This is a genomic window from Prosthecobacter sp. GW821-HT29F12 (genome assembly GCF_058803405.1).
Genome location: NZ_CM179517.1, coordinates 6,128,430 through 6,359,115, shown reverse-complemented (window position 1 = coordinate 6,359,115; position 230,686 = coordinate 6,128,430). Strand labels below are relative to the sequence as shown.

General features: G+C 59.5%; 178 protein-coding genes, 1 tRNA gene and 1 other RNA gene (2 of these 180 only partly in view). 69 read left to right on the top strand and 111 right to left on the bottom strand.

Features of this window, described 5'->3' with window-relative positions:
• The 6 genes from AC3RLQ_RS26280 to AC3RLQ_RS26255 all read left to right on the top strand — a co-directional run.
• Window positions 1-187, top strand: partial view of a sulfite exporter TauE/SafE family protein gene (locus AC3RLQ_RS26280; protein ID WP_493031644.1) — the 3' portion only. The gene continues 677 nt to the left of window position 1, outside the view; 187 of the gene's 864 nt are visible here — the last part of the coding sequence; the start codon falls outside the window, past its left edge; it ends in the stop codon at window positions 185-187.
• 768 nt (window positions 188-955) lie between these two features.
• The gene (locus AC3RLQ_RS26275) at window positions 956-3,784 is read left to right on the top strand and encodes a PVC-type heme-binding CxxCH protein (protein ID WP_493031643.1); all 2,829 of its coding nucleotides are present in this window, start codon (window positions 956-958) and stop codon (window positions 3,782-3,784) included.
• Entirely contained in the window at window positions 3,781-3,990 is a 210-nt protein-coding gene (locus tag AC3RLQ_RS26270; RefSeq protein WP_493031642.1) for a hypothetical protein, read from the top strand. The genes AC3RLQ_RS26275 and AC3RLQ_RS26270 overlap by 4 nt, the downstream gene beginning before the upstream one ends.
• A gap of 76 nt (window positions 3,991-4,066) precedes the next feature.
• The gene (galE, locus tag AC3RLQ_RS26265) at window positions 4,067-5,071 is read left to right on the top strand and encodes a UDP-glucose 4-epimerase GalE (RefSeq protein ID WP_493031641.1); all 1,005 of its coding nucleotides are present in this window, start codon (window positions 4,067-4,069) and stop codon (window positions 5,069-5,071) included.
• A gap of 315 nt (window positions 5,072-5,386) precedes the next feature.
• Window positions 5,387-6,061 carry a fibronectin type III domain-containing protein gene (locus AC3RLQ_RS26260; protein ID WP_493031640.1) on the top strand — a complete coding sequence of 225 codons (675 nt, stop codon included), beginning with the start codon at window positions 5,387-5,389 and terminating at the stop codon, window positions 6,059-6,061.
• Between the two features lie 30 nt (window positions 6,062-6,091).
• On the top strand, window positions 6,092-6,409 hold the full coding sequence (locus tag AC3RLQ_RS26255) for a hypothetical protein (protein WP_493031639.1): 318 nt from the start codon (window positions 6,092-6,094) through the stop codon (window positions 6,407-6,409).
• Window positions 6,410-6,411: 2 nt separating this feature from the next.
• Here the strand turns inward: AC3RLQ_RS26255 and recN are convergent, their stop codons facing one another.
• Together recN and AC3RLQ_RS26245 are read right to left on the bottom strand one after the other, a co-directional pair.
• On the bottom strand, window positions 6,412-8,073 hold the full coding sequence (gene recN / locus AC3RLQ_RS26250) for a DNA repair protein RecN (protein ID WP_493031638.1): 1,662 nt from the start codon (window positions 8,071-8,073) through the stop codon (window positions 6,412-6,414).
• Between the two features lie 140 nt (window positions 8,074-8,213).
• The gene (locus tag AC3RLQ_RS26245) at window positions 8,214-9,074 is read right to left on the bottom strand and encodes an AraC family transcriptional regulator (RefSeq protein WP_493031637.1); all 861 of its coding nucleotides are present in this window, start codon (window positions 9,072-9,074) and stop codon (window positions 8,214-8,216) included.
• A 133-nt stretch (window positions 9,075-9,207) separates the two neighbouring features.
• Between AC3RLQ_RS26245 and AC3RLQ_RS26240 the strand changes: the two genes are divergently transcribed.
• The 11 genes from AC3RLQ_RS26240 (at window position 9,208) to AC3RLQ_RS26190 (ending at window position 23,273) form a co-directional block, all read left to right on the top strand.
• A complete protein-coding gene (locus tag AC3RLQ_RS26240) occupies window positions 9,208-10,116 on the top strand; it encodes a dihydrodipicolinate synthase family protein (protein WP_493031636.1) in 909 nt (302 codons plus the stop codon).
• An 11-nt stretch (window positions 10,117-10,127) separates the two neighbouring features.
• Window positions 10,128-11,456 (top strand): exo-alpha-sialidase, encoded by a 1,329-nt coding sequence (locus tag AC3RLQ_RS26235; protein ID WP_493031635.1) that lies wholly within the window; start codon window positions 10,128-10,130, stop codon window positions 11,454-11,456.
• Window positions 11,457-11,471: 15 nt separating this feature from the next.
• Complete coding sequence (locus tag AC3RLQ_RS26230) at window positions 11,472-12,752, top strand: hypothetical protein (RefSeq protein ID WP_493031634.1); 1,281 nt, start codon at window positions 11,472-11,474, stop codon at window positions 12,750-12,752.
• 25 nt (window positions 12,753-12,777) lie between these two features.
• The gene (locus AC3RLQ_RS26225) at window positions 12,778-13,452 is read left to right on the top strand and encodes a 3-keto-alpha-glucoside-1,2-lyase-like domain-containing protein (protein ID WP_493031633.1); all 675 of its coding nucleotides are present in this window, start codon (window positions 12,778-12,780) and stop codon (window positions 13,450-13,452) included.
• Complete coding sequence (locus tag AC3RLQ_RS26220; protein ID WP_493031632.1) at window positions 13,449-14,612, top strand: sialidase family protein; 1,164 nt, start codon at window positions 13,449-13,451, stop codon at window positions 14,610-14,612. The genes AC3RLQ_RS26225 and AC3RLQ_RS26220 overlap by 4 nt, the downstream gene beginning before the upstream one ends.
• 148 nt (window positions 14,613-14,760) lie before the next feature.
• Entirely contained in the window at window positions 14,761-15,768 is a 1,008-nt protein-coding gene (locus tag AC3RLQ_RS26215; RefSeq protein WP_493031631.1) for an alpha/beta hydrolase fold domain-containing protein, read from the top strand.
• Between the two features lie 115 nt (window positions 15,769-15,883).
• Window positions 15,884-18,091, top strand: coding sequence for an RICIN domain-containing protein (locus AC3RLQ_RS26210; RefSeq protein WP_493031630.1), 2,208 nt, complete (start codon window positions 15,884-15,886; stop codon window positions 18,089-18,091).
• Between the two features lie 58 nt (window positions 18,092-18,149).
• Window positions 18,150-19,391: a sialidase family protein gene (locus tag AC3RLQ_RS26205; RefSeq protein ID WP_493031629.1), complete on the top strand. Its 1,242-nt coding sequence runs from the start codon at window positions 18,150-18,152 to the stop codon at window positions 19,389-19,391.
• A gap of 28 nt (window positions 19,392-19,419) precedes the next feature.
• The gene (locus tag AC3RLQ_RS26200; RefSeq protein WP_493031628.1) at window positions 19,420-21,465 is read left to right on the top strand and encodes an SUMF1/EgtB/PvdO family nonheme iron enzyme; all 2,046 of its coding nucleotides are present in this window, start codon (window positions 19,420-19,422) and stop codon (window positions 21,463-21,465) included.
• Window positions 21,466-21,585: 120 nt separating this feature from the next.
• Window positions 21,586-22,512 carry a DUF1186 domain-containing protein gene (locus tag AC3RLQ_RS26195; RefSeq protein ID WP_493031627.1) on the top strand — a complete coding sequence of 309 codons (927 nt, stop codon included), beginning with the start codon at window positions 21,586-21,588 and terminating at the stop codon, window positions 22,510-22,512.
• A 50-nt stretch (window positions 22,513-22,562) separates the two neighbouring features.
• On the top strand, window positions 22,563-23,273 hold the full coding sequence (locus AC3RLQ_RS26190; RefSeq protein WP_493031626.1) for a RecQ family ATP-dependent DNA helicase: 711 nt from the start codon (window positions 22,563-22,565) through the stop codon (window positions 23,271-23,273).
• A 130-nt stretch (window positions 23,274-23,403) separates the two neighbouring features.
• Here AC3RLQ_RS26190 and AC3RLQ_RS26185 read toward each other — a convergent pair whose 3' ends face one another.
• Window positions 23,404-24,624, bottom strand: coding sequence for an IS4 family transposase (locus AC3RLQ_RS26185; RefSeq protein ID WP_493031625.1), 1,221 nt, complete (start codon window positions 24,622-24,624; stop codon window positions 23,404-23,406).
• A 10-nt stretch (window positions 24,625-24,634) separates the two neighbouring features.
• Between AC3RLQ_RS26185 and AC3RLQ_RS26180 the strand changes: the two genes are divergently transcribed.
• From AC3RLQ_RS26180 to AC3RLQ_RS26150, 7 genes are all read left to right on the top strand, one after another.
• A complete protein-coding gene (locus tag AC3RLQ_RS26180) occupies window positions 24,635-26,227 on the top strand; it encodes a RecQ family ATP-dependent DNA helicase (protein WP_493031624.1) in 1,593 nt (530 codons plus the stop codon).
• A 34-nt stretch (window positions 26,228-26,261) separates the two neighbouring features.
• Window positions 26,262-27,035 (top strand): alpha/beta hydrolase family protein, encoded by a 774-nt coding sequence (locus AC3RLQ_RS26175; RefSeq protein WP_493031623.1) that lies wholly within the window; start codon window positions 26,262-26,264, stop codon window positions 27,033-27,035.
• An 85-nt stretch (window positions 27,036-27,120) separates the two neighbouring features.
• The gene (locus AC3RLQ_RS26170) at window positions 27,121-27,684 is read left to right on the top strand and encodes a protein tyrosine phosphatase family protein (protein WP_493031622.1); all 564 of its coding nucleotides are present in this window, start codon (window positions 27,121-27,123) and stop codon (window positions 27,682-27,684) included.
• 264 nt (window positions 27,685-27,948) lie between these two features.
• Window positions 27,949-28,713, top strand: a complete 765-nt coding sequence (locus AC3RLQ_RS26165) for a DUF2334 domain-containing protein (RefSeq protein ID WP_493031621.1) — start codon at window positions 27,949-27,951, stop codon at window positions 28,711-28,713.
• Window positions 28,710-29,570 carry a hypothetical protein gene (locus AC3RLQ_RS26160; RefSeq protein WP_493031620.1) on the top strand — a complete coding sequence of 287 codons (861 nt, stop codon included), beginning with the start codon at window positions 28,710-28,712 and terminating at the stop codon, window positions 29,568-29,570. Before AC3RLQ_RS26165 ends, AC3RLQ_RS26160 begins: the two co-directional genes overlap by 4 nt.
• Window positions 29,567-30,010, top strand: coding sequence for a nuclear transport factor 2 family protein (locus AC3RLQ_RS26155; protein ID WP_493031619.1), 444 nt, complete (start codon window positions 29,567-29,569; stop codon window positions 30,008-30,010). Before AC3RLQ_RS26160 ends, AC3RLQ_RS26155 begins: the two co-directional genes overlap by 4 nt.
• 10 nt (window positions 30,011-30,020) lie before the next feature.
• Window positions 30,021-32,021 (top strand): VCBS repeat-containing protein, encoded by a 2,001-nt coding sequence (locus tag AC3RLQ_RS26150; RefSeq protein WP_493031618.1) that lies wholly within the window; start codon window positions 30,021-30,023, stop codon window positions 32,019-32,021.
• Window positions 32,022-32,124: 103 nt separating this feature from the next.
• On the opposite strand, the gene AC3RLQ_RS26145 is transcribed toward AC3RLQ_RS26150, so the two are convergent.
• From AC3RLQ_RS26145 to AC3RLQ_RS26065, 17 genes are all read right to left on the bottom strand, one after another.
• A complete protein-coding gene (locus AC3RLQ_RS26145) occupies window positions 32,125-33,633 on the bottom strand; it encodes a sulfatase-like hydrolase/transferase (protein WP_493031617.1) in 1,509 nt (502 codons plus the stop codon).
• A 57-nt stretch (window positions 33,634-33,690) separates the two neighbouring features.
• The gene (locus AC3RLQ_RS26140; RefSeq protein ID WP_493031616.1) at window positions 33,691-36,027 is read right to left on the bottom strand and encodes a hypothetical protein; all 2,337 of its coding nucleotides are present in this window, start codon (window positions 36,025-36,027) and stop codon (window positions 33,691-33,693) included.
• Between the two features lie 45 nt (window positions 36,028-36,072).
• Window positions 36,073-36,927, bottom strand: coding sequence for a hypothetical protein (locus AC3RLQ_RS26135; protein ID WP_493031615.1), 855 nt, complete (start codon window positions 36,925-36,927; stop codon window positions 36,073-36,075).
• 6 nt (window positions 36,928-36,933) lie between these two features.
• Window positions 36,934-37,914 (bottom strand): alpha/beta fold hydrolase, encoded by a 981-nt coding sequence (locus tag AC3RLQ_RS26130; RefSeq protein ID WP_493031614.1) that lies wholly within the window; start codon window positions 37,912-37,914, stop codon window positions 36,934-36,936.
• 3 nt (window positions 37,915-37,917) lie between these two features.
• Window positions 37,918-38,670, bottom strand: coding sequence for a M14 family metallopeptidase (locus tag AC3RLQ_RS26125; protein ID WP_493031613.1), 753 nt, complete (start codon window positions 38,668-38,670; stop codon window positions 37,918-37,920).
• A gap of 48 nt (window positions 38,671-38,718) precedes the next feature.
• Window positions 38,719-40,140, bottom strand: coding sequence for a sulfatase family protein (locus AC3RLQ_RS26120; protein WP_493031612.1), 1,422 nt, complete (start codon window positions 40,138-40,140; stop codon window positions 38,719-38,721).
• An 84-nt stretch (window positions 40,141-40,224) separates the two neighbouring features.
• Window positions 40,225-41,610: a neutral/alkaline non-lysosomal ceramidase N-terminal domain-containing protein gene (locus tag AC3RLQ_RS26115; protein ID WP_493031611.1), complete on the bottom strand. Its 1,386-nt coding sequence runs from the start codon at window positions 41,608-41,610 to the stop codon at window positions 40,225-40,227.
• 90 nt (window positions 41,611-41,700) lie between these two features.
• Window positions 41,701-45,855 (bottom strand): PVC-type heme-binding CxxCH protein, encoded by a 4,155-nt coding sequence (locus AC3RLQ_RS26110; protein WP_493031610.1) that lies wholly within the window; start codon window positions 45,853-45,855, stop codon window positions 41,701-41,703.
• A gap of 96 nt (window positions 45,856-45,951) precedes the next feature.
• Window positions 45,952-46,815 carry an alpha/beta hydrolase gene (locus AC3RLQ_RS26105; RefSeq protein ID WP_493031609.1) on the bottom strand — a complete coding sequence of 288 codons (864 nt, stop codon included), beginning with the start codon at window positions 46,813-46,815 and terminating at the stop codon, window positions 45,952-45,954.
• 33 nt (window positions 46,816-46,848) lie between these two features.
• The gene (locus tag AC3RLQ_RS26100; RefSeq protein WP_493031608.1) at window positions 46,849-49,362 is read right to left on the bottom strand and encodes a DUF4838 domain-containing protein; all 2,514 of its coding nucleotides are present in this window, start codon (window positions 49,360-49,362) and stop codon (window positions 46,849-46,851) included.
• A 78-nt stretch (window positions 49,363-49,440) separates the two neighbouring features.
• Window positions 49,441-50,196 carry a polysaccharide deacetylase family protein gene (locus tag AC3RLQ_RS26095; RefSeq protein ID WP_493031607.1) on the bottom strand — a complete coding sequence of 252 codons (756 nt, stop codon included), beginning with the start codon at window positions 50,194-50,196 and terminating at the stop codon, window positions 49,441-49,443.
• A 5-nt stretch (window positions 50,197-50,201) separates the two neighbouring features.
• Entirely contained in the window at window positions 50,202-50,972 is a 771-nt protein-coding gene (locus AC3RLQ_RS26090) for a family 16 glycoside hydrolase (RefSeq protein ID WP_493031606.1), read from the bottom strand.
• 2 nt (window positions 50,973-50,974) lie between these two features.
• Window positions 50,975-51,853, bottom strand: coding sequence for an SGNH/GDSL hydrolase family protein (locus AC3RLQ_RS26085; RefSeq protein ID WP_493031605.1), 879 nt, complete (start codon window positions 51,851-51,853; stop codon window positions 50,975-50,977).
• 92 nt (window positions 51,854-51,945) lie between these two features.
• Entirely contained in the window at window positions 51,946-54,405 is a 2,460-nt protein-coding gene (locus tag AC3RLQ_RS26080; RefSeq protein ID WP_493031604.1) for a WD40 domain-containing protein, read from the bottom strand.
• Window positions 54,402-56,300 (bottom strand): hypothetical protein, encoded by a 1,899-nt coding sequence (locus tag AC3RLQ_RS26075; protein ID WP_493031603.1) that lies wholly within the window; start codon window positions 56,298-56,300, stop codon window positions 54,402-54,404. Before AC3RLQ_RS26075 ends, AC3RLQ_RS26080 begins: the two co-directional genes overlap by 4 nt.
• A gap of 158 nt (window positions 56,301-56,458) precedes the next feature.
• Window positions 56,459-58,657 carry a DUF1549 and DUF1553 domain-containing protein gene (locus AC3RLQ_RS26070; protein ID WP_493031602.1) on the bottom strand — a complete coding sequence of 733 codons (2,199 nt, stop codon included), beginning with the start codon at window positions 58,655-58,657 and terminating at the stop codon, window positions 56,459-56,461.
• Between the two features lie 78 nt (window positions 58,658-58,735).
• The gene (locus AC3RLQ_RS26065; RefSeq protein WP_493031601.1) at window positions 58,736-60,076 is read right to left on the bottom strand and encodes a DUF1501 domain-containing protein; all 1,341 of its coding nucleotides are present in this window, start codon (window positions 60,074-60,076) and stop codon (window positions 58,736-58,738) included.
• Between the two features lie 83 nt (window positions 60,077-60,159).
• Here AC3RLQ_RS26065 and AC3RLQ_RS26060 point away from each other — a divergent pair, with 83 nt between their 5' ends.
• A complete protein-coding gene (locus tag AC3RLQ_RS26060) occupies window positions 60,160-61,164 on the top strand; it encodes a hypothetical protein (protein WP_493031600.1) in 1,005 nt (334 codons plus the stop codon).
• Window positions 61,165-61,168: 4 nt separating this feature from the next.
• Here AC3RLQ_RS26060 and AC3RLQ_RS26055 read toward each other — a convergent pair whose 3' ends face one another.
• From AC3RLQ_RS26055 to AC3RLQ_RS26045, 3 genes are read right to left on the bottom strand one after another with little or no spacing between them, the layout of a single operon-like run.
• The gene (locus AC3RLQ_RS26055; RefSeq protein ID WP_493031599.1) at window positions 61,169-62,608 is read right to left on the bottom strand and encodes a DUF1501 domain-containing protein; all 1,440 of its coding nucleotides are present in this window, start codon (window positions 62,606-62,608) and stop codon (window positions 61,169-61,171) included.
• Between the two features lie 44 nt (window positions 62,609-62,652).
• The gene (locus AC3RLQ_RS26050) at window positions 62,653-62,835 is read right to left on the bottom strand and encodes a hypothetical protein (RefSeq protein WP_422318141.1); all 183 of its coding nucleotides are present in this window, start codon (window positions 62,833-62,835) and stop codon (window positions 62,653-62,655) included.
• Between the two features lie 47 nt (window positions 62,836-62,882).
• Window positions 62,883-64,244 carry a DUF1501 domain-containing protein gene (locus AC3RLQ_RS26045; protein ID WP_422318143.1) on the bottom strand — a complete coding sequence of 454 codons (1,362 nt, stop codon included), beginning with the start codon at window positions 64,242-64,244 and terminating at the stop codon, window positions 62,883-62,885.
• A gap of 66 nt (window positions 64,245-64,310) precedes the next feature.
• Between AC3RLQ_RS26045 and AC3RLQ_RS26040 the strand changes: the two genes are divergently transcribed.
• The 5 genes from AC3RLQ_RS26040 to AC3RLQ_RS26020 are packed head-to-tail and all read left to right on the top strand — an operon-like array spanning window position 64,311 to window position 68,249.
• Entirely contained in the window at window positions 64,311-65,321 is a 1,011-nt protein-coding gene (locus tag AC3RLQ_RS26040; RefSeq protein WP_493031598.1) for a galactose oxidase, read from the top strand.
• 36 nt (window positions 65,322-65,357) lie between these two features.
• A complete protein-coding gene (gene fabG / locus AC3RLQ_RS26035; protein ID WP_493031597.1) occupies window positions 65,358-66,086 on the top strand; it encodes a 3-oxoacyl-ACP reductase FabG in 729 nt (242 codons plus the stop codon).
• A 35-nt stretch (window positions 66,087-66,121) separates the two neighbouring features.
• On the top strand, window positions 66,122-66,376 hold the full coding sequence (locus AC3RLQ_RS26030) for a phosphopantetheine-binding protein (RefSeq protein ID WP_422317303.1): 255 nt from the start codon (window positions 66,122-66,124) through the stop codon (window positions 66,374-66,376).
• A 23-nt stretch (window positions 66,377-66,399) separates the two neighbouring features.
• Window positions 66,400-67,410, top strand: a complete 1,011-nt coding sequence (locus AC3RLQ_RS26025) for a lysylphosphatidylglycerol synthase transmembrane domain-containing protein (RefSeq protein ID WP_493031596.1) — start codon at window positions 66,400-66,402, stop codon at window positions 67,408-67,410.
• Window positions 67,407-68,249 carry a patatin-like phospholipase family protein gene (locus AC3RLQ_RS26020; protein ID WP_493031595.1) on the top strand — a complete coding sequence of 281 codons (843 nt, stop codon included), beginning with the start codon at window positions 67,407-67,409 and terminating at the stop codon, window positions 68,247-68,249. Before AC3RLQ_RS26025 ends, AC3RLQ_RS26020 begins: the two co-directional genes overlap by 4 nt.
• On the opposite strand, the gene mfd is transcribed toward AC3RLQ_RS26020, so the two are convergent.
• Window positions 68,250-71,453: a transcription-repair coupling factor gene (gene mfd / locus AC3RLQ_RS26015; protein WP_493031594.1), complete on the bottom strand. Its 3,204-nt coding sequence runs from the start codon at window positions 71,451-71,453 to the stop codon at window positions 68,250-68,252.
• 112 nt (window positions 71,454-71,565) lie between these two features.
• Window positions 71,566-72,288 (bottom strand): hypothetical protein, encoded by a 723-nt coding sequence (locus AC3RLQ_RS26010; RefSeq protein ID WP_493031593.1) that lies wholly within the window; start codon window positions 72,286-72,288, stop codon window positions 71,566-71,568.
• 199 nt (window positions 72,289-72,487) lie between these two features.
• Between AC3RLQ_RS26010 and AC3RLQ_RS26005 the strand changes: the two genes are divergently transcribed.
• The 3 genes from AC3RLQ_RS26005 to AC3RLQ_RS25995 are packed head-to-tail and all read left to right on the top strand — an operon-like array spanning window position 72,488 to window position 77,320.
• The gene (locus AC3RLQ_RS26005; RefSeq protein ID WP_493031592.1) at window positions 72,488-73,852 is read left to right on the top strand and encodes a Gfo/Idh/MocA family protein; all 1,365 of its coding nucleotides are present in this window, start codon (window positions 72,488-72,490) and stop codon (window positions 73,850-73,852) included.
• Window positions 73,853-73,898: 46 nt separating this feature from the next.
• Window positions 73,899-74,618: an RNA polymerase sigma factor gene (locus AC3RLQ_RS26000; RefSeq protein WP_493031591.1), complete on the top strand. Its 720-nt coding sequence runs from the start codon at window positions 73,899-73,901 to the stop codon at window positions 74,616-74,618.
• Between the two features lie 53 nt (window positions 74,619-74,671).
• Window positions 74,672-77,320 carry a serine/threonine-protein kinase gene (locus AC3RLQ_RS25995; protein ID WP_493031590.1) on the top strand — a complete coding sequence of 883 codons (2,649 nt, stop codon included), beginning with the start codon at window positions 74,672-74,674 and terminating at the stop codon, window positions 77,318-77,320.
• A gap of 35 nt (window positions 77,321-77,355) precedes the next feature.
• On the opposite strand, the gene AC3RLQ_RS25990 is transcribed toward AC3RLQ_RS25995, so the two are convergent.
• The 9 genes from AC3RLQ_RS25990 to AC3RLQ_RS25950 form a co-directional block, all read right to left on the bottom strand.
• Complete coding sequence (locus AC3RLQ_RS25990) at window positions 77,356-77,574, bottom strand: hypothetical protein (RefSeq protein WP_493031589.1); 219 nt, start codon at window positions 77,572-77,574, stop codon at window positions 77,356-77,358.
• A gap of 39 nt (window positions 77,575-77,613) precedes the next feature.
• The gene (locus AC3RLQ_RS25985) at window positions 77,614-78,366 is read right to left on the bottom strand and encodes a sulfite exporter TauE/SafE family protein (protein WP_493031588.1); all 753 of its coding nucleotides are present in this window, start codon (window positions 78,364-78,366) and stop codon (window positions 77,614-77,616) included.
• Between the two features lie 56 nt (window positions 78,367-78,422).
• Window positions 78,423-80,417, bottom strand: a complete 1,995-nt coding sequence (locus tag AC3RLQ_RS25980) for an FG-GAP repeat domain-containing protein (protein ID WP_493031587.1) — start codon at window positions 80,415-80,417, stop codon at window positions 78,423-78,425.
• 15 nt (window positions 80,418-80,432) lie between these two features.
• The gene (locus AC3RLQ_RS25975) at window positions 80,433-82,037 is read right to left on the bottom strand and encodes a fucose isomerase (protein ID WP_493031586.1); all 1,605 of its coding nucleotides are present in this window, start codon (window positions 82,035-82,037) and stop codon (window positions 80,433-80,435) included.
• 104 nt (window positions 82,038-82,141) lie between these two features.
• Window positions 82,142-84,259 (bottom strand): agarase, encoded by a 2,118-nt coding sequence (locus AC3RLQ_RS25970; protein ID WP_493031585.1) that lies wholly within the window; start codon window positions 84,257-84,259, stop codon window positions 82,142-82,144.
• Between the two features lie 22 nt (window positions 84,260-84,281).
• Window positions 84,282-85,691, bottom strand: coding sequence for an MATE family efflux transporter (locus AC3RLQ_RS25965; protein ID WP_493031584.1), 1,410 nt, complete (start codon window positions 85,689-85,691; stop codon window positions 84,282-84,284).
• The gene (locus AC3RLQ_RS25960; RefSeq protein ID WP_493031583.1) at window positions 85,692-86,129 is read right to left on the bottom strand and encodes a DUF5069 domain-containing protein; all 438 of its coding nucleotides are present in this window, start codon (window positions 86,127-86,129) and stop codon (window positions 85,692-85,694) included.
• A gap of 68 nt (window positions 86,130-86,197) precedes the next feature.
• Window positions 86,198-87,529, bottom strand: a complete 1,332-nt coding sequence (locus AC3RLQ_RS25955; protein ID WP_493031582.1) for an MATE family efflux transporter — start codon at window positions 87,527-87,529, stop codon at window positions 86,198-86,200.
• A complete protein-coding gene (locus AC3RLQ_RS25950) occupies window positions 87,526-88,110 on the bottom strand; it encodes a DinB family protein (protein ID WP_493031581.1) in 585 nt (194 codons plus the stop codon). The genes AC3RLQ_RS25955 and AC3RLQ_RS25950 overlap by 4 nt, the downstream gene beginning before the upstream one ends.
• Window positions 88,111-88,188: 78 nt before the next feature.
• Between AC3RLQ_RS25950 and AC3RLQ_RS25945 the strand changes: the two genes are divergently transcribed.
• On the top strand, window positions 88,189-88,572 hold the full coding sequence (locus AC3RLQ_RS25945) for a winged helix-turn-helix transcriptional regulator (RefSeq protein ID WP_493031580.1): 384 nt from the start codon (window positions 88,189-88,191) through the stop codon (window positions 88,570-88,572).
• Between the two features lie 59 nt (window positions 88,573-88,631).
• Here the strand turns inward: AC3RLQ_RS25945 and AC3RLQ_RS25940 are convergent, their stop codons facing one another.
• From AC3RLQ_RS25940 to AC3RLQ_RS25880, 13 genes are all read right to left on the bottom strand, one after another.
• The gene (locus AC3RLQ_RS25940; RefSeq protein WP_493031579.1) at window positions 88,632-89,054 is read right to left on the bottom strand and encodes an OsmC family protein; all 423 of its coding nucleotides are present in this window, start codon (window positions 89,052-89,054) and stop codon (window positions 88,632-88,634) included.
• Between the two features lie 54 nt (window positions 89,055-89,108).
• Window positions 89,109-90,557 (bottom strand): 3-keto-disaccharide hydrolase, encoded by a 1,449-nt coding sequence (locus AC3RLQ_RS25935; RefSeq protein ID WP_493031578.1) that lies wholly within the window; start codon window positions 90,555-90,557, stop codon window positions 89,109-89,111.
• Window positions 90,554-91,435: a metallophosphoesterase gene (locus AC3RLQ_RS25930; protein ID WP_493031577.1), complete on the bottom strand. Its 882-nt coding sequence runs from the start codon at window positions 91,433-91,435 to the stop codon at window positions 90,554-90,556. The genes AC3RLQ_RS25935 and AC3RLQ_RS25930 overlap by 4 nt, the downstream gene beginning before the upstream one ends.
• Window positions 91,436-91,438: 3 nt before the next feature.
• Window positions 91,439-93,157: a DUF4838 domain-containing protein gene (locus AC3RLQ_RS25925; protein WP_493031575.1), complete on the bottom strand. Its 1,719-nt coding sequence runs from the start codon at window positions 93,155-93,157 to the stop codon at window positions 91,439-91,441.
• A gap of 251 nt (window positions 93,158-93,408) precedes the next feature.
• Window positions 93,409-94,677: a polysaccharide pyruvyl transferase family protein gene (locus AC3RLQ_RS25920; protein WP_493031574.1), complete on the bottom strand. Its 1,269-nt coding sequence runs from the start codon at window positions 94,675-94,677 to the stop codon at window positions 93,409-93,411.
• Window positions 94,678-94,707: 30 nt separating this feature from the next.
• The gene (locus AC3RLQ_RS25915) at window positions 94,708-96,291 is read right to left on the bottom strand and encodes an FAD-dependent oxidoreductase (RefSeq protein ID WP_493031573.1); all 1,584 of its coding nucleotides are present in this window, start codon (window positions 96,289-96,291) and stop codon (window positions 94,708-94,710) included.
• 10 nt (window positions 96,292-96,301) lie between these two features.
• A complete protein-coding gene (locus AC3RLQ_RS25910; protein WP_493031572.1) occupies window positions 96,302-98,347 on the bottom strand; it encodes an FAD-dependent oxidoreductase in 2,046 nt (681 codons plus the stop codon).
• Between the two features lie 36 nt (window positions 98,348-98,383).
• Window positions 98,384-99,301: a DUF4886 domain-containing protein gene (locus tag AC3RLQ_RS25905; RefSeq protein ID WP_493031571.1), complete on the bottom strand. Its 918-nt coding sequence runs from the start codon at window positions 99,299-99,301 to the stop codon at window positions 98,384-98,386.
• Between the two features lie 13 nt (window positions 99,302-99,314).
• Window positions 99,315-99,716, bottom strand: a complete 402-nt coding sequence (locus tag AC3RLQ_RS25900) for a YlbF family regulator (protein ID WP_493031570.1) — start codon at window positions 99,714-99,716, stop codon at window positions 99,315-99,317.
• A gap of 55 nt (window positions 99,717-99,771) precedes the next feature.
• Entirely contained in the window at window positions 99,772-100,485 is a 714-nt protein-coding gene (locus AC3RLQ_RS25895) for an HpcH/HpaI aldolase family protein (protein WP_493031569.1), read from the bottom strand.
• Window positions 100,482-101,552, bottom strand: a complete 1,071-nt coding sequence (locus tag AC3RLQ_RS25890) for a phosphotransferase family protein (RefSeq protein ID WP_493031567.1) — start codon at window positions 101,550-101,552, stop codon at window positions 100,482-100,484. The genes AC3RLQ_RS25895 and AC3RLQ_RS25890 overlap by 4 nt, the downstream gene beginning before the upstream one ends.
• 6 nt (window positions 101,553-101,558) lie before the next feature.
• Window positions 101,559-102,491 (bottom strand): bile acid:sodium symporter family protein, encoded by a 933-nt coding sequence (locus tag AC3RLQ_RS25885; protein ID WP_493031566.1) that lies wholly within the window; start codon window positions 102,489-102,491, stop codon window positions 101,559-101,561.
• Window positions 102,492-102,522: 31 nt separating this feature from the next.
• A complete protein-coding gene (locus tag AC3RLQ_RS25880) occupies window positions 102,523-105,171 on the bottom strand; it encodes a sialidase family protein (RefSeq protein ID WP_493031565.1) in 2,649 nt (882 codons plus the stop codon).
• A gap of 154 nt (window positions 105,172-105,325) precedes the next feature.
• On the opposite strand from AC3RLQ_RS25880, the gene pepD reads away from it, so the two are divergent.
• Together pepD and AC3RLQ_RS25870 are read left to right on the top strand one after the other, a co-directional pair.
• A complete protein-coding gene (pepD, locus tag AC3RLQ_RS25875) occupies window positions 105,326-106,780 on the top strand; it encodes a beta-Ala-His dipeptidase (protein WP_493031564.1) in 1,455 nt (484 codons plus the stop codon).
• 60 nt (window positions 106,781-106,840) lie between these two features.
• A complete protein-coding gene (locus AC3RLQ_RS25870) occupies window positions 106,841-107,884 on the top strand; it encodes a LacI family DNA-binding transcriptional regulator (RefSeq protein WP_493031562.1) in 1,044 nt (347 codons plus the stop codon).
• 1 nt (window position 107,885) lies between these two features.
• Here the strand turns inward: AC3RLQ_RS25870 and AC3RLQ_RS25865 are convergent, their stop codons facing one another.
• The 7 genes from AC3RLQ_RS25865 to AC3RLQ_RS25835 all read right to left on the bottom strand — a co-directional run bounded on the left by AC3RLQ_RS25865 (window position 107,886) and on the right by AC3RLQ_RS25835 (window position 118,819).
• Window positions 107,886-109,304, bottom strand: coding sequence for an FAD-dependent oxidoreductase (locus AC3RLQ_RS25865; protein WP_493031561.1), 1,419 nt, complete (start codon window positions 109,302-109,304; stop codon window positions 107,886-107,888).
• A gap of 52 nt (window positions 109,305-109,356) precedes the next feature.
• Window positions 109,357-111,549, bottom strand: a complete 2,193-nt coding sequence (locus AC3RLQ_RS25860) for a DUF1549 domain-containing protein (RefSeq protein WP_493031559.1) — start codon at window positions 111,547-111,549, stop codon at window positions 109,357-109,359.
• Window positions 111,550-111,822: 273 nt separating this feature from the next.
• Window positions 111,823-113,127 carry a PcfJ domain-containing protein gene (locus AC3RLQ_RS25855; RefSeq protein ID WP_493031557.1) on the bottom strand — a complete coding sequence of 435 codons (1,305 nt, stop codon included), beginning with the start codon at window positions 113,125-113,127 and terminating at the stop codon, window positions 111,823-111,825.
• Window positions 113,128-113,870: 743 nt separating this feature from the next.
• Window positions 113,871-115,265: a sulfatase gene (locus AC3RLQ_RS25850; RefSeq protein WP_493031556.1), complete on the bottom strand. Its 1,395-nt coding sequence runs from the start codon at window positions 115,263-115,265 to the stop codon at window positions 113,871-113,873.
• Between the two features lie 39 nt (window positions 115,266-115,304).
• A complete protein-coding gene (locus tag AC3RLQ_RS25845) occupies window positions 115,305-117,113 on the bottom strand; it encodes a M3 family oligoendopeptidase (protein ID WP_493031555.1) in 1,809 nt (602 codons plus the stop codon).
• Between the two features lie 18 nt (window positions 117,114-117,131).
• The gene (locus AC3RLQ_RS25840) at window positions 117,132-118,163 is read right to left on the bottom strand and encodes a PfkB family carbohydrate kinase (RefSeq protein WP_493031554.1); all 1,032 of its coding nucleotides are present in this window, start codon (window positions 118,161-118,163) and stop codon (window positions 117,132-117,134) included.
• A complete protein-coding gene (locus tag AC3RLQ_RS25835) occupies window positions 118,160-118,819 on the bottom strand; it encodes a bifunctional 4-hydroxy-2-oxoglutarate aldolase/2-dehydro-3-deoxy-phosphogluconate aldolase (protein ID WP_493031553.1) in 660 nt (219 codons plus the stop codon). Before AC3RLQ_RS25835 ends, AC3RLQ_RS25840 begins: the two co-directional genes overlap by 4 nt.
• A 132-nt stretch (window positions 118,820-118,951) precedes the next feature.
• Between AC3RLQ_RS25835 and AC3RLQ_RS25830 the strand changes: the two genes are divergently transcribed.
• A complete protein-coding gene (locus AC3RLQ_RS25830) occupies window positions 118,952-120,256 on the top strand; it encodes an ATP-dependent 6-phosphofructokinase (protein WP_422321538.1) in 1,305 nt (434 codons plus the stop codon).
• Here AC3RLQ_RS25830 and AC3RLQ_RS25825 read toward each other — a convergent pair whose 3' ends face one another.
• Both AC3RLQ_RS25825 and AC3RLQ_RS25820 read right to left on the bottom strand, forming a co-directional pair.
• A complete protein-coding gene (locus AC3RLQ_RS25825) occupies window positions 120,257-122,587 on the bottom strand; it encodes a sialidase family protein (protein WP_493031552.1) in 2,331 nt (776 codons plus the stop codon).
• Between the two features lie 87 nt (window positions 122,588-122,674).
• A complete protein-coding gene (locus AC3RLQ_RS25820) occupies window positions 122,675-123,790 on the bottom strand; it encodes a purple acid phosphatase family protein (RefSeq protein WP_493031551.1) in 1,116 nt (371 codons plus the stop codon).
• Between the two features lie 140 nt (window positions 123,791-123,930).
• On the opposite strand from AC3RLQ_RS25820, the gene ssrS reads away from it, so the two are divergent.
• A non-coding RNA gene (ssrS, locus tag AC3RLQ_RS25815) (6S RNA) lies at window positions 123,931-124,112 on the top strand.
• Window positions 124,113-124,153: 41 nt separating this feature from the next.
• Here the strand turns inward: ssrS and AC3RLQ_RS25810 are convergent.
• The 5 genes from AC3RLQ_RS25810 to AC3RLQ_RS25790 form a co-directional block, all read right to left on the bottom strand.
• Window positions 124,154-125,047 (bottom strand): polysaccharide deacetylase family protein, encoded by an 894-nt coding sequence (locus AC3RLQ_RS25810; protein ID WP_493031550.1) that lies wholly within the window; start codon window positions 125,045-125,047, stop codon window positions 124,154-124,156.
• Between the two features lie 105 nt (window positions 125,048-125,152).
• On the bottom strand, window positions 125,153-125,857 hold the full coding sequence (locus AC3RLQ_RS25805) for a pseudouridine synthase (RefSeq protein ID WP_493031549.1): 705 nt from the start codon (window positions 125,855-125,857) through the stop codon (window positions 125,153-125,155).
• A 33-nt stretch (window positions 125,858-125,890) separates the two neighbouring features.
• Complete coding sequence (locus AC3RLQ_RS25800) at window positions 125,891-126,220, bottom strand: hypothetical protein (protein WP_422321533.1); 330 nt, start codon at window positions 126,218-126,220, stop codon at window positions 125,891-125,893.
• A gap of 21 nt (window positions 126,221-126,241) precedes the next feature.
• Complete coding sequence (locus tag AC3RLQ_RS25795; protein WP_493031548.1) at window positions 126,242-127,732, bottom strand: Hsp70 family protein; 1,491 nt, start codon at window positions 127,730-127,732, stop codon at window positions 126,242-126,244.
• Window positions 127,733-127,765: 33 nt separating this feature from the next.
• Window positions 127,766-133,657, bottom strand: a complete 5,892-nt coding sequence (locus AC3RLQ_RS25790) for an FHA domain-containing protein (RefSeq protein WP_493031547.1) — start codon at window positions 133,655-133,657, stop codon at window positions 127,766-127,768.
• Between the two features lie 88 nt (window positions 133,658-133,745).
• On the opposite strand from AC3RLQ_RS25790, the gene AC3RLQ_RS25785 reads away from it, so the two are divergent.
• Window positions 133,746-133,886 carry a hypothetical protein gene (locus AC3RLQ_RS25785; RefSeq protein ID WP_493031546.1) on the top strand — a complete coding sequence of 47 codons (141 nt, stop codon included), beginning with the start codon at window positions 133,746-133,748 and terminating at the stop codon, window positions 133,884-133,886.
• 49 nt (window positions 133,887-133,935) lie between these two features.
• Window positions 133,936-134,628 carry a hypothetical protein gene (locus tag AC3RLQ_RS25780; RefSeq protein ID WP_493031545.1) on the top strand — a complete coding sequence of 231 codons (693 nt, stop codon included), beginning with the start codon at window positions 133,936-133,938 and terminating at the stop codon, window positions 134,626-134,628.
• Between the two features lie 7 nt (window positions 134,629-134,635).
• Here the strand turns inward: AC3RLQ_RS25780 and AC3RLQ_RS25775 are convergent, their stop codons facing one another.
• Complete coding sequence (locus AC3RLQ_RS25775) at window positions 134,636-135,286, bottom strand: FHA domain-containing protein (RefSeq protein ID WP_493031544.1); 651 nt, start codon at window positions 135,284-135,286, stop codon at window positions 134,636-134,638.
• 136 nt (window positions 135,287-135,422) lie between these two features.
• Between AC3RLQ_RS25775 and AC3RLQ_RS25770 the strand changes: the two genes are divergently transcribed.
• On the top strand, window positions 135,423-135,887 hold the full coding sequence (locus AC3RLQ_RS25770) for a hypothetical protein (protein ID WP_422321528.1): 465 nt from the start codon (window positions 135,423-135,425) through the stop codon (window positions 135,885-135,887).
• Here the strand turns inward: AC3RLQ_RS25770 and AC3RLQ_RS25765 are convergent, their stop codons facing one another.
• Window positions 135,888-136,895 (bottom strand): metallophosphoesterase, encoded by a 1,008-nt coding sequence (locus AC3RLQ_RS25765; protein ID WP_493031542.1) that lies wholly within the window; start codon window positions 136,893-136,895, stop codon window positions 135,888-135,890.
• Window positions 136,896-136,936: 41 nt separating this feature from the next.
• Between AC3RLQ_RS25765 and AC3RLQ_RS25760 the strand changes: the two genes are divergently transcribed.
• On the top strand, window positions 136,937-137,854 hold the full coding sequence (locus tag AC3RLQ_RS25760; RefSeq protein ID WP_493031541.1) for an FAD:protein FMN transferase: 918 nt from the start codon (window positions 136,937-136,939) through the stop codon (window positions 137,852-137,854).
• Window positions 137,855-137,914: 60 nt separating this feature from the next.
• On the top strand, window positions 137,915-139,930 hold the full coding sequence (locus tag AC3RLQ_RS25755) for an ATP-dependent DNA helicase (RefSeq protein WP_493031540.1): 2,016 nt from the start codon (window positions 137,915-137,917) through the stop codon (window positions 139,928-139,930).
• 155 nt (window positions 139,931-140,085) lie between these two features.
• Here the strand turns inward: AC3RLQ_RS25755 and AC3RLQ_RS25750 are convergent, their stop codons facing one another.
• On the bottom strand, window positions 140,086-141,357 hold the full coding sequence (locus tag AC3RLQ_RS25750; RefSeq protein ID WP_493031539.1) for a Glu/Leu/Phe/Val family dehydrogenase: 1,272 nt from the start codon (window positions 141,355-141,357) through the stop codon (window positions 140,086-140,088).
• An 86-nt stretch (window positions 141,358-141,443) separates the two neighbouring features.
• Between AC3RLQ_RS25750 and deoC (AC3RLQ_RS25745) the strand changes: the two genes are divergently transcribed.
• From deoC (AC3RLQ_RS25745) to AC3RLQ_RS25720, 6 genes are all read left to right on the top strand, one after another.
• The gene (gene deoC / locus AC3RLQ_RS25745; protein ID WP_493031538.1) at window positions 141,444-142,382 is read left to right on the top strand and encodes a deoxyribose-phosphate aldolase; all 939 of its coding nucleotides are present in this window, start codon (window positions 141,444-141,446) and stop codon (window positions 142,380-142,382) included.
• A gap of 356 nt (window positions 142,383-142,738) precedes the next feature.
• The gene (locus tag AC3RLQ_RS25740; RefSeq protein ID WP_493038761.1) at window positions 142,739-144,169 is read left to right on the top strand and encodes an aldehyde dehydrogenase family protein; all 1,431 of its coding nucleotides are present in this window, start codon (window positions 142,739-142,741) and stop codon (window positions 144,167-144,169) included.
• Window positions 144,170-144,313: 144 nt separating this feature from the next.
• A complete protein-coding gene (locus AC3RLQ_RS25735) occupies window positions 144,314-145,183 on the top strand; it encodes an aldehyde dehydrogenase family protein (protein ID WP_493031537.1) in 870 nt (289 codons plus the stop codon).
• 38 nt (window positions 145,184-145,221) lie between these two features.
• Window positions 145,222-145,440, top strand: a complete 219-nt coding sequence (locus AC3RLQ_RS25730; protein WP_422321521.1) for an addiction module protein — start codon at window positions 145,222-145,224, stop codon at window positions 145,438-145,440.
• Entirely contained in the window at window positions 145,437-145,742 is a 306-nt protein-coding gene (locus AC3RLQ_RS25725; protein WP_493031535.1) for a type II toxin-antitoxin system RelE/ParE family toxin, read from the top strand. The genes AC3RLQ_RS25730 and AC3RLQ_RS25725 overlap by 4 nt, the downstream gene beginning before the upstream one ends.
• 44 nt (window positions 145,743-145,786) lie before the next feature.
• Window positions 145,787-147,262, top strand: a complete 1,476-nt coding sequence (locus AC3RLQ_RS25720) for a carboxypeptidase M32 (RefSeq protein WP_493031532.1) — start codon at window positions 145,787-145,789, stop codon at window positions 147,260-147,262.
• A 5-nt stretch (window positions 147,263-147,267) separates the two neighbouring features.
• On the opposite strand, the gene lexA is transcribed toward AC3RLQ_RS25720, so the two are convergent.
• Window positions 147,268-147,903 carry a transcriptional repressor LexA gene (gene lexA / locus AC3RLQ_RS25715; RefSeq protein ID WP_422321518.1) on the bottom strand — a complete coding sequence of 212 codons (636 nt, stop codon included), beginning with the start codon at window positions 147,901-147,903 and terminating at the stop codon, window positions 147,268-147,270.
• A gap of 91 nt (window positions 147,904-147,994) precedes the next feature.
• Between lexA and AC3RLQ_RS25710 the strand changes: the two genes are divergently transcribed.
• Window positions 147,995-148,666, top strand: coding sequence for a tetratricopeptide repeat protein (locus tag AC3RLQ_RS25710; RefSeq protein WP_493031531.1), 672 nt, complete (start codon window positions 147,995-147,997; stop codon window positions 148,664-148,666).
• A gap of 3 nt (window positions 148,667-148,669) precedes the next feature.
• Window positions 148,670-149,848, top strand: coding sequence for an 8-amino-7-oxononanoate synthase (bioF, locus tag AC3RLQ_RS25705; RefSeq protein WP_493031529.1), 1,179 nt, complete (start codon window positions 148,670-148,672; stop codon window positions 149,846-149,848).
• On the opposite strand, the gene AC3RLQ_RS25700 is transcribed toward bioF, so the two are convergent.
• A complete protein-coding gene (locus AC3RLQ_RS25700) occupies window positions 149,839-150,450 on the bottom strand; it encodes a hypothetical protein (protein WP_493031528.1) in 612 nt (203 codons plus the stop codon). The genes bioF and AC3RLQ_RS25700 overlap by 10 nt on opposite strands.
• Before the next feature lie 277 nt (window positions 150,451-150,727).
• Between AC3RLQ_RS25700 and AC3RLQ_RS25695 the strand changes: the two genes are divergently transcribed.
• From AC3RLQ_RS25695 to ilvD (AC3RLQ_RS25685), 3 genes are all read left to right on the top strand, one after another.
• Entirely contained in the window at window positions 150,728-151,732 is a 1,005-nt protein-coding gene (locus tag AC3RLQ_RS25695) for a hypothetical protein (RefSeq protein ID WP_493031527.1), read from the top strand.
• An 809-nt stretch (window positions 151,733-152,541) separates the two neighbouring features.
• Complete coding sequence (locus AC3RLQ_RS25690; RefSeq protein WP_493031526.1) at window positions 152,542-153,477, top strand: hypothetical protein; 936 nt, start codon at window positions 152,542-152,544, stop codon at window positions 153,475-153,477.
• A gap of 127 nt (window positions 153,478-153,604) precedes the next feature.
• Window positions 153,605-155,281 (top strand): dihydroxy-acid dehydratase, encoded by a 1,677-nt coding sequence (gene ilvD, locus AC3RLQ_RS25685; protein ID WP_493031524.1) that lies wholly within the window; start codon window positions 153,605-153,607, stop codon window positions 155,279-155,281.
• Between the two features lie 45 nt (window positions 155,282-155,326).
• On the opposite strand, the gene pdxA is transcribed toward ilvD (AC3RLQ_RS25685), so the two are convergent.
• Genes pdxA through AC3RLQ_RS25670 form a run of 3 tightly spaced genes read right to left on the bottom strand, consistent with a single transcriptional unit; the run spans window position 155,327 to window position 157,621 of the window.
• A complete protein-coding gene (gene pdxA, locus AC3RLQ_RS25680) occupies window positions 155,327-156,322 on the bottom strand; it encodes a 4-hydroxythreonine-4-phosphate dehydrogenase PdxA (protein WP_493031523.1) in 996 nt (331 codons plus the stop codon).
• 16 nt (window positions 156,323-156,338) lie between these two features.
• The gene (locus AC3RLQ_RS25675; RefSeq protein WP_493031522.1) at window positions 156,339-157,181 is read right to left on the bottom strand and encodes an alpha/beta fold hydrolase; all 843 of its coding nucleotides are present in this window, start codon (window positions 157,179-157,181) and stop codon (window positions 156,339-156,341) included.
• Entirely contained in the window at window positions 157,178-157,621 is a 444-nt protein-coding gene (locus tag AC3RLQ_RS25670; RefSeq protein WP_493031520.1) for a hypothetical protein, read from the bottom strand. The genes AC3RLQ_RS25675 and AC3RLQ_RS25670 overlap by 4 nt, the downstream gene beginning before the upstream one ends.
• Before the next feature lie 70 nt (window positions 157,622-157,691).
• Between AC3RLQ_RS25670 and AC3RLQ_RS25665 the strand changes: the two genes are divergently transcribed.
• A complete protein-coding gene (locus AC3RLQ_RS25665) occupies window positions 157,692-158,318 on the top strand; it encodes a hypothetical protein (RefSeq protein WP_493031519.1) in 627 nt (208 codons plus the stop codon).
• A gap of 5 nt (window positions 158,319-158,323) precedes the next feature.
• Here the strand turns inward: AC3RLQ_RS25665 and AC3RLQ_RS25660 are convergent, their stop codons facing one another.
• The 3 genes from AC3RLQ_RS25660 to deoC (AC3RLQ_RS25650) all read right to left on the bottom strand — a co-directional run bounded on the left by AC3RLQ_RS25660 (window position 158,324) and on the right by deoC (AC3RLQ_RS25650) (window position 163,561).
• Window positions 158,324-159,736 (bottom strand): DUF1501 domain-containing protein, encoded by a 1,413-nt coding sequence (locus AC3RLQ_RS25660; protein WP_493031518.1) that lies wholly within the window; start codon window positions 159,734-159,736, stop codon window positions 158,324-158,326.
• Entirely contained in the window at window positions 159,733-162,690 is a 2,958-nt protein-coding gene (locus AC3RLQ_RS25655; RefSeq protein WP_493031516.1) for a PSD1 and planctomycete cytochrome C domain-containing protein, read from the bottom strand. The genes AC3RLQ_RS25660 and AC3RLQ_RS25655 overlap by 4 nt, the downstream gene beginning before the upstream one ends.
• Before the next feature lie 88 nt (window positions 162,691-162,778).
• Window positions 162,779-163,561, bottom strand: a complete 783-nt coding sequence (gene deoC, locus AC3RLQ_RS25650; RefSeq protein WP_493031514.1) for a deoxyribose-phosphate aldolase — start codon at window positions 163,559-163,561, stop codon at window positions 162,779-162,781.
• 77 nt (window positions 163,562-163,638) lie between these two features.
• Here deoC (AC3RLQ_RS25650) and AC3RLQ_RS25645 point away from each other — a divergent pair, with 77 nt between their 5' ends.
• A complete protein-coding gene (locus AC3RLQ_RS25645) occupies window positions 163,639-164,397 on the top strand; it encodes a GntR family transcriptional regulator (RefSeq protein ID WP_493031512.1) in 759 nt (252 codons plus the stop codon).
• A 6-nt stretch (window positions 164,398-164,403) separates the two neighbouring features.
• Here AC3RLQ_RS25645 and AC3RLQ_RS25640 read toward each other — a convergent pair whose 3' ends face one another.
• Window positions 164,404-165,837, bottom strand: a complete 1,434-nt coding sequence (locus AC3RLQ_RS25640) for a PhoPQ-activated protein PqaA family protein (RefSeq protein WP_493031510.1) — start codon at window positions 165,835-165,837, stop codon at window positions 164,404-164,406.
• Between the two features lie 124 nt (window positions 165,838-165,961).
• Entirely contained in the window at window positions 165,962-166,564 is a 603-nt protein-coding gene (locus tag AC3RLQ_RS25635) for a peroxiredoxin (RefSeq protein WP_493031509.1), read from the bottom strand.
• 181 nt (window positions 166,565-166,745) lie between these two features.
• On the opposite strand from AC3RLQ_RS25635, the gene AC3RLQ_RS25630 reads away from it, so the two are divergent.
• Both AC3RLQ_RS25630 and AC3RLQ_RS25625 read left to right on the top strand, forming a co-directional pair.
• Window positions 166,746-168,110, top strand: a complete 1,365-nt coding sequence (locus AC3RLQ_RS25630) for a Gfo/Idh/MocA family oxidoreductase (RefSeq protein WP_493031507.1) — start codon at window positions 166,746-166,748, stop codon at window positions 168,108-168,110.
• Between the two features lie 13 nt (window positions 168,111-168,123).
• A complete protein-coding gene (locus tag AC3RLQ_RS25625) occupies window positions 168,124-168,939 on the top strand; it encodes a right-handed parallel beta-helix repeat-containing protein (protein WP_493031506.1) in 816 nt (271 codons plus the stop codon).
• A 61-nt stretch (window positions 168,940-169,000) separates the two neighbouring features.
• Here AC3RLQ_RS25625 and AC3RLQ_RS25620 read toward each other — a convergent pair whose 3' ends face one another.
• From AC3RLQ_RS25620 to AC3RLQ_RS25610, 3 genes are all read right to left on the bottom strand, one after another.
• Entirely contained in the window at window positions 169,001-169,876 is an 876-nt protein-coding gene (locus AC3RLQ_RS25620) for a leucine-rich repeat domain-containing protein (protein WP_493031505.1), read from the bottom strand.
• Between the two features lie 55 nt (window positions 169,877-169,931).
• Window positions 169,932-171,368: a UTP--glucose-1-phosphate uridylyltransferase gene (locus AC3RLQ_RS25615; RefSeq protein ID WP_493031504.1), complete on the bottom strand. Its 1,437-nt coding sequence runs from the start codon at window positions 171,366-171,368 to the stop codon at window positions 169,932-169,934.
• Window positions 171,369-171,451: 83 nt separating this feature from the next.
• Window positions 171,452-172,213, bottom strand: coding sequence for a c-type cytochrome (locus AC3RLQ_RS25610; RefSeq protein ID WP_493031503.1), 762 nt, complete (start codon window positions 172,211-172,213; stop codon window positions 171,452-171,454).
• Between the two features lie 136 nt (window positions 172,214-172,349).
• On the opposite strand from AC3RLQ_RS25610, the gene ilvD (AC3RLQ_RS25605) reads away from it, so the two are divergent.
• Entirely contained in the window at window positions 172,350-174,068 is a 1,719-nt protein-coding gene (ilvD, locus tag AC3RLQ_RS25605) for a dihydroxy-acid dehydratase (RefSeq protein ID WP_493031502.1), read from the top strand.
• Window positions 174,069-174,175: 107 nt separating this feature from the next.
• Here the strand turns inward: ilvD (AC3RLQ_RS25605) and AC3RLQ_RS25600 are convergent, their stop codons facing one another.
• The 10 genes from AC3RLQ_RS25600 to AC3RLQ_RS25555 all read right to left on the bottom strand — a co-directional run bounded on the left by AC3RLQ_RS25600 (window position 174,176) and on the right by AC3RLQ_RS25555 (window position 186,140).
• Window positions 174,176-174,736 carry a polysaccharide biosynthesis/export family protein gene (locus AC3RLQ_RS25600; protein ID WP_493031501.1) on the bottom strand — a complete coding sequence of 187 codons (561 nt, stop codon included), beginning with the start codon at window positions 174,734-174,736 and terminating at the stop codon, window positions 174,176-174,178.
• A 21-nt stretch (window positions 174,737-174,757) separates the two neighbouring features.
• A complete protein-coding gene (locus AC3RLQ_RS25595; RefSeq protein ID WP_493031500.1) occupies window positions 174,758-176,956 on the bottom strand; it encodes a GumC family protein in 2,199 nt (732 codons plus the stop codon).
• 117 nt (window positions 176,957-177,073) lie between these two features.
• Entirely contained in the window at window positions 177,074-178,276 is a 1,203-nt protein-coding gene (locus AC3RLQ_RS25590) for an outer membrane beta-barrel protein (RefSeq protein WP_493031499.1), read from the bottom strand.
• 67 nt (window positions 178,277-178,343) lie between these two features.
• On the bottom strand, window positions 178,344-178,907 hold the full coding sequence (locus AC3RLQ_RS25585; protein WP_493031497.1) for a hypothetical protein: 564 nt from the start codon (window positions 178,905-178,907) through the stop codon (window positions 178,344-178,346).
• A gap of 45 nt (window positions 178,908-178,952) precedes the next feature.
• Window positions 178,953-179,023 (bottom strand) — tRNA-Gly (locus AC3RLQ_RS25580).
• Between the two features lie 247 nt (window positions 179,024-179,270).
• Window positions 179,271-180,665 carry a sulfatase-like hydrolase/transferase gene (locus AC3RLQ_RS25575; protein WP_493031495.1) on the bottom strand — a complete coding sequence of 465 codons (1,395 nt, stop codon included), beginning with the start codon at window positions 180,663-180,665 and terminating at the stop codon, window positions 179,271-179,273.
• 95 nt (window positions 180,666-180,760) lie between these two features.
• Window positions 180,761-181,249: an 8-oxo-dGTP diphosphatase gene (locus AC3RLQ_RS25570; protein WP_493031493.1), complete on the bottom strand. Its 489-nt coding sequence runs from the start codon at window positions 181,247-181,249 to the stop codon at window positions 180,761-180,763.
• A 4-nt stretch (window positions 181,250-181,253) separates the two neighbouring features.
• Window positions 181,254-182,150: a DUF502 domain-containing protein gene (locus AC3RLQ_RS25565; RefSeq protein WP_493031491.1), complete on the bottom strand. Its 897-nt coding sequence runs from the start codon at window positions 182,148-182,150 to the stop codon at window positions 181,254-181,256.
• 78 nt (window positions 182,151-182,228) lie between these two features.
• Window positions 182,229-183,338 (bottom strand): dihydrolipoyllysine-residue succinyltransferase, encoded by a 1,110-nt coding sequence (sucB, locus tag AC3RLQ_RS25560; protein WP_493031490.1) that lies wholly within the window; start codon window positions 183,336-183,338, stop codon window positions 182,229-182,231.
• A 36-nt stretch (window positions 183,339-183,374) separates the two neighbouring features.
• Window positions 183,375-186,140, bottom strand: a complete 2,766-nt coding sequence (locus AC3RLQ_RS25555; protein ID WP_493031489.1) for a 2-oxoglutarate dehydrogenase E1 component — start codon at window positions 186,138-186,140, stop codon at window positions 183,375-183,377.
• Between the two features lie 206 nt (window positions 186,141-186,346).
• Between AC3RLQ_RS25555 and AC3RLQ_RS25550 the strand changes: the two genes are divergently transcribed.
• The gene (locus AC3RLQ_RS25550; protein WP_493031487.1) at window positions 186,347-187,762 is read left to right on the top strand and encodes an aminotransferase-like domain-containing protein; all 1,416 of its coding nucleotides are present in this window, start codon (window positions 186,347-186,349) and stop codon (window positions 187,760-187,762) included.
• 268 nt (window positions 187,763-188,030) lie between these two features.
• Window positions 188,031-188,294 carry a hypothetical protein gene (locus tag AC3RLQ_RS25545; protein WP_493031486.1) on the top strand — a complete coding sequence of 88 codons (264 nt, stop codon included), beginning with the start codon at window positions 188,031-188,033 and terminating at the stop codon, window positions 188,292-188,294.
• Window positions 188,295-188,536: 242 nt separating this feature from the next.
• Here the strand turns inward: AC3RLQ_RS25545 and accD are convergent, their stop codons facing one another.
• Together accD and AC3RLQ_RS25535 are read right to left on the bottom strand one after the other, a co-directional pair.
• Window positions 188,537-189,373, bottom strand: a complete 837-nt coding sequence (gene accD / locus AC3RLQ_RS25540; RefSeq protein ID WP_422320951.1) for an acetyl-CoA carboxylase, carboxyltransferase subunit beta — start codon at window positions 189,371-189,373, stop codon at window positions 188,537-188,539.
• A gap of 144 nt (window positions 189,374-189,517) precedes the next feature.
• A complete protein-coding gene (locus AC3RLQ_RS25535) occupies window positions 189,518-190,300 on the bottom strand; it encodes a double zinc ribbon domain-containing protein (RefSeq protein WP_493031484.1) in 783 nt (260 codons plus the stop codon).
• Window positions 190,301-190,353: 53 nt separating this feature from the next.
• Here AC3RLQ_RS25535 and purT point away from each other — a divergent pair, with 53 nt between their 5' ends.
• Together purT and AC3RLQ_RS25525 are read left to right on the top strand one after the other, a co-directional pair.
• Entirely contained in the window at window positions 190,354-191,535 is a 1,182-nt protein-coding gene (purT, locus tag AC3RLQ_RS25530; RefSeq protein ID WP_493031483.1) for a formate-dependent phosphoribosylglycinamide formyltransferase, read from the top strand.
• A gap of 49 nt (window positions 191,536-191,584) precedes the next feature.
• A complete protein-coding gene (locus tag AC3RLQ_RS25525; RefSeq protein ID WP_493031482.1) occupies window positions 191,585-192,427 on the top strand; it encodes a transglutaminase-like domain-containing protein in 843 nt (280 codons plus the stop codon).
• A gap of 6 nt (window positions 192,428-192,433) precedes the next feature.
• On the opposite strand, the gene mtnP is transcribed toward AC3RLQ_RS25525, so the two are convergent.
• Window positions 192,434-193,306 carry an S-methyl-5'-thioadenosine phosphorylase gene (mtnP, locus tag AC3RLQ_RS25520; RefSeq protein WP_493031480.1) on the bottom strand — a complete coding sequence of 291 codons (873 nt, stop codon included), beginning with the start codon at window positions 193,304-193,306 and terminating at the stop codon, window positions 192,434-192,436.
• Between the two features lie 144 nt (window positions 193,307-193,450).
• On the opposite strand from mtnP, the gene AC3RLQ_RS25515 reads away from it, so the two are divergent.
• Both AC3RLQ_RS25515 and AC3RLQ_RS25510 read left to right on the top strand, forming a co-directional pair.
• Window positions 193,451-193,687 carry a YgdI/YgdR family lipoprotein gene (locus AC3RLQ_RS25515; RefSeq protein ID WP_493031479.1) on the top strand — a complete coding sequence of 79 codons (237 nt, stop codon included), beginning with the start codon at window positions 193,451-193,453 and terminating at the stop codon, window positions 193,685-193,687.
• Complete coding sequence (locus AC3RLQ_RS25510; protein ID WP_493031478.1) at window positions 193,684-194,253, top strand: Maf family protein; 570 nt, start codon at window positions 193,684-193,686, stop codon at window positions 194,251-194,253. Before AC3RLQ_RS25515 ends, AC3RLQ_RS25510 begins: the two co-directional genes overlap by 4 nt.
• Before the next feature lie 2 nt (window positions 194,254-194,255).
• Here the strand turns inward: AC3RLQ_RS25510 and AC3RLQ_RS25505 are convergent, their stop codons facing one another.
• Window positions 194,256-195,893 carry a vWA domain-containing protein gene (locus AC3RLQ_RS25505; protein WP_493031477.1) on the bottom strand — a complete coding sequence of 546 codons (1,638 nt, stop codon included), beginning with the start codon at window positions 195,891-195,893 and terminating at the stop codon, window positions 194,256-194,258.
• Window positions 195,894-196,048: 155 nt separating this feature from the next.
• On the opposite strand from AC3RLQ_RS25505, the gene AC3RLQ_RS25500 reads away from it, so the two are divergent.
• Entirely contained in the window at window positions 196,049-196,339 is a 291-nt protein-coding gene (locus AC3RLQ_RS25500) for a hypothetical protein (protein WP_493031476.1), read from the top strand.
• Between the two features lie 34 nt (window positions 196,340-196,373).
• On the opposite strand, the gene AC3RLQ_RS25495 is transcribed toward AC3RLQ_RS25500, so the two are convergent.
• The 3 genes from AC3RLQ_RS25495 to AC3RLQ_RS25485 all read right to left on the bottom strand — a co-directional run bounded on the left by AC3RLQ_RS25495 (window position 196,374) and on the right by AC3RLQ_RS25485 (window position 204,953).
• The gene (locus AC3RLQ_RS25495; protein ID WP_493031475.1) at window positions 196,374-198,818 is read right to left on the bottom strand and encodes a U32 family peptidase; all 2,445 of its coding nucleotides are present in this window, start codon (window positions 198,816-198,818) and stop codon (window positions 196,374-196,376) included.
• Window positions 198,819-198,870: 52 nt separating this feature from the next.
• Window positions 198,871-202,986, bottom strand: coding sequence for a beta strand repeat-containing protein (locus tag AC3RLQ_RS25490; RefSeq protein ID WP_493031474.1), 4,116 nt, complete (start codon window positions 202,984-202,986; stop codon window positions 198,871-198,873).
• 230 nt (window positions 202,987-203,216) lie between these two features.
• The gene (locus AC3RLQ_RS25485; RefSeq protein ID WP_493031473.1) at window positions 203,217-204,953 is read right to left on the bottom strand and encodes an NADH-quinone oxidoreductase subunit G; all 1,737 of its coding nucleotides are present in this window, start codon (window positions 204,951-204,953) and stop codon (window positions 203,217-203,219) included.
• Between the two features lie 123 nt (window positions 204,954-205,076).
• On the opposite strand from AC3RLQ_RS25485, the gene AC3RLQ_RS25480 reads away from it, so the two are divergent.
• A complete protein-coding gene (locus AC3RLQ_RS25480; RefSeq protein ID WP_493031472.1) occupies window positions 205,077-205,982 on the top strand; it encodes a diacylglycerol/lipid kinase family protein in 906 nt (301 codons plus the stop codon).
• Here the strand turns inward: AC3RLQ_RS25480 and AC3RLQ_RS25475 are convergent.
• The 8 genes from AC3RLQ_RS25475 to trpD all read right to left on the bottom strand — a co-directional run bounded on the left by AC3RLQ_RS25475 (window position 205,864) and on the right by trpD (window position 213,646).
• On the bottom strand, window positions 205,864-206,997 hold the full coding sequence (locus AC3RLQ_RS25475; protein WP_493031471.1) for a pseudouridine synthase: 1,134 nt from the start codon (window positions 206,995-206,997) through the stop codon (window positions 205,864-205,866). The two genes, AC3RLQ_RS25480 and AC3RLQ_RS25475, sit on opposite strands and share 119 nt — an antisense overlap.
• Window positions 206,998-207,009: 12 nt before the next feature.
• Entirely contained in the window at window positions 207,010-207,162 is a 153-nt protein-coding gene (locus AC3RLQ_RS25470; RefSeq protein WP_395732737.1) for a small basic protein, read from the bottom strand.
• A 102-nt stretch (window positions 207,163-207,264) separates the two neighbouring features.
• Window positions 207,265-208,728 (bottom strand): Asp-tRNA(Asn)/Glu-tRNA(Gln) amidotransferase subunit GatB, encoded by a 1,464-nt coding sequence (gene gatB / locus AC3RLQ_RS25465; protein ID WP_493031470.1) that lies wholly within the window; start codon window positions 208,726-208,728, stop codon window positions 207,265-207,267.
• A gap of 94 nt (window positions 208,729-208,822) precedes the next feature.
• Window positions 208,823-210,028, bottom strand: coding sequence for a formylglycine-generating enzyme family protein (locus AC3RLQ_RS25460; protein ID WP_493031469.1), 1,206 nt, complete (start codon window positions 210,026-210,028; stop codon window positions 208,823-208,825).
• A gap of 272 nt (window positions 210,029-210,300) precedes the next feature.
• On the bottom strand, window positions 210,301-211,011 hold the full coding sequence (locus AC3RLQ_RS25455) for a formylglycine-generating enzyme family protein (RefSeq protein ID WP_493031468.1): 711 nt from the start codon (window positions 211,009-211,011) through the stop codon (window positions 210,301-210,303).
• Window positions 210,962-211,597, bottom strand: coding sequence for a hypothetical protein (locus AC3RLQ_RS25450; protein ID WP_493031467.1), 636 nt, complete (start codon window positions 211,595-211,597; stop codon window positions 210,962-210,964). Before AC3RLQ_RS25450 ends, AC3RLQ_RS25455 begins: the two co-directional genes overlap by 50 nt.
• Window positions 211,598-211,650: 53 nt before the next feature.
• Window positions 211,651-212,541: a hypothetical protein gene (locus tag AC3RLQ_RS25445; protein WP_422321118.1), complete on the bottom strand. Its 891-nt coding sequence runs from the start codon at window positions 212,539-212,541 to the stop codon at window positions 211,651-211,653.
• Window positions 212,542-212,608: 67 nt separating this feature from the next.
• A complete protein-coding gene (gene trpD / locus AC3RLQ_RS25440) occupies window positions 212,609-213,646 on the bottom strand; it encodes an anthranilate phosphoribosyltransferase (protein ID WP_493031466.1) in 1,038 nt (345 codons plus the stop codon).
• Window positions 213,647-213,707: 61 nt separating this feature from the next.
• Between trpD and AC3RLQ_RS25435 the strand changes: the two genes are divergently transcribed.
• Both AC3RLQ_RS25435 and AC3RLQ_RS25430 read left to right on the top strand, forming a co-directional pair.
• Window positions 213,708-215,444 carry an Hsp70 family protein gene (locus AC3RLQ_RS25435; RefSeq protein WP_493031465.1) on the top strand — a complete coding sequence of 579 codons (1,737 nt, stop codon included), beginning with the start codon at window positions 213,708-213,710 and terminating at the stop codon, window positions 215,442-215,444.
• Between the two features lie 65 nt (window positions 215,445-215,509).
• Entirely contained in the window at window positions 215,510-218,854 is a 3,345-nt protein-coding gene (locus AC3RLQ_RS25430) for a protein kinase domain-containing protein (protein ID WP_493031464.1), read from the top strand.
• Window positions 218,855-219,466: 612 nt separating this feature from the next.
• On the opposite strand, the gene AC3RLQ_RS25425 is transcribed toward AC3RLQ_RS25430, so the two are convergent.
• The 9 genes from AC3RLQ_RS25425 to AC3RLQ_RS25385 all read right to left on the bottom strand — a co-directional run.
• Window positions 219,467-220,411, bottom strand: coding sequence for a hypothetical protein (locus AC3RLQ_RS25425; RefSeq protein WP_493031463.1), 945 nt, complete (start codon window positions 220,409-220,411; stop codon window positions 219,467-219,469).
• Window positions 220,412-220,621: 210 nt separating this feature from the next.
• The gene (nadB, locus tag AC3RLQ_RS25420; protein ID WP_493031462.1) at window positions 220,622-222,226 is read right to left on the bottom strand and encodes an L-aspartate oxidase; all 1,605 of its coding nucleotides are present in this window, start codon (window positions 222,224-222,226) and stop codon (window positions 220,622-220,624) included.
• A gap of 47 nt (window positions 222,227-222,273) precedes the next feature.
• Entirely contained in the window at window positions 222,274-223,392 is a 1,119-nt protein-coding gene (locus AC3RLQ_RS25415) for an aldo/keto reductase (RefSeq protein WP_493031461.1), read from the bottom strand.
• Between the two features lie 114 nt (window positions 223,393-223,506).
• A complete protein-coding gene (murG, locus tag AC3RLQ_RS25410; protein WP_493031460.1) occupies window positions 223,507-224,622 on the bottom strand; it encodes an undecaprenyldiphospho-muramoylpentapeptide beta-N-acetylglucosaminyltransferase in 1,116 nt (371 codons plus the stop codon).
• Window positions 224,623-224,636: 14 nt separating this feature from the next.
• Window positions 224,637-225,797, bottom strand: a complete 1,161-nt coding sequence (locus AC3RLQ_RS25405; protein ID WP_461525854.1) for an FtsW/RodA/SpoVE family cell cycle protein — start codon at window positions 225,795-225,797, stop codon at window positions 224,637-224,639.
• 18 nt (window positions 225,798-225,815) lie between these two features.
• On the bottom strand, window positions 225,816-226,994 hold the full coding sequence (locus tag AC3RLQ_RS25400; protein WP_493031459.1) for a LysM peptidoglycan-binding domain-containing protein: 1,179 nt from the start codon (window positions 226,992-226,994) through the stop codon (window positions 225,816-225,818).
• A 50-nt stretch (window positions 226,995-227,044) separates the two neighbouring features.
• Complete coding sequence (murD, locus tag AC3RLQ_RS25395) at window positions 227,045-228,349, bottom strand: UDP-N-acetylmuramoyl-L-alanine--D-glutamate ligase (RefSeq protein ID WP_493031458.1); 1,305 nt, start codon at window positions 228,347-228,349, stop codon at window positions 227,045-227,047.
• 5 nt (window positions 228,350-228,354) lie between these two features.
• A complete protein-coding gene (mraY, locus tag AC3RLQ_RS25390; protein ID WP_493031457.1) occupies window positions 228,355-229,500 on the bottom strand; it encodes a phospho-N-acetylmuramoyl-pentapeptide-transferase in 1,146 nt (381 codons plus the stop codon).
• Window positions 229,497-230,686 carry the 3' portion of a UDP-N-acetylmuramoyl-tripeptide--D-alanyl-D-alanine ligase gene (locus tag AC3RLQ_RS25385; protein ID WP_493031456.1) on the bottom strand. The gene runs 175 nt beyond the window's last position, so only the last 1,190 of its 1,365 coding nucleotides appear in the window; its start codon lies off the right edge, out of view — the gene reads right to left on this strand; its stop codon occupies window positions 229,497-229,499. Before AC3RLQ_RS25385 ends, mraY begins: the two co-directional genes overlap by 4 nt.

Genomic DNA, 230,686 nt, shown 5'->3' with positions numbered 1-230,686 from the left:
GCCGTTCAGCACGGATCTGGGGATCATCAATCCGAGGTCGCTGATGACGAACCTGACGCTGATGCCGTGGGTGGTGCTGGGGGTGCTGCTGGGGTGGTGGATTTTGAAAAGGCTGCCGCAGAAGGTGTTTGAGAATGTTTTGTTCTGGCTCACGGCGTTTGCGGCGGTGTGGTTGATCCGGGGGTGAGGAATGGGGGAGCGGATGGGCATTGAGCGGGAGGTTTGGAAGATAGCGGCACTCGATGGCTGCTGCGGAGTTCATTGCAGACGCTGCTGGTAGGTGCTGGGTGCGACGGAGTTCTGGATTTGCTTCCTGGTCGTTTGATTCTAACCCAGGGTCGCCTCGCCAAGGCTCGGCTGACCCTGGGCTGACTCCTCAGCCCCTTCAGGGCTGGTGAGCGGCGGAGCGGAGTGGTGGAAGATGGTGGCAGTCAGACAAGGCGGTTCAGCAAGGTGCCACGCTGGAGGTCGAGATGCTGGAGAGTCGTCCGGAGACACGGGTGCAAGCGGAGTGCTGCCTTCTACGCCAAGGCTACGAAGCGCCTGAACTCAAGGCGGCTAGAATGTGGAACGGTGGGTAACAATAGAGGTTATTCGGGAGGCGTGACGCTGTGGCCGTTCGTCCAGAACCGCCTTCCCCCTTCGCTCTTCGAGCTACGGAGGACAGGGAAGGCGGAACTACAAAACTTAAGCTGGGTTTGCGATGTTGTGGTGCGAAGAAGAGGGCAATTTTCGCAGAGCACCTGAACTCAAGTCGGCTTGATGGTGGAAGGGAGAGTCACAGCGGAAGTTATTCGGGAGGCCAGAGGCGGACTGGAAGTCCGCGCTCCGGAACCCTTTGGCCTGCGGCGGTCAATTCCGCGATAACCGTTCTTAACCGAGCGGCCCTTCACGCCCTTATTTTATTATTGGAGTATGTTGTCAGATTATCAGTCCGCAATACGCTTCGGCTCCCATGAAGCCCGTCCTGCTCGCTCTTGTCTTTTCGTCGTTTGCCGCTGCTGCGGAGTTTCCTGCGCTGTACAACAGTGATCCGGGAAATCCGCAGCCGACACCGGCGAAGGAGGCGCTGAAGATGCTGAAGCTGCCGAAGGGATTTAAGGCGACGTTGTTTGCGGCGGAGCCGGATGTGCAGAATCCGATCGGCTTGTCGTGGGATGCCCAAGGGCGCATGTGGGTGGCGGAGAACTACACGTATGCGGAGCGGGCGAAGCGATTTGACCTGAGCCTGAAGGACCGGGTGATCATTCTCGAAGACAAGGACTGGGATGGTGTGGCGGAGACGCGCAAGGTTTTCACGGAGGACGTGCAGATGCTGACGAGCGTAGAGGTGGGGCGTGATGGGGTGTGGCTGATGTGCCCGCCGCAGGTCTTGTTCATACCAGACCGCAACCATGATGACATCCCGGATGGTGAGCCGGAAGTGGTGATCGACGGATTCACGGTGGCGAAGGACAACTACCACAACTTTGCCAACGGACTGCGCTTGGGGCCTGATGGCTGGCTGTATGGGCGCTGCGGGCACTCGTGCCCCGGCAGGCTCGGCATTCCCGGCACGCCAGATGAGCAGCGGGTGCCGATGAAGGGCGGGATCTGGCGCTACCACCCTGAGAAGAAGATTGTGGAAGTGCTGACGCACGGGACGACGAATCCGTGGGGGCATGACTGGGATGCGAACGGGGAAATGTTCTTCATCAACACGGTGACGGGGCATCTGTGGCATCTGATGCATGGGGCGCACCTGATGGATTCGAGCAAAGAGAATCCCTTTGTGTATGAGAAGCTGGATACGATCGCGGATCATTATCACTACGACCGGAGCGGCAGCTGGACGGCGTCCCGTGATGGCAAGGCGAACAGCCTGGGTGGCGGGCATGCGCACATCGGGATGATGATTTACCAGGCGGAGCAGTGGCCGGCGGAATATCGCAACAAGCTCTTCACGCTGAACATGCATGGGCGCCGTGCCAATGTGGAAAGGCTGGAGCGCAACGGCAGCGGCTATGTGGGCAAGCATGAGCCGGATGTGTTTCTGAGTGATGATCCGTGGTTTCGTGGGATCGAGATCAGCACGGGGCCGGATGGGAGCGGGTTTATCCTGGACTGGAGCGATACTGGTGAATGCCATGACTCCACCGGCGTGCACCGTACCAGCGGACGTATTTTCCGGGTGAGCTATGGGGAGGTGAAGAAGCCGGAGACGCCCTTTGCGTGGCGCAAGGCGTGGCCGAAGGCGGATCTGAATTCGGCTGATGAACATGCGCGTGCTTTGGCGATTCGTGAGCTGACGCAGTTCTCGCCGCTGGATGCGATCACCGGCCCGATGCCTCATGCGGTTTATCCGGAGCTGGGATTTGATGCGGTGAAACTCGCGAAGGAGGACAAGTCTTCTTTTGTGAGACTGACGCTGGCTTCCACGCTCCAGCGGCTGCCGGTGGCCAAGCGTGCGGCGATGGGTGCGGCGCTGCTGGCGCATGCGGAAGACGCGAATGATCCGTTTCTGCCTTACCTGGTGTGGTATGGCATCAGTCCGCTGGCGAAGGAAGATCCGCAGGCACTTGTGGCACTGGCGAAAGACTGCACGTGGCCAAAGACGCTGCGCTGGATGGCAAGGAGTCTGGCGACACAGCCGGAGGCGCTGAATGCGCTGCTGGGGCAGGCGAAAGCCGGGCAGGTGGAAGATATTCTGGGTGGAATGGCGGATGCGTTTAAGGGGATCCGGAAGGCGGCGAAGCCGGAGGCGTGGGATGGGTTTGTAAAGCTGGCGGCAGGCTCACCAGAACCGGCTAAAGCCGGGACTACAATACAAGCGACAGCCGAGACAACGAAACAGATGGTTCAGGAATTGAGCATTCTGTTTGGGGATGGGCGTGCGCTGGATGATGTGAAGAAGATGGCGCTGGATGAGAAGGCGGACCTTTCGGCGCGTGAGTCGGCGCTGAAGACGCTGATTGAAAACAAGCCGGATGATCTGCGAGCGATCTGCACGCAGCTGCTGGAGGTGCGCGGGCTGAACGTGATCGCGGTGCGCGGGCTGGCGCTTTTTGATGATCCTGAGATCGGGCAGAAGCTGGCGGGGAGCTATCGCAAATTTGGACCGGCCGAACGTCCGACCGTGATCGACACGCTGGTGTCGCGGCCGAGCTTTGCCAAGGCGCTGCTGAAAGACATGGCGGGGGGGAAGATCCCGCGCGCTGATTTGACGGCCTTCCATGCACGCCAGATCAATGCCTTCAAAGATGAAGCGCTGTCCAAGCAACTGGTGGAGGTGTGGGGCGAGCTGCGTGAGTCTGCGGCTGATAAAAAGGAGCTGATCGAAAAGGTGAAGAAGCAGCTGACGCCGGCAACGCTGGCGAAGGCGAATCTCAGCCAGGGGCGCATGCTCTTCACCGCCATCTGCGGCGCCTGCCACGCCATGTACGGGCAGGGCGGGAAGATCGGGCCGGATCTGACGGGCTCAGGCCGTGCGAACCTGGACTACCTGCTGGAAAACATCGCGGATCCGAGCGGGGTGGTGAGTGCGGACTTCCGCATGAGCCTGCTGACGCACAAGGATGGCCGAGTGCTGAGCGGTGTGGTGACGGAATCGAACGCACGTACGCTGACGCTGCGCACGATGACTGAAACTTTGACCCTGGACCGTGCGGACATCGTGAAACAGGAGACCTCTCCGCTCTCGATGATGCCCGAGGGTTTGCTGCTGGCCTTCCAGCCGGATCAAGTGCGGGATCTGATTGCCTACCTGATGCATCCGGTGCAGGTTCCACTGCCTAAAGCCCCATGAGCACCTCTGGACCCAGTCGCAAATTTCAATTCGGCCCCGGCTGGCTGCTGTTTCTGGGCATGATAGCGCTGCTGCTATTCAACAAGAACAGCCGTGACGTTTTGAAGACGCTGAAGGAGCGTGTGAATGGACAGACACAACGGATGCGCACGGAAATGGATGGATTGAAGGCGGCCATGGAAAAGAAGCAGCAGGAGGAAAAGTAGCCTCGGGCCATTGGCTCAGGCTATTTTAAGACAATCTTTGTTTGGCAGCGGGCTCTACGGCTGCTGTATTTCCCGAATGTCACAAGGAACTCTTCTCATCACTGGCGGCGCAGGATACATTGGCTCGCATACTGTTCGTCATTTGCTCGAACAAAACGAACGTGTCGTGGTGCTGGACAACCTTGTCTTCGGGCATCGGGAGGCGCTGCCGATGGACCGGGTGGCTTTTGTGGAAGGGGACATGTCCGACGCGGCGCTGATGGAAAAGCTCTTCACCGAACACAAGCCGGAAGCGGTGCTGCATTTCGCGGCTTTTGCGTATGTCGGGGAGTCGGTGACGGATCCGCTCAAGTATTACCGGAACAATCTCGCCGCGCCGCTGACGCTGCTGGAAACGATGCAGCGCCATGGCTGCAAGCGCTTCATCTTTTCCTCCACCTGCGCGACCTATGGCGACCCGGTGCGCATCCCCATTGATGAATCCCATCCGCAGGCGCCGGTGAACCCTTACGGTGCGAGCAAATGGATGCTGGAGCGTGTGCTGCGTGACTGCGGCCATGCCTGGGGACTGAAGTCTGTGTTTCTGCGCTACTTCAATGCGAGCGGCTGCCACCCGAGCGGCGAAATCGGTGAGGACCACAATCCGGAGACCCACCTGATCCCGCGCATCCTGATGGCTGCCACCGGGGAGATCGAGAACATCACGGTGTTTGGCACGGACTACGCCACGCCGGATGGCACGTGCATCCGCGACTACATCCACGTGTGTGATCTGGCTTCGGCGCATGCGCTGGCATTGAGCTATCTGCGCAAGGGCGGTGAAACCATCGCGGTGAATCTGGGCACGGGCCGAGGGTTCAGCGTCAAAGAAATCATCTCCACGGCGGAAGCAGTGACGGGGAAAAAAATTCCGGTGAGCTATGGGCCGCGCCGCGCGGGTGATCCTTCAGAGCTCATTGCAGAGCCTAAACTGGCTAAAGAAATTCTTCAGTGGGAGGCAATTCACAAAGACCCACGGGAGCATATTGAGTCTGCCTGGAGGTGGATGAGTGGCGAGCGGAAGGGGCGGTATTCGGCTTGATTTTCAAGGACTAAAGATTTCAGCCATCGTGGTTGATGAACTATTCTGACTGCCGACAAAAATGGGCGTTGAGCCTACCGCGCCTAAATAAACCCTTTAACTAGAGCGGATCTAATAGATCTGAGGGAGTGTATTGACTCATCAATTAGATGAGCGCATGAAGAATGTCACATGCGATATGTAGTTTGAACGGTCTTCACTTAGGACTGTCGCACTATAGATTCACTTGGTTTCACACTTTAAATGAGAGCAGTTGTTAATGGGTTGGTCACCATCATCGCGTGCCTAAGCGGCACGCTGCTTCATGCTGTGGAATTGATCGGAGAACCACAGACAAAAACCACGGTCAACACCGCCACGATTCAATGGCGCACGGATGTGGAATGCGGCACGCGGCTGCAGTTTGGGCTGAATCCCGCAGCGTTGGACCGCAAGGCCGAAGGTGCGGTGACGCGTGATCACACCCTGCAGCTGGAAGCGCTGACACCGGCCACGACGTATTATTTCAGCGTGGGCAGCGCGCGCGCCAAGCTTGCCACAGGGAGCTTCACGACGGCTGGGGAAGCTCCTGCGGCGGCATCGCAGCCTTCGCTGATCCGGCGTGTGCTGAATGTCATCACTCCGGAGAAGAAGGAGGCTCCTGCGGCGGTTCCTCAGCAGGCCCCGCCGACTCGACAGACCTGGGGGCATCTTGATTCACTGCAGGATCATTTTGAGCGACATGGCAGCGACTTCTCCAGCAAGTCGCCTGATGACTACGCGGCAAAGGCCTGGCTATTCCTTCAACGGGCCCGCGCTGAAAACCTGCCGATGAAGCTGGACGACACGGACAGAACGCTTCGCGTCTTTGATCCCGCCACACGCGTATTTGGTGCATACAACGGCGCTGGCAAGACCAAGACCTTCTTTAAGCCGGACAATCCCAGCTATTGGCAGCGCCAGCCCGGGAGAACCGTGCAAGCGGCTGACCTCCGCTTTTCTCCGCGCTGAGAACGCCCCACTGACCTTCAAAAAACAACCATGAAAAACAACCTCAATTTCTGCCCCGTATGTGGCTATGACAAGCTCGCTGAGCCGCCGAGAAACCGAACCGGAGGCGCATCGATGGAAATCTGTGCCTGCTGCGGATTCCAGTTTGGCGTGACTGACGATGACAAAGGTGTGAGCTACGATGATTTTCGCCAGCAATGGATCACGGACGGAATGCCGTGGACCAGCACGGGGAAAAAGGCCCCCAAAGGGTGGAACCCGCAGACGCAGCTGGGCTCACTGGCGCTACGCGCCACGCTGAGCCGGGTGAAGGGCCGCCCGCCGCGGATGGCAACCATCTTTGCGTGAGATCACGCCGCGCCTTTAAGCAAACTGAGCGCATGCACGCGCGCGCTGTCGGCGCTGCCGCCAAGCATGCGTGCGAGTTCGTCGACGCGTTGTTCATCGCTCACAGCCTGAATCTGTGAGCGCGTGGTGTTGCCGGTGATCTCCTTGGTGACCACGAAGTGGCTCTTCGCGAGTGAGGCCACTTGTGGGAAGTGGGTGATGGCGATGACCTGATGAGTCGTGCCCAGCGCGGCCATTTTGCGGCCGACGGCTTCGGCGATGTTGCCGCCGACGTTGGCATCGATTTCATCAAAGACGAGGAGGGGCACGGCGTCCTGCTTTGCGAGGGCGCTTTTCACGGCGAGCAGGACGCGGGACATTTCGCCGCTGGAGGCGGTGAGGCGGAGAGGCTTGGAGGGCTCGCCGGGATTGGGCGCGAAGTGGAAATCGACTTCTTCGAGGCCGTTGCGTTCGGGTGATGGGAGGACGGCAAGCTGGGCCTCGAACACGCTGCGTTTGAAGCCGAGATCGAGGAGATGTGAGGCGACTTCTTTGGCGAGCTTGGGGGCGGCATCATTGCGCTTCTTGGAGATTTGTTTGCCGAGTTTCAGCACGTCCGCCTCGCGCTCTTTGACGAGCTTTTGGAGCTTGGCGATTTCTTCGCCGCGGTTTTCCATCTTTGCGAGCTTGCGCTCGGTTTCGGCGAGGAACTCCAGGATCTCGGCGATGGTGCGACCGTACTTGCGCTTGAGGGTCTGGATGGTGTGGATGCGGCTTTCGAGCTTGTCGAGTTCAGCGGCGTCGATCTCCAGATCATCGGCGTAATCCTGGACACTGCTTTCGAGCTCGGTGAGTTCGATTTGGGCGGACTTGAAGCCTTCGAACATCGTGGCGGTGGCGGGATCAATTTTTTCCAGCTCGTGGATGCTGCGGCTGATCTCGCGCAGGCCATCGATCACGCTGCCTTCACCTTCGCTGAGGCGGCCGGTGATGCTGCCGCAGAGTTCGGCGAGGCGTGCGCCGTTGGCGGCAATGCGATGGCGGGATTCGATTTCCTCTTCCTCGCCCGGCTTCAAGTTTGCGGACGCGATTTCGTTCGCCTGGAACTTGAGCATGTCGATCTGCTGGCTGCTGGCGCGCTCGGAGTTTTCGAGTTCATCGAGTTCTGTCACGGCGGCGCGCCAGAGCTTCCAGGTGTCCTGGTATTTGCCCAGCAATTCCTCAACGCTGGCATACTTGTCGAGCATCTCGAGCTGGCGGTCCTTGGAATTGAGGGACTGATGATCGTGGGGGCCGTGGAGATCGACGAGGAATTCGCCGAGGCTTTTGAGGACCTGAATGGTGACCGGGGAGCAGTTGACGAACTGTTTGTTGGCTCCGCTGGTGCTGATGGAGCGTTTGATGAGGAGTTCGCCGTCCTGGCAGGGCTCCAAGCCGGCTTCTTCGAGCACGGCATCGATGGCGCGGGTGTCCTTGAGGTGGAAACCGGCCTCCACGGTGCAGGCGTCCTGGCCGTTGCGGATGAGGCTGCGGTCGGCTCTTTCGCCCAAGATCAGCTTCAAAGCGCCGACGATGATGGATTTGCCTGCGCCCGTCTCCCCCGTCACGCCGATGAGACCAGCGGCCAGCTCCCAGGTCACGTCTTCAACGAGGGCCAGATTGCGGATTTTGAGGAAGGAAAGCATGGGGAAATAGAATGGTGGGCAAACGAACATGTAACGTCCTTTCTGCATTTCAACCACCAGGAGACAGACCCGCTGTCGAAAATTTGGTCACCTTGCCAGATCGAAGGCGGGACGCCTCGATCCGGTGACAGGCCGGAGGCCTATCCTCCGCGGGGCGATCTTCCACTCCATGCTTTAAAAGCGCGCGAAAAATGTGCGGCGGATTTGTAACCGAGCTCGGCGGCGACGCCTTTCACCAGGGCATCGGGCTGGCGGAGTTTGATGGCGGCCTGGGAGAGCTTGAGGCGGGTGAGGCAGGCGAGCGGGGTTTCGGTGTCGTAGCGCTGGAAGAGGCGGGTGAAGTAAGCTGCGGAGACGAAGCAGGCTTTGGCGGCCTGCTCGATGCTGCTGAGGACGGGATAATTGCGCAGGAGATGACCACGGCAGCGCAGGTAGGTGGCGTAGGCCGGGTCCATTTTGGTGGTGGCAGGCTGGCGGGAGTCCGCGCAGAGGACCAAGGCGTGCTCCAGCGTGGCGCAGGCTGCGCGCAGGCCGAAACGGCCGCCACGAAGGGCGTGGTCGATGACTTCTTCGAGAAGGGAGACCACGCGGGAGGCGTCCGTGACGCGGAGCACGCTGCCGGGAGAGAGATCAAGATCGCTCATCAGCGTGGCGGCACGTGTGCCGGTGAAATTGATGAAGTACTTCACCATTGGCTCCTCCGCCGAGCTGCGGATGACCTGAGGGGTGCTGGAATCGAAGACGAAGGCGTGGCCGGACTCGATGTCATGGGTCTGATCTGCCAGTGTGACGCTGCCCGTTCCTTTGGAAACGAACTCGAAGGCGAGAAAGGGGAATTTCTGACGGTCCACGACGAAATCCGGGGCACACCATTCACAGCCTCCGCCCACGAGGCAGAGGGTGGAGGCATCGTGCTGGCGTTCCTCCCATTCGGGGAGGAAGAAGCGTCGGGTTCGCACGACTTGCTTTGAAAAATAGTCGGCCTGGTCGGTGGCGGGCATGGGGATGGGACAGGATCAAAGTTTCCAGGCGCATGAATCTTGCGGCCAAGGGTCAAGAATCGTCATTTCACCGGCAAACATTCGACGCACTGGCGGGTTGCTATTTGGTGGTCTCGGAAGTCACTTGCTGACCATGGCCCAACCCCTTTCCGGCATCATACCGCCCCTCGTCACTCCGCTGCGTGATCGCGACCTGCTCGATTGTGAAGGTTTGGAGCGACTGATCGAGCACCTGATCGGTGGCGGGGTGTCCGGATTGTTCATTCTCGGCACCACGGGTGAAGGGCCCAGCCTGAGCTATCGGCTGCGGCGTGAGTTGATTGAGCGCACCTGCAAGCAGACGGCAGGCCGTGTGCCGGTGCTGGTGGGCATTACGGACACGTCGTTCACTGAGAGCGTGAACCTGGCGAGGCATAGTGCCGAGGCGGGAGCCACGCATGTGGTCACGGCGCCGCCGTATTACTTCCCTGCCGCGCCGCCGGAACTGCAGGAATACATTCAGGATCTCGTGGCGGAGATGCCGCTGCCGATGTTTCTCTACAACATGCCGGGTTTGACGAAGGTGAGCTTTGAGATCGACCTGGTGCGTCGTGCGCTGGACATGCCCGGCATCTGCGGGGTCAAGGACAGCTCATGCGACATGATCTACTTCCATCGCCTGCTCGAAGTGGCGAAGCAACGGGCTGACTGGAGTGTACTGGTGGGGCCGGAAGAGCTGACGGCGGAAGCCGTGCTGCTGGGTGGGCATGGAGGCATCAATGGCGGGGCGAATCTGCATCCGAAGCTTTATGTGGAGATGTATCGGGCCGCAGCGGCGCAGGATTTGAAGCTCACGCGCGAACTGCATGCGAAGGTGATGCAACTGGCGGGAAGTATTTATACGGTGGGGCGGCACAAGTCGGCGATCATCAAGGGCATCAAGTGCGGCCTCTCGCTGCTGGGCATCTGTGAAGATCACATGGCGGAGCCGTTTCACCGATTCCGTGACCCGGAACGTGCGATCATTCGTGAAAGACTCGTCAGCCTTGGCCTGATTGCTTAACCCTTCCCACCATGAAATCTACTTCACTGCTCTGCCTCGCATCTGCCCTGATGTTTACATGCCATCTTTCCGCGCAGATCGCGGGAGGATTCAGCGCTGTTTCACCCACGGACAAGGAGGCGGTGGCGGCGGCTGAGTTCGCGGTGAAAGCTCATGATCCGAAGCTCAAGCTGCAGGGCATTGAGAGCGGGGAGAGGCAGGTAGTGGCGGGGATGAACTACAAGCTGGTGCTCAATGTGACAGATGCAGACGCCGCACGTCAGGCCGCTGTGGTGGTGTGGCATAAGCTTGATAAGAGCCGTGAGCTGACTGCATGGGAGTGGCTGAAGGCCAAGGAGGCGCAGCCAGGGATTTTGAAGTCCGAATTCATTTATGATACCGGGCCTTATCCCTCGGTTCATGCCACGACGATTGTCGAAACGCCGACGGGGCTGGTTTCGGCGTGGTTTGGGGGCACGGCGGAGAAGAATCCGGATGTGTGCATCTGGGTGTCCAGACTGGTGGACGGGAAGTGGACGGAGAGTGTGGAGACGGCGAATGGCGTCCAGGCGAATGGCACGCGGCATCCGACGTGGAACCCAGTGCTGTTTCAGCCACGCAACGCGCCGCTGATGTTGTTTTACAAGGTGGGTCCTTCGCCCAGCACGTGGTGGGGAGAGCTCAAAACTTCCAAGGATGGCGGCAAGACGTGGTCGGCGGCGCAGAAACTGCCCGAGGGCATCTATGGGCCGATCAAAAACAAGCCGGTACAACTGCCTAGCGGGGACATCCTCTGCCCAACGAGCAATGAAACGGACAAGAAGCCGAGCGCGTGGGCCATCTACTTTGAGCGCACTTCGGATCTGGGCAAAACCTGGGAGCGCACGAAGCTGCTGCATGATGGGCTGGCTATAAGCGCGATTCAGCCGAGCATCCTTGCTCTGGGTGGCGACAAACTCCAGGCGGTGGGCCGCACGCGGCAGGGCAAGGTGTTTCAAATTTTCTCTGAGGATGCAGGGCGCACGTGGGGTGAGATATCGCTGACGGAACTGCCGAATCCTAACTCCGGCACGGATGCGGTCACGCTGAAGGATGGAAGGCACCTGCTGATCTACAATCATACGGCCAAAGGGCGCAGTCCGCTGAATCTTGCTGTCAGCAAGGATGGCAAGGTGTGGGAGGCGGCGCTGGTGCTGGAAGATGAGCCAAAGAGAGAATTCAGCTATCCGGCGATCATTCAGACGAGCGATGGACTCGTCCACATCACCTACACGTGGAAGCGCCAGAAGGCGAAGCACGTGGTCATTGATCCCGCCAAGCTTGTGCTGAAACCCATCGTGAACGGCCAGTGGCCGAAATGATTCACCGCTGACGACATGCAACAGCACCTGTTTCTTTTCTTCATCCTTGCGGCGGTCGTTGCGATCCACGCACCCGCACAGGAACTGGCGTCATCGGCTGATGCGAAGGTCGCCAGCCAGATTGGCCAGGCCTGGGATGTGGCGTGGAGCCGGTTTTATCTCTCCAAAGTACAGACCTTTGGGGATTACTTGAGCAGCTACGAAAAGGGCAAAGAGCAGGCGCATCTGCCGACTGCGGAAGAGGTCAAGCGCCAGTATCCCAATCCCTGTGGCTACAGCACGGGCATGGAGGACGGTGCGATTCTTGGTGGTGCCATGCTGAGCGTGCTGTGTGATCGTTTTGCGGTGACTCGCGATGAAACGCTGCGCGAGAAGGCGGCCGGTGTTTTCGCCGGGCTGAAGCGCTGCGCCACGGTGCATGGCGTGCGCGGATTTGTGGCACGCAATGTGTGCCCGGAAGATGGCAAGAGTGTTTACATCAACTCCTCCCGCGATCAGGTGACCCACTTTGTGCATGGACTGTGGCAGTATTACCACAGTCCTCTGCCGGATGAAGATACGAAGCTGCAAGTGCGCGCCGTTCTCGCGGATGTGGCGGAGCGCATGATCAAGTTCGTCACACCCGAGAACGACTTTGATTTCTGCCGCGCCGATGGTGAGCGCTGCCCGCTGGGCATCTGCCGGATGTGGAATGTGCAGGCACATGAAGCGGCGCGGCTGCCGATGATCTATGCAGCGGCATGGGATGTGACGCGTGAGGAGCGGTATCGCAAAGAATGGCGGCGCTATGCGGCGGATGCGATCGCGCAATCGGCAAACCCTGGAGAGAACAAGCCAGCCTATGCACTGCTGCAGATGCAGTGCTCGCTGGAGGTGCTGCATGAGCTGGAACCGGATGCCGAGCTGAAGGCGACGATCCATGAGCGAATGACTCATGTGCGCGATCTTGCGGCAAAACGCTTCACCAGCGTGATCTCGCAGATTGCCAAAAAGAGTCCTGAAGAGATGAAGATGCTGGGGCCTGACTGGCGCCATGTCTCTGTGTGGAAGAATCAGAAGGGCTATCCCAATCCGCAGTGGGGTCCGTATCGGGAAATCTGGCACATCACACGAGAGGCCGGCGAGTCGGCGCTGATTTTGCTGATGGTTGATCCGACTTCAGTCTCTGCGGCGCAACAGTCTTCCTTGGCAGGACTGATCCGGGGCTTTGACTACGAGCATAATTCCAGCTGCGGCATCATCTACCATCTGGCGGCCTACTGGAAGGCGCGCCGCAATCATCTGCTGGGGCCTTGATATGATTTTGCTTCGATCACTCAACATGAAATATATCTCTTTGTTCATCGCCCTTCTGGGCATGCAGCAGGCTGCTGCTGAAACACCCACGCCGCCTGCCACTCAGATCTGCAAGACGAAGCAGTTGATCGCCGCCGAGAAGTTTGACCGACCCGAGTCTTTTGCCAAGGAACGGCAGCCGGGCATGGATGGCTGGCGGGCGGGCATTGGCACCTGGAGCATCGTGGATGGTGCGGCGTATGCGACGCAGGAAGGGCCGAGCAAAAACCGACCCAACGGCCATGAGGCCGTGTGCGAGCATCTGGTGGATCTTGGCGATTATGTGCTGAGCGGCGAGTTCAAGCTGGGTGCCTCGCCGCAAGTGGGATTCGTCTGCCGTGACACGAACAAGCCTAATCATCATCAGGGACGTGTGGTCATCACGCCCACGGCCATCTGGATTCAGAAGATGAGCGGCATCGCCAAGGAAACGCGTCGCGAGGAATTGACGAAGATTGAAGTGAAGCTCGATCCGACGACCTGGCATCGTTTCACCGTGGAAGTCTGCGGTGACCGCTGGTTTGCACGCATTGATGATCATACTCTGGAGGCCAGGCATGAGCGCTTCAAGGACCGCAAAGGCCGCATCGGCATGGTGGCTCGTGGCGAGGGCGCGCAGTTCCGCAATCTCAGCCTCTGGAGTGCAGAACCCAAACCATGAAAATCACCCGTCCACTGATCTTCACGCTGGCTCTGGCTTCATGCGCTGCTCTGGCCAAAGACGATGCCAAGCTCGAAATTGCTGGTGATAAAACGTCGAAAGCGGATGCGCCGAAGCTGAAGCCTGCCACGCAGGAAAACGTCATCGTTTACAAGGAGCCTGGACGTTACGGCGGCTGGCCGGCGAATCATGGGCTGTGGCAGTGGGGTGATGAGCTGGTGGCGGGCTTTACCTCGACTTGGTACAAGCAGACGACGACGGATCACCGCATCGACCGCATGAAGCCGAGCTACGAGATCCAGGCGCGCAGTGTGGATGGTGGCAAGACGTGGAAGACGGAGGAGAATGTGCCCTTCAAAGATCCGAAGAATGAAGCGAAGCCTGCGCCGCTGACGGTGCCGCTGGATTTCACCGCGCCGGACTTTGCGCTGATGTTTCGCTTTGGGGGGCTGCATGCGGGGCCTTCGTGGTTTTACACGAGCCTGGACCGCTGCAAGACTTGGCAGGGGCCGTATTCGTTTGTGGTGGAAGGTGTGGACCGCATCTGCACACGCACGGATCTGATTGTTTTGGGCAAGCAGGACTGCCTGATGTTTGGGAGTTGTGCGAAGCAGAATGATGGGAAGGAAGGGCGTGTCTTCTGTGCGCGCACCACGGATGGTGGAGTGAGCTGGAAGCTAGTGTCGCTGATCGGGCCGGAGCCGATGGAGGGCGGGTATGCGATCATGCCGTCGTCGTTGAAGCTGAAGGATGGGACGCTTTTGACGACGATCCGGCGTTCTGATCCGAAGGTGTCAGGCTTCATCGAAGCGTGGCGCAGCAGCGATCTGGGCAAGACGTGGACTTTCACTGGCAAGGCGGCGACAGGCATTGGAGGAAATCCGCCGGCGCTGGTGCAGCTGCATGATGGGCGCGTGGCGGTGACGTATGGGTTTCGGCACAAGCCTTCGGGGATGCGGGCGAGCATCAGCGCGGATGGCGGCGTGACCTGGGGGCCGCAGATTGTGCTGCGTGAGGATGGTTATGACGGCGACCTGGGGTATCCGCGCAGTCTGGTGCGGCCGGATGGCCGGGTGCTGACGGTGTATTATTTCAACGGACCGAAGGAAGATGACCGGGTGATTGAGGGGACGTTTTGGAAGGCACCCGTGGGGGAGTGAGAGAGAGGTTTGCTGTTGTTGGTCAAAACCGGATGGAAGCCGCACTCGGTGAGTGCGGGCCACTCCGCGCCGGGCAGGGCGGCAGGTTTTGGAGATTCGGCCGCTTTTCCGCTAGGAGGAGCGGTGTGGAGCGTTTGAGGTAGCACTCATGAACTCTTGTTTTCACTCTCTGTTTTCCTGCCGTGTGATGGCCGCAGCCTGTGCTGCTTTGCTGGTGTGTGACTCTGCCTTTGCGCAGGGCAAGGCACCGGGCCTGCCGCCGGGGATCAAGATGGAGAAAGACATCTCCTACATTCCGGACGGGGATGAGGCGCAGAAGCTGGACCTGTACCTACCTGAGACCGCCACGGAAAAACCTCTGCCGCTGGTGGTGCACATCCATGGCGGCGGCTGGATGGGCGGGAGCAAATTCCCATGTGCCGTGGCAGCCATGGCGCTGCGGGGCTATGCGGTGGCGAGCGTGGAATATCGATTCAGCCAGAAGGCCAAATTTCCGGCGCAGATCCAGGACTGCCAGGCGGCGATCCGCTGGCTGCGGGCGCATGCGAAGGAGTACAACTTAGACACGGAACATGTCGGTGTGGTGGGGGGATCTGCGGGCGGGCATTTGTCCGCACTGGTGGGCACGGCGGGCGGGAAGAACGCCTTCCCCAAGATCGGTGGGAATGAGGAGCAGTCTGATCGCGTGCAGGCGGTGTGCGACATCTTTGGCCCGTCTGACTTCAGCACGGTGGTGCAGCAGGCGGCGGATGACAAGAACGTGAAGAACATCTTTGAGTTTAACACGCCGAAAGACCCGTATTCGGAACTGATCGGCACGAAGCTGGACGACAAGCCGAAGGCGGAGGCGGTGAGTCCGGTGCATTATGTGAGCAAGGACAACCCGCCGTTTGTCATTCTGCACGGAACGCATGACACGCTGGTGCCCTATGCACAGAGCGAGGAGCTGGCGGCGGCGCTGAAGGAGAAGGGCGTGGCTGTGTGGCTGCAAAAACTGCCGGGAGCCGGGCATGGCGGACCGGGGTTTGGCAAGCCGGCGGTGGTGCAGCTCATGCAGAATTTTTTCGACAAGTTCCTGAAGGGTGCTGAGGTGCAGATCACGCTGGTGCCGGAGGCGGAGGTGACGGTGAAGCCGACGAAGCCTGTGGTGAAGTAAGCGGGCAAAAGCAAGGCCGACGAAAAAGACTGAAACCACTGAAGATAGACCATTTTCGAGGGAATGAATGCGGCAGGCTCCGCGTTTCATCCCCTCTTTTTCACTCCCCTCTCCCATGATGTCTCTTGCAACACTTCGCCGCTCGTTTCTGGCAGCAGCCCTTGGTTTAACCACCCCTCTTTGCGCAGAAGACTGGGGAGCGTATGTCATGGTGCCGGTGAGCGCGCCAGCGATGGTGCTGGAGGCGGTGGACGCGGGAACGACGGAGGGGACGCGGGTGTCGATCGGGAATCCGGCGGGCAAGCCGAACCAGAAGTGGGTGATCGTGCCGAAGGGTGATGGATTTTATGCCATCAAGCCGGCCTACAGCAGCACGCTGACACTGGCGGCGGACAAGGGCGGAGTGAAGAATGGGACGGGCATTGTGCTGGAGGCGGACAGCGGCAAGGACTGGCAGCTGTGGCAGATCAAGAAGAACGAGGCGGGATCATACTCGATCATTCCGAAGCATGCACCGACGCAGGGGATGGATGATCTGGGTGGAAAGAAGGAGCCGGGAGCGAAGATCGATCTGTGGCAGCACCATCCAAATGACCAGCATTTGCAGTGGCAGATCAAACCGCTGGCGGGGAGTGCCATTGCGGGAAATGAGGCTGTGGCCGCAGCGCCGACTTATGTGCCGCCGGTGATCAAGCCGGAGGAGATTCTGCCGGGGACGATCAAGCAGACGCAGTTTAACCAGAGCAAGGTTTTCCCGGGGACGGTGAGGGATGTGACGGTTTTTATCCCGGCGCAGTATGATGGCAGCAAGCCTGCGTGTGTGTATGTGAAGACAGATGGCTACAATGCGCGGGAGAAGATTTTCATGGAGACGCTGATCGCCACGAAGGAGATGCCGGTGACAATCGGGGTGTTTGTGAAGCCGGGCTCGCTGCCTGCGCCGATGAAGGGCACGCTGGACAGGCGCAACCGTGATCTGGAGTATGATGGGGTGGGTGATGAGAATGTGCGATTCCTCAATGATGAGCTGCTGCCGTTTGTGGCGAAGGAGTTCAACCTGAAGCTGTCCACCGATGGCAATGACCGGTGCATCTCGGGTGGGAGCAGCGGTGGCATTGCAGCTTTCACGGCGGCGTGGCACCGGCCTGAGGCCTTCAGCCGGGTGTATGCGGCGAGTGGAAGCTGGGTGGCATTTCGGGGCGGGCATGAGTTTCCGACGATGGTACGCAAATTTGAAGCGAAGCCGATCCGCGCGTATTTGACCACGGCGACGCATGACATGGAGAACTGCGCGGGAGACTGGTATCTGCTGGATCTGGAGATGGACAAGGCGCTGAAGTTTTCGGGGTATGACTACCAGTTTCGCAGCATCGAAGGACGCCACGTGGCGGGCTATGCGGAGAACTATCTGGAGGCGATGGCCTTTCTGTGGAAGGGCTGGCCTGAGCGCGTGAAGGCGGGGCCGAGCGCGCCGCGTGCGCAGGAGGTGATCATCCCAGGCGAAGGGTGGGAGCTGCTAGCGGAGGGCTTTAAGAGCACACGCGGGCCGACGTGCAGCGAGAGCGGCGAGGTGTTTTTTGCGGACACGTCGAACAACAAGATTCACCGGATCGGGCTGGATGGGAAGGTGAGCGAATTTGTGGGTGATACGAATGCGCACTGCGTGACGATGGGCGCGGACGGGAAGCTTTACACGATCTCCGAGAAGTCAGGGAAGCTGATGAGCTTTGATGCGAATGGTGCGGGCGACGTGGTGATGGAGGACATTCTGGGGCACTCGATTCTGGCGATGCCTAACGGCGGGCTGTATGTGACGACCAATGGTGACAAGCCGAGGGAGGAAGGGACCGTGTGGTATATCAAAGACGGCAAGAAGACGCTGGTGGACAAGGGGATCAAATTTGCGACGGGGATGGCGTACCGGCCGGATCAGTGGCTGCTGACTGTGGCTGAAGGGCACTCGAAGTGGGCCTATAGCTATCAGATTGCTGAGGATGGGACGCTCAAAAACAAGGAGCGCTTTTTCCACCTGCATGTGGCGGATTGGGAAGATGACGCGGGGCCTGAGTGTGTGTGCTATTCGATCGAGGGACGGCAGTTCATTGCGACGAAGAGCGGGGTGCAGATCAGCGCGGACGATGGGCCGACGCAGATCATTCTGCCGGTGCCGGATCGGAGCCGTGTGACGGCGGTGGCGATCGGCGGGAAGGACAAGGACACGCTGTATGCCTTCTGCGGGAACAAGATCTGGAAGCGCAAAATTTTGCAGCATGCGATGGGGGCATGGAGTCCGTGGACGAAGATGACGGGATCGAAACTGTGACCTGCCCCAGACTCAGCCTTCAGTGTTACCCGCAGAATATCCATTTCCCCTTACGCCGATGAAACACGCCACGCTGCTGTTTGCACTGCTGCCAATGCTGGTCTCCGCCGAACCGACGAAGTCCACCTCATTTTCACCGGATGCATTTGGCATCACCGCACGGACGCTGCCGGTAATCAAAGTGGATCCTGGTCCAAGATATTTCCCGCGCCTGAGGATGTGGCAGGGGATTCCCAGCATTGAGCGCACCGCGAAAGGCCGTCTGTGGGCCACGTGGTATGCGGGCCCGCTGAGTGAGGGGAGCAGTGGAAATTACGCCCTCCTCGTCACCAGTGGCGATGACGGCCGCACGTGGTCAGATCCAGTCGCAGTCTATGACCCCACGAGTTTCTTTGATGGCAGCACGGGCGATCCGCATGTGTGGATTGATCCCCAGGGGCGACTCTGGTGGTTTGTGTTTCGCATTTTGAAGGTCAAACACGCCGATGGCATCCGCTCGGAGTGGGGTTTCTGCTGTGAGAACCCTGACGAACCGATGCCCAAATGGAATGCGCCGGTGCTGGCGGGCTTCGGGCTGGGGCTCAACAAACCCACCGTTCTTTCCAATGGTGACTGGCTGCGGCCCATCGACAACAGCCAGGAAACCAAGCAAGGGACGCGCACGCAGTTTTATGTGTCGCATGATCAGGGAAAGAGCTTCGACTTCCTTTCGAAGCTCAGCATCAAGGATGTGTCGTTTGCCGAGCACATGGCGGTGGAACGCAAGGACGGCAGCCTCATGATGATGGCGCGGACGACCTATGGCATCGCACAGGCGGAGTCGTTTGATCATGGAGCGACGTGGGTGAATGAGGGGCCGTTTACCAAGGAGCGCGGCGTGAACACGCGCTTCTTTTTGCGCAAGCTGAAGTCCGGCGCGCTGCTGCTGGTGGTGAATGATGTTCCGCACGGGCGTGACCGCATGACGGCGATGCTTTCCGAGGACGACGGTAAAACGTGGCCGCACAAGCTGATGCTGGATGAGCGGCAGCGGGTGAGCTACCCGGATGGCACTGAAGGCGCGAACGGTTTTATTTACGTGACCTATGACCGGGGACGGTATGAAAAGGACGAACAGGAGATTCTTTTCGCCAAGTTCACCGAGGCGGACATCAAGGCGGGAAAGATCGTGATCGAGGGCAGCAAGCTCAAGCAGATGATCAACCGACTGGCCGACTCTGAAGGCGGGGTGCACAAATCCCGCGAGCCGCAGCTGATGGAGGAGGCGTTTGAGAAGAGCCGTGGCGCGCCGAAGCCGTGAAATGAATCCCCACACACCCTAAAGAGACATGACTTTTCAAACATCCGCCTGCCTCGCCGCCACCCTGCTGAGCGCCATCAGCGGCTTCGCCGCCGAGACCATCACCAACTCAATAGGCATGAAGTTCGTTCGCATCGAGCCGGGTTCATTTACCATGGGTCAGGATGGACCGGCAGCGGATTATAAGATCACGAAGCATCCGGCGAAATTTGATGATGCGGACTGGGATGAGAAACCTGCGCATCGGGTCACGATCACGCAGGCGTTTCATTTGGGTGTGACTGAAGTGACGCTGGCGCAGTATCGACAGTTCAAGCCGGCGTTTCGTCAGGGCAGTGGTAAGGATGATGATGCGCTGAGCGGAGTGAGCTGGGATCAGGCGCAGGAGTTTTGTGAATGGCTGTCCAAGAAGGAGGGGAAGACGTACCGACTGCCGACTGAAGCGGAGTGGGAGTACGCCTGCCGCGCGGGCACGACGACGCTGTTTTACACGGGTGATGCGCTGCCTGAGGGCTTTCAACCATGGCCCGACAAGGCAGGAGTCCGTGCGCGGTTCTTTGCTGATGCACCACTGCCGAAGGAGTACCGCGATGAGAAGAGACTCAATCTGCAGGTGGCGCAATCAGCGCCGAACCCGTGGGGGCTGTACGACATGCACAGCAATGTGGCCGAGTGGTGCCAGGACTGGTATGGGCCATATGAAGCCGGTGAGCAGGCCGATCCTCTGGGCCGAAGTGCGGGTGATTTCCACGTGATTCGCGGCGGGCATCATTCGATGTTTGCAAGACTGCTGCGTTCCGCGAACCGCACCGCCTGGCTGCCGCAGACGAAGACAGACAAGGTGGGGTTTCGGGTGGTGCTGGGCGATCTGCCAGCTGGGAAAATGCTACCTGCAGCCACTCCTCCTTTGAATGCGCAAAACGTGCAGCAGGGGGTGCTCAAGCATGACATGCCGGGCCCCAATGAGCCGCCGTTTTTTGCCGCACCGAAGCCGTATGTAAAGATCGCGCCGAATTCGTTTGGGCCTTTGTTTTCCGCGCACAACCACAGCCCGGGCATCGCCGAATGCCCGAACGGCGATCTGCTCGCGGTGTGGTATTCCTGCGTGGATGAAGGTGGCAGCGAGCTTTGCAACGTGGCGAGCCGTCTGCGCCGAGGCACGAACGAATGGGAGCCGGCATCACCTTTTTGGGATGGTGCAGACGTGAATGACCATGGCCCGAAGATTTGGTGGGATGGGAAGGCAACGCTGTATCACTTTGCGCGTGGCCGGGATGAGAATCTTGTGCGCACCTCCACTGATAATGGTGCGACTTGGAGCAAGGCGTTGATCATGCAGCCGGTGGGCGAGTTTGGGAATCAACCGATCCGTCTCGCGGATGGCACGCTGGTCATCACTAATGACTCACGGCAGTGCAGTCTTGTCTTCAGCCATGATGATGGCAAGACGTGGGCGTTTAATGATGTGAAACAACGGCCGAGTGACTTTCGGCCCGGTGGCACGGGGTTTCGTCATCCGGGGATTCATGCGCCGATTGTCCAACTTGGTGATGGCAGGATCATGGCTTTCAGCAGGAATGATCCGCCTGAGGATCAGGCGAAGTTTGATCTCAAAACGCCGATCAGCTACAGCAGTGATCTGGGCAAGACGTGGACCTACGCCGCGAGTGAGTTTCCTGCCATCAGCAGTGTGCAGCGTGCTGCGATGATCCGGCTGAGAGAAGGCGGCATCCTGCTGTGCAGTTTCACCGATCAATGGAGAGACTGGAAAAACAGGAAGGGCATGAAATTTCAATCGAAGGCAGGCGAGTTCACCGGCTATGGCCTGTTTGCCGCGGTGTCTTTTGATGAGGGCAAGACATGGCCGGTGAGGAAGCTGATCACACCGGGAGGGAAGGAACAGAGCATCAACGGCATTGACCGTGTCATGTTCGTCATGAGTGACACGATGGCGGAGCCCTGCGGGTATCTTTCCGCCACGCAGACGCGGGATGGCAATGTCCAGCTCATCACGAGCAAGAATCATTATGTTTTTAATCTGGCGTGGCTGAAGGCATTGCCTGACAGGCCTTGAAGACGAAATTGGCGTCTTCTTTAACGGCCTGCATGGAACGGGTGGAATCTTGCTTGAGGCAACTGTCTGCTTGCGTGAGAGAGTCTGCTTTAGACTTTTGCCGCCCACGTGCCAAAAACCATGCCCTTCTCCGACACACCTGCAGAACTGCTCATCCGCCTGGTGGATGCGCCTGATCATCCATATCCGCGAGACATCATCCAGGAGATGATCGACAGACAGGAGGAGATGACGCCTGCCCTGCTGGAGGTGCTGACAGATGCCACGCAGCGGCCCGAACATTACCTGAAAGGCGGCAACTGGAAGCTGGTGACGTTTGCCTCCTACCTGCTGGCGCAGTTTCGAGTGACGGCGGCCTTCAAGCCGCTGTGCACGCTGCTCGCGGGACCGGAAGACACGATCGACGAGCTCTTTGGAGACATGATCACAGGGGACATGGGCAACATTCTCGCCAGTGTGTATGACGGCGACGATGCCCCACTCCGAGCGCTGGTGGAAAATACCAAGGTGTATGAGTATGTGCGCGGGAGCAGCGCCACCTTATGCTACCAGTGCCTGCTGGTGGAGGGTAAAATCTCCCGCGAGGCTTTGGAAGCCTACGCGACAGAACTGCTTGGCGGCAAGCTGGGGCGCAAGCCTGGTGTCTTCTGGGACTGCTGGACCGTGCTATGCGCCGATCTCGGCTTTGCGAGCACGGTGCCGTTGATTCAAAAGGCGATCGACAAGAACCTGTGCGATCCGTGGTTCTATGGTTTGAAAGAACTCATCGAGTCTGCTGGCAACGGAGGCAATGAAGACTGGAAAGATTTCACAGGACTGATCGATGACACGATCCAGGAGACGTCCTGGTGGGCCACATGGGAGAAGCCTGATGAGCAAGAGGATGGGGATGAAGATGATGAGTTCGAAGATTGGGAGTCTCCCCTTCTGGACACCTACACTCCGGAATCGACAACTGTCGTCCGTGCGACACCGAAGGTGGGCCGCAATGATCCCTGCCCGTGCGGCTCGGGGAAAAAACATAAAAAGTGCTGTGGTGCTGTGTAGCTTCGACTGGCGCCGGGAGTGCAGCGGCTCAAACTGACGGTGCATCCGCCATGAGCCACGAACCCCTTGCCGCACTGCTGAAGAGAACCTTTGGCTACGACACCTTCCGCCCGCTGCAGCGGGAGATCATGGATGCCACGCTGGCGGGGCGGGATGTGGTGGCGATCCTGCCGACGGGCGCGGGGAAGTCCCTGTGCTTTCAACTGCCTGCGCTGGCGCGCGAGGGGATCACGCTGGTGATTTCGCCGCTGATCGCGCTGATGAAGGACCAGGTGGATGCGCTGGTGGCGAGCGGGGTGGCGGCGACGTTTATCAATTCATCGATTCAGGGCAGCGAGGCGCAGAGGCGGCGCTCGGGACTGGAGGAAGGGCACTACAAGCTGCTGTATGTGGCACCGGAGCGTGTGATGATGGCGGACTTTATCGGCGATCTGAAGCGCTGGAATGTCACCGCCGTCGCGGTGGATGAAGCGCACTGCATCAGCCAGTGGGGGCATGACTTCCGACCGGAGTATCGTGCGCTGGGGCAGCTGCGCGATGCGCTTCCGGGCGTGCCGTTTTTGGCGCTCACGGCCACAGCGACTGAGCAGGTGCGCGAGGACATCATCCGTCAGCTTCATCTGCATGAGCCGGAGGTTTTTCTGGCGAGCTTCAACCGCCCGAATCTGAGCTACACGGTGCTGCCGAAGGCGAAGGCGACGATACAGATTTATGATTTTGTGCGTCAGCGTCAGTACTGTTCGGCACGCGGTCTGCTATAGAGGGGTGAATGGAGCCAAGCATTTTTGAATTGAGGCGGCGGTGAAAGGGCCAGGGAGTGGGAGGTGGGCGACATCGTGGCATCCGGGCACGCGCAGCCCTGGCGCGCGCGCGCGCCTGCACTGCCCTTTGCTATGCGGGTTTCCAGTTGCTCAGCGTGCCATGCCGCGGCTTGCGCACCCGGGTGGCGCGCTGCACCTCAAGCCGCAGCGCCTCGGCAAGCTCCTCCTCGCTGGCCGTCTGCATCTGATGAAAGGCCAGCATCTCCAGCATGCGTTTGCTCGGCCGCCGTCCCAGCCTGCGCGTCAGCAGCACCGCGCAGATCAGCGCGGCATAGATCTGGATGGCCACGCCGTTTTCGCTCTCCGCAAACCAGTGCCGGCAGGGCAGCAGGCATTTGAGCCAGCGGAAAAATCCCTCCACCTCCCAGCGCTGCCGGTAGAGTCCGGCGAGCTCCCCGGCGCTGAGCTGTTCTGCCGTTTGATTGCTCACCAGCCATACGGGCTCCTCCATGTCCGGCCGGTCGACGACCACCAGGCGGAACGGGCCGCGCCTGCACAGGGCCCTCTCCCCGAGCATGACGCGCTCATCCCGGCAGACGCCGGCCTCAATGTCGCGCTGGCTTAGCGGCAGCTCCTGGAGCGTCTCCACCTTGACATGGTTCTGGCGCAGGCGCATGAGAAAGCCGCACCCGGCGCTCTCGAGCTCCTCGAGGTAGCGGTAGTTCATGCCGTAGTTGCGGTCGCCGATGTAGAACTCCCCGGCCTTGAGCTGCTGGCGCAGGGCTTTGCGCTCGCACAAAACCCCGTTGGAGGGCAGGCCGCCGGCAGGCAGGCCGTCGGCCAGGCGGTATTTGATGTGCAGGCGCACGGCGCGCTGGTCCTTGTACTGGCTGCGCCAGGTGGCCCAGTCCATGCGCGGGAGCACATACCACAAGGTGCTGTCGACCACGCGCAGCGCGGCGAGGTCCACGCCGCCGGGACCGGGCTGCGGGGGAAGGTCCGCCACCAGGCGCTCCAGCACGGCCTGGAGCAGCCGCGCATCAAAGAGGCTCTGCGCCTCCGAGAAGCTGCCCAGGCTTGCGGGCAGGGTGCCCAGGGAGCGTTGCGTGCGCTGCAGCCTGCTGGCCTGGCAGAGCCCGCGCATGGAGGTGATGACCGGGTTGAACAGGCCGAGCAAAAACAGCGAGAAGTAATCGCGCTGGTGGAGGGTGCGCCGCGGGTCGTGCTCGCTGCGGTGGGGCTGATGCAGCGGGCTGACCTCGTCGAGCACACGCTGGAACTGCTCGATGAGCTTCCAGTGCCGCAGCTGGGCGGCTTCAATCTTGGGGGCTGGGACTCGGGCTGCAGCCATCAGCAACTTCATGCCACCCTTCGCCCAAACGTACAGCAACGTTTTTGTCACATCACTCCACCTCAAACCCTGTGCCGAACACTATTGGCGTCAGCGTCCGAATGAGGCGGGCATTGTGTATGTGCAGTCGCGCAAGAGCGCGGAGAGCCTGGCGGCGGCGCTTTCTGCGGAGGGAGTGAAGGCGGTGGCCTACCATGCGGGATTGCAGCCGGAGGAGCGGGCTGCGAATCAAGAGGCCTTCATCCGTGATGAGGCGCATGTGGTGTGTGCCACGATCGCGTTTGGCATGGGCATCAACAAGCCTGACGTGCGCTATGTCATCCATGGGGATCTGCCGAAGAACATCGAAGGCTACTATCAGGAGACAGGCCGAGCCGGGCGCGACAGCCTGCCGAGCGAGTGCGTACTGCTGTACTCGCGCGGGGATCTGGTGCGAAACCTGAAGTTCCTCGATGAAATGACGGACGCGCAGGCGGCGGAGGTTGCGGCGCAGCAGATGCGAATGATGGCGGACTTTGCCGAAGGCACCGAATGCCGACGTGTTGCGCTGCTTGACTACTTCGGTGAGGAGTGGCCGGGCGACAACTGCGGCGGATGCGACAACTGCCTGCAGCCGCGCGAGACTTGGGATGCGACCACGCAGACGCAAAAGCTGCTGAGCTGCATCTTCCGCATCCGGCAGAAGAGCGGCTTTGGCACGGGGCTGAATCATGTCGTGGAAGTGCTCACCGGAGCGAACACGGAGAAGATCCGTAAATGGTATCATGATCAGCTCAGCACGTACGGCATCGGCAAGGACATGCCGCGTGATGAGTGGGCGGCGCTGGGACGGCAGCTTATCCGACTGGGCCACATTGAAGCGTCGGCGGATTCATTTCAGACGCTGAGCCTGTCAAAGAAGGGACTGGCCACGCTCATGAACCGCACGCCGGTCATGCTCACACGCGTGCCCGGGGCGGTGAAGACTGGCACGAGCGCGGGGAAGGTCGCGAAGGCGGGCAGCATCGCCTGTGACGAAGCGCTGTTTGAGGAACTGCGCGCGTTGCGCAAACGGCTTGCCGATGAGCGCGGGGTGCCGCCGTATGTGGTCTTTGGGGATGCCAGCCTGCGGCACATGTGCCGTCAGTATCCGCAAACAGAACAGAGTTTTTTAGCCATCCCTGGCGTGGGAAGTCAGAAGCTGGCCGACTATGGAGCGGCGTTTATGGGTGCAATCACCCAATGGCTGGGGACGCATGAGGCGCAGATTTTTGCCGAAGAGGCTCCGCCTCCGCCGCCACCCAAGATGAAGAGCGAGGATGGACTCACCGGCACGGTGCTGGAAACCCTGCGTCTGCACCGCCAGGGCCACAGCGCGGAAAAGATCGCCTCGCTGCGCAGCCTCGTGATCAGCACCATCCACAGTCATCTGGCCCAGGCCATTCAGCAGGGAGAGCTGAAGGCGGATCCGCGAGACTACTACACCGCCGAGGAAGAAGCTGAACTTCGCGCTGCAGCCGCCGAGCATGGGATGGAAAGCCTGGGCAAGCTGAAGGAAGCTCTCGGCAACCGCTTCGAATATCCCGTGCTGCATTACTTCCGGGCGTTTGAAACAAGGAAATAACAGGGAGCGCGAGCCCGATTCAATCATCCATCTCATGAACACCTGCTGCCTCCTCATTCTCACTGCCGGTCTGGCGGTCTCCGCCATCGCTCAAGAAGTTCTGCCCAAAACGGCGGAGGTTTTCGAAGTCGACGGACACAAGGCTTTTCTGTATGCGGCGCCCAAGCCCGCCGCAGGCAAGCCGTGGCTGTGGTATGCACCCACTTTGGGAGGTGTCTCGCTGTTTGGCCGGAAGATGTACTATGAGGCCTTCATGAAAGCGGGGATCAGCATTGCGGGCTACGATTTGGGGGAGGTTCGCGGCGCACCGGCAAGCACGGCGAAGTTTACGCTGTTTTATGAGGAGATGGTGAAACGTGGTTATTCCACGAAGCCGATTTTGCTGGGACAGAGCCGTGGCGGCATGATGACGCTGGCGTGGGCGTTTCGGCATCCTGAGAAAGTGCGCGCATGGGTGGGGATCTATCCCGTGTGCAATCTCGCAAGCTGGCCGCTGAAGAATTCCAAGGCGCAGACGCTGACTGACTTTGGCATGCCGGAGAATGAGCTGGTGGCCAAGCTGAGTGAGTTTAATCCGGTGGATAATCTAAAAGGTCTGTTGGAGAAGAAGGTGCCGATGTTTGTGGTGCATGGGGACTCCGATGTGGTGGTGCCCTATGAGCTGAACACGGGACTTCTGAAGGAGCGGTATGAAGCGGGCGGTGGACAGATCAGCGTGAAGGTCATTCCTGGCGAAGGACACAAGGTGGGGCCCTCGTTTTTTGAGTGTCAGGAGCTGGTGGATTTTGTGCTGGCCCATTCGAAGTAGTGTTGCGGGCTGCCCGGAGAACCTCTTGCAAGAGGCAGGGACAATGTGACATTTGGCAAAACTGCTAATTCACACTTCGACCACAATGTCCAACCTGAAGCTGTTTGGTCTGACCATGGTGTGCACCATGGCCGTGGGACTTGGGTACTTTTACCTAAAACACAGCCAAGAAGAGAGCCTGAAGCCAAAGCTCACCGAGATCACGAACGGGGTGTTTCTCACTTCGCAATTAAAGCCCAGCAGCATGCGCTATCTCAGACAACGGCAAATCAAAGCCGTCATCGACATGCGTCCTGATGGCGAGGCTGCGGATCAGCCGTCTTCAGAGCAGATGCGGCGGACGGCCGAGGCGATGAGCATGGAGTTTCACTACATTCCCGTTCCACACGAGGGGATTCCAAATGAGGCCGTGGATTCCCTGGAGTCAGCCTTGAAGACTGTGGAAGAGCCAGTGGTATTGTACTGCCGGACAGGCCGGCGAGCAGCGCGGCTGTTTGCACTGGCGAAGGCATCCCAGGGCGGAGGACCCAATGCGGATGAGATTCTTGGCCTGGTGCGTGCCACAGGCTTTGAAGCGGAGGACCTCGCCGGAGAAATCGCCCGACGGATCGCAAACCGGGGCAAGCCCCTGACAGGAGGAAAGCCATGATCCACCCCCCTCACATTTCCAGCGTGGTGCCAGATCCTGAGTGCCAACCTGCTGAGCCCCGCTCTCTCTCTGCAAGCACTGCGTGGCGATGGATCGCAAGGATCATTGTGGTCTCTTTAGGAATCTTGGCTGGCTTGGTGCTCTCGGTGATCATCGCAATCTCCATGGGTTTGATTCAAATCACCTGCTAGCCATCCGAACGCCAGTGAAACGTGTGACAGCGGAAAGAGATGACGAGGCTTATGATTCCGCTATTCTCAGCCCATGTTCCGCTTTTGCCTTCTCCTGCAAGCCAGCCTGTTCGCCACAACACTCAGCGCCGCCGAGCCGCAAATTATCCTGCTGAAACTGGACGATGTGATCGCGCGGCGTGTGGGGGCGAAGCCGGTGTCGGATCGGTGGCTGAAGGTGCATGACTACCTGAAGGAGAAGAACATCAAAGGCTCGTTTGGCATCATCACGGAGTCGCTGGAGAAGGACAATGCGATGTATTTTCAGTGGCTGAAGGATGTGCAGGCGGCCGGCTTGATCGAGTTCTGGATGCATGGGTATCACATGAAGACGGCCAGCGAACCGGGAGAGTTTGAGCATGGCACGGCGGAGGAGCAGCGGGCGATTTTGGCAAAGGGTGAGAAGCTGGCGAAGGAAAAGCTGGGCTTCACGCTGACGGCCTTTGGGCCGCACTGGAGCGGCACCACGGAGGCCACGGATGAAGCGATGCAGAAGGTGCCGGAGGTGACGATCTGGCTGTATGGACCTGAGAAGCCGAAGTATTACAGCCGGCTGAGCATCCCGCGGGTGATGGCGCTGGAGAATCCGACGTTTGTGCCCGATCTGGAGAAGTTCAAAACGTTCTACGAAGCCAAGGCTGCGAAGCGTGAGGTGCTGGTGCTACAGGGGCATCCTGATCAATGGGATGACAAGCGCTGGGCGGGATTCACGGGCATCATCGATTTCCTCAAAACGAAGAACGTTGAGTTCATGACACCCTCAGAGTATTTGAAAAAGACCCAGACCAAACAGCCATGAGATTTTTTTCACTGCTGGCCGCGTTTGCGCTGACTTCTGTTCATGCGGCTGAACCACCGAAACCGACGCATGCTGATGTGCCGTATGGTGCGCATGCGCATCAACTGATCGACATTCACCTGCCGCCGAAAGGGGACGGGCCGTTTCCGGTGCTGATGTGGTATGGCGGCATCTGGAAGGCATCCAAGCATGCGGTGGATGTGAACCGCTTCTTTCCGCATGGCATCGCGGTGATCGCCGTGGAGGTGAGGACGATGGAGGATGCGACGGCGGACAAGGTGAAGGAGCCGATCTCCTATGTGCTGGAGGATGCGCTGAGCGCGGTGAAATTTGTGCGGGAAAACGCTGCCAAGTATAAGCTGGATCCAGCGAGTATCGCGCTGGGCGGGGGCTCGCAGGGGGCGCTGCCGGCGCTGTATGTCGGCTGCACGGCCCCAGAGTTGGTGACCTGCATCGCTGCGTACCGGTGCCAGCCTTCGATTGATCCGAAGCGCATGCAGGAGTGGGTGCCTGGTGTGAAGTGGGGAGCCCCTGCGCTGGGCTGCTCCTTTGAGGAATCTTTGAAGCGGCGCGATGAGCTGCTGCCAGTGATCAAGAAGTGGTCGCCTGACTGGCTGCTGCACAAGAATGCGGCACCGATGTACTTTGAGAACGAGTGGGGGATGACGAAGCCGGAGGACATCACGCAGAACAACTACGATGTGCATTCCCCGGCATGGGCGGTGGGTTTTCAGAAGCTTGCGCTTGCAACGGGTGCCACCTGCCATGTGAAGTATCCGGGTCATCCCACCGATGGCTATGACGACATCTGGAATTTTATTGTGAAACAACTGACCGCTAAAACAACTGCCCCATGAAAACACTGCTCACTACCCTGATCTGCCTTGTCACTATCATCTCGTTTGCCGAAGAGGCGCCGCTGGCCGCTGTAAAGGCGGCGGATGATGCACGTGTGGCCGCGATGAAATCGCCCGACCGTGACAAGCTGAGCGCGATCTTCTCCGATGAACTGCGCTATGCGCACTCCTCCGGTGTGGTGGACACCAAGGCCTCGTTCATTGAGGCGCTGCTCAAAGGGACGACGAAGTATGAAGCGATCGATTATGTGGAGCGTGAGTTCACCTTCCCTGCACCGGGCATCGCGCTGATGACGGGGAGTGCCAAACTGAAGATTGGCACTCCAACGGGCATCATTGAACCCACACTGGCCTTCCTGGGTGTCTGGCGTCTCGAGGGAGGGCAGTGGCGCTTCCTGGCGTGGCAGTCGTGCAAGCTGACACCACCACCCGCGAAGTAATCTTTTTTGCATGAAGGCGAAGATCACTCTCGGCCTTTTGCTCTTCGCTTCGGGTGGCTTTGCCATTGAGCCGCATCTGCCGCCGGGCACGAAGGCGCTGCCATCGGCGGCGGTGAATGGACGCGGACCGCTGGCGCTGGTGAATTTGAATCACCATGTACTCGGGCATGCTCGGGTGTTTGGCGGCAAGGAGGACGATTTGTTTGTAGCGGGTTTCGGCGGGCCGCAGGCGGTGCATTTGTTTCGCTGGGTGGATACTGCGGAAACTGGCGCGCCCGTATTTGCGCAGCCGGTGGAGGTCAAATGTGCCTTCAAGGACAAGGGCAGTGTTTTTCAGCTGAAGGATGGGAAAGTCGTGGGCCTGTGGATTGACAAGGATGAGCTGGTGACCACGGAGTTCACTGTTGAGAAGCTGGAGTTTCGTGAAACGAAGCGTGAGAAACTGCCGAAGGCGGTGAAGTCACCGGGCAGCCTTGGTGTGCTGCTCAATGGGGACGGCAGCCATGACCTGGCGTTTGAAATGTCGAACGGTGGCAAGGGGGCGGAGGGGAGCCCGAACACGGAGGAGTGGCGGCCGTTCAACTCCTCCGGCATCGCAGTAGGGGAGATGCGATATCGCTACCTCATGGGAGTCACGGCCAGAGGCGAGGCGAGGCAGATCACCCAGACGCGGAACGAGGTTTATTTTTCCATGCATGGCATCACGGGGGTGAACCTGGGTGCTGGTCATGAACGCGATCTGGTGACGGGATCGCGGCAGGGAAATCTCGTGCATTATCACAACAAGGCGGCGAGCGGCTTTGATCTTGAGGGGAAGCGACTCATTGCAGGAGAGGATGGCAATGCGCTGCGGCATCCGAGCATCAACCCGAGCGTTTGTGCTTATGGGGATGGCTTGATCGCGTGCGGTGAGGGATCGCTCTACTTTTACCGTTTCACGGGGAAGTTCACGAAGGCAGGCGCGCCTGTTTGCAAGGAGCCGGTGTCGGTGCTGCAGGAGAACGCGGACCTGTACGCGGGCACGCTGCCAACGCCCACGACGGTGGATTGGGATGGTGATGGGGTGCTGGACATTCTGGCGGGAAATTCAGAGGGCTTCGTGCTGTTTTTCAAAAACAGCGGCAGCAATGACGAGCCGAAGCTTCTGCCAGCGACACGCGTGAAAGCAGGTAACCGCGAGATTCAGGTGCAAGCGGGCTATGCCGGCAGCCTGCAGGGATTGCAGGAGGCGCGGTGGGGGTATCTCTCGCCGAATGTGATCGACTGGAACGGGGATGCGCTGCCGGATCTCATTACTGGTGACATCACGGGCAATTACCTCATTTATCTCAATCGTGGGACCAAGACCGAGGCGAGGCTGGATGCCGCGCATCCGATCTATTGCGATGGCGTAGATCTGCACGGCATGTGGCGCTGCCGCCCGGCGCTGGCGCAGATCGGCGGACGTATGGCGCTGGCGATTGTGGATGGTGATGATCATTTTCATCTCTACTGGCGCATTGATGACTACAATGTGGAGGACGGTGGCAAGCTGCGGCTGGATGATGGCCAACTGATTGGCGCGAGCGGTGGTGTGGGTGGCATGAGCGGGCGCTGCAAGCTGGACTTCTTTGACTGGAACCAGGATGGGAAGCTGGATTTCGTCATTGGCACCGGGCGGGTGTGTTCGATTCCGGATCGTACCACGGGCTACCCGATGGCGGCGCTGGGGCAGAATCCGGTGGTGGGCGGACTGATTGGCAAGCTGGTGGATTCCGCACTGCCGACCAAGCTGAAGAAGACGCTCGGCACCCCGCTGGTGATGCTGAACACGGGCACGAATGCGAAGATGAAATTCGCGAGGCCGCTGACGTTTCAGGATGAGGACGGCAACGTTGTACAACCTGGAGGTGCGCATGAAACGGGTGCGGTGGGGACGATGCTGGGCGGCAACGGGCCGAATTTGCTGATCTGCAATGAGGCCGGGCGCATGTTTCTGGTGCCGGGGAAAAAGCTGCAGATTAAGCCGTGAGATTCCCCTGCTTTTTTCATCGTTGAGTTTTGGTGCTAGCGATACGCTGAAAGACGGGCGGGCTGTCGCCACACCCATCCTACGTTCCGGAGGTGGTCGTGCGTTATTTTATGAAGTTGGTGAAACCAGCTTCGGTACGTTTGAGTTCGGCTTTCATGGCGGAGCGGAGCTGGGTGATGCGGTCTGCGTGGGAGGATTCGCCGATGAGGTTTTTCAATTCTTCGGGGTCGTTTTTCAGATCGTAGAGTTCTTCGCCGGACCTGCCATCGAGGTAGTGGATGAGTTTGAACTGATCCTGCACGACGGCGCTGTACAAGGGTACACCCTGATCATTCTTCTGTTCCGCGCCGGTGAGAATGGTCTGGCTGACTTTGGCGCCGTATTCGTTGCCCATGTGTTCGTAGTAGCAGGCGTGCGGCCATGGGGTGTCGGGCTTTTCGAGGAGAGGAGTGAGATCGCGGCCATGCGTCGGCCATGGCACTTTCACGCCGGTGATGGATAGGAAGGTGGCGGCGAGGTCGGGAGCATTGACGGAGGCGTTGCACACTTTGCCGGTGGGGAAGCGTGAGGGCATGCTGATGATGAGGGGCGAGCGGTAGTTCGCGTCATAGGGAGCGAGCTTGGTGCGGAAGCCGTGCTCACCCATGGAGAAGCCTTGATCGGCGGTGTAAATGATGAGTGTGTTTTCGTACTGACCGGATTCCTTGAGTGCGGCGATGAGCTGGCCGACTCCTTCATCAATGGCGGGCACGCATTCGTTGACCTGGCGGACCCAGTCATCGAAGCGCTTGCCTTTCTTGCTCTCGCCAAAGGCTTCGCCTCCCTTCCCTGCCATGGGATGGCCGTCGGGGCCTTTCGTCCATGCCTGTTTCTTGTTGAGGTAATCGGGCTTGCCTTCGCGGGGTGGGAAGATGTCGGCGGGAACGGGCACGGCGGCGTCCGCGTAGCTGCCTTTGTGACGTTTGGCCGGGATGGAGGGGCCGTGGACGCTGCCGTAGCAGACCCAGAGGTACCAGGGCTTTGCTGCATCGCGGTTTTTGCCACGTATGTAGTCGAGCGACCACTGGGTGTAGTTGTCGGCGGGATAGCCTTCGATGGTCTGCTCCTTGCCATCGACACTCATGATTTGAGTTTCGTAGTAGGCGCCGGCGTTTTCGGGATGCAACGGGCGGTTCCAGACGATTTGATGATCCCAGTCGCGGCCCCAGCCGGTATCGGTGCCGGTGTGCCATTTGCCGATCTGCGCGGTGTGGTAGCCCTGCTTGCGCATTTCTGCGGGGATGAAGGGGCACTGCCTGGGATCGTAAGTGCTGCCGGGGTATTTGCCTTCCATGGACATGGACTCGATGCCGTGAGGAAAGCGGCCGGTGAGCATGGTGGCGCGCGATGGCATGCACCAGGAGCCGAGATAGGCGGCATGGAAGCGCACGCCGTTTTTCGCCAGCGCATCAATATGGGGTGTCTTCACCCAAGGCCAGGAGCCGGGGTAGCAGCCCACGGTTTTCGTGGACTGGTCATCGGAGTAGATGAAGAGGATGTTGGGGCGTTTTGCCTCCGCTGCAAAAAGCTGAAACGCGAAGGTGCAGAGCAGGAGGGTGGCAAAGGCTTTCATGGTGCGCGATAAACGTCACGCACCATGACTTTGTAGCCGCAAAGCTTTCGAATTTGATCAGGCGGCAGTGCCTTGAGAAGGGGGCGGCAGCTTGGCTGCGGGTGGCCGGGCCACTGCGGTGGGCGGCTTCATCATGGGCGGGGCCGGTGGTTTCGCGATGGGCTTCGAAATCGGTGGCGCAGGCGGCTTGGCGAGAGGCTTGGTCGCACCCGTATAGGAGGGTGGGGGTGGCGGCTTGGCACCGGGCATGACTGGTGGCTTGGCAACAGGGGCTGAGGGTGACACTGCACCCGGTACCGCTGGGGGTGCCGCCACTGGCTGTGCTGGTGGCACTGCGGTGGGAACCGCTGGTGGTTTGGCCACGGGCACAGCGGACGGCCGAATGATGGACGAGAGCACGGAAGACTGCGGAGGACCTGGCTGCACCTGCTTCGGCGCATGCCTCTTTTGAATCATGTCCCAGAACCTGAGCTCACGCAGCAGCGGGTGCGAGCGCAAGGCTGCAAGCACGTTTTCCTTCGTTGCAGGCGGTTCGGTGGCGAACTGATCGTAGGAGCCTTCGCGCTGGGCGGCGAGCATGCTTCCGAGCGCGGCCAAGATGGCAGCTTCAGCCGCGGGAATGTGATGGAAGGTGTTTTTTGCCTTGAAGGCGTTGAGCAGTTCCATGGTGAGCTGGCCGGAAACTGGAGCGATGTCGTTGCGCAGAAGCAATGTGTCGCCGGCGGCCTCCTTGATCCGCTCAAGCACGGCGATGAAGCTGCCGCGCATGGCATCGCTGGTGACAATGCGCACCCGGCTGCCGCCCCATTCGTACCAGCGGTCGGAGCCGTCGAAGTTGTCGTAGGTCTTGCGAATGTCGCCTTCGCTGATCGTGACCGGGGGAGCCACCATGAGTTCGATCAGATCGCGTGTCCGTTCACCAAGATCAATGGCGCTAGGCGAAGTGGTTTCCGCCTTGGCGGCGGCCAAGGCCTGCTGGAGCAGTGCATCCACTTTTTCCGCGAGGCTTGCCTTGGAGAGTGGCTGGACGGCGGCAGGGGGAGGCAGAACTGCTGGCTGCGCCGCTGTCGGCACTGGTATGGCCGCGACTGCGGGGATCACTTTGGGCTCCTCCACCACAGCAACAGCCATTGGGATCACTGGGGCAGCGACTGGCAGCGAAGGCGCCGGAGGGGGCACTGGCTGGGCTGCGACTGCCGCGACGATTTCAGGCGGAAGCGCCGACTGCGTGGTGCGCATGGCATAGACCTCGGCAGCTGCGGCCAGAAGATGACGCGGGAAGATAGCGCCACCGGCGGTGAGCCGGGCCACGTCTTCCTCCAGCAGCGGATGAATGGCTGAGGTGATGCCGTCTTTTTGACGCTGCTCAATGAGCGCGGGAGTTTCGAGCCGGCAGTTGAGCAGGAGGCGCTTTTGCTCATTGGCGATCGGCAGCATGTCGACGACTGGCAGGCGGAAGCCCAATGGCGCATTCGAGTCGGGCACACCAACGCGCCCGCGAAGGGCCTGAGAGAGTGCAGCGTCCCAGGCGGCGAAACGTTCCACCACGAGACCGATGAGCACGACCCAGTTTTCACTTTGATCGATCAGCGCAAAGAGCAGCCGCTGCATCTCATCGAGCTGGGGCTGTGTAACGACGAGGTCGAGCTGATCGAGGACCAAGACCACGGGCGAGCCTGCCTGTGAGGCCAGCTTGCCAAACAGCTGAATAACGCCGCCCATCTCCGCACGTGACAGGGGCTCTGGAACACCGAGGTATTTGAGCTCGTTTTCTGTGAGGTAGGCAGCACCGGAAAGCCACTGCGCGGCGAGATGCTCCTTGTCATCGCGCAGCACATTGAGGAGGCAGCGCAGGACGCTGCGGGGAACCATCGGATGATCGGCTTCCAGAAGCTGCACCGCCTGATGGATCATTTCCTTGCGGGTCTCGAGGCTGATCCCCGCCCAAGCCTCGTGCAATTCAGGAAAGGTGAAATCCTGCTCCACCACCGGTTTGAGCAGCGCGTAGGCGAGCAAACGCAGCTGGCTGTAAGGAGCCTCTTTGCCCTCCTTGTTGCGTGCCGGATGACGCAGACTGCCGACGAACCGAGTGAGGATGAAATTTTCCAATGCCTCCGGCTGCAGCGGCGGATTGGGCGCATAGGCATAAAAAATACTGTCTGCACACTCACGCCGCAGCCGAGAAAAGAGATGTGACTTGCCCGAGCCGCCGGCCCCCCGCACAAAACGGACCTGGCTGCGGTGCTGAGCCCGCACCTGATCCACCGCGATGCGCAATGCGCCAAACGGCACGGAGTGAATGTAAGGCACATCCAGAAAGGAGGCTGCATTCCACAGATCATTCTCGCCCACACTGGTGGACATGAAGGGATTCAGGTCAGCATAGGACGGCATGGTCGGGGGAGTGAGTTCAGGATTCGGGAGAAGAGTGGAACTGGATCAGGAAATCCAGTACCAAGAGTAACCGGGCGGGCCGAGGGACATTGGAACGAGCAGGGCACGTTCATGATCCGGGAGGTCTTGAGGCCTTTCGCAAGGTTCTAGCAGGAGGTGCCCATTGATGTAAAGCGTCTCAATCAAATTTCGTAAAACTTGACTATCAGCCACCCCTCCCCGCTCGGCCGCCCAGGCCTGATAGCGGGCAAAAGTCTGGGGTATTGGGATCATGACCGAGGAAGAGCGGATGCGGTCAAGATCATACCAATCGCGCAGATCGGCCTCTTCTGGAGCGCTGATGGTTGCGACGGGTGGGACGGACGGCGCCGCATCCAGCCACGCGATCAGATCATCCAGGCCGACAGGTGGCGTGCGGACGGTGTTCACCGCTTGGAGAACTTTTTGCAAGGACCGGCGCAGCGGGGCATCCAACAGTTCCGAAGGCTGCGGTTTGTGCGCATATACCAGCGGTTTGGCCCCCGGGAGCACAAAGGCAGCGCCCGCGGAGACAAGGCTGTCCAAGGCCACCTCAAAAAAGGGCAGCAGCCCGGCCGGGAGTTTGGCTTTCAACTTCACGGCCTGCTGCTCTTTTTTGGAGGCATGCAGCCAGTGTTTCAAGAGCGCTGCGGCGGCAGTTTCAAGGCTGTGGGGCGTAAAGAGAGGCTGTGGCTTGCTGCGAGTGCCTGCGGCAATGCTGTTTAACGCGCCTGATGACGACAATGCTTCCAGGACTGCGGCCACGGCTTTGAGCGTGGCTGCCCGCCCGACCGCTGGCTTCACGAGCTTGACGATCTCCGCTGCTTTCAACGGGAGTTCGCTGTGGCTCAAGGCCTCCTGGATGGCGTGTTCGAGTGTCATGGCAGTTCAGCGATGGATGGCGTTCACCTGGCGGTTCAACCAGTGTGTCACATCTTTCACCACCTCCTCATGCTGCACATCATGGAGCAGCAGATGGTAGGAACGCGTGTACCAGAGCAGTTTTTTGTCCCGGCTGCGGATCTGGGCAAACAGGGCCTGGATTTGGTCTGCCGATGACAGCACATCATTCGGGGATGCGACGAAGAGCACCGGCATTTTCAAACGATGGGCTGATTCAGTGTTTGCATCCAGCATGCCGCCAATGGTTGAGAGGAGGCGCAGCGAGAAGGCGCTGACATGGTGGGGCGTGACCGCCATCTGACCGCCATGCGTGGAGTGTGAAGTGACTTTGATTTTCGATTCATCCACGCCTGCCAGCTCGCCAAGCGAGTATCGTGAGCGTGGAGTGAGCCTGGCTGCCGTGTCGAGCAGGAAGCGTTTGAAACCGCTCAAAGCCGTGCGCAGCCCGGCCACCGGTGATGCGAGGATAATCCCATCGGGATCAGACCAATTTCCGAGCAGATCCGCCGCTGTGTGCAAGGCGATGAGGCTGCCCAGGCTCTCTCCATACCAAAAGACCGGGGTCTTGGGATGCCTGCGCTTCACCAGCGCGTGAAACGTGGCCAGATCACGCTGCCAGGCGCTGGCGTTTGAAATGTCGCCACGCTCGGCCACCACGGGATCATTTCCCTGACCGCGCAAATCGTATGCATAGACCGCATAACCATGCAGTGGCAGTTGTTCGCCCAGATACCAGAAATCTGACTTTGCGCCGCTCAAGCCGTGAATCGTGATCACCACTCCGCGCGGTGTGACACCGGCAGGCACAGGCCATGATTTCCACGGCATGGTTTTGCCATCGTAACTCACCCAGTCTTCAGCGCAGAGCACACCGCGACCTGCGGCTATTTTTTTCACCGAGGCACATCCTGACAAGACGGTAATAACCGTCAGTACAAGCAGGCACTGGAGGAGTGTGGTGTTCATTGTTTAATCAAGAACGGCCAGTGCTGACTCCACGAACTTTACCTGCACACGCACGCGCGTATCGAAATCAAACTCCGAAGGCGATTCAAACGTCAGCGTGACCGGACAGCCGCGCACATGCAACTCAATGGCTTCTGGCATTCCGGGGAGGTGAGTCGGCAGCGTGCGGCGCCTGATCACACCCCGGTTGGCCCGCTGACCATCGATGTTCTTTCGCGGATCGGGTGCAATCACACGAGCGCAGCGCTCGATGATTTCATGACCCACCGTTTGTCGTGCGTGGTTGAGTTCATAGAGGTAGATTCCCTGTGCGTCGTAGTCCTCATGCAGGCAGAGCCCAAAACGCATCGCGCGCCCAGTGATCCATTGCTGCCATGGGCCGCAGATTTCATCTGAGGCATCGTGAAAGCGACGATTGATGTCGAGGCCGCGATGATCCGCGCGAGTATTGAGCGTGAGTCCCACGGGATTGAGACAAGGGGCGATCAAGAAGGATCCGCGTTTCAATTCGTTCACGTGCTTCTCAGCCCAGGTCAGGAGGCCCCAGGCTGAACCCGCTTCATCGCCATGGACGCCGGTGGAAAGATAGACCGCAGGCTCTCCTGCCTGTGCTGAGGCAGATTCGAGCACGATCACGGGCATGTCACCCACCTTGCACAAAATTTTGACCCGGCAGCCAGCGGTGCGCGCGAGCACGCGCCAGCGCTGGATGAGATGCTGTGCGTCATGCGCACGATGGTTAGGGAGCAACTTCACTGCCTGAGAATGGCTGATCCTGCTCATTCGTCATTCTGAATTCGTCATTCATCCCTTTTTCTTCCTCCCTTTTCCTTGCTTCCCAGGTGGCATCTCTTTCGTACGGCCTTCGTTCCTAGCCACTTCTTCAGGCTCTGGAATCCGACCTTGATCGTGCGTCTGCTCAATCCATGCATTGAGCACCGAACTCAAGCGCTCGCGGGCGGCCAGGTGCTCTGGCTGATTGGACTTCGCGAGGTTATTTATTTCAAAGGGGTCCTCCTGCAAATCATAGAGTTCTTCTTCGGGCATGGTCGGGGCTGCCAGCACGGCCTGCGCGGGTGTCAGCTTGTCCTGGGCTGCTAGTTCTTTGATCAGATTCCACACCGGATATTGCTTCTCTTTGTAGGCGTTGTGCTGGAGGAAGGGACGGTCTGGAGTGAAGTTCCGGATGTAGCGGTAGCGTGCATCGCGCACGGTGCGGAAGCGGAAGACCGTCATGTCGCAGCGATCCCGGGCGCCGAAGACGTACTCGCGGGGTGGCTCTGCGTTTGTGCCCATGAAAACCTGGCCCTGCATGCCCTGCGGTTTGACAATGCCGGCCCAGGCGAGGGTGGTGGCGGTGAGGTCGATGGACATGAGGAGGCGGTCGCTGACTTTTCCTGCCTCGTAGCCATTAGGCGCAGTGATGCCGGAAGGCCAGCTGAGGATGAGCGGTGTGTGCAGCCCCTCCTCGTAGCAGAACTGCTTGGCACGGACGTGGGCAGCGCCGTGATCGCCCATGAAGCAGATGACGGTGTTTTCCATGAGGCCATCGCGCTGGAGGAGTTCCATGACTTTGCCGATCTTGCGATCCAGCTCGGTGGCGGCGTCGAGGTACTGCGCCATGTCTTTGCGGGTGACTTCGTGATCGGGGTAGTAGGGCGGGATCTCCACCTTGGCGGGGTCGGCGTGGGGTGGCGCGTGGAAGGTGCGGTGGGTTTCCTGGAAATTGAGCTGCGCGTAGAAGGGCTGATGCTGCTTGAGGTCATCCCAGCTGGAAGAGTCGAAGGGCTTGGTGGGTTCTTGGAAGTTCCAATCGGTCTTGCCGCTGCCTTTGAATCCGGCTTCGGGTGGAAGCTCTTTCACATTGGCGGTGAAGTAGCCGGCGTCGCGCATGCGTTCGCTGATCACTTTCACGCCTTCGGGAAGGGTGAAGCCGTCATCGCGATGGGAGCGGTGATTGTGCGCGCCGATGGTGGTCTGATACATGCCGGTGTTGAAGGCGGAGCGGCTGGCGGAGCAGACGGGGGCGGTGGTGTAGTAGCGGGTGAAGCGCATGCCCTTTGCCGCCAGAGCATCGAGCACTGGTGAGGAGACTTCCTTGGTACCGTAGCAGCCGAGATGCGGGCCGAAGTCCTCGGCGATGAGCCAGAGGATGTTGGGGCGCTTTTCCTCGGCATGGAGGGTGGCGACCAAGCAGAGGCTGAAAAGGCAAAGAAAACGGATCATGCGCAGAGCATGACGAAAAATGCCGCGCAGAAGCAAGAAAGTATTTGTAGCGAACGCCTGATCGTCGCCTGTCGAGGCGACCCTTTATTGCATCATTTTCTGCGCCTTGGAGATGATGCGTTCCTCAAGTGTGTCCGCGAACTTGTCTGGATGCAGCGGGTTGGACCAGTACATGAGCGAACGAAAGGCCTCATAGCCACCCTCCAGCAGCACGCGTCTGCTCGGAATGTAGGCGAGGATGTCGTTGCTGTAGCCTGCGACCCACAATGCTCCCGGCCCTTTGAACTCGTGCTTCAGGCGCAATGAATAATCCACACAGGTCTCACCGCTGAGCGCCACGAAGGTCAGATCATGGCCGAAGTGAACCACCTGAAGCGGGTAGTCGTAATGGTCGCGCAGTCCGGTGTGCTTGATCGCATACAAGCGCTTTTCATCCCACTTGCGCTGATAGATCTCGTAGCCTTTTTCATAGCCTTCACCCGTGCTCAGCCGTTTTTCGATCTGGTCTGCCGTGGGAATCGACTGGTAGTCAAGCCGCGTGGTCTGCCAGTCGATGCGCAGCGGGCCATGGATCGGTTTTGGCTTTGCATCCAAGGCGGCCTCCACTGCGGTGGCGAGGCTTTGACCGTGGCGGAGGCTGAAGATGGGACTGAAACGTGGATAGGCGTTCTGATCACCACCGCAGCCCATCATGAACAGTGCGATGGTGCCCGGATGCGCCTCCTCGATCAACTGCTGCGCATGACCGGCATAGTCACCGTGCCATTGCTTGATGCTCATTGATGTGTTGTGGCAGGCGTAGCCAAAGACGATGGCGTTCAGCTTGCCAGCGGCCGTTTGAACCGTGAGCACGGGCACATCATGATCCACCACGCCCTCGGGATTCGGGCTGTTTAAGAAGGGATCTCCCGCTGGCTTGTCGCTCTTGAGCCTGCGGTTCATCGCAAAACCGCAACGCGCATGCCCATAACTGACCGTCGCCGGTTCCACCTGCTGCAAGGCCTCGCCGATGATGCCAATGATCTTGTCCTTCAGCCATGCGTTGTAGCGCAGGCAGCGCTCCTTGCGAAGAGGATCGGTGAAGTTCATGAATTCCAGCTCCGTGTAACGCAGTTCCGGACCGCAATGGGTATGAGAGCAGTTCAATAACAGAGACTTTTTAGGCAGACCAAACCTGGCCTTCACCGCCTCCGCCACTGCATCTCGGAGCTGAACCGTCACCTCCACCAGATCAAGCGTGACCATCACGAAGCGTTCTCCCTGCGCGTCCTGAAGCGCCAGGGCCTTGGCGTGGAGTTCCATCGCTGTGCCCTCTGCAGGAACCTCCCGGTTTGCGAAACCGGCGAGGTACATCGGCTCTGTCGGTGTGATCACCGTCTTGGCGGCTGCCGCCTTCCATTCGGGTATCTGTGCCGAGGTCTGGAGGACAGAGGCGAATGCGAAGGCCAGGATCGGGAGAACAGGATTCATGATCGGACTCATACGCGCCGACGAGTGCGGATATGCCAATCCGGTTTTGAATGACCTTGATTCACTTCTGATTAGGCCTGGACTGACCCCTTACTCCCGCTTGCTCAGCAGATATTTGAGCAACTCCAGGGCCTTGCGTTCGGGCATGGATTCGAGGAGGCCGGGGGGCATGAGGGAGACGGGCATCTTCTGGCGGCTCTTGAGATCGGCTTTGGAGATGATGATGGATTCCGTGACGGTGCGAGCGGTGATGGCGGTGGCTGTTTCCTGCTCGATGACACCGGAGATGACCGTGCCGTCTTTTTTGGTGAGGACGTGGAGCTGGAAGTTGTCACCGACGACGGCATTGGGGTCGATGATGTTTTCGAGGAAGTAGTCGAGGCCATTGCGCCAGGAGCCGCCGAGATCGGGGCCGAGCTTGCCCCCGACGCCGCCCATGGCATGGCAGACAGCGCAGACCTGCTTGAAGGTTTCTTCGCCTGCTTTGCCGTTGAAGGCCCAGAGCGGCGCGGATTGATAGGCTTTCTTCAGTTTGGCGATGCTGGCTTTGGCGGCTTCGCTGGAGTCGTTTACTTTGCCCCAGGTAGCATCGAGTAGAGTGTTGACCTCCGCGTTGTTCAGATTGCGCATCTGGCGGATTTGCAGGGAGCTGAGGTGTTTCTTGTCAAAGGTGCCCGCTTTCACAGCGGCGAGCAGTGGCAGGACTAGTTCGGCGCGGCTGGTGAGGGTACCGAGGGCGGCGCTGCGGTCGGTGTCGTTGAGCTTGGCGAAGAGAGTCATGAGTGCTGTCGCGGTGGCGGGGTCGCTGGAGCGTGAGAGCAAGGGGATGACGAAGCTGGTGAAGTCAGGGTGATCGAGGAGCTTGGCGAAGATGGGTGTGGCATCGGAATCGCTGACACGCTTGAGAAGATCGAAGGCTCTGCGGCGCTGGGGGAGAGGCTGTGTGGCGTCGGAGAGGATGCCGCGCATTTTGGCGAGCACGGCTTTGTCGCCAAAGAGGGCGGAGAGCTGGTCTGACGTGGTACCGGGAAACTTGGATTGAAGTTGAGGCCAGGCTTTGGGCATGGCGGCATTGGCTTCGTCCTTCATGCCGAAGGCGAGGATTTTGAGATCGCGCTCGGTTTGGATGGTGGGAATGAGGGCCTCACGACCTGCGGGAGTGGTGGCGGCATACCAACGGATGGAATCGGCGAGGGATGGCAGAGGTGTTTTGGCTGCGAGTGCGAGGCCGCGGGGCCAGTCTTCTGCGACGACGCGGGCGAGGCCGAACCAGATCATCTTGGGGAGGAAGCGGTCGTCTTTGTCCTCAGCATGCATGGCGAGGGCGGAGGAGACTTCCCAGACGGTCTTGGCGTCCAATTTTGGAAGTGCGGAGGCGAGGGCGAGGCGGACGGTGGGTGAAGGGTCGGTTTGGGCGAGTTTGAGGAGGGTGGCGAAGTCTAGCTTGGGTTTGCCGGCTTCTTCGGTGGCGAGTTGGATGGCCCAGGAGCGGACGATGTCGCTTTCATGGCTGGCCGATGAAGCCAACAACAGCGGACTGAGGGCTTTCGCCGCATGGAGGAGCCACATGAGTCTCAATGTCAGCTCAGGCTTGTTGTCAGGCTGTGATATCATTGTCACTCCATTGGCAACCGCATCAAACGGTGCGGGACGTTCTTGAATGAGCTTCCGGGCTGTTCTTGCATGCCAGTCGCTGGTGCTCGTTTGCAATTTGAGAAGCTGATCATCACTCATCTTGCCCAAATCCACCTTCACCGGCTTGTAGGTCTCCTTCCAGGAGATGCGGTAGATGCGGCCGTTGGTGCGGTCCCATTTTTCGTCTTCGGGATTGTGGCAGTGCTGGGTGTCGGTCCAGTCGATGACATAGACGGCGCCGTCGGGGCCGGTTTGGAGATCGACGGGGATGTAATCGGGGGCGGGGCTGTAGAGGAGGTCATAGCCGGCGTGGAAGGTCTCGTAGCCGCTGCCGGTGCGGACCATGTGCTGCTGATTGATCTGATGGCCGTGGAGATTGTGCGTGAAGAGGTGATCGCGGTAGATGGCGGGCCAGTTGTTACCGTTGTAGATGAGGGTGCCGACGTGGGAGTGGCCACCATAGACGGCGGTGGTGCCGGGTTTGCCTGCGCCACCTTCGCCGCTGTCGTAGCGAGCGGAGGCTGGGAGGAAGTTTTGCAGATCGGGCGCGAAGTCGGGCGCGGTGGCGGAGATGAAGGGGGCGTATTTGCTGTTGGCCTGATTCCAGAAGTGGCCGTTGCGGATGGCGTTGGTGGTGCCGCCTTTGCCCCAGAAGCTGCGGCAGTGCGTCATGAAGAAGTGGCCGCTGCTGTTGTAGTCGAGGCCCCATTGATTGCTGCCGCCATGGCAGAAGATTTCGAACTCATGGCGCACGGGATGGTAGCGCCAGACACCTGCGTTCAAAGGGGTGCGCTGGTCATCGGGAGTACCGGGTTTGCCGATGTGGGACTGGGTGAAGACGCCTTGATTGCCGTAGAGCCAGCCGTCCGGGCCCCAGATGAAGCTGTTGAGGGTTTCGTGGGTGTCTTGGTAGCCCCAGCCATCGAGAAGCACCTGCGGCTTGCCGGCTGCGTCGTTCGCATCTTTTGGAATGAACAGCAGATATGGCGCTGCGCCGATCCAGACGCCGCCGAAGCCGACTTCGATGCCGCTGACGAGGTTCAGGCCTTCGCAGAAGACTTTTTTGGTTTCGAAGGAGCCGTCGCCATCGATGTCTTCGAAGATGCTGATGCGGTCTTTCCCCTGCCCTTCGGGCTGGCGGTTGGGGTAGCTGAAGGCTTCCGCCACCCACATGCGTCCGCGTTCATCGAAGCAGAAGGCGATGGGCTGGCGCACATCGGGCTCGGCGGCGATCAGTTCTACCTGAAAGCCGTCCTGTAGTTTCATGCCGGCGACGAGTTTTTGTGCGGCATCGTTTTTGATGCTGGTGGGTTTGGCGGGATTGGGCAGGAGGTGCCAGAGGACGGGGCTTTCATCGCCACGCTTGGTGCGGTCTGCGCTGACGCTGAAGGAAGCCACGGCGAAGGTTGGCTTTTGATCGTGGAAGACGAAGTCGTCGAAGTTCACATGACCCCAGCCGGATTTGGATTGATCGATGATGCGGATGAAGATGCGTTTGCCGACGACGGCTTCCAGATTCACGGCGACGCGCTTCATGTTTTCCTGCTGAGCGGCGCTGCTGCTCTGGATGATTTTGCCGGTGGCTTCCTCGACGATTTCGACGCGCTCTGTTTTCGCATCTGGTGCGGCACCGAGGAGAAAGCTGGCCCAGGGGTGGGTGGCGATGAAGCTCGATGAGGTGAGGGTGCCGGTGCCTTTGTCGCCGCTGCGCTCGTAGCCGCCGAGCCAGAACTTGCCGGCGTGCTGGGAGTTGCCGCGTTTGCGGATGGCGACGGTGTCACCTTCGATGGGTTGGTTTTCCCAGGCATCGCCTTCGGCTTTCCAGCCTGCGAGGGTGCCGGTTTCGAAGCCGAGATTGAGCTCGGCGGGTGGTGGGATGGAGGGGACGTCGGTGGTGCTGACGGTGCGGGCCGGATAGCCGGCGTCACTGCGCTGTGGCATCGCGGTTTTGCCGAGATGGGTGAGATGGATGTTACGGAACTGCACTTTGGCCGGGCCGGGACCACTGTGGAGCTGGAAGGCGATTTTGCCGCTCCACTCGGCGGCTTTGGCTTCGTGATCATCGAGGACGCTCATGAGCACGTCGTTCACGCGCACCTCCACGTGGGATGCAGTGGCGGTGATCTGGTATTTGTTCCAGTCGTTGGGCTTGATGACGGTGGCCAGGTTCTTCGGCTCGGCAAACACATCGGCCCAACGGCGACCGTCTGGCGCGATGCTGACGCGTGATCCGCGCTCCACGAGCAGGGCACGACCATGCTCGTCATAGATGCGGCCCAGCCACACGGCGCCTTGGTCGAGATCGGCCTGATAACCGCTGGCGTGTCCATCGGGGCTCTGCTGGCAGCGATACTGGATGCCGGAGTTTGCGCTGGGGCCGCCGGTGATGCGGAACTCGACGGTGAGATCAAAGTCATGCACCTCGCCGTCCCAGAAGATCCATTCGTTGCCTTTGAGCTGCTGATTGGCAGGGATTTCGCCGGTGATCGCTCCGTCTTCCACACGCCAGTGCTCAGCCTTGCCGGACCAATGGGCGAGCGTCCTGCCATCGAAAATCGATTCAGCGTGAAGCAGCGGCGTGGCGAGCAGGAGGACGCAGAGGAGTTTCATGGTGGTTGGAGCAGGTTGGCACCCCTGCTTATACAACCACCGGCCTTAGCATGATACAGACATGATTTTGGCTGAATCGGACATGAGCCGATGCGGTCATTTTTTCAGCACTCCAGACACGAAGGTGTCCAGGGCCTTCGTTGCGGGATCGTCTGGCAGACCAAGGTCGTCGTTGAGCTTCACGTGACTGGTGTCTTTGGCGCCGAAGACAGTGGTCGGCACTCCGGCTTCCTTGAGTGCATTGCCAAGGCGTGCGGCCTGAGCGCTGGTGTCTGGATGGGCGGCAACGTGGAGGATGAGGAATGGCGGGATGCCCTTGCCTTTGGCCACATGGGTGACGGCGGAGAAGTCGATGTGCTTTTCGGGTGTGCCGCCAAATTTTTCGCGGTGGCCGTTTACGCGGGGTGGCAGATGGTGGACGCGGAGGCGTGTCTCCGCTGTCTCGATGATGGCGGGAACGTCGTAGGTGTCGCCATCCACGGGCACGCAGCCGATGAGGCAGTCGAACGTGGCGCCTTCTGCTTTCAGATAGCGGTCATCCGTGCAGATGATGGCCGCGAGCTGGGCTCCGGCAGAGTGACCGCCCACGAGCACGCGTTTGGGATCGCCGCCATATTCAGCGATGTGTTTTTCCATCCAGCCGAAGGCTTTGGCGACGTCACGGATGAGGGTGCCCATGTCCACTTCGGGCAGGAGGCGGTAATTGGTGGAGACAAAGACAAAGCCTTTGTCCATGAACCACTGAGGCTTGAGCTTCACGTCTGTCTTATTGCCCTGCGTCCAACCGCCGCCGTGAATCCAGAACACGACGGGCAGGTTTTTGGCGTTCGGAGGGGAGTAGATGTCGAGCACGTGGCGTGCGTGACCATTTTCGACATAGGGGATGTCGCGTTTGATGTTCTGGGCCTGCAAGGACGATGCGAGCGTGCAGGCGATGAGGAGTGAAAGAAGATGCTTCATGGTGGGATGAATGGATAAGGATCGTTCGTGATCTCACTCTTGTTTCAAACCGGCCCCGTTTGTCTCCAGGCGTTTCTTCTTCTCTTCCTCCCATGCGGTACCGCGTGGCAGGTAGCCGCCCATGCGTCCAAACTTGGCAGGATCCATGAAGTCTGCTTTTTCCGTGGGTGAAAAGGCGAAGCGCTCGGTGACGGTGCCGCGCACGCGCTGACGAGTGATGTTGAAGAACCAGGGATACGTAGCAGCCGGTTTTCGTCCGGAGACGCCATTGAGTGCATCCACGGCGGCCTGCATGTCTCCGGCCACTGGCAGGCGAATCTCGACACTCCAAAATCCCTCGCCATGAAGGGCGGCGATCTCCGCACCAGCGGACCATGCGGGCTTCGGAGAGCCGGCGTGATCCACATCCAGCACCAGCCCCTTGGGATTCACGGCGATCTGATAAAAGGCATGCGACTGGGTTTCGATGAGAAGCTGCACATGATCACCATCAAGGATGTGCGGATCATCTCGCTGACTGCCGGTGATGTTCAGATTTTTGAGATCGCGGTCGTCACAGCGGATGCTGAAATAGAGGGAGTTGTCGTGCCAGAAGAAGCCCATGCGGCTCTTGTCGCGCGCCGGCTTGCCGGTGGTGCAGTCCAGGAGGTCGCCCTGCTGATACCCGGAGAGTTTTTTCCACACCTCTTCATCGAGACGTCCGTCGATTTTGATCTTGGAGCCGTCACGGTCGCTGACGCGCACGGTACGCGCATTTTCGCGACCGGCACTGCGGAGCATCTGATCACGTTTTGCGATCATCGGCTGGATGTAGCCTGCAATGAGGGCGATGCGTTTTGCATAGAGCGAACCAGCCGGTGCTTTTGCCTGAGCTTTGGCCAGCAGCGCAAAGGTTTGCGTGATGCTCTCCGGAGAACTGAGCATGTCCATCCATGAGGCTTCACCATGGGCGATGAAGGCCTTCATCTCCTCCTGTGCCGGACCGTACATGTCTGCGCAGTATTCATTGATCATGGAATCTACATCCAGGCTGGAATCCCACCACAGGCGTGTGGTCACGTAGAGGTTGAGGGCGTTCACGCCGAAAGCATCCAGGTCCTTCGCGCGATACACCTCGATGTAGTCGCCGAGTGATTTGCCTTTGAGTGCGCGCAGGTCCTCGGCGATGGCGTGGGGAAAGTAAACAGGGATGAAGGCGAAGGCGCGCTCCTCGCGGGGATGGAGGTAGTAGTCGTATTGGCAGAACTGCGCACCGCCTGCGGGGATTTTTGCCAGCCAGTCGCGGCGCAGATCGGTCATCCACTCGCGCTTTTCCCTTTCCTGAAATGAGGAGCGGCTCTGCGCCACGCATACCACGATGTTTGGGCTGAGCTTTTCGATTTTCAGAGGAGGCAGGACGGTGGCACCGTAGGCCATGCAGATGATTTTGCGGTCCGGGTGCGTCTTCATGAGCTCCTGAGCGACGCCGTTCATGTAGGCCCAGCCGTAGTCGGAGAAGCGGCCGAAGCCACCGCGCTCCGGTGTTTCCTTGCCCTTGCACAAATCACATTCGCACATGGCGGTGTAGCCGTCCGCAGGCATGACGGAGACGACGGGCATGTCCATCTTGTCGAACATGGCGCGTACGTATTTCACATTCTGCTCCATGAGGCCGGAGGAGGAGAGGCAGGGCTTGCCGCGGTCCGCCATGTCGCGTTTGCCATTGACCAAGGTGTAATATTCCGGGTGGGCCTGCATGACCTCCGGGCGCATGTGCACGTAGTTGGTGCCGTGAGCGATGTAGCCCTGGCCGATGAGGTCAGGAGCTTGATTCAGACCCAGACGGAGCTGCCACAGTGTCTCTTCGTTCTTGCCGCTGAAACGTTTGCCATACTGATAGGGGTAGCGCAGCGCGAAGTCGGGGCGCACTGTTTTGTCCACCACGGGCAGCAAAATGCTGGCGTGCTTTGGGACGATCTCGCCGATTTCGCCCGGCAGATACCAGCGCACACCGAGGCTGCGAAGGAATTCATGCACGGCATTGAGGGAGCCACGCTCATCCTGCTCCCATATATCGAGCTCCTTGTTCTGCTGTTTGTAGAGCTGGATCAAATTGGTGTCCATGCCCCACTTTTCACCTGTCAGTGCATCCCACTCTTTCAGCACGCGCTCGTTGTCCTTGGCGAAGCGCGGCCATGGCTCATGGGGAACGAAGTCGCGGTCGCGGCCCAGAAGAACGAGGTGCTTGTCACCTGAAATCATGCGAAAGGCCCCATGCTTCAGATCTTCATCTGCCATACCGAGCTTGTCTGTATGCGCACTTTTGCCAAGATAGATTTCAACCACAGGACCACCGGCGGGTGTGGTGACGATGGGCAATCTGGCACCGCTGATTTTCTCCACGTAGGTTTGCAGATCATTCGCGGCGATCTTTACTGCGCGCGCAGGTTTGTCGGCGATGACAATTTCCGCGAGGGGCTGACCGTCTTTGACGAGAAAGGTCTCGGCAGCTGTGTCTGCGATGGGCAGGAGTGCTGAGGCGAACAGAAAATGGCGCAGGTGTTTCATGAAGCGATGGCTTCTGAGGTGGAAAAGAAGCGACTCCATCAACGCGCTGCTAGGACGCTTCTACGGTCAATCTCGCACTCAATTGCGGCGCCGCTGAGCGACTTTGGCGACATCTCGCAGGGCGATCACCTTGCAGCCTTCGTCTTTGAGGTGCTGCATGTAGCTCTCAAACTTTGCCGGGTCTGTGTTGACCCATGGATGTTTGATGTCGGGCACGCCGTGGAAGGTCATCACGGCGATCTTGCCATCTTTCGCCTGTGCCACGGCGGCCTTGAACTGCTCCAGCGTACTGTCGGGCTTGCCATCGAATGCCTGTGGCAGGGTGAGCGGATCATCTTTGGTGGGATCAAAGGCCTGAGCGCCTCCAGCACGTGCAAACTGGTAGCCGCGCTCGCGCAGGAGCTTCACCGCAGCCTCGCTGGTCTGATAACCGGGATAGCAAAAGCTCACCGGTTTTGGGATGCCATATTTCGCGCACTGCTGCTCGATGAACTCGACATCGGCTGCCAGCTGCTCCGGCTTCTGCTTGGCCACACCGGCGTGTTTGCGAGTGTGATTGCCGATCTCGAAGCCCTCTGCGTTCAGTGCCTGGATCTGCTCCCAGGTCATGTAGTGCTCCTTGTCCACGAGGAATTCGAAGCCCTCGGTGATGAAGAAGGTTGCGCCGAAACCTTGCTTCTTGAGCAGAGGGGCCACGAAGGTCGCGTGGCTGGCCACGGAGTCATCAAAGGTGAGAACTACCAGACGCTCTGCGGAGGGTTCGACGGCAATGGAGCGCCAGGCGAAGGTGGCAGTGAGAAGGAGTGCCGTGATGGCGATGTGGACGGGCTTCATGGCGATCACTTCACTTTCCAAATTTTCACGTCGTCGATCCACACGGTGTTCGGCACCAGGAAGCTGAACCAGCGTTTCATCGGATGGGCGTAGCCTTCCGAGTGATGGCTGGCGATGACTTTGCCGTCGAGGCTGAGGCGCATTTCGTTGCCTTCGGTGACGAGGACGAGCTCGTGCCATTCAGTGTCGGCTTTCCATGGGACGACCACCTTCTTGGAGTTGAGCAGGGCTTCGAAGTCAGCGGGCAGTTTTTCTTTGCGGGCGAGGAAATCATCGCGCTTCTTTTTGACTTCCAGGTTCATGACACCGGTTTTTTGATCGATCAGCGTGATGCTGCTCTGACTCAAAATGCCGTAGCAGAGGTGCCCGGCGTGTACGCCTTTCAATTCGCGGTCCACGTAGCCAAGCTGAAGTGACTCACTTTTGGAGAGACCGGGAAAGCGGAAGCGAACCACTGCGCCGCCGTCGGTGAATCCGGCCTCGTGATGAATGTGCGCGGCATGCCCGGCCTCCTTGGAGGCGCTGGCGATTTTCAGGATGCCGTCGTCGAGATCGGCCATCTTGATCTGTGGCACACGGTCTGCCGTGGCGCTGTTCCAGCCATTGCCGATGGCTTTGGCGAGATTTCCATTCTCCTCACGCTCGAAGGCGTCATGAAAGATCATCTGGCCTTTTTCGCGCAACCACGCGGCGTCATCACGGGGTGCGGCAGTATCGGCGGCTTGAAAGGCTGACAGAGGAGCCAGCAGCAGGGTGGTGAAAAGAAATGCCTTCATGCTTACTTCGGTGCCTTCACGCCTTTGGCCTTGTCCGCAGCTTCCTTGGCTTTCTTTTCGGCAGCAGCTTTGGCTTTCGCCTCAGCGGCTTTTTGCGCCGCCATGATGCTGGCGGCTTCGAGCGGCGGCCAGGAGGCCTTGGCTTTGTCGAGTTCGGCCGCATTGAGACCGAGAGCTTGCAGCACGCCGATTGCCATGAGCTTGTTGCCTTCGACATTCATGTGAACGCCATCGCTGGTGAGCACTTTCACGTTGGGCTTGTTCTCGGCCTTGATGCGCTCCTGAAACATTGCGTTCAGATCTGCGAGCGGGATTTTCTTTTCCTTCGCGAGTTCACGCAGGAAGGCATTGTAAGGCGCGATCAGACCGTTCTCTTTGCTGTCGAGATTTTCCTGAATGACGGTCGCGGTGAGCATGACCGGCTTCACGCCTGCGGCCTGCGCCTGATCGATGATCGCGGTGATGTTTTTCTTGTAGGTGCCGCGGGTGGCAACCTTGTCATCGTAAGTGCCGCTCTTCGCCATGGCCTCATCGAGAGGCACGCCGCGTGGACCGTGCCAGACATCGTTCACGCCGCAGCTCAGGGTCATCCACTGCGGCTTTTTGCTCAGCACATCTTTGTCCAGGCGGGCGAGCATCTGATCGGATTTATGACCGCTGATGCCTGCTGGAACTGCCTCGGCTTTGATGCCATTGGCTTCCAAGCCAGCGATCACCAGACGCACATAGCCTGCGGGGCTGCCCCAGCCGCCTGCGGTGATGGAGTCACCGAGGAAGGCGATTTTCTCACCGCTTTTCACGGCGATTTCTGCTTTGCCCAAGCTGGGAACGAAAAGTGCGGCGGCGAGGACGGGAAGAAAATGGAGATAAGAATGGCGCATGGCGGTTGGGAGTTGGCTTGCTGAATACAACAAGCTAACGCAACGCTACCAGCGTCCTTTCTTCCGGCTTCACTCCATGCTCAGATTGAGACTCAGGGCTTGAAGACAGCGATTTCCTTCGCTGTGGCGACATCCCAAGCGCGAACAAATCCGTCTTGATCACCGCCAAGCACGACATCTCCGGATTTGGTGGTGGCAAGTGATTGGAGGAAGCCCGTGCTACCCGCCAGTTTTTTCACCTCGCCTCCATCACTGGTGATGAGGCGGAGTTTGGTATCGCCAGCGCTGGTGGCGATCTGATCTGCGGCACCGAGATAGTGGATGCCGGTGACTTCCTTGTCCCAGCCATCGACGCTCTTGCGGCGGTCGCCGGTAGTCCAGTCCCAGACTTTGACGACGTTGTCAGCGCCGCTGCTGGCCAGCACGCGGCCATCGGCACGCCATGAAAGGCCGAGCACGTGATGTGTGTGACCTTCAAACACTTTCACGACTTTGCCCGTGCTCAAGTCAGTGATGCGCACAGCTTTGTCTGCGCCGCCGGAGGCGAGGAGCTTGCCATCGGGGGAGAAGTCGAGCGCGAAGATGCTGTCGAGATGGCGCTCGGCATAGTTCGTGGTGAGCTTTCCAGTCGCCACGTCCCAGAGTGTGATGTCGCCGCTGCGGGAGGGCTCGCCGCTGCCGATGGCGAGTGTTTTTCCGTCGGGGCTGAAAGCGAGACTGTTGGCGCGATCGGTGATCTGGGAATTGCCATCACCGGTGCCAAAGGTGCGCTCGAGGGTCCAAGTCGCACTCGTGCTGCCCGGCGCGATGGGTTTGCCATTCGTGGTGCTCCAGGCGAGCGGCGGGCCGCTGTCTTGTTCGGCGATGAGTTCGAGACCGTTTGCGGAGAACTGCAGTGACTTGGCTTTCTTGAGGCTCGTGGCGAGTGTTTTGGCAATCAGGTCACGCTCAGCGTTCGCGTTCACGGCCTCCTTTTTCACGACTTCCAGGCGAGCCTTCTCATCAATGACGGCCTGCTTGGCCTTCTTTTCATTTTCGGTCACGAGTTTGATTTCGTTAGCCGTGTCGGTGATCGCGGCTTCGGCACGGGTGAAGGCTTCCTGCGCGAGTTTGAGATCCGCGGCGGCCTTCGTGGCCTTTTCCTGAGCATCGGTGTTCTTTTTGGCCAGTGCTTCGTCGGGTTTGCCTTTGGGAGTCTTGGCGATTTGATCAGCGATTTCCTTCGCTGATTTCTCTGCCGCGGCTTTGGCATCCTCCTTGGGCTTGAGGGTCTTCCGTTTTTCTTCGAGGCCCGTCTTCGCGAGTTCCACGAGATCGGTCAGAGCAGCCGCCTTTTTTGCATCGCTGGTGGCCACAAGTTTGATTTCGGCAGCAGCAGTTGCCAAGGCTGCTTCGGCGCGTTGGAGAGCGGCCTGAGCCTGAGAGAGGTCGGTTGTGGCTTTGGCAAGACTGGCCTGCGCTGCAGCCTGCTTTTGGGCCAAAGCCTCATCGGGTTTGCCAGCGCTGGCTTTAGCCACTTCATCCGCGATTTCCTTGGCGGCTTTATCGGCTGCGACCTTGGCGTCCTCCTTGGGCTTGATGTCCTTCTTCTTTTCTTCGAGGGCCTTCTTGGCGAGCTCGGCGAGTTCGTTGGCTTTCTTCAGGCGATCGGTCTGCTCAGTGACAGCTCTTTCGGCTGTCCTGATGGCTGCACCTTGATACGTCTCTTCCAGCGCCGCACGCACGGCGGTGAGCGTGCGCTGAGCAAGGGCCTGCTCGGTGGCAAGATCGGATTTGATGTGGGCGATGAGCTTGCCGCCGGCGGTTTCGGTCAGCTTGATGGAGTTGTCCGCCTCCTGCGTTGCGGTGAATTTGGCGGAAGGGGCGAAGGCGGGAACTGCGGGGGCGTTGCGTTTCCACAGCTTCACCTCACGAAAGCTACCGGTGGCAAGGCGAGTGCCGTCCGGGCTGAAAGCCACAGACTGCACGAGATCGCGATGGGCGACACCGGGCTGTTTGTAGAGGCCGGTTTTGAGCAAAGTTTCGTCCGTGAGCTTGGTGACGAGACTCTGGGTGGGCAGATGGTAGATGCTGATCTGGTTTGCCCGAGCTGCCGCAGCAAAGTCCCCCAAGGGAGCAACGGCGATGGCATAAATGGGCTGCAAGCCGGCTGGCAGAGGCTCCCATGCGATGATCTGCACTTTTTTGGGGGAGGCCTTCGCGCCTTGATCAATCCACGCTTTGAAGAGTGCGAGCTGCTCGGGAGTGAGATTCACTGCGCCGACCTTGTTGCCCTTCGGCGGCATCTCGGAATCCCAGGTATGAGCCGCAGCCTGATACATGACGCTCTCCGCGCCTTTGCCGGGGATGATGCCTTTGTCACTTTCGCCGCCCTTCGCCATGAGCTCCGGGGTCTCCATGTTGAGGCCGCCCTTGGTGGTGGTCTTGTTATGGCAGGCGATGCAGTTGTCCTTCAAGAATGGACGGATCTGCTGGTCGTAGTCGATGGGCGCGGGAGCCGCGGCCATGACAAAAGACGAATTGAGGATGATGAATGGGAGGATGATTCTCATTTTTTGGCGACCTCCTTCACACGGATGCGGATGGGATTGGAATAGACAATGAAGGTGGCGTCTTTGGCTGCAGACTTCGCGGTGAGGTCTTTGACGAGCTTGTCAGCGGCGGCCTTGGTGGTGTCCGCCGTCTTGAGAGCGGCGGTGGCTGCTTTGACGAGTTCGGCCTTTTTCGGCGTTGCGTCCGCGTTCGCGGCATCGAGCTGCTTTTTGGCTGCAACCTGCGCTTCAACGGCTTTTTTGGCGTCGGCTTCGGCAGCGTTGAGTTCTTCGACGCCACGTCGGAATTTCATTTTAGCCGGGCCTTGGAGGATGAAGCCGTAGTCGCCTGGGGCGAGCTTGAGCGCTTTCACATCGAGCGTGAATTTGCCAGCCGCAGCTTTGGCGGAGATGTCGGCTTCAGGAGCTTTGGCGACATCCATGAGACCGAGAACCTTCAGTTTGAGCGCATCGGTAAAGTCGGCATGACGGGTGACTTTGAGGGCGATTTCGAGTTTGGCGTCGGCAGCGACTTCGAGGATGTCCGTCTTCTCCGTCTGCACAAAAGCAGGAGCGGCTTGTGCGCTGACACCGAGCGCAGGTGCGCCGGCGGTGCGATAGAGGACGTTGTCACGGGCGGCGTCAGCCACCGGATAACACACGAAGCGACTGTGCGGGATTCCGCTGAGGAGGCTGGCTCCAGCCGGGGCATCGGCGCTTGCTTGAAACGCGACGTATCCCAGAGACTGGCCTTTGCCGATGAAGCCGCCGAGGCAGGTGACACCCGCAGGGAGCTTGTCGGCCTTGAGTTCAAGGGGCTCGCTCAGGGCATTGCGATTGGGAGCGATGATTTCCAACGCGGCGATGCCACCACGCGGGACATTGGCGCTGCCGATCTCTCCTCCTTTGGTCTTGGCTCCGGGGAGGATGGCATTGAGGGCGATGAGATCTTCGAACTTCGGCGCCTCTTTGAGAATGCGCAGCTCATAAGGCTGGGTGGTGGCGAAATTGTCGCTGAGGGTGATGCGGAAGGCGCCGTCCGCCTTTGCTTCATAGGCATACGAGGGATCGCGGCTGGGAAGGTTGATGCTGGGGGCGGGCACGATAGCTGGTGCATCAGCGACTTCCGCCTGCGGTTTGAGCGTTTCTTTGCCTGCCGAATCTTTGGCCAGACTTTCAATGACCAGATGCGGATCGGTGGCATGGCCGAGCTGATGGGAATGCACCTCAATGATGAATTTTTCACCCGCTTTGAAGGGCAGATCAAAGGTCTGTGGCAGACCTACAGGCAGGAAGTAGTCCCGAACAGTCTGGCCGATCTGGATGGGGCGAACGTCCTCAAGCTTGACGGTCCTTGGAGCCGGAGGGGCCGCAGACGAAAGCGTGATGCGGTAACCGTAATCATCCCCCGCGCGATACATGAGCTCGTTGATGCGCAGGAGATAGGTGGCATCGGCCGTGGCGGTGAAGGCGAGGGCTCCGGCACGCATGTGGGCCAGTTCGCGCCCGGTGGGTGCAAGCAAAGCTCCGAGCAACTCGGTGCGTGTGTCAAAACGTCGTCCGTCAAAGGTGGCGGTGAGATGCTGCCCCTTTTTCAAATCCAAACTGAACCAGTGGGGCGAATTGGATTTGAAGCAGCCTTCAACAACAGAATTGAGGCTGACTTTGAGCGCCTTGTCAGGTTTGGCGTTTGCCCCGGAGGAGTCGATGGAATCAAGCGTGGTGACCTCGAAGACACGCGGGTTGGAGACACCGTAGCGGCCGACGAAGCGGCAATCGTAAAGGGCAGGCTTCAGGTCTGCGGGCAGCGTGATGCTGAAGACGTTCGGCTTGACGCTCTTGAGCGGAATGGTGCGCTCATTGAGCAGGACCGACTGCGGCCCTTCGAGATCCGTACCACGCAAGGTGAGTTCCAAGGTGGCGCCGGCTTTGGCCCCGAGAGGAGCAACCGATGTCAGCGTCGGAGATGGAAATGTGGCCTGAGAGAACGCTGGGGCAGAGAAAGCCAGCAGGACTGAAAATTGTAAACTGAGAACTGAGAACTGAAAATTGGAGCGGGGCATGGCATGAACGCTTAGTGATTGAAGAGGAACTCTTTCGTGTTCAGCAGCGCCCAGAGGATGTCCTCATAGGCTTCCTTTTTTCCTTTGAAGGCTTCATCGCCGGTTTTGCCCGCGGTCTTCTTGTCGAGGTGGGCGTGGGCAAATTTGATTTCGGCGGCGTTGGGATCGCGGCTGAGGGCGATGTGGTAGAGGTCGGAGATCTTGTCGTCATCAGGGCGCGTGTCCTTCGTGAGGGTATCGGCGCGACCATTGCCACGGGAAAGCTGGGTCTGGATTTCGGCGGCATTCAGAAGATGGAGGCTCTGCGCGAGGCTGGCCTCCTGGGTGCGTTCGCATTCGCAGGCGCTGGAGGAGTCGGGACGGCCAAAGACGCTGAGGAAGTAGGTGCTCTGGTTGTAGCTGTTGTCAGGCAGAGAGACGGCGCGCGTGCCGGGGGCCTGGCCGGCGAAATTCGTTTGTACATCGAGCAGCGTGTTGACGGAATCGTAGAGGACTTCGGCATTGAGACGCTTTGGATAGTAGCGGCTGAAGTTCTGACGGTCCTTGGCGTTGTAAGTGTTTGGAACAGCGCTGAGCTGGTAGGTGGTGGAGTTGGTGATGGTGCGGATGAGCTGCTTCAAATTGTAGCCGCTCTTCACGAAGTCCGCCGCGAGGGCGCTGAGCAGCTCGGGATTCACCGGCGGATTGGTCTCGCGCATGTCGTCCTCGGGCTCGACGAGGCCGCGGTTGAAGAAATGCTTCCAGTAACGATTCACCAGCGTGTGGGCAAAGAACGCATTGTCCTTCTGGCTCATCCATTCGGCGAGCGCACGGCGTGGATCTTGTTCAGGCTTCAGTTTCAAAGTTGGGCCGCCAAGACTGGTGGGGGTGACGGCCTCCTTTGTGCGAATGTTCGTGGTCTGGGCTACACCGCGCTTGTTGAAGATCATTTCTTCACCGGCAAAAGTCGAGGGCTTGCGGCTGACGTTGCTGAAGAAGGCGGCGAAGCCGTAGTAGTCCTGCTGGCTCCACTTCTCAAAGGGGTGATGGTGGCACTGCGCACACTGCATGCGTGTGCCGAGGAAGAGCTGGGCGACGTCCTCCATCTGCTGCTTCATCTCTTTGACCTGCCGATACCAGGCGACAGGGGGATTTTGATCGAGATCACCGGAAGCGGAGACGACCTCGCGCACGAACTGATCGTAAGGTTTGTTGTCGGCGATGCTGTCGCGAATCCACGAGTAGAAGAGATAACTGCCGCGTGCAAAATTGGGCTGGGTGCGCTGATTGCGCAGGAGGGCGCTCCACTTGTTGGCGAAGTACTCGGCGTATTCAGGGCTGTCGAGCAGGCGATCAATGAGGATGCTGCGTTTTGCCGTATCTTTGGAGGCCATGAAGTCTTTCATTTCTGCGGCGGTGGGCAGACGGCCGGTGATGTCGAGAGTGACGCGACGGATGAAGGTGCCGTCATCAGAGATGTCGGATGGCGGCATGCCGATGGTCTTCAATTTCGCGAAGACGAGATCATCCACAAAACCACGGGATGCCGGCAGTTTTTCCACCGGAGCGCCGAGGGGTACGGTGGCGCGGAAGGTGGACACTTTGCCCTGATAGCGGACCATCACGGCGACATCTCCGGGGAGATCAAAGAGCTGCACGCGGCCGGTTTCGCTGGTCTCGGCCATTGCTTTTTCGTTGGCTTCATACAGCGCGCGCTTGGTGACGTCACGAGTGCTGCCGTCGGTGTAGTGTGCGGTGACCTTGAGCTGCTGCGCGCCTTTGAGAGGCATGGTGAGCTTGGCGGGCTCGACGCTGATGCTCGCCATTTTAGGATCGCTGTCCTTGCCATAGGGCATGCCTTCGCGAATCCAGCGAGCCAGATCGGCGTAGTCCTCAGATTTTGGATCGAGCTTCTTGCCGCCGCCATGCGGGAGCTGTGCGGTGCCTTTGGTCAGCAGCAGACTCTGCTCCGCCGAGGCCGGAAACACGCGACGTCCGCGCGCTTCCTTGACGATGTGCTCATAGTCTTCCTGGGGTTCGAAGCCGAGGAGAGAGAGCTTGAAGCCGTTCTGTCCGCCCGATTTGCCATGGCAACCGCCGGAGTTGCAACTGCCCTTGGTGAGGATGGGAACGATGTCGTTCGCAAAATTCAGCGGGCGCAGAGCTTCGGCCGCAAAACAAGGTGCGGCGGCAGAGAGTGCGGCGATGAGGGTGGCGCGTTTCAGATTCATGATGGGTCAAACTACGGGGTGAGAACTGAAATCTTGTCTTGCAGATTAAAAGGAGCGTGAGTTTCCGGCTTGAACCTTTCACACCAGCTCCGCCATCGGCAGATGGCTATCGACCAGATACTGCGGTCTGCCGGTGAGATCGGTGAGGGTGGCCTTGGTGACATCAATGCCCATCTGCTTGTAGAGCGTGGCGAAGACCTCGCCAAAAGCGACGGGACGCTCCGTGGGTTCGCCGGCTTGTTTGTCGGTGGCACCGATGACCTGACCGTGGCGCATGCCGCCGCAGGCGAGAAGTGCCGATGCGACGCGCGGCCAGTGGTCGCGGCCGCCCTTGGCGTTGATCAGCGGCGTGCGGCCAAATTCTCCCCAGACGACGACGGAGACATCCTTGTCCATGCCGCGCTCGTGCAGATCGGCAATGAGGGCGGAAAGTCCGCTGTCGAGCAGCGGCAAATCTTCGCGCAACTGGCCGAAGTTATTGGAATGGTAGTCCCAGCGGCTGAAGGCGAGCGTGACGACACGAGCGCCAGCTTCGACGAGACGGCGTGCGGCTAGGAAGTGCTCGGGCAGACGCGGACCGCCGTCGTCGCGATTGCGGTTTTCGCCTTTGCCATAGCGCTCGACGACACGCGGGTCTTCACGGCTCAAATCGAGCGCGTGAAGCAGCTTCGGGCTCGTGAGCACATTGAGCGCCTGCTCATTGAAGACATCCACGCCGCCCATGAGGCCGGTGGCATCGAGATCACGCCGCAGATTGTCAAAACTGGAGAGCAGTGACTTGCGATCACGAAGACGATCCAAAGTGATGCCACGGAGTGACATGTCTTCTGTGCCGCCGCCGCGATTTGGCTGGAAGGGTGCATGCGCAACGCCGAGATAGCCTGGCTCACCCGTGCGGGCCCATTCCATGTGACCCATCTTGGGTGCGAGCCCAACGAAGGGCGGCATGGCGGGATTGGTGCTGCCCTGCAAGCGCGAGACGATGGAGCCGAGGGAAGGCCAGCCACCGGGAGGCTGCTGCTTGGTGCTGCGGCCGGTGAGGCACTGAAAGGCATCGTGACGCGAGTCGCAGTCGGCCAGCGAGCGGATGAGGGTGCACTTGTCCATCATCTTCGCAAGACGCGGCAGGTGCTCGCAAATCTGGATGCCGGGGACGTTGGTGGAGATCGGTTTGAACTCGCCGCGAATCTCACTCGGCGCGTCCGGCTTCATATCGAACATGTCCTGATGAGACGGTCCGCCGGGCAGGAAGATCATGATCACCGCCTTGTGTGACTTGCCGGTCTTCTGCACGGACTCGGCACGCAGCACATCATTCAACGACAGTCCGCCCATGGCGAGTCCGCCGATATTGAGAAAGTTTCGACGTGACACGCCATCGCAATAACCGCCGCTGGGATGGGAGTATAGATTGAGCATGATCTGTTGGAGGACCTTAAACCTACGGAGCGAGGGATGGGACTCTTGCCAGACCGGTGACACAGCCGGCGTTTGGTTAAAACATGAGCGGGCTGATCGGACACACGATGTATGGCATCCTCGCGGCTAAAGCCGCGAAAGGACGAGGGCTGCCCATCACACCGATCATCGAGAGACATCTGCCGAGCTTCCTCTGCGGCGCGTATCTCGGATGCGACATCCAGGTGATGCCGGAAGCGGTCTGCGTCGATACCGGTCGTGAGGTTGGCTTTGGCACGGTGCCGTTGGAAAAAAGCCCGATCACAGGCGGCGCGGTGAAGCCCTGGACGCTGGAACATGATGGGCGCAGCTACCGGCCCAAAGAGATTCACGAGCTGTTTTATGGCCGTGCGCATCTCGTATTCGGCTGGGCAAAACCGGAGGTGAATCTGCGTGTGCCCTGGGACCATCTGGCGGATTATTGCTCCCGGGCGATTCGTGATGACATGAGCTCTGAGCGCGGTCTGGCTTATGCGCTGGGCTGGATGGTGCACATTGTGGGAGACTCGTTGATCAAGTCGATCCAGCCGGGCATTCGGATGCATTTGCTCGATGGCGTTTACACCCCGCGAAACCGCATCGTGCAGGATCAGTTCACGTTTCACACGATTGGCGGCGAGCTGGGAGTCGACTGGATTCAAACTTTCCGTGACATGGCGGCGACGCCCGTGGAGACAATCCAGCCGCACTCCATGCGTGTTGGCGAGAAACGCGGTGAGCTTGCTCAACTGTTCGATGACGGTTGGAAGCCCGAGCTGCAATCACTACTGGCCGCGGTGCTTACCGAAAACCGCCGCTGGCTGCCGTATCACACCACCGATGTGCTGCGTGTGGTGCAACGCGACAGCGAGGAGGCGAAACGTGTCAGCGGTGGGCTGGAATTTGATGCGATGATCGAAATCGCCGAGAGCGCGGGCATGCGGGACACTTTGGTGACGATCGCGGAGCAATGCGCCGATTTGATGGAGCAGACCATCGCGCAGGTGCCGGAGTGGCGGAAACTGCCTCGACAGCGAGCCGAGGGCTGGAACAAGCTCAAACGCTCTTGATGCGTTACGTCAGCCCGCCAATGGGCGAGCCCATGTACAGCGTGTGCGGGCGGCCGGTGAAGTCTTTCCAGATCGTTTCGCGTGGCAGGCCCAGAGCCTCATAGATCGTCGCGGCGAGATTTTCGGGCGTCTGCGCATCGCTGGCGGGATAGCCGCCGTGTTTGTCGGTGGAGCCAATGACGCGACCACCCTTGATGCCACCGCCGGCGAGAAGGATGCTTTGGGCGTGGCCCCAGTGATCACGGCCCGGCAGGGCGGTGGCGGAGATGCTCTTGATTTTGGGCGTGCGGCCAAATTCGCCGCCCATGATGATGAGGGTCTCATCGAGCTGACCGCTGGCGTCGAGATCTTCGAGCAGGGCGCTCACGGCCAGATCCATCGGCGGGAGCAGGTAGTTTTTCAGATTTCCCCAGGCGGCCTGATGAGTGTCCCAGGTCTCGCTGTTGCCGAGATTCACCTGCACCATGCGCACGCCGCTTTCCACCAGCCTGCGGGCCATGAGAAGGGACCAGCCAAAGCTGTTACGACCGTAGCGATCGAGCATTTTGGGATCCACTTTTTCCAGGCTGAAAGCATCATGCACCTTGCGGTTGCTGAGCAGGCCGATGGCCGCCTGCCGGGTGGAATCAAAGGCTTCATCACCGGCGAGCGCGGTGAGATCATTGGTTTGCTGCTCCAAGGCATTGCGCAGTGAAACGCGGTCCATCACGCGATCCATGGTGAGTCCCTGCGGCAGCGAAAGATGCGGGGCCTGGAAGCGCAAAGTCGGGTCTGTTTCAAAACCGCGCTCATGATGGAACAGGTAGTTTGGATACGCGCCATAGTGCTTCGGGTGGTAGGGCGACATCTCCAGGAACCACGGGTCATGCTGCGCGCCAAGCGTGCCTGCGAACTGCCCGGCGAGCGTGCGGCCTTCGCGATGCACGAGCTTTTCCGGCAGCACAATGGCGGGTGGCAGGTTGTCTTTGCGCTTCGGCAGCAGCGCGGTGGCCAGCGCCGCCATGCTGGGATGATCGGACTTCTTCGGCTTTGAAGGATCGAAGCCCAGCGGCGCATCACTGCGCCCCGTCAGCATGATGTGATGGCCCAGCGAGTGATCACTGCTGCCATGGGTGAGCGAACGCACCAGCGACCACTTTTCCGAGATGCGTGCGAGATTGGGCAGGTGCTCGCAGATGTGCAGCCCTGGGGTACGGGTGCGGATGGGCTTGAACTCGCCCCGGATCTCCATGGGGGCGTCCGGCTTCATGTCGAAGCTTTCATGCTGCGCGAGTCCGCCGGAAAGGAAGATGTAGATCACGGACTTGGCCCGTGGCGGTTGCGTGGCCGCCGTCATGGCCTGGAGGGCGCTGAGATGATTCATGCCGAGACCCAGAAGTCCCACCGCCCCGGCCTGAATCACTTCACGGCGGGAAACGGGATGCGCTGGATGGGGCAAGGACATGCACCTTCACATACGCGCGCCATGGCAAAGCCTTTCCAAACGGACTACTTCCGATTCCAGGCACCCAGCTTGATCGTGTGATCAGCGGTTGATACATCCGCTGCCGATTTGATTCGCAAAATTTTGGTCACCACAATCGCGCCATCCTGAACCACCACACGCAGATCGGCTTCATCTCCTTCTTTGAGGACCAGCCCTTCTGGAATAGTCGTTTTGATTGGATACATGGCCACCTGTAATGCCTGAAGGGGGCATGGGCAAGCCGCCTTCCGCTTCAAATCAGCTCCGGCATGGGCTGCCAGCCATCGACCAAATACTGCGGCCGGCCGGTCAGATCGTTGAGCGTGGTCTTCACGGTGTCGATGCCCATGTGCTTGTAGAGCGTGGCGAAGACTTCGCCGAAATGGACGGGACGTTCGGTGGGTTCGCCGCCGAGTCTGTCGGTGGCACCGATGACCTGACCTGTGCGCATACCGCCACCCGCAAGCAAAGCGCCGCCGACACGGGGCCAGTGGTCGCGACCACCGTCCTTGTTCACCATCGGCGTGCGTCCAAACTCGCCCCAGGCAACAACGGCGACGTCTTTGTCGAGGCCGCGTTCATGCAGATCTTCCACGAGGGCGCTCATGCCTTGATCAAAGAGCGGCAGATGGCGCAGGAGCTGCGGGTAGTTGTTGTCGTGGAAGTCCCAGCGGCCGAAATTCAGCGTGACCACGCGCGCCCCGGCTTCGACGAGACGTCGAGCGAGGAGGAAGTGCTCAAGATTGAGCGGAGCGCCATCGCCGTAGTTCTTGGGATCACCTTTGCCGTAGCGTTCACGGGTTTTGAGGCTCTCCTGATTCAAATCGAGCGCGGTGAGCAGCTTGCTGGAGGTCAGCACATTCAGGGCCTGCTGATTGAAGGAGTCCATGCTGCCGACGAGGCCGCTGGCGTCGAGTTCGCGACGGAATTTGTCAAAGCCGGTGAGCAGGGAGCGCCTGTCTTCGAGACGGTCGAGCGTGATGCCATTGAGCTGGAGATCATCCATGCCCGCGCCGTTTGGGCGGAAGGCGGCATGCGTGTTGCCGCAGTAGCCTGGATGTCCTGGCGAGCCGTAGGGTGGATGACCGGCCTTGGGAGCGAGGCCGATGAAGGCGGGCATGGCGGGATCCGCCTGACCTTTGAGCTTGGAAACGACAGAGCCCAAAGAGGGAGGATCAGAAAGACGACCCACGGGGGCGCCGCCACCGTTCGGTGGTGGTGGCTTGCCGGTGTAGCAGATGAAGCTGTCGTGCGCACCGTTCGGCGAGCCGTACATGCTGCGGATCGGCACCAGCTTGTCCATGATCTTGGCGAGGCGGGGAGCGTGCTCGGAGATATGGATGCCGGGGACGGCGGTCTTGATGGGTTTGTAGGGGCCGCGGATCTCCAGCGGCGCGTCCATCTTCAAATCATACATGTCCTGATGCGGCGGCGCGCCACACATGTAGATCATGATCACGGATTTGAAGCTGCGGCCCGTGCGCGCCTCCGCCTCGGCCTTCAGCAGTTCTGGCAACGACAGACCGCCCATGGCGAGGCCGCCGATGCGCAGGAAGTCGCGACGCGAGACGCCATCGCAGAACTTGCCGTGGGATTTGCCTGAAAGAGTGAGCATGAGAGTATGCCAAAATAAGCACTCAATGTGCCGGAACTATCATCAAAACGACGTTATGTGCCGGTCATGCTTCGCCCGCTGCTCTGTTTCATGTCCCTCACATTGACCGCCTCCGCCGCCGATTTGCAATGGACGCCACTGCCTGCTCTGCCTGATGAGCGCGGTTTCGCCGGTTCGTTTGCCGGGGTGGTGGATGGCACGCTCATGGTCGCCGGGGGCACGCATTTCATCGACAAGATGCCATGGGAGGGAGGCACGAAGGTGTGGTATGACACGCTCTTCGCGCTGGAGAAGCCCGACGGAACCTGGCGGGTGGTGGGAAAACTGCCCCAACCCAACGGCTACGGGGTGGGCATCACGACTCCCGCCGGCTGGATCGTCCTTGGCGGTGGCAATGCCACGGAGCACTTCCGTGAGGTGTTCTGGGTGCCAAAAGCCGGCCCACTGCCACCGCTGCCAAAGCCCTGCGCCTTCATGTGCGGGTGCGAGAGCGAGGGTGTGGTCTACATTTGCGGTGGAATCGAAACACCGACGGCGACGACAGCTATGAGCACGTTTTGGTCGCTCGATCTGAAACAGCCCGGCGCAGCGTGGCGGGAACTGCCCCCCTGCCCTGGCAAGCCACGCATCCTGGCCTGCATGGCTGCGGTGGATGGAATGGTTCACCTGTTCAGCGGGGCGGCATTGCATGCGGGAAAGGATGGCAAGCCCGAGCGCGAATGGCTGAACGATGCGTGGGCTTACGAACCGGCCACCGGCTGGAAAAAGCTGCCGGACATGCCCCGCGTGGCCGTGGCGGCTCCGAATCCGGCTCCCGTGATCGATGGCAAGATCTACATTCTGGGCGGTGATGACGGAGCCAACGTCAATTTCGAGCCCAAGGAAAAGCATCCCGGATTCCCAAGGTCGATTCTGGTCTTCGACGTCAAAACGCAGACGTGGAGCCAGGCGGGCGAGGTGCCCTTTTCGCTCGTCACGACCAATGCCGTGCGCTGGAAGGACCAAATCGTGGTCCCCGGCGGTGAGGCACGGCCGGGCGTCCGATCGCCGCAGGTCTGGAGTGGGGCGAGGAAGTGACTTGCAACTCCTCCCGGCGAACTCCAATGCTTGACGATGAGTCGTAGTATTTTGATCACCGGCGCGAACGGAGCGCTGGGCCTTGCCATTGCCGAATTTTTCCTGACACGGGAGGAAGACTGCCGTGTGTTTCTCGGAGTGCGTGAGCGACGGGAGCGGGCGCAGGAGCTGGCCGGACGATTTTCGGACCGTGCAAATTTAGTGACACTCGAAATTACCTCTGCTGACGATTGGAAGGCAGCAGTGACCGAAATCGAAACCAAAGCCGCACCTCTCGGCGTCCTGATCAACAACGCCGGCTTCCATGAAGATGCGCTGCTGGCCAACATGGCGCAGGATCAGTGGTCGCGCGTTTTGGATGCCAACCTGAACGCCGTTTTCCACGGGTGCCAGGCGGTTTTGCCGGGGATGATGCGGGAGCGGCAGGGGCGGATCGTGAACATCGCCTCGCTCAGCGCCATTTCTTCGCCGGCGGGACAAACCAACTACGCCGCCGCCAAGGCTGGAGTGATCGGCCTGACACAAAGTCTGGCCAAAGAATCAGCCCGGATGGGCATCACCGTGAATGTGGTCTGCCCCGGCTATATTGAGGGAGGACTGCCGGCCGACTGGACCCCGGAGCACCTCAAAGCGCTCAAAATGCAGCTCCCCATGCGCCGTTTTGCCAAACCGGCGGAGATTGCAGCGGCAGTTTTCTTCCTTGCGAGCCCGGATGCGAGCTATATCACTGGTTCGACCCTAAAAATTGACGGAGGCCTCCTTTAGCCTACCCTCTAGACCCTACGAAACGTATCCCCTGCATGCCGACCCGCCAGCGCCTCAAGGAACTAATGATCAGCGAACTCATGCTCGACATGGCCGCAGATGAAATCGGCGATGACACCCCTCTCTTTGGACCCGCAGGCATCGGCCTCGATTCCGTGGACGCCCTTCAGCTCGTGGTGATGATCGAAAAACACTTTGGCTTTAAAATGGCCGATCAGGATCAGGCCAAGCGCATCCTGCAGAGTGTGAACTCGATCGCTGAGGCCGTGGACCAAAAGGCGGCAGCGTGACTTCCCTGCCCTAGCCCTGCGTTTTGAAACGCCTCATCTCCATCTCCCTGCGTCTGCTCATCAGCGGAGTGCTGCTTGCGCTGCTGTTTCGGGAGCATGATCTCATCGCTGACATTTTTCCGCGCCTGCGCGCCCTGGTGACGAACTGGCCTTGGGCGCTGACCGGGATCTCCTTTGCGTTTCTCTCGCTGTTTCTGGCAGCCCTGCGCTGGCACATCATTTTGCGCGGCCAGGTGCCGGATCTGCCGTTCCATATCGTACTGTCCACGGAAATCGTCAGCGCTTTCTTCAACATCAGTTCCGTCGGCGTGGTGGGGGGAGACACCTACAAGATCATGTCACTTTCCCGGCGTCTGCCCGGACAGACGATGCCGGTCAGTGTGTCGCTCGTGCTGGATCATCTCACGGGTCTTATCTCCGTGGCCGTCTTGTTCGCGGTCTGCATGCTGACGCGGGCCTCTCACTGGAATGAAATCGGCCATGACCTGCGCATGCTGATCACGGGTTATGCCATGTATGTCGGCGGAGCGCTGGTGTGCCTGGTGATCAGCTGGTTTTCCTTCAAACCCAGCCTGCTGGCCTGGGGACGGCGCGCGTTTCCGCGCACCATGGGCAATCCCAGGCTGGCCGGCCTCATTGCACGCCTCTCGCGGATTCATGAAGTGGCCGCCCGGCTCTGGCAGCGCACCCTTTCGGCGGCGATCGTTTCCACCGGCATGCATGCGGCTTTTTTCATGAGCTTTTACTGCGGCCTGCGCGCGGTGGGCGGCGCGGCACCTGTGCTGGACGTGCTAACGGCCATGCCGATCGTGGATGCAGCGGCCTCACTGCCGGTTTCCATCTCCGGGCTCGGTGTGCGTGAGCGCACTTTCGAGGCCCTGCTGGCAGGTCTGGCGAATGTGCCGGAGGCTGTGGGCGTCTCTGCCTCTCTGGCAGGCTGGATCTTCAATCTGTTCTGGGGCATCGTCGGAGGTGTGATCTTCCTGCGCGCCAAGCATTCCGCCATCATCGCGCCGGAGGCGCAGTGCGCATGAGTTCACCACCGCGCATCGCCATCGCCCTCGGAGCCTCGTTCATGGGCTACGCCACGCATGCAGGCTTCCTGGCGCGGCTGCATGCGCTGGGGGTGCGTCCGGTAGCCGTTTCCGGCTCTTCAGCCGGTGCCATCACCGCCGGTCTCTACGCCGCAGGGCTGGAGCAGGGAGTCATCCGACAGGCGGTGCTCAGTCCGCGCCTCCATCTGTCTTTTGCCATGCGCACCAAGTGGCTCTGGCACCAGCTCATTGGCAGCTTTTTCTGTCGTCATCCCGGCCTTTTCGACCCACGGGGGGCCATCACTCATTTCGAATCGATCGTCGGCACGCGGACCATCGAAACTTTGTCGAACCCCCGATTGCTGATCGCCTTGAGCGATCTGTCAAAACAAGAAACCCTTTTCGTCCGCAGCGGGCCGCTGGCCACGGCGATGGCGGCCAGCTCCTGCGTGCCGATGCTCTTCACGCCGCTTGAGTTTGAAAACCGCATGTGCACCGACGGTGGTGTCGCTCATGAGTCGCCGATCGATCCCTGGTTCACAGATGACGACATTGATCACATCATCATTCACCGCATCGACCAGCCACAAGGAAAGCCACCGGTGATGCCCCTGGCCCGGCTAATGGCCACCATCGCCGCGACTCATGCCTCCATGAACCGCCAGATCCTGAACGATCGGATAGAACTGGCACGCCTGCACGGCAAAAAACTCACCATCATTACCACGAATCATTCACGCCCCTCGCCGTTTTTTCCGGGACGGCTCAAGCAGTTTTATGAGCTTGGGGATACCACTGGACAAAAGCTTTTCGACACGGAGCTGTCGAACCACGTCTGATCACAGCGTCCGCAGCATCTCCAACGTTTCGGCGAGCTGTTTGTGCCCTTCGCGCGAGCTGAGGCGGGGGAACTTGCCGTGGATCATGACGAACTTGCCATTGCGCGTGAGCATGAGCTTGCGGTCTTTGATTTCAACATCGCTGATGCCGGCGTGTGCCGCAGCGAGGCGGATGGCGGCGCAGGTGAGCAGGTTCTGCACGGCGTGAGGAAGTTTTTCGCCAAACTGGTCACGCCACTGGGCTTCCAGTTCCTCAAGCTCCTTGCGGGTCATGATCTCGCCAACCTGGCGGTAGGCGGTGATGCGCAGCTTGAGGTCTTCGATGAAGGTGGAAGGCAGGAAGGCCGGTGTGGCGTGTTTTTCCGCCTGCACCATCATGGCCTCGTTCATGACAAGGAAGTCTGAACGCAACCCGACCTCCACCGGGCGCGCCACGCGGCGGCCCTGCATGCGAGCGACGCTTTGTTTGAGCATCTGGCAGTAAAGATCAAAACCGACGGCGGCGATGTGCCCGCTCTGCTCGGTGCCGAGCAGATTGCCCGCGCCGCGGATCTCCAGATCGCGCAGGGCGATTTTGAAGCCGCTGCCGAGACCGGCGTACTGCTTGATGGCGTTCACGCGCTTGCGCGCATCGCCTGCGGTCACCGCATCCTGCGGCAGCAGCAGATAAGCATAGGCCTGCACACCACTGCGGCCGACACGCCCGCGCAGCTGATACAGATCCGCCAGCCCGAAGCGGTCCGCGCGATCGATGATGATGGTGTTCGCATTGGGAATATCGACGCCGCTTTCGATGATGGTGGTGCAGACAAGCACATCCGCCCCGCCATCGACAAAGGTGTGCATCACGTCCTCCAGCAGCTCGCTGTCCATCTGGCCATGGCCGATGATCACGCGGGCCTTCGGGCAGAGATCGCGAATGCGCTGCGCGACTTTTTCGATGGTCATCACGCGGTTGTGTAGAAAGAAGACCTGCCCGCCACGCTCGATCTCCGCCTCGACGGCCTGCTTGATCGTGCGCTCGTCGTAGGGGCAGATCATCGTCTGCACGGCCTGCTTGTTCGGCGGCGGTGTCTCGATGGTGCTCATGTCACGCATGCCCATGAGCGCGAGGTAAAGCGTGCGTGGAATCGGCGTGGCGCTAAGCGTGAGCACATCGACGAGGCGGAAGAGGTCCTTGAATTTCTCTTTGTGCTTCACACCGAAGCGCTGCTCCTCATCGATCACGGCGAGGCCGAGGTTTTTGAAGCGGACGTCTTTGGAAATGACGCGGTGCGTACCGACGACGATGTCCACCGTGCCCTCAGTGATGCCCCGCAGGATTTCCCGTTCGCGGTTCGGCGGCGTGAGGCGGCAGAGCATTTCGACGGACACGGGAAACTCGCTCATGCGCTGGCGAATATTCTCCCAATGCTGGCGTGCCAGCACCGTGGTGGGCACAAGGATCGCCACCTGGCGGCCACCCATGACCGCTTTGAAAGCAGCACGAATAGCGACCTCTGTTTTGCCGAAGCCGACGTCGGCACACAGCAGGCGGTCCATGGGTTTTTCAGCTTCCATGTCGCGTTTGATCTCCTCCACACTGCGGAGCTGGTCTGGAGTTTCGCGGTATAAAAATGATTCCTCGAACTCGACCTGCCACTTCGTGTCGGGCTGGTGCGAATAGGCCTTCAGCGTCTGCCGTTCTGCGGCCACGCTGAGCATGCGCACGGCGAAGTCCTCGACGCTTTTTTCGGCGCTTTTGCGCGTCTTCTGCCAGCGTGCTTCGCTGAGCTTGCTCAAGGCGGGTGCTTTGCCACCTACCCCGACGTAACGCGTGACCAGATGCGTGTGAGCCACAGGCACAAAGAGCTTGGCACCCTCGGCGTAATGCAGCACGAGCACCTCCTCGCGTTTGCCAGAATCACGCACCTCAACGCCGCCAAAACGTGCCACTCCATGCTCGGCATGCACGACGATGTCGCCTTCACGCAGATCGCGCATCACATCGCGCGCCTTGCGCAGCACTTCGGCTTCATCGAGTTTCGAGCCGCGCACACGGCGGATGTTTTGATGACGGCCAAAAATTTCCGCACCGGTCAGCACCGCCAGTTTGGCCGCCGGCACAGTGAAGCCGCGATACAACAAACCCAGCTTTGTTTCAAGCGAGGCAGGAAGGCCGTTTTGAAGTTCCGCGAAGCGCTCACGCTCGGCCTCGTTATGGAAGAAAATGACCGTGCGCCAGCCATCGCCATGCCATTCGCGAATCTGACGGGCGAAGTGCTCACGGCGTGCTTCATGCAGAACAAAGTCAGACGCATCGAACACTCCCAGCGGGTTCTCATGAATCGCCGCTGAATAATCCTCCATGCCCTCAACAGGAGCGGCACCACTGAGGATGCGTGCGTGTGCCTCGCCCTCGCAATCAATGGTGACGATGAAATCTTCCTTATGCAGATGCTCCCGCACCCGAGAGGCTTCCTCCGCATTGTCATTCATCTGCAGAATGACGCCCACGCTCTCAAGCCGCTTGATGGATGACTGATTGTGCAGGTCGAAAGCGCGAATCGATTCGATCTCGTCATCGAAAAACTCCAGTCGCAACGGCTCTTCCGCCTGCCAGGAGAAGAAGTCCACGATGCCGCCGCGACGGGCGAACTGACCGCGCTCGGTGACGACGGGCACACGCTCGTAGCCTGCCTCGCTCAGATCACGCAGCAGGTCCTCCACATCCAGCTTCGCGCCGACGCTGAGCGTGCGGCGCTGGCTGGAGATTTCGGCCAGCGCAGGAGCGGGCTCGTCCAAACTTTCCGCGCACAGGACCATGACCGGCGCGTCTCCCTCCATCATGCGGCCCAGCACACCCGCGCGCTCCGCCAGAAGTTCGGGGTCAATCAAGGCATCGTTCACCACCTGGCCAAGGCGCGGGAAATACAGTGCGGGGCACTGCCAGACGCCGAGTTCGGCATGCACGTGATCCTGTGTCTTCACGTCCGCGCACAAGATCCACACGCGACGCCCGGGCATGGTCTTCTCCGCGTGCCGAACCATGAGCGCCGCCGCAAACCCAAAGGCCTGCGGTGTGACGTGATCCAATACCAGGTCTGGCTGCGTGAGTTTTCGCTGAAACTCGGCAGCGGCAAGAGTCAGATCCACCAGACCGAGCGCATCCCCCCGCGCACGCCCGGAAGGGGGTGGTGGTTGGCGGTTCGCAGCCTTCTTCACGGCGCGAGGTTTGGTGGCGCGCTTGACGGGGTCCAAAACAAAGCGCCGGGTGAAAACACCCGGCGCTGCATATCAGCGTGCGAAACGCGTAAATTCAAGGATGGGCCGTGAACTATTTCGGACTTGCGTTGGACTGGGACCTTGAACCGTTTGACTGTGGCTTGCCCACAGCGGCAGCAAACAGGTCATCCTTGGTCGCCCACTTGTGAACCTCACGGCCATTTTTATCAAAGATGCGGATGGCAAGACCACCCATGCCGTCTGACTGGATGGCGCTGTCGCCATTGGCCCAGTAATAGCCGCCCGCGAGTTCTTCTTTGTGCAGGATAATTTCCGTGGTGTCCACCGTTGCCGTACCGGAGCCAGCGACAGTCTCCACTTTGCTGCTGCCGGAAGTTTCGAGGCGGGCCGCACCTTTGCCTTTGCCTGAGTCTTCCCGGCGGAAGCACCAATAATCGACACGCAGGTCACCAATTGCAGTGGGCAGGCGGTTTCTGATGTTGATTTTATAAATCCATGTCTCCTCTTCATGAGTCACAGCCCCCCGCTTGGTGCGGGTCTGATTGAGCTTTTTCTTGGTGTAGGTCACGTCAAAGCTGTACTTCGTATTGGCATCCGCCCAGTCCGAGATGAATTTCTGGTCCGCTGGAGTAAAACTGTTGGCGGCCACATTGAAGGTGCGGCCATCGGCCGTTCGTTTGAGCATGACCTGCCCCCCGGAGGCTGCCAGAATCTCCGCGTCGAGCTTGCGACCTTGGAGGTCGGTAAATTCGTGGGCAGAAAGCACCGGAACTACGGCAAGGAGGCACAGACTGGCTAGGATGTGTGTTTTCATGGCAGAGGCGCGTCAGGATTAACGGATGGATGCTAGTATTTTTATCCGCTCATAGTCAACCAAATTCACCAACGTGTCATGCAACTGTTTTATTATTCAACAGTCTAATTACTAAGACTGTTCAACCGATTACGCATGAGCTAAATCCTTGGCTCTTGCTTGAAGAATCGCTTTAGCCAATGCGTTGATATTCAAAGCCATGAAAGCCTCAACCCATTCCTCCCGCCGCCAATTCCTTCAGGAATGCTCCGCCGCAACCTTGGCTCTGGGCTTTCCCACGCTGATCCCGGCATCCGCCTTGGGGAAAAATGGCACGGTGGCACCGTCCAACCGAACGACGCTCGCGCTGATCGGCTGCGGTGGCCGCGGGTCGGATGTGGTGAAAAATTTCCTGCAGGATGAGCGTGTCCAGGTCATCGCGGTGTGTGATGTGGAGCGCGAATCCGACCGCTACAACAAGGGCATCATCAAAAAGGCGGGAACACTGGGCCGCGAACCGGCGCGGCGTCTGGTGGACAAAACTTACGGCACGCAGGGCTGCGGCACGCACGAGGATTTCCGGGAAGTGCTCGCGCGCAAGGATGTGGATGCCGTGCAAATCGCCACGCCGGACCACTGGCATGCGCTGATGGCCGTGGCAGCGGCGCGGGCGGGAAAAAACATCTACTGCGAAAAGCCGCTGGGCCTGACCGTGGCGCAGGGCCGCTTCATGAGCGATGTGGTGCGCGACAGCAAAGTCGTCTGGCAGACCGGCAGCCAGCAGCGCAGTGACATCCACTTCCGCATGGCCTGTGAATACGTGCGCAACGGCAGGATCGGCAAACTGACACAAATCCGTGTCGGGCTGGCGAGTGACAACCGTGATAACAACGGCAGCGCGGCACTCACTGCGCCTGCGCTTGTGCCGGAAGGATTGAATTACGATTTCTGGCTCGGCCCAGCACCTGACGCCCCCTTTTGTCCGGCACGACTGCACTCGAACTGGCGCTGGATGTATGACTACTCCGGCGGCAACATCACCGACTTCGGCGCGCATCACCTCGACATCGTGCAATGGGCGCTGGGGCAGGACGAGAGCGGCCCGGTGGAGTTTTTCGACCTGAAGGCCACCTGGCCCGCTGCAGGCAGTCTCTATACCACACCACCGACGTTCTCCTTCGCCTATCGCTACGAAGACGGCACCACGGTGCGCGTGGCTGACAAGCAGGACTTCGGCTCAGGCATTTCCTTTGAAGGCGAAAACGGCAGTGTTCTCTGCACCCGGGGCAAACTGGAGATCAAGCCCGACTCGCTGCGCAAGCCGCTGGCCGAAAGCGATGTCCGCCTCTACGAGAGCAAGGATCACTTCCGCAACTTCATCGATGCCATTCGTGATGGAGTGAAACCCGCCGCACCGATTGAGTATGCGCACCGCAGCATTACCATCGCGCATCTGGCCAACATCTCCCTGCGGCTGAACCGCTCCAAACTCCGCTGGGATCCGGCGAAAGAGCAGATCCTCGGAGATGAAGAAGCTTCCGCCATGCTGACACGCCCGATGCGCAGCCCATGGCAGCTCGTGTGATTTGCATGTAACATGCGGTCGCGTTTCCTGAAGAAACACCGCCAACATGCCAGCCAGCCCTTCTCCTTCCCCACTGTTTGCGACCACTCGTTGGTCCGTCGTGCTGGCGGCGAAGCACCAGCATTCCAAGCAAGCCATGGAGACGCTGTGCCGGTCTTATTGGTATCCGCTGTATGCCTATGTGCGACGCGATGGCCACACCCCGCATGACGCGCAGGATCTGACGCAGGAGTTTTTTGCGCGATTGGTGGAAAAGGACTGGCTGCGTGCCGCCGGGCCGGAGCACGGACGCTTTCGCACTTTTCTCCTCGTGGCGATGAAGCGCTTTCTCATCAACGAATGGCACAAAAGCTCCTCGCAGAAACGCGGAGGACACATCACGCATGTACCGCTGGATGCGGAAGATGCAGAGCGTCGATTCGCGAGCGAGCCTGATCTGGCACCGGATGCGATGTTTGAACGGCGCTGGGCGATGACGCTCCTGGAGCAGACCTTGACCAGTCTGGAGGCTGAATTTGCCGCATCATCGAAGGCAGGAGATTTTCAGGCGCTGAAACATTGCCTCACACTTGATCGCGGCAGCATCTCCTACCCGGAACTGGCTGCCAAAATGGGCAGCAGCGAGGGTGCGGCACGCGTGGCGGTGCATCGGCTGCGCAAGCGTTTCCGTGAGCTGTTCCGTGCCAGCGTCGCCTCCACTCTGGCGGAAGGAGAGGATGTGGACATGGAGTTGCAGCACGTGGTCGCGGTGCTGAGCTGCGTTTGATGGGAATTCGCTTGTAACACGGCTGCAAACTCCCTGAACTACTCATGGAAGCGATGAGTAACGAATCCACCCCATGCCCCAAATGCGGCGGCGCCCTGCCGGCCGACGCCCCGCAGGGCCTGTGTCCGCGTTGCCTTGCCGCATTGAATTTCGCGACGGAAACGCTGCCGCCGGATGCCCTTCCCCTTTCACCGCAGGCACCGCTGACTCCGGAGGAACTGGCTCCGCATTTTCCACAGCTGGAAATCATCAAGTGCCTTGGTCGTGGTGGCATGGGTGTGGTTTACAAGGCCCGGCAGAAAACACTGAACCGTCTTGTCGCTCTCAAGCTCCTGGCACCTGAGCGCTCGAATGACGCGAAGTTCGCCGCACGCTTCGAAAAGGAGGCGCAGGCACTGGCCGCGCTGAATCATCCGCACATTGTCACGATTCACGACTTCGGTCAGGCCGGCGGCTATTTCTTCCTGCTGATGGAGTACATCGATGGCGTCAACCTGCGTCAGGCCATGCAGGCGGGCCGGTTCTCGCCGGAGCAGGCGCTGGCCATCGTTCCACCAGTATGCGAGGCGCTGCAGTATGCACATGAGCACGGCATCGTGCATCGCGACATCAAACCGGAAAACCTGCTGCTCGACAAAACAGGACGCGTGAAAATCGCGGACTTTGGGATAGCCAAGATGATCGGAACAACACCGGAGAATGGCGGCGAGTCATTGTCGCAGCCGTTCGGCACACCGGCATATGCAGCACCGGAGCAGCGCAGTGACACGAGCCATGTGGATCATCGTGCAGACATCTATTCACTCGGCGTGATTCTCTACGAACTGCTGACGGGCGAGCTGCCGAAAGACAATTTCGAACCACCTTCGAAGCGTGTGCAGATTGACGTGCGACTGGATGAGATCGTGCTGCGGGCTTTGGAAACAAAACCGGAACTGCGCTTTGCCACGGCGGCAGAGTTCCGCACGCAGCTCGCGGGAGCAGTGACACCCATGCCCGGAAAAATGGAGGTGGAAAAAGCGCATACAGCTTCGCCGCGGCCTCAAAAAAGGCGGGGCGCGCTCGGCATGGTGCTAGGCTTGTTGATTGCAGGAATTCTGGTGATGCTGTTTATCCTGCGTCACAAGGAATCGCGCAACTTGCCTGCCAGCGCTTCAAGCCGGGTGTTCATCATGGGTGAGCACAGCGGGACTGCATCCTCCTTTTACGTTCAATGGATAGTGAGCGCCCAGGAAGCGAGCGAAGTGCGCATCGAATATGCCAATGTCACTCAGCCCAGCCGCATGCGGTGGAACCAGGCCTCTCAAGATTATGAGGTGAAGGCACGGATCGAAATCACCCACCTCAAAGACGACCTTGTTCGAATTCACACACAGATTGGTGACTCTGAAAATACCAAGGAACTCAACTGCAATTACACACAACTCCAGAACGAACTTCTCACGACCAGCCTCATCTCTGCAAAAACAAACACCAATAGTGCTGTTGTCATTTGTCGTCTGCTGGGCCAGCCGGTGACGCTTGAACTGCCGGCCAAGGCGAGCACCGTTTCCTCCAGCGTCACTCCTCAGGAACCATTCGGAGTCAGCGCCCGTATGTTTGGTCTGCAAATCCTGGTGCTGGCATTGGTGGTGGGCGGCCTCATCTGGCTGGTCCGGGTTTTGTTTAAACACCAGCGCATCGGCTGTGCAGTGATGCTCATCATTCTGCTGATGCTGCTCCTGCTGCTCATCATTCCCGGTGTTGTGTGGTATTTCGGCGCCCATTCTCCCGGGAAAAGTATGGCTTCTGTTCAGCCGCCTGCGAAATCCAAGGACCTTATGTCGGCCTGGGCAAACAGACTGCAGGAGGAGCTGCTCCTTTGTCAAAAGCAGATGTCCGAACTCCGACAAACACTCGGACGAAACCATCCGCAGATGAAGGCCTTGAGCGAGCAAATCACCATGCTGGAGAAACAAATCGAGATGGAGAGGCTGAAACCTGTGACCCGCATTCCACAGTTTGTGGAGGAGGATCCTCGATTCCTCACCACCGCCGGACGCTCACTTCAGCTGAACTCGCGTTACACTGTCAGTGTCGATTCCAAGCCCATGCGGGGAAAGGACGGCCTTTCAAGCATGCGCAGCTACACCCTCAAAGACAGGCTGAATGATGGGGCCGCGGGTGTCACCACCTTTGCCCCCTTGTCGATTCAAAACGAGCGTTTCATCATTTTCTGGGACCGGGAGAAGGAGGAGTTATGGCTGGCGTCTCCCACCATCTTCCGCAGGCACCACCTGCCGCAGACCGGCAAGACCGTGGAGGAAATGTTCATGAAGCCAGTCATCCCGGAAGATTTTAAGCTACGCATGCCGGACCCATTTCGCGAAGCCATCAACCACTGGCTCCTTGGTGATGCTCGTGGAGATGACTTATCAAATATTCTGATCACGCCACAGGCCGGAAATTTCACCCTGATCGCCATGCTCTCCCGCATGCATTACGTTGGAAGTGAGGCGCCGCGATATGCGGAATACGAATGCTTCAAGGTGGAGACAGATAGTGGACAAGGGCATGCCTTCGTTCCTCGGCATGAAGCCTTGAGCAAACGCCTTGAAACACTGCTCCCCTGGGGCAAATCAACGCAGTTTGTGGTAAACCTCACCTGGCGGCATCAAGGAGCTGTGAGCTGGCTTGAATTGATTGGTGCCAAACCGTTTTGAGAGTTCTTATTTTGACTTTACTCGCCTTGTCCGCCCTATCGCGCCGACTCGGCCTCCTGCTCTACTTCGGCAGCTTTTTCTTTTTTGGCAGCTTTGTCCCTGCCCACTGCATCGAAAGGTGCAGTGACGACCTTGCCGGTCGTGGAAACGGTTGTGGTTACAATTTTCCCGGCCGTCTTAACCGGCACGGTAACGAGGGAGCAGCCGGGCGTCATGAGACACAGAACACAAGTCATCAGGATGCTGGTTTTCATATATTCTACTATACGCATTCAACATCAAACTCGCGCTTGTCACCCAAACTGCTTCCAGAACATGAGCACGGAAATAATTAAACCTATGGCGGTAATGAGATGCCTCACTCTCTGCGGGGAGATGCGCTGGGAGAAGTGTGCGCCGAGGTAGTAGCCGATCAACGCACCCGCTGTGAGGGCCAGCGCCTGCGGCCAATTGACCATGCCGACTGCGATGAACCACACGGCCGCAATGACGTTGATCAGCGATCCGAGAATGTTCTTCAGCGCGTTCATCTCGTGGATGTTCGTCATCCCCATGAAACCGAACGACGCGAGCATCAGGATGCCGATGCCCGCGCCGAAAAACGCACCGTAGATCGCCACGGGCAGCTGCAGCGCGATGGAAAACCACAGAGCTTTCGCCTTCCCCTCCGTGGCCGACTTGCGCAGAAAGCCCTGAAGAAAAAACAGTACAGTGGCAAACAGCACGAGGAAGGGAATGAGCTTCGAGAACTGATCGTCGCTGGTCTGTGTCAGCAACCAGCTTCCGATGGCCGCACCGATGAGACAAATGGGAACAAAGCTCCACAGCAGCGTGCGGATTGCCTTCAAACGTCCGCGAAAGCCCAAGATGCTGCCTGCCGTGCCGATGACCAGCCCCACGGTGCTCGTCGCATTTGCCAGCACGGGTGGAGTGCCGCACATGAGCAGCACCGGAAACGTCAGCAGCGTGCCTCCACCCGCAATGGCGTTGATCGCACCGGCAGTGCAGCCTGCGGCGCTGAGGGAGAGGATTGCAATCCAAGTCATGTCTCTCACTACTCAGCACCGAGCACGTGGAAAGCGCGGTCTGTGGGCGCAACGAGCTATTTTGCCTGCGGATTCTGCAGGTAATAGAGATGCCCGTCCTCCGCGCCGCCGACGAAATCCGGCAGGCCGTCAGCGTTGAAGTCCACCGTGGTGGGGCTCACGTCGTGGCCCTCGATGTTGGCATCGATGAGAAGGCCCATGTCAGCGAAGAACCATTTGCCATCGCTGCTGGAGGTCTGGCGGATGAAGTTGGCGTTCGCGGAGTTGAGCAGGATGTCGAGTTTGCCGTCCTTGTCCCAGTCCATGATGCAGATCTTGCGCCTGCCGCTTTTTCCCGCGATGCCAGCATTCAGACGCAGCGGTTCGCCGGGCTTCATGGCCACAGGTGTTTTCACTTTGACCGCCTTGTCCGATGCCGCAGGTGCTTGCACTTCCGGAGCCGCGCAGAGAACACGCTGCGGGTGCTTGAGGATGAGTTTGCCCTTCTGCTTCGCCCGCTCAAAAAACGCGAGGTAGCCTTCCTGATCGAGCATGATGAGATCGGTGAGGCCGTCCTTGTTCCAATCGACAGCGACAGGTGTGGTGCGCCACTGGGTGAGCAGCGCCTTGCCTTCCGGACGCAGCCAGCCATAGGCGAGCGTAGGCTGTGGCCCATTCCATTCGACTTCCACCGGCTGCGCTGCGGCAAGCTGCGGCTTTTGGCGTGTGCCGATGTTTTTATACCACACGACTTTGCCGAGGATGGAGTTCAGCAGGAGATCCGGCAGTCCATCGCCATCCCAATCTGCCACTGTCTGCGTGGTGTAGCCCCATTTGGCCTCGCAGGGCCCCTGGATGCTGCCATTGCCACCGGCCATTGGACGGATGACCTTGCCCGCAGCTTCGAGGCGCACGGGTGCGGCCCACTTTGGCTGCTCCACGCCTTTGCCGCTGAGATTTTCAATGAAGCCGACGTAGCCTGCCGTGTTGCCGCAGATGATGTCCGTATCGCCATCGCCATCCCAGTCGAAGCCGACAGGCGTCGCGAGCGCGCCAAACTTCACTTGATCCGCCTCCTGCAGGAAGTAGCGGGGCTCGGCAAAAACGGGCGCTTTGTTATCGAGCTTGCCGGTGTTTTCGATGAGGGCCACTCGGCCATCTTCGTCGCCACAGATGAGATCGACATCGCCGTCCTTATCCCAGTCAATCGCGGTGGGAGTGATCATCTCCAGATCCATCGTGAGATAGCGGCCCGTGTCTGCCTTCAGGCGGACGCCAAGCGCATATTTCGGCTGCGTGCGCGTTCCGGTGTTTTGAAAATAGGTGAAGCCGTCGAGAAACTCGCCGCAGAGCAGGTCGAGATCACCATCGCCATCGAAGTCCGCCATGTTGGGTGAAGGCCAGCCGAAGGTTTCCACCGGGCGATCAGTGGCCATGATTTTCTTCGGCTTGTCGTAGGCGGGTTTGTCATTCGTGCCGGTGTTGCGCAGCACATACACGTATCCGCGCAGCGGGCCGTTCATCCAGCGGCCGTTTTCGTTGTAGGCGTTGTCCCAGCCGTACTCGGTCCAGTCATCGACGCCGACAATGAGGTCGTTGTTGCCGTCCCCATCGAAATCCACCACGCGCCACATGTCGCCGCGTACTTTGTTGGGGTGCACTTTCGCATCCACCGGCAGCTTCTGCTCATGCTCCAGACCGGTTTTGAGAAAGTCAGGATATACTTTGCCTGGCGAAAACACATGCGGCTTGCCGTCCACATAGCTGACCTGCACATTCTGTTTTCCTGCACTGATGCGTTTGGCGGGCTTGAACACCGGCATCTTGTTTTTGGCGGTGTCGCCGCTGGCGTTCTCGAAGAAGTAAGTGCCGTTGTAGGGCTTGTCGGGGCAGTTCACCACGAGGTCGAGATCGCCATCGCCATCGAAGTCCATGGGCAGCGGCCACGCCCACAAACCCACACCGAGATCGACCACGAGACCGGGGTTGTTGTACTTGAGAGGCGTGAGGCCGTCAGCGGCAAAGGCCTGGCTGCAGACACAGGCAAGCAGGAGGGGTTGGAGGAGCTTCATGGTTGGGAAAAACAATCAACGCGACAGAGTGCCGCACACATTCACCTGCATGCCCAGAGCACGGGCCATCGCCGCCTTGGCAAACATGCAGTCGTCCGCTGCCTTCGCGTCATTGGCATAGGCAACCTGGACATGATTGGCCTGGTGCTTGGCCATGAGCTGGTCGCGGCTCACGCCATAGGTCACCGCGCTCATGATCGGCCACTGCGGTGTGGTGAGCTGCCAGCGGCGCTCGGTTTCTTCACGCGGAAGATCGGCGACACACCCGCGGCCGATGTCCATGTGCAGCGCTTCATCCTGCACGTAAATGCGTGACCAGACAATCTCGCCCGGCTTGGAGATACCACGCAGAGTGGAACCGCCGCTGGGGAAGTACATCGCGGGCTGGCGGAAGCCCTCGGCGCTCTTCCAGCCTTCGGCAAAATGCGCAGGAGGTGCCGCGCCACTGATGAGGAAGACCCAGACGTAGTCCTTCTCGTACTTTTCTCCCCAGCGCACGTCATGCAGTGTCGTCTCAACCGGCTGCTGCAGGGCACGATGCACCCGCTGCGTGAGCATGCCGTCGAGTCCGGCACATTCGTCCACTTCATTGAAGTGCAGCAGCGGCTGGCCTTCCAGCAGGGTGCGTTTGCGGTCACGCGATTTCACCGGGGGACGGTCCGAATTGTTGAGCATGCCTTCCACGAGATCACTCGCCGGCAGCAGATCCTTCAACCCCTGCTGATACTGGATGCCGATGGCGTCGCAGCCGAAGTCATCCGCGATGCGCAGGGCAGCAGCGTACATTTTGCATTGCAGCCTCACCTGATCGCGCGTGAGCTGAGTGGCGTGGTTGTCGCCGAGCTGGAAGGTCATGCCGTGCTTCACCACCCAGGTGTGGATGGCCAGTGCGTCCGAATCGCTCACCTGCATGGCTTCATGATAGAGCGCGGACTGGCTGAGGCGCTCCTTGAACACGCCACAGGCATGCAGTGCGTGGTCGGGAATGATGGCATTGAACATGCCCATGCAGCCTTCATCAAAGATGCCCATGATGGCCTTGTCTGCGCGCAGCGTGGCAGCCAGCTCCTTGCCCAGCGCCGCAGGCTTTGCAGGCACCTTCACCTTCTCCAGCTTTTGCACATGGCTGAGATCGTGGGTGATGCTGCCGGTCTTGAGCCACTGCTTGAGCTTGGTTTTGAAAAACGTGTCGGTGAAGTCTTCGCTCCACAGCGTGGAGTATTTCACGCCGGCTTTTGTGAGCGAGCCATTCAAATTCAGCATGCCCACCAGTCCTGGCCACTGGCCGCTCCAGTTTGCCACCGTCAGAATCGGGCCGCGATGTGTGGTCAAACCCGCCAGCACATGGTGCGAGTACTGCCATACTGCCTCCGCCACGATCAGCGGTGCCTCGGGATCGATGCCGCGAAAAACCTCGATGCCCATCCGCTGTGAATCGATGAACCCGTGCTTCTTCGACGTGTCCAGAGCATGCGCACGCTTGACCTCCCAGCCCTCTGCCTTCAATGCGGCACCCAGCGCCTCCTCCATGGCTGCCTGGGCTGGCCAGCACGTTTGATTGGCAGAAAGGCGCAGGTCACCGCTGGCCACGAGCTGAAGGATTTTGGATTTGGATGGCATAAACCACATCTTAGCCAAGAGACTTGCATTTCACCAGCACAAGTCACAACTCGCACCAGATGAGCATCCTTGGCACCTGGATGACCATCCTTGATCTAGCCGCCTTATTTTGCCTCGACGCGGAAACGGGGATCATCCCAGGCGAACGGCGGGCGCTTGCCCAGCAGAAGATCATAGATGGTGTGGTTTGTCTTCATCATCTCAGCCAGCATGTCCTTCCAAGGACGGTCAGCCACGCTGACGAGGCCGGTGTTGTAGCTCTCCCCATTGTACTTGCTGAACCAGCGGCCCGTCGTCGCCTGATCAATGAGGGTGAACCACTCAATGCCAATGACAAAACCCAGGGAGGCGCTCTGCTCGACGTAGTTGCGATAGGCCAGTCCCCGCTCCTGCTGGCTGCTGACCTCACGCCCACCCACCAGCCCGCTGTCCTTAGGAGAAGCCCAGAAGAACTCGCTGAGCATCATTGGCTTGTTGCCGGTCCATTCGTGGAAGCGCTTCAACGCCTCCGTATCCACACCGAAACTATAATAGTTGTAGGAAACCACATCCAGATGCCTGCCCATGATGCGGCAGAGACGTTCGTCATTCATCGTCACCGGTTGCAGACGACTGCCCAGAAGCATGTGATTTCGGTCGTGCTGGCGGAACACTTTTTCGATCTGCGCAAAGTAGGTTTCCATGAACGCGCCCACATAATCTTTCATGTCGGTTTTGGCCGCGTCCGTGGTCACCGCTAGCCCGACATCGATCAATTCATCAAAGGAAGCCGCTTTGAGCTGCCATGCGTTGTTGAAGACATTGATGGAATGGTACTTGTCCTTCAGCACCGCCACCAGGCGCCGCTTGCAGGCTTCTTTACCAGTGAGGGAAGGAACGACGCGTGAGATTTCATCGTAACGCGGCTCATTCACGATGAAATAGCCGATGAGCAGCGGATCATTCGCGCGCGCAGGCAGCTCACGCGCGAGGTTTTCGGTGATCTTTTGTGCGGTCGCAGCATCATACGGATCCCACACCTCATGCACGCCGGGGATGCGCGGCACGCCCTCCCAGGCATTGATCGGCAGGCTGGTCACATACGGGAAATCGGCCTTCACATGCGCCTTCTCGGGTGTGGGACTGAACGCGCCGATGGAGTTGAAGCCCCACTTGCGCACCCGCTCGATCATCCGTGCAGCATGCGTTTCATAGTCATAGGGAGCGCCGAACTTGCGGATCACGTTCGCTAGATAGAAAGAAAAATGTGCATGCCCATCCCCGGGCCGGAAGGCACTGGCAAACTCGCCCTCTGCCTTTGGCAGCCACTCGTAGATGCCTTCACGACCTGTGACGTAGGTGTAGTCGTCGCTCGGGGCGAAACCGCAGATGCCGAGGTGGAAGAAGGCGTTCCCATCGGGATCAACTAGCCATGCCTTGCCCTGCTTCTGTTCCACATGAAAGAAGCCGGTCTTCTTCAGGCCCAGCGCCTCGCCACTGCCGGGCTGTCCGCCGAAACGGTCCAGCTTCGGCGTTTCGATGCCTGAGTAGTAGCTCTTGTCCGCCTCCACATCAGCCTTCAGGTCTTCCAGGCTTTTGAGCTTGTTCGGGAACGAATCTTTGAGGCTCTGACCAAAGGGATCAATCAACTTCGCGACGGCAGCGAGATCTGAAGTGATGCGAATTTTCGCCGTTGGCTGGTCCTTATTGTACGATACCATGAAGAACCAGTTGTAGATCGCCCAGTTCCACTCGCGATTGTCCGTGAGCTGCTGAAACGAATAATCCGGCGTGGTGAAGCTCAGGCTCTGACCCTGCGCATTCTTCAGCAGGAAGCTCGTGCTGTTCAGGCTAGCCAAATGGGGTGGCGAAGACTTTTCCGCCGGAAACTTGCCTTCCTTGTCTGCAATCTTCCACTCGCCGCCTTTCGCGAAACCGATGTCAATAAGGACGGACATTTTCCATGACTTCACATCTGCTGGCACACCTTTAAATGAGAGGTCGATCTCATCCTTGCTGATGGAAACTGCACACTCAGCCCCGCCCTCATAGCGCACCGTCGCGTTTGTCCCGGTCGCTTTCACCTCGATCTGTTTGTGCACCGGATCAAACTCAGGATAGGTCAACGTGAAACTGCCGAGGCTGCCGGCGGAAATTTCAATGCCTGCGCCGGCGCTTTGGATCTCGGCGGCAGATGCGGTCACGCAAACCATTGAGATCAGGCCGAAGAAGAGATTTTTCATGAAACGAAAAGGAGGGCTGGATTCAAACTTTCTGTGTTTTCCACCGGCCCCGTTTGAAAAGCAACCCGCTAAAAATGGCAAGCAGTGAGTAGGAGATGGGGACCGAGATGAACGCGCCCACAGGCCCAAATCCGCATGATTTTGCCAGCCCCCATGCAATGGGAATCTGCCCCAGCCACAGGCAGATGAAATTCAGCCGGGCTGGTGTCCAGGTATCACCAGAACCATTGAAGGCGGATTCAAAGCACATGCCTGCCGCATAGAGCGGGAAGGCGAGGCTCACGATCCATAGCGCCTGAGTGCCGAACGCCACCACTTCGGGATCCGCAGTGAAAAGACGGATCAACGGATGCGCGAGCAGTACGAAGCAGATGCCCACGATGCTCAACACGATGACGTCGAATTTCATGGCGATTTTGACCGCCGCCTCCGCGCGCTCCGGCTTCTTTGCGCCGAGGTTTTGCCCCACCAACGTAGCCCCGGCATTTGCCAAACCCCATGCGGGCATCAGCGCAAAGACCACAATGCGAATCGCAATCGTATAACCCGCCAGCGCCGCACTGCCGAAGAGCGCGAGAATCTTGAACAGCCCCACCCAGCTCGTGGTGCTGATGAGAAGCTGGATGATGCCACTTCCGGACTTGCTCAGCACCGCAGAAATCACCTCCCGCTCCGGTTTGAAATGCTGCCAGCGCACTTTCACGCGGCTGTGATGCCCCGCGAGATGCCAGAGCTGATACAGCACGCCAACGCCGCGACCAATGTTCGTCGCCACCGCTGCACCCGTAACTCCCAGTTCGGGAAAAATCCACCAGCCGAAAATGAAGCATGGCCCCAGCACGATGTTCAGCGCATTCGCCAGCCACAAAGTCCGCATGGCGATCACGGCATCACCCGCACCCCGAAAGATGGCGTTGATGAGGAAGATCAAAAATACCGTGGCATTGCCACCCAGCATCATGCGGGCAAAACCGGAACCCAGCGTCACGATCTCTTCATCCGCACCCATCAGCCGCAGAATATCCGGGGCGAAATACCCGAGCACGATGCCCAGTCCCGTCGCTATCAGCACACCTAAAAGCACGATCTGTCCCGCCGCCTGTGCTGCGAGTTCCGGCTCCTTTTCACCAATGCGACGCGATATAATCGCCGTGGCAGCAATCGATATGCCAATCGCCACCGCATAAATGAGCGTCATGACCGACTCCGTGAGTCCCACGACGGCCACGGCCTCCTTTCCGAGATGGGAAACCCAAAACACATCCGCCACCGCGAAGAGTGACTCCATGACCATCTCCAGCACCATCGGCACCGCGAGCAGGATGACCGCGCGGTTCAGAGGCAGCGCGGTGTAGTCATGCTGCTCCGCACCGCGCAACGACTGCCGCACGCTCTGCCAGAATGAAACCGGTGGTGATGCCTCTTCACTCATTCAAGGCAGCCTTCCCTCATCCACATCAATATATTTCGTGATGGTCTGGATGTCGTCACGATCACCGAGGCCGCCATCGGCTTTTCGTTTTGCCAATATGTCAGTGATGTGATCATTGATGCCGAGTTTCAGAATGTAGTAGTTCCAGACGAGCTTGTCGGTGTCATTCAGCGGGCGGCCGTGCACCTGACACCAGTGCAAAATCTCCTCGTCCGTTCCCCCCTCCAGCACGCGGGCCTTGAGATCTTCATAGTTCACATGCAGGAATCCGACGCAGCTGCCGTCACTGCCTTTGCCCAGATTCGCATGCAAATCCTCCCACAGCTTGCCTGTGGCATGCAGGCGGATCTTGCCCAGCATGCGCGGGAAGTATTTCAGGCCGGCGGTTTCATCGAGTGGACTACAAGGCAGCGTGGCGGGATCAGGTTTGGCAGACATGACGGATGCGTCGCTGGTGCCGCGAATTTGTCAATCAGGCGCTGCTCTTCTCCAGCGACAGAAATGCTTCAAAACTTCCGCCATCCCCAGCCGAGCGCGAAAAGGGCGGCGCTCCAGGTGACGATGCAGATGCCCCACCACACGCCCCACAGCCCCCACCCAAGCGTGAAGGCCAGGGTGTGAAACACCACCACGGGTGCGGCGAGCTGCCGGTAGATGCCCATCCACAGACCATAGGCAGGCTGTTTGATGCCCTGCATGGCAAAGACGGTGACAAACAGAATCGGATAGGCCGCAAGAGTGAGCGATGAGCTGAGCAAGTAGTTCCGACCATGCCCGATCACGATCGGATCCTGGCTGAACATCTTCATGGCAGGATCACGCAAGAGCCACACGAGCAGGCCGCCGAGCAGCATCAACCCAGCGCCGATTTTCACATTCGTTACCCAGGCCTCGCGCACGCGGTGTGGGAGTCCTGCGCCGTGGTTCTGCCCCACGATGCTCAGCACCGCGGAATTCAGGCCGATGGCCGGCATGAGCACAATCTGCTCGACTCGAGTGGCGATGCCTGTGGCCGCCACGGCTTCCTTGCCGAAGTGCTTCACAAACCATGTGATGACGAATACACCCAGAGAAATGGTGAGCATGTTAAGCGCCGCTGGAACAGCCTGTCCTGCAATCCGCCGCAGCACCTGCAGATCAGGCTTGAAATCATCCCGTCGCAGATCGCGGCAATAGTGCGCCCTGCTGACATGTGACCACAGAAAGAGCCCGCCACCCATCTGCACAAGCACCGTGGCCAGCGCGATGCCGGCCACGCCCAGTGCGGGCAACCCCGTCCACCCCCACATCAGCACTGGATTGAGCACGATGTTCGCCACGAAGCCGACGATGAGAAAATTCCGATACACCCAGGTGGTGCCCTGGGCAGACAGCGCTGAGTTCAGAATCATCGGCAGCAAAAAGAACACCCCGCCAGCGAGGATCACGTGTATGTAATCCAGCACGGTGCTCAAATAACTGCCCTCGGCACCGAGCAGCCGAAACAACCCCGGGGCCACCAGCCAGCCCACGATGGAGAGCAGGACACCCGCCGTGGTGGCAAACACCAGCGACTGCGCAAACACCCTGCGCGCTTCCGCCACGTGCCCCGCGCCCAGCGCATTCGCCAGCAGGGCCGTGGTGCCCTGGCTGATGCCGCTGCCCATGGCAAACACAACAAAGTACAACGGAAACGACAGCGAAAGCGCCGCCAGCGACTCCGTCCCCAGCCAGCCCGCGCACAGCGTGTCCACCACGTTGAACATCGTGTTGAAAAACATGCCGACACTCATCGGCAGCGCGATGCGCCAGATGAGCTGGGGGATGGGATCTGTGGTGAGCGAGAGAGGCTGCTTCATCGGCCCAATCCTAGCAGGATGCTTTGAATCTGCGCGCGATGAACTCCCATATGTGTGCCCGCCATCGCCGCCCAGCCGAAAGCATCCAGCGAACCGAACCACGGATGCTCAAAGCGCTGCTGAGTCTTTAAATCCTGCGCCTCGGTGATAGCGGCAATAACGCTGTCACAGGAACGCTCATAGCCCTCCTCGACATCCGCTGTCACTGCGGCGCTCGGCTTGACTGCCGCGGTGCTTGCCTTGCCAGGCGGCACCTTTCCATGAGTGAGTGCGTTGATGACCCGGATGAGACCGATGTGAATGATGCGCAGATGCTCCAGCGTCATCCACACAGACCAGTTGCGGCTGCTGTCCTCCAGACCGCGCAAACGCTTGATGAGCACTCGCTCGCCCCGCTGCTCCGCTGGACAGGAATCCACCAGTGCACGGATCGCCGCACGTTCTTCCTTGAACTTGGCAACAAAGGCTTCGCGGCTGCCCCGACGGCATGTCCTCGCAAACATCATCCGGGCAACCCAGAGTTCGATGATGGGCAGACCGGCGCCCGGCGGGGCGAGTTGAGGATCAGTGCTGGTGCTCATGGGTGCAAAATTGTGCATTACTTGCATTATGCAAGTCTTTTACTTTTGAAACGCAAGTGTTTGGAATCATAGTCCCCCATGCCCAAGGCCAAAGCATCCAAACGCCCGATCAAGGCGACACCGCCATCCTCACGCCGCTCCCCCTGCCCTGTGTCCTGTGCACTGGACCTGTTTGGTGACCGCTGGACGCTGCTCGTCATCCGCGATCTCATGCTGGGCCGCAGCCGCTTCAAAGACTTTGTCAGCTCCCCCGAAGGAATCCCCACCAACATCCTCAGCGACCGTCTCGAACGACTGCTTGAATCAGGCGTCGTGCATCAGATTCCGACTGCGGATGGTGGGAAACGCATGGCCTACGAACTCACTGAAAAAGGCGAGGCTCTGCGCCCCATCTTGAAGTCCATGCTTGACTGGGGTCTGACGTGGGAGCCGGGCACGAAAGCCATCTTGCAGCAAAGCTGACCAAGTCCGGTGTCACAATGACACCGGACTTGGCAAATCTTCTTCATGCACAGCCTGGGTCACGCCAGCTTCGCGTCCATCGTGATCGTCGCATTCAGCAGCTTCGAGACGGGACACCCCGCCTTGGCTTTGCCCGCGAGATCTTGAAAGGTGGCGTCGTCGATGCCAGGGATGACGGCCGTCACATCGAGATGGCTGGCCGTGATAGCGAAGCCACCGTCTTTGGGCTCTAGAGTGATGGTGGCACTGGTATCGATCTTGTCGGGGGTAAATCCAGCGCCTCCCAGAATCATGGAGAAAGCCATCGAGAAGCAGCCCGCATGGGCCGCACCAATGAGCTCCTCAGGATTCGTCCCCTGCTCGCCTTCGAAGCGAGTCTTGAAAGAGTAGGGTTTGTCAGTGAGCGCACCGGAGCCGGTGCTGAGAGTTCCGGTTCCTTCTTTAAGGGACCCCTGCCATTGAGCGGATGCTTTTTGTTTCATGATCGTGTGGATGAGAGTTTGCCAGGAAGACCCATTCTACGATTGGCGGTGAAATCAGGACTTTGAAATTCGTGAGACAATCACCTCTGAAGTTTTCCGGTCGATCGAATACAGCACGCCGGCTTCACCGCGATCCCAAGCAAAGGCCTGGCCGTGAGCACTGATCGGTATCGCGCTCTGCCAGAGCAACACGTCACCCTTGGCCGGGAGATCGAGCACATACAGCTCCTGCGCATCATGGCCGGTGATGAAGAGATGCCCAGCAGGACCAAAGCCGCCGCCAGAACTGCTGTTCTTGCCAAACTTCGCCACCGCTTCGCTCGGAAATTTCAGTTCTCCGAGCTTCTTCCACTGAGAATCAAACATCACGATCCGCGTCTTCGCAGGATCACCGGTCTTCGCATACTGCGCAAAGCAGGCGTACCAAACTCCATCGCGACGGTCCACCCAGGTCAGCGAGCCGTCGGCATCCGTCAGGTCAATAGACTCCAAATGATGCATCGTCTGTGGATCCCAAATCTCCACGGAGCTCGTCATCGGCATAGCGGGATAGTTCGAATGGGCACAGTAGAACTTTCCATCAAGCACGAGCCCTGCGTTCAGATGCTTGATGTGTCCATCCTTTGCCTCCTTCCAGCCGCCAACGCGTTCCCCGTTGTCTTTGCGATACTTGCCAATGGCCGAGTTCGTGATCGCATAAAAATGCATATCATCCACTGCCACGCCTTGATGCGCCTCCTCAGCTTTGAAGCGTTTTAGCTCTTGGTGCCGCCATGCAGATTTCTTCGCGGGCTTGGATTTGGGATTCAGTAGTTCCTGGATGCGCGCCTCTTCTTTTTTCAATGCCCCCTCCGGCACGGGCATGGGCGTGAGGTTCTCGCTCACCAGCGGCTCATCAGCTGGAATCGCACGCCAGCGCAGGTTCTTGAACCACACATCGGCGCCATGATCCTGCAGCCAAAGATTGCTGCCCCGCTTTGCCAGATCCGTGCCGCGATAGCTCACCAGTTTAACGGCGTCTTTCCAGCGCGAATCGGCATAGTCAAAATCGACCACTTTCTCTCCATTTAACCAATGCTGAATGACGCTGCCCTTGCAGATGACGCGCGCCTCATTCCACTGCTCAAAGGGCCGCACCACATCCTTGGTCGGGGACATGCAGAAGAACAGTGAGCCAGCGCTTTGCCGCGGATTCTCGCCATAGGGACTGTTGGCGTTGTCGAGCAGCTGATACTCATATTGACCCGGCCGGTAATACACACCGCTGTTGCAGCCCTTCGCCACCTTCCAGTCAAAGCGCAGCTCGAAATCATCCGGCACCTTCGCCTTTTCATAGGTCAATGAGCCGCCCTTCTTCACGCGTGCGATCTCGCCGTTCACCACCGACCAGTTGCCATCATGCTTCCAGCCATCAAGGGTTTTTCCGTCGAATAGGGACTCAAAGCCAGGCTCCAGCGCGAGCGCGGAGCTTGTGAATGCCAGGAGTAGGAGAATGTATTTCATGCGTGATTCAAAGCGCGGTTTACCTGCCTGCGGAAGCCATTCAAGCGCAGCGATCCATCAGTCATGATGTCGAGCAGCGAGTAGCCGTTGTTTTCCAAACCGCTGCCTTCCACCATCGCGACGAGCGTGGTGTAGTGGATGCCGGCGATCTGCTGGTAGTCGTTCTTGTGCGAGTGGCCTTGGAACACAGCGAGTACTTTGCCGGACTTCTCCAGCAGTGCGCGCACTTCGGCGGCATTGCGCACCGAATGCGCCTTGTCCATGTCGAGCCGTTGATGGGCGAATACAATCACCGGACCGCCTGCCTTGGCCAGCGAAGCCTCCAGCCATGCCAGTTCCTCCGTGGGCAGGTTGGCATCCTGCCAGTTGAAGTTCTTCCGTTCATACGGCGTGCCATCTTCACGGAAGCAGGCGTCGAGAATCAAAAACGTCACACCGTTTTCTTCGAAGACCTCATGCCCTCCCGGCGCCTTCGTGTGAGCAGCAAACTCCTGCTTCGTCAAGGTGCCCACGCAGTGGTTTCCCAGCACATAATGCCTCGGCATTGTGAGCCTGGTGAAGTGCGACTCCATCGTCTTCAGCCATTCGATTTCACGCTCCACCGAATCCGCCTGATCGATGAAATCACCCAGCTCGACCACGAATGCAGCTTTCTCGCGGTTCATCGCTTCCACTGCCTCATCCAGCTTCGCCAGTGCTTCGCGGTAGAATCTCGTTTTCGTCGGTTCCTTGTCTGCGTAGTGCAGGTCCGTCATCAACCCGGCGCGCAGCAGCGGTTTCGCATTCTCATCCGCCGCCAGCAGCTTTCCTGCGCCAAATCCGGCGAGAATGAGTGCATGATGATGAAGAAAGGCGCGGCGTGAGAAATAAGGGTTCATGGATCAGGGATACAAATCGGGGGTCTGCCGGGTTTCTTCGGACAATTTCCAGCTCAAATCCTCTACCCAGGCAAGGTGGTTGAAATTGCAGATGCCTGACCGTTCGTGGGCGCGGCGAAAAGCGATCAGCTCATCCACAGCACGTTTGATCTCGTCTTGGGTGGCGGTGGGAGTGGCGAGCGTGGGCACTGCGGAAACGCGGGTGCAAAGCTGTGCATGCTGCAGACCGAGTTGGAGAAATCTCACGCGAGCCGCTGCTTCCGCATCATTTCCTGCTGCACGCGATGCCAGCTCCAGCAAGGCCACCGCAGGCGCAAAACATTCCGGTGGATACAGCACATGCGCGGCCTTGGCCCAGCTCCGCCAGCGCGAAGCTTGCAGTGCTTCCATCGTCTGATTGATCTTCTCGCGACTGCCGGTAGTGTAATTTTCCCAATAGGAAAAATAGCTTTTCACCGCCTCCGAAGCAGCGCCGAAAGCCGCATAATATTCCGCCAGAACTTCTTCTGCCGAAGCCTCTGGCCGGACATGCAGGCGCGCCGCAGTGTAGAGATTCGGACCCTGCGTGGCCCAGTGGCCGGTGAGCGAGTCATAGTCGGTGGCGACCATGCCCTTCTCCACAGCGTGATGGAACTCATCGGCAAACTGATGCGCGAAAATGAAGGGCATGCAGTACCCATCCAGCAGATGATTCGTGCGCATGAACAACCGCGCCCCCGTGCCGCGCCAGTCCGCCCACTGCTGCTTCATCCATGCGTGTTCTTCAGCCGAGCGCGGAAACCAGCCTGCTGACGGGCAGTAACCGATGAGGATGTTCGGATTGAGTTTGATGCCACTCGTCGGTGCCTGGAAATAATTGAAGTAGGCGTAGCCAACGACAGTTGTCCCCGTGGGAGCCTGCTGCTGGATACCAAGCCAAAACCGAGCATAGCGGTCCGAGACAAAGCGCGAACCTGCCATCTTCGAAGTGGGCGGGTAAAACTTCAGGTAATCGCCAGGAGCAGCGCCATCCAGCGCTCGGCATTTGTCGCAAGTGCAGAGGCCGAGAATATCATTCTCACAGGCATTGATGAATCCGGGCGTCGTGGCATTGGGAGGACGCTTAGCGGTCCAGCGGGCGACGAGCTCACGCTGAAGTTCGGGATTGGAGACGCACATGGAGAAACGACTGTTTTTCTTGTTCGGTCCGCGCTTGCCACTCTCCAACAGTTGAAACCACTCAGGATGTGCTTTGCCATCCTTCTCCCACCAATCGGTGAAAGCATGCCCATAACTCACCGGATAACTCCGCCCCATGCGGTGCCGCCTGAGATACACGCTTTGATCTTCGCTGAACTGCTTGAAAGCGGCAGCCGTAAAACCCAGCGCCGGATGCTCGCTCTCAAATCCCAGCCCGGCACGCAGCCGCCGCTGGAACAGGCGCGGCGCGATGGTTTCATCGCAGCTCTTTGCCACCACCGTTTTCGTCTTCGGCACATGGGTGCCCAGTTCACCCGGCCAGATCCAGCGCACGCCCAGATCGCGGTCCAACCATTCATAAACACCCCAGAGCGTGCCGGCACGCGTGTCAGGATCCAAAGGATCTCCACCGCCATCGTTGCCAGCAATGAACACAGCGTCATTCTTCACCCGTAGCACAAATGCCTCCGCGGCAAGGTTCCCCACATCGATTCCCGCCTCACGTACGGCTCGGCTGTCGCCTAGGTAAATGCGCTGATTCAAGTTAACGTTGGCCGCGCTTTCCGTGTGGACCTCCAGTCGTATCCCTGTGCCCTTTTCCAGATGACGCACCAACTCCTCAGCCGCGTACCACACCACCTGTGTAGGATGATCTGCTGTGACGATGATCGCCCTTGCCTCTCCCTCACTCACCAAATTAATGTCGGCCCGGGCACAGAGCGAAAAGGCAACAAAAAGGAGGGCATGGCAGCGCAGAAACATCGTGCTGATAACGCACAGATGCGGCGAATGCTTCAAGCTGCCGACAAAATGCCCTTCACGTGCTGCATCGACTTGCCGAAGCATTCATGCACATAACCCATGGCCTTCTTCACTTTGGCCTGCGCCGCAGGGTAGTCAGAATCGATGGTGAACAGCGTCTCCGCCATTTTGTCTGCTGGTGTTTCGTCCATTTCCAGCAGCCACTCTTCAAGGCCGATGTCTTTGAACATCCAGCACTTCGGAGAGTGAAACTCCGAATAGGTGTGGATGATCGGCGTGCCGTTGGCCAGGGCGATGATCGGTGAATGCGGCTCGTGACAAACGATGGTATGGGCGCGTGCAAAGATGGAGGCGGCTTCATCCGCGTTCCAGAAGTATTCCAGGTTCACCACGTGCTTCTGGATCTCCGGCGGCAGGGGATCGTGAATGAGCCGCTTGTTGTGCTCCATCTCCTTCTTCACCTCGGGGGCGATGAGCACTTTGTGCCCGGTCTTCTTGACCCACATCGTCACCAGTTCCCGATACTTTGCCGCACGACGCTCATCATCGGCGATCTGTTCAGCGGTGGGATGCAGCGGGTTGAGCTTCGGGGTGCGGGTGTCATCCACGCCGGGCAGTTTGGCGGTGTTGGTGCGCAGTTGCAGGGTGATGAACTTCCGCTCTTTCAGCCCGAGCTTCTTCATGGTCGCCAATCCGCGCTCGTCATCGCGAACATCGATGCCGAGGCAGCCATCCGGACCAAATTCGAGCACAGGCGTTTTGATGCCTGCGTTCTTGAGGATGCTCAGCGTTTTGGTTTCACGCGTGTAGATGAACGAAGCCGCATTCAGCAAGGCGATGCGTTCTTCCGCACCTTTGCCCTCCACCATGCTGGCAAAATACGATTGCCCAAACAGTCCGTAGGGTTTGCCTGCCTTTTGACAAAACTGCATGAAGCTGATGTCCTGACCCATGCCTGAGTTGCGAATGAAAAGGTCACATCCGGCAATTGCCTGCCGCAGCGCCACGTCCTTTTCGCCTTTTCCTGTGAGGCTGCCCTGCAGGATCTCCACCTTGGGAAACCGCGTTTTGAGCATCACGGTGACGCGCTCGTCCAGCTTCATCGCCCACAGCACCACCTTCACCTCCGGCAGGTGCTCTTCGATGACACGCAGGGTTCCTGGTGTATGACCGATGTCACCGATGTTCACGGTATCCCAGGCAGACTGCAAAAGAATGGTCTTCGGCTTGCCATTCGCGGCAAAAACAGAACCACCAAGCGCGGCGGTGACGGAGGCGATGAAATGACGGCGGGTTTGCATGGTTGGGAGGCAGTGAAACTGAATTGAACGTTAAAATTCCGGCGGACCGTTGAGATGCTCACACTTCTCCGGCAGGCCGGGAATGAAATCGACCACCTGCTTCTGGGCGCGCAGCTTGTCCTGCAATGGGGCCAGCGGCACCTTCTGCACAGCGACATCGTCCTTCACCGCCAGCGCAGCGGCGATGCCTGCGGCGTGACCGGTGATCATCCACACGCTCTCCAACCGCAGTGTGCAAAAAGCCACATGGGTGTAGCTGGCAGCACCGGGAACCAGCAGGTTGGTGCATTCGGAGGCTTTCGGAGTCAGCGCCCGATAGGGAATCTGATAAGCATAACCCATGCGCCAGATACGTCCTTCATTGACGAACTCGTTTTCATTCAAGGCCACGCGCTGAACGTGATGGCAATCGATGAAATGGCTGCTCATGCCGATGCTGTCCGGCTTGCGGCGGTCTTCCTGCACATCCTGCTGCGTCACGACATATTCGCCACGCATCCGCCGCGCCTCGCGCACGTAGAGCTGATAGGGCAGGTTGCCATTGTCAGTGAACTCATCCTTGTGGAGGCCCAGCGCCTTCATCTCCTCCTGCACGTTCGCAGGTACTGCGGCATCCGTGGCGAGGAAATGCAGCAGACCCAGCGTGTAATCCATGTGGTCCTGGTAAATGCGGGCGCGCTCCTCGTACGTGGCATTGGGCCAGTCAAACTGTCCGCCAAAATGTCCCAGGGAGTAGATGGCGGACTGCTTGTTGTTCATCTCGAACTTGCCGTTTCTACGTCCGTATAGGTCGATGATGTCCGCAAGCTTCACCGGCTTTTTTTGCTGGGTCTGATCGCGGAACCAGCTGGCCAGCAATGCGTAACGCTTTTCGTCGTAATGTTTCGGCGAGGGGATGGGCACCTGCAGCTTGGGGTCCTTTGCCACCGTGAGGCGGAAATTGTAGTTCATCGGTGCACGATGGGCATCGCCTTCATGCAAATCTTTGGCCCACGCACTGATGCCTGGCAGCAACATTCCAATTTCATCCACCGTCCGGGCTTGGCGCGCTGTCTTGTCAAAACGGACGCCCGCAGCTTCTTCGCCAAACTCCGCCTTTGCCTCGCGACCGACTGCGTATTTGACACCCGCACGCGCCATAAGATCACCTTCGTAACCCGCGTCGATGAAGACTTTCGCCTGAAGCTTGGAACCATCCGTGAGGGTGACCGCAGTGATGCGCGCTCCTTCTTTTTCCACCGTATTCACCGACGCACCATAACGCACCTCCACCCCCGCCTCGCGCAGCATTTCGAGATAGATTTTTTCGGCAACACTGGACTCAAAGAAATACTCCGGTCCACCGGTCTGGTAGTGGGCGCCGAGACGGCGGTAAAATTCATCCGCAAAGCCGCCGATGGTCCATTTCAGCATGTGCTCGCTCTCGGCGGTGTTGATGCCGCTCGTGCTCAAACCGCCGACATGCTTCGTCGGCTCAACAAGCACCACCTTGGCCCCTTCACGTGCCGCCACGATGGATGCCGCAATGCCACAGGGCACTCCTCCATACACCACGATGTCCGCCGCGTTGAGGTGGGTGACGCAGATCAGGCAAGCAAAGAAAAAGGTCTTCATTGTGGGTGTTTCAGTTGTTCGACTCGATAAGTTGCAGCGCATCCAGAATGACGAACCCTTCTGTGCCGGTATTGCTGATAGTGATGACTGTTTCAACACCGCCATCAAGCTGCACGCTGCCGATGGTGCGAAACGCCTCTCCTGCGGCCAGCGGCAGCGTTTGATCAACAGTGAGATCTGTCTTTCGCCCTCCGCATTGAATCGTCAATGGCACTTTTTTGGCACGCGTCTCATGGGGTGAATAAGCCATGCGAATTTCGTAGTGGCCTGTCTTGGGCGCTTTGCAGTGAAAGATGGCGATGGACTGGCCGTCGGCGCGTTTGTCATCATGCAGATAGCCAGTGCCGATATGCGGCTTGAAGCCGGAAGAGCGGCCCCACTGGCCTTTGAGTTCAGCCTGCGAATCATCAAGCACAATACCGGGCAGGCTTTTTGGATCGACGTTCATCACCCCTTTGGCTTCGGGTGGAACATCCGGCAGCACGGGCAATTCGAGCACCTGCTTCTGTGCCAGCAGACGCTCACGCAATGCGGGATAAGGCAGCTTTTGCACGGCGATGTTTTGTTTCGCACTTACAGCGGCTGCAATGCCCGCGCTCTGGCCGAGAATCATCCACGTCGGCTCCACACGAATGGAAGAAATGCCCACATGGGTGCAAGACAGTGCAACGGGCACCAGCAGGTTGTCACACTCAGCAGATTTTGGCGTGATGGCGCGATATGGGATGTGATAAGGATAGCCATGCCGCCGACCGGTCATACGCACAGGCATGATGGTGCCCTCGTCCAAAACCATATCCTTTGTGCCCACTCGCTGGCAGTCGTGCGAATCGATGGGGAACGATGACACAATGATGGGATCGTCCTTCTTCGGCTCGTCCATGATGTCTTTCTGCGAGACGACGTATTCGCCGATCATGCGCCGCCCTTCGCGCACGTAAAGTTGCGGGGACCAGTGGTCATAGTCAGGAAATTCATCCCGGCAGAGGCCGATCTCCGCCATCTGCTGCCGCAGCGGTTCCGGCACGGCGGGATCGGTGCTGAGGAAATGATGCATCTCCAGGGTGTACTGTTTGTGAGCCTCCCAGATCTTCACGCGTCCGGTCTCGTCCGCTTCGCTCCAGCCGTTGCAGGCACCGACGAGGCCCATGGAGAACTGCTTCCCGATGCCGTTGTTTGCATCAAACTTGTTGCCCGGCAGCGGATACAGATCCCAGAGCAGATGCGGTCTCTTTTCCTCCGCAAAGTAGCGCCGCACGACTTCAAAGCGTGCGGGGTCATAATGTGCAGGCTGTGGAAACGGCACGCGGTTTTCCGGATCTTTGGTGACGCACAGACGGAAGCTGTAGACCATCACGTTCTTGTCGCCGGCCTCATCGGCACCAGCGTCAGTCGTCGTGATCAGAGGCAGCGGTTTGCCAGCGGTATCGAGACCGGAGATTGGGAGCTTTGCCTTCGAATACTGCTTTCCGGCGAGGGGTTCGCCGAACTCCTGCCTGCTTTCGCGGCCAATCGTCCAGCTTACTCCGGCGGCAGCCATCAAATCTCCTTCATAGGTGCAATCCACGAACACCTTGGCGGCAAAGTCACCGTCAGTCGTGACCAGTTTTGTGATGTGTTTGCCTTCCTTTGCCACTGATTGCAAAACCCGCTTCGTCAGCACCTTCACTCCTGCTTCATCCAGCATCTGCTGCGTGATCTTTGCCGCTATATGGGGCTCATAGGTCCAGGGTTTGTGGTCTTTGTCACTTACGGTGTAAGGCAGTGCAACACCGCGCATCTGATAGTCTTTTTCGATGCGCGCATGCCATTCCTCGAAGAGGCCAAGAACCGTGCTGCGCACCGTTTGATTGGAGTCGCTGAAACAGAGGCCGCCGGTGTTTACGCCGCCGACATGGGCGGTGGGCTCAAGCAGGATGACAGATGCACCCTCACGCGCTGCGGCGATGGCTGCGCAGAAGCCGCCCGGGGTGGCTCCATAGACAATGACATCCGCTTCCGTGGCGGCATGTGCTGAGAAACTGAGTGCAAAGAGAAGCGAGACGAGGCGAGTCATGGCTCTCATAAGAACACGCCGCTCTCATTTTGGACATCATTTTGTCCGCTCGATCACGGCGCGATGCGCGGTCTCCTGTAAATAACGGGCGTCCGTCGGATCCAGCCCCTTGGGCATGAAGGTGTTGCCCAAGGCACTCTCGCCAAACAGCACCTCGTACCAGACGCATGCACCGAGGTATTCGCCCATCATGCTGGCGTGATGGCCGTCCATGCCGAGTGCGATTTTACCACCATTTTTGGGCTTGGCCCAGCGCCAGCCGACGTGCAGGGAGTGTGTCTGATTCGGCAATTCGGGCTGCTTGGCGGTCTTAGGATCAAAGGTGGTGTCGGTTTGATAGGCCCAACTCGGATCGGTGTCGGCGAGATGGAAAGCGTCACCGGTAGGGATGATGCCAGCCCCGAATTCGGCGGCGATTTTGTCATAGGCGGCGCGCAGACCGGAGTACATTTCCTGCTGCGTTTTGGGTTCGCCTGGTTTGCCGGAAGTCTTGGTGAAGCGCACATCGTCTTTCCGGTACTCCCAGGTTTCATGCACCAGCAGCTTTGCCTGCGGAGCGTGTTTGGAGACGTAGTCGCGCAACCAGCCTGCGTAGGGCTGATAGGTGGCGAAGTCGTGGCTCTTGATGCTGGCCTGCTGGATGGTGACGTAGTCCCACTTTTGCAGCTCGAGGTTTTCCTTCAAACCGCGGCCGCTGGTGTAAAGACCCGCTTTGTCCTTCGGGTCTGCTTCATGCTTCTGAGCTTTCTCGGCGTGCACCTGAAATGAGGCACCGCCGATGACCAGAGGCTGATGGATGAGCGTGTGCCCTCCCGCCTTCGCCAGATCGCCGAGGTAATGCGTGGCATTGGCGGAGAAGCTGTTGCCAATGGTAAGCAGCTTCACCGTTTTGGCCTCGCCCGCGAAAGACGAGGCGCAAAACAGCAGCGTGGCGATCAGAGCGAACGCTTTCATACCCTTTCGGTGATTAGTGGCAGCCGCAGCCTTCGCCACAACCTTTGGAGAACACTTCGGATTCGGCAGGCACGGCACCGCGCTCAAGGCTTTTGCCGACGAAGCTTGTCACCACTTCGGCGATGCCACGAAGCACGTCCTGGGCTTCGATGAAGCTGAGGATGGCGGTGTTGGCATCGCACTGATCCTGCAGATCGGTGAAGCGGGAAATTTCTTCTCCGCTGGGCTCTTCGCCGTTGTGCTGCTTCTGGTGCAAGGCGCGGCCGAGCGTGGCCATCTCACGGTAGAGCGACACTGCTTCCTCATTGGCGAGGAAGGCTTCCGCTTTTTCGCGGGCATTTTTCACGTCGCTGTCGGCCACGAGGGTTTCGCAGAGTTCGACGATTTTGGATTTGATTTGGGGGGATGCGTTCATGGGGGAGGCGAGATTATAGGGGAAACGCCTTTGAACAGGAAAAAGTCAGACTTTTTCACCAAGCCCGCGCCGTGGCGAGGTTCCGTTTGAAGCCTTCGCGCACCAGCGAGAGGTCCGAATCCATGGCAATCCAGGTGAAGCCCAAGGCTTTGAGCTTTTCCTTGTCATCGGCATGCCGCACGAGGATGCCACAGCCTTTGCCGTGGTCTTTGGCGGCTTTGACGATGCTGTTGACGCAGTCGTCGTAGCTGCGAGGTGACTGCTGAGCCTTGAGGTCGAAGGACAAATCCGCAGGACCGATGAAGAGCGCATCGATGCCCTCCACGGCGGCGATTTGAGCTGCATTCGCCACCGCCTCGGCGGTTTCGATCTGGGCAAGGATGATGGGTTTGGGCATGGCTCCGTCTGGAAGACGCATGCCATAGCCATAGGCGCGCACGGTGCGTGACACGCCGCGATGGCCCTGCGGAGGATAATAGGCCGCATCCACACAATGCCGCGCCTCCGCGACTGTGTTTACATGCGGCACCATGATGCCCTGCGCGCCCCAGTCGAGGACGCGGGCGATCAGATCTGGATGCGGGGCGCTCACACGCACGATGGCAAGGGTGTCGCTGCCACGCAGAGCGCGCAGTTGATCTGGCAGCGCGGCTTCGGATTCGCAGCCATGCTCCAGATCGATCAAAACCCAGTCGAAGCCACACTCGGCGGCAAGTTCAGTGACCGCAGGTGAGCCGATGGAAAGAAAGGTACCAATGTGAGTTTTCATGGTCGAAGAATGTCGATGCTGCTGGAGTTGCGCAAGCCCTCCAGTGCGAGGTCGAGACGTGAATGGGTGAATTCGCGCAGGGACTGACCGGAGGCGCCAGAGGAGATGAGGAAGAAGCCAGCGTCACGGTCAAAGTAGCCCGCACCCACGCGGATCACGGCTTTGACGATCATGTTGCGCAGCAGATGCAGCCAGAAGCGGCGCAGGTAATCGGGAGGGAAGGCCCGGATGCTTTGATAACCCTCGAAGGCCCGGCGCAGAAACGCATCGTCATGGAAGCAGGCCAGGAGCGAGAGGTCGTCCATGGGATCGCCGCTGATGGCGTCGTCAAAGTCGATGAAGGCCGAGATCTCGCTTTCGCTGCCGAGGATGTTCCAGAGGGCGAGGTCTTTGTGAACGAAGCAGCCGGCGTCGAGTTGGAGGAGCGACTGATGATTATCGATCTCGGCGCGAATTTCGTCGCTCTGAGATTGCGTGATGAAGCCGCGGGTCACGAGGAAGGCCAGATGTTGATCGAGGCGAAGATGGAAGTAGTCGGCGTAGGTGGCATGATAGCCACACATCGACTCATCCAGGATTCCAAAGCCCGGCAGCTTGATCGCCTGCCATTTCGCCACTGCCTCGCCAATACCGAAGGCGATGCATCGCACATCGATACGGCCCTGCTTGAACCAGTGATTGAGATCAGGGTCAAAGATGCGCTCCATGGCCTGCCAGGCGAATGGGACACGAGAGCGCGAAGCATCGCAGGCATAAACCCGAGGCGTCATCACTCCGGCGTCACGCACCCTCGCCAGAAGTGCCGACTCCACGGCAAGCTGACCGTCCTTTTCAGGGCCGTTTTCGACACGCAGGAACATCGCTTGTCCAGCCACCCTGGCATTCCAGGTGAGGTGATTGCCCTGACCGATTCCTGTGCTCAGCTCAACGACCTGCGTGACGAAGTGCCGCTGCAAAGCCTCGCCAAGCTGCCGCTCGATCTCAGCATCTGGCGCTCCGCGGATCTGCGTGCCGTGAAACGCCGCAGGACGGTCGCATTTCCAGTAATAGATGTCGCGTCGGCTCATGGTCGGTCAGGCATCCGGCGTGCGGCGCTTCCACCAGGCGGCCATGAGGCCTCCGACGATGTTTTGCATCACACCGCTGAAGACGGCGGCTGCAGCAGCAAGTGGCAACAAGGGAAAGTGCTCACGTGCGAGCGCAGCTGCCATGCCGCCGTTTTGCATGCCCACCTCGATGCTGACAGTGCGAGCGACAGATTCAGGATACCGCAGTACTTTGGGGATGAGGTAGCCGACCACGAAGCCAATGACATGCAGCAGAAACGCAGCGAGAGCCAGACGGCCAAAGTGTGAGGCAACGGCATCGGCACTGGCGGCCACGATCCCACCGCTCACCAGGGTAAAAGCCAGGACGGCGACGGTGGGGCCGCAGGCACCGATTTGATCGGCAGTGCGCGGCAGCTTCCAGCGAATGAGCACACCCAGCACGACTGGAGCGACTGTGAGCTGCAATGCTGACAGGCACAGGCCCCAGGCATCCACCGGCACATATTTTCCGGCCAGCGAGCTGGTCCACATGGGGGTGAAGAAAAAGGCCAGCAGGGTGGATGCGAGGGTGAGCACCACAGAGAGCGCCACATTTGCCCGGGCAAGATAGCTGATCATGTTGGAGGCCATGCCGCCGGGACAGCTGGCCACAAGGATGATGCCCACCGCGAGTCCGGGCTCAAGTTTCAGCAGTGTAGCAACCAGCCAGCCGGTGAGCGGCATGATCGTGTACTGTGCAACGAAGCCGAGCGCCACGCTGCCAGGCATGCGTGCGATGGCCTTGAAGTCATCAATGCTCAACGTGAGCCCCATGCCGAGCATGGAGGCCGCGAGCGACCAGAAGATCCACGGCTTGTCGAACCACAGCATGGTCTGCGGGAAGAAGAACGCGAGCGTCGCGAGGCTCACGAGCCACACGGGATAGAGATTATTAAACCAGTTGAGAAAGCGGATCATGTTCGGTGATACCAGGAGGATGTGGAGTTGATCAAGGATGGATTTCGCGCAGCGCCGCTCCGGTGCCGCTGATGAGCAGCACCAGCTTTTTGAAGTGAAGCTGTTCACCCGCCTTGACCTCTTTGCGGTAAAGGCTCACGCGATTGATCTCTCCGGGGAAAAGCTGCACCTCGGGTGCATCCACCTTCGTGAAACCGGCGCTGGCGAGTGCTGCTTCCTGGCTCGCAGCCTGCGGTCGAAGGGACGGCGTGAGTGCATACAGAGTGCCCGGCTTGGTGACTTCCGCGTCAACCTTCTCGATGCCTGTGCGCAAAAACGGCAGGCCGTTGAGCTGCTCGAACAAGGCTTCAATCACGTAGTCACGATCCGTGAAGAGCTTCACACCCACCTTCATCACCGCAGCTTCCTCCGGCGGTGGTGCGGGCCAGACGATGCGCTTTTTTCCTGCCTGCGGCTCGAACTGTCCCACGTCTTCGAGTTTGCCGAACATGATGCGCTCCTTACGGCTCGCGTCTTTGTCGCCCCGCGTCACGACGAGCCAGATCACTCCGTCGTGTTCGTGAAAGGTCGGATATTGAAAGGACTGCGGCGTCTCGAAGCGGTATTTGCGCTCCCACGTTTTGCCATCGCGCGAGACGTCCACGTTGAAGACGCTGCGGCCCACGTCCTGGATGCGGGTGGACTCCTGCCAGCCGAGGTAGTAGACGCCGCCAAACTTGTCGAAGGTGGGTTTCGAGTTCGCACCGTTCGGCACGATGGGCAGCGGCATGCCCACGCTCCATGTTTTGCCATCGGCACTGGTGGTGAAATGATAGTTTCCCTTGTCGTTGCGGCAGATGGCCATCCAGGTGCCGTCGGGCAGACGGTTCACGGCAGATTCGCTCAAGGCTTCCGACTGTGGTTCATTGTAGTGCCCGAGCACCTCAAAGGTCTCCAGATCCTCATGCACCCGCGCCAGAGCGTTCTGTTTGCCACTGAAATTGTTCAGGGCGACGTAGGTATTGCCGTCGAACTGCTTGAACGAATCAAAGATGAAGAATGATGAGTCCAAGGCCTTCTTGGCAAAGCCCTGCGCCGCAGCATCGGCATGAAAATACTGGGGCTGGAAGTCAAAGGTGCCCGCCGCAGTCTTCAGCTTTGCCTTGTGAATCGTGGGCATGAAGTCGCCGGACTTCAGATCAAAATCGCGATACCACATCTGTGACTGCCGCTTTCCGGGATCTTCGCTAGTGAAGTAGCAGCGCAGAGAGTTTGCATCTTTCTGCAGGATGCGCGGTACAAAGCATGCGCCGACTGGCAGAGTCTCGTTCTCAAAGCGTTGTTCGCCCCTGGCAAAGTCGATCACTTTTTCCAAAGCAAGCGTCTTGAGGTTCACAATGGAGAGCGTCGCGTAAATTTCAGGCCAGCCTGCGCTCTCCCCTGCCCTCACGTCATTGGCTTCGGTCACGATGTAGGCGCGCTCACCGACGCACACAAACTCCGCATCATGCGCACCCTTCACGCGCGGCGAGGAGGTGTTCACGAGGCGCTGCATGACGATGTCACCTGCCAGCGCCGGATCCCACTTGGCAGGCACAACTTGGGGCTTCCCCAGTTTGCTGATTGTTTGTTTCAGACTCACCGCGCCGGAGGCATTTTTACAGGCGAGGACATCTTCCTCACGGAACTTCGCGAGGAGGATCTCGCCTTCGCCCTGGCGGTCGCGGTCATACGTGATCCAGATGAGACCCTCGCGATCCTGCATGCCATCGGGATAGGACACGCCTTTGCGCTCATCCAACAGCAGGCCTTCGTTCCAAGTCTGGCCGTCGTCGGTGGAGATCTGGGCGGTTAGATGGCTGCGTGTCTTGCCAGTGAAGCCGTGGTGATTCACAAGCAGGAGATTGCCTGACGCGACGCGGCGGATGAAGAAGCGGGAGCCGGGATTCGGAATGGAGCTGGCTTTGGCCTCGGTCCAAGTGCGGCCTTTGTCTGAGGAATGACTTTCCCACAGGAAGCCACCGCCAGTGCGGGTGAGCAGCCAGAGACGGCCATCCTTCAGTTCAGTGATCATGCACTCCAGAGCCCACTCGGGGGCTTTGAGGGCACCGTGCAGTTTCCATGTCTTTCCCTCATCCGTGGAGATGCCGACGCCTTGCAGTTGTTTCGGCCCTGCAAACCAGTCGTGGACCGGCTCGGTGGCATGCGTGACGGGCATGATCCATTCACCGGTAGAAAGCACCGTGGGCTTGTTCATGCGGAAGGCATAGGGGCCATCGTAGCCCACGCGGAACTCGGCACCAAAGACGAGTGGGGTGGCATCGGGATCGTCGCAGATGCGTGCGTGGACGTCATGCACGGCGGTGTCCTTGTTGCCGCGATTGAAGACGTACCAAAGGCGGCCTTTGGGGTCGATCCACAAGGTGGGATCAAAGCACCGAGTGCCGTTCTTGGGCTCCGCCATGATTTGCGGATGCGTGAAGGTTTTTGCCTGATCATCGCTATAGCAGAACAGCACGATGTTCTCCGGGGACGGTTCTTTCGAACCACCGGTGAACCAAGATGAAAAAACGCGGCCTTTGGCGGTGCGTTCCAGTCCGGGAATGCCCTGCCAGGTTTGGCGGCGTTCGGCGAAAGGCTCGGTGGCACACGCACATGTGGCGACGAGGAAGAGAAGAAAGCAGAGCTGACGGAAAATCATTGGCTTATCAAACGTGAAGCGCGCTGTCATTTCGCGGTGGAATCGGTCGATGAAGTGTTATGATACCACTCCAGCTTGTTTCGCAGCCGAACCTGCTCGAAGTGTGACCTTGTCCGCCGCAGCCTGATTTCATCTTCCATCGATCCCCCCCTTTATGCCATCCTCCGACATCCGCGCCCTCGAACCCAAAGCTCTCTGGAACTGTTTTGCCGATCTCAATGCCGTGCCGCGCCCATCCAAACGCGAGGAGCGAGTCGTGGGTTTCGTTTTGGGATTCGCCACGCGCCATGGCCTAGCGGCACAGCTCGACAGCGCAGGTAATGTGATCATTAAAAAACCTGCATCGGCAGACCGGCTGGGCCACCCACCCGTCATCATGCAGGCGCATCTGGACATGGTGCATAAAGCTGCTGATGGACTGAATTTTGATTTTGACCGGCAGGGCATCGAGATGTGGGTGGATGGTGACTGGGTGCGGGCACGCGGGACGACGCTGGGCGCTGACAATGGCCTTGGCGCCGCCGCGATCCTGGCCGTGCTGGCTGCGCAGGATTTGTCCCATCCGCCCATCGAAGCGCTCTTCACCCTGGATGAAGAGCAGGGCATGGGCGGTGCCCTGGGATTGCAGCCTGGACTGCTGACAGGCAAAACCATGCTGAATCTCGACTCCGAAGAGGACGATACTTTCACCATTGGCTGTGCAGGCGGCATCGACACGACCGGCCGTTTTGAATACACCGAAACAGTCCATGACTTCGCCGCGCCCGTGTTAGCGATCCAGATCACCGGCCTGCGCGGCGGACATTCTGGTCTGCAGATTCACGAAGGGCGTGCGAATGCGATCAAACTCATGACGCGCCTTCTCAATGCCTGCGGCGAGGATGTCGCAGCTCTTTGTACGATGCGCGGCGGCAGCGCACGCAACGCCATCCCGGCGCAATGCGTGGCGCAGGTGGTCATTTTGAATCAATCTCGATTTGATGAGAGCTTTCAGCGTGAGGCCGCTGGCATCCGCGAGGAGTTTCACCTCATCGAACCGGGACTGAGCATTACCACGACACCAGTGAAGATCGAAGGCTCCAGTGTGCAAACGATGAGCCCAGAGCATCAGAAGCACCTCCTTCTGGCCATGCAGGCCGTGGTCAACGGCGTCTATCGCATGAGTCCTGTCGTGCCCGGACTGGTGGAGGCTTCTTCCAACTTTTCCACGATCGAACTCGGCGGCGGCAAAGCCGAGTGGGGCAGCCTGCAGCGCAGCTCCGTGGAGTCGAGCAAGACAGATGTCGCCCATGCCTTCCGTGCGCCGTTTGAACTCATCGGCGCAGAGGTTCACTCTGGCGATCCGTATCCGGGTTGGAGTCCGAGCGCCACCTCGCCCATTTTGGACAAGATGAAAAAGCTCTACCGCGAGCTCTTCAGCCATGAGGTACAGGTGGGCGCCTGCCATGCCGGACTCGAGTGTGGCGTCATCTCCTTGGCGTATCCCGGCCTCGACATGATTTCATTCGGTCCAAACATCCACGAGGCGCATTCTGAGAAAGAATGTGCGAGCGTTTCTTCGACGCAGAAGTTCTGGAGGCTGCTCACGGCGACGCTGGCTGATCTGTAGCTTCGAGCTCCGTCCCACCTCGGGGCCCTGAGGTTGTCTTTACGTCTGCCTTTTATCACCATGCCCGTCACCACCGCTCCCACGCTCAAAGACATCGCCCGTGCGACCGGCTTTTCATTGATGACCGTGTCCCGCGTGCTGCGCGGAGCGCCCAAGGTTTCCGCCGAGAAGCGTGAGCTGGTACTAAAGGAGGCGAAGCGGCTGAACTACCAGCCCGACCCGCACCTGGCGCGCATGATGCAGGTGGTGCGCGGCAAGAAGCAGCAGCGGGTGCGCGCCGTGATCGCCGTGATCCGTGAGGATGTGCCGCAGGATGGTTTACTCGGTCCTTCGTATCAATACGTGCCAATCGATGACATCCGCAGCCGTGCGCATGGCCATGGCTACGCTGTGGAGGAGTTCTGGCTGGGCAGGGACGGGCTCACACCCAAGCGGTTGCAGAAGATCCTGCACGCGCGCGGCATCGAGGGCGTGATCGTATCGCCACAGAGCATGCAACTACCGTGCAGCAAGATGGACTTCTCACCCTTTGCTGCGGTGACCTTTGGCAATGCGATGAGCAGCCCGGCGCTGCACATGTGTGCGGGGAACATGACGCTGGGCATTCACATGGCGGCGGATCAACTCAGCGCGCGTGGTTATAAGAGGATCGGTGTGGCGGTGACGAAGTGGATCGTGAACCGCTCGCAGTTTGGCTACAGTGGTGGCTTGTTTCACTGGCAGCAGAGCCTCCTGCCTGAGGACCGGGTGCCGCTGCTGCTGTTTCCGAGCAATGACATCAGCAAAGGATTCGACGCGTTTGCCAAATGGATGCGTGAATACGAGCCGGATGCGCTGATCACTTTCGACACGCATGTGCCCAACTGGCTGCGGCGGCTCGGTCTGCGTGTGCCGCAGGACATCGGTTTTGTGGCGCATGACTGGACGCCCAAGATGCAGGAGTTTGCGGGCATTTACCAGCAGCGCGAACATCTCGCGGCGGCGGCGGTTGATTTGATCGTGACGCAGCTTTCGCAGCACGAGCATGGTGTACCCGCTGTGCCGCGCCAGATCATGATCCCGCCCAAGTGGGTGGACGGTCCGAGCATACGATCATTGCAGTGATTTAAACGCGCTGGCCCATCGCCTTCAGCTTGGCCTCGCCTTCGCTCCAGGGAACTTCGTGCGGCAGGCGTTTGGAGGTCGCGGCGAGGGCGGCAATGACACCGGCTCCTTCGCCCATGCCGACGGCATTGCCGGTCACGCGGTAGCTCGCGTGAGCGATGAAATCGCCGCTGATGCAGCGCCCGGCCATCATGAGGCCATCGACTTCTTTGGCGATCAGGGCGCGCAATGGGATGTCGTAGGGCTTGACCTTGATGTTGGTGGAATGAATCGCGGCTTTTTGGTTAAAATCCGCGGTGGTGGCATGGATGTCCACGCCGAAGGTGGCACGCACCACGGCGTCATCGTAGCGCGCGCCTTTGATGAGGTCTTCCTTGTTCACGACGTAACGTCCGACGATGCGGCGGCCGTCACGCACGCCGATCTGCTCGGCAGTGGCGACGATTTGGATGCCTTCCCATGGGCCACCGAGGCCACGAAGACCATTGACCATGAGGTTCATTTCTGCGCGAGCACGCACGGTGGCTGCGGTGATCTCGGCGGCGTCCCAGGGCTTGATGCCGAATTCCTGATTCATCATGGCAAAGACGAGATTTCCACTCACATGCCAGAGGGTGGCGCCTGCGTAGGAGGGGAAATGACCGGTGCTGACGATGGCGTCCTTGATGCGCTTTTTCTTTTCACCGTCTGTGTTTTCGCCGGGCAGCGGCTGGCCGAAGCGCACGAACTCGCGGAGCTTTTCGACATCTTTTACGACGAGCAGGGCATTGAGAGAAAGGGGCTGGCAGGGACACTCGGCGGCTTCGCCAATTTCGAAGGCGCAGCCTGCTTGGAAGCCGAGATCGCCATCGCCTGTGGTATCGATGAAGACGGGGGCTTTCCATGCCTGGCGACCCGATTTGGATTCGGTAACGATGGTGGTGAGGCGCTTGCCTTCGCGGAACGCAGCACAGACTTTGGTGTGATATTGGAATTTCACGCCGGCTTCCATGCAGAGCTCTTCGAGCAGGAGTTTGAGTGCTTCAGGATCGTAGCAGAAGCGGCTCGCGCTGGTGGAGTTCGCGCGGGCGCCGCGTGCATCGAGTTTGTCGCGCAGCTCTTTGGCAAAGCCGGGTTTGTTGAAATCGAGGAAGTATCCCAGGAGGCCCGCCGTCCAGATGCCGCCGAGGCAGCCACGCCATTCAAACAGGCGTACCTTTGCGCCTGCGCGTGCGGCTGTGATGGCTGCTGTGACGCCTGCGGGTCCGGCACCGCAGACGATCACGTCGGCATCCTGCGCCAGGGGGATCTCGTGAGCGGGTTCGGAGAACATGCCTGCTTTTGGAGCCGCGTCAGCCGCGATGAGCGGACTTTGGCTTACCGCGCCACCGGCAAGGGCGGCGTGCAGGAAATGACGGCGGGAAACGGGGGCAGGTTTCATGGGCCCACTATCACGAAGGGTGCGGCGTGGTGTTATCAACAGAGTTTTCCCCTCAACGCACAAAGATGAACTGCTGCGTATTGATCAGCGCAAAGACGAGGTCTTCGATGTTCAGGCCTGACTGCTCTGCTTTGACCCAGGCTGACTTCTCAGCAGCCGTGGGCGAGCGTGAGAGGAGGGTCTGGTATGCAGCGGCGAGCTGTTCGTCAGGATATTTCGCGGCAGCGAGGTTGAGCTTGAGCTGAGTGTGCGGCTTGAGGATGCTTTGAAACAGTTCGCTGTTCATCAGGACGAGGGCCTGGGGCATGCTGGCGTCAGAGTTGGCGTTGTCGATGATGTCGCGATCGCTCTGGCCGAATTCGCGCAGGTAGTGGCCGCGAGGGGCTGGAGACTCGAGATCGGCGGCGCGGGGCCATTCGCGGGCCTGAGCGCGGCGTGACTTGAGGTAGACGTCCGTGTCAGTGATGCCGAAGCGTTTGATCTCGTCACGGAAGAGAGATTCGCGCGCCTGTTCGGCGGCTGCTTCCTCGCGCGGAATGGCCTGGTCGATGTCGTAGCCGGGCACGTCGATGTAGGCGCGATTTTGGCCGGCTTTTTTGAGGTCTTCGAGCGTGGGAGCCTTTACTGGAATGGGCGGCGGAGCGGGCTTGCCGGTCTTTTGCGTGTAAAGGCGGGCCACGGCGGGGACGACAACGTAGTCGTGAATGCCGGTGCGTGCGGTGAATTCCAGGGAGCGGATTTCGAGATTGAGTTTTTCGAGCAAGGGCTTGTCCTTGGCCTTCTGAGCGGCGGTGTATTGCTCGCGCAGCACCTTGGAACGTGCGGCGATGCGTTCGTAACCTTCGGAGGCCTTGGCGGCACCATCGAAGATTTCCTGCGAGCTCAGCAGGTCGAGTGCATCGCTGAGCTTGCCGCGGTAGACGATTTTTTGCGCCATCTCGCTGTCGATGCCGTGCCTGCGCGGAAGATCTGGCGTGGGCTGGATGAGGGTGACGAAGGAATCGTAGATCTGCTCCGCGGTCATGCGGCGGAGCAATGGGCCGGTGAAGTGGCAGACTTCGCCGGGCAGGAGTTCTGCGCGTGAGACTTCGTTTTGGTAGGCCTGGGTATTGTACAGCGCGCGCTGGTAGGCCTTTACATCATAGCGGCAGTCGCGCATGAACTGCTCCAGATGTTTCATGAGCGCGGGATTTGATGCCACGGTGCTGTCGAGAATTTCATCGACAGGCTCGATCAAGCCGACCCCGAAGGCTTTCTTCCAGAGACGATTGGCGATCACGGTGGTGAAGCGTGGGTTCTCGGGAGAGGTCATCCAATCGGCAAAGGCTTTGACCGTTTCCCCCGTGGGCTCGCATTTCACGGATTTGCCCAGCATGGTCAGAGGTGAGATGACATCCTTCGGTTTGGCATCGGGGTATTGGTAGTCGTGCGGGAGCTTGAGCAGGCGGGTGGGAAGGGCCTGCACTTTGCTGTAGCGGACGAAGTCACCAAGGTTTTCAAACACACGGCCCATGTTGCGAGTGGAGGGTTCCAGCTCGGGCTTCTTTCTTGCCTGCACCATCAATTCAATTGCGCCTTTCTGCTGGGCGATTCCCGTGAAGTTCGTTTCCAGCGGGTAGGTGAAGGCGGCCATCTGGTAGAACTGCATCTGCGTCCATTTGTCGAAGGGGTGGTTGTGGCATTGCGCACACTCGATGCGGGTGCCGAGGAAGACGCGGGTGGTGTTGGCGAGGTTGTCCAGCGGCATGCCGATGTCGCGCATGTAGTAGCCGATGGCAGGATTGTCCCAGACCTTTCCCTGCGCGGTTAGGAGCTCGCGCACGAAGGCGTCATAGGGCATGTTATCGCGGATGCGCTGTTTGACGTGCTCGAGGTAGGGCTTTGAGGTCATGTCTCCTTGCCCGCCGTTGGAGCGGGTCTGCACGCGCAACAGGTCCGCCCAAAAGTGGAACATGCGCTGATTGTAGCCGTCGCTGGCAAGAAGCTGGTCGATGAGCTTGGCGCGCTTGTTTTTGTCGGTGCTGGTGAGGAAGGCCTGTGACTCTTGAAGGGTGGGGATGCGGCCGATGATGTCGAGGTAGAGGCGGCGGACGAGGGTCTCATCGCTCGCAGGAGGATTGGCGGTGAGCTTGTGCTGCTGCCAGTCTTTGGCGAGGAGCGTGTCTATCTGCCGCGACGCGTCGGTGGCGTGCGCGGCAGAGAGGAGGCTCAGCGTGATGAGAAGGGTGCGCGTGAATGATTGCATGTTCGTGCAGGCAAACGAGGAGGCTGGAGGGCTTCTATCTAGCGAGCGGTGGCAGGAGGAGTGATGTCGTGGTCATAGGCGGTGAACTGCTCCCGCAGGCTTTGGATTTCCCCTCACCCCAGCCCTTTGACTCACTTCGTTCGCCCTTCGGGCTGCCTTCGGCAGTCTATCTTCGCTTCGCTGCGATTCCCCGAAGGTAGCAGAATGTGTTTCAGCGAGGCAGGGGCGAGGAGAGGGAGACTCTTTTCAGGCGCTGAAATCGTGGCGGAGGAATTATTCCATACGCTCCAGGTGGTTGGCGGCGGCCCATTCGTCGATGATCCGCATGACATTCTGACCGGCGTGAGTGTTACGCGGTGCCTTGATCTGCACGATCTTCCGTGTGGCCTGCTCAACCTCAATGGTGGCCACTGAAAGCGCTTCCACGACGGCCTTTTCCCGTCTTAGAAAACGGACGCTGAAGATGGCGGATCTGCCGCTGCGGCAGCGGCCGGTGTAGCCGGACACGCAGTGCTGCATGGCCCGCCCTTCCGCCTTGAGGGCGTCCGTGGTGCACAGCTCGTCCACGCGCCATATGGGACGGCCGTCCACCCAGCCGCTGCGGCTTTCAAAGGGAATGCCACCAAGCATGGGCCGCCAGCGCCTGTCGGCGAGACGCAGCAGTTCCGCGCTCCCGGCCGCAGCACGCACCTGCTCCTCCGTGAGGTCATGCCCCTCCTCCTGCATCAGCCCGGTGAGAAACTTCACCGCGTGGCGCATGAGCGCGGACAGCGGCAGCCGCAGCAACTGCTCGGCCTGCGCACGGCCCTGATGTGCGTCGATGGCGTGCAACGCGTCCACCACCAGAGGGAAATGAGCGGCTACAGAGGCCTCCGCAGCGGCGGCGAACTTTTCCACGAGCCTAGCCCCCAGAGCATGCCAGCCAAGGGTTTGAAACACATGGTGCGTCATCACCGCCTCCCGCAGCGCAGGCGCGGCGCCCGCTGCATCCAGTTCGGCGCGCCAGACGGCGGAGGCCAGGCCGGCGGCCTCACCGCCGTTGAGCGTGGCATGCAGCACACGGCTGGTGATGCTCCTGGGAAAGCCGGGCACATCCTTCAAGGAACGGCCCTGGGCCACCGCAATCCAGCAGTCGCGGTCAAAATGCTTCGGCTGGCCGAAGACGTTCCATGCAGAGTCGAGAAACTCCGGCACCGGATACAAGGCCAGCAGGTGGCGCAGGAAGGAAGCCCACTGAGCGCGGGCATCCTGCGCAGGATCCGGCCGCCAGTCTTCCGGCTGACGCACCCATGACGGAGCATAGGCGGCGAGGCGAACAATGGCAGGCACGACGCCGAGTTCCTTGGGATGCAGGTCAAACAATACACGGCTACGGGCCTCCAGCACGGTAAGGAGGCGCATGCCGAGAACCCGCCAGCACGGCACGCCCATGACACGCCGGCTGCGGGCGGCGGCATGGCAGTGCTGGCGGAAGCAGTTGTTACGAAGGCGGCGCGCCGTCCAGGCGCGGCCAGAAAGGACCACCGGCATGACCGGGGCCTGCGGGCGCGCGGCGGCGCGCCCATGATGCAAGTTCATGATTCTGAAAAGGGATGGGGTCTGGCTTGATCGACCCGCGCAGGGACGCGCCTAGACAGCGGCAAATGCGACGGATGCGGATGCGATGGTTTGTTTTCCCCGGCTTCGTGGCCGGGGCTTCAAACGATCCGAGGGATCAAGCGAAGGGAGACAGAATCATGCGAGGAGAGTAGCGGCACCTCGCCGGATTTCCAGCAGAAGTGTGGTGAAAGTGTTTTGCAGGTGCTGAATTTTTAACCACGGATGAAGTCGTGATACCATAACCTAATACCATTACCCGTAGAAAACGGGTCTGTGCAAAAGCCCCCGGCTTTATGGCACGTGGTAGAGAAGAGCGTCTGGTGATGGTGATGCGCTGTGACTGCGGCGGCGGGACGGTGAGACGCTGCTGGAGGGCGCGGTGGGGTGAAGAAGGCGCCCATTCTTCGCTAAAGCTACGAAGGGCAAACTGGCTTTGCTTTCCCGGAAAAGAGTGTACCAGGGAAGCCTCGCTGAGGCTCGGCATCCCTTCGCTATGATGCGGAAGGCCTTTGGCCTTCAAGATGAATGTGGCAGTCTATTACGAGAGTCTAGATAGACAGGCGGGATGGCTATTCTCCGTCGCTGCTTCTGCCTTTCCATGTTGTCAGGACGGCGCACCTTTTTTTTGCGCCTGCGATGTGGCAGACCCGAAATTTGGGCCCCGACACAGCGGGGCCCTACCTGCCCTGCGGCATGCGGAGCGGTTTCATGTGCTCAGGGGATCACTCCTTATCCTTGGCTTTTTTGAGCAGCTTTTTTTCCTTCTTTGCCGCTGTCTTTTCGTTGCCGGCCACGGGATTGTTGATGGTGGGGAGGTGTTTGGCGAGTTCGGCCTTGGTGCCGACGTATTGCGGATCTTTGGCGAGGTTGGTCCATTCGTAAGGATCGGTGGACTCGTTGTAGAGTTCTTCATCGCCATCGGCATAATGGATGTAGCGCCAGCCTTCGGTGCGGACGGCGTGGTTGTTCCGACCGAAGGTGGTGACGGCGGGGGTGTCCCAGGCGGCAGAGGCGTCGGCGAGGAGGGGCTTGATGCTTTTGCCGTCGAGGTGTGCGGGCGCGGGCAGGCCGCAGACGTCGGTGAGGGTGGGGAAGACGGAGGTGAAATCGACGGTGCGCTCGCAGATGCTGCCTGGCTTGGTCAGGCCGGGGACGACCCAGATGAGCGGGGCACGGGTGGCCTCCTCCCAGAGGGCGAATTTGCGCCAGTGATCTTTTTCGCCGAGGTGCCAGCCGTGATCGCCCCAGAAGACGATGGCGGTGTTGGCTTTGTGCGGGCTTTTGTCATAGGCCTCCATGAGACGACCGATGAGCATGTCGGTGTAGCTGACGGCGGCGAGGTAGCCTTGGACGGCCTCTTTCCAGCGGCCGCTTTTGATCATTGCAGCGTGGTCGCCATCGGGCTTGGCCATCTTCACTCCCGCAGGCGGCACATCAGCGAGATCGTCCTTTTTGTAAGGGGGCAGTTCGATCTTGTCGAGGGGGTGCATGTCGTAGTACTTCTTTGGCACGTTCCAGGGCATGTGCGGCTTGTGAATGCCGCAGGCGAGGAAGAAGGGTTTTTCCTGCGGCCTGCCGAGCTGGTCGATGCAGTAGTTGACGATGTGCCAGTCGTTGAGGTCTTCATCCTTGCAGTCGAGCGCGGCGAACTTGATGCCGCCCACGCCATCGCTCTGGCCTTTGGGCACCTTGGGCATGCCACCTTCGTTGGTCAGGTAATCGTCCCAGTCTTCGCGGCGCTTGTAGCTTTCGTGGTAAATTTTTCCGGCACCGCAAACGAAGTAGCCGCCCTGACGAAAGGCGTGGGTGAGCGTCTGCTCTTCGGGGATTGCGGGACGCCAGTCCTCATTGTTGTCATACACGCCGGTCTTGCCGGGGCGCATGCCGCTCATGAGGGCGGCGCGTGAGGGATTGCACACGGGCGCGGCGCAGTAGCTGTGCGTGAAGCGCACACCGCGGGCGGCGAGCTTGTCGATGTTGGGCGTGATCGTCTGCTTGTTGCGGCCAAGGTAACCGACCCAGTGGTTGAGATCATCGATGGCGATGAACAGGACGTTCGGCTTGTCAGCGGCCGGAGCTGTGACAGCGAGCAACAGGATGGCGAGGATGAGGCGCATGGTGGCCGCTGAAACGCTGGCCACGCATGCGTCTTGCGCTCACTTCAGCGCTTCATAAGCCGTCAGCGTCGGTTCGATGGCCTTCAGCGCCGTGGCCCAGAATTCGGGCTGGGTGATGTCTTCGCCGAGGCTTTGTTTCACCACTTCCTCACAAGTTGCGCTGCCGGTCATGGAGAGGAAGGATTCGTAGCGTGGCAGGAAGGAGGGGCCTTCGGCTTTGAAGCGGGCGAACAATGCCTGGCTCAGGAGGTAGCCGAAGACGTAGGGGAAGTTGTAGAAGGAGATGCCGCTGATGAAGAAGTGCATCTTGGAGGCCCAGAACATGGGATCGGTGCCGCCGTCGAGGAGGGTATCGCCATAGAGCTTCTGCTGGGCTTCGTTCATGAGCGCGCTGAGGCGGCTCACGCTCACCTCGCCGCTGGCACGCTCCGTGTAGAAGGCCTTCTCGAATTCGTAGCGCATCGGGATATTGATGAGGTAGGCGTGCGCACGAAGCATTTCCTGATCCAGCAGATAGGCCTTCGTGGCCTCGGTGATGCCGGGATTGGTCATGAGGCCGTTGAGCAGGATCATCTCGCCAAAATTGGACGCGGTTTCGGCGAGCGTCATCGGGTAGTTGGCTGCAAACGAACGTGCGGGGCGCAGCACGCAGGAATGCCAGGCATGGCCGACTTCATGCGCAAGGGTGACCATGTCATGCACGGTGCGGTGGAAGGTCATGTACACGCGCTCTTCGTGCTTGAGCTGGGAGCCGGTGCAGAAGGCGCCGGGGCGCTTGCCCGCGCGGGGCTGAGCTTCGATCCAGCGCTGGGCGAGCATCTCGCGGAAGTAGGAGCCGAGTTTTGGATAGGCGGAGGTGAAGGCATGATCCACCGTGGCGCAGGCTTCATCCCAGGTGAGTTCTTTTTCATCGGGTGCGGCGATCTGGGGTGCTTCGAGGTCAAAGTAATGCAACGCGGAAGTGCCTTGCAGCTTGGCGGCTTTGCGAAGGGCGCGGCGCGGCAGATCAATGTGTGTGTGGATGGCCTCCAGCATGGAATCGAGCGACTTGCGGCTCATCGCACCATCAAACAGCGGAGTGTCGAGGAAGTGAGACAGACCGCGACGGGAATAGAGGCTGAGGCGGGTACCGGCGATGCCGTTCAGACCGGCAGCGAGAGTGACGGCATGATCATTGAACGGCTTCTGCCCATCGTTGAAGGCAGCTTCGCGCAGCTTACGGTCGGGCTCGGACATCAGCGCGCGCCGGCGGGACATGGGCACGATTTCTTTGTGCCCGTCCGGGAAGGTCATTTCAAACTCCATCTTGCCGGTGAGGGTGTCGTAGAGGCGGCCCCAGGCATGCAGTCCATTCACATTGAGGTCAGCGGCCAGGGCCTCCATTTCTGACTTCATCTGGTGCTGGCCTTCGTGGCGCATGCGCTTCACGGCGTGCTCGGCGTTTTTCAAAGAGGGATCGGCGAGCAGCGTGGCAAATGCGTCATCGCTCAAAGCCGCAAGCGCTGCACGCAGCGAGGCCATGAGCTTGGTGCTTTCGGCTTCGAGCGTGGAGATCCATGCTTCATCGGCCTTCACGGCTTCGTTGTTCGCGTCATCTGCGGACAGGCAGCCAAGATAGGCGGAGAGGTGGCCGAGGCGATCACTCAACGATTCGAGCGCATTGATAACGCGGGCCATCTCGATGGTGTCAATGCCCAGCGCGGCGGCTTGTGTCTTGAGTTCCTCAACATCGCGCACAAGCGCGGCTTTGAAGTCGGTGTAATCGGGAGCGCCGAAGGCCGAGAACCAAGATTCGAGGGACCAGCGGTCGGGGGTGGCTGGAGGAACGATTGTGACGGGGTTGGACATAAATGATAAAAAGAAAAATTAACGGCTGACGCGGCCTCCGCCGTCGCCTTGCATAAGGTTCTCGATTTCGCTGCGGGTGCTGTAGTTGTAGTCGCCTTCGATGGAATGGGCGAGGCAGCCAGCGGCGGTGGCGAAGGATATGGCGACGGCAGGAGGGGAGTTTTGAAGGAAGGAGAAGAGGAGACCGGCGGTGAAAGCATCTCCAGCGCCGAGGCGGTCGATGATCTGGGTGATCGTGTAGCGTGGCGCGGTGTGCAGGGTGTCCGCCGCAGCCTCATAGAGCGCACCGCTGAAGCACTGCGCGGCGGAGGTGCTGCCATCCCGCAGGGTGAAGGCGGCGTGGGTGAGGTTGGGAAACTGGGCGATGATCTGCTTTGCCAAAGTGTGCAGATCGCCGTTGTAATCCATGCCAAGCATGGCGGTGGCATCGCTGATGCCACCGACGAAGACGTCCACGAAAGGCAGGAGCGTTTTCATCGTGCGCGTGGCGAGATCACGGGCTGCGAGCGGCGGGTCCCAGTGCCAGAGCTTGGTGCGGTAGTTCATGTCGCACACGACTTTGATTTTACGCCGTGTGGCTTCCTGCACAGCGGCGAGCGCAACCTCGGAGGCATTGCGTGAGATCGCAGGCGTGATGCCGGAGATCACGAACCACTCGCAGCCGGAGAAGATGGCGTCCCAGTCGTAGGCGTAGGCTGGTGTGATGGCCACGGCGGAGCCATCGCGGTCATAGATGACGTTGCCGCCGCGTTGATTGGCACCATGCTCAAGGAAGTAGGTTCCGAGGCGGCCTTCGTGCGTGCGCAGGATGTGCTTGGTCTCGACTCCCAGGCTGCGCAGATCGGCGATGCACGCATCTGCGATGGCATTTTGGGGCAAGGCGGTGACGAAGGCTGCATCAATGCCGAGGTAGGCCAGCGAAGCGGCGATGCTGGCCTCGGCTCCGGCAAAGCTGGCATTCAGGCTGCCCGGCATGGCCTGCTGAAAACGTGCGAAGCCCGGCGTGGCAAGGCGCAGCATGATTTCGCCGAAAGTGACGACGCGACTCATGGACGGACTTGCTTGACGATGTCCGTGGCCTCACGCGCCAGCGCGGTGATGACATCCCACCCGCCTCTGGCCACAATCTCTTTTGGTGCCAGCCATGAGCCGCCGAGGGCAAGCACCGCGGGTTCGCGCAGATAGTGTGCAGCATTGCCAGCTCCCACGCCCCCCAGGGGAATGAACTGTACGCCGAGATGCATAAACGGCGCCATGATGCTGCGCAGGTAGGCAAGACCACCACTCGGCTCCGAAGGGAAAAATTTCAGCAAACGGCATCCGGCTTCGATGGCGATCTCAATGTCTGTGGGCGTGCATACACCGGGCGCGAACGGCAGGCCGATGCGAATCGCCTCGGCAACGACGCGTGGATTCATACCGGGAGCCACGCCGAAGCTTGCACCAGCCTCCTTGGCCTCGTTTGCCTGCTTCGGTGTGAGGATGGTGCCCACGCCGACGGTCATCTCCGGCACTTCGGCGCGGATGCGCCGCAGGGATTCGAGCGCCGCATCGGTGCGAAGGGTGAGCTCGATGCCATTAACCCCACCTGCCAGTAAAGCACGCGCCAGCGGCACGGCATCCTCCACACGGTCGATCATCAAAACGGCAATCACGCCGGTCTGGCGGAGTTGAAGGCGCAAGTTGTCGGGAAAAGCGGTACTCATGGCTGGAAGCAGGAGGGGATGCGTGTTTTTGCAACTGACATGTACAGTTAGCGGAAGGTCAATTGTGGCTGGCAGGTGCCACGAGGAGAGGGAGAATGGCACTTCTCCTGCTTTACACTTCACCAACCTGCCATGACCCCAGCCCCTTCCGACACGAGCATCCCCACGCTCGGCCCCTGTTTGATTCATTCGCCCCTGCACCGAATCGGCGGAGTGGAGGCCCCCTACAAAACGGATGCGGTGGACCGCATTTTGTACCACAGCCATCTGCTGGAAGACGGACGTGATGTGTCAAAGCCGAGCTACGAAGAGGCGGGGCCACGGGAGATGATCTACTTTGACCCGGCCAAGACCACGGTCGGCATCGTGACCTGCGGCGGTCTCTGCCCGGGCTTAAACGACATCATCCGCGGCATCGTGAACCGCTGCCATCAGCAGTACGGCGTCGCACGGGTGTATGGCTTCCGCTACGGTTATGAAGGGCTGGTGCAGCGTTTCGGCCACACACCGCTGCTACTGAAACCTTCGTCCGTGGAGCAGGCACACCACTTCGGCGGCACCCTGCTGGGCAGTTCGCGCGGCAAGCAGGACATTGGCGAGATGGTGGACACGCTGGAGGACATGAAGGTCGATATTCTTTTCGTGATCGGCGGTGATGGCACGCTGCGTGGTGCGGCGCAGATTGTGAAGGAAATCGAACGCCGTGGATTGAAAAAGGCGGTCGTCGGGATTCCCAAAACCATCGACAATGACATCAGCTTTCTAGACAAGAGCTTCGGCTTTGAAACCGCCTTCGATGCCGCGGTGCAGGCGGTGAAGTGCGCCTATGTCGAGGCCACCGGCGCGGTGAATGGTGTCGGCTTGGTCAAGCTCATGGGGCGTGATTCCGGCTTCATCGCGTGCTATGCCGCGCTGGCGGGCAGCAACGTGGATTTTGTGCTGATACCCGAGGTTCATTTTGAACTGGACGGCGACGGCGGCTTTCTGGAGTTTTTGCGCCAGCGGCTGATCAAGCGCGGCAGCGCTGTGATCGTGGTGGCAGAGGGTGCGGGGCAGCACCTCATGCAAACCGGCGATGACACCGATGCGAGCGGCAATAAGCGCTATGGCGACATCGGCCCCTTTTTGAAGGATCGCATCAATGCCTTCTTCAAAGAGCGCAAGACCGAGGTGAATCTGAAATACATCGATCCGAGCTACATCGTGCGCAGTGTCCCAGCCAACGCTCAGGACAACGTGTACTGCTCACGCCTGGCCCAGAACGCGGTGCATGCCGCCATGGCCGGCAAGACCAACATGCTGGTGGGCCGCTGGCACAATTCCTTCGTGCATCTGCCGCTGGAACTCGTCATCCATGGCCGCCGCAAGGTGGATCCCACGCAGGAGCTCTGGCATAGCGTGCTCGAATGCACCGGACAGCCGATGGTGATGAAGTGATTACTTCACCGGCGGCAGCTTGGCGCTGTAATGCACGGCGCGGTGGCGGTTGTCATCAAAGGCAAAGTGGAGCCACTGGCCGTCTTTGCTGACGAAGCCATCAGGATAGTTCATGCGGCCTTTGGGGCCATCGACAGATTCCTGCTGGAGGACGCGCTGGTAGGGCCAGGTCTTCATACCGTCAAAGCTGATCCACAAGGCCATGGGGCTGCGGTGCTTGCTGTTGGGATTGTGCAGGATGGCCACGCGATCCCCGCCGAGATTGTAGAGCGTGGTTTTGCTACCGGGATTGGGGATCTGGGTGATGGAGGCAAACTCGGGCCAGGTCTTGCCGCCGTCTTTGCTTTCCGCTTTGTAGAGCATGCCGCCGAGACCGTCGGCACGGATGACCATGGTGATGCGGCCATCGGGATGCTCGAAGAGATCGTTTTCGGCCCAACCGAAGTAGCGGCTGTTGGGGGTGAGGCGAATGTTGCCATGTTCGGACCAAGTTTTGCCACCATCGCTGCTGATGAGGACGCCGTTGCGCGGATTGGTGAAGTCGCGATCGAGAGGCGCACGATCCTGCTGGTCGTCAGGGCCGATGTAGTGCTGAAAGGGAGCCATGATGCGGCCGTCTTTGCAGACAATGTGCTTGCGGATGAAGGTGCGCTCTTTGAGACGACCGGGGACTTCAACGGGCTTGCTCCAGGTCTTGAATGAGTCGTCGCTGGTGAGATACCAGGAGCGCCAGTCATTGGCCCAGTGCTTGGAGTGCGTGGAGAAGAAAAGCGTGCTGCGCTGACCGAGGATCATGAGCTCCGTGGGGCCCTGGCCGATGGTTTTGCCTTCACGCGGGAAGCCGACATCGAAACGCTCCAGCGGTGTCCAGGTTTTTCCCAGATCGGTGCTGCGGGTGACGCCGGTGTAGTTCAGCGGGCTGGGTTCGGTGTCGCCACCGGCGAGGATGAAGAGGATCCATGAGCCGTCGGGAAGCTCACGCAGCGTGGTATCACATACCATTTTGTTGGGTGTGATACCGTCATACGGGATGCTCTTGAAGTCCCGCTTTGCATCCTCGATGGCCTGCGCGGCCCAGGTGGGATCCGGGGTGATGGATTTCGGCAGCTTGGGTGCGTGCGCTTTGTTGACGACGGTCTTGCCGACGGTGGCGCGGCGTTTGATCTCCTCGGGGTCCATCGTGAGTTTGCCGATCTCCGCCTGCTTCTGCATGGCCTCCTCCGTGAACTTCACATGCAGGATCTCGGCATCGGTGTGGCGGTTCCAGTCATAGAGGATGTGGATGTCGCCATTCGGTGCCTGGAAGCCATCGGGGTAGGAGACTTCGGCGCGATCATCGATGAGGAAGCCTTTGCCCCAGGTCCTGCCATCATCGTCGGAGAGGAAAGCTTTCAAGTTGGAGCGGCGTGGCAGGCGCACATTGATGGGGCCGTTCTTCACCAGGATGAGGTTGCCCGAAGCGAGGCGGCGGATGAAGAAGCGGGCGCTGGGGTTTTGAATCGCAGAGGGCTGGGGCGCGCTCCACGTCGCGCCTTTGTCTGCGGAGGTGCTTTCGCTGATGCCATCCTTGGTGCGGGCGAGCATCCAGAGGCTGCCGTCCTTGCGCTCGACGATCATGTGTTCATCGAAGTCGGTGCGTGGAAAGGCCACGCCGCCGCGGCGGGTCCAGGTCTTGCCCTGATCGGTGCTGGCGAAGACATTTGCCATGCGGATCACATCGAGATCTTTGTGTGCTTCCTTGTCCACACCGGGGCCGTGCATGCGGTCACGGGTCCAGAGTGAGACGGGCAGGAGCCAGTCGCCATTGCTCAGCACGGTGGGTTTGTTCAGGGTGCAGCCATCGGCGAAGCGCACGGGGGCGGTCCATTTCGGCTCTGCGGCATCGGGATCATCGCAGCGGATGTACCAGTCGCCGCAGCGGCCATCAAAGTAGCCGAGGCTTTGATCGAAGAAGCACCAGAGGCGGCCGAGGGGATCGGTCCACAGATTGCCGACGAGGGCGCGGCGCTCATACTTCACGCCATTGAGTTCGCCGTCTTGAGGATCGATCACGACGCGCGGCTTGGACCAGGATTTGCCATCGTCCTCACTCGTCGCGAGCATGAAGAAGCCATTCGGCGAATCACCGTTGCCGACCCATGCGGCCCAGAGGCGGCCTTTCGGCGTGCGATCGATGCCGATGATCATGTTTCCCGGCCGCTTGTCTGCGTCATACTCGGGTCCGGGCTGCGTGTTAACCACGGGCGGTTCGAGAGCGAGATCGAGCAGGGCCTTGTTCTGGGCGACGGCATGCACAGCGAACAGAGAGAGAAGCAGGAGTGTGTGTTTCATGGTTGGATGTGGAAGAAGAACGCTGCCGGACATCGCATTCACGGCTCATCCGGGCAAATCCGGGTGTTATGTTAACACCGCGATGTGCTACCTCGCCGGATAGCTTTGCTGATCCAGCACCTGCCCTGCCAGACTCTTGATTTCGACCTTCATCGGTGACTTCGGTTTGAAGGTGAGCAGGATGTAGCTGTGCTCGCTGGCGAAGAAGGCGGACTTCGGATCGGGGTAGCGATCTCCATCGCCTTTGAGCGCGGTGTTGTAATAGGGGAAGCCATCCACCATGGCTCGTTCCGCGAAATAGCCAAAGCCGGTGATGACGGCAGAGCCCTGCTGAAACAGCCGGCCCCACTGGCCTTTCAACTGGCCGCGCATGGTGGCGTTGCGTTCGTTTTGGATGCTGATCGTGTGGCCTGCGTGCGGCGGCTGCATCTGCTGGCGATACCAGGCGAGTTGTTCAGATGCGGCGTCAAAGGGATGCCCCGTCTGCCAAGTGGTGCCCATGTCCTGGATGTGCTCGAGGTCGAGCGCGATGAAGCGTGTGTCGAATTCAGGAAACGCGAGTGTCCAGTTCCATTCATTGCCGGGCAGCGCGAAGAATTCACGATAGGCCGCCGCGTCCACATCATACACAGCTTCGGGAGGCGGTTTGGGGCCACGCGAACGGATCTCACGATCGTGATTGCCGAGCACTGGCATGAAGGGCGTGGTGTGAAACAACTCGGGCTGCGAGTCGATCAGCGCGCTGAAAGCCTTCGTTCCTTCGCGGCCTTTTTGATGCAGGCTGCCGACATTGTCGCCTGCGGTCATCAGCACATGCGCGTCATCTTTGACCAAGGCGGCGAGATCCGGCTGAGCAAAACCCCAGTCCCCCACCACGGCGATGCGCAGTTCTTTAGCGGGCATGCCTTTGAATGTGTGAACCACGGATGTCTCAGCGCCTGAGCGCACCTGGTAATGATACGTCACGTCTTTCTCGGGAATCGGAATCTCGATGTGATGCAGGGTGACCTGCTCTGCTTTGGCCACCTTGCCGGCCAGTGCGGCGCTGGTCCCAAAGGACACCTCCGAGTCTCCGGGCTGCGCGGTCTCCCAGTTCACCGTGATGTGAGTCGGCACATCGCGCTGAAAGCTCAGCCAGATGCGCTGGATGGTGGCTGCTTCGGTGGTGGAGCAAAGCAGGAGAAAAAGGAAAAACCGCGTCATGAATGTAGGAGGAAACAAACGCATGCCATGCATGGATTTCTCCAAAGAAGACAAGCGACACCGTCCTTGATCATGGGCTCATCTCAGGATACCCTTTGCCCATCCTGGTCCGGCATTTTGCTGCGACCTGCTCTTTGAAAAATTTCCTGCGGTGTTCGTTTTCGAGCTTTGTGGCCCGGCCCGATTCATCAACTGCGGGGGCTACGCGCTGAAGTGACATGTCATGCCTTCACTGGAAGACAGAGCTTCATCACGCGGGTTCCCACCTGGTCTCATGGGATACGTGAGCCCTTTGTATTCGGACGGCACAGGCGGGTCTGAAAGCGTCCCGGCTCCGCCCGGGGCGCTTTCTTTTTTTCAGCATCAAGCCTTCGGCTTCTTCTCAGGCAGCGGCTTGGGATCTTTGTCGCCGATGGGTTCGGCAGGACGAATGATCACGCCAACGGGCATCGAGGCCTTCTCCATGTTCAGAAGCTGGCTCACGGTGACGAATTGATAACCCTTGGCCAGCAGCTGGTCAAACATCGCCGGCATGGCGGCGATGGTGGGCGGATGGATGTCATGTGAGAGCATGATGGCACCCGGATGCGCACCATTGACGAGGCGGCTGGTCACAGCGGCCACACCCGGACGGCGCCAGTCCTGCGGATCGACCGACCACATGATGGTGGAGTAGCCAAACTCGGTGAACATCAGGTTTTTGATGCGGGTATTGATGGCTCCGTAAGGCGGACGCACCAGATGCGGACGCACCCCGGCCACTTCAAAAACGGCGTCTTCGGACTTTTTCAGCTCACTGCGGATCTGCTCATCCGAGCGACTGGTGAGGCTGCAGTGCGTCCAAGTATGATTGCCAATCTCATGGCCTTCTTCGATGATGCGGCGCACGATGGCGGGATACATTTTTACCTGCGCGCCAATGAGGAAGAACGTACACTTGATGTTCCGCTCCTTGAGGATGTCGAGCAGTTTTGGGGTCAGGCTCGGATGCGGGCCGTCATCAAAGGTCATCGCGAGCGTCTTCTGCTCGATTTTGACGGAGGAGTAAGAGAGGCGCACGCCCGCAGGCGGCACCACGGGCATGGTGGAAGGATTGTTCAGCCGCTTCACCAGCGGGTTTTCCTTTGGCTTCTCTTCAGCGAGCGGCAGCGCTTTGCGCGCCTCTTCAATGGCGAGTTTGTCCGGCTTTGCAGCCTTTTGTGTTGTACAGCCCGACTGGCCTGCCAACATGATGCCAAACCAAATGCTAAGATACATGCGTGGGGGGATCACAAGGGGTAGAGATTAAGGGGTGAAATTCATCTGCGAAAGCTGGATTTTTTGAAAAACAAACAACCACCAGAAATCTGACTGCGACCGGGGTTAATCATCACCGGCTGCCGTCAGAACCTCCTTCGGAGTCAGCGCCCGCCATGCTCCCGGCGGGAGATCAGTGGGCAGGGTCAAGGCACCAATGCTCTCGCGATGCAGGTTGATGACACGATTGCCGACACGGTGGAACATGCGTTTCACCTGATGATAGCGCCCTTCGTGCAGTGTCAGCCGGGCTTGGTTCCCGCCTAAGAGGACGAGTTCCGCCGGCAGTGTCGTGATGTCCTCGGTGTGGAAGTAAAAGCCGCGTGCGAAGGCTTCCACGGCATCCGGGGCTATGGGATCGAGAGTTTCGACGAGGTAAACCTTCGGCACCTTTTCCTCGGCTGTCATCAGTCGTTTGGACCAACGGCCATCGTTTGTCAGCAGGACCAAGCCCGAGGTGCTGCGATCCAGCCGTCCGGCGATGTGCAGCGTGTGTTTGTCGGGATCGTCGATCAAATCGATCACGGTGGGGTGCTGGTCATCCTTCGTGGCGCTGAGAATGCCCACCGGCTTGTGCAGCATGAGATACAGCGCCCTTTCTGACTCCTGAACGATGGCATCATCCAGCTCCACCAAGGTGAAGCGATCGACGGGATGGTGGCCGTCCGTCACACACACTCCATCCACCCGCACGCGCCGTGCGGCGATGGCAAGATGGGCGGCCTGTCGCCCCATGGCCTCATACCCGGCGATGAGTCGGTCCAGTTTCATGCCGTCACTGCTTCCAGGCCGTGAAAGGCAGAATCAAATCTCGCCAAAGTGCTTCTCACGCATCTGCACGATGGCATCCAGCATCTGGTCCGCTTCGCCGCGCAGTTTGGCATCCAAGCTGGATGCGCTGCGGTTGTAGCGACGAAACAGCATCTTCAGCTGGGCCTTGATTTCGTCCTTGGGCATCTTGGGCGTGATGCCGCAGAGTTCTTCGGGACTTTTGGAGGGTTCCACCTTGGCGGCTACGGGAGCCGCTTTGTTGACCTTGTCGAGCAGGCTGCCCTCCTTGGCGGTGGATTTGGGTTCAGCGGCGGGCTTGGAGCCACCGAGAGATTTGGAAAGCGATTTGAGGATCTTGAACATGATGTTGGTTCCTTCAGTTGTTTACTCAATACGCATGGCGCGAAGATGCTGGCTGCGGCGCTTCAATTCTTCCTCAGAGAGCACGCCTGCGCCCTTGTAGGTCACGGCGACTTCCTTGCTGCGGCCGGACTGCTTGTCCACCACCAGGGCGCGCACGCGCTGATTTTCATCGTAGCTGAAGGTCACGGCCACTTCGCAGCCTTTCGGGCGGTTCGGCGGCACGTCCAGAGTGAGGCGGCCGATGACATCGACGAACTTCGCGTCTTCGTCCTCGCCCTGGGTGATGTCCACTTCGATGACGCGCTCGTTGTCCTCGGAGGTCTGATACACCTGGGTGCGTGAGCAGGGGATCGGCGTGTTCTTGGGAATCACGATGGAGTTCATCAGCTTTTCCTCCTTCGTCTTCGCATTGTAAACCATGGCCAGCGTGCCGTAGCTCGCATTGCAGACTTCCTGGATGCGGGCCGATTTTTTGGCGAACAAGGCCGCGCCAAGCGCCACGCACTCATCCACGTTGCCGCAGGATTTGGGTGTCTTGCCGAACATCTTTTCCAGCATGGATTTCACCTTCGGGATGCGCGTTGAGCCGCCAACTAGCACCACGTGGTCGATGTCGGAGGTCTTCAGCTTCGCGGAATCCAGCGCCTGCTCCACCAGGAACACCGTGCGGGTGAGCATGTGGCGGATCAGCTTTTCAAAATGATCGCGACTCAGGTCAATGCGGGCGATGCCGCTGTTCTGGTCGTTGGCCACAGTGTCGTTCACGCGCTGGAGCTTCGAGAGCATCTTTTTCGCGTCTTCCGTGGCCTGCAGCACACGGCGGCGGTGACGTTCGTCGCTGTAGAGCGCCGCGCCGGTCTGCTTCTTGTACTGCTCGGCGTAGGCTTCGAGCAGGATGTCGTCAAAGTTGCTGCCGCCGAGATGGCGCGCGCCCTCGGAGGTGAGGATCTTGATGTTGTCGCCTTCGACATCGAGGATCGTCGTGTCCAGCGTGCCGCCACCAAGGTCAAACACCAGGATGCGACCCTTAACGCCCTGGGAGTGGGCGTAGTAAACCGCCGCCGCCGTCGGCTCGTTCACCAGACGCTTCACCTTCATGCCTGCCATTTCAGCGGCGGCGATGGTGCTCTTGCGGGCCAGTTCGTTGAAGTTTGCCGGCACGGTGATGACGACCTCGTTGATGTCACCGCAAATCTTGGAACAGTCACGCTTCAGCTTGGAAAGGATCAGCGCGGAAATTTCCGCCGGCGTCCATTTCTTGCCATCGATCTCCACGAGATGCTCCGGGTCGTCCATGTAGCGTTTGATCTGGAAGATGGTGCGGTCGGGTTCACCACCGTCACGTGCGGCGCTGCCCACGAGCTTCACGTCCTCATGCGAATCGAAGAACACCACGGAGTGCGTCAGTCGCTCGCCGTCAGCGTTGGGCACGATTTCTGGGTTGCCATCAGGTTTCAGGTAGGCCAGCCCCGAGAGGGTGGTGCCAAGGTCGATTCCAACGTATTCAGCCATAACAATGTGTGTGAGAAAATTTTCCGGAGGGGGCTACTGGCTGGAGGTCCGGACCTCCACTTTGCGCAGGATAATCTCGTGTCCCTCCCCACGCGAGAAGATAAAGCCGGAGCGGCAGCTTTCGGTGACCCGGGGTTTGGACTTGCCTGGGAGCGAATCCACGACGGCAATGCGTTTGCGCAGCTCAATGTCGACTTCGGTGCCATTTGGCACGTCAAATTCGGTCACCCCGTGCTGATGCAAAATATCCTCGAATGAGGCGCGAAGGGTGATGAGCTGCTGCGGTACGTCGCTGCCGTTTGTCCCGGCGTAGCGGGCCACCAGAGCGTCAATGAGGTCGATGCGCTTGATGATGTCGTTGGCAAACATGACCACCGTGCTCTCCTCCGTGGGCAGGCCGCGGCGCATGATCTCGTGTTTCTCTTCCAGCTCGACGAGCTGGCCGCGCAGGCGTTTTTCGATGTCCTGCCAGTGCTTGAGCTGGGCCTCAGCTTGGGCAAATTCCTGCTTTTTGCCTTCGAGCCGGACCAGCTCGGCCTTGGTTTCGTCGATCTGCCCCAAGGCTCGCTGCTGCGTGGCGCCCAGGTCGGTGATGCGTTTTTCCAGCTCGGCGATGCGCTTCTTCTGCTCCAGTTCGTAATTTTGCAGAGCCGCAGCCTGCTTCTGAATGTCGGCGCTGAATTTCTTGAATTCGGCATCGGCAGCCTCGCGATCCTTTCGCACCTGCTCGGCACGTGCGGCTTCACGGTTCAGAGCCTCCTGTGCAGCGTTCAGTTTGATCTGGATGGCCAGATCTTCCTCCGAGGCCTTGCGCAGAGATTTGTTGATCTCCGTCTGCCGTGATTCCAGCCCTGCCAGCGCCTGGCCAAGGCCGAGAATTTTGCCACCGACATTGATGAATTCGCCCAACTCGTTCTTCCGCGCCTCGATCTTGGTGTGCAGTTCCTTGTGGGTCATGTCCACCTCAGCGAGTTCCGACTTCTGCGTCTCGATGACTTTGAGCAGGCGTTCCTCGTCGGCTTTGAGGTTCTGCACGCGGTCAAGGCGCTGCCGCAGTTCGCCCTCGATCGCGGCGGCGTCTTTCTTCGCTGCATCCGCCTTCAGTTTGGCGTCTTTGACCTCTTTTTCCAGTTCACTGAGCTGAGCCTCGGCCGCACGGAACTGTTCCTGAGCCGCCTTCAGACGTGCGGACTCCTTGTCCACCTCCGCCTGGGCTTTCATCACGCGTTCTTCCCGAACTTTGTGCGCCTCTTCCAGCTGGGTGACCTGCTGCTGCAGTTCAGCCAGCTTCTTGTTCTGGCCGTCGGTGGTGACGTTCAGGCGGGTGACAAACTGCGAAGCCTCCTCGCGTTCCTTCGTCACCGTGACCAGCTGCGCTTGAATGCCCGCCAGCTCGGTGGTCAGCGCAGGAATCTGTTTCCGCAGGTTCCTTTCCTCCGCACGCGCCTTATCGGCAGCGGCTTCGGCTTCGATGCGCTTGTGTTCGGCCGCCTGCTGCGCGGCAACGGCTTTGTCCGTGCGTTTTTCAGCCTCCAAAGCTTTGGTCTCACTGGTTTTGACGGCCTTGGTCAGCTCCACAAGCTTCGCATTCTCGGTCTTCAGGGACGCATCAAGCGTGGCGCACTCCTTCTTCAGCCTGTCCTGATTGCGGGAAAGTTCCACCAGCACCTTTTCCTCTGCCTGCCGCTGCGCTTCGGTCTCTCTGAGAGTCTTGGTGGCCGTGACGAGGCGTGCATCCACCTCCGCCAGTTCGGCCAGCCGCTTTTCAGCAATGACAATACGCTCTTCCACGCCCTTGAGGCGCGTTTCTGCTGCGTTCGCCTCCGCGAGTTTGGCCTTGGTCTCGGCTTCGAGATTGCTGCGCTTGTCGCTCAGAATTTTGTCGAGATTGACCGATTCGACTCGCAGAGCTTCGACGGCTGTCTCGGAGGCCAGGCGCTGAGCCAGCGATTCCTTCAGCGTCGCCGCAGCGGCGTCACGGTCCTTGATCAAGCCCGCGAGCTCGGCCTTCAGATTATCCGCTTCGGCACGGGTTTGCGTCACATTGCCCCGCAGATCTGGCAGCACCGATTCAAGCTCGGCGCGCTCCTTGGTCAGACGCTGTGTTTCAGCCAGCAGCTTGTCACGCTCCTGCGTGGCAGCGGTGATGGCGCTGTTCAGTTCGGCGTTCTGCTTGTTTGCGGCAGCCAGCTCCTTCAAACGATCATCGAGACCTGCAGTCTGCTGCGTGAGTTCGGCCACACGAGCTTCCGCCCCGGCGATTTCCTTCTGCCGCGCGGTCAAGCGGTCCTGCAGATTCTGGTGGTCAGACTCGGCGGCGGAGAGTTTCTGCTGCGTGCTGGCGTGAGTCGTCGTGAGCGTGGCGATGACGGCCTCCAAGCCGCTGATTTTTTCCACCAGCAAGAGCTGCTGCTGCGAACTTTTCTCGGCAGCTGCTGCTGCGGTGGCGGCGTCTTTCTTCTTTTCAATCGCAGCGGCAACCGACTGCTCAAGATCCGTTTTGGCCAGGGCCAGCTGTTCCGTGACCTTTTTGTGCTCGGCCTGCAAGGTTTTGAACTGCTGATCAGCGGTGGCGGCGAGTTCTTCGAGATTTTTGGTGCGCTGCTCGGCGGCGGCGAGGGAGGCCTCGCGCTCCTTGAGCTCGGTTTCAGCCACCCTCACCTGCTCGCGCAGCCTGCCCATGGCCTGAGAGAGTTCAGTCTGCTGCTCCTCGATGAGATGCACCTCTTTTTCCAGTGCCTCGCGGCGCTGGGTGAGTGTTTGTGTCAGCAGTGTTTGCGCACGGCCGTGCTCGGTGGCGGAGAGTAGCTCGCGAGTGCGTTCATCCCGGTCTTTCACCAAAGCGGCCACTGCAGCCAGGACCTCGGCTTTATGCGATTCAACGGCCTTCAGCGCGTCGGTTGCGTCTTTGAGTTTCGAATCGGTGGAGGATAGGTCATCCAGCTTGTTGGTGAGATCTGCGGCCTTGTCTTCAAGTTCTTTCACCTGGGCCTGCACTTCGGCAAGACGCGTCCCACGCTCTGCGATCTGGGCTTCGAGGTCCGCCTGGCGCTTCTCAGCCTCCAACCGTTCGGCCTCGTCCAGCTTGCGCGTGTCCTTGGCCTGCCGGTCAATATCAGCGAGTTTCGCCAGGGCTTCCTTTTCCTGAGTGACGAAAGAGGTTTCAGCCTCCGACTTCTGCGTGTGCAGCGCCGCAAGCTGCTGCTCGGCTGCGACGTGCTGCTGCTCCAACTCGGTCAGCTCGGCACGCAGGGCCTTCATGCGCTGCTCGGCGGTGCTCGCATCGGCCTCATGGGACTGCTGCCTGCCAAGCAGGGCGGCAATGGCGGCATCAAGCGCGCCGCGCTGGTTTTCCATCTGGCCCAAGGTCTGCGTCAGGGCATTGAGGCGTTCTTCGTTGCCGCGCAATTCGCCAACGCGTGCAGTGATGGCCTTTTCCTCGCCACCCAGCTGCGCGATCTGGCTCTGTGCATGCTGCACCTGTTCCTGAGCTTTCGCCAGAGACGCATTGACGGCCTCGATTTCGTTCTGCCGGGTCTCCCGCTCGGCATCGAGCTTCGCCAAATCCGCGCGGCGCAGGTCGAGCTGCTTGTCGAGGTCCTGCAAATCAGCGCTGCGTTTCGTGCGCTGTTCGGCTTCGGACTTCTGCGCATCGGCCTGCAAAGCGTTCAGACGCTTCACCTCCGCATCGGCATCGCTGATCTGCTTCTGCAGTCCGGCCAGCTTCTGCGCGGTGGTCGTTTCGTCTGCGGCGAGCTTTGCGACGGCAGCTTCTCGAGCCGTGGCTGCCTCCGTAGCCTTCTTCAACAAATCACTCTGCGTGGTGAAATCACCTTGAGCCTTGGCCAGATCCGCCTGTGTTTTGCTCAGATCGGCGCGCCGTGCGCTGAGCTGCTGGTCAAGCTCCACCAGCTCGGCGCTGCGTTTGGTACGCTGTTCGGCCTCGGATTTCTGCGCATCGGCCTGCAAGGCGGTGAGACGCTTCACTTCCGTATCAGCATCGCTGATCTGCTTTTGCAGCTCCGCAAGCTTCTGCGTCGCGGCGGCTTCATCGGTGGTGAGTTTGGCGACAGCGGCTTCACGCGCTTGCGCATCCTCCGCGGTTTGCTTGAGCGCGCCTTGCTGTGCAGTGAGATCACTTTGTGCTTTCGCCAGATCGGCCAGTGTCTTCTTCAGTTCAGCGCTCTTCGTTTCAAATTGCTGATCGAGCCTCTGCAGTTCTCCATTGCGTTTGATTTGCTGTTCCGCTTCGGACTTATGTGTATCCGCCTGCAAGGAGACGAGGCGCTGCACCACCGCTTCGGCACTGCTGACCTGTTCCTGAAGTTCGCCAAGTTTTTTGGCTTTGGCAGCTTCATCCGTGATGAGTTTGGCAACGGTGGCTTCACGCGCCGACGCCTCCGCCGCGGTCTTTTCCAGAGCATCACTTCGGCTCGCAAGATCCCCCTGCACTTTCGCCAGTTCAGTCTGGGTCTTCTCCAGATCGACACGCCGGCCTGCCAGCTGGCTGTCGAGGTCTTGAAGTTCGGCACTGCGTTTTGTGCGTTGCTCGGCCTCTGATTTCTGCGCGTCTGTCTGCAGCGCGGTGAGACGCTTCACCTCGGCATCCGCAGCGGCTGCCTGCTGCTGCAATGCCGCCAGCTTCTGCGTAGTCGCGGCCTCGTCAGCGGCCAGTTTGGCCAGTGTGCTCTCCCGGGATTGGGCTTCTTCGGCGGTTTTGCCCAGCACAGCCTGCTGCGCGGTGAGATTGCCCAGCACCAGGGAGAGATCCGCCTGGGCTTTCGCCAGTTCAGTTGCTTTGGCCGCAAGCTGGGCATCGAGCACCTGAAGTTCTCCGCTGCGCTGCGATTTCAGATCCGCTTCAGATTTTTGCGCTGTGGCAAGAAGCTGGTTAATGGCGGCCACCTTTTCCTTCGCAGCCGCTTCTTCGGCCAGGAGTTTGGCTATCGCAGCTTCACGATCCTTGCGCTGCTTGTCGGCCTCAGCGTGCAAATTCTGCAGGCTCTTCTGCGCCGTGCTCAAGTCCTCCTCGGCTTTGGCAACAAGGACGCGGGTGGATTCGAGCTTGCTCTCGGTGTTGCTCAGATCGCGGCGCTTGATGTCTAGCTTGCCGGCATCCGTCTTCGCGTTCTCCACTTCGGCCCGGGCACCCTGCACCTGGCCGCGCAGTTTTTCGAGCTCGCTTTTGAATCCGGTGATCTCGGCCTGCGTCTGGCTGAGTTCTTTGCGCCGAACCTCGAGCGTGGCATCCAGGGAACGGATCTCATCACGCCGTTTCTGCTCCAAGTCATTATCTGCAGGCACGGAATCGCGCTGCTGGCGGAGTTTTTCGGTCGCGTTACGCGGTTCGACCGCCTGCTTGGAAGGCGCAGGAGGACTGAAAGCAGAAGGCTTGGGAATCAGTGCAGGAGGCGGAGCACTGCCGCCGGGCGGACGCGGGGCATCGGTCTGGGCCCGCTGCACGACCGGCTTGGTGACTTCAATCTTGCCGGTTTCAGGGGTGGATTTTAGCAGGTCATCTTTGTCCCGCGCCGGAATGCTTTCGGTGTCCCCCTTTTTACCGTCCTCACGACTTGGCTGACCTTTGGCGACGGAAACGGATTTGGAACCGCCATCTGATGCCAGCCCCTTGGGTGCCCGCTCACGAAACCGGCTTTCCAGCTGACCGAACATGATGCGATCCCCACCTTTGACGCGAAAACGTTCAACGCGCCTGCCATTGACGAAGGTGCCGTTGGAGGACTTTAGATCGACGATTTCGTAGCTGCCATCCGGCTGGCGGATAAATTCCGCGTGAAAGCTGGAAATGAACGTGTTGTCGATGACAATGTCATTGCTGGCTTCACGTCCGATGGACAGCCGTTCCTCGAGGATGTCGAAGACGAACTCATTTCCATCATTAAGGTTGAAGGCCAGATATGGCATGCCGGACGCGCAGAAAGGACTGAAGGGTCGAGAGAATAAGGGTGGAAAATCAGTGAATCAAACTTAATGAAATCAGTCGATAGGGAAGATGGGTGAAGAACCTATTGTTACAAAAACCACTTCGATTGCACAGCATCATTTAAGATTTCTAAAATATGAAAGCCATGCGATTCATCAAATATTTCAGCCTTTTGGCGCTGGTTTTGAGCAGTTTGGAGGGTTGTGCTGAGGTTCCGCCATCCAGCGGAGGCACCGGAACGCGCTTATCCTCAGCGCAAATGGACCGCGTCGGCAGGCGGATCTGGCAAAACGAATGCGGTGGCACGGTGGCGGGGCTGACCAGTTGGAATGGGGGGGAGGATTTCGCCTCGTTAGGCATCGGACACTTCATCTGGTACCCGCAGGGACGCAGCGGTCCATTTGCAGAAAGTTTCCCACCGCTGCTGGCTTTTCTGGAGGCTCATGGCATTGCCACGCCTGCCTGGGCGCGGGGTGCCTGCCCTTGGCCGACCAAAGCCGCCTTTGAGGCGGACCGGAACGGCGAGCGGCAGCAGGAACTGCGGGCGCTGCTGAGCCGCACGGTCAGGCAGCAGACGGAATTCATCATGGCCCGCATGGAGGCTGCGTTGCCCAAGATGCTGGCCCAATCAAAGAATCCTGCCGCTGTACAACTGGCATTCCATGGATTGAAACAAACCCCTGAAGGGACTTTTTGTCTCATCGATTACGTTAACTTTAAGGGTGAGGGCACCAGTTCCAAAGAGCGTTATCGCGGCCAAGGCTGGGGGCTGCTGCAGGTGCTGGAAGACATGCCCAAATCAAAAACGTGGGGGCAAATGCCCGGAGAGTTTGCCGAAGCCGCCAAGCGCGTGCTCAGCCGCCGAGTGGCAAATGCCCCGCCCGATCGAAAAGAACAACGCTGGCTGTCCGGCTGGCACAACCGGTGTGACAGCTACAAGCGGTCGCTGTGAGGCCCCACTATTCCTCTTTGCGCTCGATTTTGATTTTGGGCATGGAGCCAAAAACCTTGTCCTTCAGGTCTTCCAGAAGGTTGCCATCCATCTCTTTCGAGTGGCGCATGGCCAGCCCCACGACAAAAGCGATGACGAACATGCCCGTGACAATGATCCCGGTCATGCAGCCGCTCTCGGTGGTGTCCGGATAACTGCCAGCGGAAGGCTTGGCATAAGCACGCCTCACCGGGCTGAGAGGGCGCCCAGCAGGGGCAGGCGACGGCCTGGCCGCCGGGGTCGAAGGATCAGCACCGACGGGAGCCGGCGGCGGCAGCGACTTGGAGAAGCGCGGCGTGGCCAGGGGCTTCTCCTCCAGCACCGCAGGCGCATCCCCGGCGTAGAAAACAGCCTGCACATCCCCAAAGCCCACGCGGTCGCCATCCTTGAGCAGCGCCTCCTCGATCTCCGCACCATTGACGCGGGTGCCGTTGCTAGAGCCAAGATCCTGCACAAAAACGCCCTTGTCAGACGCCTTGATGATGGCATGCCTCCCCGAGGAGGAAGGACAGGTAAGCACGACATCGTTTTCAGGGTGTCTGCCGATGGAGGCAACATCACTTTCCAACTTATGAACGAGCGTAGTGCCGTCCTCCATGTAAAAGACTACAGAAGCCATGAATGAGGGGGATTAGAGGGGGGTGAATATTCGTAAAACCAGAAAAGGCACGAACGGCGGAACAGAAACTTGGGATTTTCCTGATGCAACGGCTATGTTCGCATGTGAGAGTAAAATTTCTCCGCCCCTTTGTGTCATGCGCACCCCAGCCGCCCCATCCCCCTTCGCTTTCCTTGCCCTCTGCATCTTGATGCTGCTCACCCCTGCGGCCTGGCTGCACGCGGGTGACAATGAAGATGCCGAGAAAGCCGCCAGCGCCCTGGCCTATGATCAGGAGGCGGAAGGCTACAACATCCGCGCCGAGGTCAGAACCTACGTGCTCGAACCCAAGCTCGGCAAGGCCACCCGCATGCAGCTCTTCAAGGGAAATGAATACTGCTTCTGCATTGCAGTGCCGAAACATTCCGGAGTCCACGTCACCGGCGCTGTGCTCGACCTCGAAGGCAAACCCTCCGGTGACATCCTTCCCGTGCTCGACGGCTGGGGCTTTGTGCTTTTCTACAAGCCGAAGAAAACCGGCATGTACATGGTGGCCATTCACCAGACGGAGGAGGGCAAGCGCAAGACAGTGCCCTGCGCGATGGTCACCGGCTACAAGTGATCAGCCTATTTTGAAGCTGCCATCCGGCAGCTTCGTCACGGTGTGCAGGATTCCGCCATCCGCCGAGTGATGCGTGAAGGTCAGCGCATTCGCCGTGACCTGCAGATGCGTGAAGCCATGCACGTCCTTGCCAAATGGAACCTCGTGTTTGCCATCAAGTTGACGTGTCTTGGCACCGCCACCTCCTGACAGCAGATGCGTGGTGAAGCGGCCCTTCATCTCCAGATGCTGCAGGTCATGATCGTGGCCACACAGATAGGCGTGAACCTGATGCTTCTGAAACAGCGGCTCCCACTGCGCAATCAGTTGCTTCGTGTCGCCATGATCGCCGTTTGAGTAAAGCGGGTGGTGGCCGATGACGATGGTGAAAGGCGCACGCGGCTTTTCCAGCTCCGCCTTGAGCCAGGCGAGCTGCTCTTTCTCCTCAGCAGCAGTCAGCGAACCGCGCGGTTTCTTCGTCTTCTTGTCCACGCCGCCTGCAATGGTCGGAAAGTTGGTGTCCAGGCAGATGAACGTTACCAGCGGCTTGGTCACGGGCCCAAGATCAAAACGGTACCACTTCGCCGGCATCTTCCAGCGCACTCCAGGCTGCGCCGCATAGGCCAGCTGCACCTTTTCGCCGCCAGGGTTGTCATGGTAGTCGTGGTTTCCCAGCACGCTCCACATGGGGCCCGGAAAGACGCTGGCCGGGTACATTTTCTCGATGTCCTTCTGCCAGCGCGGCGAATCCACGCTGAATCCCTCCTTCACGAGGCCGTAGAAATTATCCCCCAGCATCAGCAGCCCCTCCGTCTTCACGCCATTGTCGCTCACAAATTTCTGCATGGCTCCCGCCACTTTGATCTGGTCAACACCGCCAGTCCCAAAGTCGCCGATCATGAGCAGATGCAGCCCCTCCCTGGCGATCTCCGCAGCAGCCCGGTCCGGCCGCAGATTCAACGCCAGAGCAGCGGAAGAGCAAAACAGCGTTTGAAGGGCACGGCGGCGGGAAAGGGGGGCTTGATTCATCGTGCTGGCTGAAACGGCAGGCCTCGCCACTTTCTCTCATCATGCGTTTTGCTCTTTTGCTCCTGCTTCTCTGCAGCTGCTCTCGTGATGACCAGCCCGTCACTCTCGGCGGTCGCACCATGGGCACAACGTGGAGCCTGAGAGTGGATGGTGGGGCTGGCTTCATCTCCCAAAAAGAGATTCAACAGCAGCTCGATGTCTGGGAGTCCATCCTCAGCCACTGGCAGCCTGACTCCGCCCTTTCGCGCTTCAATGCCTCCATCAGCACTGACTGGGTCGCAGTGCCGGCTGAACTCATCGAAGTTGTCGAACTCGCACAGCAAATTGGTGTCGATACGGATCACGTGCTCGACATCACCCTCGCTCCGCTCATCGATCTGTGGGGCTTCGGTGCCAAAGGCAGACGCGACACCGCACCCACAGAGGCCGAGATCGCGGATGCCAAAGCCCTATGCGGCTGGCAGCATCTGCATACCCGCCACGATCCCCCTGCCCTGCGCAAAGACATTCCCGAACTGCGCATCAATGTCAGCGCCGTCGCGGAAGGCTGGGCCATGGATCACCTCGCGCAGTATTTGGAATCCAAAGGCCACGCCCATTTCCTCCTCGAAATCGGAGGCGAAGTCCTCGCGCGCGGTGAATGGCGCGTCGGCATTCAGACACCCGCAGCACCGCCCGGTGAATCGGCGCAGACGCTCCGGCTTAAAGATCAGGCCATCGCCACCAGCGGTGTCTACCGGCAGCATTTCTCTGCGGATGGGAAAGACTACGCGCACGTTCTGGATCCGCGCACGGGCAGCCCCATTGAGCACAAGCTCGCCTCGGTCAGCGTCATTCATTCCAGCGCAGCTCAGGCCGATGGCTTCGCCACGGCTCTGCTGGTCCTGGGCCCGGATGCAGGCCGTCAGCTGGCGGAAAAGCTCGGGCTGCATGTCGTGTGGTTCGAACGCGAAAAATGACCCCTTGCTCAAAAACCCCATTGCCCTGAAGGCTGCGCTCTCTGCTATCACCACCCCCGCATGTTTCACGTCGCTGAAGATCACGAAGAAGGAATGACAGGCCGCATCTCGCGGCCGCCACTGGCGCCGCGCATGCATTACGCCTTCTCGGACCAGGGCAAGATGTCCGAGTCGCCGCAGTTTGAATACCGCCCGCAGCAGCAGCGCATGGCGGAACTGGTCGGCGCGGCGCTGGACGGCAACCATGCCTTCGTGTGCGAGGCCGCGACGGGCGTCGGCAAGTCCCTCGCCTACCTCGTTCCCGCCGTCACGTTTGCCCTGGAGCAGAAGCGCAAGGCCATCATCTGCACCCACACGATCAATCTGCAGGAGCAGCTCATCACGAAGGACATTCCCATCGTGAAACAGCTCATCGGCGATTTCCATGCGGAGATTCTCAAAGGCCGTGGCAACTACATCTGCCCCACGCGTCTGAAGCGTGCGCTCAATGAGTCTGGCGACCTCTTCTCCACCTCCGAAGCCAGCGAATTGAAGATGCTGCTCGACTGGGTGGCCGAAACCGAGGACGGCACGCTGAGCGATCTCGACTTCACCCCCAGCGCACGCGTGTGGTCGCTGGTGTGCAGCGAGCCGCATGCCTGCACCCCGCGCCGCTGCCCGCCCGGCAGCCGCTGCTGGTATCAGGACGTGCGCCGCCGCATGGAGCAGGCAGACGTGGTGGTGCTCAATCATACGCTCTTCTTCACGCTGCTGGCCTCCGCTGATGAAACCAGCACCGAGGACTGCAACTTCCTCTTTCCACGCGACTTCGTCATTCTCGACGAGGCCCACACCATCGAGAACGTGGCCGCGCGCGCCTTCGGCCTCCACATCAGCGAATCGAACATCAAATTCGAGCTGGGCCGACTGCACAATCCGAAGAGCCGCAAAGGATTCTTCCAACTCGTCGGCGACAAAGACGGCGTTCGAGAAGTCCTGCAAACGCTGGATAGCGTGGACACCTTTTTCCGTGCCGCCGAGGCCGCGTGCAAATTCAACGCCATGGGCCGTGAATTCCGCGTGCGTGAAGCCGGCTTGATTGAAGACACCCTGAGCCTGCCGTTGCAACGCCTCGCACTGCGTGCCCAGAAAGCAGGCGATGCCGTCGATCGCGAAGGCACCAAGCTCGAACTTCTTGATCTCTCCAAACGCCTCACGGCCATTCGTGTCGGCATCAAGGCCTTCCTTGATCAGGAAAACGAAGACCATGTCCATTGGGTGGAGCGCACCAGCCACGAAAACCGCATCGTCTCTTTTCACACCGCGCCCGTCGATGTCGCGCCACGTCTGCGACAGATCTTCTTCGCCAGCCACAAGGCCTGCGTCTTCACCAGCGCCACGCTTGGCATCGGCGATGACACGGAGTTGAACTACTTCCGCAATCGCGTCGGCGCTGAGGATGCCCGTGCGGCCTGCATTGAGAGCCCGTTCGATTTTAAAAAGCAGATGAAGCTCTATCTGCTCAAAAAGATGCCACAGCCCTCAGAACCCGGCTACCTCGACAGGTTGGAGCACTGGATCACCCATTTCATCGATCTCAGCAGCGGTCGCGCCTTCATCCTCTTCACCAGCTACAGCCAGATGGCCTCTCTGGCTGACAACCTGGAAGCGCACTGTGAAAAGCGCGGCTGGCGGTTGCTGGTGCAGGGACGCGGCATGCCACGGCATCAGATGCTCGCCGAATTCAAGAACGACACCCACAGCGTGCTCTGCGGCACCGACAGCTTCTGGACCGGCGTCGATGTGCCCGGCGAAGCCTTGAGCAATGTCATCATCACACGCCTGCCCTTTGCGGTGCCCGACCATCCGCTGACCGCCTCACGCATCGAGCACCTCGAAGCACAGGGCCTCAATCCCTTCACCGAATACAGCGTGCCCGAGGCCATCCTCAAACTCCGCCAAGGCGTCGGCCGCCTCATCCGCACCGCCACCGACAAAGGCATCTGCGCCATCTTGGACAACCGCATTCTTACCAAGCCGTATGGACGGGCGTTCCTGTCATCCCTGCCGGAGTGTCCGACAGAGATCATGCAGTAGGCATTCGTAGGTTGGGTGTATTTGGCGCGCTGCCGATTGTTCAACAGCTTCAGTCCGCTTCGCCAAACCGCCCGACTTCGAGGACGTTCGCATGCTGTTGTGTTTTGCCGTACGCTCATGGACGGACGGGCTGTCGCCACACCCATCCTACGACATCACGGGAACAACCCACGCATCTGCTTGGCCTCATGCACGCGCTGGATGCCCAGGCTCAGGGCGGCGAAGCGCATGCTGACGTTGCGCTTCTTACTGAAGTTGAGGGCCTGCACAAAGGCCTGCTCCAGGATGCGGTAGAGCTTGCTCATCACTTCGCCTTCGTCCCAGAAGAAGCTCTGCAAATCCTGCACCCATTCGAAGTAGGAGACGATCACGCCGCCGGCATTGCAGAGAATATCGGGGATCACGAAGATTTCAGGACGCTGGGCAATGATGGCATCGGCCTCGGGCGTGGTCGGGCCGTTCGCGCCTTCAGCGAGGATGCGGCACTGGATTTTCGCGGCATTTTCACCAGTAATCTGGCGCTCCATCGCGGCGGGAACCAGCACATCGCAGGGCGTGACCAGCAGTTGCTCGTTGGTGATCGCGTCTGCGCCTTCAAAGCCAACGATGCTGCGTGTTTTCGCCACGTGTTCGTCGAGTTTGGCCAGATCGATGCCGTTCGCATTGTGCAAACCGCCAAACGCATCGCTCACGGCGATGACCTTGAGTCCCATGCGGTTCAAGGACGCTGCCGCCACGGCACCAACGTTGCCGTAGCCTTGCACCACCGCCGTCGCGCCCTGGGCTGTAATTCCCACGGTGTCCATGGCGCGAGAAATCAAGTAGGCCACGCCGCGACCGGTCGATTCCTTGCGTCCCAGCGAGCCGCCCAAACCCACCGGCTTGCCCGTCACCACCGCGGGCACGCAGTGGCCGCTTTGCAGTGAATAGGTGTCCATCATCCAGGCCATGGTCTGCTCGTTGGTGCCCATGTCCGGCGCAGGGATGTCGATCTGCGGGCCGATGAACGGGATCAACTCCTGCGTGTAGCGCCGCGTCACACGCTCCAGTTCACCGAGCGAAAGCGCCCGCGGATCGCAGGTCACGCCGCCTTTGGCACCGCCATATGGCAGGCCGGTGAGCGCGCATTTCCAGCTCATCCACATGGCCAGGGCACCCACTTCTCCCAGCGTCACATCGGGGTGAAAGCGCACACCGCCCTTGGTGGGCCCCAGTGTGAGATGATGCTGGACGCGGTAGCCCATAAAAACGGTGGTGCTGCCATCGTCCCGCCGCACGGGCATGGCCACGCTCACGGCGCGCTTGGGCATTTTCAGGCGGTCACGGGCATTTTCTGGAATGTCCAAAAAGTCGGCCACCAGATCAAACTGCTGACAGGCCATGCGAAAAATCGGCGAATCATACACTAGAGGGATCATGTTGCTCATGGTACCCAAGCATACGCGGCCCGGAGAATCTGCGAGCACAGATTCTGTCATTGTCAGCAACGCTGTCTCACATGTAAATGAGTTCCATGCCAGCCGCCAAAGCGCCCACCAGCCTCCGCCGTCTCCTCGATGAGATCGGCACCGTCGATCAAGTCGGCATTGAAGAGCGTGTGGCGAAATTCACCACACGCAGCCTCAAGAAGAATTCGAAGGTCTTCGGCCTGCGCCTCGCTGTGTCTATGGTCGATCTGACCACGCTCGAAGGCAAGGACACGCCCGGCAAAGTGGCCTCCCTGTGCCAGAAGGCGCTGCACCCGCATGATGTGGGAGACATCCCACCCACGGCCGCCGTCTGCGTGTATCCCGCGATGGTGAAGCACGCGAAGAAGCATGTCGGCGGCACCTCGGTGAGAATCGCCTCCGTCGCCACCGCTTTCCCAAGCGGGCAGGCCCCCCTCAAAACCCGCCTCGCGGAAGTCACCGCCGCCGTGAACGATGGGGCCGATGAAATCGACATGGTGATCAATCGCGGCGCCTTTCTCAGCGGTGAATTCGGCCGTATGCAGGATGAGATCGCCGCCGTGGTCGAAGCCTGCGGCCAGTCCACGCTCAAGGTCATTCTCGAAGTCAGTGAGCTCGAAACTTTTGATAACATTCGCGCCGCCAGCTTCCTGGCCATGCGCGTGATCCGTCCTGGTGACTTCATCAAGACCAGCACGGGCAAAACATCGTCCAATGCCACGCTCGGCAACAATCAGGTCATGCTGGAGGCCATCCGCGACCACTTCCTCGCCACGGGCATCCCCATCGCCATGAAGCCCGCTGGCGGCATCCGCACCGCCAAACAGGCGTTGCACTTCCTCATCGCCGTCAAAGAAACCCTCGGCGACGAATGGCTCAACAACCGCCGCTACCGCTTCGGCGCTTCCGCGTTGCTCAATGACCTCGTGCGCCAGCTCGAAAAAGAACGCACGGGGGCCTATCAGGCCCCGTGGAATTTCAGCGAAGCCACCGAAGGATATTAAGGCCATGATTTTTTTGTTTCTCTCCTCTTTCAACCTCTCGAAACCCTTTTTCACCCTTTTTGGTTTTTTGGCGATTCCATGCGCTGTTTTTTACGCGAGCCCCCGCATTGGACTTCCGGGGTTGCTCCAGCTCGGATTCATTCTTCTCGCGGTTGGAGTAAGATTATGGCGCTTTCGCTCCATGAAGCTCTCTCTGTCCATGCGTTTTCAGGTTGCGTTGATCACCTACCTCCAGGCCACTATCATCTCGAACGTCATAGCTTTCGCTCTCATTCCTGATCTCCTTCACTAGCGCCATGCCAAAATCGCCTGCCCGAACCAAGGCCAATCCCGCCCGTGAACTCGTCTTCGGCGATCTGTGGGAGTTTGATCCAGCTCCTGAGACAGCGGACCCGAAATTGAAGCCGCACTACGACTTGTTCATCAACGGGTCCTTCGTTCCGCCGCATGCGGGAAAATACTTTGCCACGATCAATCCGGCGAATGAAACGAAGATCGCTGACATAGCGCTGGCAGACGCGTCGGATGTCGACGCAGCCTGCAAGGCGGCGCAAAAGGCGTTCACGAAGGTCTGGGGCAAGATGCCGGGAAAGGAACGCGGCAAATACCTCTATCGCATCGCACGACTGCTGCAGGATCACGCACGTGAATTTGCCATCGCGGAGACGCTGGACGGCGGAAAGCCGATCAAGGAATCGCGCGATTTCGACATCCCGATGGCGGCGGCGCATTTCTTTTATCACGCAGGCTGGGCGGACAAAATGGAGCATATCGCGCCGGGCAGACAAGTGGCGCCGCATGGAGTGGTGGGACAGGTGATCCCGTGGAATTTTCCGCTGCTCATGCTCGCGTGGAAGATCGCTCCCGCGCTCGCCGCAGGAAATTGCGTGGTGCTGAAACCGGCCGAGACCACCAGCATCACCGCGCTGAAGTTTGGTGAAATCTGCCAGGAGGCAGGCCTGCCGAACGGCGTGGTGAACATCGTTAGTGGTGCTGGCAAAACCGGCGCAGCGGTGATCCAGCACCCGCTGACAACGAAGGTGGCCTTCACTGGCAGCACGGAGGTAGGGAAAAGCATCATGCGCAGCCTCGCAGGCACGGACAAAAAACTGACCATGGAACTCGGCGGCAAGGCCGCCAACATCGTCTTCGATGATGCGCCGCTGGATCAGGCCGTGGAGGGCATCGTGAACGGTATCTTTTTCAATCAAGGTCATGTCTGCTGCGCTGGCTCACGCCTGCTGGTGCAGGAAAGCATCGCCGATGCCGTGCTGGCCAAACTGAAGCGCCGCATAGCTGTGCTGCGCCTGGGTGACCCTATGGACAAGAACACCGACCTCGGTGCCATCAACAGCCGCGAGCAGCTCACCAAAATTACTGACCTTGTCCAGAGCGGCGGCGCTGAAGGTGCGGAAAAATACGACAACGGCTGCAAGCTCCCCGCCAAAGGCTTCTTCTTCCGCCCGACGATTTTCACCAACGTCAGCATGAGCCACCGCATCGCCCGCGAAGAAATCTTCGGCCCCGTGCTGAGCATCCTTACTTTCCGCACACCTGAAGAAGCCGTCGAGAAAGCCAACAACACACCCTACGGCCTCAGCGCCGGCATCTGGTCCGACAAAGGCAGCCGCATCCTCAAGATGAGCACCCTCCTCAAAGCCGGCGTCGTCTGGGCTAACACCTACAACAAGTTTGATCCGACAAGTCCTTTTGGAGGATATAAAGAGAGCGGATTTGGGCGTGAGGGTGGGAAGCAGGGGATGCTGGATTATCTGCGCATTGTGTGATGCGGTGCCTTTTTTGACAGGATTTACAAGATTCCCGAATTCCAGGATTTCCCCAGACCATCACACTCCACCTGAATACTTCCGAATCATCCATCTAATCCTGTGATCCTGAAATTCTGTTAATCCTGTCCCAATTCGTTGCTTATGTCTCCCCACCTCCACATCAACAAAACCCCCAAATGCTACGTTGGCGGAGCCTTCATCCGCAGCGAGAGCGGACGCGTGACGGCACTGCATGCCGCCTCCGGTGCGTTCTTTGCCAACATCCCGCAATGCACACGCAAGGACCTGCGCAATGCGGTCGAAGCAGCCGCGAAAGCGGGTCCCGGCTGGGCCAAGCGCTCGGCCTTCAATCGCGGACAAATTTTATACCGTCTCGCAGAGATGATGGAAGCACGAGCTGCCGAACTGGCCGAGGCGTTGACGTTAAGTGGTGCTTCGAAAGCAGACGCTTCGCGTGAAGTCACCGCCAGCATCGAGCGCGTGGTCCACTACGCCGGCTGGACGGACAAATATGAGCAGATCCTCGGCAGCGTGAACCCCGTCGCCTCCGCTCATTTCAATTTCACCGTGACGGAACCGATGGGAATCATTGGCGTCATCGCACCCGATGACTCACCGCTGCTGGCCTTGGTTTCATTGATCCTGCCCGCCATCACCAGTGGCAACTGCGTCGCCGCGCTTGCCAGCAGCACCCAGCCCTATCCAAGCATCCTCCTGGGAGAAATGATGGCCACCAGCGATCTCCCCGGCGGGGTGGTCAATCTGCTGACTGGCCAGCGCAGCGAGATGCTGCCCACCTTTGCCACGCATGAACACCTCCGCGCACTGAGCGGCGCGGTGAACGCTGCAGACCGCAAGACTCTGAAACTCGGCGCGGCGGAAAGCGTGAAGCGCGTGCGCTTGCTGAAGTCCGAGGAACCCATCGACTGGTTCGATGACAAGATGCAGGGCTTAGAGGAAATCCGCTCGCTGATCGAATTCAAGACTACGTGGCATCCGGTGGCTGCTTGAGGCTTGCGGCATTGAGGGAAGAAGATAACCTTGTACTCATGTTCGTCGAATCCGACATCGAGCACATGACCGTAGCAGAGCGCTTCCAAGCCATGGAGGTGATATGGGGCTCATTGCTGAAATCACCCGAAGACGTGTCGTCGCCCTCCTGGCACGGAGATGTTCTATCCAAACGTCTGGCCAAGGTTGAGGCAGGTCAGGGAAAGTTTCTCACGCTTGAAGAACTCAAAGGACGACTTGGCCTGCCCCGGTCATGAAGAGAGTCATCGTCCTGGAGGAAGCGGCGGAAGACATCGAAGCTGCACGTGACTTCTATGATGAAATCGAGCAGGGGGTTGGAGATTACTTTCTCCGGCGCATTGTCGAAGACCTCGAGCAGCTGACGGCGCTCAGCGGTATTCATGGTCTCCACTTTGGTTTTCATCGGATGCTTTCTGAGAAGTTTCCTTTCGGCATCTACTACCGAGAAACAGCTGGCGAAACGCAGGTGTTTGCGATTCTCGACCTTCGCCGCGAACCGACATGGATTCGCGCCGAGCTTCACAACAGGAACTCGTGAATCGTGCTTGAAGATGACTTCGGTCACTGTCAGTTCATTCACACATGACCGCCTACCAATCCCTCCGCGAAGTTGTTTCTGAAATCGCCCTGCTCACTTCCACCGAAGCGGTGCTGGGCTGGGACCAGGAAACTTACATGCCAGCGCATGCGCTGGAACACCGGGCGCGGCAGTTGTCCTATCTGACAGGAAAAGCGCACGGTCTGCTGACCTCGAAGAAAACCCTGAAGCTGCTGGAGCGCGCTGAAGCAGAGACGCAGGAAAATCCGACCCACGCAGCGAACGTGCGCGGACTGCGCCGCGACATCGACCGCGCGACGAAGCTGCCGCAAAAACTCGTGGAGGAGGAAAGCGAGGTCTGCGCGCATGCCAAGGCGGCATGGGTGGAGGCACGGGGGAAATCCAACTTCTCCATGTTTGCACCGCACCTGGAGAAGGTGCTGGGCATTGCACGCAAAAAGGCAGATCTGTTTGGCTACGAGGACGAACCGTACGATGCGCTGCTGGATCTCTACGAACGCGGCGCAAAAACACGCGAAGTGGCCGCGCTGTTTGCCAAGCTGCGCCCGCAGCTGGCCGAAATCGCCCGCGAGGCCGTGGCGAAATCCGCGAAGGTGAAGCCGGGCACGCTCAAAGGTCGTTATCCGATCGAGAAGCAGCAGATTTTGAACCGCGAAATCGCACAGAGCTTGGGGTTTGATTTCGAAGCAGGCCGCATCGATACGACGGCACATCCCTTCTGCACCACCCTTGGCCCCGGCGACGTGCGCCTGACGACGCGCTATGACGACAAGGATTTTCTGTCCTCGCTCTTCGGCGTGATGCACGAAGCCGGTCACGGTTTGTATGAGCAGGGGCTGCCGGGTCTGGACTACGGCCTGCCGAGCGGCAGTGCGGCCTCACTGGGCATCCACGAATCCCAGAGCCGCCTGTGGGAGAACCACGTGGGCCGCAGCCGCACTTTCTGGGCCAAGTGGCTGCCCCGCGCCCAGGAGCTCTTCCCGCACCTGCGCAAAGTGAAGCTGGATGCGTTCATGAAAGAGATGCTGCGCAGCGAATTCAGCTTCATCCGCGTGGAGGCTGACGAGGCGACGTATGATCTGCACATCCTCCTGCGCTTCGGCATCGAGCGCCGCCTCGTGAAGGGCGAGCTTGCCGTCCAGGACGTGCCCAAGGTGTGGAACGAGGAGTATCGCGAGCTCTTTGGCATGACACCTCCGGACGACCGCCACGGCTGCTTGCAGGACATCCATTGGAGCATGGGCGGCCTGGGGTATTTCGCCACCTACACATTGGGAAACCTGAATGCCGCCCAGCTTTTCGCTTCTGCGAAAAAGAATCGGAAGATCGCAGCCTCCTTGGAAAAATGCGATTACGCGCCGCTGCTGCAGTGGCTGCGTGAAAACGTGCACAGCAAGGGTGCCGCCCTGCTGCCTCAGGAGATCATCACACAGGCGACGGGCAAGCCGACCGATGCCAAGTGGCACATTAAACACCTGCGCGCGCGCTACGTCGGCTGAGCAGTTCAGCCCTGACGCACGTGCCGGATGAGCCCGATCATCACGCCTTGGATGAGAAGTTCACGTGCTGGCAGAAGATCAGGAAATTCGGGGTTCTCAGCCTGAAGGTAGGGCTGAGAATCTTTGACCACGTAGCGCTTCAAGGTGCTCTCACCATCGATGAGAGCGGCGACGATGTCTTTTGGGCGCGGTTCGCGGATCTCGAGAATCACGAGATCTCCATCGCCAATGAGGGCGCCGATCATGGATTCGCCACGCACTTTGAGCGCGAAGCTTTTCGCTGAGCGTGGAATGCCTAGGGTGTTCACATCCACAGAGATGCAGCGGTCGGCATGCTGCACCATGTCAGCTGCGGCCATGCCGGCGGGAATCTGGCCGAACACAGGAATATCGACGATTTCAGCACGGTCGAGATCTTCAGGAAAGACGACAGCGCGGGCTTTGTGCGCATGTCGCTGAATGACACCTTTTTTTTCCAGCGCACGCAGATGGCTCATCGCGGCGGTCTGGCTGGAAAAGCCGAAGTGGCGCTGGATGTCACGCGTGGAGGGCATCACACCGTTCGTGCGCTGGTAGCTGCGCAGGTACTCGAGGAGTTCCTGCTGGCGGGCCGTGAGGCGGGAGTCAGTGTCGGTGAACATGGATAAATTAAGGCTGTTCGGGCGAACATTCCCTCTCACGCTCCGTACGCAAGATGTTTTCCTGCGCCAATTTCAGCGCATAGTCACTGCCATGTTGTGTTCGAATCCCCTGAAAATCTCCGCGCTGCTGCTTCTGGCCACGGTCAGCCATGCCCAGGAGGCTGCGCCGATCAACCCGGCCAAGATGGATAAAACCGGCATGCTGCCCCCTTTCACCAAGGTGTTGGGTGAACGTGCAGCAGCAGCCTTCGGCAAGCAGGACTGGCCCGCAGCCCGCAAGGCCTATCAAGAAATGCTGGAGCTCGACGATGGCAATGCCCTCATCTGGGCCAATCTGGGTGCCGTCGAGCAGCAGGCAGGAGACACCAAGCAAGCCATCGAATGCTTTGAAAAATCCGTGCAGATCAATCCGCAGCTCGCACAAACATGGACGGCTCTGGGGCTGCTGCTGCAGAAGCAGGGAGACACCTACCGGGCCATCTCCTGCTTCACCCGCGCCATTCATGAGGAGCCGGAGGATGCACGCGCGCACAATTATCTGGCCATCGCCGCCAAAGGCCTGGGCTGGACGGATGCGGCTGAAGCGGAACTGCAGCGCGCGATCGAGCTAAAGCCAGATTACGGCATCGCTCATTTCAACATGGCGTTGATGCTTCTGGAGCGCCGACCGCCTGCCATCGAACTGGCGCGCAGGCACTATGAGAAGGCACTGACCCTCGGTGTGGCAAAAGACGACGTGGTGGAACGCCGCCTGAAGGAGTAACGCATGCAGGAACGCACCGACCCATGGGACATCACCGCTCAACTGGATGAGTTGCGTACGCAGGGACTCTGGCGCGAGCTGCGCCCACTCGATGAGCTGAACGAAGTCACCGTGCGTGCCGATGGCCGCGAATGGATCAATTTTTCTTCCAATGACTACCTGGGCCTGGCGCACTCCCATGAGATGAAACAGGCGCTTGCCGAAGGCATCGCCAAATACGGCGGCGGCTCTTGCGCCTCACGTCTGGTGTGTGGCACCCATCGTGCGCATGCCGAGTTGGAAGAAGCCCTGGCCGATTTCAAAGGTACCGCCGCCGCGCTGACCTTCAGCAGTGGCTTTGCCGTGGCACTGGGGACGATTCCGGCGCTCATGGGTGCGGGCGACACGATCATCCTCGACAAACTCTGCCATGCCAGTCTCGTCGATGCAGCACGTTTAAGCGGAGCAACGATCCGTGTCTTTCCTCACAATCACCTCGAAAAGCTCGAACGCCTGCTGCAAACGGCCAAAGGACGCGTGCTCGTCGTTACAGAGTCGATTTTCAGCATGGACGGGGATGCTGCCCCGCTGCGGGAGATTGCAGAACTTAAGGCCAGACACGGTGCCTGGCTGCTGGTGGACGAAGCCCATGCCGTGGGTGTTCTGGGCCCGCAGGGGCGGGGGCTTGCCGCCGCACTCGGCGTGGATCAGCAGGTGGATCTGCATCTGGGCACCCTGAGCAAGGCTTTCGGCCTCAGCGGTGGCTATCTGGCGGCCTCACGCCAGGTCATTGACCTGCTGATCAACCGTGCACGCAGCTTCATCTACTCCACCGCCCCCCCCGTTCATCTGGCTCATGCACTGAGCTCCATTTTGAACCTGATTCGCAGTGAGCGTGGCGATGCCTTGAGGGCCCATGTCCTCAGCCATGCAGCGCAAACACAAACCTTGCTGGCTGAAATCGGCATCGCTTCACAGCCCGGCCCGGCAGCCATTCTGCCGGTCATACTGGGTGAAGCGCCGCGCGCTCTGGAAGTCAGTGCGCACCTGCGTGAGGCCGGCTTCCTCATTCCCTGCATCCGCTATCCTACCGTCGCCCGCGGCAGCGCCAGACTGCGCATCACCGTCAGCGCCTTGCACACTGCCGCACAGATCCACGCTCTGGGCAGGGTCTTGCGAGAAACGCTTGAGCCTCAAGACTGAGGCAACTGCCCAACAATCTCCAGCGCCCGTTTTCTAGCATCCTTGATCTCCTGCGGGTTCAGAGAAACGCCATTCTTTCCCGACGCCATCAAATTGGTGCGCTCCTGCCGATGCTGCAGGAACAAAACGTGACCGAGTTCATGGGCCGTCACGCGGGCCACGGGGTTGCCTGCGCCGCCGGAAACCTTATGAAATTCAGGATTTTCGCAGACCACCACCGGCTCTCCGTAAAAAAAGCCGTTGGGACCCATGTCCTTCACAAAACAAACGTCAATGGCGGTGGGACTGAACAGATCCGTTGGTATCGCCTTTTTGACCCAGTCTCGATCCTTGATGTACCACCTTTTGGGGGCGAGATCAATTGCTTGCAGGTTGTCAATCCCCTCCAGTTCGAATCGAATGCCTGCTTGGGCCCAGATGTCGTTCACTTTATCAAACAGGGCACGCGCTTCACTTTCCTTAAGCGTCGTTTGCAACCTTGGATTCGTAATGGACTGCATTAGATGCACCCGGACTCTCAAATGAATGAGGGGAAACGGCTCACTGGAATGCAATGGCAACGACCACACTACGAGCAAAGTGAAAATCAGCAGACGAATCATGACAAGGGTTAGCCATTTTCCGCAATCCGTTCAATCTCAATATTTCACCGATATTGGCATGAAGGCTGCGTTATACAGATCAATCATATAATTAAGGCAGCAATTAAGGATGCAAAAATTTGTTCCATAATTGCAAAAATTGCTTTTCACGTGTTACGGCCCCTGCTAGTTTTGGGGCTGAACGGCTCACGTACTTTGGGTTAAAGCACATGCTTTGATCCATCCCATGCGAGTGTCCGACCTCAACCAACCAACCTAATACCAAACTAATCAGACTATGAAATTGAACGCATTGCTGAAAACGCTGGGGTTCTTGGCACTGGCCGCCACTCCCGTTGTGGCCGGACCATCCGCTCCTGCTCCTAAAAACCCAATCGCTCCCGCTCCGGTGAACGATGACCTCGGCATCACCGCCTCCATCGGCTACGACTCCAACTACGTGTGGCGTGGCATCAACTACGGCCAGCATTGGGTCCGTTCCGGCCTCAACGGCGAGCTCCTCCTTGTGGGCGGCGCTTCCGAAGACGGCGCTGGCAGCACCTCCCTCCTCTGGGACGTGAACTACGGCTCCCTCGCAGGCGATCAGGACAGCTTCTCTCCTAACATCAGCACCATCCCTGGTGCCGCTGGCATCAAAAACACCAACTCCTTCCAGCGCCTTCAGCTGGGCGCAGCCATTTCGCATGACTTCGGTCCTGCTGCGGTCAGCTTCGGCTACAGCTACATCCACAACATGGGCTCCCTCGCCAATGGCGGTGGCCTCAACCAGGTTACTGCTGGTGGCTACGGCATGAACGACATCCAGCAGCTCACTTTGGGCGTCAACACCAACCTCGGCCCGATCAATCTGGCTTCGAGCGCGAACTATGACCTCGTCAACGGTGGCTGGTACTTCGACCTCACCGCCAAGTCCACCATCGCCGTGACCGATGCCATCAGCATCGTCCCACACGCTGGTCTGGGCTATGGCCTGAACTACAACGCTGGCTTCACCCAGGCTTCCCGCAACCTCTATGGTGGTGGCGGCTTGATCACCAACAGCGCTGCTCAAGGTGGCATCAGCGGCTGGACCGCACTCAACGTTGGCATTGATTTCCCAATCAAGCTCAATAGCCGTGCGACCCTCACCCCCTACGTTGCAGCCAACCTGCCAATGGGCCCCATGAAGAATCTGGCCCACTCGGCCACAAGCTATCCTGGCACCTTCCCGGCCGTCGGCGGCCCTGCCACCCCGTTCCACAGCATTGTGTACTACGGCGTGACCCTCAGCGTCCGCTTCTAATTCAGATCGTTCTCTGAACGATTCAACCCTTCAAGGTTAACCTCCCGGCGCAAGCCGGGAGGTTTTTTTGTGTTGAGTGAATTCTACTGAGCAGCCTCATATGCAAATCCGGGCCCGGCGGAGCTAAGAATCCTTCAAGTCCATTCCTGCCTTGAGCACAGCCCCCCTTTCACCTGAGGGCATGATAGCCACATGCAACTTCCAGCCTCACGCCATCTGGCATCTCCTCAGGCTCATTTCAGGCAGGATAAAAATTTGCTCCGAACAATGGCACCATGGACAGGAGGTCAGCCTTTGGGGTCTCCGACACCCCAGACCTTCATGCCGCCGCGCCTCTTTGAGCACGCAATGTCCTGATGTCCATGAAGCGCAACTTCAGCGAGCGAAGGGGCCTCTCTTCACTGCTCTTCTTCTTGCAGCCCAGCAAGGCACGATTTTTTTGGAGATCCCACAAGAAGCCGACCGTGCTGCCCGCCAATAGCAGTAGAAAATTTTGGATCGGTCTCGGCCCACTCCTTCTTCAGCACTTCTCTGCCGCCTCTTTTAAGCAGTCCTCACGGTGCCAAGAATGCAGAATATTTGGTTTTTCAGCCGGCGCACTCGGCTCCCGTGAATAGGTCTTTAGCCGATAACCTTTTAAGAGTCGTTATGGCGACGATGGTTTATTCATGAAAATAAACAAAAAGTGATCGCCGCGATAACATGGCACGGCACCTGCTCTGTCATGGAGTCGCTGCTTGCCTTCCCGGCCGGTCAGCGCCTCAACACCAACAATAACTAAACTCGACCAACACATGAAGCCCAAACGCATGACATCATTCATTGCCAAGTCGGTGACCGTTCTTGCTGCCTGTGCAGCGCTGAACGCATCTGCCGGCACATCCGCCCCTGTTAAGAACCCCGTCCCTGTGGAAGAAAAAACAGGTGCTCTCTTCGAATCGATCGGAGCCACCTTCGACGCCGGCTACGACAGCCGCTACTACTTCCGCGGTCTTTGGTTCGCAGACAACATCATGTGGACTGCACTCAACATCAGCGTGCCGATCACTGACAAGCTGACCTGGGGCATCGGTGGTGCCTACATCAACTCCGCTGGCACTCCCTTCCCAAATAACGGCAGCACTGCTCCTGCTGGCACTTATTCCAAGCAGGGATTCCAATATTCCGAAGTCGATGCCATCACCAATCTGACCTACGACGCGGGTTGGGCCAAATTTGGAATGCAGTATCAATACTACTTCTATCCAGATAACTACGGTGGCAGCTTCAACGGCACCCCCAATGCACTTAACGACCCTGAGTTCGCACTCAAAGGCGCTGGTGAGCTTGGCTGGACCGTTGCAGTGCCGATCAAGGGCTTCAACATCTATGCAGGCTATTACTATGACTTCCGAATCGGTGGTCAGTACATCTCCCTCGGTGCTGATTACACCTTCGCAGTCACCGATTGGCTGAGCATCGTGCCTTCCGTCAACACCGGCTTCGGCATCGATTACTACACCGGCAACGGTTCCGGCTCCATCCCTGGTGGCGGCGTGGTCGGCAACAAAGGACAGAGCATGCAGAATGCTTCAACCTCTGGCTTCACCCACGTTCTCTACACGCTCGCCGTCCCAGTCAAGCTGACCAAGTCGGTTACCTGGACGAGCTACTTGGCGTTGAACCACGGCGAAAAACTCCGCACTCAGCTCAACACCACCCAGAACGAACTCTACTGGGGCACCAAGCTGAGCTTCGCGTTCTAATTCGTCGGGGCTCGAAGCCCTGAACACACTTGTCTGAAAATTAGGTTGGGGCTCCCGGTCAGTTCGTTCACTGACCGGGAGCTTTTTTTTTGGCGCGGAACGTCTTCCTGCCTAGCATCCATGCTGCATGACTGAACATCCGCTCAACTGGAACTCGAACAACCTCACCCATGGCTGGCAGCGCGGCGTTACCGCCTTCTTTTGGGGCCTGGGTTTTAAACCCGAAGATTTCGACAAGGCGCAGATCGGCATCGGCACCCCCCTGCTCGACGGCAACATCTGCAACGTCCACGCGCACGAGCTGGCCCAGCTCATCGCTCAGGGCTGCAAAGACGCAGGCCTCATCGGCTTCCCCTTCGGCGTCTCGCCGGTAAGCGACAACATCACGCAGGGCAATGTCGGCGGCGCAGCCTCCCTTTGCTCACGCAATCTCATGGCGAACGGTGCCGAGATGATCTGCACCTCGCACTGTTACGATGCTCTCATCGGCCTGCATCATTGCGACAAAAACGGCCCGGCCTTCGCCATGGCCCTGGCGCGCACCAATTACCCCGGCCTCATCGTCAATGGCGGCAGCATCATGCCCGGCTGCCACAAAGGTCACTCGACCTCCATCCTCGACGTCTATGACGCCGCAGCGAAGGAAAAGCAGGGGACGATGAGCTACGAGGAGTCCGAGCAGATCATCCGTACCGCCTGCCCGGGTGCAGGTGGCTGCGGCATCGCCGCCTCTTTTAACACCTGGGGTATCGCGCTTGAGGCCATGGGCCTCAGCCTGCCGGATACCTCCTCCATGCCTGCCATCGAAGCCGGCAAACGTGAGGAATGCCTGCGCGTCGGCAAAGCCGTGCGCCGCCTGCTGGAGTTGAATCTGCGCCCGCGCGACATCATCACCAAGGCCTCCATCACCAACGCCATGACGGCCATCTGCGCCATCGGCGGCTCCACCAATGGCGTGCTGCACATCCTCGCCGTGGCACGTGAAGCAGGCGTTGATTTCACTCTGCGTGACGTGCAGGCCATTGGCCGCCGCACGCCCGTCCTGTGCAATTTCGCGCCTCGCGGCCGGGGCACCATGGTGGATCTTCATCGCCTTGGCGGCACCACCATGCTGCTCAAGCACCTCATGAAAACCGGGTTGCTGGATGGCTCCTGCATCACCGTCACCGGCCAGACGCTGGCGGAAAACCTCGCCAATGCCGCCGAAGTCCCCTTCCCCAATGAACTCATCGCGCCCATTGATGCGCCGTTCAAGGAATTCGCCGACATCCAGATCTGCTTTGGCAACCTCGCCCCGGACGGCATCGTCTTCAAAGTATCCTCGCTGGACGAGCCCAAGTTCCGTGGCAAAGCCATCTGCTTCACGGATTCCAAAGGCGTGTCCGATGCCGCAGCCGCCGGACGCATCCAGCCCGGCCACATCGTTGTCATTCGTGGCTGTGGCCCCGTGGCCCTCGGCATGCCGGAAATGCACGTGGCTAGCGCCGCCCTCGCAGTGCCAGAGCTCTATGGCAAAGTCGCACTGCTTTCAGACACCCGTGTCTCCGGCGTCTCCGGTGGGGCAGTGGGCGTGCATTGCAGTCCGGAAGCCGCCGTGGGCGGCCCAATTTCCGTCGTGGAAGATGGCGATGAAATCGAATTCGACCTGCTCGCAGGCACCATTCACGTCAACGCCGACCTGGATGCTCGTCCGCGCGTAACTTTCCCCGTCAGCCATCCCTTCGGCTATCTCGCGGATTTTGCCGCCACGGTGACCCAAGCCCACCAAGGCTGCGTGCCCCGCTGGGTGGCTGACCGAAAGTAGCCTAGTTGCACAGCAACAAGGCCCCCTTTTCTCGCAGGAACAGGGCTACTTGGCCATCTTGGCCGCCAGCAGCACAGCCTCCACGAGGCTGCGCCCGTTGGCTTTGCCCTGCCACGCGATGTCGCACGCGGTGCCGTGATCCACGCTCGTGCGCGGCACCGGCAGCCCCAGCGTGGTGTTCACCGCCGTATCAAACGCCAGTGCCTTCAGGGGAATGAGCGCCTGATCGTGATACAGGCAGATGTAGGCATCCACCGCCCGGCGCTTCGGCGCAATGAATGCGGTGTCTGGTGGCAGCGGTCCTTCGATCGTGTGGCCTTTCGCGCGGGCCGCTTCAATGGCAGGTACGATGATCAATTCCTCTTCACCACGGCCAAACAGTCCATGCTCGCCTGCGTGAGGATTAAGCCCGCAAACCGCGATGCGCGGCTTCTTTCCGCGCACACGCTGCACTGCCTCGGCGGTAAGCTCAATGACATCCAGAATGCGCTTGGACGTCAGCGCAGGCACCACGTCCTGATAACCAATGTGCACCGTCACCAGACTGCAGATCATTTCCTCGGAGAAAAAGGTCATGCAGGAGCGCTCAGCCTGCATCTTTTCCGCAAACATCTCCGTGTGCCCCGGATACTTGATTCCAGCGGCATACAGCGCCTCCTTGTTCAACGGCGCCGTGGCCACCGCAGCGACTTGTTTTGAAAGTGCGGCCTCGATGCTCTTCTCCACGAAGCGGTAACCCGCCGCACCTGTCTTGGCACTCACCGTGCCCGGCGAGAAATCTTCCGCATCAAAACCAAAAAGATCCAGCACCGCCGGCTCATCGATGCTCCCGCACTTCTCCGCCCATTCAATTTCGCTGATGATGCGCTTCGGTGCCGGGAGTCCTGTCTGCCGCGCACAGCGAGCTAACAGCCGTGCATCCCCAAAAACCACCGGCGTGGCAATCGCGCACACCTCTTCATTGGCGAGCAGTTGCAGACAGATTTCCGGACCGACCCCCGCAGGGTCGCCCATGGTGATGGCAATGAGTGGTTTCGGCATGAACCGCCACTCTGACTCAACGCAGCACCTTGTCGAGAAACTTGGCAACGATGGCCGTGCGTTCCTCATCATAAAACTCCGCACCGCCATGCAGGCTGCCGGGGAGCAGGATCAAAGTCACCGGCAGGACCAAGGATTCATAGGCTTTAGCCAGTTCCTGCGACTGCTGTGGCGGCATCTGCGGATCCGCATCACCATGAATCAGCAGCAGCGGCGGATCATTCTTGTCCAGATGCGTCACCGGACTCGCCAGCTTTGCCAGTTCGGGCTTTTTGTCAGGTGTATCCCCCAGCAGCAGCTTCAGCGCAGGAATGCGGAAATCACGGCCCTTCGGAGTGCTCTGGGAAAGAATGGTCTCCAGATTCGACGCGCCGAAAAAACTCACGATGACCTGCACATCGCTGCTTTGATCCAGATGCTCACCGACTTTGCCTTCGAGCTCTGGGTTCCCATTGCTCACTCCCACCAGAGCTGCCAGATGCCCTCCGGCCGAGGAGCCGATGATGGCAACCTTGCTGGCGTTGATATGATACAACCCCGCTTTGGCCCGCAGAAAACGAATCGCCGCCTTGATGTCATGCACCTGCGCTGGAAACACCGCCTGCGTGGACAGCCGGTAGTCCACACTCGCGATGGCAAAACCCTTGTCATACAAATCAACAATCGGCGTATCCGACTTGGAACCCGCTCTCCACCCACCGCCATGCACGTACACGATCAACGGCGGATTCTCCCCCTGCGGACGATGCAGATCCAGCTTGAGCGAAGTCTCCCCCACCTTGGCATATTCAATGTCGGTCTGAGTGTCCGCCAGAGCCGCAGCGGTGAGTAAAATAAAGGAGCAAATGAACTTCATCATGATTCGATCATCATCTGCTCAGCTGGGACTTCCAGCCTGATTTTCTTCCCATAGCTCAGCCCTTCCGTCCACGGCAGCAGCAGTTCCAGCACGTCCGGTTTTTGAAAATGCACCGGCTTCGTATCAGGATGCGGGAAGTAGATCCATCCTTGAACGGGTTCAGCATCATCGCGCTGCACCGTGACATCAAAGAACGAAAAATCCTCCGCCGGATCTTCGGGATGCCACTTCAGCGCACGAAACGTATACCGGGGCTGCACCACACGATAACTCAGCGGTGCAATGCTCACATTTAGCGTGCCGGGATAAAACGCGCTCAGATCGAAACCGAGCTCCGCAAAAAACGGCAGCTGCATGCGCAGCGTACCACCGGGAAAACGCGGATTCCCATTCAAGCCGGAGGCGACACGATGTCCTTGAACGATGGTGGCGGCGATCATGGAGCAATTCTTCATATAAGTCGCAAGATCGCACGATTGCCTTTCCCCTCATTTCGTCCACTCATACGTCATGAGTTTCATAACAATTTCGGGAGGAACTTTCGAACTAGGATGGCGTCATTCACTGGCCGAAGATGCCATGACTTCCATGGCAGGGTTTGTTGCTTGGGAAGAGTTTGCTGCTCAACGGCTTTCCAAACGCAGAATTGTCAGCCTTCCTGATTTTGAGATCTCTGCAGAATGCCTCAAGCTGAAAAATCTGATGGAGCTTGATCAGGACCAGTTCACCGCAGCTGAAACTCTCACTGACTATTGCGATGCCGTGGACAGCGTGCTTAAACAATTTGGCACGCGGCTACCGACAGAGGATGAACTGGAAGCAGCAATGGCATGCCATCTTTTTCCTTGGGGTGACGAACTCCCCTCCGGCTCTCCTTACGGAAATGAGACGGAGTTCAAAGGCCATTTCAAGCCCAGCGTCACCGGTTTGGTTTACAATGGCGACACTTACAAAACAGAACTCACCCGGTCGGCGCTGAAGCTCGGGGATGGCGGTGAAGCCTTATGTGGCGGCTATCCTTGGCCCATGGCTTGGCTGGCTTTGTCACCAGCATATCGCATCGACTCAACTGAATTGGTGGATGATGTTCTTTACGAGTTCATGCAGGATGCCGAAATCAGACAAGTCAGGCTTTAGCTATTTTACGCCAGAATCTGCTTGATCACATGACACGGCTCCACGCCCGTCAGCTTGAAGTCGAGGCCGGCTTTGCTGAAGGTGAGACGTTCGTGGTCAACGCCCAGACAATGCAGAATCGTCGCCTGCAGATCAGCCACATGAGTTTCATCCTCGATGATGTTGAAGCCCATCTCATCTGTCGCACCGAGGGTGACACCGCCTTTGATACCCCCGCCGGCCATCCACATGGTGAACGCCTGCGGATGATGGTCACGCCCCAGGCTGCGGCCAAGCGACACGCTGGCCTCCACCATCGGTGTGCGGCCGAATTCACCACCCCACACCACCAGCGTGCTGTCGAGCAGGCCGCGTTGCTTGAGGTCTTTGATCAGAGCGGCGCTCGCCTGATCCGTGATGCCGCAGTTCTTCTTCACATTGCCCGCCACATCGCTGTGCGCGTCCCAGCCTTCGTTGTAGATGTTGATGAAGCGCACGCCGCGCTCGACCATCCGCCGTGCCAGCAGGCAGGCCCGGGCAAAGGAAGGCACCTTCGGATCACAGCCGTACATTTTCAGTGTGGCCTCGTCCTCTTTGGTCAGGTCCATCAGCTCCGGTGCGGAGCTTTGCAACCGGTAGGCCATCTCGTAATTCGCAATGCGTGTGCCCGTTTCGCTGTCGCCATCCAGCTTGAGCCGACGCTGGTTCATGGCGTTGATGAGTTCAATTGTGTCGCGCTGCGTGCCCGCCTCAATGCCCTGCGGCGTGCTCACGTTCAAGATGGGATCGCCCGTGTTGCGAAAGCGCGTGCCGGAATACACGCTGGGCAGAAAGCCGCTGCTCCAGCACGCCGCGCCACCGCTGATGCCGCTGCCCGTGCTCATCACCACAAACGACGGCAGATCGCGCGTCTCAGCACCGAGACCATACGTGATCCACGAGCCCATGCTGGGCCGCCCCGGCTGGGAGAAGCCCGTGTTCATGTAAATCTGCGCAGGCGCATGATTGAACTGCGTCGTGCGGCAGGATTTCACGATGGCGATGTCATCCACCACCGTTGCCAAATGCGGCAGCATCTCGGAAAGCTCCGCACCGCACTGCCCGTGCCTGGCAAACTTGTAGCGTGGCCCCAGCACCGCCGCGTCTGGCCGGATGAAGGCATAACGCTGCCCACCGATGATCGAAGGCGGCAGCGGCTTGCCTTCGTACTTCGTCAGCATGGGTTTGTTGTCGAACAGCTCAAGCTGCGACGGCGCACCCGCCATGAACATGTGAATCACCGCCTTGGCCTTCGGCGGGAAATGCGTGGGCGCGGTGACATTCGGACTCTGCGCCGCTCCATAAGCCGATTCCGCCAGCAGCGATGCCAGCGCGATTTTGCCGGTGCCGACAGCACAGTCTTGGAAGAAGTGACGGCGGGTGATGTTGGAAGTGTTCATGGATGCGTGATGGCTTCGTCAAGATTCAGTGCGGCGCGGCTCACATCGGCCCACAGGGCCTCGCCTTCGATTTTCCGTTCGCGCTGCTTTTGCAGGAAAGCTTTGAGCATCGCCAGTTCGTCTGGCGCAGCAGGCCGTGTCGCGACTCGGCGAAAGATGTTTTGCAAACGCTCGTCATCACTCTTCGATTCAGCGATGACTTGCTTCGCCATCGCCTGCGCGGCTTCCACAAACATCTGATCATTCAACAACGTGAGCGCTTGCAGCGGACTGTTCGAAACTTCGCGTTTGGCCAGGCAAGATTCACCGGTGGGTGCATCAAAAGTTGTCGCCATGGCAAAAGGTGCGGTGCGTTTGGTAAAGGTGTACAGGCTCCGGCGATAGTGATCCTCACCCTCGCTGGTCTTCCACTCCACTTTGCCATACGTGCCTTCGGAAGTCACGCTGGCAGGCTGCGGCGGATACACACCAGGACCACCCATTTTCGGCGACAGCACCCCCGCAGCTTTCAAGGCGGAATCACGAATCACCTCCGCATCCAGACGGAAGCGCGCACCACGCGCCAGCAGGATGTTCTCTGGATCTTTCTGCGCATGCTCAGGCGTGATACGGCTGCTCTGTTTATAAGTTGCACTCGTCACAATGAGCCTGTGCAGCTTCTTCATCGACCAACCCTGCTTCACAAGCTCCACCGCAAGCCAGTCGATCAGTTCGGGGTGCGACGGCGGATCACTCTGATAGCCGAAGTCTTCCAGCGACTTCACGATGCCACGGCCGAAAAATGCCTGCCACTGGCGGTTCACCGTCACGCGTGCAGTGAGCGGATTTTCGGGTGCAAACAGCCACTTGGCAAAAGTAAGCCGGTTTGCAGGCGCACCCTTGGGCAGTGCAGGCAGGAACGCGGGAACACCGGGCGTCACCTCCTCCTTCGGCTGCAGATACTCACCGCGATGATAGCGGTGCGTGATGCGCGGGTTGTTCGCAGGACGTTCATCCATCACCAGCGTGGGCTGGCCGCGTGGCGGATTCTTCCGCGCGGCCAGAAGCGGCGCGGCGGCCTGCTTCATTTCATCGGCAGTCTCAAGAAAGCTCCGCAGCAGCATGTCATGTTTTGATTTGTCTCCGCTGGCCAGTGCCTCCTCGACTTCCGCCGGCAGCCCCGTTGCTTCAGCATGATCACTGGTCGTCACGGAAACGCGGAAGTGGCCAAGCGGACAGGCAAAATGCTTTTCAAACAGCATCTTCAAATCCAGGCCGTTCGTGAGATCCACCGGCTGATCAAAATGAAACACCGCCGCATGCTGAACGCCGTAACCACCCAGCACCTGCCAGCCGCTGGACATCTCGCCATCCAGCGTGGCTCCGGCGTTGTTCTTCTTTTTCGCGGCGGCTTTCGCCTTGGCTTTGGGATTGCTGGCAGCGGCGTCATTGATGCGGTCGTCCTCGTCCTCATTGGTGTCCTCAGCCCGCGCAATCTTGATGCGCTGACCGTTTTGCGAAGCTTGGAATTCACTCATGAAGAAACCACCGATCGGCCCTTCGTAGTTGGTGAGTCCGGGGCCGTCGTTCGGGAGGCTGGAATGTGAAGTCACCTCGATGCGAAGGGCCCGCACGCCCTTGATCGGCGCCTTAAAGCTCAAATCATAAACATCACTCTTCGAGATGTCGCCGCTGCCGAGGATGAAGCCATCCGCCTGCTGTTCCAGATGCGGCATCGTCGTGGTCATCTTCGTCGGGCGAATCACTTCCCACTTGGATGCCCTGTGCGATTCCCCCTCAATCCATCCTGCGAAGCGGCTTTCCATGGCCGCTTTGCCACCAGGAAACTTCGCGGGCAGTTCGGCTTCGAGTTTGGCGATCTTCGCCACCTGCGCTTTCTTCTGAGCTTCCACTTCCGGCGTCGGAATAAAATAAGTGGGCTCGCTGGCATTGTTCAGCAGTGCCAGCGTGCGGTAAAAGTCCGTGTGCAGGATCGGATCGTACTTGTGCGTGTGGCACTGGCAGCAGTTCATCGTCAGGCCCATCCACGCCGTGCCGGTGACGCTCACGCGGTCCACCATCGCATAAAAACGGTACTCATTCGGATCAATGCCACCCTCCTCGTTCAGCATCGTGTTGCGGTGAAACCCTGTGGCAATGAGGTCGTCCGGCGTCGCGTTCGGCAGCATGTCACCGGCGAGTTGTTTGATGCTGAACTGATCAAATGGCATGTCAGCGTTCATGGCCTTCACCACCCAGTCGCGATACGGCCAAATCTGGCGCGGTCGGTCTTTCTCAAAGCCGTTCGTGTCTGCATATCGCGCAAGGTCCAGCCAGCGTCGCGCCCAGCGCTCGCCGTACTGCTTGGAGGCCAGCAGGTGGTCCACCAGCTTGTCATAGGCATCGGGCGCATTGTCATTCACAAATGCATCCGCCTCCGCAGGAGTCGGCGGCAGACCGGTGAGATCCAGATAGACACGCCGCACCAGTGTGTAGCGATCCGCCTCAGCCGAAGGCTGCAAGCCCTCCTTCTTCAGTCGGTCCTGAATGAAGGCATCAATCGGATGCATGCCAGCAATAGGCAGCGCTGCCTGCTTCGGCCGCACATACGCCCAGTGAGCCTCATACGGCGCTCCTTCCGTGATCCACAACTTCAGAATATTTTTCGCGCTCTCTGGCAGCACCGTCTTCGTGTGCGGCGGCGGCATGACTTCATCCTCATCCGTCGAGAAGACACGCTTGATCACTTCGCTCGCGTCCGGTTTCCCCGGCACGACGGCAAGCTCTCCAGACTTGCCTTTGCCAATGGCAGAATCCCGCAGATCCAGCCGCAGCTTGCCTTTGCGTCCCTGGTCATCCATGCCGTGGCATTTGAAACAATGCTGCGCCAGCACCGGACGCACGTCACGATTGAAATCGACGGCGAAACCAGCGGCTGGCAGGGCAAGGCAGAAAAGGAGGGCGTGGCGTTTCATTGCGTTGGGTTGAGAACGCCATGAGAAGGCGATTTCTGACCACAAGACACGCCTCAAGCAGGATCAGCCAAGAGAAAAGCAAGCCAGGTCAATACCCGCCTGCCCCGATCTTCCCGCCCGCACCTTCCAGTGCACCTGTAGCTTCACGCTTGCGGTACTCGTCCATCATGGCCGCCGTCGCAGTGGCGCCGCAGCGTGATCCGCCAAGGTCGCGCACCTTGATAAGCCCGTCCAGATCGCGCACTCCGCCCGCCGCTTTCACCTGCACCTTGGGGCTGCAGCTCGCACGCATCAGCGCCAGATCATGCTCCGTGGCCCCTTTGTAATTGTAGCTGCCGTCAGCCTGCTTCACGAAGCCGTAGCCCGTGCTCGTCTTCACCCAGTCCGCCCCAGCACGTTCGCAAATCTCGCAGAGCTTGCGCTTGAAGTCGTCACTGCTCAGACCGGCACCGCCGTTGGTCAGATAATCATTTTCAAAAATCACCTTCACCTTCGCACCGTGCTTGTGCGCTTCATCGCACACGGCTTTCACATCGGCCTCGACGTAGCCCCAGTCGCCGCTCAGCGCCTTGCCAAGGTTGACCACCATGTCGATCTCGTTCGCTCCGTCTTTGCAGGCCAGCTCCGTCTCATAGCGCTTCGATTCTGTGGCGCTGCTCCCGTGAGGGAAACCAATGACACAACCCACCAGCACACCTGAGCCACGCAGCCATTCCACCGCCTGCTTCACCGCATAAGGCTTGATGCACACCGACGCCACCTGGTACTGCGCCGCCAGCTTGCACCCGGCTTCCAGGTCCGCATCCGTCATCGTGGGATGCAGCAGGCTGTGGTCGATCATCTTGGCGAGGTCGGAATAGCTGTATTTCATAAAGTGCGATTGGCTAAGCCAATTTCTAAATTGGCTTAGCCACTTGTCAAAGGCCGATTTTTCCGCAAAATCACCCCGTGGCCAAAACAGCCTCCTTCCACGAACAACTGATCGAAAAACTGCGGAAACTCCTCCACAGCCGCCAGTTCGTGCCGGGGGCCAAGTTTCTAACCGAGCGCGAAATCGCCGAACGCTTCGACACCAGCCGCCCCACCGCCAACAAAGCGCTCAGCAGTCTCGTCTCGACCGGCCTGCTGGAGTTCCGCCAGGGCGCGGGAACCTTCGTGCGCGGGAGTGTGCTGGATTACGATTTGCAGCATCTCGTGAGCTTCACGGAAAAAGCCAAAGCCGCAGGGAAGAAGCCCGGCACCCAGCTCATCGCCCTGCAAAAAATCTCAGCCGCCGATGCGCCCGCAGCCGTGGCTCAAGCCCTGCACGCTTCTCCCGATGAATCACTGCTCTATCTTGAGCGTCTTCGCCTCGCCGACGGGCAACCCGTCATCTACGAGCGCAGGCACGTCATGGCACGCTTTTGCACCGGCATGACCAAGGCCGATGCCAAAGGCTCGCTCTACGGCTTCTGGACGACCAAGTGCCGCCTGACCATCTCCGGTGCGGACGAATCCATCCGCGCCGTGAACGCCTCAGCCGCCCAGGCCGCAGCGCTCGGCATTCCGCCAAACACCGCCTGCCTCCTGGTCGTCGCCACCGGCTTTCTCGAAGGCGGCGCCCCCCTCTGGTATGAAGAGACACTTTACCGCAGCGATGCGTACGAATTCCGCAATCAACTCGGCGGCGTCTCAGGCCCCAAACCCGCGCAGGGGCGCATGCGCTGACGCATCTTACTCAAGCCGGAATTCAGGACTCGACACCGTCAGCGTGGAACCGTTTTCCTCCTGCGTGTGCACGGTGATGACATCCAGTGTCTTCACGTCACCTTCGATGGAGACTTCCCCGCTGTAAGTATCTGCACCGGTTTTTTCCAGCGGCGCTGAAGACCACGCATCGAACTCCATGGCGATGGAGTAATCGGGGTGGCGGTTCACAGACCACCAGACGGTGTTTTCCTGCGGCTCACTATGATCGGGAAAAACAACCTTCACCGCAAGACGCTTCGAGGCCTTGTCCCACTTCGTGGTGACCTGCGGCGGCGCCACCATGTGACGTGTCCCAAAGAAGTGATGAAGCGCAAAGGCACGGAGATTTTCATCCACTTCCGGCAGACCACCGACGGACTTCACAAAACCCGCCTCTTTAGCTCCGCCATGCTGTCCGCCGGGAACAATGTAGACAGGCACTTGCGGAAAGAGACGGCCCATCTCGACAAGACCGGGACTCACATTGTCATTGGATCCCTGGTTGTAGAAAATTTCGGTGCCACGCTGCTTCAGCACATCGAGGTAGTTCGTCGTGCGGCAGGCCTCCCACGCGGCATTGCACGCCATTTTCATCTCGGCATCACTCCACCCGGCATCACGCACCATTTTCACCGTGATGCGTTCGTCCGAGCGCGCCTTCTGCCGCACCAGCAATTTTTCACGTCCCACTGGGTCAGTCATCGCCGCGATGAACTCCTCGTTCATCTTCGTGATCTCCGGAGACAGCATTCCTTCCACATAGGGCCCACCTGGGCTTTCAATCACCGGTGCCACCACAGGCATGATGGCTGTGATACGATCATCCGCAATGCCCGCCGCTGCGGTCGCCACACCACGCTTGGAGCCTCCCGTGGCCAGCACCTTCTTCGGCTGAAACACATCCTTTTCCGCGATGGCGGCCGTGAGCGCGCGCATGTCGCTGATGCCCCAGATCCACGCGGGTGTGTAGCGCGTGTCCTTCGTCTGGATGAAATGCTCCTCCATCATCAGGTGAAGTTTTCCCACCGGCTCCATTGCATCGATCGGCACCATGCCGATGAAAACCAGTCCCACACCCTGCTCTTTCAGCAGGCGCAGCTTCGCACCAGAAGCAGCCGCAGGCTTCAACTGCAACCCCGTGTTCTCGATCAGCACGTTGGTACAAACACCCGTTGCTGGCGCGAGAAAAGTCACTGGCAGCCGCACCTTCATCCCGGGCCACCATTCGCACACCGTGATCTCGACAATCTTCTGGCGAATCGCGGCGTCTTTGGGATTCGCATGCCAGTCTTCAATGACTTTCGTTTCCAGCGTCTTTGTGTCGCGGATGGATGCCATGTCAAACTTCCCAATCGTGATGTCAGCACGGACGGAAACAATGGATAACAAAAAAGCAGAAAGCAGCGCGGCGAATTTCATGCCTCACTCAACGCATCTCGGCGCGCATTTCTGCCATCCTTGCTGTGCAAAGGAGTCCTGAAAATAAAAACAGCCTTGCGGACGAAATCCGCAAGGCTGTGTGAAGAATCAGATCGATCGATTATCAGGCCATCGCCGCAGCCACATTGCCCACAAGGTCCTTGCCGGGCGTGAGCGTCTTGGAGCCGGGAGTCCACTTGGCGGGGCAGGCTTCGCTCGGGTTCGCCATCAGGTGCACATTCGCTTCCATCTTGCGGACGAGTTCACCTGCATCACGGCCCACGTTGTAGAAGTTCACCTCGGAGGTCACCAGCTTGCCTTCAGGATTGATGATGAAGGTGCCGCGCAGCGCCAGGCCGGTGCCGCTGTCATACACACCAAAGAGACGGCTCACAGCACCGGTGGTGTCAGCCGCCAGCGTGTACTTCACGTTCTTCATCAGGCCTTCCGTGTTGCGCCAGACCATGTGGGCAAACTTCGTGTCTGTGGAGACGGCGACAACGTGTGCGCCCAGCGAGGCCAGCTTGTCCTGCTGATCGGCGAGATCCGCCAGTTCGGTGGGGCAGACGAAGGTGAAATCAGCCGGGTAAAACACCAGGACAGTCCATTTGCCAGCTTTCTTGATGTCGGCGAGGGAAACCTTGCCGAAGTCACCATGCGAAGGCTCGTAGGTTTCCATTTCGAAATCGGGAACGTTGGAGCCGACAGAGACGAGAGTTGTTTCCATGAGTATGCGAGTTTTAGGGGGTGGGGACGCTTCCAAAAAAAGCGCCAAGCAGCCCGACTGTTGACGCGCAATCGTTCGGCGGTCAAACGCTAAGGCGGAAGAAGGCGATAGAAGCCTCACCGATGGACAATGACCGTGTCAGTTCCATGCAATCTGAGTGGAGTTTTACCGTTAAGAACTGATGCCTTCTTCTCCCCGCCGCCATTTCCTCAAGACCGCCGCCCTCAGCGCCCTTGCCGGCCCAAACATCCTACGCGCCGCTGACACGAAGCAGAAAATCCGCGTGGCATGCGTGGGCATCGGCCAGATGGGTGGCGGTGCCGTTCAGGCCTCCCGCGACGAGGAGATCGTGGCCTTCTGCGATGTGGACTGGCGCGATCTCGGCGGTCGCAGCGCCTTTGAACAAGCCAAGAAATATCCGAACGTCCCCAAGTTCACCGACTTCCGCGAGATGCTGGACAAGAAAGGCAGCGAGATCGATGCCGTCCTCATCTCCACCCCGGACCACACCCATTTCGCCGCCGCGATGGCCGCCATGGAGGCAAAGAAGCACGTCTTTGTGCAGAAGCCGCTGGCACACAATATCTGGCAGGTGCGCACCCTGCAAAAGGCTGCGAAAAAATACGGCGTGCAGACCGTCATGGGCAATCAAGGCCACTGCTGGGAAGGCATCCGGCTCGTGAAGGAATGGTTTGAAGCCGGCGTGCTCGGTGAAGTGCGCGAAGTCCACTGCTGGACCGATCGCCCAGTAAGCAAGGTCGGCTTTTTGCCGAAGTTCCCAACGCAGATCCCCGCCGGCGAACCCGTGCCAAAAGAGGTGGACTGGAAGCTGTGGCAGGGACCGGTGGCCGAGGCTGAGTACAACTCGCAATACCTGCCTCAATTCTGGCGCGGCTGGTGGAACTACGGCTGCGGCGGCCTCGGCGACATCGGCTGTCATTGCCTCGATGCCTCCTTCTGGACACTGCAGCTCGGCATGCCTGAGAAAGTCGAAGTCGTCGAGCAGCAGCCCGGCGAATTCAAAGGCTACACCGCTCCCAAATCACACATCATTTTCCACTTCGCCGCGCGCGGTGCACTGCCCCCCGTGAAGATTCATTGGTATGAAGGCGGCCTCCTGCCCGAAGCCCTGCCTGGCATGGCGAAAGGCCTGCCGGACAACGGCATGATCATGAAAGGCAGCAAGGAAACGCTCTTCTCCGAAGGCATGCGCGTGCAAAGCCCGCAGCTCTGGCCCCGTGAGCGCATGACTCCCATCATCGACATCCTGCGTCGCAAGCCGCTCCCACGTTCCGTCGCTGGCGAACCCATCGGCGAGCTCTTCGCCGCCATTCGCGGCACCATCCCGCATGCAGGTTCCCACTTCGACTACGCCTGCCCGCTCACCGAGCTTGTGAACACTGGCGTCATGGCCATCCGCTCCGGCAAAACCATCGAATGGGACGCCGCAAACATGAAGGTCAAAGGTGCACCCGAATTCGATGCCTGGATCAAGGAGCCCGTGCGCGATGGCTGGAGCTATGGTGAAGACCTGTGGAAAGCTTAAAGAGTAAAGACCCATGCACCGACTTGCCCTCTTTCTGCTGCTCGCCTTCACAACGCACGCCCAGGAAATCCGCCGCACGCCACTCACACTCAAAGACGGCGGCACTCCCGAAAAACCCGCTGTCTTTGATGGCAAGGGCATGGTCATCGATCTCGGCATCGATGTGACTTCCCACGATTGGCAAAAGGAGGGTGATGTGTGGACCTCACGCGGCCCTTTCGACAAACATCCCGCCGTGGAGGATGTCCAGCGCGCCGCGCTCTTCATCGAGGAGGTTCCCCTCCGCATCATGCGTGACCGCGCCGCCGAACAAAAAAGCGGAGAAAAAAGCAAAGTGATCTTCGTGGCACCGGAAGCGCTGCAACCCGGCCAGATGGCATTCAAACCCGACGGCTCCCTCTATTTCCGCTGGCCTGCCGGGAAGACTCCTGGCACCGCCAAGATCTTCCTTCCTCCCGCCGGACTCGCGAGCTGTGTGAACATCGCCTGCTCCTACCTCACGGTGAAAAACATCACCGCTCTGCATGCCGCCAATGACGGCTTCAACATCCATGGCAATCGTCTTGGCATCCGCCTGGAAAATGTGAAGGCTTTTTCCAATGGCGACGAAGGCATCAGCGCCCACGAAACCGTGCAGATGGACGTCGTGAATTCCGAAATCGCCTGGAACGGTTCCTCTGCCGGTGGCATCGCCGATGTGAATGACTGCACTACGACCTACACCAACTGCGAAGTCCATCACAACCTCGGCGCAGGGTTCTTCTTCGAGGGGAAATCCCACCGCGTCACCCACTGTCTCATCCATCATCAGACGAAGGACATTGAATAGCGCGAAGACACCAAGGTGGAGCAATCAGACAACGAGTGGCGCAAGCCGTGAGCCTGCACCATCACAGCCTCAGCTTTTTCACCAGCGTCGCTTCCTTCTCAGCATCACTCAGCGGCTTCCAGTCCACCTTGCACTTCGGCAGCGCAGCCTTGATCGCCTCCACATCGGCGGCGGAAATATCCACAGTCTCGATCTTCAGTTTCACCAGCTTCGGCAGCGCCTGAAGCTGCGGAATAATCTTGGCACTCAATCGCGCCTCGGTGAGTTCCAGCGACTCCAGCGTCTTGATCTGCGCAATCGAGACCATCGTCGATTCATCAAAACTCACCGGCGAATCCTTGCCCCACTCCGGCAGCCGTTGCCCCATGCGCAGTGCAGTCAGATTTGTCAGCTTCACCAGATTCGCATTCCCCGCCTGCGTCTGTGCCGTGTGCCAGGTACGGAACTCTTTGAGCTGCGTGAGCTGGCCAATGGCATTCATCGCCACATCACCCGCCGTCGATCCGGCAAAAGTAAGCCTCTCCAGCTTCGACAATGCCTTGAGACTCACGAGCCCGCTGCCGGTGAAATCCTTCGACCGAAAAGCCGGATGGAAAAACGCCAGCGACTTGAGCTTCTGAAACGCCGCGAAATGCTTGTAACCCGCATCAGTCAGTGAGATGCCGTCCGTGCTGAGCTGCTCCAGTTCCACCAGACCCGTCAGCAGCGCCAGCGTGTCATCCGTGATCGTCTTCCCGCTGATCGTGAGATTTTTGATTGTGGTAAAACTCCCCAGCGTGCGGAAATCTGCCTCGGTGAAAGCATCACACTTCACCTGCACATGCGTGACGACCCCTGCCGTCTCAGTGACCTTCGCCCCCAGTTTTTGAAGAGACGCGACATCAGCGGCCCAAAGACCACCACACCACAAACCAAACACGGCGAGAAAAAGTTTCATGAGCTCCATCATCCCTCACAAATCACAAATCATAAATCGTAAATCATAAATTCGCTCACCCGACACTGATCGGCCCCTCATGCACCCCCGCCTTCAGCTTCACTGCGGCATGCGTGTGATTATGAATCACCGCATCCCCCTCGAAGACAACACCCGGGCCGCATTCCACCTGCCCGTGCACCAGCAGGCTGCGGCAGTGCAGCAGGCTGGGCGTGTGCGGGAAGTTCTTCTCCAGTCCGTCCACCAGCTTGCACAGCTTTTGGTCCAGATGCAGGTGCGGCGGCTGGCCATTGCGGCTGGGGTGCAGCCGCAGGCAGAAGTCCTCCGTGAGCTCATACGCATCCGAGCGCACCGCCAGCAGATCACTCGTCGTCTTCACCGGCGCAAACCGCACCCGTGAAACTTCAATCGCACCCGCTCCCGCAAAGCATTCGATGGCCGCTCCCATCGCCGTCTCCAGCTGAACCACCGCAGGCGAAGTCGCATCGCGTGGATCCACCGTTTTCTTGTTCATGATCGGCGGCAGTGGGATCAGCCCGTCATTCGCCTGCAGCGCAGACTTCAGCGCCTGAAGATCAATCCACAGGTTGTTCGTGTTGAAATACCGATGCTGGTCAATGTTTTGAAAGTGTCCCTCGTCTTCTTTCGGACACTGCGCCGACTCACGCAGCAGGAAGCGCCCGTCACTCAAGCGCACCGCCAGATGCCCGCCCTTCTTGTCCGATTCCGTCCGGCGCGTCACCTCCATCGCAAACGGCATGCCGCTCTCCACAAACCAGGCGAGGATCGCCGGGTCCAGCGTCGCTCCCAGGTTGTCCGAGTTCGACACAAAAGCATACCTCACACCATTGCTGAGCAGACGCTCCAGCCATCCCGATCCGGCGAGGCACGCATAGATGTCGCCGTGGCCCGGCGGACACCATTCCTGATCCGGACTGCCGGGTGAAGTCGCAGGCTCCAGCGAGCTCGCCAGCACCTTCGGCACCTTGTTCTGCATCAGCTCCCACGTTTCGGTCCCACCCAGTTGTGGGAAACGTTTCGCCAGATGCCCGGCCGTGTCGGCCGACGTGCTAAAACTGTTCATCAGCATGAACATCGGCACCTCGCCTCCCGTCTGGGAGCGCAGCAGCAAAATCTGCCGCGCGATCAAATCGAGAAACGTGTCCTCCCCGCGCACCGGCAGCAGCGACTTCGCCTTTTCCAGCCCCATGCCCGTGCCGAGTCCCCCGTTCAGCTTGATGATTACCGTCTGCTTGAGCAATGCCGCCGCGCGCTCCGCCGCAGGAGCCGTCAGCGCATCCGCACATGGCAGATCCCGCGCGGGTGAAATCGTGCTTTCAGGAATCATCCCCGTCTCACCCGCCAGCAGCGCCGCATAGCTGCCGCGAAACGCACGAATGGCAGACTCACTCAGCCCTTCGGCCTCCATTTTCTGACGAAAAGGGGCAAAGGACGTTTCAATGTTCTCAGGAGTACGGGAGATTTGGCTCATACACCTGCAAGGCTAAAGGATCAGCCTCCCGAGGCAAACAATCATTCATAAGACATCACGCAGTCTGCCCATAAATGCCCTTCTCACAGCACCGGCACCGATGGCAGCCGCACGCTCAAAATATAAGCGATGATGTCCCAGCGCTGCGCCTCAGTCAGTGTCGCCTCAAAGCTCACCATCGGCGTCCCGTTCAATCCCGTGGCCAGCACGCGGAACACATCTGCCGGCGTATCACCACATCTTAAATGCGGCTGCCGCAGGTCAGCCGGAGCCGCCTGGATGCCCCAGATGTCCTTCAAAGCGATGGCGGCAGGCCCCTTGCCATCCGCCTTTTCGCCATGGCAGGCCATGCAGTTCGCCACAAAAAGCTTCTTCCCAGACTCCTCATGCGTCTTGATCACGTCCCCCGCCTTGAACCACTCCGGCTGCGCCGGAAACTTCATCGCAGGCGCATGATTCTCCGCCTTCTTCCACCGGCGCGAAAACGATTTCAGGTAAACGATCACCGCATCCAGATCTTCCGCCGGCAGATACGTGAATGCCCCCATCGCCGTCCCGCTCAGCCCATGGGTGATGGTCCGGCGCAGATCCTCATCCGTCGGCAGCATGCCATACGGTGTGGACCGAAATTTAAACATCCCCTCCCGAAACGACCTCGGTTTCGGTTTCAGCGTCGGGCTCAGCTCCCCGTTCCCATCCCCCCTCTGTCCATGGCAGACGATGCAATTGCGCTCATACACATACTTCCCTTCCATGTAGAGGTTGAAGTCCAGCGGCGCGGCCTGATCTGCCGCATTCAGCGCGGCTGCCAGGACCAGGAAAATAAAGGTGCATCGGCAATACAAGTTCACACCGTTCTTATCGCTCTTTGAACGCCAGAAACCACGCCGTAATTGCCAAAGCCTGTGCCAGAACTGCCGCAAAGCTGCTTGCGTGCGGGGAGCCGTCTGCCATTTTGCACGTTCCCAATCCATCCCCTTTATGCCCAAGAAAGCCTCCGCCGCCAAGTCCGACCTCCACCGCAAACACAGCGCCATCGTTGTCGATGGGGTGGACCGCGCCGCCAGCCGCGCCATGCTGCATGCCGTCGGTTTCAAGCGCGAGGACTTCAAAAAATCCCAGATCGGCATCGCCTCCCTCTGGAGCATGGTCACCCCGTGCAACATGCACATCGACCGTCTGGCCAGGGAAGCCGCCAAGGGCGCAGACGCCGCCGGTGGCAAGAGCATCATCTTCAACACCATCACCATCTCCGACGGCATCTCCATGGGCACCGAAGGGATGAAATACTCCCTCGTCTCCCGTGAAGTCATCGCCGACTCCATCGAGACCGTCGTCGGCTGCGAAGGCATGGACGGCTTCGTCGCCATCGGCGGCTGCGACAAAAACATGCCCGGCTGCCTCATGGCCATGGCCCGTCTCAATCGCCCCAGCGTCTTCGTCTATGGCGGCACCATCCTCCCCGGCTGCGTCGGCCCAGAAAAGAAGGACGCGGACATCGTCACCGTCTTCGAAGCCGTCGGCAAGCACGCCAACTGCCTCATCAATGACAAGGAGCTCGTGGACATCGAAGAGCACGCTATCCCCGGCGAAGGCAGCTGCGGCGGCATGTACACCGCCAACACCATGGCCAGCGCCATCGAAGCCCTCGGCATGAGCCTTCCGAACTCCGGCGCCCAGTCCGCCGTCGGCAATGAAAAGCTCATCGACTGCTTCGACGCCGGCGCTGCCGTCATGAACATGATCAAGAAGGGCATTACTCCCCGCGACATCATGACGAAGGAGGCCTTCGAAAACGCCATCACCCTTATCATCACCCTCGGCGGCTCCACCAATGCCGTCCTCCACCTCATCGCCATGGCCCACAGCGCCGGCGTGAAGCTCGGCATCGAGGACTTCGTCCGCATCGGCAAAAAAACACCCGTGCTGGCCGACCTCAAGCCCAGCGGCAAATACTTCATGAACGACCTCGTCAAGATCGGCGGCACCGTCCCGCTCATCCGCATCCTGGTCAACGAAGGCCTCATGCACGGCGACTGCCTCACCGTCACCGGCAAGACCATGAAGGAGAACATGAAGAACTCCAAAATCTTCTGGCCCAAGGATCAGAAGATCGTCAGCCCGCTGAGCAATCCCCTCAAGAAGGACAGCCACCTCGTCATCTTCAAAGGCAACCTCTGCCCCGAAGGCGCCGTCGGCAAAATCTCCGGCAAGGAAGGCCTCAAATTCGAAGGCAAGGCCATCGTGTTCGAGTCCGAAGAGACCGCCCTGCAGGCCATCCTCAATGACAAGGTCAAGAAAGGCCACGTCATCGTCGTCCGCATGGAAGGCCCGAAAGGCGGCCCCGGCATGCGCGAAATGCTCTCCCCCACCTCCGCCATAATGGGCAAGGGCCTCGGCAAAGACGTCGCCTTCATCACCGACGGCCGCTTCAGCGGTGGCAGCCACGGCTTCGTCGTCGGCCACGTCACTCCTGAAGCCTTCGTCGGCGGCCCGATCGCCGTCATCAAAAATGGCGACCCCATCACCATCGACGCCGAAAAGCGCGCCATCACCCTCGGCATTCCTGCCACGGAGCTGAAGGCTCGCCTCGCCAAATGGAAGCAGCCCAAGCCCCGCTACACCCACGGCGTCCTCGCCAAGTACGCCAAGCTCACCAGCAACGCCAGCCAGGGCGCTGTGACGGACCTCGGGCTCTAATCGATTAGTTCCAACCCTAGGAGGGGGATCATCTTGATCCCCTTTTGGGAGCGGCAGCTCAAGGAGGGATCAAATCGATCCCTCTCCACCCAACAACCTTCGCTTCCTCAATCCGGCACGATGATCTGATCATCAGGCTGGAGCTTGATGTCGCGGGAAGGATCGTTGCTGATGTCCTTGAGGTTGATCTCGGTGGTCACTCCGTTGCGGATCAGCTTCGTCCTGCTGGGCTTGGCAAAGGGTGAAAAGCCACCGGCGGCAGAGATGGCTTTCAGAATGGTCATGCTGGAGTTGTAAGGCACCGTTCCGTTGCCCTTGATGCCGCCGACGACGTAGATCATCTGGGCGGTGGTGGCGCTGTCATTGGTGGTCACCGTCACCGTCGGCCGGGTGTAAATCTCACGCGCAATGTAGGTCTGCTCGATGGTGCGCTGCAGAGTGGAGGGCTTGAGGCCGGCGGCGCGCACCTCTCCAATGTGGAGAAGGTTGATCGTGCCGTTGTCGCTGATCGTGTACACCTTGCTGATCTGCGGTACTTCATTGTCAGGGATGCCCCCGATGGAGATCGTGACGCGGTTGTTCGGGTGCAGGGCGATTTCACCGTTCTGGGCCTGCGCTGTGGCCAAGGCGCAGAGAGCGAAGAGGCAGGAGAGAATGCGTGTGTTCATGCAGTGCGTGTTGAAGTAAAATTAAAAGACATCGTCACCATCCAGTCGCGAAACTGACGGGGAGCCACCCAGTGCGGTGGCGGTGGTTTCGGCTTTGATCTTGCGACGGCGGGACTTGCCTCCCGAGCCGCCGTTGGGCGAGTTCGTCGGCGAGTAGTACGTGTAGTAGCTGGTGTAGTATTGGTACTGCGCATCGCTGCGCAGATCCACGTTGTTGAGGACCACCCCCACCACCTTGCCGCCGACATTTTCCACGCCCTGCTTCACACGCAAGAGCATGTGGCGCGGCAGTTTGCGGTGCTGCACCACGATCATCGTCATGTCCGCCAGATTGGCGAGCACCGACGCGTCGCTGACTCCGAGGATCGGCGGTGAGTCGATCAAGACGAGGTCAAAGCGGCTTTTCACTTCGGTGATCAGATCCACCATGCGCTGGGAATTGAGCAATCCCGCGCTGTCCGCCGGCAGCAGGCCGCTCGGCAGGAAAAAGAGATTTTCCACCGGCGTGCGCAGCACCACATCTTCCAGCCGGATGTCCGTGGTGAGGTAATTGGTCAGGCCCGTGGCATGGCTCACATCAAAATGTGTGTGCAGGCTGGGACGGCGCAAATCCGCGTCAATCAGCAGCACATTGTAGCCACCCTGCGCGCACACATAGGCAAGGTTCACCATCGTGGTGGATTTCCCCTCACCTGCCCCGCCGCTGACCACACTCAGGCAGTTGGCGTCGGGTGTTTTGCGGTTGAATTCAATGTTTGTGCGCAGAATGCGGTACGCTTCGGCGTCAGGATTGAAACCACTGGAGCGGTGCAGCACTCCCACATCCTTGGGCACCACGGCCAAAACGGGCACCCCCAGATAGCGCTCCACGTCATCCAGGTTCTTCACCGTCGTGTCCATGTATTCCAGGAAGAAGGCCAGGCCCAGACCAAACATGAGCCCCAGCACACCGCCCAGCGCGAGATGCAGCGGCACGTTGGGCTTGGCAGGCTTTCCTTCCGGCTCTGCTTCCGAATAAATCGTGGCGGGCGATTTCACGAGCTCGATGCCCGCTTTTTCCTCGAAGAAGCGTGAGCGCATTTTCACCAGCAAATCTTCCAGGTAGGTGACCTCGTCCTTGGCCGTCTTGTACTCGGTGTAAAGAGACGACATGTTCTGCAGCTCCTGCTTGGCGTCCTCGTTGTAAAGCTTGAGGGATTCCCGTTTCTTCCTTGCAGCATCAAGCCGGTTTTGCAGGCCCGCCACATGCGCTTTGGCTTCTCCTTGAATGAGCTTTTGGTACTCAGCCATCTGGCTGTCCACGCTCAGCACCTGCGGATGAAGGCGTCCACGCCCTTCATTCATCAGGCCTTCTCGCGAAACCTTGAGGTCCTGCAGCTTCGACGTGATGGCGATGATGTTTTGATTTTCCAGTTTAAGTCCTGACGCCTGGTCAATGAGTTGATCAGGAGTCAGCTTGCTCACCTGGTCGATCTCTGACTGCAGCGTCAATATTTCCTGATCGGCGATCATGAGAGCCTGCTCACGTGAGATGACCATGGAGTCTTTTTCACTGCGCATCTCACCGCCGGGATTCAGCGAGCTTCCACCGCCGACGATCCAGTCGCCCACAATACCCGCCTTGCGTCGGGCCTCCTGCGCCCGCACTTGCGCCTGCCCTCGCAGAGCCTCCTGCTCCGAAATTTGCTGCTGCAGCACATCGAGGGCCTTCTGCTTCTTGCCGCTCTCAATGTTGTTGCGCTGATCCATGTAGCTCTTGGCCACTTCATTGGCGATGGCGGCCGCGAGCTGGGAATCCTGGTCGTAATAATCAATGGTGACGAAATCTGAGCGCAGCATCGACTGCGTATCCAGATTGGAGCGCAGTTTCGCCAGTGCCGCCTGGCGGCTCGGCAGCTCCCACTTTTTGGTGAGCTCCAGTTTTTCGATCACCGGATAAAGCGTGGTGGGCTTGGTGATCGTCTCGAACTGAGTTTTGATGTACTCCTGCGTGAAGGCGAGGCCGTCACTGCGGTTGCGGTCGAACACATTGATGTCCTGCGTGATGCGCTCAATGGTCATTTCGACATGCCCGCGATACTTCCGCGGCATGATGTAAGTCAGCACTGCTGCCGCCGCGAAAATCAGAATGAACGAGAGCGAGATGAGCCCAAAGCGATTCTTGACCACCTGCCAGGTGTCCATCGCATGCTTTTGCAGTTCGGTGCCAGACTCGTTCATGACTGCTCGGGTTTGATTATTCGGAGAGGTTAAGAAAGCGCTCTTAAAATGCCGCCAGCGGGAGATTCGCGAAGTCGGAATCTGCCCGCCGGCGGATTGCTGTTTTGGCTGTTGGGACTAAAAGGTGGCCGTCGCTCCGAGGGAGACTCGGTTGCGATTGAATTCAACCAGAGCGTTGTTCGACAGCTGCGTGGAGAATGAGTAGTTGGCGTTCAGATTGACGTTATCCATCAGCTGATAGCCAATGCCCGCATTGAGGAAAACCGAGTCCTGTGTCTGATCCGGGGTGGTTCCCCCGGAGAGCTCCGAGTGCGCATAGCTCGCTCCGCCGTTGACGCTGAAACGTTTGGTGACTTGATGGTTCAGCTGCACGCCGGTGTTCACCCCATAGCTGCTTCTGTAATTGCCCAGCAGCGCGCCGTTGAAACCCAGCATCGCAAACCAGCGCAGCTGTGTCTGCTTTGCCACCGCATAGTTGAGCGCACCCTCGGCGTAAGGCTTCGTTTGTCTCCCTCGGCCGTTTTCGTAAAGTTCCGCACCAGCTCGCACTGAGGTGGACATGTTCTCGCTCCACGCATGGTCGACTCCAACCAGAGCGAAATGTGAATGGTAGTTTTGGAATCCGCTCTTGGTGTAATCCGTCAGGCGGTAACGGTACTCTGCCGTCAAACTGGTCCGCTGCGCAATCTTATAGGCAAATTGCTGGGCAAGCAGATGCGAATAACGGTCCTGCGAGGTGGCAACCGCAGACTCCTCGTAAGCGATGCCGTCGAACGTGTAGGACGTCGTGGTGGAGAACCGTGGCGTCCATGCGTAGCTCACATTGAAATTGTTATAGCCGTACAGAAACTGCCCGTTCCACAGGGCGCTGGTGGCGCCATAGCCAAACGCACTGTTGGGATTCGTCCCGTAGGTGAGGTAGAAGTTGTTGCTCATCTTCAGGCGTTCCGAAAACTGGTGCTCAAAATTGAAGGTCGCCCGGCCATTGTAAAAGGTGCTGCCGTAAACCGGCACTCCGTTCACGTATTCAAGAACGCTGCCCTCAAGACTGAAACTGTAGGGCGTGGTCTGGTCCGCATGGGTGTAGGATGTCCCTGCACCAGCCTGCATGTACCACGAATCAATGTTGCTCAATGAGGACGAAGGCACCTTGTACTTGAGCACGTCGTAGCCGGTGTTGCCGGTGATCGAAAACGTCAGCGGCTCCTCGTTTCTAAAATCAGCCGAGTAGTTCTGGATCGCCACCAGGCCCTGCGCACGCAATGCCACTGGACTGAGTACAGCGACTGCCAGGATTAGCATTGCCAGTTTGGAGCGCATGAAAGTCAGGAGCAGTTTCGAATTTCAGAGTGGAGGGTACCGCTTTAAAAAAAAAGGTCCCGGAGGATCACGGAATCGAGTTGGATGGAGACACCGGATTGGTGATGATCCGCGGAGGCAGCGGGCCCGAAATAGGCGGCATGAGGAGAAACACTCCACGAATGCTGGATGGAATGTAGAAATCGGGTTCCGAAGTCGGAACGATGGGATTCTTGTCAACGACGATGGGGTTTTTGGGGTTCTTCCCAGACACCGTGATCGGACGTTCGACTTCAGTCGCAGGTGGCGCAATGGCAAGACCTGGAACGATGGAACTCGCAGCGTCATTGATGACACCAGCCATTTTAGGAGCCACTGAAACGCCGGTTTGAACGATTTGACCAGCCAAGTTCGCGTCGGCTTTGGAGGCAATGATCGCCGTTTTCACAATGTCGGCCGCGCATCCTTCATTGATCACCAGCGCATCTTCCACAACCATCAGAACCTTCGAGGGGTCTTTTTCGACTGCGACCCGAACGTCATTCGAGATCTCCGTGCAATTCGTAGCCGACTGCGCCGACGCACCCGAGACAGCCAGCATGATCACGCAGGCAGAAATGCCCGCAATACGAGAAAATGGGACAGTTTTCATAAGCGGCAGTTAAAGATAAATTTACAGATGTTGTCGTGTCCTCAGAGCGGGTAGTGGGAATCGAACCCACATGGCCAGCGTGGAAGGCTGGAACTTTACCACTAAGCTATACCCGCAATTGAAGTTATAGTAACACGAAACATCCTACTGCCGCAAGATATTTTTAGAATTTGGAGTATTTTTTTGAAATTCTAGAATCCCTGATAAATTCGGAAACCTAGCTTTTCGGCAAAATGACTCTTCAACTCCGCTCATTAATTAGCACTCAATAAGGAGCTGGCAAGCGTGTACTCTAAAAGGACCTTTTTCTTCAGCCCTCCCAGCTCTGAGTGGAGGCTCAAGGGAGCCAGATAGACTCCAGTTTTACTTACTCACGCCTTTTTCGCCCACGTAATCTTCTCCATTCAAGCTCCGCGCCACGCTCTCGAGCCAGTCTTCGAGATTTTTTTGCATTTCAGGCACGCGTTCAGGCTGTTCGGCCAACAAGACTGTGCTCTCGTCAGGATCTCTAACCAGATGGTACAGCTCCCAGGACACCTCATGGGTCTTTTTATTTTCGATCCGGTGGAGCTTCCACGGCCAGTCCAGCCAGGCGGCATGCCCGGGAAACTCAGTCAGTGAAACGGGTTCACCGATTTTAGCCGCATCTGGCAGCAGGCGCGCCGGATCCGCAGGTTCTTCACCCTTCGTCTGTGCAGCCAGCAGTTCGTCCATCCATGCTTTCGAGGGCGTGCTGATTCCTTTCTTGCCTGAATCCCAAAATCCAATGGCGCGTGAACGCTTCTGCTCCTCCCCCGTCAGCAGCGGCATGATGTCGATGCCATCCAGTGGCGGCTGCTTTTCCATCTTCACACCTGCGATCTCCAGCACTGTTGGATAGATGTCGGAGGTCACACAAGGAGCCGCGATGACCTTGGGTTCATGAAACACCGCAGGCCATTCCATCAAAGCAGGCACCGCCAGTCCTCCTTCATAGATCTGCCCTTTGAATCCCCGGCGCCCCCCCGTGGAACCGACCTTCGGCAGCGCACCGTTGTCGCTGCAGTACCATAAGAGAGTGTTCTCACGGAGATCCAGTTCCCGCAGTTCCTTCCGGAGCCTGCCAAAGGCACGGTCCATCGCCGTGATCTCGCCATAAAAATGCTGCTGCTTCTCGGGCAGCCCGGCATACGGAGCACGGTCTGAATCCAGCGCCTGATGCGGATCATGCGGAGAGCCAAACCACACCACCGCGAGAAACCGCTGCTTCTTTTCCCCACAACGCCGGATGAACTTCAGCGCCTCGTCCACCGTCACGTCGGAACTGTCGCCTTTGAACTGAGTGGCCTTGCCCTGCACGCTGAGCACCGGATCTTGATCAAAGAAATTGGGAGAGGAGACCCACTCATCGAATCCACTCGCCCCGGGGCTGACCGGGCTGGCCTTCTGCACGGAGCCCAGGTGCCATTTGCCAAAGTGCCCGGTCGCATAGCCAGCGGTTTTCAGCGCCTCAGCAATCGTGATTTCCTGCGGGCGCAGCGCATGCCCCCAGGAAAAACAGCCAAACCGGTTGGGAGTACGCCCAGTCATCACGCTGCCGCGCGTCGGAGAGCACACCGGTGCGGCGGCATGAAACTGATCAAATCGGATCCCCTCCTTCGCCAGCGCATCAAAATTCGGCGTCTTGAGGTGGGGATGCCCGTTGTAGCCCATGTCTCCCCAGCCTTGATCATCCGCCATCACCAGAACGATGTTCGGCGGCTCATCGGGTGCGGCCACGCTGGCCAATGAGAACCCCAGAACACCGCACAGAAGCAAAAGACATTTCATCCCGCAATGATAGCCACGATCATCACCGGTCTGGAATCAAAAAATCACAGCCACTTCACTTCGTGCGACAGCATGGTGTCATCATCAAAGGTGAACCGCCCCATGAAACGTCGGCGTTCGATCAAGGTCTGCGCCAGCCAGTGAATGTCATCCGCCCACATTTCATCAAAGGGCAGCGCATCCAGCGAGGTCCAGAGCGGCACCGCCTCGGGTGTTTCCACCGCCTCCCCTTCATGCTGCGTGGCCACATACACATCGACGTGCATGCACAGACCATCCACAAACTGAAACCAAAGCTCACCGTGGTGCACCGGATTCAGCGCGGTCACTCCAAGTTCCTCCTGCGTTTCACGCACCGCGCATTGCAGCGAGGTCTCGCCGGGATCCATCTTGCCGCCGGGTCCGTTGATCTTGCCGGCACCCAGGCCACGCTTTTTACGAATGAGCAAAACCTCACGCTTTGCCTCATCGACGATGAACATCAGTGTCGCACGAATGCCCGGCTCCCATGTTTTCCAGTCGGTGATCACCATGGACTCAGCGTTTCTTCCATGGCAGGGCACGCAGCCAGCGTTTTCCACTCTTAATATCCATGGATTGCGCCAGGATCTCCGTGTCTCCTGCATCAAAATCCTCCGCACGCGGCAGGCCGGCAGGCAGCTCAAACTCAGGTTCAGGCACTGGCAGTTGCTCAGGCAGAGCGGCCGCCGGCGGTTTTTGATTCAGCGGTGCCACGGCATTGAGCGGCGAAACCAGTCCGCCGGAAATGATCATCTTCATCGCCTCTTCAATCGTGATCGGCGCATCCGTGATTTTCTCCGAATCCACCACAAGCAGAATGCCCGTCATCGGACTCGGCGCCGTGGGCAGCAGGACGCAGGTCATCGCCTTCCCTGTCTGCGGATCACAATACTGTCCGGTGGCAAAGCCGATCATGCGCATGCCGGGGACCGGATAGTCAATGTACACGACCCGCTTGAAATTCTGCTTCGTGCCGCCCAGGCTGCGAAAGGCGTCGATCACCTGCTTGAGCGGCCGGTAGATCACCGCCACCAGCGGAATGCGCAGCAGCAGTTTGTCCACGGCGGTGACAATGTGCACACCGATCACGTTGGTGGCCATGAAGCCAAGACCCAAAATGGCCAGCACCGAAAACAGGAAGCCAATAAAATTGGTGAGGCTTTCCAGCTTCGGATCTTCAATGTTCAGGATCGGCTCGTCACTGAACTCATTGACGAGGCTCACCGCCTGCCCCAGCACCGGCTTGCTCCAGGCGTGCAGCAGGTCATAGACAAAGGACAGGATCCAGAACGTGATGATCAGAGGCAGCGCCAGCGCCAGTCCCGCCAGAAACTTGTTCCGCAACCACACGCCCCAGCCTTTCGGCGCAGGCGCTTCGGTCATCGGATTCGTACTGGGGGTCTCAAATGCCATTTAAAACAACTTCACTCTGAAGATGAGAACGTATGGCAGCAGCTTTGTTCAGCAATAATATCTGCACTCGTGCAGATATTACGCGCCCACCAGCATTCTGGCCGGGTTTTCGATGCAATCCTTGATGCGAATCAAGAACGACACGGCTTCCTTGCCATCGACCACGCGGTGGTCGTAGCTGAGCGCGAGGTACATCATAGGGCGGATCACCACCTGGCCATCGACCGCCACCGGGCGCTGCTGGATGCTGTGCATGCCGAGGATCGCGCTCTGCGGAGGATTGATGATCGGGGTGCTGAGCAGGGACCCGTAAACACCGCCGTTGGAAATGGTGAAAACACCGCCGGTAAGATCGCTGACCTGGATCTTGCCTTCCTTGGCCTTGGCTGCGTAGCCAAGAATGTCTTTTTCAAGATCCGCAAAACTCTTCTGGTCCGCATCACGCAGCACCGGCACGATCAGTCCGCGCTCCGTACCCACGGCCACGCCGATGTCGAAGAAGTGGTTCTGCACGATTTCTTCTCCTTCAACTCGCACATTGACCTGAGGCACCGCCTTGAGGGCCTCCACCACCGCCTTGATGAAGAAGCTCATGAAGCCGAGCTTCACGCCGTTCTTCGCCACAAAGGCGTCCTGCAGCTTCGAACGCAGCGCCATCACATTGCTCATGTCACATTCATTGAACGTGGTGAGAATGGCGGCCGTGCGCTGCGCACTGACGAGCTGATCCGCAATCTTCTTGCGCAGCGGGCTCATCTTCTTGCGCGTGATACGTCCTTCCGGTGCAGCCTTGGCCGCAGGAGCTGGCGCGGGCTCAGGCTTGGGCACCACTTTGAATTCGGTGACGTTCGCAGGCTTTTCCGGCTCGGCCTTGGCCGCTGGGGCAGGCGCAGGAGCGGGTGCAGCTGCCGGCGCTGGCTTCGGAGCTTCGGCCTTCGCAGCAGGAGCGGTCGCACTTTCATCGATCTGGCCCACCACGCCACCCACCTCGACATCTTCACCGGCCTGTTTGCTGATGTGCAGGGCACCACTGCTTTCAGCAGTGACTTCAGCGGCAACCTTGTCGGTCTCGAGCGTGAGCAGGACGTCGCCAGTCTTGACGATGTCACCTTCTTTGAAGTGCCATTTGGCGATCTGACCACCGGCGACGGATTCGCCGAGTGCGGGTATTTTAATGTCTGAGGGCATGACGGGGTAGTGGGAGAAAATCTATGTCTGGACAAATCACACGCTGAAAGCCGACTCGACCAGGTTTTCCTGTTCGAGGGTGTGAATGGCTTTGGAACCGGCGGCGGGGCTGGAACTGCGCTCCCGGCCGGAGTAGCGCAGCTTGTGGTTGGAAAGCTCTTCGAGACGCGGGCGGATGTAGTAGAAGGCGCCCATGTTGCGTGGCTCCTCCTGGCACCAGATCCACTTCTTCTGCGCACGCGGATATTTCGCGACGATCTCCTTCAGCATCTCGTAGTTCAGCGGGTAAAGCTGCTCGATGCGGATGATGGCGGCATTCTTGATTTTGTGCTCCTCGCGGAAGGCGAGCAGGTCATAATAGATCTTGCCGCTGCACAGAATGAGACGCGTGATGCGCTCCGGCGCAGCCAGCAGATTCTCGTCGTCCAGCACTTCCTTGAAGGTCGTGCCTTCGGCCATGTCGCTCAGCTTGGACACGCACCGCGGATGACGCAGCAGGCTCTTCGGCGTCATCACGACCAGCGGCTTGCGCGTGCTGCGCTTGATCTGGCGGCGCAGCGCGTGGAAGTACTGCGCGGGAGTGGTGAAGTTGCACACCTGCATGTTGCCACCGGCGCAAAGTTGCAGGAATCGCTCAAGCCTTGCGCTGGAGTGTTCCGGCCCCTGGCCTTCGTAACCATGCGGCAGCAGCAGTGTGATGTGGCTCGGGCGCTGCCATTTGCTTTCCGCACTCGCGATGAACTGGTCGATGATGACCTGCGCACCGTTCACGAAGTCGCCAAACTGCGCCTCCCAGCACACCAGCAGATTGCTGGTCAGCAGCGAGTAGCCGTAATCAAATCCAAGCACCGCAGCTTCAGACAGGAGGCTGTTGTACACACAGTAACGGCCCTGTTCCGCAGCCAGATTGTTCAGCGGAATGTGGCGCTCCCGGGTCTGGGAATCATAAAACACACTGTGACGCTGGCTGAAAGTGCCGCGTCGCACATCCTGCCCGCTCAGGCGCACGCCGTGGCCTTCTGTGAGCAGCGAGCCAAAGGCAAGCGATTCCGCATAAGCCCAGTCAATGCCTTCACCCGCCTCGATGGCCTTCCTGCGCGCCGCGAGGAAGCGTTTCGCAATCGTCGGATGCAGGTTGAACTCCTCCGGCACTTCGAGCAGGCGCTCGCCGATCTTTTTGAGCGTCGTCAGCTCCACCCCGGTTTTCACCGGATTGTAGTCATAGGCAGGCTGCGGCATCGCCATGCTGCCTTCAAAGGGATTGCCGCCTTCGGCGTTCTTGTCACGATCCGCCAGGGTCGTGATGCCCTGCTCCAGTTCGTCGTCCAGCTCGCGCTGCAGCGCGGCGGCGCCGGCTTCATCCAGCACTCCGGTGGCTGCCAGATCCAGGCGGAACAGCGTCGCCGTGGACGGATGCTCGGCAATCGCACGCGCCATGTTCGGCTGCGTGAATCCGGGCTCGTCAGTTTCGTTGTGGCCGTAACGACGGTAGCACACGATGTCCACGATCACATCACGACCAAAGGTCTGGCGGAATTCAAACGCCAGTCGCGTCGCATTCATCACTTCCAGCGGGCAGTCCCCGTTCACATGGAACACGGGCGCTTCGATCATCTTCGCCACGTCCGTACAATAGTCGGAGCTGCGGGCGTCTTCCGGCATCGTGGTGAAACCGATCTGGTTGTTCACGATGATGTGCACCGTGCCGCCGGTGCGGTAGCCGGGCAGCTGGGAAAGATTCAGCACTTCGGCCACCAGTCCCTGCCCGGCAAAGGCCGCATCACCATGAATGAGCACAGGGATCACCTTTTTGCGGTCCTTGGTGTCATTCAGCGCACGCTGGCGCGCACGCGCCATGCCTTCGACCACAGGGTCCACGGCTTCCAGATGGCTCGGATTCGGCGCGAGCATCACCCCAACCGAATCACCGCTGCTGGTCTGTCTCACCGTTTCAAAGCCCAGATGGTACTTCACGTCACCATCGCCGGAGACCATGTTCGGCACATAGTTCTCGCTGAACTCATAGAAGAGATACTCCAGCGGCTTGCGCAGGAAATTGGCCAGCACGCTCAGACGTCCGCGATGGGCCATGCCCAGAATGATTTCTTTGCCGCCGGCGGCTGGCAGAGCTTCGAGAAGCGTCTCCAGTGCCACGAGCATCGATTCGCCGCCTTCGACGGAGAAACGCTTCTGCCCCACGAAACGACGGTGCAGGAAGCGTTCGAACGATTCAGCTTCCAGCAGCCAGCGCAGCGCATTGATCTGATCCTGCGCCACCGGCTTCGCATCCAAATCACGGCCTTCAATCCGGTCCAGCAGCCACGCGCGCACTTCAGGGTGGTGAATGTGCATGAACTCAAAGCCCGTCTTGCCGCAATATGTCCGCTGCAATTCCGCCAGCATCGTTTTCAGCTTCATCGGCTGCCCGTTGCGGAACAGGTGCGTCTGCACATCCTCCTCCAGCTCGTCAGCCGTGAATCCCAGACCCGCCAGCGTCAGCCCGGGCACTTCAGGTCCTTCCTTGTCCAGCGGATCCAGATGCGCGGCGGTGTGGCCCAGCGCACGGAAGCTCTGCAGCGCGTTCGAAACTCGCATGCGGAAATTGAGAGTCTTCTCTGAAAGCGGGGCCGCTTCACCACCGGCCGTTTCCGAGCCTTTCGTGGGGAGACGGGCCATGCCCAGTTCGAAACCTTCAAAAAACGATGACCAAAGTGGTTCGACTGAACCAGCATCTTTTTTCCAGTCCGCGTATTTGGACTCGAGGAAATCCGCGTTTGCGCGGTACGGCAATGTAGCACTCATGAGGGGGGATGAGCAGAATGCTCCCATTCGTTACGAGTGCAAATGCGGAAAGGAACATTTCCAGCCCTTTTTGCGGGTGCTTTCCCATCCCTTGTCCAGGCTACCCACCTTTTTAAAATAAGCCTCCCCCTCTCTTAACACCACTCCCCTTCCGAAAAACGATCGCAAACCACCGCCAACAACCGCAAACTTCCCCTGCTCTCCCCATGCCCCCGCCGCCGCTCTACAAACACATTGCCGATACCGTGGCCAAAATGATCCACGATGGCGTCCTGCGGCCTGGCGAGCGCACCCCCTCCCTACGCGCCATCTGCGATCAGCACGGCGTCAGCATGAGCACCGCCGTCCAGGCCTTCGTCGAGCTCGAATCCGCCGGCCTCGTCGAGCCCCGGCACAAGTCCGGCTTCTTCGTCAAATCCCCGCCCCAGGCCCTCTTCGATCTCCCCGGCCCGCCCCGCGTCCCCATGTCAGGCAGTCTCGGCAACCGCCACGCCAGCCTCTTTGACGCCGTCGCCTCCTCCAATCTGCTCGCCCTCGGCGGTGCCGTCCCCAGTCCGGACATCCTTCCCACCGTCAAACTCAACCGCATCCTCGCCGAAAAAGCCCGCCACGCCGGCGCCCGCGGCGTCATGTACGATCTCCCTCCGGGCTCCGAACTCCTCCGCCGCCAGATCAGCAAACGCATGCTCAAAGGCGGTGCCGTCGTCGCCCCCGCAGACATCATCACCACCTGCGGCGCCACCGAGGCGCTCATGCTCTGCCTCCGCGCCGTCACCAAACCGGGGGACGTCGTCGCCGTCGAAACGCCCACCTACTTCGGCATCCTCCACGTCCTTGAGGCCCTCTCGCTTCGCGCCCTCGAAATCCCCACCGACTCCCAGCACGGCCTGCGGCTCGATGTCCTCGAACGCGTCTTGAAAACCCAGCCCGTCCACGCCTGCATCGCCCTCCCCGCCTGCAGCAATCCCCTCGGTGCCGCCATGCCAGACGAGAACAAGCAGCGCCTCGTCGCCCTCCTCAAACAACACGCCATCCCCCTCATCGAAGACGACGTCTTTGGCGAGCTCCCCTTCGGCCCCAAACGCGCCCGCACCTGCAAGTCCTACGACGACTCCGGTCTCGTCCTCTACTGCAGTTCCTTCTCCAAGACCCTCGCCCCCGGCTACCGCGTCGGCTGGGTCGTCCCCGGCCGCTATTACCATGCCGTCCGCATGGCCAAGCTCACCCACACCCTCGCCACCGCCACCCTCCCCGAGCTCGCCATCGCCGGCTTTCTCGCCGAAGGCGGCTACGACCACTGGCTCCGCAGCGTCCGCACCATTTATAAAGAGAACGTCACTCGCATGCGCCGCGCCATCCTGGAGGAATTCCCCGCCGGCACCACCGTCACCTCTCCCCAGGGCGGCTTCCTCCTCTGGGTCACCCTGCCCCCGCAGGTCGATGCCATCGACCTCTACGACCGCGCCCTCGCCAAAGGCATCAGCATCGCCCCCGGCCAGCTTTTTTCCCCCGAACCCCGCTACACCCACTGCATCCGCATCTCCTGCGGCCTCCCCTGGTCCCCCCGCCTCGCCGCCGCCATCCACACCCTCGGCACCCTCGCCAAACGCCAGGCTCAATAACTCGACGACTCGGCCATCCTCGTCCCCGAACTCGATCCTCCAGCTCCGCAAAGCCCAAGATCCCCGACGCCTGAGTAGAAGGTCGCCGCCAGCCTCTCCGTTCGTAGTTCGGGCTTAAGCCCGTCTGGTTTTCCCCCTCTTCCTCCAGCTCTTCCCAAGCAATCACAAACCACTGCCAGCAACCGCAAACCACCGCAAACGTCTGTACCGCCCCCCTTTCCCCCCATCTGTATCTACCCACATTGTCAGCGCGTGAGAAGGTTCCCCCATGAACCCCCACCTCACGCTCGCTCCTGTGTTCGCCGTCATGTCACCCGAAGGACTCCTTGGCCTCAAAATCATCGGCATCATCGGCCTCGTCATCCTCATCCCCCTTGGCTTCCTCCTCTACCGCAATCAAGACCGCCTGTTTGGCCGTTCCACCGACACCCCCAGCGAAACCAGCGGCTCCCTCACCTACGGCCTCGCCCAGACCTGGCTCGTTTACGTCGGCCTCATCCACCTCACCCTCTGGCTCACCTTCGGCCTGTAAGTGGCCCAGTTGCGCCGCAACTGGCCTCCCTTTTTTCTCCGCTCGCCCCAGCCCTCCAATCCACCGAATTGGAGGGCAGCTCGAAAAATCGCAGCCCGGCACAACGCAACGCACTGGATTCACCTCACCTCCAGATTCGCTCCCGCGCTTGAGGCCGCGAATGGATTTGCAGCAACAGCTAAGCAACATCAAATCCACCTACGCCTGCACATGCCAGCAGCCTGTAGCACCTGTCTGGGCGGCTATTTCGCCCCCACCATGTACCGCAGCACCTTCGCCAGTGTGGCGCGCATGTCCTTGCGATCGACAATCATATCGACCAAACCATGCTGCATCATGAACTCAGCCGTCTGAAACCCGGGCGGCAGATCCGCATGCGTGGTTTCCTTTACCACACGCGGACCGGCAAAGCCGATCATGCACTTCGGTTCGGCAATGATCAGGTCTCCCAACGTCGCGAAACTGGCGGTGACACCACCCGTCGTCGGATGTGTGAGCACGGAAATGTAGGGCAGGCGCGCCTCGGCATGCCGGGCCAGCGCTCCGCTCGTCTTGGCCATCTGCATCAGGCTCAGAATGCCTTCATGCATACGGGCACCACCTGAGGCGGAAAACACGATGACCGGCTTGCGCTCCGCCGTTGCAGCTTCAATCGCGCGGGTGATTTTTTCACCCACCACGCTGCCCATGCTGGCGCCGAGGAAACGGAAATCCATGATCGCCACCAGGACGGCAACGCCCTCAATGTTCGCACGACCGGTGACCACCGCCTCGGTCAGTCCCGTCTTGGCCTGGTAGGCCTTCACCTTGTCCAGATAGCCTTTGAAGCCCAGGGCGTTCACGGAGTCCAGGCTCTTGTCCATTTCCACAAAGCTGCCTTCGTCCACCAGACTGGCGATGCGCTCGTCCGAAGCGATGGTGAAGTGGTAGCCGCAGCTCGTGCAGACTCGGAGGTTTTTGGCCAGCGCCTGCTCAAAGAGGCTCTCATTGCACGAAGGGCACTTCGTCCAAAGGCCTTCCGGCATGTCGCGCTTCTTTTCGCCTAAATCGTTAACGTTGCGTTTTTTGAAAAATCCCATGGTAGGTCAGTCGGTATGGGCGTCCGGCATCTCCAGACCTGATGGTGCGCCTCCTCGAATTGCATGTCGCAGGAGTTGCAGGGAGGGAAAACCACCCGGCGTTCACACTGTCAGGCCCGGCCAAAGTCGGACGCGGGGCCGATCCTAGCCGCGTGTTGTCGTGATGACCACCACTTTTTCTGCTCCCCCCACCCGCCGCAATACCCGCGCGCACTCGCTCGTCGTCGCCCCCGTGGTGAAAACATCGTCCACCAGCAGGATGCGCCGCCCCTGAAGGTTGACTGGAGCTTGCCAGCGCCTCGGCTGCCTCATCGCAAATGCCCCACGCAGGTTTTTCAGCCGCTCCTCACGGCTCAGCCCCGCCTGCTGATCCGTCTCCCGCGTGCGCACCAACGCCTTCGCCGCCGGGATCCCCGTCAGCCGCGACAGCCGGGTGCACAGCTCCCAGCTTTGATTGAACTCCCGCTCCTTTTCCCGGCTCCGATGCAGTGGCACCGGCACCAGCAGCCACTCCCCCAGATTTTCCCCGGCCAGCCGTGGCTCCTCCAAAACACGCAGCATCAGCGTCGCCAGCGCCCCGCGCAGATGCAGGCGGCGCTCATACTTAAACTGGTGAATCAGCTCCCGCATCACCCCCTCCGCATGGCAGGCCGCCACGGCAAACTCAAACTCCAGCCGCCGCCCGCTGCAGTTTCCACACCGAAACTCCTGCGTAATCGCCCCCTCATAGACCTCCCCGCACACGTTGCAGTAAGGCGCCTCCACCAGCGGCAGCGCGTCCGCGCAGCCCCCGCAAAACCACCCGTCCTCCACCGGTGCCTTGCACGCACAGCACAGCCTCGGATACACCAGATCCACCCACGCCCGCCACACCGGCTGCATCAGCCGCTGCACACGCGATGGATCTGGAGGACCAGGAAAGGACATGTTCCAGACTAAATGCGATTTGAAGCCCGCCAACTGCAAGCCTAAATGCAGCCATGGCACGCATCGGCACCCCCCTTTCCTCCTCCGCAACCAAGGTCATGCTTCTCGGCTCAGGCGAGCTCGGCAAAGAAGTTGTCATCGAACTCCAGCGCCTCGGCTGCGAAGTCATCGCCGTGGATCGCTACGCCAACGCACCCGCCATGCAGGTGGCCCACCGCAGCCACATCATCTCCATGCTCGATGGCGAGGCCCTCCGCCGCCTCGTGGAAGTGGAAAAACCCGACTGCATCGTCCCGGAAATCGAGGCCATCGCCACGGACACCCTCCTCGAACTTGAAAACGAAGGCTTCCGCGTCGTCCCCACCGCTCGCGCCGCCAAGCTCACCATGAACCGCGAAGGCATCCGCCGCCTCGCCGCCGAAGAGCTCGGCCTCAAAACCTCTCCCTACGTCTTTGCCTCCACCGAAGAGGAATTCCGCGCCGCCATTGAGAAAATCGGCATGCCCTGCGTCGTGAAGCCCATCATGAGCAGCTCCGGCAAGGGCCAGAGCGTCGTCAAAACCGCTGACGACATCGCCCACTCCTGGCAATACGCCCAGGAAGGCGGCCGCGCCGGCAAAGGCAAAGTCATCGTCGAAGGCTTCGTCGAATTCGACTACGAGATCACCATGCTCACCGTCCGTCACGTCGGCGGCACCGCATTCTGCGCCCCCGTCGGCCACACCCAGATCAAAGGCGATTACCGCGAGTCCTGGCAGCCCCATCCGATGTCCAAAAAAGCCCTCGATGCAGCCGAGCACATGGCCGGTGCCATCACCGAAGCCCTCGGCGGTCGCGGCCTCTTCGGCGTCGAGATGTTCATCAAAGGCGACGACGTCATCTTCAGCGAAGTCTCCCCCCGCCCGCATGATACCGGCCTCGTCACCCTCATCTCCCAGGATCTGAGCCAGTTCGCCCTCCACGTCCGCGCCATCCTCGGCCTGCCCATCCCCAACATCCATCAGCACGGCCCCAGCGCCAGCTGCGCCGTCCTCGTCGAAGGCGAATCCTCCAAAGTCCAGTTCGGTGCCCTCGATCAAGTCCTCGCCGAGCCCGACACCCAGGTCCGCCTCTTCGGCAAACCCAGTGTCAGCGGCCAGCGCCGCATGGCCGTCACCCTCGCCCGCGCCGAATCCATCAACGAAGCCCGCGCCAAAGCCCACCGCGCCGCCAAGGCGATGGAAATCCGATTGTAGTGCAAGTTCATGATTGCGTCCGGCGTTCGGGGTGTGTTATCACCTCCAAATGCCTCCCAGTGCTCACCTGAGCCATCTCATCAAACTGCTCGATGACGACTCCGAAGTCGTGCGTCACGCAGTTCAGGAGGAGCTCAACGGCATGCGCCGCGAGCTGCCAATGCACATTGGGAGCTTGGAGACCCCGCTATCTGCCGAGGAAGAAAAGCTCGTCGCGCAGTTGCTCGAACCCGCGCGGCGCATCGAGCTCGAAGAAACCTGGATGCGCTGGCGCTGGATGGAAGGCCCCGACGCGCAGCTTGAAGAAGGCCTGAGCCAGCTCTCCGCCTTTCTAAACGGCTGGAAGACCCAGTCCGCCGATCTGGCCAAACGTCTGGACGCGCTGACAGAAGAAGCCTTTGCCGAAAAAGGCCGCATGGATGCGCATGAACTGGCCCAGTGGCTCTTTGCCTCGCATAACGGCGTCACCCGTTTCCGTGGCAACAGCAAGGACTACTACTCGCCCGCAAACAGCAACCTCTTCTGGGTGCTCGACACCGGCCTCGGCAATCCCATCAGCCTCTGCTGCCTCTACCGCCTCCTGGGCCACCGCTTCGGCCTCGAAATCGAAGGCTGCAATTTCCCCGGCCATTTCCTCTCCCGCGTCAAATACCGCGACAAGACCTGGCTGGTCGACTGCTTCAATCGCGGGCGCTTCATGCTGGCCGCCGATGTGGCCAAACACCACCCTGCCGCCAATCCCGGCATGGAAGACCTCATCCACGAGCCCGCCACCGCCGAAGCCACGCTGCTCCGCATCCTGCGCAATCTCGACGAAGCCTACGAGCGCCTTGTCATGCTGCCGGAACGCCAGTTCATGCGCCGCCTGGCCGTGAAGCTGATGGAAGACTAATTCGCTTCAAACAAACCGCTGCAAAATGGGCAGCAGATTCTCCACCGTCTGCTCGGGCCACAGTTTGCGGTCGGTCATCAAGGCAGAATCCAGCGCACGGTGCTCAGGCCAGTTCGGTTCCGTGGGAATGTTTGGAATGACGTGGACCAGAATGGCTTTTGAAGCAGCGACATTCGCATGCAGATGTCCAATGACGGACTCGGCGGTGACGGCCTCCTCCTCGACCTTCCAGCAGTCGTAATCCGTGATCATCGCCAGGGTGGCGAGCGCGATCTCCGCCTCGCGGGCAAGCTTCGCCTCAGGCAGATTCGTCATGCCAATGACATCAAAACCCAGCTGCCGGTGCGCATTCGATTCGGCACGGGTGGAGAAGGCCGGGCCATCCATGCAGACGTACGTGCCGCCATTGTGAACCTTCCGCCCCTGTGCCACGCAGGCGTCATGCAGCAGCGAGCGCAGGCCGTCTGAGATCGGATCCCCAAACGCCACATGCGCCACGATCCCCTTGCCGAAAAAGGTATGCTGGTCGCGGCGGCTCGTGCGGTCAAAAAACTGATCCGGCAGGACAATGTCGCGGGGATGGTACTGCTCCTGCAAGCTGCCCACGGCGGTCACGGCGATGATCCAGCGCACATTCAGGCTGCGCAGCGCCCAAATATTGGCGCGGTGGTTCAGCTCCGTGGGAAGGATGCGGTGGCCCTTGGCATGGCGGGGCAGAAAATACACCCGGCGCCCGGCCAGTGTGCCTGTCACGAGCACATCCGAGGGGGGGCCAAACGGCGTTTCCACGCTGATCTCCTCACGATTTTCAAATCCCTCAAGGTCGTACAGGCCGGATCCGCCGATGATACCGATGGCTGGAGGAAGATTTTGACTCATGCGGTCAGGGTAGGAGGCACAAAGTCTGCTTCAACTGACAACATCGTGACGCTTGAAAATGTCTCTCGCCTGAAGAATGAACAAAAACACCGAAAGTCGCGTCTTAAGGTTGTCGTTATTTCCCCATCCACCGCCATGAATACCATGCGCCGTCTCTTGCTGCTTCTCCCTGCCATTTCCTTCGTTTCCTGCTCTGTGCCGGATATGTTTGCATCCTCGACTCCGCACAAAATCAAGCTCAAGGACGGGCGTGAGGTGCCTTGCGAAGGAGCCCCACAGTATCAGGAGAAGACCGGCTACTACCGCTACCGCACGCCGGACAAGCGTGACGCTGTGATCCGTGCGGATGATGTCGCCACTATTATGGAGAAGCGGGCGTGAGCGGGCCTTCGCTCGTGCTCGCCTCCGCTTCACCGCGCCGACTGGAGTTGCTGCGCCAGGCAGGCTTCGAATTTGAAATCGTCTTGTCGCAGGTCGAAGAGGCCCACGATGCCTCTCTGACACCCGAAGAGCTCACCTTGGAAAACGCCCGGCGCAAAGCGCTGGCCGTCACCCTTACCCGGCCCGGAGCACTCGTCATCGGCGCCGACACCTTGGTTTACGTCGATGGCGACCCACTGGCCAAACCCGCAGACCTGGAGGAAGCGCTCTGCATGGTCCGCCGCCTCTCGGATCGCACCCATGAGGTCTGCACCGGAGTGGCGTTCGCCCGCGATGGCACCGTGGTCCGTGAGTTGCATGTCATCACGCATGTCACCTTCAAGCCGCTGACGGACGACCTTATCCGCGCATATCACTCCAAGGTGAACCCACTCGACAAGGCAGGAGCCTATGGCATTCAGGAATGCACCGACATGCTTCTAGACCGCATGACAGGATCGTTCACCAACGTCGTCGGCCTGCCCGTGGAGGAAGTGACCGCTGCTCTGCGTGAGCTGCAGCGCTGAGCCTACTTCATTTTGAAGTACTCTTCGCCCTTGATGACCCTGCCATCGTCCGTGACCACGGTGAATGAGCCGTTGTTGCGCTTCGCCAGCGCGTCGATCTCAAACGCTGCATCGACCTGGGCCATCACGCTGGTGTGAATCACGCTCATGGGCAGCTTGCGTTTGTTTTCAGCCGTCACGATGTCAATCCAGCCCTGCTCATCCTTGCGTTCACCATCGGTCATGAAGAAAATGACATCGGGCTTCGGATTCGCATTCAGTGCCATCAGCAATCCCGCTCCCCAGTTGGTGTAGATTCGGTTGTTATCAGACCGTTGAATGATGTCCACACTGTCCTGAAGCGTAAACTGAGTGGCCTGAATGTATTTGAAGGCGGGAATCTTCGCCTGCTTGTAGTCCTCCGGCTTGATCTCCCAGTGGTACTTCTCCAGCGCCTCCTCATTGCGGCTGTCCACCTGGTTGTGCGGCCAGGCGAAGTCGGAGAAGTAGAGCACCTGGTAGGCTGTTCCATAGGGGATCTGCTTCACCGCCTTGATCAGCTCCTTCTTCAGCAGTTCAAAGCGCGTCGTTCTCGGGCCATCACCTTTCAAAGGCTGCGACATGGAGCTGGAGAGATCCACCACAAACACCACCCGGCTGCCGACAGCGGTCTGTCCCACGAAGCTGAATTTCCCGCCAGTCCCGATGCCGGCCCCAAAACCGCCGCCCGCACCTCCCAGTCCCATCGGCTGGCTGGATCCCATGCTGGGCGCTTTGCTCAGATCCATGCGATCATTGATCTTCGAAAAATCCATCATGTCCATCGCCGGCATCTCCGGCATCACGATGTTGGAAGACAAGGTCTGCACCGTGATCTTGCGCATCGGCGGCTTCTCCTTCAGCCAGGGATTCTTTTTGGTCTGAATCTTGTGCGTCAGTTCTGCGGCGGCAGCCTTCGACTGCGCCGAACTGCCCCCGGGTAAGAAGTCCACCTGCCGGTCCATCACCTGGCTCACTCCCACAAAAGCGGCGATCAGCAGCAGGAACAGATGCACGCCAAAGCTCATGCCCAGCGTGCGCAGGCCGATCTTGTCCGCCAGTTTTTGCCAGCGCTGCTTCTTAGCCTCCTCCGGATCCAGCGGCTCCTCGGGCGGAGGTTTCGGGGCAATGAACGGCTTCGGCTCTTTGCCAGCCCTGGGTTCCTCTTTCCCCTTTGTTTTGTCTGACGACTCGTCCTCACTGCGCGGCAGTTCACTGCCTGAAACGACCTTGGATGGTTTCTCCTCAGACGCCGCCTGTGGCGCATGAGAAACGTCATCTACCAGCTTGGGAAGCTCCATTGCTTGCTGCGGCTGAACCTTGGCAGATGGAAGTTCCTGTTCCTGGTGCCGATCCTCGATGAATTCCTCGTCTTCTGCGGACGAACGCTCAGCGTGCAGTTCCATCTCGCTCACCGGCATGTCAGCCATCGCTTCCTGAACAGAAACCGGCGCCTCGGGCGGAACTGCCACCTCCTCATACACCGGCTCCTCCGCAGCCATCGCCTCAGCACTCTCCGGCTGAGGCGGATTCTGCTCGGCATGCCCCGGCTTCACGACCTCTTCATCCGTCGAATCGACGGTCGGCAGGAAACTGAAATCGTCGAAGGCGTGCCTGGACATGGCGGCGAGATTCTGGCGGGTAAACCGCCACCGTTCAAGGAAGTTCCTGCGCGGGCATCAAACCATTGTTCTGAGTTGTTGACCCCGGCCCCCGGAGATTTCACATTATTCGTGCTCCGCCACGCGACAGCCCCATCCATTACACCACCATGACGATGAAATCTTCAGCGCCTGCGGTAGATCAGGGCAAAATCTGCATCAGCGACGGCCTCTACTTTCTGATCATCGTCCAGGATGGCAAGGTGTCTCACTTCACTGCAAACGTCTCACTCTCTCACGCAGACTTCGTCAAAAGGTCTGTCGGAAGGCTGCCGAAAGGAGCCTGGGTCGGCTCCGCCACGAAAAACGACGGCTACCTCACAGCCATCAATTCATACACGTTTTACCACAATCAGCTCCCCGCATCGCCCGAGATCCAGAAGATTGTTCAGGACAAATTCTGCTGAAGATTCGAACGCACGGCCTGAGACTAGCCCGCCCTCAAGCCAGCTCCGCCCAAGTCCCCCGCGTCACGCCCAGCTGGCTCTGCGCCTTCAAATCGCGCCAGATTTCATCCCCGTCGCGCTGGCCGCTCATCAGCTCCTGATAAGTCCGCAATACGATCATCGCCTCGTCAGCATTCTCTTCCAGCAGCTCCACACGGAAGCAGCGCAGCCCGTGCTCCCGCAGTTCATCAAAAAATTGCGCCCCCGTTTGTGCCACCGCATTGAACAAGGTGTTGCGACATCCAACGTCGGCCTTGAGCGGATGCTGCATGCCCACGCGATCCTTCAAATGCACACGGTGCTTGTCACAGGGACGCCCGCAGTTGGTGAAGTCGGTGCCCTTGCTCAGGAACGCGGCAAACACGCAGTGCTCCATGTGAAACATCGGCATGTGCTGGTGCAGGGTCAGCTCAAACCATGAAGGCGGCGCAGCAGCCAGCAGATCAACGACCTGTTCGATGTTAAGGTCATAGCTGATCGTCAGCCGCTCCAGCCCGGACTTCTTCAAAATCTCCGCCGTCAGCGGATTCGCAACGTTGAGCGAAAAGTCTCCCGTCATCGGAATGCCCGCGTCCTTGAAAAACGACATCGCCCCCAAATTCCGAATCAGCACCCCATGCGGCTCCGCCCGCTGAATCAGCTTGAAGAATCCGGCCTCGCCCGACTTCTGAATCCTCGGCGTCGCCAGCCAGACCTGCGCAGTGTCACTGCGCTCCTTGATCTGCTTCACCAAATCCGCGTACAGCCGGATGTCTTCAAAATCCAGATACAGCCTCGGCACCCCCAGCACCAGCGCCGCATCGATATGCGCCTGCGTGCGGCACAACGCATGAAGCTGGAGCGGCTGAGAGTCATCGGCAATCCCACGTGACGGCATCAACGATTCAAGCGTCTCGGTGATCGGCACGGCAGGTGCCGCTGACGAATCACCTTCACTCCATGCGGCAATCAAATCACGCCGCATGCGGTTCAGTTCGCTGATCGGCAGCATCACCTCGCCCACCACATCAAACTGCACCTCACCCAGTTCAAACTCCGTGCCACCGAGGCGGTTGAACTGCTCAATGAAGGCCCCCGGCGTGAGCGGTCGCTTCATCGCCGCCTGCAGCGCCATCGTCGAAGTCACCACATGGGCGCCCGATTGCACCCGCAACGGTTCACCCACCTGGCCCGTCACATGAAGATCCAGTTTGCGCTGCTTGCGGATGGGGATGTCACCTTCAAACGACTGCCGCAGCGCACGATTGAGCGCGGGATCACTCGTCTTAAACACACGCATGCCGATCTGCACATCCTGCATGCGTAGATGCCCGTGGCGGAAGCTCAACGCACTGCCGCGCATCTCATACACACTGCCGCCCTGCTCATAGTTGGTGTCGGACAGGTTCTCAAACACCACGCCATCGCCCGGCTTCATGGCGATGTGCAGCTCATCCAGCTCCAGCGTGTCATCATCAATGATCCGCGTCACCTGCCCGACAAACGGACCGCGTTTCTTGCCGTAGTAAGCGCCTACCAGCTCCTGATGATTCACACCATGCATCCAGCCCGGATACAGGCCGCGTGAGAAAGTCATTTCCAGCGCGTAGCGGTCCGCCTCGCTCGCCGGAGCCGGTTGATTTGCCAAAGCTCGGTCAATCGCCTTGCGATACACCTGCGTCACACCCGCCACATACTCCGGCGACTTGAGCCGGCCTTCGATTTTAAAACTGCGAATGCCCAGTTCAATCAACCGAGGAATCTCATCCACCGCCGCGAGATCCTGCGGGGAGAGCAGATAGCGCTTGTCACCAAGGTCACGCGGCTCGCCATCCACGATCATTTCATACGGCATGCGGCAGGCCTGCGCGCACTCGCCTCGGTTCGCGCTGCGCCGCCCCAGCGACTCGCTGGTCAGACACTGACCCGAATACGCCACGCACAGCGCCCCATGCACAAACACCTCCAGCGGCACCGCCGCCGCTTTGAAGCGCTCCAGCTCCCTCATCGAAAGCTCCCGCGCCAGCACCGCCTGATCAATGTTCAGCTGCTTCGCAAACTCCAGCCCTTCCGGTGAAGTGATCGTCATCTGCGTGCTCGCATGCAGCCGCAGCTTCGGCGTCAGCGCCTTCACCATCCGCGCCAGTCCCAGGTCCTGCACGATCACCGCATCCACCCCGCTGTCTTCCAGCAGGTGCAGCTGCTTCTCCGCATCCGGCAGCTCCTTGGTGAAGATCAGCGTGTTGAAGGCCACATAGCCCTTCACCCCATGGTCATGCAGAAACTTCATCAGCTCCGGCAGATCCTCCTCCACAAAATTGTCCGCCCGCAGCCGCGCATTGAACCTCGGCATGCCAAAGAAAATCGCATCCGCCCCGTTCGCCACCGCCGCACGGGCACAGTCCCAGTTACCGGCAGGGGAGAGAAGTTCAGGCTTGGGGAGTGGGGAGGAATAAGTCACGGCAGGGGGGAAAGAGATTACCCCGATTTCCGCATCTTGCAGCCTTTATGCTTCAGCATTTGCCACCCCAGGCTCTGCGCCGACTGACCACGCCCAGCCCCAGTCCCAACATCAGCAGCATGGCGCGTCCAGGTTCTGGCACCACGTAGATGATGCCATCCGTCAAAAACTGGTCCGTATTCCAAAACCAGCCATTGGCCAGCATGGTGGCGCTGATCTCCAGGCTCAGGTCCCCTCCTGTGGCAGCCGCGTTGAATCCCCCAGCCACGATCGCGCCCGAACCACCATTCACCGTCCCCCAGTCGATCAGATTGTAGACATCGCCAAAGCCGGGGCTGTAACCGTTGCCAAGCTCCACCTTGATCGTGCTTCCCGCCGCAAGGGTGAGCGTGCCCTGGACCACGAGTGCATCATGATTGCCAAAGCTGCCGTTGAGCAGGCCCGCCGTCTGAATGCCATCCGTAGGAGTCGCCTCATTGCCCGTGGCTCCCGCGAGGGTAAAAAGCACGCGTGGTGCCGCAGCGCTGCCGCCCCCGGTCAGCGTGAGGCTGCCAGTGCTGACATCCGTAAAGGTCAGTTTGCCAATGCCTGCACCGCCATTGTCCCCTGCACTCAGCAGTCCACTGACGACCGTGGCCCCCTGCACAACACCCGATCCCGAAAGAGTGGCACCACTGCTGACAACCACCGCACCCGTACCGCTTTGTCCCGCACCCGCCTGTCCCACCTGCAGATTCCCTGCGGTCACCTGCGTCGTTCCCACATACGTATTGGCACCCGTCAGCGTGAATCTGCCCGTTCCCTGTTTCACCAGTCCACCGGCACCTGCCATGGTGCCTGAGTAAGTGCTGTCAGCAGTGCTGCCGGTGGTAAGACGGGTGCCCGGAGTGCCCACGGTGTCCGCAGCGGCAATGGTGCCCAGGTTGACGGTGCCACCTCCCGAAAGAGACAGGATTGTCTGCGAAAAATCCGCGAGACCATTCGTCAGGGCGAGCATGGCGGTGGCATCATTGGCGATGGTCACCGCAGAGTTGGCGGACAGCGTGTTGACAGCACCAGCCATGAGAATGCCTTTGTTGATCGTCGTCGCGCCGCTGTACGTGTTCGCCCCCGTGAATGTCTGCGTTCCTTCGCCGATCTTGGTCAGCGCCATGATGCCCGTGCCGGTGTCCTTGATCGACCCGCCAAAGAAGGTCGTGGCGGCGGCGGTGTCGGTGACAAGCGTGCTGGCGTTGTTGTCGCCGATGGTAAGCGTGGAGGTGCTGTTCGCTTTGCCATTGGTGATGGCCGTATTGGCGTGCGTGCCGTAGGAAATCAGGGAGTTGATGGTCTCGTTAAAGCCGTTGAGGTCAAGAGTGACTGGCGTGGTGCTGCTGCTTCCGCTCAAAATCACATTGCCTTTGCCCAGGCCGTTGGGGATGACCTCCGAAGCTCCAAGGCGGATGGTGACGTTGGCGCTGTTAAAAGCGGTGGGAGTGGCGGCGAAGTTGGTGTTGATGGAAAAGTTGCCGGTGAAGTCGTTGGCGGTGCTGTTGAGCTGGATGATGTTGGTGCCGCCCGCGCCTCCGGAGAGATCGAGGGCATAATCGCCGGTAATTTTCCCAGCGAAGGTGGTGACGGAGTTGGCGTTCACGGCACCGAGCCGGGTGTCTCCCATAAGGTTGATCTGGCCGGTGAGAGTTTGACCGCCGCTGAAACGTATCGCGCCGGGGATGCCCCCTTCACCGTACCCGGTGCCTGCGAGGTTGAATGTCTGGGCATAGGTGCCGCCAGCATTAAGCCAGAGCTGGCCACCAGCGGTGACGGTGACGGCACCGCTGCCCAGACCACCTACGTTGTCGAAACGATTGCGTCCTTGGGTGATCACGGTGCCACCAGTGTGGGTGTTGACCCCGCTGAAGACGACTTGATTGCCTGAGCCGGTGCGAATGAGCGTCACGGCACCGGTGCCGTTGTCGGTGATGGAAGAACGAATAAGAATTTCGCCAGTGCCGGAATTATTGATGATGACTTCGCCAGCCGTGTTGTCGGCTCCGCCGGCAGTGATCGCGCCAACGTTGTTGGCAGATCCAATGGTAAGCGTCGGAACGCCCGAGGTGACCTGGCTGCCTTGGTTCCAGATGGAGCCGGTGGCACCCAGCCGGAGGGTCTCGCCTGCGGCAATGTCAACAAGCCGGTTGATGGCAGCGTTGCCGTTGCCTGCATCGTTGCGCACCATGAGGGTGTTGAGGTTCGTGATGCCCGCCCCGGTGGTGATTGTGGCGCTCCCATCGTTGATCAATAAGTTGGAGTTCGCAGAACTCACGATGTCTCCACCCGCATAGGCGCTGTATTGAGTGGTGGCGGCGACGACATTGCCAAGCGCCGTTCCTGCGGTGCTTTTGACGGCCCAGTCATTGCCCAGCAGAGCCCATCCACCCAGGATACCGCTGGCATCATTGGCCGTCGTGATGACGATTCCATTGGTGCTGCTCTGCGTACCCGCCGCAGAAGTGAACTCCAAAACACTGCCGCGATCACGCGTAATGTTGCCGAGCTTCAGAACAGTATCAGCATTGGCGGTCCCTTGCGTGACAGTGACGTAGCTGCGACCGGCCAGAAGGTAGGTGTTGTTGAAAGTTTGAGAGACAGCTTCGGTCCCCGTGGTGGTGTTGCGACCGGCGACCGTGAGCTTGCCCCCTCCGAGAACCAGACGGCTGGAGGCGCTGATGATATCCGCAGTGGGGGCGGTGATGGTGTAAGTATAAGTGTTCGTACCCGAGGTAGCGGAAGAAATGGCGGTGGAGTTGAAGTCGAGCTTGATTCCTCCCGCGTTGGCCTGGGTGACAGAGCCGCTGGTGGGGTTATGCGAACCGCCGAGGATGATGGTGTCCCCGGTGTAGGTATTGGAAGTGCTGGAGACGTAGGTGGCGGTGACAGCCCCGGTGGCGGTAGTCGTGCGAGTGACGGTGATTTGTTCGCCACTGAGAGTGAGGGTACCGGTGCCAATCTTGGTGAGACCACCACTGCCGCTGAGAGCACCGCGATAGCTGGTGCTGCTGTCGTTGTTGCCAGTCTGCAGGGTGATGGCTCCGCCCCCTGTATCCTGGAGTGTCAGGTTGCTGGTGCCCTGAAGGCCGCCAGTGATGAAGGTGCCAATGCCGGAGGCAAAGCTGATGTTCTTGGTGTTCACGTCGAAATTGACGAGATTGATCGTGGCATTTTGAGCCGCACGAGCGTGTCCGAGAAGAAAACCACCGGTCGTGGTGTTGATGTTGTTTGAGGTGAGTGTGCCAGTGAAGGTGTTGGCATTGGTGAGACTGACGAAGCCTGCTCCGCCGTTGACTTGCAGAGTGCCGGCACCAGCAATGATGCCGGAGAAAGTGGTGCTCACGCCGCCCTGGGCAAGGTTGAGCGAGGCATTGCGCATGAGGATGAGGCCGCCACCCTCGATGGTGCCGAACTGGTCGTTAGCTTTGGTGTTGAGGACACCGCCAGTGTTGACAGTGATTTTGGCGGCGTCGCTGATGCTGTTAGGATTGGTATTCCAGAGGAAGGTGCCCCCGCTGTTGATGACAATGCCTGAGGTGGTCAGCTGGTTGGCACTGCCGCCGGTACCCTTGAGCTCGAAGGTGCCTGCATTGATGGTGATGGCCGCTCCACCGAGATTGAAGAATCCGCCGTTCCCGGAGGTGCCGAAATCGAGCGTGATTTTACCGAGACCGTTTTTTGTCATCCCGGTGCTGATCATGCGCGCGGTGATGGTGGCGTCCATGTTCTGGACGTTCACGACGGGCGCAGTGCCGGTAAGCGTGAGGATTTCAACCGAGGTGAAGTTATTCGGCGATGAGACAAAAGCAGTGCCAGGAGCGATCATGACGTGACCTTCCTGAAAATTGAGACTGCTGGCAGACTGTCCCGGAGAGAGCGTCACCGTGTAAGTGCCCGTGCCGTCAATGCCTGCCGCAAAGACCACGTCGCTGCCGGTCGCATACGCTCCGGTGCTGCTCAGCCCCCGCGCATCGCTGCTCCAAAAACTGTCCACTCCCCAAGTTCCTCCTGCATTGCCGGAATACACGCTCGCACCATTGGTGTCCCAGTACAGGGTTGCCGCATGTGCCTTGGAAAGGACCATGATGGAAAACGAGAGCACGGCGTAGAGCAGGCCTCGTGTGAAGAACACAGACATGATTGGATTGGGGGCTGTTTTTTACGCTCGCGCAGACGCGCGAAAAGGGGGGCAGAACGAATAGCCTCTCCCACCAGCCGGACCAGCCAATTCTGATCCGAAAAACCCTCAGAATACGCGAAATTGTCGCGGCAAATGCCACGCATAAACCGCCAGCATCTTTATCCTTTCGAAGGGCCCGCCATCGCACAAACCCCATGCATCAACATGAGGTCAGTCCCCGACGACCATCACCCAACAATAATCCCCTTCGCCTTGCGCTCTTTCTCGCGCTCCAGCAGCGGGATCTTCTCGCCGGTTTCAATCACTTGCACCCCCAGATCACCGATCTTGGAGAAGCTCAGCCCATTAAAAGCAGTGACTTCAGTGCTGAGACGCTTGAAGACATCTTCAACAGTATGGATGCCGTTCGAGCCACCGCAGGCGACGATCAGGTCGCGCAGGATTTCCCAGGTGTCATGGGCGTTGCCGGGGACTTTGACAGCCTTGTTCAGGCGCTGCAAACGACCCGTCACATTGATCATGCTGCCGCGTTTTTCCGCATAGGCAGTACCAGGAAGCACCACGTCGCTGAGTTCCGCACTCGCATTGGCCAGAATGTGCAAAGAAGCGATGAACGGCACCTTCTCCAGATCACGCTGATTGAATCCCACCTTCAGCAGGTTCTCACCCAGCGCGAGCACCACGCGCAGGCGGCCACGGCTCATGAGTTCGGTGATCTCGGCCAGCTTCGCACCGGGTTCGATGCCCAGAATCAGCTTCGCACCGTTCGTGTTCGGATTGAGGTCGTCAGCACGGAGGTAGTTGTCACCGCCGCCAGTGCGCGGGATGACGTCCACATTCGTGGTGCCAAGCTGCGCAGCCAGATGCTTCACAAAGAAGAGCTCTTCATTCGTCATGCGCGCGCTGGCGATGATGGCGATCTCCTCGCCCTTCTTGCCCGCGAGAGCGGTGGCGATGTTGCTCAGCGCCGTCTTCCAGGTGGCGATCTGATGTTTGCCACCCGACTTGATCATCGGATCGGTCAGGCGGAACTCGCTGTTCACAAAGTGGAAGTCGAGGCGGCCGCTGTCGCACATCCAGGTGGAGTTGACGTCGTTGTTGTCACGCGGAGTCTGGCGATAGATCGTGTCCCCACGAGCGCTGATCTCCATGTTGCAGCCACGGCCGCAGCCGGTGCAGATGCTGTTCGTCTCGTTGAGGAACCAGACGCGCTGCTGGAAACGGAAATCATTCGAGGTCAGAGCGCCCACCGGGCAGATGTCCACCGTGTTGAGCGAGTAGTTGTGCTCCAGGCGCTTGCCGGGATGCACCGCCAGCGTGGTGAAGCTGCCACGCTCAGTGAAGCCGAGCACCGGCTCATCGGCGATCTCAGCGGTGAAGCGGATGCAGCGGCTGCACATGATGCAGCGCTCGTCATCAAGACGCACACGTGGGCCAATGTCCACATTCTTCGGCTTCTTGACCTTGTCTTCACGGAAGCGGCTCTCGCCCTTGCCGTGCTCCACGCTGAACTCCTGCAGACGGCACTCGCCGGCCTGATCGCAGATCGGGCAGTCGAGCGGATGATTGATCAGAAGAAATTCCATCACGCCTTTGCGGCACTCCTGTGTAAGGACGGACTCCGTGCGGATGCCCATGCCTTCCGCCACGGTGTTGGCGCAGGCGATCACCGGGCGCGGCATCCAGCCGATCTTCGGCATGCCATGCTCGTCTTTCTCAGGCTCGGTGCCCGGGGCCGGACGCGGCGGCATGCCCATCTCCACCAAACACATGCGGCAGTTGCCGGGAGAGGACAGTTTCGGGTGGTAGCAGTAGTGGGGAACTTCCTTCTTGGCCTGCTTGCACGCCTCGATCATGCGCGTGCCTTTGGGGAACTTGTGCCAGACACCATCGATCTGTACATTCACGAGATCGACAGGCGGTGGAGCGGCAACGGGGGCGGGAGCTTCGGCGGGGGCAGGCATGAGCGAAGGGGAAAGGGGGCTGAGGGCGATTATCGGAGCCGCTCGGAGAGGGGCAACCCGATTTTGTGAAAAGTTTCACAAGCGCCCCGGCATGAGACTTTGCGAAGTCCCGCGCCACGTGCCATGAATGCCGCCCTCATGCCCATTCCGGTCATTCTGAACCCCGCCGCACGCAGCACGAAGGCTGCCTCCCTTGAGCATGCCCTCCGCAGGCTCTCCCCGGAGCCGGAGCTCCACCTGACCACCGGCCCCAGCGATGCCACCCTGATCGCAGAGCGCCTCGCCACAGAAGGTCACGAACTCGTCGTGGCCGCAGGTGGAGACGGCACCATGAACGAGGTGCTGCAGGGCATCTGCCGGGCCAATGCCCGCCGCAAACCCGGTGAAAAGCACACCTCCCTCGGCGTTTTGCCGTTGGGAACCATGAACGTTTTTTCCGTGGAACTGAAGCTGCCGGGTCGCGACATCGAAGCCTGCTGGCGCGAGATCACCAGCGGCCAGCGCAGTGAGGTCGATCTATGGATGGCGAACGACATGTACTTCGCCCAGCTCGCCGGGGTCGGTCTTGATGCCCAGATCGTCCAGGAAACCTCCTGGGAGGCCAAGAAAAAGTACGGCCCCCTCAGCTATGTCATGAGCGCGGTGAATGTGCTCATGCGCACCCCGCCGGCACTCAGTGTACAAATCGAAGGCAAAGCGCCCATGGTCGGCACCGTGGTCTTGGTGGGCAATGGCAGGCACTACGGGGGGCCGTTTCCCCTGTTCCGCAATGCCTCCAACACAGACGGCAAACTCGATCTCCTCATTTTTCGCGGCCTCGGCGGGATGGAATTCATCCAGCTTCTGCGCGGCATGCTCTTAGATGGCTACCACGAGTGCGATGACCTGGACTACATCCAGACCAGCGAATTCACCGTGACGACGGACCGCGGCGAGGCCCCCGTGGAGCTGGACGGCGAGCTGGCGGACCTGATCGCCCCCGTGGTTTTTCGTCCCGCCCCGTTCCGCTTGAGCGTGAGCGCGGGCTGAAAGTCCTGGACTTGGGCTTGGAATACGAAGGCTTGTCTCCGGAAGACCAGCTTGCAGAGCCGCTCTTCTTGCCACGCCCAGCAGGCTTGTCTTCAGAAAAGCGGGCCGTAGGGCCACTCTTTTTGCCACGCACAGGCTTGTCTTCTGAAAAGCGAGCCGTAGGGCCGCTCTTCTTGCCACGGGTGGGCTTGAAACCACGCGGTTCGCGGGCCTCAGCTTCATGCACACGTGGCGTGGCGCGCTTGCGTGCTGCGGGGCGGTGATCTTCGATCCCGTCATCCTTGTCTTCACCAGGCTTGATGCGTTCCAGCTTCGGCTTGGCCGGCTCTTCCTTGAAGAAACGTTCGACCTCCGTCGGCGTGAGTTCTTTGTACGCACCTCGGGCCAGACCGTGCAGTTTCAGCCAGCCGATGCGGATGCGGGTCAGGCGTGTGACCTCGTAGCCGAGGTAGTAGAGCATCATGCGGATCTGACGCTTGAGCCCCATCTTGAGAACGATGTGCGCCCGGTAGTCGCCGTCCATCCAGGTGCGTTCCGCACGGGCGAAACCTTCCTCGGTCATCATACCCTTGACGAGCTTCGCCATCACGTCCGGATTGAGCGCCTGATCGACGACCACTTCGTATTCTTTTTCAGCACCCTGGCTCGGGTGAATGATCCGGTGGGAGAGATCTCCGCGATTCGTCAGGAGAATCAGGCCTTCGCTGTCTTTATCCAGACGGCCGACATGATGCAGATTCTGGTACTTCAGCGGCAGCAGATCGTAAATCGTCATGCGGTCCTGCTTGTCCCCACGGGAGCACAGGTAGCCTTTCGGCTTGTTCAAAACGAGAACGACAGGCGTCTCGGCACGCACCGGAGAACCATCGACGACCACCTTGTCCTCGGGCTGGACCTTCGTGGCAAGCTCGGTGATGACGTGTCCGTTGATGGACACACGACCGCCGAGGATGATTTCCTCCGCGCCACGCCGTGAGGCAATGCCGCACTGGCTCAAATATCGGTTAAGGCGCACAGGAGGAAAGCCTTACTCGGGCTTGGTCTTCGGAAGGTTCGTCGGAAGACGTCCTTCTTTCCACTGGCCACGGGATTTGAGAAGCTTGACGCGCTCACCACGCTTCAAAACGCTGCGCTTGGTGCCGACGGAGCCGGAAGTCTTGAGGCTGCTATGCTGGGACATGATTCTAAAGGGTCTGGGGGTGAAAAAGGGCGCGAAGAATAGCAGCCCCCGACCGGGGTGCAAGGGGTTTGTACGCGCTGGGACGAACAGAGAGCCCCCCCCCTACCCCAGCACCTTCTTCCGCACGATCTCCGTCACCATCTTCGGGTTCGCTTTCCCCTGGCTGGCCTTCATCGCCTGCCCCGTAAACCAGTTCATGGCCTTCTCGTTGCCGCCTTTGACTTCGGCCACTTTGTCAGGATTGGCCGCGAGGATCTGCTCCACGATGGCCTCCAGAGCTCCCGTGTCACTGACCTGCTCAAAGCCCTTGGCCTTGATGATTTCGGCCGCAGGCTTCCCAGTCTCAAACATCTCGGCAAACACTTCCTTGCCCTGGTTGTTGGAGATTTTGCCGCCTTCAATGGTAGCCACCAAGGAGCTCAGCGCCTCCGGCTTCACCGGGCAGTCGGCAAGCGTGAGCGAGCGATCGTTCAGAGCACCCAGCAGATCATTGATCACCCAGTTGGCAATTTTCTTGGCCGGCACCTGCGTGTCGGCGGCCACGGCTGCCTCATACCAGAGAGCCAGCTCCTTTTCGCTCGCCAGCACGCTGGCATCATAGGCGCTGCAGCCATAGTCTTTCTCAAAACGCGCACGTTTTTCATGCGGCAGCTCAGGCACCTGCAACCGCATCTTGGCCACGAGGTCCGCCGTACGCACCGGCAGCAAGTCGGGATCCGGGAAGTAGCGGTAATCATGCGCGTCCTCCTTCGAGCGCATGAGCGTGGTCTCCCCACGGTCATCGTCCCAGCGCAGAGTGCTTTGCTCCAGCTTGCCACCCGCGTCCAAAATGTCGGCCTGACGCTCGGCCTCAAATTTGATCGCACGCCGAATGGCTGACATCGAGTTGATGTTCTTCAGTTCGATCTTGGTGCCCAGCTCCTTCTGGCCTTCGGGACGCAGGGAAATGTTCACGTCACAGCGCATGTTGCCCTTCTCCATGTCAGCATCGCTCACGCCGCCGTAGATCAGGATCTGCCGCAGACTCCCCAGGTAGGCCACCACCTCCTCCGCACTGTCGAGGTCCGGCTCGCTGACGATTTCCATCAGCGGCGTGCCGGCGCGGTTGAAGTCGAGCGCGCTGAACTTGTCATAGTGCGTGGACTTGCCCACGTCCTCCTCCAGATGGATGCGCGTCAGCTTCACCACCTTGCCCGGATTGGCGATGCTCTTCTGCGCGTCCTTGGGATACGCATAATCATACAGCGGCACACCACCGCCCAGGCAGAGCGGGAAGGGCATCTGCGTGATCTGGTAGTTCTTCGGCATGTCCGGGTAGAAGTAGTTTTTGCGGTCCCAGTTCACCACCGGCGGCGTCTCGCACCCCAGCATCAGCCCCGTGAGAATGGTCTTCTCAATGGCCGCCTGGTTCAGCACCGGCAGCGCCCCCGGCAGCCCCATGCACGTGGGGCAGGTGTGCGTGTTCGGCTCAGCACCATATTCCACCGGGCAGGCGCAGAACATCTTGCTGCGCGTCGTGAGCTGCGCGTGAACTTCAAGACCGATGGTGAGGATGTATTTGGGCATGCGAAAAGAAAAAGGGCGAGTGCCGGAACATCAAAGCGAGAGCCACGCCCGGGGCAACGTGCCGTTGCCGGTTTTTTCGGGCCTGCGAAACCCTTTAGGGGGCCGCAACGGTCACCACACGGAATCCGAGGTTTAAGCGCTCGCCCGGTTTGTGGTGATCGCGAAAGGACGAAAGCAAATTTTCTCGTTCCCAGTGGCTCCATGAACTGCCTCTCAATACGCGATCACTTTTTGTGCTGTCGAACCAATCTTCACACCACTCCCAGGCATTGCCTCCTAGATCGTAGATGCCCAGCTTGTTGGGCTTGAAGCTCATCACGGGGGATGTGCTTGGGAAGCCATCATCATACCCGTCGAAATATTGAGAATTCTTTGCGGGTGCCTTTTCTTTTCGACTCTGGTCAGAATAGTTTCCGGCCCCGTTGGGTGGTGGCCACTTGTCCCCCCAAGGAAAGTCCGTCTGATTCCTGAAGACCGTCGCAGGCGTGGTATCTTTCGCCCACTTTTCCTCACGTCCGATGCCGACAGCTTGGCTCCATTCCTTGTCCGTCGGCAGCCGGTAGGTTCTGCCCTCCTTCTTGCTCAGCCACGCGCAAAAACCTTGTGCATCTTCCCAGCTCACTCTCAAGACAGGGTGGTCTTCCGCACGATCCATGACGAACCCCTCTGTCTTTTGCACTTTCCATGAGCCGTCCACACCTTGCGCATCCATGGCATAGGTCGCATAATCTTTGTACCGAGTCTCATGGATGCAGAAGAGGACGTTCGTTCCTGGCACTTGGACAAACTTCATGCCGAGGCTGTTGGTGAGAGATTTACCACTCGGATCCATTGTCACACCAGCTCCGCCGGGCGTTGCTGCCCCACTAACAGCAGTGTTTGCGAGCAAATCTTCGCGCATTTTCTTCAAAGCCATCGCCTCCTCCAGCCTGCCGCCTTTCGTCATGGCCAGCATCAAAGCTTCAAGCGACCTGGCATACGCATCCTTCAGGGGGCGGAACTTTTTATCACGCTCCAGCTCCAGCTTTCCCAAGGCTGCACGGTAGGTGGAACGCATGGTTTTAAGGCTGCCGGGAGTCTTTGCGTCATCCTGCGGCGGCATGTATTGGCCCGATAAGGCAGCTTCTTTCTCTGTCTTGAAGACAAAGGCATCATCCAGATTCCCTGCTTTTTGCGCTGCCTCCTGCGCACGTTCCAATGCGGCCGCAAACTTGGCATTGAGGTCTGTCACAGCCAGTTCATGCGGGCGCAGGACATCCAGCCTCACTGTTTCGTCATATTTTGCCTGCACTTCGGCCACTTCGGGAATGGGTGCTGTTTGTGGATATGAACAATGGGGGAACACAATCGCGGCGAGCGCGATGACGATGGCCGCTGATTTTCCCGTGATAATCATTTGAATTAAATCTCATTTCTTAGTTCATCCTCACCGGCTGTGGCAGCGAAGGGGCCTGCACTTCAAGACCGGTATTTTGGGCATGACGAAACGCTGCAAGCCAAAGCCGAATTACGAGAGTATGCAAGGCCGAAGCTGATGTCTTCATAGGCGGCTGGCGCAGCCGAACGACACAGCTACTTCCCAGGGGAAAGTTCGACAACGCACCGGAAGCCACCGTCATTATGCCTGGTTTCAGGCTTATGATGTACGCGGCATGATGATAGCAAAAACAGGCGCTCATGATCATGCCAGCAGCCTCCTCTCAGCACATACTCCACTATGCCAGGAGAAAACAAGTCACTGACCACCTCCCAGACGTTGCCACCCATGTCATACAGCCCCATTTTGTTTGGCTTGAGGCTCATCACGGGAGCTGTGGTTGCGAAACCATCTGTATAATTCTTGATAACCAGACGTTTGGGCATCTTTTCAAGGGTGGCGCTATCGGCATAGTTGCCCCCCGGGTCTTTGCTTTGAGGCGGGAAATCGCCGCCCCAGGGAAAAGCATCCTGAATTTGTTGATTCAACATGGCAGGAGTACTTGTCGGAGTTGTCTTTTCCTCATTGCCGATGCCAACAGCCACGCTCCATTCACGGTCAGTGGGCAACCGATATTGTTTACCCTCTTTTTTGCTGAGCCAGGAACAAAATTTTTGCGCATCATCCAGGTTCACACTCACAACCGGATGGTCATTCTTGTCGCCCACGGGAACGCCGGCGCTCACTTGATTTTTCCACGAAGCGTCAGCATTCGGATTTTCAGCGACATAGGCTTCGTAATCCTGCCGCCTTGTTTCATGAATGCAGAAAAGAACTTTGGTTTCCGGCACCTTCACGAACTTCATGCCAAGGCTGTTGGTGAAGGATTTGCCTGACGGATCTGATGCTGCCAATGCAGCGCCCCCCTTGCTTGCGAGCAAATCTTCGCGCATTTTCTTCAAAGCCATCGCCTCTTCCAAACGTCCGCTTTTGGTGAGGGTCACAGTCAAAGCCTCGAGAGACCTGGCATAGGCATCCTTCATAGGCATCCTTCAGAGGCAGCAGATTTTTATCACGCTCCGCCTCCAGCCTGGTCAGAGCCCCTTGATATGTGGCGCGCATGGATTTGAGACTGGCGGGGGCTTTTGCATCATCCAGCTGCGTCATCAGCTTGCCCGACGACACCGCCTCTTTCTCTTCTTTGATGGCGAAGGCGGCATCCAGATTTCCTGCTTTTTGCGCGGACTCCTGTGCACGTTCCAATGCGGCGGCATACTTTGCATTCAGATCCGCCACAGCTAGTTCATGGGGGCGCACAACTTCCAGCCCCACTTTTTCATCATATTTTGCCTGCAGCTCGGCCACTTCTGGGATGGGTGCTGTTTGTGAATATGCACAATTGGTGAACACAATCGCGGCTATGGCGATGACAACGGCTGCTGATTTTCCCATAGGAACCACTAGAATTAATCTCGTTTTTAATTCAACGAAATTAATCCCGTTTTTTAGTTCAACCTCACCGGCTGCGGCGGCGGTGGCTGCTTGTACACCACCGAGTCCATCGCCTGCTCCAATTGCATGCCTCCAAGAATAGGCTGCAAGTCCGGGTGGTTCGCCACTTTCTCGACCTGGGGCAGTTGCATCAGCCCCGCGAAGTCCTTGTTCTCGATGGCCTTCCGCACTTCCGGATCGTAGCCGAGCTTGGCGATCAGCGGATGATTCAGCGCATTGGCCGTGGCTGGACTTTGTTCGGCCAGTCGCTGCCACATCGTCCCCTCCGGCCACAGAATCAGCAGTCGTGCCAGATTCGCCGTCGGCTTGATGTCATACGGGTCCAGCCTCTTCACCAGCCCGCCGATGGGGCTGTTGTCGATCTTCTGGCTCAGGCTGTAAAAAATGGACTTCGCCTGGCTCTCGATCGAGCCACCCTTTTTGACGATCTCCGCCGCGTTCTCCATGCCATACAGACTCCCCACGATGCGCAGCGCCACGCTGCCCATCCACATCAGCGCGCCAGAAGGAAGGATGCTCACGATCAGTCCCTTCCACCCCGTCAGCCCTCCCAGCATTCGCATCAGGCCAAAGGCCGCCAGAAAATACTTCCCCACCTTGCACACGGCGAACATGATCCCCGCCGCAATCACCGACGCAACGACCATCCGGTTCGTCGTGATCTGCATCCCCGCCGCGCCGAAAATCACCGTCCGGTGCATGAAGACATACCACGCCGCCGCCGCGCACAGCGCCAGCGTTGCCACATTGATGATCTGCTGCACCACCCCCTTCGCAAACGCCAGCCCGGCCGCAAACGCGAAGAACCCCACAATCGCGATGGTGGCCCACATGGTGTGCGGCACCTTCTGGGCGTATTGAAGCACTTCACTGGGGTGAGGCATGGGCAGGAGAAAAGATTATTAAGACACCTTAACATCTTTCCCATGCCTGTCTTGCGGGAAAATCAGCTCAAATCAGATCCTGCATTGCCCGCAGCTTGGCATGCGCCGCGCCACGCTCCAGCAGTTCCTCAGCCAATGCTTTGCCTGCCATCAGATCCGCCACCACGCCGGTGATCACAAAACCCGCCGCCGCATTCAGCACCGCGATGTCACGCTTGGCTCCCTTGATCGTTCCCGCCAGTACGCCTTCGAGAATGAGCGCATTCTCCGTCGCATCCCCACCCACCAGATCTTCCAACGCCGCTTTGGCAAAGCCGAGGTCTTTGGGATCAATCCGCGTCTCGCTGAGTTTCCCCTCCGCGACCTGACACACTTCATTCACCCCCAGCGTCGAAAGTTCATCCATCCCCTGCCCATCTGCGGCGCTGCCATGCACCACCCACGCTCCTTTGCGCCCCAGCTGCACCAAAATCTCGCCAAACGCCCGCGTCAGCTTCGGATCAAACACCCCAATGAGCTGGTAGTCCGGCCGCCCTGGATTCAGCAGCGGCCCGAGCACATTGAAAATCGAACGCTGCCCCTCCGCCGCGAGCAGTTTACGCGCCTCCGCCACCGCCTTGAACGTAGGGTGATACAGCGGCGCAAAGAAGAACCCCAGCCCGATGCTCTCGATGCCCGCCACGACTTTCTCCTTCGGCAGGTCGATCTTGATACCTAGCGCCTCCAGCACATCCGCACCGCCGGCCTTCGAGGTGATCCCACGGTTCCCATGCTTCGTCACGCACACGCCACCCGCCGCCAGAATGAACATCGCCGTGCTCGACACATTGAACAAATGCAGCTGATCCCCACCCGTGCCCACCACATCCAGCATCGGCCCCGGCAGCTTCGCCCGGTCAATCCCCGGATCGACTGCCAGCTTCAAAAACTCCTTCACAAACATCGCGATCTCCGCCGGCGTCTCGCCCTTCTTCGCCAGGGCCCGCAAAAAGTTGGCCTTGCCTGCCGCCGTCACAGCCGCATCGACCAGCTGCGCTGCCGCATCGGCAATTTGGTCTTCGGTGAGGTGCTCCCCGGTCATCAGGCCTGTAGTCAGTAATTCCATGATTTGATTTTGACCAAAGCGCAGTGTTTAGCAAGCCCACCCGTGTGAACCTCTCGAAACGTTGAATCCAAACTCCCACATCCTCGGCATCGATCTCGGCACCACGAACTCCCTCGTCGGTGTCGTTGACAGCGGCTTCCCCATCCTCCTCGCCGATGAAAACGGCAGCCGCAGCACCCCCAGCGCCGTGTGCATGGCCCAGGATGGCAGCATCTCCGTGGGAGCCGTGGCCTTGCGCCAGCGCGCCCTGCACCCCACACGCACCATCACCTCGGTCAAGCGCCTCATCGGCCGCCGCCCCGGCGAGGCCGGATGGACTCCTCCTTACTCTCTCAGCGAACTGAAAACCTCGCCCGTCGAAGTTTCCGCAGAAATCCTCAAGCACCTCAAAGCCGTCGCCGAACGCGCTCTCGAACAATCCGTTTCCCAGGCCGTCATCACCGTGCCTGCCTACTTCAACGACGCCCAGCGCAACGCCACCAAGCGCGCTGGCGAACTCGCCGGCCTCGAAGTCTTGCGCATCCTCAGCGAGCCCACCGCCGCCGCTCTCGCCTACGGCCTCGACAAACTCACCGAGCATCAAAAAATCGCCGTCTATGATCTTGGTGGCGGCACCTTTGACATCTCCGTCCTCGAAATGCGCGACGGCACCTTCCAGGTGCTCTCCACCGCTGGCGACACCCAGCTCGGTGGCGATGACATTGACCGCCTGCTCGCCGAATTCATCGCACAAAAACTCGCGCTGCCCTCCCACGACATCCGCGTCATCGAAGCCGCCGAGTCCGTCAAAAAGCGCCTCTCCACCGATGACTCAGCCAGCTTCAACGGCCTCGACATCACTCGCGCCGATCTCGAAAAAATCGCCCGCCCATGGATCGAGCGCACCCGCATCCACTGTCTGCGTGCCTTAAGCGATGCCGGCGTCAAAGCCGAACAGCTCGATGAAATCATCCTCGTCGGCGGCAGCACCCGCATGCCCTTGGTTCGCGACTACGTGCGCGAAATCTTCGGTCGTGAACCCAACACCTCTCAGAATCCGGACGAAGCCATCGCCCTCGGCGCCACCATCCAGGCGGGCATCCTCGGCGGCAGTTTGCGCCAGGTCCTCCTCCTCGATGTCACCCCGCTCTCGCTCGGCATCGAAACCTTCGGCGGCTTGATGAACATCATCATCCCGCGCAACACCACCATCCCCGCCAAAGCCGGTGAGATGTTCACCAATGCCGTCGCCAATCAGGACAGCATGCTCATCCGCATCCTTCAGGGCGAACGCGAACTCGCCAAAGACAACTGGGAGCTCGGCCGCATCGAAGTCCCCTTCCCCTCCGGCCCCAAAGGCAGCGCCCGCGTCGGCGTGCAGTTCAGCATCGATGCAGACGGCATCCTGCACGTGCTCGCCCGCGACACTGCGACCAATCAGGACACCACGCTGCAGATCAGCGGCACCGCCGTCGATGTCGAAGACGAACGTGTGGAGCAGATGATCTCCGAGAGCGTTGATTTCGCCTTCGAGGACATGAACGAGCGCATCTGGACCGAAGCAAAACTCAAAGCCGAAGAGCTGCTGCCCGCCGTCGATGCCGCGCTGGATCAACTCGGTGACGCAATCAGCGCTGAAGAGAAATCTGCCGTGGTCAGCCAGGCCGCCACGGTGCGTGTCCTGCTTGACGCCACGGACCATGACGCCAAGGCCCTCAAAGCCGCCACCCAGTTGCTGGATGACGCCACTCAGACACTGGCCGTGATGCTGATCGATCGCGCCATGGAGGAATCTTTGGTGCGCCGCGGACTCGTTTGATTTTCCAGTTCCCATCCTTGGAGCAGACCGCTACGCTCCGCCGCAAATGATCGTTTTCACAGGGCATGAATGAGAAACCTCAACATGACGGAGCCGTGGGTTGGACACCGCCATCACCAGAGCATCTGCAGGCCATGCTGCCTCAGTATGATCAGTGGGAAATGATCGGCTGCGGTGGCATGGGCGCCGTTTACAAGGCACGGCAAACTTCTCTCGACCGGCTCGTGGCCATCAAGGTCCTGCCACCCCAGGTGGCCGAAGACGAGGCCGAATACATCGAACGCTTCAAGAACGAGGCGCGCACGATGGCCAGGATGAACCATCCCGCCATCGTGGCCGTCTACGATTTCGGCGAAACCCGCGATGAACTCCTCTACATCGTCATGGAGTACATCGACGGCACGGACGTGGCCAAGATGATCCAGTCGCAAGGCAAACTGCCGGTCGATCACGCGCTGGCCATCACCGCCCACGTCTGCGACGCCTTGGCTTATGCGCATGAGCACGGCGTCGTTCACCGCGACATCAAGCCGGCGAACATCCTCATCAACATGGAAGGCACCGTGAAGGTGGCCGACTTCGGTCTGGCACGCATGCACGATCCTGGGCAGTCCGGCAGCCTGACCCAGGAAGGCACCACGATGGGCACCCCGGACTACGTCGCACCCGAGGTGCTGGTCATCGGCATGCAGGTTGATGGACGTGCCGATCTCTATGCCGTGGGCGTGATGCTCTACAACATGCTCACCGGCAAAATCCCGCGCGGCAATTTCCAAATGCCCAGTGAAAAAGTGGGCTGTGACACCCGCTACGACGCCATCATCCGCAAAGCGATGGAGCAGGATGTCGCCAGACGCTATCAGTCCTCTCGCGAACTGCGCCGGGATCTCGATCAGATCCTCACCGTCCCCGTCGCCAAAGAAAAGCCGGCCCGTCAGGCGCCCGCCGGTGGCATGCAGCCGCGCCAGCCACCACCACCCCCGCCGCCACCAGGCACCCCATGGGGCATGATCGCCGCCGCCTTGATCGTCGTCGGCGTGGCGGCTGTACTTCTCATGCGGCGTGGTGAGCCGCCTCCGTCTCCACCGGCACCCGAAGTCGCTCAGACCGAACCCGCCAAACAGGAGCCTCCCAGCCCACCATCCAATCAGACGCCACCGAACACTACCGCCCCCACACCGGTCATCGTACGCACCGACCCCAACGCCCCCAAGGGCAGCCCACTGTCCAAACTCCCGGTGCTGAGCTACAACGGTCACCACTACCAGGTCGTGGAAGAGCGGATGAGCCAGCCCAATGCCCTGAAGCACGCGCAAAGCCTCGGCGCCCATCTGGCCACCATCAACAGCCAGGCCGAGCAGGACTGGATGAACCGGACCCTTCCCACCTATCTGAAACAGGTTCCTCAGGTGATGGCCACCATCGGCGGCGTGCGCGAAAACGGCGTTTGGAAGTGGGTCACGGGAGAACCCTTTGAATTCACTCGCTGGGAGGATGCCATGACCGCCGCATCTGAGCCGGAGAAAAACTTTGTTCTGAAAATCAGCGCAAACTCCGGTACTAAAGCGGAATGGGGCTTGGGCTTTGTCACCGCCATGCGTGCCTTCATTCTCGAATGGGATGCCGCGCCATCGAAGGCCCCTGCCCCCGCGCCAGTTCCTGCTCCCGCCCCCCCCTCCCCGCCGGTTGTCGAAAGCGAAGGCTCGAAACGGCTTCGCGAATTGGATACCAGCTTCCATGCCGCGCTGGAGCGCGACGTGCTGGCGGTTCATCGCACCGCCCTGGATGACTTGAACACCAAATACCTCGCCGCATTGGATCGTGCCCTGTCAGCCGAGACAGCCGCAGCGCGCTTGCCACAGGCGCTCGCCCTGCGCGAGGAACAGCAGCTCATTAAAAGTCACAGCCCGCTGCCTGCAGAGGATGCCGCAGATCTGCCTGCACCGCTGAAAACGCTGCGCTCCACCTACCGCACCAGTCTGCGCCCCATCGAGATCGCCCTGCACAATGGCATCATCACCCTCTTCCTGAAGTATGAGGAAGTCCTGAAGGCCGTGCAGGCGGAATGGACCCAGGCCGCAAAGCTGGACGACGCCAAGCTCGCCGGTGACCGTATCGCCAGTCTTTCTCGCGAACGTGCCGCTCTGCTCAATGAGGCCAAGGAACTCCTGCCCGCAGGCAAGGAGATGGTGCTGCAAAAAAACGACCGCTTCATTTCCGCGGAGAAGTTCACGCCGCCCGTGGAGTTCACCCTCGTGGTGAAAACTCACAAGGATGACCTGCGCTTGGCCTACACCGCCAAGCAGGTGATCTTCAACTGGGAAAAAAACCAGGACGAGCTCCGCATCGATGGCGATGCCGCCGGTGCCCGGCATGTGCCCGGCATGGGACGCATCCCCGAAGACACCTTTGTCACCATCCAGTGGCGCATCATGCCTCACATGCAGAGCATCAGCGTCGATGGCAAACGTCGTCTCCTCCACTTCGGCGATTACTCCAAAGTGGACAACCCGCTGGAAATCTTCCCGCTGAATCACGCCGTCACGATTAAATCCGCCAAGGTAAAGACGCTGGACCTCCAAACGGTCGAAGACCAGATCTCCAGCGCTCCCGCAATGCTGGACCCGTTTCTCAAGAAAACCGAGTGGACTGGCAAGCTCACGATTCCAGCAGGCACCTACCGTCCCCTGCGCCGCATCGACATCGGGGCACCGGGAAAAAAAGACCCGGGAGCCAATTACGACGAGCAGCGCGCCGATGTCACCAGCCTCCCCGGCATGCGCATCGAAAACGTCCGCTTCCACCTGCGTGAAGGCTCCTGGCAGGCCGCCAGCGGCCATTTCCACGATGTGAAGATCACCGCCGATCTCGGTGGCAGTTTCGATGCACGCGACAGCCTGTTTCAGGACTGCCTGTTCGCCAAGGAAGGCCCCTGGGGAACAGCCTACTTCAGCACCAAATGGCACTTCACCAACTGCGTGCTCCTCGGCTCCTTCATGCAGGGCTGGAGAGTGAGCGACGTGGGCATGAAGCTCGACTCCTGCACCCTGCTCGACCTCGATCTGGGCCCCATCGTGTTTCGGGAGGATGCCAGCACCGAGTTGACCAAAGACTGGCTCAGCATCCAAAACTGCCGCTTCATCAACTGCCGTGTCCCCGAGACCTTTGCCCTCGCCACCCGCAACTGCGTCTTCGAAAAATGCACCTTCGCCCCCGCCGAAGAAAAGCTGCCAGCCAAATCACCGCTCAATGCCACCATCTACGTGCAGGACTGCACCAACCAGCCCCAGACCGGCCCCGACCGCACCATCGAGGCCAAACCCGCCGCCCAGCTCACCACCAAACCCGGCGCGTCCCTCCCCTACCTCTTCAAAAACGGCCAGCTCGACTTCCAAACTCCGCCTCAATAAGTCAGGCATGCGCCCTCGTGGGATGAGTGTGGCGACAGCCCGCCCATCTGAATATGGACTGCGGTTGCGAAGTGAGGAACGAACGCAGCTACCGCTTTCGACGGACTCGGTGGCGCACGCGTACCAGAAAAAGCTCGAATGCGGGAGCCGGTAATCCTTCGCCAGCCGTTCTGCTCACCCACTCCACTAGCCACTCGAAAGCCACAGCTCCGCAGCCGCCCTCCAAAAGCGCTTCTCATGGCCCCAGGCTAAAAATGCCACTCCTTACGGAACTCAGTCTCGGAAAATGCTATCTCGTCAGGCAACGCCCATGACGCTCAGAGTCGCGGAGGACAGGATCGTCCCGATCCCTCACGCATCTCACCGCCCACCGCTTCCGCACATAGCGCATTCAAATAATTTCATAACCTTCTTGGTGCATAACATCGTGAGGACATTGAGCGAATCCCCTCTCCCCACCGACGATATTGCAATGCCCAAGACCTTCTTTGGGGAACCGTAGCGAAGCGGAGATAGACGAAGTCAAAGGTAAGGGTGAGGGGATTCGTTTTGTGCCCGCACGATGGCCTGAGTTTCCACTCATCCATCACCCCACCCCCATCGCATCAAAGCTCACCGCGGAGCCCCGCTCCCGTTCTGCTGGAAGTAGGCGTCACGCATGCGGCGCAGTTCCTCAAGCCGGGAGGAGATTTCCGTGTGCTCCCGCGCCTTTTCGACCTTCTGCTGCGTCACGAAATGATTGTTGCTGCCAAGGTTCCGCCACGGACCGGCGGGCACTTCACTCACATCCACAAAACGCCAGTCGCAGCGCCCGCTGCTGGAGATGCCAAGGTAGTCACGCACTCCAGGCGAGATGTCGATCCCCGCACCACGGTTGCTTGTGTTCTTGGGGCGTGCATTGCCGAAAACATACTCATGGTCATCCGTCACAAAGGGGCCGCAGTCCTCCCACTGCGCGTAGCACACTCGGTTGCCGTAGCGAATCGCGATCCACTGCCCTTTCAGCACCGTTTTGCCGGAACGCACAAACTTCTGCTTGAACCACGGGATCACTCGGGAGGCCTCGGGCTTGTGCGAGTTGTAATCGATGCAGTCATTGTACGGCAGCGCCACATAAAACGGGTTCTGCTTCGGCGTGAATCCAACGGGCGTGTAATTGTCCGTCCGCTTCGTGGGATCGGGATCATCATAGCCGCCAAAGTTTTGCATCCACTGCGTGTCCCAGGAGCTTTTGTCGTTGGGCGTGGGATTGTTTTCCGTCGGCTGCTCGCCCACCCAGAACACCGTGGCCACGATGTCCAGCTTCCATGGATAGCGTGCGTATCCCAAGTGCGGCATCGAGGACGAACTGAAACTGGGCACCGTCGCGGAAATGTTGCGCGGCGGCGATGATTGCGCGGCGGATTTGCTTTGGACAGCCGGAGCAGTCCCCGCCTTTTTCAATGCCGCAGCAGCTCCTGTGGCTGAAACCGAGGACGCCCCCTGACCAAACGCCGACACCGCCGCCACGAGTGACGCGACGACGACGAATGAACTGAGTGAGCGTTCAGCGAGCATGGGGGTGGAACCTAATTGCGAGAATTGTAGCAGCTTACCATGGTAAACTGCAATCTGTAATTCACCATGTAAGGCGCGGCGGCTTGGCGGGGAAAGCGAATCTCAATCCTCCAAACTACCGCGCTAAATCATGGACAGATCAGCCGCTGCGCCGTTCAAAACCAGCGACTTGCCCGCCATCGGACCAAAGCGGGGGCGGCTGCAATAATTTCAATAACGACGCAACGTGGAGTCCTGCGGAGCCCGCGTGTCATCCGTCTGCGGGTAGTCCAGCGTGTAATGCAGCCCCCGGCTTTCGTGCCGGCGGATGGCGCACTCCACGATCAAGGACGCCGTTTCCACGAGGTTGCGCAGTTCCAGGATTTCGCTGGTGACGTGGTTGTTCCAGTAAAACTCCTGCACCTCCCGCTTGAGGTTGCGCAGGCGCGCCGCCGCACGCTGCAGACGCTTGTTGGTGCGCACGATGGAGACGTAATCCCACATCAAGCGCCGGATTTCATCCCAGTTGTGGTAGATCACCACAAGCTCGTCATTTTCCACCACACCGCTGGTCTGCCAGGGACGCAGTTCGTAGCTCTGCTCGGCGACTTTTCCCTGCGGAATCTTTTTGATCAAATACGCCACGGCGCGCTGCGCTGTCACACAACACTCGAGCAGCGAATTGCTCGCCAGTCGGTTGGCCCCATGCAGCCCGGTGCAGCCCACCTCGCCCACGGCGCAGAGCCCCCGGATGCTCGTGGCACCGTTCACGTCCGTCAGCACGCCACCACATTGATAATGAGCGGCAGGCACCACCGGAATCGGCTCCTTGGTGATGTCGATGCCGACATCCAGGCAGGCCTTCTGAATGTTCGGAAAGTGGCTCGCGATGAATTCAGGCGGCCGATGACTGATGTCGAGATAAACGCAGGGTCCGCCGGTCTTCTTGATCTCATGGTCGATCGCACGCGCCACGATGTCACGCGGTGCCAGCGATCCACGCGGATCATACCGCTGCATAAACTCCTGCCCGTCTTTGCCGATCAAACGCGCTCCTTCACCCCTCATCGCCTCGCTGATCAAGAAGGAACGCTTCTGCGGATGGTACAGGCAGGTCGGATGAAACTGGATGAACTCCATGTCCGAGATCGTCGCCCCGGCGCGCCAGGCCATCGCCACACCATCACCCGTCGCCACCATGGGATTCGTGGTGTACAAATACACGCGCCCGCACCCACCGGTGGCAAGGATCACTCGGTCCGAGCGGAAGGTGTGCACTTCGCCGCTGGTCTCATCCAGCACATACAGCCCCAGTACACGGTCCTCGGAGACAAGGCCAAGCTTCGCCGTCGTCAGGATGTCGATGGCGTAATGGTTTTCGTAGATCGTGATGTTCGGGTTGGCCCGAACCGTGGCGAGCAGCTTCTCCGTGATCTCCCGTCCGGTGGCATCCGCCGCATGCAGCACACGGCGCGCGGTATGGCCTCCTTCCCGGGTCAGGTCAAATTCCAGATGCCCGTCCACCGCCTCACGCTGGTCAAAATGCACGCCCCATTTCACCAGATCCGCGATGCGTGCCGGCCCTTCGCTCACGATAGTGCGCACGGCAGCCTCTTTGCACAAGCCAGCCCCCGCGATGAGCGTGTCACTCACGTGCTTCTCGATGGAGTCATTCTCCGCCGTCACACAGGCGATCCCGCCCTGCGCCCAGTTCGAGTTCGAGTCCAGCGCTCCACGCTTGGTGATCATGACCACCTTGCCATGCTCGGAGGCATGCAAGGCCGAGACCAGTCCGCCTGCCCCGGTTCCGACGATGATGAAGTCTGCCTCAATCATGAATTGTGGTGACTCTTTCGTCGCGGAACCGTCAACATGCAAACGTACTACCAGCTTGTTCCCAAACTCCAGCGCGTCGCGAGGTCCAGCAGGTCTGGGCGCAGCGGCCATTCATCCGCACGCGGCTCCTGGCCTTCATGGCGCTGGCTGGCTCCCTTGAGCGCCATGCAGCCCGTGTTGTCACCGATTTGACGGATCGTCTCAATCTCCTCAGCGGACAGGCACTGCTCAGGCAAAGCGGCAAGATCATCCAGCTTGCTCTCAATCGTGCGGGCGCCTTCACCGTGCTCCTGAATCAAGGTCGGCACTACGCTCTTCACCGCCGTGTTGCCCAGCGTCCACAAACAGGCAAGCTGCAGCATGGACAGCCCATGCTTCTCGGCAATCGGCCGCACTTTTTCAAGCTTCTCGACCCCATGCTCAATCCAGCCGCCGGGGCGGTGCGTGCGGTGGTCGCCATCACGGAACTTGTGGCCCGGCTTCACGTCATCGTGAAACAGACCGCCGTAATCCACCACCCGCGCCAAAATATCGATGTTGTTCTTCGCCGCTGCTCCCAGCACATGCTGACCCGGCCAGGGCTCAAACGGATTCAAAATGATCATCGCCCAGTCCATGCGATCTCCGAAACGCTCAAAGCACTCGATCATGTCCAGCGTGAAACCGTTCGCCGGTCCCGGCGCGATGCCCAAACGATCCGTCAGGCCGTCCGTTTTGAGCGCCGTGAACGCATCCCACACCTTTTCGCTCGTGTAGCTGATGCTGTCCGGATTGTGCAGCATGAGCAGGTCAAACTTCGAAGTCTGGCAGCGCTCCAGGCTCTTCTCCGTCGCCATCTTCAGGTAGTCGTAATACTTCTCCGGCCCGCGCAGCGTCGGATCCGTGAAACGCGGGTAACCACGTGACCCCTGCCGGATGCCTTCATAAATGTCATGGCCCACGATGCCCACCAGGCAGTATTCCTCTCGCGGGATGCCCTTCAGCGCCTCGCCCAGCAGCGAGTCCGCACGTCCCACGCCATACACATCCGCCGTGACAAACGTGCGCACGCCTTTCTCAAACGAATCGCGCATGAGCTGCTTGTAATGCTCCTCGGAGAGCTGTTCTCCGTAGTGCATGAAGCGTCCGCCGCTCCAGGTGCCATAGGCTGTTCGTGTCAGATTCATAAAGGGTCAGGTTGGGGTTTGAGGGGGAGGATACATAACGATTCCGCCCTCTGTTTCAAACACGGATCATGCCCGTGGGAGCTGTGGCGCAAAATTTGGCAAAATCCGCAGCCCTCACCCCGCCGCCGTCTTCACCAGCAGATCCGCGATCTTTTCCGCCGAATTCTTCACCGCAAGCTTCTGCGCCGCCTTCTTCATCTCGCCGGCCTTGCGCGGGTCATTGAAGATCTCACGCACCGCGTCAGCCAAAGTGTCCGCATTCAGCTCGCTTTCGCGCATCAGTCGTGCCGCTCCAGCTTGGTCAAAGATCTCCGCATTGCGGGTCTGATGATCCTCGGCGGCATGCGGATACGGCACCAGCAGGCTCGGCACGCCAAAGTAGGCCAGTTCCGCCATCGAGGAGGCCCCCGATCGTGCAATCGCCAGATCCGCCGCGCGATAGGCCAGATCCATGCGATGGCAAAACGCCGCCACGTGCTGCTTGAGCATCGGGATCTTGGCGTAAATGTCGCGAACTTCCTCGTAATCGGTCGGTCCGGCGATGTGCAGCACCTGGATGCCCATTCTCTCAAACTCTTCCAGCGCCATGCCCACGGCACGGTTCACTCCGCGCGCGCCCTGGCTGCCGCCCATCACAAGCAGCGTGCGCCTGTCCTTGTCCAGTTTGAAGAAGGCGCGCGGGTCGTCGTTGTTCGGCTTGCGCATGCTGCTGCGGATCGGCGTGCCCACCACGCGCACATCCCCATGCTTCGGGAAGTGCTCCTTGCAGGCTTCCAGGCCGCACAGCACGATGTCGCTGTAGCGCGCGTTGAGTCGGTTCGCCTTTCCAGGAATGGCGTTGCTTTCGTGAATCAGCGTATGGCAGCCCTCTTTGCGCCCGGCATACAGCGGCGCAAAGGAAGTGAACCCGCCCATGCCCAGCACCACATCCACCTCATGATCGCGGATGATCTTCCGGCAGGCCTTCGTCCCCTTCCAAAGTCCCTTAAGGAAGCCGAACATTTTGGGCGACCACGGTTTCGGCATCGCCAGAAACGGCATCTTCTCAAACCGCAGTTCCGGATGCCCCGAGGCGGCCAGGGTGTCGATCTTCTTTTCGCTGATCAGCAAAGTCACATCGTGACCTCGGGAGGCAAGCACCTCACCAACGGCAATCCCAGGGAACAAATGCCCCCCGGTGCCACCACACGCGATAAGCACGTGGATGGACTTCGAATTTTTCTGTTTCACTAAGATTCAAAAGGCTAAAGCTGTGGAGTCCAGCGGCGCTTTCTGCGGATCACGGGAAGCTGATCCCAGGTCAGATGAACGCCCTGGCGGTGGATGTTGATCAGGATGCCGACCGCGACCATCGCGGCGACGAGACTGGACCCTCCGTAACTTACGAATGGCAGCGGCAATCCCTTGTTCGGCAGCAAAGCAGTGGTCACGCCCATGTTCAAGAGCGCTTCCATTCCCAGCAAAAATGTCAGTCCGGCACCTAAAAGCTTGCCAAACCGGTTCGGCGCGTACGCGGAAACGACCATTCCAGCCATCACCAGCACCGCAAACGCCAGCACCACGGCCGCCGTCCCGCGCAGTCCCAGCTCCTCCCCCACCATCGGGAAAATGAAATCCGTATGCGCTTCAGGCAGGTAGGAGAGCTTCATGCGCCCCTCCCCCAGGCCACGCCCTTCCAGCCCGCCGGAGCCAAACGCCAGCTTGGACACCCACTGCTGCAATCCCAGGTCCTCCTTGTGGTTTTCCAGGTCAAAGGTGACCATGATTCGCTCAAACCGGTTCGGCAGAAACTTGACCCCCGCCGCGAGTCCGCCACCGCAGAGCACGACGATGATCGCCAGGTAGCGCATCTTGGTCCCCGCCACAAACATCACGCCAAGCCCCACCGCCGAAGCCAGCAAGGCACTGCCAAGGTCAAATTCGCAGCCGATCAGGGCCACGATGCCCAGCAAAATCAGGCCCGGCAGCACAAAACCACGCCAAAAAGTGCGCGTCAGCTCCTGGTGCATCCCAAACCAGCCTGCCAGGGCGATGATCAGCGCGATCTTCGCAAATTCAGACGGCTGCACTCGAAACCCGCCCACGCCCAGGGCCTGCAGACCGATCCAGCGCCTCGATCCGTTGATTTTCACACCGATCATCGGCACGTAGCACAGCGCCAGCAGCACCGCTGCAGCGATCAAAATATGCCAGCGCCAGCGCATCCACACGTTGTAATCCACCACGGCCATGATCACGCACACCACAGTCGCCGCCCCCAGCCAGCCCAGCTGACGCCACAGGGTCACGTAATCCTCCCCGCCCTCATGCGCGACTTGAAACGTCGTGCTCGCCAGCATGGTGATGCCCAGCGCGATCAATGACAGCGCCGCAAGCAGGAACAGGAGGATGGAATATTTGGCCATGAAGCCGGAAACAAAAATTTACTTCGCCGGGATCACCAGCTTCATCCCATCTCGCATGGAGTTGGGATTCTTGATGTTGTTCGCCTTCTGAATCGCGGCCACCGAGACACCATACTTCGTGGACAGACGGTACAGCGTCTCGCCTGACTTGAGCGTGTGCGTGCGGCCAGCGGATGTCTTGGCCACCGTTTTGGGCGGAGCGTCAGCCACCACTTTTTTGGTCGGCTCAGCCTTCTTCGTTGCCGGAGGTGCCTCGGCGATCTTTTTCAGCATCTGCGTAGGCGGCGGCACGGGGTTTGGCTTCGCCAGCGGCTTGGCTTCAGCTTTCGCCACGGGCTTGGGTTCATCACGATCCCGGTCCCGCGGCCTCACCGCTTCCACCTTCGGCGCGTTTTCCTGCAGCAGTGAAACAACATTCGGCTTGGTAGGAGGCGGCAGCGCGACGGCGGCGCTGGCAGGCGGCGCAGATGCCGTGGCCGGCGTGTCGGCTTCAGCCACGAGCGAGACGGTCGCAGGCGGGGCTTCGTTCGGAGCCACCAGCGAAATAGGCGTCATGGTGGCTGCGGACAGACTGGCAGGTGCCTCAGACGGCTTCACGGCCTCGCTTGGGACTTTCGTCGCCGGGGGCTGGTCGCGGACCACAGGGACGGCCTTGGGCACGTCTTCCACGATCGCCATCGGCTTCAACGTCTTCGGATTCACGGGGATCGCGCTCGGCACGGCCTGCTTCGGCACGCGCAGCATCGTTCCCGGGCCAATCTGGATTCCCTTGTCGATCAGGTTCAGCCGTGTGATCTCCGCTTCCGTGGAGCCAAATTTGGCCGCGATGGACTTGATCGAGTCCCCCGACCGCATCTCGTAGTTGTCATACTGCTCCGTGTCCGCCGCCGCCTGCGCCTGCGCAGTGACGACTTCCGGGGAGGCCATCGGCAGTCCGTTGCCAGTGCTCACCGCACGTGCAGCCTGCGTCACCGTCTGCTGCGGCTTCGCGTCATCACCCATGAAATCATAGATGATGATGCCGCCGATGAGGACGACGTGGATCAGCAGCATGACCACAAACATGCGGGCCATGCCTGAGTTCGGCTCATGCTGGTTCCATTCACCCTCTTCCGTCACGAGCGCCACACGGTGGCGGTGCCGCTCACCGTCCATCAGGTTCAGCAGCAGCTTGGTTTCTTTGGGCTTGGGTTTCATCTTCATAGGACCTTGGGGTCTGGGATTGTCGGGATTGGGGGTCTTTAAATTCAATTCAAGGCCTTCACGGCCTCACGAAAAACTTCACCGCGCTGGGCATAGCCGGTGTACATGTCAAAAGAGGAGGTGCCGGGGCTGAGGATGATCGCATCCCCCGCCTGAGAAACTTCCGTGGCCAGACGCACCGCGTCCGCCATGTCGGTGGCGCACTGGCAGGGCAGCAGATCGCCAAAGGTTTGCTTCAGCTGCTCGGCGATCTCGCCGATGAGCACCATCGCACGCACCTGGCCGTTCAGCTCCGCGCGCAGCGGTGTGTAGTCCAGTTCCTTGTCTTTGCCGCCGGCAATCAGCACGATCGGGCGCTCCTGCGAACGCAGGCAGGCTTCCAGCGCATGCAGGTTGGTCGCCTTGGAGTCATTGATGTATTCGCGGTCGTGGAGCGTGCGCACCAGCTCGCAGCGGTGCCTTGGCGGCTCGTAGCTCTCCATCGCCTTCAGCATGCTGGAATACTGCAGACCAAACACCCGCCCGGTCATCAGTGCGGCGAGCACGTTCTCCATGTTGTGTTTGCCACGCAGTTTCAATCCGCTGGCGCTGCCGATCTCCTCGCCCAGATGATAAAAGCTTCCGGCACTGTAGGTGTAGCCCGCCTCCTCGCCATAGGCGGAGAAGGTCCAGCGCTGCGCTGCGCCGGACGACACACTCTCACCCGCGCGTACGATGGCCACATCGTCCGCCGTGACGTTTTCAAACACACGCGCCTTCGCGGCAAAGTACGCCTCCATGTTCGGATAACGATCCAGATGATCCGGCGCAAAGTTGAGCCACAGGCTGGCCTTCGCACGGAAGTCACGGATCGTCTCAAGCTGGAAGCTGCTGATCTCAAGCGCGAGCACATCGTAACGTACGCCGCTGGCGACGACTTCACTCAAGGACACGCCATGATTGCCGCAGGGCAGTGATTTCATGCCACAGCCGTTGAACAGCGTCGCAATCAGCTCCGTGCAGGTGCTCTTGCCGTTCGTGCCGGTGATCGCCACCAGTGGCATGTCGGTCAGATGAAAGGCAAACTCCGTTTCACCCACCAGCGGCACGCCTGCGTCCGTGAACTTTTTCGGCAAAGGCCAGTGCTCGTCCAGCCCCGGGCTGATGATCACCTGCTGAAACTCACCGGGCTTGACCACAAGATCACGCGCTGCCTGGCCGAGCACACAGTGGAAATCCTCGACCTGCTTCGCCTTGTCTCCCTCGTCAAATATCGTCACCTCCGCGCCATGCAGGCGCGCCAGACGTGCGGCTCCGAGGCCGCTGCGTCCAGCACCGAGAATGGCAAAATGTTGTGAGGCGAAGCGCATGAAAATTATCGAAGCTTGAGCGTGGCAAGACCGAGCAAGGCAAAGAGCAGCGAGAGCACCCAGAAGCGCACGATCACCTGGTTCTCATGCCATCCGCCGAGTTCAAAATGATGATGGATCGGAGCCATGCGGAAGATGCGCTTGCCACGCTTCTTGAAGCTCCAGACCTGAAGAATCACGCTCATGGCCTCCATCACAAACACGCCGCCCACGAGGGCCAGCACGATCTCCTGCTTGCACCCGATGGCCAGCGCCGCAATGCAGCCGCCCAGCGCCAGCGAACCCGTGTCGCCCATGAACATCTTGGCCGGATGCGCATTGAACCAGAGGAAGCCGAGGCAGGCACCCGCCATCGCCATCGCCACGATGGGCAGTTCATTGGCCAGGCTGTTGTGCGCCACACCCAGATAGTCGGAATACTTCGCGTTGCCGCAGATGTAGCCAAATGCGGCATACGCCAGCGAGGTGGTGATCGAGCAGCCGGTGGCCAGTCCATCCAGTCCGTCCGTCAGGTTCACCGCATTCGAAGCCCCCACAATGATGATGGCAAAGAATGCCACGGCAAAGAGGTGCATGTCCGGAATCACCGCATCCTTAACAAACGGAATGTAAAGCGCGCGCAGCGTGATGCCGTTGTCTCCCGGCACCGCATAGGCAAACAGCAGCCCCGCCACCACCGCCACCGAGGTCTGCCAGATGAGTTTGGTCCGGGCGCTGACGCCCTTGGAGTTCTTCTTGCTGATCTTGAGGTAGTCATCACGGAAGCCCAGGGCACCGAGACCGATGGTGGTGAACAGCACCGTCCACACCATGATGTTGTCCCACTTCGCCCACATCAGCGTCGAAATCACAATCGCCGAGAGAATGAGCAGGCCGCCCATCGTCGGCGTTCCCGCCTTCTTGCCGTGCAGTTCATGCAGCTTGTGCACTTCCTCCGCCGTGCGGATTGGCTGGCCCATCTTCAACGAGATCAGTTTGCGGATCAGGCGGTCCCCATACATCAGCGAGAGCGCAAACGCCGTGATTGCGGCGCCACCGGCGCGGAACGTGTGGTACTTGAAGAGGTTGAGAATCTTGTACAGAGCGGCGTCATCGCTGATCCATTGATGAGCGAAGAGCCATTCCCTGAGTTCGTAAAGCCAGTACATCATGAGGCGGAAAAATGCGTGAGGACCTGTTCCATGCGCGCGGAGCGGCTGCCTTTCAGCAGCACCACGTCTCCTTCGCGCAACCACTCACGCAGACGTGCGGCACAAGAGGCTTGATCGGAAAAATGTTCGGAGGGCACCGCCTTCGAGGCTTCGGTGATCCATGCGGCTTCGTTGCCGCCCACACTGAACACGGCGTCCAGCTTGAGCGAACCGGCAAACTCGCCCACACGGCGATGTTCCGCTTCCGCAATCGGCCCCAGCTCACCCATGCGGCCCAGCACCGCCACGCGGCGGCTCCCAAAAGACCCCAGCGTGCTGAGCGTGCGCAATCCAGCGATCATGCTGTCTGGGTTCGCGTTGTAGGAATCATCAATGAACTGGATGCCATTCACCACCTTCGGCTCCACACGCCCGCCGGTGAGCTTCGCCTGATTCAGGGCATCCGCGATCTCCGCAGGCGCAATGCCCTGCCTCCAGCCCATGCAGGCGGCCAGCGCGGCATTGCCCACCATGTGCTCGCCGAGAATCGGCAGACGCGTTTCCACCTTCTCACCGCCAAAGTCGAGCGTGAAGGTCGTGCCGGTCGCATCCGCGCGCAGATGGGTGGCCGCCACATCGCCGCATCCCACACCCGCCATCGAGACACTGCCCTGGCAGTGACGCGCGATCACCTCGCTGTACTTGTCATTCGCATTCAGCACCACCACACCACCGGCGCGCACATTCGCTGCCAGCGTGCCCTTTTCCCAGGCGATCGCGTCCTGCGTCCCCATGAATTCGATGTGGGCCATGCCGACGTTCGTGATGATCCCCGCATCCGGTTTGGCAATGTCGGTGAGCACTTTGATTTCACCCGCATGGTTCATGCCCATCTCAGTCACGCAGCACTGGTCGCCTTCGCGCAGAGAGAGCAGGGTCAGCGGCAGGCCGATGTGATTGTTCAGATTGCCAAAGGTCGCGCGCGTCTGGCATTTGCGCGCCATGATCACGGCCGTGAGGTCCTTGGTCGAAGTTTTGCCGTTGCTGCCTGTCAGGCCGATGATCAACGGCGCATGATGATCGCGATACGAACGCGCCATGTCCTGCAAGGCCAGCAGGGTGTCACCCACCTCGATCACTGCGCACGGCAGCGTGCCCCAGGCCGGTTTGACTTTGCTGACCACCACGGCCGCCGCACCAGCTTCGG

Coding starts and splice junctions, on each gene's coding strand:
- AC3RLQ_RS25670 (WP_493031520.1), bottom strand. CDS start 157,621: ATGATCGCCGCCACCATCGTTCAAGGACATCGTGTCGCCTCCGGCTTG.
- AC3RLQ_RS25765 (WP_493031542.1), bottom strand. CDS start 136,895: ATGAATCAAGCCCCCCTTTCCCGCCGCCGTGCCCTTCAAACGCTGTTT.
- AC3RLQ_RS26135 (WP_493031615.1), bottom strand. CDS start 36,927: ATGACACTCGAACACGCCATCCAGGAGGCCTTGAGCCACAGCGAACTC.
- AC3RLQ_RS25655 (WP_493031516.1), bottom strand. CDS start 162,690: ATGAAACGCCACGCCCTCCTTTTCTGCCTTGCCCTGCCAGCCGCTGGT.
- AC3RLQ_RS25890 (WP_493031567.1), bottom strand. CDS start 101,552: ATGAGCCGACGCGACATCTATTACTGGAAATGCGACCGTCCTGCGGCG.
- AC3RLQ_RS25695 (WP_493031527.1), top strand. CDS start 150,728: ATGAAATTGAACGCATTGCTGAAAACGCTGGGGTTCTTGGCACTGGCC.
- AC3RLQ_RS26045 (WP_422318143.1), bottom strand. CDS start 64,244: ATGCTCACTCTTTCAGGCAAATCCCACGGCAAGTTCTGCGATGGCGTC.
- AC3RLQ_RS26055 (WP_493031599.1), bottom strand. CDS start 62,608: ATGTCCTTGCCCCATCCAGCGCATCCCGTTTCCCGCCGTGAAGTGATT.
- AC3RLQ_RS26105 (WP_493031609.1), bottom strand. CDS start 46,815: ATGAAGCATCTTCTTTCACTCCTCATCGCCTGCACGCTCGCATCGTCC.
- AC3RLQ_RS25945 (WP_493031580.1), top strand. CDS start 88,189: ATGCCCAAGGCCAAAGCATCCAAACGCCCGATCAAGGCGACACCGCCA.
- AC3RLQ_RS25565 (WP_493031491.1), bottom strand. CDS start 182,150: ATGGCATTTGAGACCCCCAGTACGAATCCGATGACCGAAGCGCCTGCG.
- deoC (WP_493031538.1), top strand. CDS start 141,444: ATGCCAGCCGCCAAAGCGCCCACCAGCCTCCGCCGTCTCCTCGATGAG.
- AC3RLQ_RS25880 (WP_493031565.1), bottom strand. CDS start 105,171: ATGATTTTCCGTCAGCTCTGCTTTCTTCTCTTCCTCGTCGCCACATGT.
- AC3RLQ_RS25800 (WP_422321533.1), bottom strand. CDS start 126,220: ATGTTCAAGATCCTCAAATCGCTTTCCAAATCTCTCGGTGGCTCCAAG.
- trpD (WP_493031466.1), bottom strand. CDS start 213,646: ATGGAATTACTGACTACAGGCCTGATGACCGGGGAGCACCTCACCGAA.
- AC3RLQ_RS26225 (WP_493031633.1), top strand. CDS start 12,778: ATGAAATATATCTCTTTGTTCATCGCCCTTCTGGGCATGCAGCAGGCT.
- AC3RLQ_RS25905 (WP_493031571.1), bottom strand. CDS start 99,301: ATGAAAGCGTTCGCTCTGATCGCCACGCTGCTGTTTTGCGCCTCGTCT.
- AC3RLQ_RS25665 (WP_493031519.1), top strand. CDS start 157,692: ATGAGTTTCATAACAATTTCGGGAGGAACTTTCGAACTAGGATGGCGT.
- AC3RLQ_RS25620 (WP_493031505.1), bottom strand. CDS start 169,876: ATGAAACTTTTTCTCGCCGTGTTTGGTTTGTGGTGTGGTGGTCTTTGG.
- bioF (WP_493031529.1), top strand. CDS start 148,670: ATGCAGGAACGCACCGACCCATGGGACATCACCGCTCAACTGGATGAG.
- AC3RLQ_RS25970 (WP_493031585.1), bottom strand. CDS start 84,259: ATGAAAAATCTCTTCTTCGGCCTGATCTCAATGGTTTGCGTGACCGCA.
- AC3RLQ_RS25640 (WP_493031510.1), bottom strand. CDS start 165,837: ATGAAATTCGCCGCGCTGCTTTCTGCTTTTTTGTTATCCATTGTTTCC.
- AC3RLQ_RS25660 (WP_493031518.1), bottom strand. CDS start 159,736: ATGAACACTTCCAACATCACCCGCCGTCACTTCTTCCAAGACTGTGCT.
- AC3RLQ_RS25910 (WP_493031572.1), bottom strand. CDS start 98,347: ATGACTCGCCTCGTCTCGCTTCTCTTTGCACTCAGTTTCTCAGCACAT.
- AC3RLQ_RS25470 (WP_395732737.1), bottom strand. CDS start 207,162: ATGTCCCAGCATAGCAGCCTCAAGACTTCCGGCTCCGTCGGCACCAAG.
- AC3RLQ_RS25730 (WP_422321521.1), top strand. CDS start 145,222: ATGTTCGTCGAATCCGACATCGAGCACATGACCGTAGCAGAGCGCTTC.
- AC3RLQ_RS26085 (WP_493031605.1), bottom strand. CDS start 51,853: ATGCGCCATTCTTATCTCCATTTTCTTCCCGTCCTCGCCGCCGCACTT.
- AC3RLQ_RS26095 (WP_493031607.1), bottom strand. CDS start 50,196: ATGAAGCCCGTCCACATCGCCATCACGGCACTCCTTCTCACTGCCACC.
- AC3RLQ_RS26145 (WP_493031617.1), bottom strand. CDS start 33,633: ATGAAAGCCTTTGCCACCCTCCTGCTCTGCACCTTCGCGTTTCAGCTT.
- galE (WP_493031641.1), top strand. CDS start 4,067: ATGTCACAAGGAACTCTTCTCATCACTGGCGGCGCAGGATACATTGGC.
- AC3RLQ_RS25955 (WP_493031582.1), bottom strand. CDS start 87,529: ATGAAGCAGCCTCTCTCGCTCACCACAGATCCCATCCCCCAGCTCATC.
- AC3RLQ_RS25455 (WP_493031468.1), bottom strand. CDS start 211,011: ATGAAGTTCGTGAAGGTGCCGGAAACCAAAGTTCTTTTCTGCATTCAT.
- AC3RLQ_RS26195 (WP_493031627.1), top strand. CDS start 21,586: ATGCCCTTCTCCGACACACCTGCAGAACTGCTCATCCGCCTGGTGGAT.
- AC3RLQ_RS26170 (WP_493031622.1), top strand. CDS start 27,121: ATGTCCAACCTGAAGCTGTTTGGTCTGACCATGGTGTGCACCATGGCC.
- AC3RLQ_RS25725 (WP_493031535.1), top strand. CDS start 145,437: ATGAAGAGAGTCATCGTCCTGGAGGAAGCGGCGGAAGACATCGAAGCT.
- AC3RLQ_RS26175 (WP_493031623.1), top strand. CDS start 26,262: ATGAACACCTGCTGCCTCCTCATTCTCACTGCCGGTCTGGCGGTCTCC.
- AC3RLQ_RS25485 (WP_493031473.1), bottom strand. CDS start 204,953: ATGCCTGCCCCCGCCGAAGCTCCCGCCCCCGTTGCCGCTCCACCGCCT.
- AC3RLQ_RS25415 (WP_493031461.1), bottom strand. CDS start 223,392: ATGAATCTGACACGAACAGCCTATGGCACCTGGAGCGGCGGACGCTTC.
- AC3RLQ_RS25960 (WP_493031583.1), bottom strand. CDS start 86,129: ATGTCTGCCAAACCTGATCCCGCCACGCTGCCTTGTAGTCCACTCGAT.
- AC3RLQ_RS25505 (WP_493031477.1), bottom strand. CDS start 195,893: ATGTCCAGGCACGCCTTCGACGATTTCAGTTTCCTGCCGACCGTCGAT.
- AC3RLQ_RS25635 (WP_493031509.1), bottom strand. CDS start 166,564: ATGGAAACAACTCTCGTCTCTGTCGGCTCCAACGTTCCCGATTTCGAA.
- AC3RLQ_RS25710 (WP_493031531.1), top strand. CDS start 147,995: ATGTTGTGTTCGAATCCCCTGAAAATCTCCGCGCTGCTGCTTCTGGCC.
- AC3RLQ_RS25720 (WP_493031532.1), top strand. CDS start 145,787: ATGACCGCCTACCAATCCCTCCGCGAAGTTGTTTCTGAAATCGCCCTG.
- AC3RLQ_RS25445 (WP_422321118.1), bottom strand. CDS start 212,541: ATGCCTCACCCCAGTGAAGTGCTTCAATACGCCCAGAAGGTGCCGCAC.
- AC3RLQ_RS26050 (WP_422318141.1), bottom strand. CDS start 62,835: ATGTATCCAATCAAAACGACTATTCCAGAAGGGCTGGTCCTCAAAGAA.
- AC3RLQ_RS26090 (WP_493031606.1), bottom strand. CDS start 50,972: ATGAAGGCATTTCTTTTCACCACCCTGCTGCTGGCTCCTCTGTCAGCC.
- AC3RLQ_RS25450 (WP_493031467.1), bottom strand. CDS start 211,597: ATGGGAAAATCAGCAGCCGTTGTCATCGCCATAGCCGCGATTGTGTTC.
- AC3RLQ_RS26240 (WP_493031636.1), top strand. CDS start 9,208: ATGGCCCAACCCCTTTCCGGCATCATACCGCCCCTCGTCACTCCGCTG.
- AC3RLQ_RS25585 (WP_493031497.1), bottom strand. CDS start 178,907: ATGAAAACTGTCCCATTTTCTCGTATTGCGGGCATTTCTGCCTGCGTG.
- fabG (WP_493031597.1), top strand. CDS start 65,358: ATGAGTCGTAGTATTTTGATCACCGGCGCGAACGGAGCGCTGGGCCTT.
- purT (WP_493031483.1), top strand. CDS start 190,354: ATGGCACGCATCGGCACCCCCCTTTCCTCCTCCGCAACCAAGGTCATG.
- AC3RLQ_RS25500 (WP_493031476.1), top strand. CDS start 196,049: ATGAAATCTTCAGCGCCTGCGGTAGATCAGGGCAAAATCTGCATCAGC.
- AC3RLQ_RS25760 (WP_493031541.1), top strand. CDS start 136,937: ATGCGTTTTGCTCTTTTGCTCCTGCTTCTCTGCAGCTGCTCTCGTGAT.
- AC3RLQ_RS25750 (WP_493031539.1), bottom strand. CDS start 141,357: ATGAGCAACATGATCCCTCTAGTGTATGATTCGCCGATTTTTCGCATG.
- AC3RLQ_RS25590 (WP_493031499.1), bottom strand. CDS start 178,276: ATGCGCTCCAAACTGGCAATGCTAATCCTGGCAGTCGCTGTACTCAGT.
- AC3RLQ_RS25400 (WP_493031459.1), bottom strand. CDS start 226,994: ATGAAACCCAAGCCCAAAGAAACCAAGCTGCTGCTGAACCTGATGGAC.
- AC3RLQ_RS25675 (WP_493031522.1), bottom strand. CDS start 157,181: ATGATGAAGTTCATTTGCTCCTTTATTTTACTCACCGCTGCGGCTCTG.
- AC3RLQ_RS25965 (WP_493031584.1), bottom strand. CDS start 85,691: ATGAGTGAAGAGGCATCACCACCGGTTTCATTCTGGCAGAGCGTGCGG.
- AC3RLQ_RS25405 (WP_461525854.1), bottom strand. CDS start 225,797: ATGGCCAAATATTCCATCCTCCTGTTCCTGCTTGCGGCGCTGTCATTG.
- AC3RLQ_RS26115 (WP_493031611.1), bottom strand. CDS start 41,610: ATGAATCCTGTTCTCCCGATCCTGGCCTTCGCATTCGCCTCTGTCCTC.
- nadB (WP_493031462.1), bottom strand. CDS start 222,226: ATGATTGAGGCAGACTTCATCATCGTCGGAACCGGGGCAGGCGGACTG.
- AC3RLQ_RS25780 (WP_493031545.1), top strand. CDS start 133,936: ATGGACCGCGTCGGCAGGCGGATCTGGCAAAACGAATGCGGTGGCACG.
- AC3RLQ_RS26065 (WP_493031601.1), bottom strand. CDS start 60,076: ATGCTCAATCTATACTCCCATCCCAGCGGCGGTTATTGCGATGGCGTG.
- AC3RLQ_RS25900 (WP_493031570.1), bottom strand. CDS start 99,716: ATGAACGCATCCCCCCAAATCAAATCCAAAATCGTCGAACTCTGCGAA.
- AC3RLQ_RS26040 (WP_493031598.1), top strand. CDS start 64,311: ATGCTTCGCCCGCTGCTCTGTTTCATGTCCCTCACATTGACCGCCTCC.
- AC3RLQ_RS25430 (WP_493031464.1), top strand. CDS start 215,510: ATGAATGAGAAACCTCAACATGACGGAGCCGTGGGTTGGACACCGCCA.
- AC3RLQ_RS26020 (WP_493031595.1), top strand. CDS start 67,407: ATGAGTTCACCACCGCGCATCGCCATCGCCCTCGGAGCCTCGTTCATG.
- AC3RLQ_RS25820 (WP_493031551.1), bottom strand. CDS start 123,790: ATGACGCGGTTTTTCCTTTTTCTCCTGCTTTGCTCCACCACCGAAGCA.
- AC3RLQ_RS26005 (WP_493031592.1), top strand. CDS start 72,488: ATGAAAGCCTCAACCCATTCCTCCCGCCGCCAATTCCTTCAGGAATGC.
- AC3RLQ_RS25515 (WP_493031479.1), top strand. CDS start 193,451: ATGCGCCGTCTCTTGCTGCTTCTCCCTGCCATTTCCTTCGTTTCCTGC.
- AC3RLQ_RS25930 (WP_493031577.1), bottom strand. CDS start 91,435: ATGAACCCTTATTTCTCACGCCGCGCCTTTCTTCATCATCATGCACTC.
- AC3RLQ_RS26190 (WP_493031626.1), top strand. CDS start 22,563: ATGAGCCACGAACCCCTTGCCGCACTGCTGAAGAGAACCTTTGGCTAC.
- gatB (WP_493031470.1), bottom strand. CDS start 208,728: ATGCCCAAATACATCCTCACCATCGGTCTTGAAGTTCACGCGCAGCTC.
- AC3RLQ_RS25545 (WP_493031486.1), top strand. CDS start 188,031: ATGAACCCCCACCTCACGCTCGCTCCTGTGTTCGCCGTCATGTCACCC.
- AC3RLQ_RS25785 (WP_493031546.1), top strand. CDS start 133,746: ATGGGTGAAGAACCTATTGTTACAAAAACCACTTCGATTGCACAGCAT.
- AC3RLQ_RS26070 (WP_493031602.1), bottom strand. CDS start 58,657: ATGAATCTGAAACGCGCCACCCTCATCGCCGCACTCTCTGCCGCCGCA.
- AC3RLQ_RS25790 (WP_493031547.1), bottom strand. CDS start 133,657: ATGCCATATCTGGCCTTCAACCTTAATGATGGAAATGAGTTCGTCTTC.
- mtnP (WP_493031480.1), bottom strand. CDS start 193,306: ATGAGTCAAAATCTTCCTCCAGCCATCGGTATCATCGGCGGATCCGGC.
- AC3RLQ_RS26255 (WP_493031639.1), top strand. CDS start 6,092: ATGAAAAACAACCTCAATTTCTGCCCCGTATGTGGCTATGACAAGCTC.
- AC3RLQ_RS26210 (WP_493031630.1), top strand. CDS start 15,884: ATGATGTCTCTTGCAACACTTCGCCGCTCGTTTCTGGCAGCAGCCCTT.
- AC3RLQ_RS25735 (WP_493031537.1), top strand. CDS start 144,314: ATGTCTCCCCACCTCCACATCAACAAAACCCCCAAATGCTACGTTGGC.
- AC3RLQ_RS25885 (WP_493031566.1), bottom strand. CDS start 102,491: ATGATCCGCTTTCTCAACTGGTTTAATAATCTCTATCCCGTGTGGCTC.
- AC3RLQ_RS25920 (WP_493031574.1), bottom strand. CDS start 94,677: ATGCAAACCCGCCGTCATTTCATCGCCTCCGTCACCGCCGCGCTTGGT.
- AC3RLQ_RS25995 (WP_493031590.1), top strand. CDS start 74,672: ATGAGTAACGAATCCACCCCATGCCCCAAATGCGGCGGCGCCCTGCCG.
- AC3RLQ_RS25755 (WP_493031540.1), top strand. CDS start 137,915: ATGTTTCACGTCGCTGAAGATCACGAAGAAGGAATGACAGGCCGCATC.
- AC3RLQ_RS26140 (WP_493031616.1), bottom strand. CDS start 36,027: ATGCCGTCCTATGCTGACCTGAATCCCTTCATGTCCACCAGTGTGGGC.
- AC3RLQ_RS26030 (WP_422317303.1), top strand. CDS start 66,122: ATGCCGACCCGCCAGCGCCTCAAGGAACTAATGATCAGCGAACTCATG.
- AC3RLQ_RS25865 (WP_493031561.1), bottom strand. CDS start 109,304: ATGAAACCTGCCCCCGTTTCCCGCCGTCATTTCCTGCACGCCGCCCTT.
- AC3RLQ_RS25535 (WP_493031484.1), bottom strand. CDS start 190,300: ATGTCCTTTCCTGGTCCTCCAGATCCATCGCGTGTGCAGCGGCTGATG.
- ilvD (WP_493031502.1), top strand. CDS start 172,350: ATGCCCAAGAAAGCCTCCGCCGCCAAGTCCGACCTCCACCGCAAACAC.
- AC3RLQ_RS26120 (WP_493031612.1), bottom strand. CDS start 40,140: ATGATCCGTTTTCTTTGCCTTTTCAGCCTCTGCTTGGTCGCCACCCTC.
- AC3RLQ_RS26270 (WP_493031642.1), top strand. CDS start 3,781: ATGAGCACCTCTGGACCCAGTCGCAAATTTCAATTCGGCCCCGGCTGG.
- AC3RLQ_RS26165 (WP_493031621.1), top strand. CDS start 27,949: ATGTTCCGCTTTTGCCTTCTCCTGCAAGCCAGCCTGTTCGCCACAACA.
- AC3RLQ_RS26160 (WP_493031620.1), top strand. CDS start 28,710: ATGAGATTTTTTTCACTGCTGGCCGCGTTTGCGCTGACTTCTGTTCAT.
- AC3RLQ_RS26220 (WP_493031632.1), top strand. CDS start 13,449: ATGAAAATCACCCGTCCACTGATCTTCACGCTGGCTCTGGCTTCATGC.
- AC3RLQ_RS25825 (WP_493031552.1), bottom strand. CDS start 122,587: ATGAAACACACACTCCTGCTTCTCTCTCTGTTCGCTGTGCATGCCGTC.
- AC3RLQ_RS25630 (WP_493031507.1), top strand. CDS start 166,746: ATGCCTTCTTCTCCCCGCCGCCATTTCCTCAAGACCGCCGCCCTCAGC.
- sucB (WP_493031490.1), bottom strand. CDS start 183,338: ATGCCCTCAGACATTAAAATACCCGCACTCGGCGAATCCGTCGCCGGT.
- AC3RLQ_RS26230 (WP_493031634.1), top strand. CDS start 11,472: ATGCAACAGCACCTGTTTCTTTTCTTCATCCTTGCGGCGGTCGTTGCG.
- AC3RLQ_RS25795 (WP_493031548.1), bottom strand. CDS start 127,732: ATGGCTGAATACGTTGGAATCGACCTTGGCACCACCCTCTCGGGGCTG.
- AC3RLQ_RS25985 (WP_493031588.1), bottom strand. CDS start 78,366: ATGACTTGGATTGCAATCCTCTCCCTCAGCGCCGCAGGCTGCACTGCC.
- AC3RLQ_RS26130 (WP_493031614.1), bottom strand. CDS start 37,914: ATGAACACCACACTCCTCCAGTGCCTGCTTGTACTGACGGTTATTACC.
- AC3RLQ_RS25855 (WP_493031557.1), bottom strand. CDS start 113,127: ATGAACTTGCATCATGGGCGCGCCGCCGCGCGCCCGCAGGCCCCGGTC.
- AC3RLQ_RS25915 (WP_493031573.1), bottom strand. CDS start 96,291: ATGAAGACCTTTTTCTTTGCTTGCCTGATCTGCGTCACCCACCTCAAC.
- pepD (WP_493031564.1), top strand. CDS start 105,326: ATGCCATCCTCCGACATCCGCGCCCTCGAACCCAAAGCTCTCTGGAAC.
- AC3RLQ_RS25850 (WP_493031556.1), bottom strand. CDS start 115,265: ATGCGCCTCATCCTCGCCATCCTGTTGCTCGCTGTCACAGCTCCGGCC.
- mraY (WP_493031457.1), bottom strand. CDS start 229,500: ATGATGTACTGGCTTTACGAACTCAGGGAATGGCTCTTCGCTCATCAA.
- deoC (WP_493031514.1), bottom strand. CDS start 163,561: ATGAAATACAGCTATTCCGACCTCGCCAAGATGATCGACCACAGCCTG.
- AC3RLQ_RS26180 (WP_493031624.1), top strand. CDS start 24,635: ATGCCACCCTTCGCCCAAACGTACAGCAACGTTTTTGTCACATCACTC.
- AC3RLQ_RS25975 (WP_493031586.1), bottom strand. CDS start 82,037: ATGCCATCCAAATCCAAAATCCTTCAGCTCGTGGCCAGCGGTGACCTG.
- AC3RLQ_RS26000 (WP_493031591.1), top strand. CDS start 73,899: ATGCCAGCCAGCCCTTCTCCTTCCCCACTGTTTGCGACCACTCGTTGG.
- AC3RLQ_RS25770 (WP_422321528.1), top strand. CDS start 135,423: ATGCGCACCCCAGCCGCCCCATCCCCCTTCGCTTTCCTTGCCCTCTGC.
- AC3RLQ_RS26010 (WP_493031593.1), bottom strand. CDS start 72,288: ATGAAAACACACATCCTAGCCAGTCTGTGCCTCCTTGCCGTAGTTCCG.
- pdxA (WP_493031523.1), bottom strand. CDS start 156,322: ATGCCGAAACCACTCATTGCCATCACCATGGGCGACCCTGCGGGGGTC.
- AC3RLQ_RS25615 (WP_493031504.1), bottom strand. CDS start 171,368: ATGAGCCAAATCTCCCGTACTCCTGAGAACATTGAAACGTCCTTTGCC.
- AC3RLQ_RS25845 (WP_493031555.1), bottom strand. CDS start 117,113: ATGTCCAACCCCGTCACAATCGTTCCTCCAGCCACCCCCGACCGCTGG.
- murD (WP_493031458.1), bottom strand. CDS start 228,349: ATGCGCTTCGCCTCACAACATTTTGCCATTCTCGGTGCTGGACGCAGC.
- accD (WP_422320951.1), bottom strand. CDS start 189,373: ATGGGATTTTTCAAAAAACGCAACGTTAACGATTTAGGCGAAAAGAAG.
- AC3RLQ_RS25490 (WP_493031474.1), bottom strand. CDS start 202,986: ATGTCTGTGTTCTTCACACGAGGCCTGCTCTACGCCGTGCTCTCGTTT.
- AC3RLQ_RS25425 (WP_493031463.1), bottom strand. CDS start 220,411: ATGCTCGCTGAACGCTCACTCAGTTCATTCGTCGTCGTCGCGTCACTC.
- AC3RLQ_RS25895 (WP_493031569.1), bottom strand. CDS start 100,485: ATGAAAACTCACATTGGTACCTTTCTTTCCATCGGCTCACCTGCGGTC.
- AC3RLQ_RS25870 (WP_493031562.1), top strand. CDS start 106,841: ATGCCCGTCACCACCGCTCCCACGCTCAAAGACATCGCCCGTGCGACC.
- AC3RLQ_RS26110 (WP_493031610.1), bottom strand. CDS start 45,855: ATGAAACTCCTCTGCGTCCTCCTGCTCGCCACGCCGCTGCTTCACGCT.
- AC3RLQ_RS25990 (WP_493031589.1), bottom strand. CDS start 77,574: ATGAAAACCAGCATCCTGATGACTTGTGTTCTGTGTCTCATGACGCCC.
- AC3RLQ_RS26100 (WP_493031608.1), bottom strand. CDS start 49,362: ATGAAACACCTGCGCCATTTTCTGTTCGCCTCAGCACTCCTGCCCATC.
- AC3RLQ_RS26215 (WP_493031631.1), top strand. CDS start 14,761: ATGAACTCTTGTTTTCACTCTCTGTTTTCCTGCCGTGTGATGGCCGCA.
- AC3RLQ_RS26205 (WP_493031629.1), top strand. CDS start 18,150: ATGAAACACGCCACGCTGCTGTTTGCACTGCTGCCAATGCTGGTCTCC.
- AC3RLQ_RS25625 (WP_493031506.1), top strand. CDS start 168,124: ATGCACCGACTTGCCCTCTTTCTGCTGCTCGCCTTCACAACGCACGCC.
- AC3RLQ_RS25480 (WP_493031472.1), top strand. CDS start 205,077: ATGAATGCCGCCCTCATGCCCATTCCGGTCATTCTGAACCCCGCCGCA.
- AC3RLQ_RS26060 (WP_493031600.1), top strand. CDS start 60,160: ATGAGCGGGCTGATCGGACACACGATGTATGGCATCCTCGCGGCTAAA.
- AC3RLQ_RS25860 (WP_493031559.1), bottom strand. CDS start 111,549: ATGCAATCATTCACGCGCACCCTTCTCATCACGCTGAGCCTCCTCTCT.
- AC3RLQ_RS26080 (WP_493031604.1), bottom strand. CDS start 54,405: ATGAGAATCATCCTCCCATTCATCATCCTCAATTCGTCTTTTGTCATG.
- AC3RLQ_RS25555 (WP_493031489.1), bottom strand. CDS start 186,140: ATGAGTGCTACATTGCCGTACCGCGCAAACGCGGATTTCCTCGAGTCC.
- AC3RLQ_RS25810 (WP_493031550.1), bottom strand. CDS start 125,047: ATGTATCTTAGCATTTGGTTTGGCATCATGTTGGCAGGCCAGTCGGGC.
- AC3RLQ_RS25830 (WP_422321538.1), top strand. CDS start 118,952: ATGACCCCAGCCCCTTCCGACACGAGCATCCCCACGCTCGGCCCCTGT.
- AC3RLQ_RS26155 (WP_493031619.1), top strand. CDS start 29,567: ATGAAAACACTGCTCACTACCCTGATCTGCCTTGTCACTATCATCTCG.
- lexA (WP_422321518.1), bottom strand. CDS start 147,903: ATGTTCACCGACACTGACTCCCGCCTCACGGCCCGCCAGCAGGAACTC.
- AC3RLQ_RS26235 (WP_493031635.1), top strand. CDS start 10,128: ATGAAATCTACTTCACTGCTCTGCCTCGCATCTGCCCTGATGTTTACA.
- AC3RLQ_RS25775 (WP_493031544.1), bottom strand. CDS start 135,286: ATGGCTTCTGTAGTCTTTTACATGGAGGACGGCACTACGCTCGTTCAT.
- AC3RLQ_RS25595 (WP_493031500.1), bottom strand. CDS start 176,956: ATGAACGAGTCTGGCACCGAACTGCAAAAGCATGCGATGGACACCTGG.
- AC3RLQ_RS25950 (WP_493031581.1), bottom strand. CDS start 88,110: ATGAGCACCAGCACTGATCCTCAACTCGCCCCGCCGGGCGCCGGTCTG.
- AC3RLQ_RS26200 (WP_493031628.1), top strand. CDS start 19,420: ATGACTTTTCAAACATCCGCCTGCCTCGCCGCCACCCTGCTGAGCGCC.
- AC3RLQ_RS25940 (WP_493031579.1), bottom strand. CDS start 89,054: ATGAAACAAAAAGCATCCGCTCAATGGCAGGGGTCCCTTAAAGAAGGA.
- AC3RLQ_RS25980 (WP_493031587.1), bottom strand. CDS start 80,417: ATGAAGCTCCTCCAACCCCTCCTGCTTGCCTGTGTCTGCAGCCAGGCC.
- AC3RLQ_RS25570 (WP_493031493.1), bottom strand. CDS start 181,249: ATGGTGATCACCGACTGGAAAACATGGGAGCCGGGCATTCGTGCGACA.
- AC3RLQ_RS26185 (WP_493031625.1), bottom strand. CDS start 24,624: ATGGCTGCAGCCCGAGTCCCAGCCCCCAAGATTGAAGCCGCCCAGCTG.
- AC3RLQ_RS25690 (WP_493031526.1), top strand. CDS start 152,542: ATGACATCATTCATTGCCAAGTCGGTGACCGTTCTTGCTGCCTGTGCA.
- AC3RLQ_RS25935 (WP_493031578.1), bottom strand. CDS start 90,557: ATGAAATACATTCTCCTACTCCTGGCATTCACAAGCTCCGCGCTCGCG.
- recN (WP_493031638.1), bottom strand. CDS start 8,073: ATGCTTTCCTTCCTCAAAATCCGCAATCTGGCCCTCGTTGAAGACGTG.
- AC3RLQ_RS25600 (WP_493031501.1), bottom strand. CDS start 174,736: ATGAACACACGCATTCTCTCCTGCCTCTTCGCTCTCTGCGCCTTGGCC.
- AC3RLQ_RS26150 (WP_493031618.1), top strand. CDS start 30,021: ATGAAGGCGAAGATCACTCTCGGCCTTTTGCTCTTCGCTTCGGGTGGC.
- ilvD (WP_493031524.1), top strand. CDS start 153,605: ATGACTGAACATCCGCTCAACTGGAACTCGAACAACCTCACCCATGGC.
- AC3RLQ_RS25835 (WP_493031553.1), bottom strand. CDS start 118,819: ATGAGTACCGCTTTTCCCGACAACTTGCGCCTTCAACTCCGCCAGACC.
- AC3RLQ_RS25700 (WP_493031528.1), bottom strand. CDS start 150,450: ATGATTCGTCTGCTGATTTTCACTTTGCTCGTAGTGTGGTCGTTGCCA.
- AC3RLQ_RS26275 (WP_493031643.1), top strand. CDS start 956: ATGAAGCCCGTCCTGCTCGCTCTTGTCTTTTCGTCGTTTGCCGCTGCT.
- AC3RLQ_RS26245 (WP_493031637.1), bottom strand. CDS start 9,074: ATGCCCGCCACCGACCAGGCCGACTATTTTTCAAAGCAAGTCGTGCGA.
- AC3RLQ_RS25805 (WP_493031549.1), bottom strand. CDS start 125,857: ATGAAACTGGACCGACTCATCGCCGGGTATGAGGCCATGGGGCGACAG.
- AC3RLQ_RS25550 (WP_493031487.1), top strand. CDS start 186,347: ATGCCCCCGCCGCCGCTCTACAAACACATTGCCGATACCGTGGCCAAA.
- AC3RLQ_RS25840 (WP_493031554.1), bottom strand. CDS start 118,163: ATGAGTCGCGTCGTCACTTTCGGCGAAATCATGCTGCGCCTTGCCACG.
- AC3RLQ_RS25525 (WP_493031482.1), top strand. CDS start 191,585: ATGCCTCCCAGTGCTCACCTGAGCCATCTCATCAAACTGCTCGATGAC.